General features: G+C 42.2%; 164 protein-coding genes, 3 tRNA genes and 1 other annotated feature. Of the genes, 67 read left to right on the top strand and 100 right to left on the bottom strand.

The window, feature by feature from the left end:
- Window positions 1-803: 803 nt before the first annotated feature.
- The 8 genes from ruvX to AC19MV_RS10455 form a co-directional block, all read right to left on the bottom strand.
- Entirely contained in the window at window positions 804-1,223 is a 420-nt protein-coding gene (gene ruvX / locus AC19MV_RS10420) for a Holliday junction resolvase RuvX (protein ID WP_498298850.1), read from the bottom strand.
- Window positions 1,224-1,440: 217 nt separating this feature from the next.
- The gene (locus AC19MV_RS10425; protein WP_498307454.1) at window positions 1,441-2,001 is read right to left on the bottom strand and encodes a YqgE/AlgH family protein; all 561 of its coding nucleotides are present in this window, start codon (window positions 1,999-2,001) and stop codon (window positions 1,441-1,443) included.
- 28 nt (window positions 2,002-2,029) lie between these two features.
- Entirely contained in the window at window positions 2,030-2,359 is a 330-nt protein-coding gene (yciH, locus tag AC19MV_RS10430) for a stress response translation initiation inhibitor YciH (RefSeq protein ID WP_432399247.1), read from the bottom strand.
- A gap of 295 nt (window positions 2,360-2,654) precedes the next feature.
- Window positions 2,655-3,668 (bottom strand): ferrochelatase, encoded by a 1,014-nt coding sequence (gene hemH, locus AC19MV_RS10435; RefSeq protein WP_498307456.1) that lies wholly within the window; start codon window positions 3,666-3,668, stop codon window positions 2,655-2,657.
- A gap of 201 nt (window positions 3,669-3,869) precedes the next feature.
- Entirely contained in the window at window positions 3,870-4,403 is a 534-nt protein-coding gene (locus AC19MV_RS10440) for a glutathione peroxidase (protein ID WP_498307457.1), read from the bottom strand.
- Between the two features lie 119 nt (window positions 4,404-4,522).
- Window positions 4,523-5,623 carry a putative porin gene (locus tag AC19MV_RS10445; protein ID WP_498307459.1) on the bottom strand — a complete coding sequence of 367 codons (1,101 nt, stop codon included), beginning with the start codon at window positions 5,621-5,623 and terminating at the stop codon, window positions 4,523-4,525.
- Between the two features lie 303 nt (window positions 5,624-5,926).
- Window positions 5,927-7,039: a PilT/PilU family type 4a pilus ATPase gene (locus tag AC19MV_RS10450; RefSeq protein ID WP_432399251.1), complete on the bottom strand. Its 1,113-nt coding sequence runs from the start codon at window positions 7,037-7,039 to the stop codon at window positions 5,927-5,929.
- Window positions 7,040-7,050: 11 nt separating this feature from the next.
- Window positions 7,051-8,088 carry a type IV pilus twitching motility protein PilT gene (locus AC19MV_RS10455; protein WP_432399252.1) on the bottom strand — a complete coding sequence of 346 codons (1,038 nt, stop codon included), beginning with the start codon at window positions 8,086-8,088 and terminating at the stop codon, window positions 7,051-7,053.
- 27 nt (window positions 8,089-8,115) lie between these two features.
- Here AC19MV_RS10455 and AC19MV_RS10460 point away from each other — a divergent pair, with 27 nt between their 5' ends.
- The 8 genes from AC19MV_RS10460 (at window position 8,116) to AC19MV_RS10495 (ending at window position 15,929) form a co-directional block, all read left to right on the top strand.
- Window positions 8,116-8,802: a YggS family pyridoxal phosphate-dependent enzyme gene (locus AC19MV_RS10460; RefSeq protein ID WP_498307460.1), complete on the top strand. Its 687-nt coding sequence runs from the start codon at window positions 8,116-8,118 to the stop codon at window positions 8,800-8,802.
- 107 nt (window positions 8,803-8,909) lie between these two features.
- The gene (locus tag AC19MV_RS10465) at window positions 8,910-9,368 is read left to right on the top strand and encodes a hypothetical protein (protein ID WP_498307461.1); all 459 of its coding nucleotides are present in this window, start codon (window positions 8,910-8,912) and stop codon (window positions 9,366-9,368) included.
- 55 nt (window positions 9,369-9,423) lie between these two features.
- A complete protein-coding gene (gene proC / locus AC19MV_RS10470) occupies window positions 9,424-10,242 on the top strand; it encodes a pyrroline-5-carboxylate reductase (RefSeq protein ID WP_498298839.1) in 819 nt (272 codons plus the stop codon).
- A 159-nt stretch (window positions 10,243-10,401) separates the two neighbouring features.
- A complete protein-coding gene (locus tag AC19MV_RS10475; protein ID WP_432399256.1) occupies window positions 10,402-10,950 on the top strand; it encodes a YggT family protein in 549 nt (182 codons plus the stop codon).
- A 111-nt stretch (window positions 10,951-11,061) separates the two neighbouring features.
- The gene (locus AC19MV_RS10480; protein ID WP_498298836.1) at window positions 11,062-11,517 is read left to right on the top strand and encodes a DUF4426 domain-containing protein; all 456 of its coding nucleotides are present in this window, start codon (window positions 11,062-11,064) and stop codon (window positions 11,515-11,517) included.
- Between the two features lie 507 nt (window positions 11,518-12,024).
- Complete coding sequence (gene rdgB, locus AC19MV_RS10485) at window positions 12,025-12,657, top strand: RdgB/HAM1 family non-canonical purine NTP pyrophosphatase (RefSeq protein ID WP_498307602.1); 633 nt, start codon at window positions 12,025-12,027, stop codon at window positions 12,655-12,657.
- The gene (gene hemW, locus AC19MV_RS10490) at window positions 12,658-13,797 is read left to right on the top strand and encodes a radical SAM family heme chaperone HemW (protein ID WP_498307462.1); all 1,140 of its coding nucleotides are present in this window, start codon (window positions 12,658-12,660) and stop codon (window positions 13,795-13,797) included.
- A 278-nt stretch (window positions 13,798-14,075) separates the two neighbouring features.
- A complete protein-coding gene (locus tag AC19MV_RS10495; protein ID WP_498307463.1) occupies window positions 14,076-15,929 on the top strand; it encodes a DUF885 domain-containing protein in 1,854 nt (617 codons plus the stop codon).
- A 491-nt stretch (window positions 15,930-16,420) separates the two neighbouring features.
- Here AC19MV_RS10495 and AC19MV_RS10500 read toward each other — a convergent pair whose 3' ends face one another.
- The 5 genes from AC19MV_RS10500 to trmB form a co-directional block, all read right to left on the bottom strand.
- Window positions 16,421-17,362: a LysR family transcriptional regulator gene (locus AC19MV_RS10500; protein ID WP_432399260.1), complete on the bottom strand. Its 942-nt coding sequence runs from the start codon at window positions 17,360-17,362 to the stop codon at window positions 16,421-16,423.
- Window positions 17,363-17,788: 426 nt separating this feature from the next.
- Complete coding sequence (locus AC19MV_RS10505) at window positions 17,789-18,601, bottom strand: YggN family protein (protein WP_498307465.1); 813 nt, start codon at window positions 18,599-18,601, stop codon at window positions 17,789-17,791.
- Window positions 18,602-18,827: 226 nt separating this feature from the next.
- Window positions 18,828-19,742 carry a glutaminase B gene (glsB, locus tag AC19MV_RS10510; protein ID WP_432399262.1) on the bottom strand — a complete coding sequence of 305 codons (915 nt, stop codon included), beginning with the start codon at window positions 19,740-19,742 and terminating at the stop codon, window positions 18,828-18,830.
- 6 nt (window positions 19,743-19,748) lie between these two features.
- Window positions 19,749-20,075 (bottom strand): 50S ribosome-binding protein YggL, encoded by a 327-nt coding sequence (locus tag AC19MV_RS10515; RefSeq protein WP_432399263.1) that lies wholly within the window; start codon window positions 20,073-20,075, stop codon window positions 19,749-19,751.
- A gap of 23 nt (window positions 20,076-20,098) precedes the next feature.
- A complete protein-coding gene (gene trmB, locus AC19MV_RS10520) occupies window positions 20,099-20,815 on the bottom strand; it encodes a tRNA (guanosine(46)-N7)-methyltransferase TrmB (RefSeq protein WP_498307467.1) in 717 nt (238 codons plus the stop codon).
- 242 nt (window positions 20,816-21,057) lie between these two features.
- Here trmB and mutY point away from each other — a divergent pair, with 242 nt between their 5' ends.
- The 4 genes from mutY (at window position 21,058) to AC19MV_RS10540 (ending at window position 23,781) form a co-directional block, all read left to right on the top strand.
- Window positions 21,058-22,131: an A/G-specific adenine glycosylase gene (mutY, locus tag AC19MV_RS10525; RefSeq protein ID WP_498307469.1), complete on the top strand. Its 1,074-nt coding sequence runs from the start codon at window positions 21,058-21,060 to the stop codon at window positions 22,129-22,131.
- A 33-nt stretch (window positions 22,132-22,164) separates the two neighbouring features.
- A complete protein-coding gene (locus AC19MV_RS10530; RefSeq protein WP_160053097.1) occupies window positions 22,165-22,443 on the top strand; it encodes an oxidative damage protection protein in 279 nt (92 codons plus the stop codon).
- 1,180 nt (window positions 22,444-23,623) lie between these two features.
- A tRNA-Phe gene (locus tag AC19MV_RS10535) sits at window positions 23,624-23,699 on the top strand.
- A gap of 6 nt (window positions 23,700-23,705) precedes the next feature.
- Window positions 23,706-23,781 (top strand) — tRNA-Thr (locus tag AC19MV_RS10540).
- A 462-nt stretch (window positions 23,782-24,243) separates the two neighbouring features.
- On the opposite strand, the gene AC19MV_RS10545 is transcribed toward AC19MV_RS10540, so the two are convergent.
- The 3 genes from AC19MV_RS10545 to glnB form a co-directional block, all read right to left on the bottom strand.
- On the bottom strand, window positions 24,244-24,945 hold the full coding sequence (locus AC19MV_RS10545; RefSeq protein ID WP_160053096.1) for a SapC family protein: 702 nt from the start codon (window positions 24,943-24,945) through the stop codon (window positions 24,244-24,246).
- A gap of 216 nt (window positions 24,946-25,161) precedes the next feature.
- Complete coding sequence (locus AC19MV_RS10550) at window positions 25,162-26,448, bottom strand: NAD(P)/FAD-dependent oxidoreductase (RefSeq protein WP_498307471.1); 1,287 nt, start codon at window positions 26,446-26,448, stop codon at window positions 25,162-25,164.
- 75 nt (window positions 26,449-26,523) lie between these two features.
- Window positions 26,524-26,862: a nitrogen regulatory protein P-II gene (gene glnB, locus AC19MV_RS10555; protein ID WP_124017158.1), complete on the bottom strand. Its 339-nt coding sequence runs from the start codon at window positions 26,860-26,862 to the stop codon at window positions 26,524-26,526.
- A gap of 221 nt (window positions 26,863-27,083) precedes the next feature.
- Between glnB and AC19MV_RS10560 the strand changes: the two genes are divergently transcribed.
- Together AC19MV_RS10560 and AC19MV_RS10565 are read left to right on the top strand one after the other, a co-directional pair.
- Window positions 27,084-27,599, top strand: a complete 516-nt coding sequence (locus AC19MV_RS10560) for a GspH/FimT family pseudopilin (RefSeq protein ID WP_498307473.1) — start codon at window positions 27,084-27,086, stop codon at window positions 27,597-27,599.
- Between the two features lie 213 nt (window positions 27,600-27,812).
- Window positions 27,813-28,298 carry a GspH/FimT family pseudopilin gene (locus tag AC19MV_RS10565; protein WP_498307475.1) on the top strand — a complete coding sequence of 162 codons (486 nt, stop codon included), beginning with the start codon at window positions 27,813-27,815 and terminating at the stop codon, window positions 28,296-28,298.
- Between the two features lie 13 nt (window positions 28,299-28,311).
- On the opposite strand, the gene AC19MV_RS10570 is transcribed toward AC19MV_RS10565, so the two are convergent.
- The 11 genes from AC19MV_RS10570 to murJ form a co-directional block, all read right to left on the bottom strand.
- A complete protein-coding gene (locus tag AC19MV_RS10570) occupies window positions 28,312-28,734 on the bottom strand; it encodes a type IV pilin protein (RefSeq protein WP_498307477.1) in 423 nt (140 codons plus the stop codon).
- Window positions 28,735-28,736: 2 nt separating this feature from the next.
- Window positions 28,737-32,276 carry a pilus assembly protein gene (locus AC19MV_RS10575; RefSeq protein ID WP_498307479.1) on the bottom strand — a complete coding sequence of 1,180 codons (3,540 nt, stop codon included), beginning with the start codon at window positions 32,274-32,276 and terminating at the stop codon, window positions 28,737-28,739.
- Between the two features lies 1 nt (window position 32,277).
- Window positions 32,278-32,748 carry a pilus assembly PilX family protein gene (locus AC19MV_RS10580; RefSeq protein WP_498307481.1) on the bottom strand — a complete coding sequence of 157 codons (471 nt, stop codon included), beginning with the start codon at window positions 32,746-32,748 and terminating at the stop codon, window positions 32,278-32,280.
- A 7-nt stretch (window positions 32,749-32,755) separates the two neighbouring features.
- On the bottom strand, window positions 32,756-33,772 hold the full coding sequence (locus tag AC19MV_RS10585; protein ID WP_498307604.1) for a PilW family protein: 1,017 nt from the start codon (window positions 33,770-33,772) through the stop codon (window positions 32,756-32,758).
- Window positions 33,773-33,783: 11 nt separating this feature from the next.
- A complete protein-coding gene (pilV, locus tag AC19MV_RS10590) occupies window positions 33,784-34,335 on the bottom strand; it encodes a type IV pilus modification protein PilV (RefSeq protein WP_498307482.1) in 552 nt (183 codons plus the stop codon).
- Window positions 34,336-34,584: 249 nt separating this feature from the next.
- Window positions 34,585-35,544: a 4-hydroxy-3-methylbut-2-enyl diphosphate reductase gene (gene ispH, locus AC19MV_RS10595; protein WP_498297227.1), complete on the bottom strand. Its 960-nt coding sequence runs from the start codon at window positions 35,542-35,544 to the stop codon at window positions 34,585-34,587.
- A 9-nt stretch (window positions 35,545-35,553) separates the two neighbouring features.
- Window positions 35,554-35,997: an FKBP-type peptidyl-prolyl cis-trans isomerase gene (gene fkpB, locus AC19MV_RS10600; protein ID WP_432399276.1), complete on the bottom strand. Its 444-nt coding sequence runs from the start codon at window positions 35,995-35,997 to the stop codon at window positions 35,554-35,556.
- Window positions 35,990-36,502: a signal peptidase II gene (gene lspA / locus AC19MV_RS10605; RefSeq protein WP_498307606.1), complete on the bottom strand. Its 513-nt coding sequence runs from the start codon at window positions 36,500-36,502 to the stop codon at window positions 35,990-35,992. The genes fkpB and lspA overlap by 8 nt, the downstream gene beginning before the upstream one ends.
- Before the next feature lie 22 nt (window positions 36,503-36,524).
- Window positions 36,525-39,347: an isoleucine--tRNA ligase gene (gene ileS / locus AC19MV_RS10610; protein WP_498307483.1), complete on the bottom strand. Its 2,823-nt coding sequence runs from the start codon at window positions 39,345-39,347 to the stop codon at window positions 36,525-36,527.
- 32 nt (window positions 39,348-39,379) lie between these two features.
- Complete coding sequence (ribF, locus tag AC19MV_RS10615; RefSeq protein WP_498307484.1) at window positions 39,380-40,315, bottom strand: bifunctional riboflavin kinase/FAD synthetase; 936 nt, start codon at window positions 40,313-40,315, stop codon at window positions 39,380-39,382.
- A gap of 148 nt (window positions 40,316-40,463) precedes the next feature.
- Window positions 40,464-42,023, bottom strand: coding sequence for a murein biosynthesis integral membrane protein MurJ (gene murJ / locus AC19MV_RS10620; RefSeq protein ID WP_432399280.1), 1,560 nt, complete (start codon window positions 42,021-42,023; stop codon window positions 40,464-40,466).
- Window positions 42,024-42,282: 259 nt separating this feature from the next.
- Here murJ and rpsT point away from each other — a divergent pair, with 259 nt between their 5' ends.
- Window positions 42,283-42,549, top strand: coding sequence for a 30S ribosomal protein S20 (gene rpsT, locus AC19MV_RS10625; protein WP_160053085.1), 267 nt, complete (start codon window positions 42,283-42,285; stop codon window positions 42,547-42,549).
- Between the two features lie 394 nt (window positions 42,550-42,943).
- Here rpsT and AC19MV_RS10630 read toward each other — a convergent pair whose 3' ends face one another.
- Window positions 42,944-43,240: an ArsR/SmtB family transcription factor gene (locus tag AC19MV_RS10630; RefSeq protein WP_160053136.1), complete on the bottom strand. Its 297-nt coding sequence runs from the start codon at window positions 43,238-43,240 to the stop codon at window positions 42,944-42,946.
- A 134-nt stretch (window positions 43,241-43,374) separates the two neighbouring features.
- On the opposite strand from AC19MV_RS10630, the gene AC19MV_RS10635 reads away from it, so the two are divergent.
- Complete coding sequence (locus AC19MV_RS10635) at window positions 43,375-44,820, top strand: M20/M25/M40 family metallo-hydrolase (RefSeq protein ID WP_498307486.1); 1,446 nt, start codon at window positions 43,375-43,377, stop codon at window positions 44,818-44,820.
- A 116-nt stretch (window positions 44,821-44,936) separates the two neighbouring features.
- On the opposite strand, the gene yaaA is transcribed toward AC19MV_RS10635, so the two are convergent.
- Together yaaA and AC19MV_RS10645 are read right to left on the bottom strand one after the other, a co-directional pair.
- Window positions 44,937-45,713: a peroxide stress protein YaaA gene (gene yaaA / locus AC19MV_RS10640; RefSeq protein WP_498307488.1), complete on the bottom strand. Its 777-nt coding sequence runs from the start codon at window positions 45,711-45,713 to the stop codon at window positions 44,937-44,939.
- A gap of 101 nt (window positions 45,714-45,814) precedes the next feature.
- The gene (locus AC19MV_RS10645; protein ID WP_498307608.1) at window positions 45,815-47,251 is read right to left on the bottom strand and encodes an alanine/glycine:cation symporter family protein; all 1,437 of its coding nucleotides are present in this window, start codon (window positions 47,249-47,251) and stop codon (window positions 45,815-45,817) included.
- Between the two features lie 521 nt (window positions 47,252-47,772).
- On the opposite strand from AC19MV_RS10645, the gene AC19MV_RS10650 reads away from it, so the two are divergent.
- From AC19MV_RS10650 to AC19MV_RS10670, 5 genes are all read left to right on the top strand, one after another.
- Window positions 47,773-50,139: a phosphoketolase family protein gene (locus AC19MV_RS10650; protein ID WP_432399283.1), complete on the top strand. Its 2,367-nt coding sequence runs from the start codon at window positions 47,773-47,775 to the stop codon at window positions 50,137-50,139.
- Window positions 50,140-50,536: 397 nt separating this feature from the next.
- Window positions 50,537-51,649: an OmpA family protein gene (locus AC19MV_RS10655; protein WP_432399284.1), complete on the top strand. Its 1,113-nt coding sequence runs from the start codon at window positions 50,537-50,539 to the stop codon at window positions 51,647-51,649.
- A 295-nt stretch (window positions 51,650-51,944) separates the two neighbouring features.
- The gene (gene tal, locus AC19MV_RS10660) at window positions 51,945-52,898 is read left to right on the top strand and encodes a transaldolase (protein WP_498307489.1); all 954 of its coding nucleotides are present in this window, start codon (window positions 51,945-51,947) and stop codon (window positions 52,896-52,898) included.
- A 15-nt stretch (window positions 52,899-52,913) separates the two neighbouring features.
- Window positions 52,914-54,551, top strand: a complete 1,638-nt coding sequence (gene pgi / locus AC19MV_RS10665; protein ID WP_498307491.1) for a glucose-6-phosphate isomerase — start codon at window positions 52,914-52,916, stop codon at window positions 54,549-54,551.
- A gap of 451 nt (window positions 54,552-55,002) precedes the next feature.
- Window positions 55,003-55,188: a DUF3545 family protein gene (locus AC19MV_RS10670; RefSeq protein ID WP_160053078.1), complete on the top strand. Its 186-nt coding sequence runs from the start codon at window positions 55,003-55,005 to the stop codon at window positions 55,186-55,188.
- A gap of 94 nt (window positions 55,189-55,282) precedes the next feature.
- On the opposite strand, the gene AC19MV_RS10675 is transcribed toward AC19MV_RS10670, so the two are convergent.
- The 4 genes from AC19MV_RS10675 to thrA form a co-directional block, all read right to left on the bottom strand.
- Complete coding sequence (locus tag AC19MV_RS10675; RefSeq protein ID WP_432399287.1) at window positions 55,283-55,828, bottom strand: hemerythrin domain-containing protein; 546 nt, start codon at window positions 55,826-55,828, stop codon at window positions 55,283-55,285.
- 487 nt (window positions 55,829-56,315) lie between these two features.
- Entirely contained in the window at window positions 56,316-57,599 is a 1,284-nt protein-coding gene (thrC, locus tag AC19MV_RS10680; protein WP_498307493.1) for a threonine synthase, read from the bottom strand.
- A gap of 45 nt (window positions 57,600-57,644) precedes the next feature.
- Window positions 57,645-58,604 (bottom strand): homoserine kinase, encoded by a 960-nt coding sequence (thrB, locus tag AC19MV_RS10685; protein WP_498307495.1) that lies wholly within the window; start codon window positions 58,602-58,604, stop codon window positions 57,645-57,647.
- Window positions 58,601-61,069, bottom strand: coding sequence for a bifunctional aspartate kinase/homoserine dehydrogenase I (gene thrA / locus AC19MV_RS10690; protein WP_498307497.1), 2,469 nt, complete (start codon window positions 61,067-61,069; stop codon window positions 58,601-58,603). Before thrA ends, thrB begins: the two co-directional genes overlap by 4 nt.
- 714 nt (window positions 61,070-61,783) lie before the next feature.
- Here thrA and slyD point away from each other — a divergent pair.
- Window positions 61,784-62,350: a peptidylprolyl isomerase gene (gene slyD, locus AC19MV_RS10695; RefSeq protein ID WP_432399291.1), complete on the top strand. Its 567-nt coding sequence runs from the start codon at window positions 61,784-61,786 to the stop codon at window positions 62,348-62,350.
- A gap of 432 nt (window positions 62,351-62,782) precedes the next feature.
- On the top strand, window positions 62,783-63,160 hold the full coding sequence (locus tag AC19MV_RS10700; RefSeq protein ID WP_432399292.1) for a hypothetical protein: 378 nt from the start codon (window positions 62,783-62,785) through the stop codon (window positions 63,158-63,160).
- A gap of 28 nt (window positions 63,161-63,188) precedes the next feature.
- Here AC19MV_RS10700 and trpR read toward each other — a convergent pair whose 3' ends face one another.
- Entirely contained in the window at window positions 63,189-63,467 is a 279-nt protein-coding gene (gene trpR, locus AC19MV_RS10705) for a trp operon repressor (RefSeq protein ID WP_498297210.1), read from the bottom strand.
- A gap of 235 nt (window positions 63,468-63,702) precedes the next feature.
- On the opposite strand from trpR, the gene AC19MV_RS10710 reads away from it, so the two are divergent.
- Window positions 63,703-64,152, top strand: a complete 450-nt coding sequence (locus AC19MV_RS10710; protein ID WP_432399499.1) for a c-type cytochrome — start codon at window positions 63,703-63,705, stop codon at window positions 64,150-64,152.
- 195 nt (window positions 64,153-64,347) lie between these two features.
- Here AC19MV_RS10710 and AC19MV_RS10715 read toward each other — a convergent pair whose 3' ends face one another.
- Window positions 64,348-65,013, bottom strand: a complete 666-nt coding sequence (locus AC19MV_RS10715; RefSeq protein ID WP_498307499.1) for a cytochrome b/b6 domain-containing protein — start codon at window positions 65,011-65,013, stop codon at window positions 64,348-64,350.
- A 420-nt stretch (window positions 65,014-65,433) separates the two neighbouring features.
- Between AC19MV_RS10715 and hpf the strand changes: the two genes are divergently transcribed.
- Window positions 65,434-65,787 (top strand): ribosome hibernation-promoting factor, HPF/YfiA family, encoded by a 354-nt coding sequence (gene hpf / locus AC19MV_RS10720; RefSeq protein ID WP_101086362.1) that lies wholly within the window; start codon window positions 65,434-65,436, stop codon window positions 65,785-65,787.
- A gap of 115 nt (window positions 65,788-65,902) precedes the next feature.
- Window positions 65,903-66,023 (top strand) — a sequence feature (Phe leader region).
- Between the two features lie 58 nt (window positions 66,024-66,081).
- Entirely contained in the window at window positions 66,082-68,025 is a 1,944-nt protein-coding gene (locus AC19MV_RS10725) for a chorismate mutase (protein ID WP_498307501.1), read from the top strand.
- Window positions 68,026-68,106: 81 nt separating this feature from the next.
- Here the strand turns inward: AC19MV_RS10725 and AC19MV_RS10730 are convergent, their stop codons facing one another.
- The 8 genes from AC19MV_RS10730 to ffh form a co-directional block, all read right to left on the bottom strand.
- Entirely contained in the window at window positions 68,107-68,445 is a 339-nt protein-coding gene (locus AC19MV_RS10730) for a hypothetical protein (RefSeq protein WP_432399296.1), read from the bottom strand.
- 135 nt (window positions 68,446-68,580) lie between these two features.
- The gene (gene tyrA, locus AC19MV_RS10735) at window positions 68,581-69,720 is read right to left on the bottom strand and encodes a bifunctional chorismate mutase/prephenate dehydrogenase (RefSeq protein ID WP_432399297.1); all 1,140 of its coding nucleotides are present in this window, start codon (window positions 69,718-69,720) and stop codon (window positions 68,581-68,583) included.
- An 11-nt stretch (window positions 69,721-69,731) separates the two neighbouring features.
- Window positions 69,732-70,823 carry a 3-deoxy-7-phosphoheptulonate synthase gene (locus tag AC19MV_RS10740; protein ID WP_498307503.1) on the bottom strand — a complete coding sequence of 364 codons (1,092 nt, stop codon included), beginning with the start codon at window positions 70,821-70,823 and terminating at the stop codon, window positions 69,732-69,734.
- Between the two features lie 384 nt (window positions 70,824-71,207).
- A complete protein-coding gene (rplS, locus tag AC19MV_RS10745; protein ID WP_188955527.1) occupies window positions 71,208-71,561 on the bottom strand; it encodes a 50S ribosomal protein L19 in 354 nt (117 codons plus the stop codon).
- Between the two features lie 33 nt (window positions 71,562-71,594).
- A complete protein-coding gene (gene trmD / locus AC19MV_RS10750) occupies window positions 71,595-72,341 on the bottom strand; it encodes a tRNA (guanosine(37)-N1)-methyltransferase TrmD (protein ID WP_160053065.1) in 747 nt (248 codons plus the stop codon).
- A 15-nt stretch (window positions 72,342-72,356) separates the two neighbouring features.
- A complete protein-coding gene (gene rimM / locus AC19MV_RS10755; protein ID WP_160053064.1) occupies window positions 72,357-72,887 on the bottom strand; it encodes a ribosome maturation factor RimM in 531 nt (176 codons plus the stop codon).
- A 25-nt stretch (window positions 72,888-72,912) separates the two neighbouring features.
- The gene (gene rpsP / locus AC19MV_RS10760) at window positions 72,913-73,164 is read right to left on the bottom strand and encodes a 30S ribosomal protein S16 (RefSeq protein ID WP_160053063.1); all 252 of its coding nucleotides are present in this window, start codon (window positions 73,162-73,164) and stop codon (window positions 72,913-72,915) included.
- Window positions 73,165-73,393: 229 nt separating this feature from the next.
- Window positions 73,394-74,767 carry a signal recognition particle protein gene (gene ffh, locus AC19MV_RS10765; protein ID WP_188955533.1) on the bottom strand — a complete coding sequence of 458 codons (1,374 nt, stop codon included), beginning with the start codon at window positions 74,765-74,767 and terminating at the stop codon, window positions 73,394-73,396.
- Window positions 74,768-75,041: 274 nt separating this feature from the next.
- Between ffh and AC19MV_RS10770 the strand changes: the two genes are divergently transcribed.
- Together AC19MV_RS10770 and AC19MV_RS10775 are read left to right on the top strand one after the other, a co-directional pair.
- On the top strand, window positions 75,042-75,830 hold the full coding sequence (locus AC19MV_RS10770; protein ID WP_432399299.1) for a cytochrome C assembly family protein: 789 nt from the start codon (window positions 75,042-75,044) through the stop codon (window positions 75,828-75,830).
- 151 nt (window positions 75,831-75,981) lie between these two features.
- Window positions 75,982-77,271, top strand: coding sequence for an HlyC/CorC family transporter (locus AC19MV_RS10775; RefSeq protein ID WP_432399300.1), 1,290 nt, complete (start codon window positions 75,982-75,984; stop codon window positions 77,269-77,271).
- Between the two features lie 85 nt (window positions 77,272-77,356).
- Here AC19MV_RS10775 and AC19MV_RS10780 read toward each other — a convergent pair whose 3' ends face one another.
- The 12 genes from AC19MV_RS10780 to rpoE all read right to left on the bottom strand — a co-directional run bounded on the left by AC19MV_RS10780 (window position 77,357) and on the right by rpoE (window position 87,642).
- Window positions 77,357-77,878: an Mpo1 family 2-hydroxy fatty acid dioxygenase gene (locus tag AC19MV_RS10780; protein ID WP_498297199.1), complete on the bottom strand. Its 522-nt coding sequence runs from the start codon at window positions 77,876-77,878 to the stop codon at window positions 77,357-77,359.
- Window positions 77,879-77,993: 115 nt separating this feature from the next.
- A complete protein-coding gene (gene acpS / locus AC19MV_RS10785; protein ID WP_432399302.1) occupies window positions 77,994-78,374 on the bottom strand; it encodes a holo-ACP synthase in 381 nt (126 codons plus the stop codon).
- Window positions 78,374-79,111, bottom strand: a complete 738-nt coding sequence (gene pdxJ, locus AC19MV_RS10790) for a pyridoxine 5'-phosphate synthase (RefSeq protein WP_498307506.1) — start codon at window positions 79,109-79,111, stop codon at window positions 78,374-78,376. The genes acpS and pdxJ overlap by 1 nt, the downstream gene beginning before the upstream one ends.
- Before the next feature lie 95 nt (window positions 79,112-79,206).
- Window positions 79,207-79,920, bottom strand: a complete 714-nt coding sequence (gene recO / locus AC19MV_RS10795) for a DNA repair protein RecO (protein ID WP_432399304.1) — start codon at window positions 79,918-79,920, stop codon at window positions 79,207-79,209.
- A gap of 45 nt (window positions 79,921-79,965) precedes the next feature.
- Window positions 79,966-80,970, bottom strand: a complete 1,005-nt coding sequence (gene era, locus AC19MV_RS10800) for a GTPase Era (RefSeq protein ID WP_432399305.1) — start codon at window positions 80,968-80,970, stop codon at window positions 79,966-79,968.
- A complete protein-coding gene (gene rnc / locus AC19MV_RS10805) occupies window positions 80,967-81,647 on the bottom strand; it encodes a ribonuclease III (RefSeq protein ID WP_498307508.1) in 681 nt (226 codons plus the stop codon). The genes era and rnc overlap by 4 nt, the downstream gene beginning before the upstream one ends.
- The gene (lepB, locus tag AC19MV_RS10810) at window positions 81,647-82,561 is read right to left on the bottom strand and encodes a signal peptidase I (RefSeq protein WP_432399307.1); all 915 of its coding nucleotides are present in this window, start codon (window positions 82,559-82,561) and stop codon (window positions 81,647-81,649) included. The genes rnc and lepB overlap by 1 nt, the downstream gene beginning before the upstream one ends.
- A gap of 192 nt (window positions 82,562-82,753) precedes the next feature.
- A complete protein-coding gene (lepA, locus tag AC19MV_RS10815) occupies window positions 82,754-84,544 on the bottom strand; it encodes a translation elongation factor 4 (RefSeq protein ID WP_432399308.1) in 1,791 nt (596 codons plus the stop codon).
- Window positions 84,545-84,750: 206 nt separating this feature from the next.
- Entirely contained in the window at window positions 84,751-85,224 is a 474-nt protein-coding gene (locus AC19MV_RS10820) for a SoxR reducing system RseC family protein (RefSeq protein ID WP_498307610.1), read from the bottom strand.
- Window positions 85,225-85,452: 228 nt separating this feature from the next.
- Window positions 85,453-86,385: a MucB/RseB C-terminal domain-containing protein gene (locus AC19MV_RS10825; RefSeq protein ID WP_432399309.1), complete on the bottom strand. Its 933-nt coding sequence runs from the start codon at window positions 86,383-86,385 to the stop codon at window positions 85,453-85,455.
- Between the two features lie 40 nt (window positions 86,386-86,425).
- Window positions 86,426-87,037 (bottom strand): sigma-E factor negative regulatory protein, encoded by a 612-nt coding sequence (locus AC19MV_RS10830; protein WP_498307510.1) that lies wholly within the window; start codon window positions 87,035-87,037, stop codon window positions 86,426-86,428.
- A gap of 26 nt (window positions 87,038-87,063) precedes the next feature.
- On the bottom strand, window positions 87,064-87,642 hold the full coding sequence (rpoE, locus tag AC19MV_RS10835) for an RNA polymerase sigma factor RpoE (protein WP_498297190.1): 579 nt from the start codon (window positions 87,640-87,642) through the stop codon (window positions 87,064-87,066).
- 234 nt (window positions 87,643-87,876) lie between these two features.
- Between rpoE and nadB the strand changes: the two genes are divergently transcribed.
- The gene (gene nadB / locus AC19MV_RS10840; protein WP_432399312.1) at window positions 87,877-89,493 is read left to right on the top strand and encodes an L-aspartate oxidase; all 1,617 of its coding nucleotides are present in this window, start codon (window positions 87,877-87,879) and stop codon (window positions 89,491-89,493) included.
- Window positions 89,494-89,570: 77 nt separating this feature from the next.
- Here the strand turns inward: nadB and AC19MV_RS10845 are convergent, their stop codons facing one another.
- The 5 genes from AC19MV_RS10845 to nhaA all read right to left on the bottom strand — a co-directional run bounded on the left by AC19MV_RS10845 (window position 89,571) and on the right by nhaA (window position 92,915).
- A complete protein-coding gene (locus AC19MV_RS10845; protein WP_498307512.1) occupies window positions 89,571-90,053 on the bottom strand; it encodes a protein YgfX in 483 nt (160 codons plus the stop codon).
- Window positions 90,034-90,282, bottom strand: coding sequence for an FAD assembly factor SdhE (locus AC19MV_RS10850; protein WP_498307514.1), 249 nt, complete (start codon window positions 90,280-90,282; stop codon window positions 90,034-90,036). The genes AC19MV_RS10845 and AC19MV_RS10850 overlap by 20 nt, the downstream gene beginning before the upstream one ends.
- Before the next feature lie 20 nt (window positions 90,283-90,302).
- The gene (gene nhaR, locus AC19MV_RS10855; RefSeq protein ID WP_432399314.1) at window positions 90,303-91,226 is read right to left on the bottom strand and encodes a transcriptional activator NhaR; all 924 of its coding nucleotides are present in this window, start codon (window positions 91,224-91,226) and stop codon (window positions 90,303-90,305) included.
- Window positions 91,227-91,357: 131 nt separating this feature from the next.
- On the bottom strand, window positions 91,358-91,744 hold the full coding sequence (locus AC19MV_RS10860; RefSeq protein WP_432399315.1) for a hypothetical protein: 387 nt from the start codon (window positions 91,742-91,744) through the stop codon (window positions 91,358-91,360).
- Window positions 91,731-92,915 (bottom strand): Na+/H+ antiporter NhaA, encoded by a 1,185-nt coding sequence (gene nhaA / locus AC19MV_RS10865; protein ID WP_498297184.1) that lies wholly within the window; start codon window positions 92,913-92,915, stop codon window positions 91,731-91,733. Before nhaA ends, AC19MV_RS10860 begins: the two co-directional genes overlap by 14 nt.
- 205 nt (window positions 92,916-93,120) lie before the next feature.
- On the opposite strand from nhaA, the gene AC19MV_RS10870 reads away from it, so the two are divergent.
- The gene (locus AC19MV_RS10870; protein WP_498297182.1) at window positions 93,121-93,972 is read left to right on the top strand and encodes a thymidylate synthase; all 852 of its coding nucleotides are present in this window, start codon (window positions 93,121-93,123) and stop codon (window positions 93,970-93,972) included.
- A 71-nt stretch (window positions 93,973-94,043) separates the two neighbouring features.
- On the opposite strand, the gene AC19MV_RS10875 is transcribed toward AC19MV_RS10870, so the two are convergent.
- Genes AC19MV_RS10875 through rppH form a run of 3 tightly spaced genes read right to left on the bottom strand, consistent with a single transcriptional unit; the run spans window position 94,044 to window position 97,680 of the window.
- The gene (locus AC19MV_RS10875) at window positions 94,044-94,844 is read right to left on the bottom strand and encodes a sulfite exporter TauE/SafE family protein (protein ID WP_498307516.1); all 801 of its coding nucleotides are present in this window, start codon (window positions 94,842-94,844) and stop codon (window positions 94,044-94,046) included.
- Between the two features lie 55 nt (window positions 94,845-94,899).
- Window positions 94,900-97,137: a phosphoenolpyruvate--protein phosphotransferase gene (ptsP, locus tag AC19MV_RS10880; protein WP_498307518.1), complete on the bottom strand. Its 2,238-nt coding sequence runs from the start codon at window positions 97,135-97,137 to the stop codon at window positions 94,900-94,902.
- Window positions 97,138-97,161: 24 nt separating this feature from the next.
- The gene (rppH, locus tag AC19MV_RS10885; protein ID WP_432399320.1) at window positions 97,162-97,680 is read right to left on the bottom strand and encodes an RNA pyrophosphohydrolase; all 519 of its coding nucleotides are present in this window, start codon (window positions 97,678-97,680) and stop codon (window positions 97,162-97,164) included.
- Between the two features lie 1,053 nt (window positions 97,681-98,733).
- On the opposite strand from rppH, the gene mutH reads away from it, so the two are divergent.
- On the top strand, window positions 98,734-99,402 hold the full coding sequence (gene mutH / locus AC19MV_RS10890; RefSeq protein WP_498307520.1) for a DNA mismatch repair endonuclease MutH: 669 nt from the start codon (window positions 98,734-98,736) through the stop codon (window positions 99,400-99,402).
- 233 nt (window positions 99,403-99,635) lie between these two features.
- Window positions 99,636-100,664, top strand: coding sequence for an adenylate/guanylate cyclase domain-containing protein (locus AC19MV_RS10895; protein ID WP_498307522.1), 1,029 nt, complete (start codon window positions 99,636-99,638; stop codon window positions 100,662-100,664).
- Between the two features lie 7 nt (window positions 100,665-100,671).
- On the opposite strand, the gene oxyR is transcribed toward AC19MV_RS10895, so the two are convergent.
- From oxyR to mnmL, 3 genes are all read right to left on the bottom strand, one after another.
- Complete coding sequence (oxyR, locus tag AC19MV_RS10900; protein WP_432399323.1) at window positions 100,672-101,589, bottom strand: hydrogen peroxide-inducible genes transcriptional activator OxyR; 918 nt, start codon at window positions 101,587-101,589, stop codon at window positions 100,672-100,674.
- 193 nt (window positions 101,590-101,782) lie between these two features.
- Window positions 101,783-102,148 (bottom strand): Hpt domain-containing protein, encoded by a 366-nt coding sequence (locus AC19MV_RS10905; protein WP_432399324.1) that lies wholly within the window; start codon window positions 102,146-102,148, stop codon window positions 101,783-101,785.
- Window positions 102,149-102,376: 228 nt separating this feature from the next.
- A complete protein-coding gene (mnmL, locus tag AC19MV_RS10910; protein WP_498307524.1) occupies window positions 102,377-103,342 on the bottom strand; it encodes a tRNA modification radical SAM protein MnmL/YtqA in 966 nt (321 codons plus the stop codon).
- 522 nt (window positions 103,343-103,864) lie between these two features.
- On the opposite strand from mnmL, the gene gltB reads away from it, so the two are divergent.
- Window positions 103,865-108,313, top strand: coding sequence for a glutamate synthase large subunit (gltB, locus tag AC19MV_RS10915; RefSeq protein WP_498307525.1), 4,449 nt, complete (start codon window positions 103,865-103,867; stop codon window positions 108,311-108,313).
- A gap of 2 nt (window positions 108,314-108,315) precedes the next feature.
- On the top strand, window positions 108,316-109,722 hold the full coding sequence (locus AC19MV_RS10920; protein ID WP_498297172.1) for an FAD-dependent oxidoreductase: 1,407 nt from the start codon (window positions 108,316-108,318) through the stop codon (window positions 109,720-109,722).
- Between the two features lie 124 nt (window positions 109,723-109,846).
- Here AC19MV_RS10920 and AC19MV_RS10925 read toward each other — a convergent pair whose 3' ends face one another.
- Window positions 109,847-110,506 (bottom strand): flagellar brake protein, encoded by a 660-nt coding sequence (locus AC19MV_RS10925; RefSeq protein WP_498307527.1) that lies wholly within the window; start codon window positions 110,504-110,506, stop codon window positions 109,847-109,849.
- A 604-nt stretch (window positions 110,507-111,110) separates the two neighbouring features.
- Between AC19MV_RS10925 and AC19MV_RS10930 the strand changes: the two genes are divergently transcribed.
- The gene (locus AC19MV_RS10930; RefSeq protein WP_498307528.1) at window positions 111,111-113,144 is read left to right on the top strand and encodes a cytochrome c/FTR1 family iron permease; all 2,034 of its coding nucleotides are present in this window, start codon (window positions 111,111-111,113) and stop codon (window positions 113,142-113,144) included.
- Window positions 113,145-113,313: 169 nt separating this feature from the next.
- On the opposite strand, the gene AC19MV_RS10935 is transcribed toward AC19MV_RS10930, so the two are convergent.
- Entirely contained in the window at window positions 113,314-113,727 is a 414-nt protein-coding gene (locus tag AC19MV_RS10935) for a hypothetical protein (protein ID WP_498307530.1), read from the bottom strand.
- Between the two features lie 209 nt (window positions 113,728-113,936).
- Here AC19MV_RS10935 and AC19MV_RS10940 point away from each other — a divergent pair, with 209 nt between their 5' ends.
- The 14 genes from AC19MV_RS10940 (at window position 113,937) to AC19MV_RS11005 (ending at window position 129,702) form a co-directional block, all read left to right on the top strand.
- The gene (locus tag AC19MV_RS10940; RefSeq protein WP_498307532.1) at window positions 113,937-116,321 is read left to right on the top strand and encodes a TonB-dependent receptor; all 2,385 of its coding nucleotides are present in this window, start codon (window positions 113,937-113,939) and stop codon (window positions 116,319-116,321) included.
- Between the two features lie 11 nt (window positions 116,322-116,332).
- On the top strand, window positions 116,333-118,486 hold the full coding sequence (locus tag AC19MV_RS10945; RefSeq protein WP_498307534.1) for a dihydrolipoyl dehydrogenase family protein: 2,154 nt from the start codon (window positions 116,333-116,335) through the stop codon (window positions 118,484-118,486).
- Between the two features lie 233 nt (window positions 118,487-118,719).
- Window positions 118,720-119,475 carry a DUF547 domain-containing protein gene (locus AC19MV_RS10950; protein WP_498307612.1) on the top strand — a complete coding sequence of 252 codons (756 nt, stop codon included), beginning with the start codon at window positions 118,720-118,722 and terminating at the stop codon, window positions 119,473-119,475.
- Window positions 119,476-119,569: 94 nt separating this feature from the next.
- Complete coding sequence (locus AC19MV_RS10955; protein WP_498307536.1) at window positions 119,570-120,754, top strand: ABC transporter substrate-binding protein; 1,185 nt, start codon at window positions 119,570-119,572, stop codon at window positions 120,752-120,754.
- Between the two features lie 50 nt (window positions 120,755-120,804).
- Entirely contained in the window at window positions 120,805-122,457 is a 1,653-nt protein-coding gene (locus AC19MV_RS10960; RefSeq protein ID WP_498307613.1) for an ABC transporter permease, read from the top strand.
- Between the two features lie 8 nt (window positions 122,458-122,465).
- The gene (locus tag AC19MV_RS10965; protein WP_498307538.1) at window positions 122,466-123,131 is read left to right on the top strand and encodes an ATP-binding cassette domain-containing protein; all 666 of its coding nucleotides are present in this window, start codon (window positions 122,466-122,468) and stop codon (window positions 123,129-123,131) included.
- A gap of 99 nt (window positions 123,132-123,230) precedes the next feature.
- Complete coding sequence (locus tag AC19MV_RS10970; protein WP_498307540.1) at window positions 123,231-123,902, top strand: CDP-alcohol phosphatidyltransferase family protein; 672 nt, start codon at window positions 123,231-123,233, stop codon at window positions 123,900-123,902.
- Window positions 123,899-124,714 (top strand): sterol desaturase family protein, encoded by an 816-nt coding sequence (locus tag AC19MV_RS10975; protein WP_498307542.1) that lies wholly within the window; start codon window positions 123,899-123,901, stop codon window positions 124,712-124,714. Before AC19MV_RS10970 ends, AC19MV_RS10975 begins: the two co-directional genes overlap by 4 nt.
- A gap of 207 nt (window positions 124,715-124,921) precedes the next feature.
- Window positions 124,922-126,010, top strand: coding sequence for a methyl-accepting chemotaxis protein (locus tag AC19MV_RS10980; RefSeq protein WP_498307544.1), 1,089 nt, complete (start codon window positions 124,922-124,924; stop codon window positions 126,008-126,010).
- Window positions 126,011-126,179: 169 nt separating this feature from the next.
- Complete coding sequence (locus tag AC19MV_RS10985; RefSeq protein WP_432399336.1) at window positions 126,180-126,872, top strand: 5'-methylthioadenosine/adenosylhomocysteine nucleosidase; 693 nt, start codon at window positions 126,180-126,182, stop codon at window positions 126,870-126,872.
- A gap of 127 nt (window positions 126,873-126,999) precedes the next feature.
- Complete coding sequence (locus tag AC19MV_RS10990) at window positions 127,000-128,007, top strand: cobalamin biosynthesis protein CobD/CbiB (RefSeq protein ID WP_498307546.1); 1,008 nt, start codon at window positions 127,000-127,002, stop codon at window positions 128,005-128,007.
- 201 nt (window positions 128,008-128,208) lie between these two features.
- Window positions 128,209-128,601, top strand: coding sequence for a DUF2721 domain-containing protein (locus AC19MV_RS10995; protein ID WP_160053023.1), 393 nt, complete (start codon window positions 128,209-128,211; stop codon window positions 128,599-128,601).
- A complete protein-coding gene (locus tag AC19MV_RS11000) occupies window positions 128,598-129,224 on the top strand; it encodes a trimeric intracellular cation channel family protein (protein WP_498307548.1) in 627 nt (208 codons plus the stop codon). The genes AC19MV_RS10995 and AC19MV_RS11000 overlap by 4 nt, the downstream gene beginning before the upstream one ends.
- 1 nt (window position 129,225) lies before the next feature.
- Entirely contained in the window at window positions 129,226-129,702 is a 477-nt protein-coding gene (locus tag AC19MV_RS11005; protein ID WP_432399339.1) for a nuclear transport factor 2 family protein, read from the top strand.
- 66 nt (window positions 129,703-129,768) lie between these two features.
- On the opposite strand, the gene tyrS is transcribed toward AC19MV_RS11005, so the two are convergent.
- On the bottom strand, window positions 129,769-130,965 hold the full coding sequence (gene tyrS / locus AC19MV_RS11010; protein ID WP_498307550.1) for a tyrosine--tRNA ligase: 1,197 nt from the start codon (window positions 130,963-130,965) through the stop codon (window positions 129,769-129,771).
- Window positions 130,966-131,090: 125 nt separating this feature from the next.
- Here tyrS and AC19MV_RS11015 point away from each other — a divergent pair, with 125 nt between their 5' ends.
- From AC19MV_RS11015 to AC19MV_RS11030, 4 genes are all read left to right on the top strand, one after another.
- On the top strand, window positions 131,091-132,632 hold the full coding sequence (locus AC19MV_RS11015) for a peptidoglycan DD-metalloendopeptidase family protein (protein WP_498307552.1): 1,542 nt from the start codon (window positions 131,091-131,093) through the stop codon (window positions 132,630-132,632).
- A gap of 41 nt (window positions 132,633-132,673) precedes the next feature.
- On the top strand, window positions 132,674-133,789 hold the full coding sequence (locus AC19MV_RS11020; protein WP_498307554.1) for an anhydro-N-acetylmuramic acid kinase: 1,116 nt from the start codon (window positions 132,674-132,676) through the stop codon (window positions 133,787-133,789).
- Window positions 133,790-133,881: 92 nt separating this feature from the next.
- Window positions 133,882-134,268 (top strand): DUF2750 domain-containing protein, encoded by a 387-nt coding sequence (locus AC19MV_RS11025; RefSeq protein WP_498297146.1) that lies wholly within the window; start codon window positions 133,882-133,884, stop codon window positions 134,266-134,268.
- 27 nt (window positions 134,269-134,295) lie between these two features.
- On the top strand, window positions 134,296-134,757 hold the full coding sequence (locus AC19MV_RS11030) for a hypothetical protein (RefSeq protein WP_498307556.1): 462 nt from the start codon (window positions 134,296-134,298) through the stop codon (window positions 134,755-134,757).
- 90 nt (window positions 134,758-134,847) lie between these two features.
- Here the strand turns inward: AC19MV_RS11030 and erpA are convergent, their stop codons facing one another.
- Window positions 134,848-135,198: an iron-sulfur cluster insertion protein ErpA gene (gene erpA / locus AC19MV_RS11035; protein ID WP_160053015.1), complete on the bottom strand. Its 351-nt coding sequence runs from the start codon at window positions 135,196-135,198 to the stop codon at window positions 134,848-134,850.
- Between the two features lie 24 nt (window positions 135,199-135,222).
- On the bottom strand, window positions 135,223-135,993 hold the full coding sequence (locus AC19MV_RS11040) for a DUF6776 family protein (RefSeq protein ID WP_432399345.1): 771 nt from the start codon (window positions 135,991-135,993) through the stop codon (window positions 135,223-135,225).
- A gap of 52 nt (window positions 135,994-136,045) precedes the next feature.
- On the opposite strand from AC19MV_RS11040, the gene AC19MV_RS11045 reads away from it, so the two are divergent.
- The 4 genes from AC19MV_RS11045 (at window position 136,046) to nhaD (ending at window position 141,928) form a co-directional block, all read left to right on the top strand.
- A complete protein-coding gene (locus tag AC19MV_RS11045) occupies window positions 136,046-137,785 on the top strand; it encodes a chloride channel protein (RefSeq protein ID WP_498307558.1) in 1,740 nt (579 codons plus the stop codon).
- Window positions 137,786-138,025: 240 nt separating this feature from the next.
- Window positions 138,026-139,045 (top strand): aspartate carbamoyltransferase, encoded by a 1,020-nt coding sequence (locus AC19MV_RS11050; RefSeq protein WP_432399347.1) that lies wholly within the window; start codon window positions 138,026-138,028, stop codon window positions 139,043-139,045.
- 26 nt (window positions 139,046-139,071) lie between these two features.
- The gene (gene hemL / locus AC19MV_RS11055; protein ID WP_498307560.1) at window positions 139,072-140,358 is read left to right on the top strand and encodes a glutamate-1-semialdehyde 2,1-aminomutase; all 1,287 of its coding nucleotides are present in this window, start codon (window positions 139,072-139,074) and stop codon (window positions 140,356-140,358) included.
- 322 nt (window positions 140,359-140,680) lie between these two features.
- Window positions 140,681-141,928, top strand: a complete 1,248-nt coding sequence (nhaD, locus tag AC19MV_RS11060; RefSeq protein WP_498297136.1) for a sodium:proton antiporter NhaD — start codon at window positions 140,681-140,683, stop codon at window positions 141,926-141,928.
- 115 nt (window positions 141,929-142,043) lie between these two features.
- On the opposite strand, the gene AC19MV_RS11065 is transcribed toward nhaD, so the two are convergent.
- Together AC19MV_RS11065 and AC19MV_RS11070 are read right to left on the bottom strand one after the other, a co-directional pair.
- A complete protein-coding gene (locus tag AC19MV_RS11065; protein WP_498307562.1) occupies window positions 142,044-143,141 on the bottom strand; it encodes a general secretion pathway protein GspB in 1,098 nt (365 codons plus the stop codon).
- Window positions 143,141-144,787 carry an ExeA family protein gene (locus tag AC19MV_RS11070; RefSeq protein WP_498307564.1) on the bottom strand — a complete coding sequence of 549 codons (1,647 nt, stop codon included), beginning with the start codon at window positions 144,785-144,787 and terminating at the stop codon, window positions 143,141-143,143. The genes AC19MV_RS11065 and AC19MV_RS11070 overlap by 1 nt, the downstream gene beginning before the upstream one ends.
- 130 nt (window positions 144,788-144,917) lie before the next feature.
- Between AC19MV_RS11070 and AC19MV_RS11075 the strand changes: the two genes are divergently transcribed.
- Together AC19MV_RS11075 and AC19MV_RS11080 are read left to right on the top strand one after the other, a co-directional pair.
- Complete coding sequence (locus tag AC19MV_RS11075) at window positions 144,918-146,150, top strand: multifunctional CCA addition/repair protein (RefSeq protein ID WP_498307565.1); 1,233 nt, start codon at window positions 144,918-144,920, stop codon at window positions 146,148-146,150.
- A gap of 279 nt (window positions 146,151-146,429) precedes the next feature.
- Window positions 146,430-146,696 (top strand): Lpp/OprI family alanine-zipper lipoprotein, encoded by a 267-nt coding sequence (locus tag AC19MV_RS11080; protein ID WP_124017059.1) that lies wholly within the window; start codon window positions 146,430-146,432, stop codon window positions 146,694-146,696.
- 420 nt (window positions 146,697-147,116) lie between these two features.
- On the opposite strand, the gene AC19MV_RS11085 is transcribed toward AC19MV_RS11080, so the two are convergent.
- The 4 genes from AC19MV_RS11085 to folB form a co-directional block, all read right to left on the bottom strand.
- On the bottom strand, window positions 147,117-147,953 hold the full coding sequence (locus AC19MV_RS11085; RefSeq protein ID WP_498307567.1) for a putative RNA methyltransferase: 837 nt from the start codon (window positions 147,951-147,953) through the stop codon (window positions 147,117-147,119).
- Between the two features lie 103 nt (window positions 147,954-148,056).
- Complete coding sequence (locus AC19MV_RS11090; protein ID WP_432399354.1) at window positions 148,057-148,854, bottom strand: undecaprenyl-diphosphate phosphatase; 798 nt, start codon at window positions 148,852-148,854, stop codon at window positions 148,057-148,059.
- Window positions 148,855-148,879: 25 nt separating this feature from the next.
- On the bottom strand, window positions 148,880-149,404 hold the full coding sequence (gene folK / locus AC19MV_RS11095) for a 2-amino-4-hydroxy-6-hydroxymethyldihydropteridine diphosphokinase (RefSeq protein ID WP_498307569.1): 525 nt from the start codon (window positions 149,402-149,404) through the stop codon (window positions 148,880-148,882).
- A 39-nt stretch (window positions 149,405-149,443) separates the two neighbouring features.
- A complete protein-coding gene (gene folB, locus AC19MV_RS11100) occupies window positions 149,444-149,797 on the bottom strand; it encodes a dihydroneopterin aldolase (RefSeq protein WP_432399356.1) in 354 nt (117 codons plus the stop codon).
- 266 nt (window positions 149,798-150,063) lie between these two features.
- Here folB and plsY point away from each other — a divergent pair, with 266 nt between their 5' ends.
- The gene (gene plsY / locus AC19MV_RS11105) at window positions 150,064-150,693 is read left to right on the top strand and encodes a glycerol-3-phosphate 1-O-acyltransferase PlsY (RefSeq protein ID WP_498297123.1); all 630 of its coding nucleotides are present in this window, start codon (window positions 150,064-150,066) and stop codon (window positions 150,691-150,693) included.
- 24 nt (window positions 150,694-150,717) lie between these two features.
- Here the strand turns inward: plsY and tsaD are convergent, their stop codons facing one another.
- Entirely contained in the window at window positions 150,718-151,734 is a 1,017-nt protein-coding gene (gene tsaD / locus AC19MV_RS11110) for a tRNA (adenosine(37)-N6)-threonylcarbamoyltransferase complex transferase subunit TsaD (protein WP_498297121.1), read from the bottom strand.
- 333 nt (window positions 151,735-152,067) lie between these two features.
- On the opposite strand from tsaD, the gene rpsU reads away from it, so the two are divergent.
- The 4 genes from rpsU to rpoD all read left to right on the top strand — a co-directional run bounded on the left by rpsU (window position 152,068) and on the right by rpoD (window position 156,539).
- Window positions 152,068-152,283 carry a 30S ribosomal protein S21 gene (gene rpsU / locus AC19MV_RS11115; protein ID WP_006080725.1) on the top strand — a complete coding sequence of 72 codons (216 nt, stop codon included), beginning with the start codon at window positions 152,068-152,070 and terminating at the stop codon, window positions 152,281-152,283.
- 7 nt (window positions 152,284-152,290) lie between these two features.
- Entirely contained in the window at window positions 152,291-152,734 is a 444-nt protein-coding gene (locus AC19MV_RS11120; protein ID WP_498307571.1) for a GatB/YqeY domain-containing protein, read from the top strand.
- 88 nt (window positions 152,735-152,822) lie between these two features.
- Window positions 152,823-154,550 (top strand): DNA primase, encoded by a 1,728-nt coding sequence (gene dnaG, locus AC19MV_RS11125; RefSeq protein WP_432399360.1) that lies wholly within the window; start codon window positions 152,823-152,825, stop codon window positions 154,548-154,550.
- A gap of 150 nt (window positions 154,551-154,700) precedes the next feature.
- Window positions 154,701-156,539, top strand: coding sequence for an RNA polymerase sigma factor RpoD (gene rpoD, locus AC19MV_RS11130; protein ID WP_498307572.1), 1,839 nt, complete (start codon window positions 154,701-154,703; stop codon window positions 156,537-156,539).
- 392 nt (window positions 156,540-156,931) lie between these two features.
- Here the strand turns inward: rpoD and AC19MV_RS11135 are convergent, their stop codons facing one another.
- Complete coding sequence (locus AC19MV_RS11135; RefSeq protein WP_498307574.1) at window positions 156,932-159,772, bottom strand: FAD-binding and (Fe-S)-binding domain-containing protein; 2,841 nt, start codon at window positions 159,770-159,772, stop codon at window positions 156,932-156,934.
- A gap of 963 nt (window positions 159,773-160,735) precedes the next feature.
- On the opposite strand from AC19MV_RS11135, the gene AC19MV_RS11140 reads away from it, so the two are divergent.
- Window positions 160,736-160,812 (top strand) — tRNA-Ile (locus tag AC19MV_RS11140).
- 160 nt (window positions 160,813-160,972) lie between these two features.
- On the opposite strand, the gene AC19MV_RS11145 is transcribed toward AC19MV_RS11140, so the two are convergent.
- The 14 genes from AC19MV_RS11145 to AC19MV_RS11210 form a co-directional block, all read right to left on the bottom strand.
- Window positions 160,973-161,695, bottom strand: a complete 723-nt coding sequence (locus AC19MV_RS11145) for a DUF599 domain-containing protein (protein ID WP_498297103.1) — start codon at window positions 161,693-161,695, stop codon at window positions 160,973-160,975.
- A gap of 338 nt (window positions 161,696-162,033) precedes the next feature.
- Window positions 162,034-162,693 carry an RluA family pseudouridine synthase gene (locus tag AC19MV_RS11150; protein ID WP_498307576.1) on the bottom strand — a complete coding sequence of 220 codons (660 nt, stop codon included), beginning with the start codon at window positions 162,691-162,693 and terminating at the stop codon, window positions 162,034-162,036.
- An 89-nt stretch (window positions 162,694-162,782) separates the two neighbouring features.
- The gene (locus AC19MV_RS11155; RefSeq protein WP_498307578.1) at window positions 162,783-164,900 is read right to left on the bottom strand and encodes a methyl-accepting chemotaxis protein; all 2,118 of its coding nucleotides are present in this window, start codon (window positions 164,898-164,900) and stop codon (window positions 162,783-162,785) included.
- A gap of 123 nt (window positions 164,901-165,023) precedes the next feature.
- A complete protein-coding gene (gabT, locus tag AC19MV_RS11160) occupies window positions 165,024-166,301 on the bottom strand; it encodes a 4-aminobutyrate--2-oxoglutarate transaminase (RefSeq protein WP_432399365.1) in 1,278 nt (425 codons plus the stop codon).
- An 11-nt stretch (window positions 166,302-166,312) separates the two neighbouring features.
- A complete protein-coding gene (gene gabD, locus AC19MV_RS11165; protein WP_498307580.1) occupies window positions 166,313-167,761 on the bottom strand; it encodes an NADP-dependent succinate-semialdehyde dehydrogenase in 1,449 nt (482 codons plus the stop codon).
- 70 nt (window positions 167,762-167,831) lie between these two features.
- A complete protein-coding gene (locus tag AC19MV_RS11170) occupies window positions 167,832-169,118 on the bottom strand; it encodes an NAD(P)/FAD-dependent oxidoreductase (protein ID WP_498307582.1) in 1,287 nt (428 codons plus the stop codon).
- A 186-nt stretch (window positions 169,119-169,304) separates the two neighbouring features.
- Entirely contained in the window at window positions 169,305-170,120 is an 816-nt protein-coding gene (locus AC19MV_RS11175) for an ABC transporter permease subunit (RefSeq protein WP_432399368.1), read from the bottom strand.
- Window positions 170,117-171,016, bottom strand: coding sequence for an ABC transporter permease subunit (locus AC19MV_RS11180; protein WP_432399369.1), 900 nt, complete (start codon window positions 171,014-171,016; stop codon window positions 170,117-170,119). Before AC19MV_RS11180 ends, AC19MV_RS11175 begins: the two co-directional genes overlap by 4 nt.
- A complete protein-coding gene (gene potA, locus AC19MV_RS11185; protein WP_432399370.1) occupies window positions 171,013-172,149 on the bottom strand; it encodes a polyamine ABC transporter ATP-binding protein in 1,137 nt (378 codons plus the stop codon). The genes AC19MV_RS11180 and potA overlap by 4 nt, the downstream gene beginning before the upstream one ends.
- A 152-nt stretch (window positions 172,150-172,301) precedes the next feature.
- The gene (locus tag AC19MV_RS11190) at window positions 172,302-173,402 is read right to left on the bottom strand and encodes a polyamine ABC transporter substrate-binding protein (protein ID WP_498307584.1); all 1,101 of its coding nucleotides are present in this window, start codon (window positions 173,400-173,402) and stop codon (window positions 172,302-172,304) included.
- A 259-nt stretch (window positions 173,403-173,661) separates the two neighbouring features.
- Window positions 173,662-175,047 carry an aspartate aminotransferase family protein gene (locus AC19MV_RS11195; protein ID WP_498307586.1) on the bottom strand — a complete coding sequence of 462 codons (1,386 nt, stop codon included), beginning with the start codon at window positions 175,045-175,047 and terminating at the stop codon, window positions 173,662-173,664.
- Between the two features lie 133 nt (window positions 175,048-175,180).
- The gene (locus AC19MV_RS11200; RefSeq protein ID WP_498307587.1) at window positions 175,181-176,536 is read right to left on the bottom strand and encodes a glutamine synthetase family protein; all 1,356 of its coding nucleotides are present in this window, start codon (window positions 176,534-176,536) and stop codon (window positions 175,181-175,183) included.
- 2 nt (window positions 176,537-176,538) lie between these two features.
- Window positions 176,539-177,303 carry a gamma-glutamyl-gamma-aminobutyrate hydrolase family protein gene (locus AC19MV_RS11205; RefSeq protein ID WP_498307588.1) on the bottom strand — a complete coding sequence of 255 codons (765 nt, stop codon included), beginning with the start codon at window positions 177,301-177,303 and terminating at the stop codon, window positions 176,539-176,541.
- A 549-nt stretch (window positions 177,304-177,852) separates the two neighbouring features.
- On the bottom strand, window positions 177,853-178,401 hold the full coding sequence (locus AC19MV_RS11210; protein WP_432399375.1) for a cupin domain-containing protein: 549 nt from the start codon (window positions 178,399-178,401) through the stop codon (window positions 177,853-177,855).
- Between the two features lie 229 nt (window positions 178,402-178,630).
- On the opposite strand from AC19MV_RS11210, the gene AC19MV_RS11215 reads away from it, so the two are divergent.
- Window positions 178,631-179,938, top strand: a complete 1,308-nt coding sequence (locus AC19MV_RS11215; protein WP_498307590.1) for an NAD(P)/FAD-dependent oxidoreductase — start codon at window positions 178,631-178,633, stop codon at window positions 179,936-179,938.
- A 1,220-nt stretch (window positions 179,939-181,158) separates the two neighbouring features.
- Here the strand turns inward: AC19MV_RS11215 and AC19MV_RS11220 are convergent.
- Window positions 181,159-181,599 (bottom strand): PACE efflux transporter, encoded by a 441-nt coding sequence (locus tag AC19MV_RS11220; RefSeq protein ID WP_498297089.1) that lies wholly within the window; start codon window positions 181,597-181,599, stop codon window positions 181,159-181,161.
- 143 nt (window positions 181,600-181,742) lie between these two features.
- Here AC19MV_RS11220 and AC19MV_RS11225 point away from each other — a divergent pair, with 143 nt between their 5' ends.
- A complete protein-coding gene (locus AC19MV_RS11225; RefSeq protein ID WP_498307592.1) occupies window positions 181,743-182,657 on the top strand; it encodes a LysR family transcriptional regulator in 915 nt (304 codons plus the stop codon).
- Between the two features lie 113 nt (window positions 182,658-182,770).
- Here AC19MV_RS11225 and AC19MV_RS11230 read toward each other — a convergent pair whose 3' ends face one another.
- The 5 genes from AC19MV_RS11230 to AC19MV_RS11250 all read right to left on the bottom strand — a co-directional run bounded on the left by AC19MV_RS11230 (window position 182,771) and on the right by AC19MV_RS11250 (window position 188,330).
- Complete coding sequence (locus AC19MV_RS11230; RefSeq protein WP_498307594.1) at window positions 182,771-183,124, bottom strand: 2OG-Fe(II) oxygenase; 354 nt, start codon at window positions 183,122-183,124, stop codon at window positions 182,771-182,773.
- A 1,155-nt stretch (window positions 183,125-184,279) separates the two neighbouring features.
- The gene (locus tag AC19MV_RS11235) at window positions 184,280-184,924 is read right to left on the bottom strand and encodes a histidine phosphatase family protein (RefSeq protein ID WP_498307596.1); all 645 of its coding nucleotides are present in this window, start codon (window positions 184,922-184,924) and stop codon (window positions 184,280-184,282) included.
- Between the two features lie 398 nt (window positions 184,925-185,322).
- A complete protein-coding gene (locus tag AC19MV_RS11240; protein ID WP_498307598.1) occupies window positions 185,323-186,144 on the bottom strand; it encodes an abortive infection family protein in 822 nt (273 codons plus the stop codon).
- Between the two features lie 887 nt (window positions 186,145-187,031).
- Window positions 187,032-187,865: a sulfurtransferase gene (locus tag AC19MV_RS11245; RefSeq protein WP_432399384.1), complete on the bottom strand. Its 834-nt coding sequence runs from the start codon at window positions 187,863-187,865 to the stop codon at window positions 187,032-187,034.
- 57 nt (window positions 187,866-187,922) lie between these two features.
- Complete coding sequence (locus AC19MV_RS11250) at window positions 187,923-188,330, bottom strand: VanZ family protein (protein ID WP_498307600.1); 408 nt, start codon at window positions 188,328-188,330, stop codon at window positions 187,923-187,925.
- Window positions 188,331-188,584: the final 254 nt, after the last annotated feature.

A 188,584-nucleotide genomic window follows, 5' to 3' on the forward strand; every position in this document is an offset into this window, starting at 1 on the left:
AGTAGTTAGCTAATTGCATTAGGGCTGCGGGTATATAAAACACCCGATTTACAAGCCGGATATATGAAGGCAATGAATTTGTTTATTAACGCTTCGAGATCACTTGCAAAACGGGTGGGTCCATATAAGACGGAGTAGTGGGCGGTGTTTCGGAGGTCAATCATTGTGTTGTTTCAGCGATCGTCATCCTCGTGCTTAAATCGGGGGTCAGGTGTTGCTTCACCGCCCGTCATCCTCGAGTGCTTTTATCGGGGATCCAGGTGTTTCTTTTGACTTAGATTTTAGGTTTTCAGTCTTAGGTTTTAAGATTTAACATATAAAAACTAACACCTGGATTCCGGCTCAAAAACATTGCCGGAAAGACGGAGTAGTGGGCGGTGTTTCGGGGGCCAATCATTGTGTTGTTTCAGCGCTCGTCATCATCGAATGCTTTTATCGGGGATCCAGGTGTTTCTGTTGACTTAGATTTTAGGTTTTAAGATTTAACACATAAAAGCTAACACCTGGATTCCGGCTTAAAAGCATTGCCGGAAAGACGGAGTCGTGGGCGGTGTAGGTATTTTGAAATGATGTCGTCATAGTTATCACTGAAATACTCTACACGCCCGTCATCCCTGAGTGCTTGTATCAGGGATCCAGGTGTTTCTTTTGACTTAGATTTTAAGTTTTAAGATTTTATGATTTTAAGATTTAACACTTAAGAGCTAACACCGGGATTCCGGCTCAACAGCATTGCCGGAAAGACGGAGTTGTGGGCGGTGTTTGAATACTCCAACAGCCCTAGTAGCAATCGAGTGTTGAGATTAATATTGGTTTTCAAAGTAGCTTTCGATAATCAATACGGCTGAAACGGCGTCAATCTGGCCTTTTGTTAGCGCTTTAAAGCCGCCTAGCTCAAATAATCTCGCTTTAGCATCTGCGGTTGTAAGGCGTTCATCTTGAGTGGCAATTTTCACCCCAAAGCGACCATTGATACGGTTAGCAAATTTCCGTGCTCGTTGAGTCATTTCTTGTTCTGTGCCATCCATATTGAGCGGTAAACCAACTACCACTAAATCGGGTTGCCACTCTTTAAGCAGTTTTTCGATGTCGTCCCAATTCGGAATACCATCAACCGCTTTAATTGATAATAACGGAGTTGCACTTGCCGTAATGGCTTGACCAATCGCGACACCAATACTTTTAGTGCCATAGTCAAAGCCTAAAACCGTTTGTGGTTGCATGTATTTCTCTTTGTTTAATCGTTTTAGGAGCTCGCAAGCTCGCCACTCTTAGAATCTAGGAGCTCGCGAGCTCGCCTGAGGGCGGACTTCGTCCTTCTAGGTTCTAGGTTCTAGGTTCTAAGTTCTAGGTTCTAGGTTCTAGGTTCTAGGTTCTAGCAGCGTAGCGTCCTAGCAGTGACGAAGTCACGCCCTAGCACCTAGCCGCGTAGCGATACTATTAAGCATGGCCGACTTGAGTCGACATTTGCCAGAAATTGAAGCCCAATGTTTGGGTGGCATTTTGCCAAAGCTGTTCATGGTCAACATTAAACAGTAACTCAGGAGAGGCTTTAATGGTTAACCAGGTATTGTCTGCTAATTCTTGTTCTAATTGATCTTTACCCCAACCGGCATAACCCAAAGCAATGATAAAGTTGTCAGGAGATTTGCCAATTGCAATCGAACTTAGAATGTCGCGAGAAGATGTCAGCATTGAATATTCACTGATTTCAACGCTATTAATCCAATTCTTCTGCGGCGTATGTAATACAAAACCGCGATCGGGAGAAACGGGGCCACCCACCAACACTTCTTCATTAATGGAAAACATTTGCTCTGCAGAGGGATTAAGCTCCATTTGATCGAGTAACTCTTCAACATCAACACCGATAGGTCGGTTGACCATAATGCCCATTGCGCCTTTGTCGTCGTGTTCGCAAATGTAAATCACTGAACGTTCAAAAAATGTGTCATCTAATGATGGCATCGCAATTAAAAAGTGATCTTTTAAACTATCCATATGCTCTCCCAAGTCGTGTAGTTAGCGTTTATCCACCCGCTAATTTCACGGTGAAATTCAATTTCTCTAATATGGATTTTACCAGTTCGCGATTGTCTGTTTGTACTTCAATGTTAAAGTCTTTCACTGTACCACCACAACCACATTGTTTCTTGAGTTTTTGTGCTAATTCTTTTAAGGCTTTTTCGTCTAGAGCAAGGCCTTTAATGACACTGACGCCCTTACCCTTTCTACCTTTACTGTCTTTATGAATGCGAACGACGCCATCGCCCGTTGGCACTTCTGCCTGAGCTTTAGGTTGGTCGATGCGACCTTTATCGGTACTATAAACGAGGGTGATATTAGGATCTATTCTCATAACATTTCTTTTCAATGGCCATGAGTTGAGTTTACCAAATCGTAAAAGCTGAGGCGAGGATATAAAATAAAAACGTGGGTACGCAATAGCCTAGAGCGCTGCGCTGCTAGGACGCTACGCGGCTAGATTCTATAAAATCAACAGACCACCCGCGTCGCGGCCTAGGATCTTAGCAGCGAAGCTGTCCCTAGCAGGACGCAGTCCGCCCTAGAAGCGAAGCGCCCTAGCATCTAGCAGAGTAGCGACCCTAGCAGGACGTAGCCCGCCCTCTGGCGAGCTTGCGAGTCCCTAGGACCTAAATGAAAGGTTTAACCAAATTTGCCATCATATTGATATGGTCATCATTGTCATTTAGGCATTCGATGTAACGGAAGTTTTTGCCACCAGCATCTTCAAAGACATGACGATTCTCGCCTTTAATCTCTTCTAGTGTTTCTAAACAATCAGCACTAAACGCAGGACAAATTACCGCAATATCGGTAATACCTTTTTCTGGCAGACTGCCGATGGTCATATCGGTATAGGGTTGTAGCCATTTAGCTTTACCAAAACGTGATTGGAAGGTAGCCACATATTCATCTTCACTCAACCCAAGCTTTTCGACAACTAAACGCGTGGTTTTCATGCAGAAGCAATAATATGGGTCGCCAAGATGTAAGTTACGTTCTGGCATTCCATGGTACGACATCACTAATTTTTGTGGCTTGCCATTTAATTCAAAATCTTTTTGAATTGAAGCGGCAATCGCATCGATAAAGTCGGGGTTATCATGATAAGTATTAATGAAATGAAGCGCGGGTAAATAACGCCACTTCATCATCTCTTTGGCTAGAGCATCAAAAGCGGAGCCGGTTGTCGGCGCTGCATATTGAGGATACAAAGGCAGTACCACTAGGTTATCAATGCCTTGCTTGTGCATAGTTTGCAAAGTGGTCGCCACAGATGGTGAACCATAACGCATGGCTAAGTGCACACTCACATCATGCCCTTGTGCCTGCAGCTGGTTTGCTAGTTTGGTTTGTTGACGTTGGCTGATATCAAGTAATGGTGAGCCGGCTTCAGTCCACACTTGTTGATATAACGCCGCCGATTTAGCCGGGCGAATGCGTAAAATAATGCCATGGAGAATTAACATCCACACTAACTTTGGAATTTCAACCACTCGTGGATCTGACAAAAACTCAGCTAAATAGATACGTACGGCAGATGCGGTTGGCGCATCTGGTGTGCCTAGATTCATGATCAACACGCCAGTTTTACCGCGTGCTTTATGACCGGTGTCTTTATCTAATCCTGAAAATCTAGCCAAAATATCTTCTCCGTATTCAATCTAAGTAACTGCAACAACACAAAATAGCGTAAGGTTTTATGCAACCTTACTAATACAATATCTGCTTGGTGCTGAGCTAGGTATTGGTTATCAATCAATTGTATCTTATTCTTTAAAAACAAAAAGAGCGCTAGTTATCGATTTTGATCGTCTTTAGCGCTCTTTCGATAGTGCAGCTGTTTATAATACAGACTCTATCGCTTTTTTCATTTCTTCACTGTCTGGTTTTACGCGTGAATTAAATTGTTGCACGCTTTGCCCATCGCCAGAGACTAAATATTTATAAAAGTTCCATTTAGGTGAATCACTTTTCTCGCCAAGGTATTTAAACACCGAATTGGCATTATCACCTCTTACCGGCGATGTCGCGACCATGGTAAAGCTGACACCGTAATTGATAAAACAAACATCTGCCGTTTTCGCTTCATCTTTTTCTTCTTGGAAAAAATCGTCAGAGGGGAAACCAATCACCACTAAACCTTTGTCGGCGTATTGTTTGTGCAATGCTTCTAATGCGTCAAATTGCGGCGTAAAACCACAGTTTGATGCGGTGTTAACAATTAACACAGGCTTACCTTGAGTCAGCTCGCACAAATTGACGTTTTCTTTTGAATGTAATTTACGCGCATCGACATTAAGGTATTCAGGACAGCTTGCCGCTGACACACCAACACTTCCCGTTAATAGCGCGATTGATGTAATGTACTTTATCATTTTGCCAGTCCTTTACTCAAATTACACCCAATAAAAAAGGTATTGATAATCAACTTATCAATACCTTAGCAGATTTCACATAACAGTACGTATTATGGCAATGTTAAGATCATTCGCGTTTAGAAATAAAAACCCACATTGATGTTTAATCTTGAATGCCAGGCCGTGTCACCGTTGTCGATACCAACACCTGGGCCGTTAACGAAGTACATGTTTTTACCGGCAATCCAATCCACATAAGAATACAGTTTACCCGCAGTAATAGCACATCCGGTTACGTTCTGAATTGAGTCATCTAAGCCTTGACCAGACGCCATCACCTGACTGTAATCGTTATAACAAGTTAATTGAGTAATCGGTCCCCAGTTAACATCAAATGACTTAGCAACGTTAACGATTGCCACATCAGCTTCAGCAGCTATATCAGATTGATACTGGAATGCACCAATCGCAATACGGTTGCTGTCTACGTCATAGTCGTAATGCATATATTGAACTTGTAATTGCCATTTTTGCCAGTCCGCTTGCCAATGTGCAGCTGCTGCGATGCTGTCTGTGTCGTCACCGTTGATGTTTGCCGCATCAGCCACAAAATCTAACTGGCTAAACTGCAGCGAACCACCTAACTTGTGAGTCACCTCACCGGTGGTAAATTCACGTTCAATACGTGCGTTGATTTGGCCAGACTCTTCGTATGGAGACTCACCCGTTGTTGCTACGTCAAACGAGTAACGGTCATAACGAGAGCCATCGCCGTATTCGTCATTGGCAAAATACGCTAAGTCATAACGCCAGCCATCTTGTTCGTTTTTATAATGCACACCTGCATCGTAATCATCTTCGAAACCAAGGTAATAAGCAGCGCTAAACCAAAATGAGTGAGCGGCATAAGGTAAAAAACCAAACGGCACTTGGGTTACGCCTACTTGAACTGATTGTGCATCATCAAACTGGTAACCCATATAGGCATGATGGATAACATCCATATCTTGATACCAACGGTATTGAGCTGATGCAAATAAGCCATCTTTCGCTTTGTAATTGACGTCGGCACGGAACAATTCAAACTCTAACTTTGCATTGTCGTCGTAATCTTTCCAACCGTAGTTAATACGAACCGCACCACCAATATCAACTTCATCGGTCACTTTGACTGCGAGTGCTGAACACGAAAATAATACCAGTGAAGTAGAAAGTGCGAACTTTTGCCATAAAAACATGAGGCATCCTTGAGAGGTTTAAAATATAGATGTTATAAATTAGTCCTGATCATAGCAATAAAGCTCATAAGTTGCTGCTAATAACCTCTCAAAAAGTTAAATGACCTGAAGCGGAGACAACAAAAAGCGCTTAAACAGCCCTTTGCCCTGCTAACGGCGTTTAATCGACTTGTAATAGACTCATCACTTCGCGCTGTTAGCAAAAAAAGGACACGTTTGAAAGATATAATAATTAACGTTTGGACCTTTAACATTATCCTGATCTCTTATCCAGAGATCAGGATAGATAGTGGCAGGGAATGACTAATCCATGTCTAGCGTAATGCCTTCCATTGACCCCGCTGAGGTAGCTTCGTTACCTTGCAGTTTAATCATTAAGCGTAAATCATTTGGAGAATCGGCGTGGTGCAATGCATCTGCATAGCTAATTTCGCCTTCGAGGTATAAATCTAACAAGGCCTGATCGAACGTTTGCATGCCCTGCTCACGTGATTTACCCATGGTTTCTTTAAGAAGATGCAACTCATTTTTGGCGATTAAGCTGGCCACACGAGGGGTATTGATTAACACTTCAATGGCGGCTCGACGCCCTGTTCCGTCTGATTTTGGGATCAGTTGCTGCGCAACAATACCGCGTAAGTTTAACGATAAATCAAACAGTAATTGATTGTGTTTACTTTCTGGTACCAAATGCATAATACGGTCAAGTGCTTGGTTAGCGTTGTTGGCGTGTAAGGTCGCCATACATAAGTGACCTGTTTCAGCAAACGATAGCGCAAACTCCATGGTTTCCTGCGTTCGGATTTCACCAATTAAGATAACATCTGGCGCCTGACGTAATGAACTTTTGAGTGCGGCGTCAAACGAGTCGGTATCGATGCCCACTTCTCGCTGAGTAATAATACTTTTACGATGGTTGTGTACAAATTCGACAGGGTCTTCAATCGTTAAAATATGACCGCGAGAATGAGCATTGCGATAACCGACAAGTGCTGCAAGCGAGGTTGATTTACCGGTACCAGTACCACCGACCATAATGATTAAGCCACGTTTACTCATGACCAAATCTTTAAGAATGGCTGGCAGTTTCAAGTCATCCACTTCAGGAATATTGGTTTCAATGCGGCGCATTACGCATCCAGCAGATTCGCGCTGCCAAAAAGCGCTAACACGAAAACGCCCTAAATCTTTAGCGGCAAAGGCAAAGTTACATTCACTGCTGTCGTGAAATTCTTTCTTTTGCACATCGCTCATTAACGATTCAACAAACTCTAAAGACTGTTGCGGCGTTAACTTAGTTTCAGATAGTTGACGTAATTCACCGTCTATTTTGGCACTGGGCGGAAAACCCGCTGTGATAAATAAATCTGAGGCCTTTTTCTCGACCATAATATTTAAAAACGGACGAACATCCATGATCCTAATCCTTAAAAATTAGCTTGTTTATTCGAGCTTTTATGCATTGCATCTTCACGAGTAATCAGCCCGCGATTAACCAAGTTTTGTAAACATTGATCTAGCGTTTGCATACCATGAGCCATACCGGTCTGAATGGCAGAATACATTTGTGCCACTTTATCTTCGCGAATAAGGTTACGAATTGCTGGAGTACCCATCATAATTTCGTGCGCCGCAACTCGGCCTCCACCAATTTTTTTGATCAATGTTTGCGAAATAACGGCCTGCAGTGATTCAGACAACATGGTTCTCACCATGCCTTTCTCACCTTCTGGGAATACGTCGACAATACGGTCAATAGTTTTTGCGGCTGAAGTGGTGTGCAAAGTACCAAACACTAAGTGACCGGTTTCGGCGGCGGTCATCGCTAAGCGGATAGTTTCAAGGTCACGCATCTCACCAACAAGAATAACGTCGGGGTCTTCACGCAGCGCACTTCGTAATGCGGCATTGAAGCTGTGGGTGTGTTTATGCACTTCACGTTGGTTAACCAGGCATTGTTTATTTTGGTGAACGAATTCGATAGGATCTTCAATGGTCAAAATATGTTCGTGACGATTATCATTAATATAATCGACCATGGCCGCTAATGTGGTTGACTTACCAGAACCCGTTGGCCCGGTAACAAGGACTAAACCACGTGGATAGCTGGAGATTTTTTTAAAAATTTCCGGGGCACCTAACTGCTCTAATGACAAAATGTCCGATGGAATGGTACGAAATACTGCACCGGCACCACGAGATTGGTTAAATGCGTTAACACGAAAACGCGCTAAGTTAGGCACCTCAAATGAAAAATCGATTTCAAGGTGTTCTTCATAGTCTTTTCGTTGCTTATCGTTCATGATGTCGTAAACAAGGCTATGAACACCTTGATGATCGAGTGCGGGTAAGTTAATTTTACGTACTTCGCCGTCAACTCGGATCATGGGTGAAACACCCGCAGAAAGATGTAGATCTGATGCTTTGTGTTTTACACTAAAAGCGAGTAATTCAGTGATTTCCATTGTAGAGACATCCATTTAGCCAACATTATGACAACAATAGCAGACAGAATATCAATCGCCCAGAGTAGAATTAACCAAGCGGCGCAAAATTGTTCGAGATTACCCAGCGACATAAGCTTGCTTGCCGTGAGTAAAACCAAGCCAATCAACGACATTATCGCCGCGTATGAGGCTGGACAACGCCAATTTGGTGAAAATTATGTCCAGGAAGGTGAAACTAAAATCACCACACTTGCAGCCGATTATCCCGACATCGAATGGCATTTTATTGGCCCATTACAATCAAACAAAACCAAAATTGTTGCTGAACATTTTGATTGGATGCATACCGTCAACCGCGACAAAATTGCCCAACGATTAAACGACCAACGCCCTGATAATAAAAAGCCGCTAAATGTGTGTATTCAGGTCAACATTAGCCAAGAGGACAGTAAATCTGGTGTTGATGCGAATCAAGTCGCCACGTTAGCACTTACTATCAGCAAATTGCCTAATTTAAGGTTGCGCGGCTTAATGGCTATTCCAACTGCAACAGCCGACACTCAATTACAACAACAAGAGTTTGCTAACCTTAAAACACTGTACGACCAATTACAGCAGCAATATCCGAGCATCGATACCTTATCGATGGGCATGAGCGGCGACATGGACATTGCCATTGCTAATGGTTCGACAATGGTGCGTATCGGCAGCGCCATATTTGGTGAACGATAAATTCTAGGTACTAAGAGCTCGCAAGCTCGCCACTCATAGAATCTAGGAGCTCGCAAACTCGCCTGAGGGCGGACTTCGTCCTTCTAGGTTCTAGGTTCTAGCAGCGTATGCGCCCTAGCAGCGAAGCGACCCTAGCAGTGACGAAGTCACGCCCTAGTAGCAAAGCGACCCTAGCAGTGACGAAGTCACGCCCTAGTAGCAAAGCGACCCTAGCAGTGACGAAGTCACGCCCTAGTAGCGAAGCGACCCTAGCAGTGACAAAGTCACGCCCTAGTAGCGAAGCGACCCTAGCAGTGACGAAGTCACGCCCTAGCAGCGAAGCGACCCTAGCAGTGACTAAGTCACGCCCTAGTAGCGAAGCGACCCTAGCAGTGACGCAGTCACGCCCTAGTAGCGAAGCGACCCTAGCAGTGACGCAGTCACGCCCTAGCAGCATAGCGACCCTAGCAGTGACTAAGTCACGCCCTAGTAGCGAAGCGACCCTAGCAGTGACGCAGTCACGCCCTAGCAGCATAGCGACCCTAGCAGTGACAAAGTCATGCCCTAGCAGCGAAGCGTCCTTTTAGGTAACATATATAACAACAGGACATAAATTCACTCTATTTATTGGATGTAATTGAAATGACTCAAGCAAAAGTATGTTTTATCGGCGCGGGCAACATGACTCGCAGTATTATTAGCGGCTTAGTCAAACATGGTTATCCAAGTGCCCTTATCCACGCAACCAATCCAAGCAAAGGTAAGCTTGATGCATTGAAGCAAGACTTTGCCATTGAAGTGTCACACGACAATGCTGCAGCTGCACAAGCTGCTGATGTCATTGTACTGAGTGTTAAACCACAATTAATGGAAGCCGTTTGTGATGCATTGAGTCATCTTGATTTAGCCAATAAGTTAATCATCACTATCGCTGCAGGTATCCCCGCAGCGCGTTATTCGCAATACCTTAAGCAACCGATTAAACTTATTCGTACTATGCCAAACACACCGACCCAAATTGGTTATGGCATGACCGGTATTTATGCTGGAGATGATATTTCTGCTGAGCATAAGGCCATTTGCGAAACCTTAATGCAAAGCGGTGGTAAAGTGGCGTGGGTAGACAGCGAGGATGGTTTAAACCAAGTGATTGCACTTTCTGGCAGTTCACCAGCTTACTTCTTCCTGTTTATTGAATCGATGATTGCATCGGGCGTCAACATGGGCATGGCAGAAGACAAAGCCAGATTACTGGCAGAACAAGCGGCACTGGGTGCTGCACAAATGGTGATTCAAAACCAACAACTGTCTGTGGCACAATTACGTCAAAATGTGATGTCAAAAGGCGGCACAACAGCTAGAGCGGTAGAGACATTCCAAGAAGGCGACCTAGGCGGTTTAGTCGATAAAGCCATGAGCAATTGTGTGGCTCGTGCTGAAGAGATGGCTAAAACGTTTTAATAAACCACTAAGCTTGATGATATAGAGTTCAGATGAAGGATTATTTATCTCAGTGTAAAAAGCTTAGTGATAAGATTATGGCGCGTAGTAAGACAAACTAACGTTAAATAGGCAAATGAGCCTTATCCAATTCAATGATATAAATGTAAGGCAATATTCATGAATGCAATGGTTTTTTTGATCAACACGGTGTTTGATTTATACCTTATGGTAGTCATTCTTCGATTTTGGTTACAACTGGCTAAAGCCGACTTTTATAATCCGTTCAGCCAATTTGTAGTCAAGGCAACACAACCCATTGTCGCGCCAATGCGCCGAGTGCTGCCGTCAATAGGCAGTATCGATACCTCATCAATTTTATTAGCACTTATCGTTGTTATTGTAAAAATGTTAGTGCTTACTTTCATCGCAGGTGCTGGTGTTGATATTTTAACCATCTTGTTATTTTCTGTGGTATCAGTGCTTAAAAATGCGGGCGTATTGCTGTTTTGGATGCTACTTATCCGTGCAATTTTGAGTTGGTTTAATCAAGGCTATAACCCAGTGGTGATGATTATGACTCAGTTAACAGAGCCAATTTTAGCCCCTGTGCGTAAAATTTTACCGTCTCTTGGCGGCTTAGATTTATCGGTACTGGTGGTGTTTATTGCGATGAACTTCTTAAACATGCTATTTGCACAGTACATTCCATTTTGGGCAATGATTTAAGCGATACGCTTTTCACTATCGCCTATTTAAAACTGAATTTAAAAGAGCAGCTAAGTGTTAATAGCTGCTCTTTTTATCTCTAAAGTTACAAGATCAATACAGGACTCTACCATGTTAAAATCACTGTTAAATTCGCGTCGTATCGTTAGTGCGTTATTGTTATCTCTTGCCTGCATTACCAGTGCTGCCTATGCCGAACAAAAACAGCAAGTGGGTAATTTTGATATTCACTACATGGCACTTAACAGCACCTTTATCACCCCAGAAATTGCCAAAACTTACGGTATAGAACGCAGTGGTTATAATGGTTTGGTGAATATCACCGTATTAAATACTAACCTGGAAGGCAATCCTCCTGTAGCCGTTGAAATCTCTGGCATCGCCAACAACCTCATTGATGCGCGCATGACACTCGACTTTAAAGAGATCCGCGAAGGAGATGCTATTTACTATATTGCCGAAGTGCCTTTCAGAGACGATCAAGATGTCAATTTTGATATCGCGATAAAATATGCAAATCAACTCAATACATCACTTAAATTTAAGCAAAAGTTCTACGTAGAATAAGAAAGCGCTACGCTGCTAGAACGACCTACGGTCTCGAGGACGCTGCGCTGCTAGAACGACCTAAGGTCTCAAGGATGCTGCGCTGCTAGACGACCTGCGGTCTCAAGGATGCTGCGCTGCTAGAACGACCTACGGTCTCGAGGACGCTGCGCTGCTAGGACGACCTACGGTCTCAAGGACGCTGCGCTGCTAGAACGACCTGCGGTCTCGAGGACGCTGCGCTGCTAGGACGACCTACGGTCTCAAGGACGCTGCGCTACTAGGACGACCTACGGTCTCAAGGACGCTGCGCTGCAAAATCTATTAACTAAATCTTAGCAGCACAGCTGTCCTAGCAGTGACGAAGTCACGCCCTAGCACCTAGCAGCACAGCGACCCTAGCAGTGACGAAGTCACGCCCTCTAGCGAGCCTGCGAGTTCGGCCGAAGAACCATAGTACATCGCAGCTTTGTTAGCGTATAATGTGGCAAATTTTTACCTTAGGTCGACCAATTCATGCAATCTCCCATTCAACACATCGTGCTTGCCAGTGGCAACAAAGGCAAACTTGCCGAATTTGCGCAAATGTTTACCACTTATGGCATCGAAGTTCTGCCTCAAAATCTGTTTAACGTGCCAGATGTTGCAGAAACCGGTACCACATTTGTTGAAAATGCCATTATTAAAGCGCGCCATGCGGCTGAAATAACCGGAAAACCTGCAATAGCAGATGATTCAGGCATCGAGGTTGACGCATTACAAGGGCAACCAGGTATCTATTCAGCGCGCTATTCAGGCGCTGGCGCCACAGAAACCAGCAATTACCTTAAGCTGTTAGATGCACTAACAGGTGAAACCCAACGCTCTGCTCGTTTTCAATGCGTATTGGTGTATATGCGTCACGCTAAAGATCCAACACCGATTATTTGCCAGGCAGCCTGGGAAGGCAGTATTAACTTAGCGCCACAGGGTGAGCAAGGCCATGGTTACGATCCCGTGTTCATTCCACACGGCTTTGATTGCAGCGCAGCAGAACTTACTAGTGAGCAAAAAAATGCCCACAGCCATCGCGGTAAAGCGCTTGAACTATTAATTAATGCCATGAAAGCACAGGGTGTTATTCAGTCACAAGACCAACAAACAGTAGATGGCGGCCAATAAATGACCTTGCAACTGCCACCGTTAAGTTTGTATGTGCATATCCCATGGTGTGTTCAGAAATGTCCTTATTGTGACTTTAACTCCCATGGCCAAAATGGCGAGCTACCGCAGCAAGAATATGTGAATGCATTGCTAGCAGATTTACAAGCTGATTTAGCATATGTACAAGGCCGTAAAATACACACTATTTTTATCGGTGGTGGAACCCCCTCCTTGTTTGATGCCAGTCAAATTCAACGTTTTCTTGAGGGCGCGAATGCATTAATTCCATTTGAAGATGATATTGAAATTACGATGGAAGCAAACCCAGGCACGCTTGAACATGATGACTTTAGCGCTTATCGAGCCGCTGGGGTAACAAGGTTATCAATTGGGGTACAAAGTTTTTCTAAAGAAAAGCTTAATTTACTGGGTCGTATCCATGACGAAGATGAAGCTAAGGTTGCAGCACAAAAAGCCAAACAAGCCGACTACTTAAGTTTCAACCTCGACTTAATGCATGGCTTACCGAACCAAAGCTTTGATGAAGCCATGCACGATATCGATACGGCGACAGCGCTAGCACCACCGCATTTATCTTGGTATCAACTCACTATTGAACCAAACACCTTGTTCCATTCAAAACCACCACAGCTTCCAGACGATGAGAACTTGTGGCAAATATACGAACAAGGACAAAAAAAGCTCGCGGCGTTAGGTTACGAGCAATATGAAATTTCCGCTTATGCAAAACCGGGATATCAATGCCGACATAATTTGAACTACTGGCAATTTGGCGATTACCTAGGCGTAGGCTGTGGCGCACACGGTAAAGTCACCTTGCCTGAGCAAAACCGAATTATCAGAACCGTTAAAATTAAGCATCCTAAAGGCTATCTCGCCGCAGACAACTACACCTTTGAAACATCTGATGTGATTGAAGACGATCGTCCTTTAGAGTATTTGATGAATCGCTTAAGGCTGATGACACCCATTGCTAAAACAGAGTTTGAGCAACGTACAGGGCAATCTGCAGATGTCGTTAAGGTTGGCATGACAAAGTCGATAAACAGAGGCTTACTCACTGAAACAGACACCCATTGGCAACTCACGCCAAAGGGGCACATGTTTGTCAATGATTTACTGTCACAGTTTATTTAACCCGACTTAACTCATATACAACACCTTGTAAAACGTGCCCATTAGCAATCGCTTGGGCACCTATTCCCCTCATTTTTGCGCATGCCTTGCTGATTAAATTAACAAGTCAGTCATGCGCCTTATTTAAGCCCTTCTACACTCTCGGTGAGCCATCACTTATTAACGCGGAATGGTATAACAATAACAAAATACACACTTTCTAACATTTCAATTAACACATTTAGTGAAAGCTTGATTAGGATGTCAGCCTATAAATTGTGTACTTTAGGAAGATATCGATGTCCCTCAAAACCAAAACGACTATTATTGCCGTGGCACTATCAAGCTTATTAAGCACAACTGCTATTGCACACTCGCACACAACTGCCCCATTAAACCAACAAGAAACCAAGGCAGTAGCTCTTAATAGCGAGTCAGAAAAAGCCAACGCATTGTTTGAAGACATCTTCATGGAAAATGTCATGTCCAGCCCTGTTAATCAAACCTACCTGGGCATCAAAAAAGACTACGACAAATGGAATGACTTGTCAGAAGCTGCGGCAGATGCCGATCTTGAACGCGCTAAAAAGCAACTTGCGCAACTTAATGCATTAGATGTAAAACAACTCGATGAGCAAACGTCACTGAGTTTTGAGTTATTACATGCACGCCTAGTGCAAGCCATTGCTGACGATAAATGGCGTTACCATACCTACCCAATGAACCAAATGTATGGTGTTCATTCGATGGTGGCAGCCATTCTTATTAATCAACATCAAATTACAGATGAAAGCGATGCTAAGGCTTATATTAGCCGTCTGAATGCCACTGAAACGTTGTTAGCTCAGCTAGAAGCTGCATTAGAACTGCGTGCAGAAAAACAGATTATTGCGCCTAAGTTTGTGTTTGCTTATGTGATGGCAGACAGTGAGAATATTATTTCAGGCGTGCCGTTTACCGACACAGGCAAAGATAATGCACTTTGGGCTGATGCCAATCGTAAAATTGCTAAGCTCGATATCAGTGACGATAAAAAACAAGCCTTACTAGCAGAAGTGAAACACGCTTTACTCACCAAAGTTAAGCCCGCATATGAACAATTAATCCGTTACACCAAAACCCTAGAAGCGCGCGCGGATGATCGTGATGGTGCCTGGAAGTTACCAAATGGTGAAGCATTTTTTAATAATGCGCTTGCCCGTACTACCACCACTAATATGACAGCCAATGAGATCCACGACCTTGGATTGTCTGAAGTGAAGCGTATTCATAATGAAATGCGTATCATCATGAAAAAAGTCAATTTCTCTGGCACTTTGCCTGAGTTTTTCACTTTTATGCGTGATGACAAACAGTTTTATTACCCAGATACCAAAGCAGGCCAACAAGCATATTTAACAGAAGCAAAAGCGTTAATCGATAATATGGAATCTCGTTTAGACGAGGTCTTTAAAGTTAAACCCAAAGCAGCTTTATTGGTTAAACAAGTTGAATCATTTCGTGAAAAGTCTGCCGGCAAAGCATTTTATGACCAACCTGCACCAGACGGTTCACGCCCGGGCACTTACTACGCCAACTTATATAAAATGGATGCCATGCCTAAATACCAAATGGAAGCATTGGCTTACCATGAAGGTATTCCTGGCCATCACATGCAAATAGCCAAAGCACAAGAGCTGCAAGGCATTCCTCAGTTTCGTAAATTTAACGGCTACACAGCCTATGTTGAAGGTTGGGGATTGTATTCTGAGTATTTCCCTAAAGAAATGGGCTTATATGCTGATCCATATTCAGACTTCGGCCGATTATCAATGGAGTTATGGCGCGCCTGTCGCCTAGTGGTTGATACAGGTATTCACACTAAAAAATGGACACGCGAACAAGCGATTGCTTACTACGTTGAAAACACGCCAAATGCTGAGTCTGATGCGATAAAAATGGTAGAGCGTCATATTGTTATGCCATCTCAAGCGACCGCTTATAAAGTGGGTATGCTGAAAATTTTGTCCTTACGCGAACAGGCGAAAAAGCAGCTTGGGGATAAATTTGATATCCGCGAGTTTCATAATGTAGTGTTACGAAATGGTCCACTGCCGCTCGATGTACTCGAAGAACAAGTCAACAAATGGATTAAGCACATAAAAGCGGCGTAAAAAATATGCCAGTAAAGCAAGCTTCCATATCTTGATTTACGATATCAAAAATGCAGCAACCTGAGGTTGCTGCATTTTTTATTGAATTGAATTAAACGGAGAAAAAACACAAAAAAATAACCCCAGATCAATGCCTGGGGTAACCAAAAAAACTAGGATGATGGTTTCAAAGCTGACATGGTTTTAGTTTGGAACAAACAATTGTCAGCACTGATTCAAAACTCGCTTGGTTGCCGATTTGAGCCTCAACTGAAAAGGGGTCATTTCTCAGAAAACGCATATTCAAATCATTTTGAATCAACTACCTCCCATTGTATTTAAATAAGAACAGAGTGCAATAACAAACATGCCGATATTCAGTAAGCCATTGATTAATTATCCGCTAAATAACTAAACAATGAAAAACTTAAGCATATGATAAATATAAGATAAAAATAAAGCCGCAAGGTAATATGCGGCTTTGTTTTATTTAGTAAACAATGTTTCCACTTTTACTTACGAAGTTTGTATAAATGTTCGAATTTAGCATCCCAATATGGTGGGCTACTGATGTGCGTTTTAATGAAATCGATAAATGAACTGACTTTAGGTGCCAAATGCTTACGACGTGGATAAACCGCCTGCAAGGGTAAATTATGCGTTAATTGCCAATCTGGTAATAACGGCACTAAAGTACCTTGAGCAATTTCATCTTCCATTAAGTAACTGGCAAGATACACAATCCCTAAACCACTTACTGCTGCCGATTTAAGTGCAGGAGCGTTATCAACACGGAAGTTACCCGAAACACCGATTTCGCAGTAATCTTCACCCTTTTTAAATTGCCACATGCTGTGCTCGTGCCACTCACCTTGATACACCAAGCAATTGTGTTCAACCAACTGTTCAGGGCGGCTAATATTTCCATGTTGAGCAATATAACCTGGTGATGCAACAAGCAAAAACTGACATTTCATTAGCGGTCTAGCAACCATACCTAAAGGTAGTTGCTCAGACATTGTTAACAATAAATCTAACCCTTCACTGACAACATCCACTTTATGGTCAAGTAGACTGACTTGCAATTCAAGCTCTGGGTGACGAGCCATAAATTCTGGCAATGCTGGAATAATATGCATGGTACCAAATGATTGTGAAATACCTACTTTCAACACGCCACGAGTGGCATCATTTAAGTTATGCACACTTGAAACGGCTTGTTCAGCATCGCGAAGTAATTCTTCACCTTGAAGGTACAGTAAATTACCTGCTTCGGTCAGGCTTAAGCTACGTGTAGTACGTTGAATAAGTTGTACACCAAGTTTGTGTTCAAGATCTGCGACTTGAGTACTGACTTTAGATTTAGAAATGCCAAGACGTCTGGCTGCAGCACTAAAACTTCCTGCTCGTGCAACGTGAGTAAAAATTGCGATAGGTTCTAACAGTTCTAACATGGAAGTCGCCTTAAACTGGTTACGACATTAATAAAATTCAGGTGCTTGTTGAATCCCAAATATAAGCAAGTCAACTGCCACATTTGAGTTAAACATTCACATCAACTCAGTCATATTTATCGAATTAGATTGAAAAAAATGGCAGAACACGCAAAAGCTGTTATCCGACACTCATTTTTGTCATCGTTAAACATAACCGCATCTAAAGTAGAGTATATTTTTTCTTATAATTTGGGTGAGTATAACAAAAAAACACTATATGGCTCTATATTTATAATTGACAATTTTTTTATCAGAACAAAGAAATTAAGCTACGACAGGCAGATGAGGGCTTTAGGCACATAAAAAAAGCCCCTGTGTCTTGAAAAAGAGCACAGGGGAAGTCAGGTGTCATATCAGGGAGACGGGTTGACTAAATAAAACAACTTATTTGGTGGTTTCACCGAGTTTAGCTAACGTGTATGGCGCAAGTTCAGGAATGGCTTCTCGCGCTTGGCTTTCAAGCACTAATAACGCTGCAAAGTTGTCGCATACGGTTGTAGCTCGCGCTTCAAGCCCTTGAGACTGTGACTCAAGTTGCTTCTCAATATCGGTGCCTACATTGTCCATTTTTTGCGAAAATGCATTCATTTTCTCTTCAAACGTACCACCTTCTGATGACATAATTTGACTGCCCAGGGTCATCATTAGCGATCCCATTGAACTCGTTACCATTTGTTCAATTTCTTGCTCAAACTCTTTATTGAAGGTTTTCTCTATTGAGGCTTCTGTTGAGCCAAGGTAAAACTTATCACCTTGCTGATAGGCCATGGTATCGACTCGCTTTTGAATACCGACCATGAGTTTGTCTATTTGCATACCCGCAGCGTCGCCAAAAACAGGCGTCAGCGCCATATTAACGGCCTGAGTAGCGATAGAAACCACGTCACCGACTAAATCGATAACATCAGGCACTTGGCGCGATAACTCTTCTGAGTATTGGGTTAACAGTTTTTGCTGCTTATCATCTAAGGTCACATTTTTGCCATCAACATACAGTTGACCTAATTCAACACGGTATTTTTCATTGCCATTATCACTGACCTGTAAAGTTGTCGGTTCCACGGTGACATCGTAGTTTAACGTGACATTACACTTTTCATCATTTAGTGACATTTTAGCCATAGCGGGTGTCCATGCTCCTGCTGTAAACAGCAAGCTACTTACCGCTAAACTACAAATTAACTTTTGTTTGGTCATGATAAAAACCCTTTTAGTATAAGAATATGAGTAATTGGTCTGGATATAGTGATTACTAAGCACAAGTTGTGCCAATTCCGTAACCCACTAATTTATAGAAGATAAAACGATTTAGATGTATTCAGATAGGCAAGTAAACATTCAATGACGGCAGTGTATTCGCAAAATAAACCAAAAAATAGTCTATTTTGCGAATCTCAATAATAATTAATTTACCGGTGGGCTATTAAAAAATAGAACGGCCTAGTTGTTGACTGATGTGCTCAAGCATTGCCGTGCCGGCAAGCGAGTTGCCATTCATATCAAGCTCGGGAGACCAAACGCAGATAGACATATCACCCGGTATTACCGCAATGATGCCGCCACCCACACCACTTTTACCTGGCATACCAACACGATAAGCAAACTCCCCTGCACCATCATATAAGCCCGATGTGGCCAGTAATGCATTAAGCTGCCGAGTTTGCACTGGTGACACTAAATTATCACCGTTTAAGGTTTTGCCTCGATTAGCTAAATAAAACATCGCCCGAGATAAATCTGCGCAGTTCATTTTTAACGAACAATAATGAAAATAACTTTTCAGTACGGTATCAACATCACCATCAAAATTACCAAATGATTTCATCAAATACGCAATAGAGGCATTACGGGCACTGAACTGATATTCAGAATCTGCAACCACTTTATCGTAGCTCACAATCGGGTTTTGGCTTAACTGTCTGACCACTTCTAGCATACGATGCTTTGGTGCACCTAAACGCGCTTGCAGTAAGTCGGCGATGATCAAAGCACCCGCATTAATAAATGGATTACGCGGTTTACCTCGCTCTAACTCCACCTGTACTAAAGAGTTAAATGAATGCCCTGACGGCTCTTTACCGACACGGTTCCAGATTTCATCTTCTGTGTACAAATTTAACGCGAGCGTGAGGCTAAAGACTTTGGAAATACTTTGAATAGAAAATGGTTCGAGGTAATCACCGGCCCCAATGGTAGTACCATCGATAGTCGTAATGGCAATACCTATTTTATTGGGGTCTACATTGGCAAGGGCAGGAATATACCCTGCCACTTTACCTTTACCCAATAACGGCCTGACTTTGTCTACCGCTTCTTGAAGTAATAATTGCTCAAGCAATTTGGTTTATCCCCACCAAATATCGTATAAGTCACTGACTTCGATACCTGACACTGGTTTGCTTTGCCAAAATGCTTTCGCGGCGGCAACGTCTTCATCAGTACATTTACCAATAGCTTGAGTAGCAATAATACCTTCCCACTCTTTATGCCCACCACCGTGAAAACCTAATTGACGAGGTTCGATAACTTCATTGATGAATTGATCGACTAATGCATCAATGTCGGCTTCTGATACTGACTCATCAAATATCCAATTAATGTCAAACCCAAACTCTTGAAATTCATCGACTCGTAATTTTTTACGTAAACGTCGGCTACGATTTTGCGCCATGATGTACTCTCCTGTTGCTAAAATTAAGCGATACGCTCAAACATGATATCCCAAACGCCATGACCTAAACGGTGACCGCGCGCTTCAAACTTGGTTAACGGGCGATGATCAGGACGCTCAACCACTGTACCAGTAGTCGATTGGTTTTTATAACCTTCAGCGGCATTCATTACTTCTAACATATGCTCGCTGTAGTTTTCCCAGTCAGTTGCCATATGAAATACGCCACCAACTTTAAGCTTACGACGCACTAACTGAACAAATTCAGATTGCACTATACGGCGCTTATGATGACGCTTTTTGTGCCAAGGATCTGGAAAGAATAGCTGTAAACGCGCTAATGAACCATCAGCAATACTGTGCTCTAACACTTCCATCGCATCATGATGATACACGCGAAGGTTAGTCACTTTGGCGTCACCGGCATCACCTAAACAAGCGCCAATACCAGGCTTATGCACTTCAATGCCAATAAAATTTTGCTCAGGTGCAGCGCTAGCCATTTGCACTAATGACGCACCCATACCAAAACCAATTTCAAGAACGGTATCTGCTTCACGGCCAAACACTTGCGTTAAATCCAGTGGTTGTGGCGTGTAATCTAAACCCATTGCAGGCCAATGTGCCTCAATAGCTTGAGATTGCCCTTTGGTTAAACGGCCTTCGCGTAAAACAAAACTTCTGATTTTACGAATGTACTTACCGTCTTCGTTAAACTCAGCTGTGGTAACGTCGCTCATTATTGCCTCATTGCTTACAGACTTAATATTAATGTGTAGTGAGCAGACTTTATCCACTGCTATTACATCAACATTACGTCATTGCTATCGATATTTGATCAATTTAAAAATTCAGTGGCGCATTATACCTAAAGTCGCCGCACATGTTTACGCTAAATTATCATCGAGATTTTCATCATGCTATAAACACGAAAATTCAACCGCCTCTTGTGTAATAAAATCGCTATGGATACACTGCGACCATGAAAAAAGTGACCCCATTTGCTGAGCGTATAATCGCTTGGTACGACCTTCATGGTCGTAAAACATTACCGTGGCAAATTAACAAAACACCCTACCGAGTTTGGGTGTCTGAAATTATGCTGCAACAAACCCAAGTTGCTACCGTTATCCCCTACTATGAAAAGTTTATGGCAAGGTTCCCTACGGTTGTCGATCTTGCAAATGCTCATCAAGATGAAGTACTGCACCTATGGACTGGTTTAGGCTATTACGCCCGAGCCCGTAACTTACATAAAGCTGCTCAACATATTCGTGACGCTTTTGATGGTGTGTTTCCAACTCACTTCGATGATGTGGTGGCATTATCTGGCATAGGTAAATCAACCGCTGGCGCAGTGCTTTCGTTATCGTTAGGGCAACATCATCCTATTTTAGACGGGAATGTAAAACGCGTATTAGCAAGACACGGTGCTATTGAAGGTTGGCCTGGGGTCAAAACGGTTGAACAAAAATTATGGCAATTAACTGAAACGCTTACGCCAAAAGCTGGCGTGGAGAAGTTTAATCAGGCGATGATGGATATTGGCTCTAGCGTATGTACTCGCAGTAAACCATTATGTGCTCAATGCCCCGTGGCCATAGATTGCACTGCACAATTACAAGGCAATCAAACCTTATATCCAGGTAAAAAGCCTAAAAAAGTGACCCCAGAAAAATCGGCGTTTATGTTGGTGATGGTAGATAACAGCAACGATACGACCAAGGTGCAATTAATCCAACGCCCACCTGCGGGTATTTGGGGTGGCTTGTGGTGTTTTCCGCAATTTAATACCCAAGATGAATTAACAGATTACTTAGCCATGCATAAGTTAGAGGTATCAATACAAGGGCTTGCTGGATTTAGACACACTTTTAGTCACTTTCATTTAGATATACACCCTGTTTTAGTCGAATTAACCTCTCAGTCGGCCACCAGCATCATGGAACAAAACAGCGCGCTCTGGTATAACATAGAACAACCTGCGAAAGTCGGGTTAGCGGCAGCCACAGAACGTATTTTGTCTAATTTAGCCGTACTTTTCGCGACACATTAGTTTTAATCGTAAATAAGTTAGTAAGGAATCATCATGGCTCGCACAGTTCAGTGTTTACACCTTAACAAATCTGCCGACGGCTTAGATTTTCAGCTTTACCCGGGCGAATTGGGTAAGCGCATTTATGACAATATCAGTAAAGAAGCGTGGGGCTTGTGGCAAAAAAAGCAAACAATGCTCATTAATGAAAAGAAACTTAACATGATGAATGTCGATGACCGCAAATTTTTAGAAGCGCAAATGCTGAGCTTTTTATTTGAAGGTAAAGACGTTGAAATTGAAGGTTATGTACCACCAGCAGAAGACGAATAACAAATCGATATAAAAGAAGCCGCTGATACAGCGGCTTTTTTATGTGTATAAAACGATTATTGCTTAGCAACCAATGTCAGTTCAACATTGTATACCCAAACAACCTGAAGATGCTCGATTTCAGCAAGAATTTACACGCGTTTAGACAAGGCATTGATTGCGGGTAATGGTTATTCCCTTTCCAAAATCAATAACGCAGCATAAACGCGGGTAAAACTTGCCCTTTGGGAGTTTCACCGTGCTTCCACTACGTTGTTACGTTAATTTATAAGGTACCTACATTACCGCATTAACGCGCCTAGTATTGAAAACACGGTGAAGCTCTGAAACACGTATCTTCAAGTTGATTGGGTATATAAGCCGCACCTAATACCATTCCGCATTAATAAGTGACCACTCAGAATGCAGCCAGCGGTTTTTGATTAAGGCGTCGTTATGTAGTAATGGTTGTTCCCTTTCAAATAGCGAGAACGCAGAGCAAAAAGCGGCTGGGGCATTCCTTTCAGGCGAGTTTTAAAAGAGCTTACACTGCGTTGCATGACTTCGAAAGAGAACAACTATTCATTCAGTCATACGCCTTGTTTAAGCCCTTTTAAATTCTCGCTGAGAGAGCATTTACTAACGCGCAATGGTATAAATCCATTTTTACACCATAATTTTTTATTGCCAACGTGGTCACGCCGGTAAATCTGCACGATAGCCAATCCAAGAATCTTTACCCTCTCCAATGGCTTTGACATTTATTGCTCAATGGATTGGTTACACCATTAAAGGTGAAATCGCTCGTTAATTCATAAATTGCTTTTTAATGACGCAATAGGCGGAATTAGTTGCTATCGGTAACAGTAAAGATGAACATTCAGTGTTTTGAGCATCATTGATGGGCTAATCTGCTTATATTTAATATTAATGGAGCTGTTATGAATATTTATAAACACCGTATTTGCTCAGGTTTACTCTGGTTTTGCATAACCCAATGAGTCTTTTTATGCTAAAAAACCACAAAAGCAGATAAAATAGCATCAGTTTGCACATTAACTAGCCGAACAAACAAAAAGATTTAAAAAGCACTTGCACGATAAAAACCATCGCTATATTATGTGCGCACTCCAAACGACACAGGCACTGATTACCAAGTCAGAACCTAGTTTGAAGTAGTAAACTAACGCTTAGTTTAGTTGCCCGAATAGCTCAGTCGGTAGAGCAGAGGATTGAAAATCCTCGTGTCCCTGGTTCGATTCCGGGTTCGGGCACCACAATTAGCCGGCATAGCTCAGTTGGTAGAGCAACTGACTTGTAATCAGTAGGTCCCGAGTTCGACTCTTGGTGCCGGCACCATAAAAACAAAAAAGCCACTCAATGAGTGGCTTTTTTGCATCTAACGATTGTAGATTAGTGATTGTCACAAACGTCATACTTAGCACTACTCACCATTTCACTTAATCCCTTAAACATCTTAAGCTTTTTAAAAGCTAGCCATAAAAAAGACACTCAATAGAGTGCCTTAGTTATACCAATTCCATTAATTATGTGACCAATCAGAGTCACTCAGATTGTTCAGTTTGAGGCGCATTGTTGAAATAATGGTTATTCCCTTTTAAGGCAATGCAACGAAGGAATGGACAGTCTGAGTGCCTCCTGCAAGGCGGGTTTCTGTGCCTTCTATGCTGCTTAATAGCATTTTGACGTAGAACAACTATGTCTACAATTCTATTACTTGCCTAGAAGACACAGAACTCCCGCTGAATGACCAGATAATTAATAGAATTGGTATTATAACGGTATCAATAAGCTACCAGATTATTTACCTTGCATTTCAACTCTTGCAAGACGATTAACTTGATTTAACGAACCTAAATGGCCAAAGATTGGACCTAATAAGCCACGTTTTTTCAAGTCTAAAAATTCTTCGTCAGTTAATGCGTTAAGTTTTACTTCATCGATAACATACAAACCATTGATATTGCGCTTTTCGCCAGCCACATCAACAGTAAGAGTTTGATTAATCAATAAGCCTTTTTCATTTAAAAAGCCTAAAATGCCACGGGTTGCTTGATCTTGTTCGTAGTGAGTAATCAATGCTTTCTTGCGCGCTTCTAAAAATGGCGTTTCTTTGCCGTCTTCAAACAATGCTTCGCCATCAGTTTTGCTGACTTCTTTTGCTTCTTCACGGATCCCTATCCACACTTTGTCTTTCACATCAGGATTAAGCACTAATCCAAGTGGGTAATCGCGCACTACTGCAGGAATATACAAACCTTGCCACTTGCCATCTTTGACACTTAAGTTTTGCCCAGGCTTTAAACCTAACATTGCAACTGATTGAAATTCATTAGTATCGCTATTTTTAACAAATACGATTGGGTATTCCGTAGCCGCGCGACTGATTTCATGAAGTGTTACTGGCACAATATGTTGCTCAGACACATGTGAGAAGTCACTTGGGATCAGCTTTAAATCACCATGTTTTGTTTGTTCTAATAGCGTAATTTGGTTTTGCATCTTGGCTCCCTGAGGCACTGATTATCTTCTTTGACGTACGTATAGCGTAATTGCGATACAAGAGTTAACAACTCGTTAATAAATGAAACTACCAAGATCAATCTTAAATTCAAGTACATTTAGATTAAATTGCGCTTATCATCATCAAAAGCTGCTTTATTGTGCAATAAAAAGGGCTTTAGCAGTCATAAAACCCTTAAGCTGGTTAAACGGGCATTAATGTAATTTAAGTTTAGGACGCTGCCAACGTAGTAATTTTTGTGCAATACGATATACAGAAGCAGAAAACCAACCATATAAGCTGGCTAAATGGCGTTGATATAACGAGATATACATTAAGCGCGCTACGTGACCTTCTACGAAAAAATCACCAGAGCGTAAACTCCCCATCAAATTACCGACCGCTGAAAAACGGCTTAATGAAACCAATGAACCATAATCTTTATATTCAAATGGCTTTTCTGGCTGCAATTTCATTTTTAAGCACAAATTAGCATATAGGCGGTCTGCCATTTGCGCTGCAGCTTGGGCACGAGGTGGAACCGGTTTACCTGATGGTAATATCAATTGCGCGCAATCGCCTAACGCATAGATATCGTTGACCCCTTTGACTCGCATGCAGTCATCAACATCTAATTGATTACGCGGTGTCACAGGAAGCTGAGTAAAGTTCTCGAATACTTTTGGCCCTTTAACGCCAGCAGCCCATACTTTAATATTGGCTTTAATGACATCACCCGTTGCGGTCACAAAGCCTTCTTTAGTGACTTCTTTGACTTGCACGCCAAGATGGAGTTTGACACCGAGCTTTGATAATACCGTTTGTGCTCTTGCGCTCACTTGCTCTGGCAATTGTGGCAATATTTTATTCGATGCTTCAATCAGGTTAATGTCTAAATGATCTTTCGAAATGTTTTGATAGCCGTATTCTTTTACTGACTCAATAACATGATGAAGCTCTGCCGATAGTTCAACCCCAGTCGCTCCCGCGCCAACAATACCAATCCCCAACTGATCTTGGGTTTCATTAAGTTGAAGCAAGGCATCCATCAATTTGTGGTGAAATAAATTAGCGCTATCGAGGCTGTCTAAGAAAATACAATGTTTCTCAGCGCCAGGCGTATTAAAACTATTAGACACGCCTCCTAAGGCTAACACCAATGTGTCGTACTCAATTTGGCGAGCGGCAATGATCTGTTCACCATCATCGTTATAGACTGGGGCGAGTTGAATTGTTTTGGTTTGCGGGTCACATTGTTCAATGGCTCCGCGAATATAGCGATAACCATTTTTAAGTCCATGATCGCGATATTGTAATCCTTCGATGGATTGGTCTATCACCCCTACGGCAACTTCATGTAATTTAGGTTTCCAAATGTGTACGGTGTTTTTATCAATCAAACTGATATCGACCAAAGAATTGTTACCGAACTTACGCCCTAATTTTGAAGCCAATGCTAACCCTGCTGCTCCACCGCCTACAATAACAATTCTTTGCTGCATAAATTACCTCTAAACACCTTTATTTTAACAATGTGATACTAGATAAACGAACATAAAAAAAGGCCCCTGTGGGCCTTATACTGCTTCTTCGTTTTCTTCACCGGTACGAATACGGATAACTCGCTCTACATCGGTAACAAAAATCTTACCATCACCAATTTTGCCTGTTCTGGCGGTATCAACGATGACATCGATGGCACGCTCTAGCAGCTCATCTTGAATCACTAGTTCAATTTTAACTTTAGGCAAAAAATCAACCATATATTCTGCGCCACGATATAGCTCAGTGTGGCCTTTTTGACGGCCAAAACCTTTTACTTCTGACACTGTCATACCCGTAATGCCAATCTCAGCGAGTGACTCACGCACATCATCCAATTTAAATGGTTTAATAATGGCTTCGACTTTTTTCATTACATACTCCTGTCATCGGCTAAATTGTTGGTTAAACATATGTCGTCGTTGACGTTTATTGCAACCAAACTGCTTGCAAATATCTTACTTGAATCTGCAGCTAATTGTCGCTGCTATTTTACGTATTTAGAAAAAGATATTTCACAGCAAAAACGCTGTTCATTTTCTATACTAATTGACCCCGTAGCAGGATGCTGCAACTAGATTAAGGATGAACTGTTATGCCTTACATTCAATCAAACAATGGCTTTGGCCTTATTGAGCTCATCGTCACTACATTAATTGTCATGCTTATGTCGCTCATCGCCATTCCGTCTTTTACCGCGGTGAACGAGCAAGTGAGAGCACAGAGCAGTATCAAAGTGATACAACAATCTATGCAGTTTGCTAGAAATATGGCCATTAGTTATGGCAGAAGAGTCACAGTTTGTAATCTTAAAGCTAATAAATGTACGCGACAATGGCATAAAGGCTACACAATCTTTCTAGATGGATTAACACTAAATGAACTATCATCGTCAGACAAAATATTGCTTGAAGTTCCGGCATTTAATGTCAACGATATTGTTTACTACAATAGAAGATATGTTAGGTTTCAAGCTGATGGTCTGGCATCAGGTACAAATGGTACTTTTAGGTATTGCCCTCGTGTGATCGATAGCCCTTATTCTGAGGCGATAATCATCAATCAATCTGGAAGAGTACGCTTTTCAAGGAAAAAAGTGATTTGTAAATAGTTTACATGCTGGATTCGATAAGAATAAAATCACAATAAATCAGGCTAAATTTACTAACTCAAAGTGCGATTAGGCTTTTTACCAATGACATTATCGCATTATACAAAATAATAGAGTGTTATTTTCTAAATTACGTGAGTAAAAACCATAGACCATATCTATTTTCTCCCCAATGATCCAAAATAAGAACAAGAGTTCGAATAAGGATTGGTAATGAAAAATATAAATGGTTTTACGCTAGTTGAACTGATGGTTACTGTTGCAGTTGCGGCTATCTTGCTCGCTGTAGCGGTACCCTCGTTAAATTCAGTCTATGAGATGTCACGAAGCTCTACTGCCATTAGTAATATACAAAGTGCTGCTGTATTTGCAAGAAGTCAAGCCATTAGTTATGGCAGGAAGGTTTCAATTTGCTCTGGTAGCGATTCAGGTTGCACTGGTAGTTGGATTGATGGGTATGTTGTTGCTATTGAAGATAATGGTGATGTCCTGAAAAAGGTACAAAATCTTAATTCAAAAGACTTTATTAAAGCTTCATCCTCGACTATTACTTTTAACATCGATGGGATGTTGACAACCAATAATGTAATTAGTATTCACTACTGTCCATCTAAGAAAAATAGTGAATACTCTAAAGGTATAACAGTTAGTCCATCAGGCAAAATTTCATTAATTACAACAAGTGTAAACTGTAATTAGAGACTTAAGCTTATTAGTTTGACCAGCATTCGCTTGGGGCTTTTTCACCATCAGAAGTAATTGTCATTGAAGAGCATTCTGAATCTCTTGCCTTCTGAATGTCATTGGCTTTAGCCTCGATAGTGTATCGGTTGGTATTTGCAGTAGTAGCATCTATTTTGTAGTATCCATTTTCAACAACAAAATAACCATCACCATCAACAGAAAGTCCGAGCCTTTTCATATTTTTAGTGAACGTTTTATGATCTAAATAATACTGCTCTTGCCTATTTGCCACATTCATCAACCCAGCTAAAGCATCACCTCTCGCTCCCTTCGCAACAAACTTAGTGTATGAAGGGTATGCTATTGAAGCTAAAATACCAACGATGACAACGGTGATCATTACCTCTATTAAGGTAAAACCAGAGTATGCTTTAGCAATTGATATCTTCATGTTTAATTCTCTTTAGTATGATAGTAGATCTGATTTACACCCAATCCACCACCAACACATTTATTATCGCCATCAGCGCAACCATCATCGCCCATTAGATCATTTTTTATCATTTCATTTGCTGCATCACCAATCCCAATTAAGTACATATAACTAATATCATCACCATTTTTAGGGATTACTAATGTAGGAGTATCGGGCACTTGTTCACTCATTTTAAAGTAGTCTTGTGAATAACTATAAATTTTTCCGCCTTTGTGGAGATCTCGGCCACGTAAACGTCCTTCTCCGGGGATTAAACATGCATTATCAGTCGCACCGGTTTGAGGAACGTAGGAAGTGAAAAATACTTTACCTTCTACTATTGTTGCTGCTGACAAAGATTTTTCACCGGCATCAGCAAAGCTATAATACCAACCTCTTTTTTGTCCAAAGGTAATTAAAGCCTCATCCTCTGTCGGAGACTCAGTAGTTACATCATATAAATCGGATATTGTTAATGCTGCAGGAGCACTATTCCCAGCTGCTGAACTATAAGACTTCGAGACAATATTTCGATCTTGGAATACGAAAAACTTATCATTTCGTGTTTTGTTTAAAGGGTTTGCCCTGTGCCCACTGCCAATTACCACTGCATCATAGGGGATACTTTGATATTGTTTTGATGTTACGCTTTTCCCATCAATATCTGTGTATGTGTGCTCCGACACATTACTAAAAGCTGTTTGGGCAATTACTGGCTCAGAATAAAAACGAATATCTGTTGAAGTATCATTACCACCCATATTCGCAAATTTAAAAGCACTCCATGGATTTTTAGAATCTGTCGATAATCCGGGTAAATCTATACGCCACACATTAGCACCTGTATCTGCAGCATAAATTCGGTCAGTAAGTTGATCATTATTACTATCCAATACAGCAACTTTACTCGGAATGCTATCGATAATTCCAGGCATAGTTGTATCGACTCCTGAACCGCCAAAGCTATGTACTTTAATGCCTGTTGCGGCGTCCAAGATATAAATACCAGCACCTTTAGTGTCGTTAGTGCCGACACTGGCACCATCTTTTGTACTTGGATTATATCCAGCACCCACCACTAAAACAGGTTTTGCATTGCCTTTAGAGTCTTTCCACCCTGAAATTTTAGTCACTACAGGCTCAGACCAAGACTGCCCTAATAATGAATAATCACTGTTATTCTTAATCCACAGTAACGTTGGAGCATCTTTATTTGTTACGTCTAAGGCATAATATGAACTGCCTCCTCTTCGCATTCCCATAAATACCCAAGCTTTATTGATTTTACCATCTGCATCATATTCAAAATACGGAACTGCAGAGCCATCCATACCATATACAGAATGAACACCTGTTTTAGGGTTATCTCTTAAGCTTTTAATATTAGGTAATAATTCATGGGGAATAAAAGCCCATGATTCAGATACAGTACTGACACTCTGACCATTAACCTCTGACTCCGTATCTTTAAACATATGAACAAAACCATGGTTGGTTCCCATGATAATTCTTATGTCAGGTGAAGCGGTTGTGCCATAATTTATGACCAGAGGTCTTGAATGAAGCGGGTCACCTAATATATCTTGTCTAAGATATGGAGCTGTTTGTAAATTATATTTCTCATTATCGACATTTTGGCCTTTAGCCCAATTTAAAGTACTTTCAATATTATTTTGATCAACATTTAAAAATGTAGCTAGTTCTGCATCATTTAAATTACCGTTTATTTGGGCGTTATTTTTTGTTAAGGCAACTAGTGCCCCCGAGCTACTAGTATTGGTAAGTACATTTCTATTCGCTAGACCCGCTGAATTCCTGTAGTTATCTCGTAATGCCGCGACTACACCACCATCATTAACATCATAGCCTTGATAATCTGCATCAGCACAACTTGCATCGCTAACCCATAATGAACATGCATCTTCAGCAATCCGGCCATCACTAGAAAAAGCCTTGTTATTATTTTTATCTAAAATATCACCCGTTGAATTTACTTTAAACTTTTTAAGATTACCGGTCCACCTAGGGCCTTCACCTGGTAAAAACATTGCAAAATACGCCGAATTTCCAGTTTGTGTTTTATCAAGAACAACTGAAGGTGAAGAAAAACTAGAGCTGTCGAGGCTAATAGCTTCAATTGCATCTATTAATGAAGCTTGAAGTTCTGATGTATCAGTAGCGTAGTATGCAACTCCATTTCCCTGAGCAGCAGTTGAATTCAACAATGTCGTTGCATTATTGACTCCTTCACTAAATCCAATTGTATAGGTTTTAACTGTTTGTACACCAGGAGCATATGGATTAACGTCATTATTGGCTAACCAATTCGCTACTGAAGGTAATAAACTATAATGTTTATCATAATTGTAAGCATCTACGTATATAGAATTGGGGGTGTCTTTATCTGTTGTGTTAGAAGGCAAGCCTAACAAATTTTTTATATTTCCATTTTCATTAGTATCATACTGTGGGGCACCATCTGTAATTAAAATAATAGATGCATTAGAGCCACATTCTTTACCGATGAATGGGCTTTTATAGGTTCCAGAAGGTGACTCTGCGCTAGTGTCATAACTAGGATTATCTGTAGAACCACTGGTTTTGTGTCCATTGACCACACTTTTTGCATGTAAATAGCGAGCAGCTTCATATAACGTTTCACACAACGGTGTAGAGTTACTCTGAATTGAAATAGTATTATTTACCGTAGTCAGTAAACTATTTTTATTAGTTATATTTCCTGTTTTAATATTCGAAATAACACGACCACCATGCCGGTCATAACCGTTTGAATTTTTATTAAAAATCATCAACCCTAAATCGACACCAGGAGTATTAACGATAACCTCACTTAAAACTCGCTTAGCAACTGCCATGCGCGTTGTCCAAGCATTATTAGGTTTATTATGATACCAAGTGACATATCTATCAGTAAATAAGGTGATCGGTTTACCCAATCCAAAATCAGTTAACCTTGCATTAGCTAACGCATTGGAATCATTACTATAGGCACTACTTAACCCGTCTACAGGATAACCATTACTCTTACCACTAGCATTTTTATTGTCTGCAACCGCAATATCTTCATAACAATCAATAGAAGATATAATATTATCATTAGCAAGAGGGAGCTCAGCCCATTTTTCATCTTGGTATTGTCTAAAATAACCAGTATAAATGCCAAAAGACTTAATAATGTTTAATGATGAATTGCAGTTATTTTTATCATATGTAAAATAACTTTGACTTCCAATCAAAGGAACTTCATCAACACTCGTCGAATAATATATTTTAGTCGTACTTGTCGGAGTTGCCGAAGTTAGAAATGGTGGGGCAAGCATTTCACCACCATTTTTATCCATACTACCTGATGTGTCTAAAATAATAAGAATCTGTGGATTATCATCACTACGCACAGATGATTCTAAAACGTATAATTCGGTATCATCAGCAAAGGCGATAGCTGCAAAGCCGGTAATAAAAAATAGTAATGTGAAGCCTGAATATTTATAAAACATTTTAATTCTCCTTGAGCACTTCTTGCTCAACACCCATTGTCACAGAAAGTTCTCCGTAACCACCTCGTCCGTAATTAACTGAACTAGATACTTCGATTCTTCGACAGTCAATTAAATTTGCAGCATTAGCCTTCTCAGTTCTTTGGCAACTCACATTAATACCAGGGTTATCAATAGGCATTAGCAATATATTTTGACTACCATTTAATTCAGTTACCGTTCGCTTAGGAATTACAGTCGTACTAAACTGGTATGCTACATTTTTAGAAATCACAGTATTCAATCCTCCAAGCGCTAGGGATGTCGCAGCTAACCTGTCACTTCCGGCACCTGACATTCTTAATGACTGCGTCGAATTGACAGCCAATGCAACACCAATGATCGTCATTAATACTAATACGATTAATGAAAAAAATAGCACTACCCCCTGCTGTTTTTTATGAGTTTTGATCATTTTTATACCTAAATACATTCATAATTTAATTCCTAATCAGTACCGGGTTTTCTAATACTACGGTTGTAGACATAACCTTGCGTCTGTAATGTTTATAATCTTTGTCTATGTCCGGACTAATATCATTAGGATTAACTGAACCCGATATTTTTATATCACCTAAGCTATAAGTCACATCATTTTCGTAGCTTCTATCAATGTTAACAGCCCTGACAAGGACATAAATTTTAACAGCAACGAGACGCTGAAAACCTTGGTTATCCCACATGAAGTTTGTAACATCTTTAGCCGGTAAAAAAGCATCTGGCGTTGAATCACCATCATTATCAAAACCGTATGTAAAATGAATGTTCTGTATCCCTTCAACAAGTTGTTCTTCATTTTTCATCCCACCGGATAAATTCAGGCTGCGACGCTTAAGCACTGGAATACCTGATTCAGTTTCAATATAGTAAATTCTATGTTGATACTTCCACATTCGACTGTTTAATTTTACGGGTGGAGTATCATCACCATCAAAGAACTCAATTTCATTTGCCGTAACAGATGCGTAAAATGCGTTGCTATCAAGGTCGGCTGCAGGAACCGATGGGCCGATTAATCTTTTAATTTGAATAACATCAGTATTTTTATCTGGTGTTAACGCTGAATTGCAATTTATACGTAATGTCGAGGTATATTCAAATCCCCATAACCGTCTAAAGTGTGCAGGGGCAAGTTGAGGAAAAGTGGCGTTATTTGCCCCCTCTCCAACACAATCAGAAGTTAAAGCAGTTGTAGAATTCACTGTATTAACATTCAGTATAAGTTCAGTACCTGTAATATCGGCAAAAAAACCAAGCTGACTGATGTCTCTTTCTATTAACGTTAAAGCTATTCGACCATTTTCTTGTAGCTGGTTAAATTGACTTGTTGTTGTCACATTACTTGATGACATGCTAAATAGCGTAAAAAGGCCGGCAGTTAAAAACAAGCTAATTAGCATTGCTATCATTAACTCAACTAAGGACATGCCTTTGTTTTTTATGGATAACTTGTTCATCATCAGTCTCATCAATAAATCGCCGTTTTAACTTCGTAAATTCTTCTTTTTGCACCGGATGAATCACATAATTTTACTAAATCTGAATAATTCTCATTAGAAGCATTGAAATTTCTAACAGTTTGCCAAGTGATTACGACTGTAACGTCATTTGAATTGACAAAAATACAGGCTTCGGGTGAAGGTAATCCACCCACACTCCCTTCCTCACTACTAACCTCTAAATCTCCAACAAACAAACTTTGCCATTCATACAGGTCCCAAGCGAGTAATTCAGATGTTGAACACAAATTTGCATTTGAGCATTCTTTAGGCTTTGTTGATGAAGGGCTAGTATATTTAGTACCAGCTGAGGAACCGTAATTAGATAGCTCGCTCACATTTAGGCGCATGCGATTGATAATATCATTAGCGTAATATGATGCTTGAGTTTGCTGAAATGACTCGAAACTGCCCTGCTTAGACACAATATGCAGATTAAAAATGCCAATAAGGCCTATCACCAGAATAACCAGTGACACCATTACTTCTATTAAGGAAAATCCATTCCTTTTAAATGACATCAGCGCCAAACCTCCATGAAAAGGCAATCAAAATATTGGTTTGCCTTAAACTTAATCTACTGACAATTGCATTAACCAATTTGTAATAATAACTGAGTTAAATGTAATCAGTAAGTAGCATTGATATATATTTACATTGATTTAAAAAGTTAACATCTAATCAGTATTATACTCGGTTTATCGCGCAAGTACAAAAAACCCGCAACCTAAATTAAGTTGCGGGCAAGTACATCTATAGCATTGAATTTATTAACGTAATTCAGCAGGCACAGCAAAGACGGTGTCTTCTTTTCGACCTTCAACTTCGGTAATAACACTCGGTGCTAATGTAGCGATTGCGTTAACGACCTGTTGTACCAAAACTTCTGGTGCTGAAGCGCCTGCGGTAACAGCTACTTTTTTTACACCATCAAACCACACTGGCTCAACATCAGCAGCGGTGTCGACTAAATAAGACTGGGTACCGGTTTTTTCAGCAAGTTCACGTAAACGATTTGAGTTAGAGCTGTTTTTTGACCCGACAACAATAAGCAAATCGACTTCAGCAGACATGCTACGTACCGCATCTTGTCTATTTTGAGTGGCGTAGCAAATATCATCTTTACGCGGACCTTCAATAGAAGGGAAGCGTTGCTGTAGAGCCGCGATGATATCTAATGTGTCGTCCACTGAAAGCGTCGTTTGGGTGACAAAACATAAGTTATCAGGGTTATTGACCTTCAGATTATTCACATCTTCTGGTGACTCAATCAGATAAACACCGCCCTTGGGATTATCATACTGCCCCATGGTGCCTTCAACTTCTGGATGACCTTCGTGACCAATCAAAATGCACTCAATACCTTTACGGCTTGCACGTGTCACTTGTAGATGCACTTTAGTCACCAGCGGACAAGTCGCATCAAAGACTTTTAGTCCACGCGTTTTGGCTTCTTTTCTTACTGCTTGTGACACACCATGGGCGCTAAAAATAACGATGCTATTATCTGGCACTTGATGGAGCTCATCAATAAAAAGCGCACCTCGTTGCTTTAGATTGTCAACCACATAACGATTATGTACCACTTCATGGCGCACATAGATAGGCGGTTCAAACAGCTCTAGAGCACGCTCTACAATACTGATAGCGCGATCAACCCCAGCACAAAACCCACGAGGATTTGCGAGTAAAATGCTGAGTTCTGGCGATGTTGGATCAACTTTCAACATGTTATACCTTTATTCCGTAATAACACTGACCACTTCAAGCTCAAATGTAATGGTGTGCCCTGCTAGCGGATGATTTAAATCAACGGTAATCGAGTCACCGGCAGTGTCACGGACAATACCAGGGATTTCACTGCCACCCGGACCGGCAAAACTGACAATGACGCCCGCTTCAAGCTTCATGTCTGCAGGGAAACGACTGCGATCCATATAATGAATTGCATCAGGGTTTGACTCACCAAACGCATCTTGTGGTGCGAGCGTAAATTGATGCTTATCACCCGCTTTTAAACCTTTAAGCTGAGCTTCAAATGCTGGGCTTAAACTGTTGTCGCCTATATTTAAACGAGCAGGCTTTCCCGATGCTTTGGTGCTATCAGCGGTAGAACCATCTTCTAAGACTATGTTCATATGACACAGTAACGCTTGGTCATCTTGTTTTGTTAGATCAGTCACGACTAGATTGCTCCTCTGATGTTTTATTATCAGGCTTAAACGATTCCCAAATAATCAATGCTGCACCAATAAAAATGGCAGAGTCAGCAACATTAAAAGCAGGAAAGTGGCTTGTATTCCAATAGAAATGTATGAAGTCTACAACAAAGCCGTGCATTAGCCGGTCGATTAAATTACCTAGCGCACCGCCAATCACTAATGTAAACGCCAAATTACTGCGCCACATGGTATGTGATTGTTTACGTAACCAAATAGTCAATAAAGTGCTAAAGCCGATTGCAACTACCGCAAACAACCACCGTTGCCAGCCTCCAGCATCATTTAAAAAACTGAAAGCGGCACCATAATTACGGACGTACGTAAAATTAAAAATAGGCAAAAGCATCACTGATTCGCGTAAGTCAAAATTAGCGAGTACCCATTGCTTGGATAACTGATCAGCTAAAAACACCAATGCAGCTACCCAGTACCAACGTAAACCGCTGTCTTTCCAAGTTAATGGCACAGAACTCATTATTGTTATTCCTTTAAGCGAATTCGCGCTGCTCGCCTTCACCTTCAATATTGGTCACACAGCGTTGACACAATGTTGGGTGAGCTTCAATGGTGCCAACCTCTTCACGATAGTGCCAGCAACGCTCACACTTCTCGGCGCTACTTTTGGCAACGACCAATTTAAGCGAACTTAATTCAGTTTCGATGGCATCGCTACCGGCTTGCGACATATCCGCAACAGCGGCTTTAGAGGTAATAAGAATAAAGCGTAATTCATCACCCACTTTAGCTAACTCAGCGGCTAAATCAGCATCGGCGAACAATGTCACTTCAGCTTCTAATGAACCACCAATACGTTTGTCACGACGAGCTTGTTCAAGTACTTTGTTAACTTCATTACGGACAGTTAATAGTTTATCCCAATAATCATCGCTTAAATCTGTATCAAGCGTGACCGCTTCTAAGCCTTGGTACCATTCTTGGGTAAACACATACTTTTCACGTTTACCTGGCAATAATTGCCACACTTCATCAGCGGTAAAGCTTAAAATTGGTGTCATCCAACGCACCATTGCCTCAGCAATATGGTAAAGCGCAGATTGACAGCTACGACGAGCATGCCCTTCTTGCTTAGCGGTGTACTGGCGATCTTTAATAATATCAAGATAGAAACTGCCTAACTCAACTGAACAGAACTGCATCAGTTTTTGAGTCACTTGGTGGAAGTTGTATTGATCATACGCTTCAATGATTTCTTGTTGTAATGCAGCAGCACGACGAACAACCCAACGATCTAACGCGACCATATCCTCTGATGCAATCATGTCAGTTTCAGGGTTGAAGCCACTTAAGTTAGCTAACAAGAAACGCGCAGTATTACGAATACGGCGATATGCATCTGCACTACGGTTTAAAATCTCGTCAGATACGGTCATTTCACCGCTGTAATCTGTCGCAGCAACCCACAGGCGTAGAATATCAGCACCAAGCTTATTGATTACTTGTAATGGCGCAATCACGTTACCAACAGATTTTGACATTTTGCGGCCTTTACCATCAACGGTAAAACCATGCGTCAATACTTGCTTATAAGGTGCTTTACCATTCATCGCGGTAGAAATCATCAATGATGACATAAACCAACCACGATGCTGATCGCTTCCTTCTAGGTACAAATCAATGTCATGTCCATGAAACTCAGGACGGGCTGCAACCACTGATGAAAATGATGAACCTGAGTCGTACCATACGTCTAAGGTATCGGTCACTTTACGGTACTGGTCCGCTTCATCACCTAACAGTTCACTTTCGTCTAAATCCCACCAGGCTTGAATGCCTTGTTGTTCAATACGATTTGCGACACGTTCCATTAATGAAACACTGTCTGGATGCAATTCATCCGTTTCACGGTGAACAAATAACGTAATAGGGACGCCCCAAGTACGTTGACGAGAAATACACCAGTCAGGACGGTTTTCGACCATTTTTTCGATGCGGCTTTGACCCCAATCAGGGATCCATTTTGTTTGCTCGATTTCTTTTAGTGCTTGAGAACGCAGACCGTGGTTGTCCATAGAGATAAACCACTGTGGCGTAGCACGGAAAATAATTGGCGTTTTGTGGCGCCAGCAATGCGGATAGCTATGACGATAAGCAACATGCAGTAATAATGCGCCTTTTTCTTCAAGTAATTCCACTACGCTCGCATTGGCTTTAAATACATGCTGACCAGCAAAAAACTCGGTGTCTGGCTTGTAAACACCATTGTCACCAACTGGGTTTGCGACTTCTAAGCCGTATTTCTGGCCAACCACAAAGTCGTCTTGACCATGACCAGGTGCTGTATGAACAATACCGGTACCAGCGTCTGTAGTCACATGATCGCCAAGAATAGCTGGCACATCAAACGCATAGAATGGGTGATTGAAACGCATCAGTTCCAGCTCAGCGCCTTTAACTTCACCTAAAATAGTATGTGATTCTGCACTATAACGCTCTAAGCAAGACTCAACTAAAACTTGGGCCAAAATAAGCGTGGTAGCTTTACCCTCTTTCACAAATTCAACCAAGCTGTAATCTAACTCAGGGCTAAGTGATAGCGCGCGGTTAGCAGGTATAGTCCATGGCGTTGTGGTCCAAATAGCCATTGCAACCGGTTTAGTGTAATTTTCAACACCAAACTTAGCCGCTACGGCAGCAGCATCAACGGCAAAAAAAGCAACATCGATGGCTGGAGAGGTTTTGTCTTCGTATTCAACTTCGGCTTCTGCAAGTGCTGAACCACAGTCGGTACACCAATGGACAGGTTTAACACCCTTATGCAAATGACCACTTTCAATCACTTTGGCTAACGAGCGAACAATATTGGCTTCAGTTGAAAAATCCATAGTTAAATATGGATTTTGCCAGTCGCCTAGTACACCTAAACGAATAAAGTCGTCACGCTGACCTTCAACTTGAGTGGCGGCATATTTACGGCATTCTTCACGAAATTCTGCTGCAGAAATTTTAACCCCTGGCTTACCGACTTTTTGCTCTACTTTCAGTTCAATCGGTAAACCGTGACAATCCCAACCAGGAATATAAGGTGCGTCAAAACCTGACATGGTTTTAGACTTAATAATAATGTCTTTAAGAATTTTATTTACAGAGTGACCAATATGAATGCTGCCATTAGCGTATGGAGGGCCGTCATGCAAAATGAAAGGTTTACGACCAGTACGGCTATCGCGGATCTGTTGATACAGCCCGTCTTCCGTCCAACGATTTAACATTTCTGGCTCGCGATTTGCCAAATTACCGCGCATCGGAAACTCAGTTTCCGGCAAATTCAAAGTAAATTTATAGTCGCTCATTGATCCCATACCGTTATTAAAGCTGATTAGTTTCAGCTAGCATCGTTGCTAAACAAAGCGCGAGCTTCGTTCGCATCATTTAAAATTTGTTTTTTTAGCGCATCCAATGATTCAAAAGGTTGTTCATCACGGATTTTTGCTACTAATTCTACTTCCACTCGTTTGCCGTATAAGTCACCGGAAAAATCAAACAAATGGACTTCTAATCTGCAGGTTTGCCCATTCACTGTCGGTCTAAAACCCACATTGGCAACGCCTTCATATACATCACTGCCATCCCAATATAAACGCACAGCGAACACGCCGCGCACCGGAACCACATTTCTCTTTAACGCAATATTTGCCGTAGGGAACCCAATCGTGCGGCCCAATTTTTGCCCATGAGCAACACGGCCACTTAATATGAATGGATGCCCTAATAAGCGTCTTGCCTGCTCTAAATGCCCAAGTGCAAGGTGCTCTCGAACGGCAGTAGAACTCACCCTTAGCGATCCCACCATAAAACTTTGAGTGCTGACAACGGTAAACCCAAACTTTTTACCCGCCTCAACCAGCATGTTAAAATTGCCAGCCCGGCCTCGGCCAAAACAAAAGTCATCACCGACAACCAGGTACTTAACACCAAGTTTTTTAACCAGTAAGTCTTCAATAAAGGCTTCTGCAGGTTGATTGGCAAAAGCGGCAGTAAAATTTATACACAACAACTGATCAACTTTGAGCTCGTCAAGTAACCTAATTTTATCGCGTAAAAGACTTAAACGAGCCGGAGCATCTGCACCACGAAAACGTTCTTGAGGCTGAGGCTCAAAAGTCATTAACGTAGCAGGCAGTTGAAAATGATGCGCTTTATTAACTAAATTGCTTATCACCTGCGCATGGCCACGATGGACACCGTCAAAATTCCCAATAGTTAAAACGCAACCATGATGAGAAGGTAAAATATTGTGTATACCGCGGATTAATTCCATTGCACTCAATAACTGCCAATTGTAAATCGGCAGATTATATACCCAAACCAATGTTAGATGCGAGTTTACAGCTCAGTTTATTAACGCCATTTTGGCGCATCTACCATTGTTTGAATGTTAATTTACGTCACTGAGTGAGTGTCGCTATTTATGCACTGCGTTTAATTTTCCAAGGACGAACGCCAAGCATTAATAAACTCAACAGGTAAACGAGTGCGCCGCCTACAATAAGTTCAATTAACATCATCATACGTTCAAACGTCTGCCACTCAAGCCATTCACTGACTTGCGGCATAAAATAAAGGATGGCCGCTGTCATGAATGCTGTTGAAATAATGACTTTACCGGTAAAAAATAAAGTCTGGCGAGTCATTTTATATACCCCAGCACGGTGTAAGCCGCGATAGAGTAACCCAGCATTTAATAATGCAGACATTGATGTCGCAATGGCTAAGCCAACATAACCAAATGGAATAGCAAAAATGAGGTTAAACACCATATTACTTACCATGGCAATGATGCCGTATTTAACGGGTGTTTTGGTGTCTTGGCGTGAGTAATAACCTGGCGCTAACACCTTAATCATCATAAAGCTAAGCAAACCACAGCCATAAGCCACTAAACTGTATGACGCCATTTCAACATCATTAATCGTAAATGCGCCGCGCATAAACAGCACCATTAACATGGGTTTGGCTAAAATAATTAACCCTAACATCGCCGGTGCGCCTAACAGCATGATGGCTTTAACGCCCCAATCCATTGTTTGATTAAAACCGCTGCCCTCTGCATTCACATGCTTTTGTGATAACGCTGGCAGAATGACGGTCGCAATGGCAATACCAAATAGCCCCAACGGAAACTCTAGTAATCGGTCTGCGTAATACAACCAACTAATTGAACCTGTCATTAAAAAACTGGCGATAAAGGTATCAAACAATAAATTAATTTGCGAAACCGACACACCAAACAACGCGGGGATCATTAGCGTTCTGATTTTTACTACACCAGGATGGTGCCAACCCCAAGAAGGTTTAACTAACGCTTTCTCTCTGATCAAGAAAGGGATTTGGAACAAAAACTGTATCAAACCACCCGCAAACACGCCCCACGCTAAACCTATTTCTGGGTTTTCAAGCGTATGTGCATACCACATCGCAACTGCAATAATCGCGACATTTAAGAACACAGGAGTAAATGCCGATACCGCAAACCGGCCTCGAGTATTTAATATGGAACCGGCCAAAGCAGTAAAGGTAATAAACCAAAGATAAGGAAAGGTAATTTTTAGCATTAATGATGCTAACTCGAACTTTTCCGCATTAGGGCCGTCATTTAACCAGTCTAAAAACCAGCCGCCACCAAACAACGCTGCCAAGACAGGAGAACAAATAACACCAAACAAAGTCACAATGGTAACCAACACACCTAAGGTACCCGCGACCTTACCGATCAACTCGCGTGTGTCTTCTGGTGTCATTTTTTCTTGATATTCGGTTAACACAGGCACAAAAGCTTGAGCAAAAGCACCTTCGGCAAATAAGCGCCTTAAAAAATTAGGGATTTTATTGGCAAAGAAAAATACATCAGCACTGCTACCTGCACCCATTAAATTAGCAATCACCACGTCGCGAACTAAACCTAATACTCGCGAAATCAGTGTCATAACACTCACAATTAGACCTGATTTAAATAATTTTTTGCTCAAACAGCCCCCAGACTTACGGTCACTTCTAACAAAATTGATGGGATTTATATAAATATTCGATTCTAGCTCTGTCACACAGGCACAAGAGCTGGTAGAATTGCGCCACATATTACACGAGTTGGGTTGAAGATAGGCATGCTAGGTTGGATTAATTTATCTTTATGATAAATATTCAATTGTAGTCGTTGACAAGACGACGAAAAACAGGCATATTCCTCGGCCTTTAAAAGTATCAAATCCAGTTTTTAGGAGTTGCACCTTGGCTAATAGCAAGTCTGCAAAGAAGCGCGCGCTTCAGTCTGAAAAGCGTCGCCAGCATAACGCTAGTCGTCGCTCTATGTTACGTACATACGTTAAAAAAGTCATCGCTGCTATCAAAAGTGGTGACCATAAAGCGGCTACAGAAGCATTCGCTACTGCACAACCAATTGTTGACCGTATGGCGACTAAAGGCCTTATTCACAAGAATAAAGCTGCTCGTCAAAAGGCACGCTTAAACGCAAGAATCAAAGCACTAGTTGCTTAACTCTTACGATTTAAGATTTTAAAAAACCGGCTTAGGCCGGTTTTTTTATATCTTAAATTCCCCATCTAAACATGTAACCGCAATTTACGCATTACGAACCTTCCCTTGTAAAATTAGCTACAACCAGCCAGTTTCATCCTTGCGTTATTCAAGGATGTATACGTTGATTGAACGAATAGAAATTATCAATGTTGTAGATTTGAATGACAGAATGAAGTCAATGCTGAGTTAGCGTCTTGGTTGAGACGGGTATAAGCACCTTTCACTGACGTTTTGAGTTGATAGCGTACACATAGATATGATTAAAGGACGGGTAAAAATTGATAGGCTCTTGCTCACGCATAAACGCGAAACGTCTTAATGAGTAATTCATTAAGACGTTCGTGAGATGATATTAATGGCAATACATATTATTTAGCACTTGGATCAGCTCTTTTACCTCATCACTCTTTAATGAATAAAAAACGGTCTGTGCTTCTTTCCTAGTACACACTAAATTATCTTTTCGAAGCCATGCTAAATGTTGAGATAAGGCCGACTGGCTCAATCCCAATTTTTTGTTCATTTCTCCGACACACATTTCACCCTCATTAAGAAGGTGGCACAAAATAAACAATCTACGTTCATTTGCTAATGCTTTTAGCAACACTACTGCATGATCTGCTTGATGCTGCATTTTTTCTATATTCATCACGAGTATGTTCTCCTAAATCTAACCCCGCACTAATATAGCGTTCCCTTACAAATAGAGTCGGGACATAAAGCACACTTTTTGGTAGATTGTTGTAAAAAGTGAGACTTAGCTAAAATAATCAAAGGAAACTCATGAAAAACTTTCAAACGGCAAGCCTCGTCGGCGCCATTTTTGTCGCATTGATTGGCTGTCAAACCATTTCGCCAGTTAGAACCACAACGCCAACATTGGTGATTAATAACTCCGATGATGCTCAAATTAGCCAACAATTAGCTAAGCAGGCGTTATCGTCACATTTAAGCTACGACATTGTAGAATCGCTTACCGTAGAAGTTGGACCTCGATTAGCTGGAACCGATAAAGATATCGTCGCTGTCGATTGGGCCATGGAAAAGCTTTGGCTAATGGGGTTCGATAAAGTTTATAAAGAGTCGGTACAAGTTCCGGCTTGGTCACGCGGCTCAGCCCATGCCAGTATCGTGTCACCTTATGAGCAACCGTTAGTGGTTACCGCGCTTGGCGGCAGCGTAGCTACGCCAGTTAATGGTATTCAAGCCTCTATCGTGCGTTTTGAAAGCCTAGAAGAACTGCAAAATGCCTCTCCAGGTCGTATAGAAGGCAAAATCGTCTTTATCGATCATAAAACTGAACGTCATATTTCTGGTAAAGGTTACGGCGAAAGTGTTGGCGGACGTTCACGTGGTGCGGTGGCGGCGGCTGAAAAAGGCGCGGTGGCCATTGTGATCCGCTCGATTGGTACTGATCATGACAGAATGGCTCACACAGGCATGATGCGTTATGAAGAAGGGATCCCAAAAATTCCTGCTGCGGCCATGTCTAATCCTGATGCCGATTTAATTAATGCCATGCTAAAGCGCGATCCTAATATCGTGTTGTCATTAAATATGACTTCTGAAAATCAAGGCATAGCGACATCATATAACGTGATTGCCGAAGTAACCGGTAGCACTAAACCTGATGAGATCGTGCTAATTGGTGCACATTTAGATTCATGGGATGAAGGCACGGGCGCAATTGATGATGGTGCTGGTGTCGCCATTGTCACCACGGCGGCTAAACTGATTTTAGACTTACCACAAAAACCGGCCCGCACAATTAGAGTGGTGTTATTTGCCGCCGAAGAAGTCGGTATCGTTGGTGCTAAAGCGTATGCAGAACAACATGCTGATGAGTTAGATAAACACTATATTGCCGCAGAATCTGACTTTGGCGCAGGTCCTGTGTATAAAATCGATTTTAACGTTAATCCAGATACCTTTGAGCAAGTGAAACAAGAGCACTCGGCGATGACGTTATTTGGCGTGCAATTAGGTAATAATGAAGCATCCGGTGGGCCTGATGTGTCCATTATGCCAGCACTCGGTGTACCTGTGGCATCACTCAATCAAGATGGTACCGACTATTTTGATTATCATCACACACCGAATGATACCCTGGATAAAATTGATCCTAAAAAGCTCGCGCAAAGTGCAGCTGCATATGCTCAGTTTGCTTATATGATGGCACAGTCAGAAATTGACTTAAGACCGATTAAGCAAAAAGAAATTCAGCATTAAGCACATAATGAGTTAACAGCACCAACGAAAAAAAGCCCTTAGTTAACGTTTAACTAAGGGCTTTTTGTTGTCTATTTGCACTGAATGAACATAGATTACAAGGTAGAAAGCTCTGCTTATTTTTGTTCATCGCGTAAAAACACGGGTTCTGTCGGAGTGGATAGCGCTTTGTTGTAGTAATACCCTTCAAGATCAAACTGAGTTAACTGCTCAATGCTTTTAGGCTGCTTATCTACAATATAGCGGGCCATCAAGCCACGCGCTTTTTTTGCATAAAAACTGATCACTTTAAATTGACCATTCTTACAGTCTTTAAATACAGGTGTAATTAGCTGCCCAGCGAGTTGTTTAACCTTAATAGATTTAAAATATTCATTCGATGCTAAGTTAACAATAATATCGTCACCCTGCTCTTTTAATGCTTTATTAACTTCTTCAGTAATGGTTTCGCCCCAAAAATTATAAAGATTATTGCCTTGAGGGTTTGCCAACTTGGTGCCCATTTCTAGGCGATACGGTTGAATTAAATCTAGAGGTTTAAGCAAACCGTACAAACCAGACAAAATTCGCAAATGTTTTTGGCTCGCACTAATTTGTGGATCAGATAAATGGTCGGCATCAAATCCGGTGTAAACATCCCCTCTGAAAGCAAAAATAGCCTGCTTGGCATTTTTTAACGTAAAGGGAGGCTGCCAGTCGGCAAAGCGTGCGGCGTTTAATCCGGCAATGTTGTCGCTCACTTTCATTAAGCTGGCAATGTCCATTGGCGTTAACTCTCGACACACGTCGATCAATTCTTGGCTTTGCTTCAACAAAGTCGCTTGAGTAAACGTATTGGTGATGGGAGGATTGTCGAAATCCAATGTTTTAGCAGGTGAGATTAAAACCAGCATAAGTGCACTCCAAATAAAATCATGGCTTTATGATACTGAACTGACATAAAAAAACCATGCCGAAGTAGCATGGTTTTTTCGATTACCTTAATAGGTAAATATTATTTTTTAACCGCGTCAGCAGAACTCGGCCAAATTTTTTCTTCTAACTGATCGGCTAATTCAGGGAATTTACTGGTATCAAACTTAGGGTCAATGCCTGCATCGATTTGCTCACGATAATCATTAATCACTCTTACCGCTAAACCAGATAACAAAACTAATGCCACTAAATTAACTATCGCCATCAAGCCCATTGAGACATCCGCTAAATCCCAGACTAAACTAATTTTTGCCATAGAACCGAACATCACCATGGCCAAAACCACTAAACGGAACACAGGTAAGGCTTTTTTGCTGTTACCAGACAAAAACATTACGTTAGTTTCAGCGTATGAGTAATTAGCAATAATCGATGTGAAACAAAACAACAAAATAGCAAAAGCAATAAATGCCCCACCCCAATCGCCAACATGGCTTGTTAATGCACTAATGGTTTTGGCAATACCGTCAGAACCTGCGGCGGAATCACCAGAAAGTAAAATAATTGCCGCGGTAGCGGTACAAATCACGATAGTGTCTACAAACACCCCCATCATTTGCACAAAACCTTGTGAAGCTGGGTGATTAGGATTTGGCGAAGCACTTGCGGCAACGTTTGCCGCACTGCCCATGCCCGCCTCATTTGAGAACAGGCCACGTGCAATACCGGCTTGCATTGCTTGAGCAACACTATAGGCAATACCACCAGCAGCGGCTTCTTGCCAACCAAATGCACTGTTTATCACGAGCATAAATACATCTGGCAGTTTTTCAATATTCATCGCAACGACGACGAAAGCGATAGCAATATATGCAATTGCCATCACGGGTACGATTAACTCAGAGGCTTTAGCGACTTTCTTTAACCCACCAACAATCACAAATGCACTGCATATCACAATGCCGATACCAACATAGATGGGTTCGAACCCAAATACTTGAGTCATCGCACCGGTAATGGTATTGGCTTGTACGGCATTAAACACTAAACCAAATGCCAAGATTAAGAAGAACGAGAACAACACCCCCATCCAACGTTGTCCTAAGCCTTTTTCCATATAATAAGCAGGACCGCCACGATATTGGCCGTCGCCATCTTTAACTTTATAAACCTGTGCCAGTGTTGACTCAATCATAGCCGTAGCCATACCCAAGACGGCAATAGCCCACATCCAAAATACTGCGCCTGGACCTGCGGTGCCAATGGCAACCGCAACACCGGCCATATTACCGGCACCGACACGTGCAGCCATGCTGGTACAGAAAACCTGAAATGATGACAGCCCGTGCTTACCTGGGCGACGGCTTATGGCCAACACTTTGATACCATGAACAAAATGGGTTATCTGTATAAAGCCCAGGCGAATAGTAAAAAACAGACCTGCACCCACCAGCCCATAAACTAACAATTTGCCCCAAAGCAAACTGTTCATGAAATTAACAATCGTTTCTAACATTGCCATATTGTTTTATCTTCCCCGTTATAAGGTTATTTTTTATTTCAGGTTTAGACCCGAATATTAATCTCGTCATAAACAGACTGAGCACGTCATTGTGCAAACTGTTTTGCGTTAAACGTTTTACCGTATAAAAATATCAACATTAATTAGTCATTATAAAAGCTAAAGGATGCATATTCATAGGGATTGTTTTGTGAGGTCCTTGAATGCTAAAAGCATGTTACCTACCAGATATTTTACTTAAGTAAATGACACGTTCAGATAACACAAATAAAACAAAAGACCGCAAGTGATCCCTGTCACACTTTATCATTTCTGTTATTAATGCTCTATTCATAAAGCGTCGATAAATCGTTACTAAATTTCAAGCAGTTAGCCCGGTAATGGTTAAAAGTGCGATCTAACATCAAATTCATTACTCAAAAGTTAGATAAAGGCCACATTATTGTAACTAAATTACGAATAAAGTGTTCTCCAAGAAAGTTAATTAAATATTTTCACTTTTAATCGAGGTCACTATGACTAACTCAAATGAGATCACAGCACTAAAAAAATATGTAAGAGCAACTAACTTCCTTGCTACTTCACAAATTTATCTAAAGCAAAACGTACTTTACAAACGTTCTTTACAGCATACAGACATTAAACCTCGCCTTCTTGGGCACTGGGGTACATGTCCTGGTATCAACTTTGTCTACGCTAACGTTAACCGCCTTATTGTTAAACATAATCGTGAATTCATTTACCTTGTTGGTCCTGGCCATGGCTTCCCTGCTGTTCAAGCAAACTTATTTATGGAAGGTTCTTTAAGCCATTTTTATCCAGATACGATCCCGTTTACAGAAACAGGCATCGAAGATATCTGTAAAAAATTCTCAGCGGCATATGGTTACCCATCACACGCTAATCCAGAAGCCCCTGGACAAATCCTTGAAGGTGGTGAACTAGGTTATTCATTGTCTGTCGCTTGGGGTTCTGTACTCGATAACCCTAACCTTATCGCAGCCTGTTTAATTGGTGATGGCGAAGCAGAAACTGGCCCACTCGCGGCATCTTGGTATGCAAACCGTTTAGTCTCTCCTGAGCATAACGGCGCAGTTCTACCTATCGTTCATATCAACGGCTACAAAATTTCAGGTCCTACTCGTATGGGTCGTATGAGCCATGAAGAACTTGATTTAGAATTCCGTGGTCTTGGTTACCACCCAATCATTGTTGACGATGAACTAGAAGCCGACATCTATGAACAGATGATCGCTGCGATGGATTTATCTTATGACATGATTACCGATATTCAACGTCGTGCTCGTTCTGGCGAAGATGTTGTTAAGCCACGCTGGCCTGTTATCTTAATGAGAACTGCGAAAGGTTGGACCGGTACTTCTGAATATGCAGGTAAAAAGCTTGAAGGCAACTGCGAATCTCACCAAGTTATCGTCAATAACTGTGCAACCGACAAAGGTCATTTAGACGCGCTTGATCAATGGTTAGCAAGCTATAAGTTTGATGAACTAGTGCAAACTACCGCTGATGGCGAATTAGTATTTGATAAAGACATTTTATCATTAGTACCGCCAAAAGACTTATGCTGTGGCCGTCAACGTCTAAGCTACGGTGGTGAAGTGGTGCGTGCACTCGCTAACCCTGATTTAACTAAATTAGGTTATGGTGCTGAAACGCCACGTGGTCAACGTGGTTTCTCAATGTTAAAAATGGGTCAATGGATGCGTGATGCATTCAAACTAAACCGCGATCAACGCAACTTACGTATCTTCAGCCCTGACGAAACTTACTCAAACCAGTTACAAGCTGTATTTGAAGAAACAGACCGCGCTTGGCAGTGGCCAATTGAGAGCTGGGATGAAGATATGTCTCGCGACGGTCGTGTCATTGAGTTGCTATCTGAAAACTTACTTTTTGGTATGCTACACGGATACACAGTAACAGGCCGTCACGGTATGTTCCCAACTTATGAGGCGTTCTCTCAAGTTGTATCTTCAATGGCTGATCAATACTGTAAGTATGTGCATGCTAGCCAAGACATCCATTTTCGTAAGCCAATTCCAGCCTGTAACGTGGTACTGTCTTCGTTACTAGAACGTCAAGATCACAACGGTTATTCTCACCAAAATCCGTCTTTCCTAGGCGCTATGCTTGAGAAGCACCCAAACATTATCTCTGCTTATTTACCAGCAGATGCTAACAGCACCTTAGTTTATACCGAAAAAGCGTATGCCGATCGTGATAAATTGAACATCATTGTTGCGGGTAAAAAGTCACTACCACAATGGTTGTCACTTGATGAAGCCCGTAAGCAAGCGAAAGACGGCATGATGGTGTGGGATTTTGCATCTGATAATAATCCTGATGTTGTTTTAGCAGGCTGCGGTGATTACGCGACTCAAGAATGTATGGCTTCATTGGTACTCATTCGTGAAATATTACCACGTGTACGTATCCGTTTCGTCAGTGTATCAGAGCTACACAGCAGTGGTTTAGGCAGCCTTGAGTTCCAAAGCAAACCTTGGATGATGGATGAAGTATTCACTGAAGATAAAGGCGTTGTCTTTAACTACCATGGATATCCAAATACCATCAAAAAGTTAGTATTTGACTATAAAGGTAACCGTCGTTTCCGCATTAAAGGTTATGAAGAAGAAGGTTCAACAACAACACCATTTGATATGGGTGTACGTAACGGAACATCTCGCTACCACTTAGTTATCGATATGGCGTACAAATTGTTCCAGCAAGGCGTAATTGATGAATCACAACATGTGACCATCACTACCGACATGTTGCAACGTCTGGTTGACCATAAGAACTACATTAAAGCTAACGGTGTAGATCCTGAAGAAATTGAAAACTGGGTTTGGACGCGTTAATTTGAGTCTTTATTACTAATAAAAATACGCCTTAATGGCGTATTTTTTTTTACAAATACCAAAGATATCGATAAATTAAGGTGTCTTTGAGTAACTTATTAAAAATAAAGACGATATTTACAATTATTTTTCAATCACCCGAGATTCTAAACAATCATCGTTACCAATTGTTTTTATTTGGTTTTTCGTTTCAACATCATCATTTCAACTGTGGTTTTTAATTCACCATTACAAAATATTAATCCTTTTTACTATGGAAAAACATCTAATTACAGCCCATAATTGCGCCGCTGACTATATTACAAAGAATCACCACGCTAAGTGTCAGTAATGCATGACCCTAACAACTCCGTTACATGCATGTATGGTGGAGTAAAATAACAATGGACTAAAAAATATGATGAAGAACACATTAAAAGTAGTATTACTCACCTCTATGTTACCTTTCGCAGCTTCTGCAGCTGAAGGCCTAACGCCTTGGTATGTTGGTGGTGGTTTAGGTATTAACGATTATCAACAAAATTGCGACAACGCACTAACATGTGGTGACGATGACCCATATGCTTGGGATGTGTTTGGTGGTTACTTATTTAATGAATATATCGGTATTGAATTAGGTTACCGTGATTTAGGTAACGCTGATTGGACTGGTAATGATAACCGCAAATATGATGTTGGCGCTTCAGGTGTTAGCGTTGGTATCGTAGGTTTTCATCCTATAGCTGACAAATGGAGCCTTTCATCAGAAGTAGGTACCTACAGCTATATCCTAGAAAACGACCAGAAATTTAACGGCGTGAATTTAAGCGACTCTGGAATTGCTTTATTCCTTGGCGCTGGTGTTGGTTATAACTTTACTGACAATCTTAAGCTTCAAGCAAAATACCGTCGTTATGAAAACATGGACGCTAAGGTATTAAACAATTTACAAATGGACAGTAACTACTGGGGATTAGCATTAAGCTATCGCTTTGGTACTGCTGCTGCAGCTCCTGTTGCCGCGGCTCCTGTTGTAGCTGCTGTTGTTGCCGCTCCTGGCGATGCTGACAAAGACGGTGTAACAAACAACATCGACAAGTGTCCAGACACACCAATGACTCATAAAGTTGATGCTACTGGTTGTACTGTTTACGAAAACGTTACTACTAAGTATGACTTAGGTGGCATTTTATTTGCTAATGATTCAGCTGAAATCCGTGCAGGTTCATTTGCTGATTTAGAAAAACTAGCAGACCACTTAACTAAATACCCACAGCACACTGTATCTATCGAAGGCCACGCGTCTAACGTAGGTAAAGCTGCTTACAACATGAAGCTTTCAGAGCGTCGTGCAGTAGCCGTTGCAAACTCATTAAATACTAAGTACGGTATCAACAGTACTCGTATCAGCTCTATGGGTTATGGCGTAACTAAACCAGTTATGCAAGGTAGCTCAGCTGAAGCTAACCGTGTTAACCGTCGCATCGAAGCGATTGTTACTGGTACTGAAAAACGTCCAGTAATGCGTTAATAGTTACAATATTACGCTACACTTTAAAGGTCGCTGCTTGCAGCGGCTTTTTTATTTTCAGAACAACCTAAATTTCGTAAAACAGTGATATCCACTGACGTTGCAGTGATTGAGTTGCAAGCCCCTTTCTATTTGGTTAACCAATTCTGTCTATTTAGCAACAATATCAGCCGAAATCGAGCGAAAAACAGGGGTTATTTCGTAATTTTTTTACAAATTAAGTTGGAATAATCCTTAAAATCGCTTCTAATAAAGATATAGTTCTATATTAATTGCTTACCGAGAGGAAATTTTCATGGCTAACACACTCGCGCAACTCAAATCATTCACTACCATCGTTGCTGATACCGGCGACATAGAAGCAATAAAGCGTTATCAGCCTGAAGATGCGACCACCAACCCATCATTAATCTTAAAAGCATCTCAAATTCCAGAATATGCACCGCTTATTGATGATGCCATTGCATGGTCTAAAACACAGAGCAGCAATATCGCTCAACAAATTGAAGATGCCGGTGATAAGCTCGCGGTAAATATCGGTGTTGAAATTTTAAAAATAGTACCAGGCCGTATTTCTACAGAAGTTGATGCTCGTCTGTCTTTTGATAAACAACGTTCAATTGATAAAGCGCATAAGCTAATCAAGCTTTACAAAGAAGCGGGTATCGACAAATCTCGCATTTTAATTAAGTTGGCTTCAACTTGGGAAGGCATTTGCGCAGCAAAAGAGCTAGAACAAGAAGGTATTAACTGTAACTTAACCTTACTATTTAGCTTTGCCCAAGCAAGAGCCTGTGCTGAAGCCGGTGTTTATCTTATTTCTCCTTTTGTTGGCCGTATTTTAGATTGGTATAAGAAAGACACTGGTCAAGATTACACCGCTCAAACCGACCCTGGTGTTGTTTCTGTGACAGAAATCTATGACTACTACAAGCAACACGGTTACAACACAGTTGTGATGGGTGCAAGCTTTAGAAACATCGGTGAAATTATTGAGCTGGCTGGTTGTGATCGCTTAACCATTGGCCCTGCACTTTTAGAAGAATTGGCAAACAGTGATGTAACGATTAGCCGCAAGCTTGTTGCTACAACATCAACCGTTGCAGCACCAACAGCATTAACTGAAGAACAGTTCCGCTGGGCATTTAACGAAGATCCAATGGCCGTTGATAAATTGGCCGAAGGTATTCGTAACTTTGCTATCGACCAAGGCAAACTAGAAGTGATGTTAAAAACCAAATTAAGCTAGTTGGAGATTTTACTCGTGACAAAACTCACTCAAAGTACGACGTGGAAAGCATTACAGGCTCATACAAGCCAGTTGCCCCATATGCGTGAACTCTTTGCTCAAAACCCACAACGTTTCGAGCAAATGAGTGTTAAAGCATGTGGACTATTTTTAGATTATTCTAAAAACCGTATCAACGATGACACACTTGAGCTACTTTTTTCACTGGCGAATGAAGCAAACTTAAGCGAAAAAATTACCGCGATGTTTAAAGGCGACGTGATTAACAATACTGAGCAGCGCTCAGTATTGCACACTGCTCTTAGAAGCAAAGCTGATCAAAAAATCATAGCTGAAGGCGCTGATATCGTACCCGAAGTACAACAAACCTTGAGTAAGATGGCTGGATTTGTTGAATCAGTGCAATCTGGTCAATGGAAAGGCTATACCGGCAAATCAATTACTGACATTGTGAGTATTGGCATTGGCGGATCATTTCTTGGGCCGAAGATAGTCTCTCAAGCACTAAGACCATATTGGCAAGCGGGGCTTAATTGCCACTTTGTTGCCAACGTTGATGCATCATCCATTTGTGAGAAGCTTAAAGGTTTAAATGCCGAAACCACGTTATTTGTTATGTCATCTAAGTCATTTGGCACTCAAGAGACGCTAACAAATACATTAAGCGCAAAAGAGTGGTTTTTAGCACAAGGTGCAACGCAGCAAGATATTGCTCAACACTTTGTAGCGGTTACATCTAACGTAGCTAAAGCGACTGATTTCGGTATGGATGCAAACAACATTTTCCCAATGTGGGATTGGGTTGGTGGCCGTTACTCATTATGGTCTGCAATTGGTTTGCCTATTGCGTTACTTGTCGGCATGGATAACTTCAAAGCCTTGCTCGACGGTGCTCACCAAATGGATGAACACTTTGCATCGGCTCCGTTAGCACAAAATATGCCTGTCATCATGGCGATGTTATCTGTGCTATATGGCAATTTCCATGGTGCTCAATCACATGTGATTTTAACCTATGACCATTATTTACGTGGTTTGCCCGCCTACTTCCAACAGCTAGATATGGAAAGTAACGGTAAGTCTGTCACTCTTGATGGTAGCGATGTAGATTACAGTACTGGTCCTGTTATTTGGGGCGGCGAAGGAACCAATGGTCAACACGCCTATCACCAGTTGCTACACCAAGGTACGGCATTAATTCCTGCCGACTTTATAATGCCACTGCAAAGCCATAATCCTTTGGGCGAGCATCATGATCAACTTGCATCAAACTGCTTTGGTCAAACCCAAGCATTAATGCAAGGGCGTACTTACGGTGAAGCATTATCTGAGCTAGGTAGCAGTAAGCTTGATGATCAAGAAAAAGCGCTTATCGCGAAACATAAAGTCATGTCCGGCAATAAGCCAAGCAATACCTTATTGATGGACAAGCTAACCCCTACAACGTTAGGTGCGTTAATTGCGCTATACGAACACCGTACATTCGTACAAGGTGCAATATGGCAAATAAACTCATTTGATCAATGGGGTGTTGAGCTCGGTAAACAGCTAGGCAATGATGTACTCGAGCGAATTGGTGCTAAGCAAGATGCAACAGAGTTAGACGCATCAAGTAATGCATTAGTGAATATTTATCGTCAAGGTAAACTTTAACTCGCAGGTTTGCTCCTATTTGTACCGTGAATGAATAATGCCGCTCACTTAACCTGAGCGGCATTTTTATTAGCTTGCACGAACTCCCCTCCTTAACTTCAACTACAAAAAATCTCTAAAATCAGCCAACCTCATGACATCCAATAAACTGTAAGCAAGGCATAAGTAAAAACAAACCGAATAAGGTGTTGTTTAAACCTCAATGTTATAACTGTTCAGATAACGTATTTCAGCGCATCGAAATAACGACAAAAACTCATCTTCAAGTGATTATTTTAATTAACGAAAATCGAATATAACTAGGTAAAACCTGTGTTTTATTGTTGTATATAGTCGATATTCACTAAAACGTGATGTTTTGGTAACGTAAATGCAACACAAGTGTTGCACCCTATAGTTGAAATATGATACTTATTTGTGCAGAGACATCATAATAACAAGGGAGGTTACCATGGATCGATTAGACTATGGTGGTGCGCTAGACGAAGTTGTTGAAAGACCAAGCCGCTCAAAAAGCTCGTCCAAGAAACGTAAATGGCGTGAAATTGAAGCCATTAAAGACAAACAACGTTTACTCAAGGAATTGCAAGATATCGATGATTCATTCGATTTCGATGTTAGTACATTAGTTCTCTAATGATCCAAATGCACAATCTTTGATTGTCGCTAACATCACATAAAAAGAGCACATATTGCGCTCTTTTTGTTATTCTGACACCCGTCGCTTAGGGTTAAAAAGGCTTATCAACCCTGTCGATGTGAGCTCGCAGGTCCTCAAACATGGATTTATCATTATCATTAAAAAGCGGATCATCAACTAAACGCTGCTGACATAAGATTGCAACCCTGTCCCAATCGTTATCGTCTAACGTACTGACAAAAAGCGGAAAAACCTCCCGTTCCTCATATTCCATATGCAATTGCTGCAATTGGATATAATCCTTTAAGTCTTTTATCAGTTTTTCACGAGAAATAACCACATCAGACAAAATCATATTTAAACTGTAGATAAGCGATCCAGATGCTTCAGCCAATCGATGATGCTCGTTATATAATTGACCACAATTCGCTAAGCCAGCTTTATTGCTGTAATAATCAAAAATAATATCCTCTAGGGGATGGTGACTGTGTTCTGCATAACCTTGCATGTACTCAACAATATCCCTGACAAGATTGAAATTAACCCCATTCCCATCGGCTAATCGAGTCAATTTATCTGAAAGGATATTCAACAAAATGGCAATATGTTTATGATCGCGCATTAGACGTTGCAACATAACCTTCTCCAGTCATTTCGGTAATCAATACTCATGTATAAATAATAGCCAACATTCTCGTTTTTTCTAATCTACACTAGGATCTACAAAATGAGGTATGACCAAGATCATAATATTGGAATATAAAAAAACACCTAACACCAGTCATCCGAGTATTAATACCAATTCCACTAATTATCTGGTCATTCAGCGGGAGTTCTGTGTCTTCTAGGCAAGTAATAGCATTGTAGGCATAGTTGCTCTACGTCAAAATGCTATTAAGCAGTATAGAAGGCACAGAAACCCGCCTTGCAGGAGGCGCTCAGACTGTCCATTTCTTTGTTGCATTGTCTTAAAAGGGAATACCATTATTTCAACAATGCGCCTCAAACTGGACAGTCTGAGTGACTCTGATTGGTCACATAATTAATGGAAATGGTATAAATGTTTTATCATATTAGTATTGAGAAGATCTTGAGCGTAGTTCACTCCAAATAGTGTTGCTGGATTACGCTAGCACCTTAAACATATGTGCTTTAAGCACATCAAAATCCGCGGCAAACTCAGCTGATAAAATAGGCTTGTGTGCAACCGCAGCTAACTCTGGTGGTAAAGGTAAATTAATAGACAACTGTTTATCTACGACATCTTTAAACTTAGCAGGATGAGCTGTACCAAGAAATATTCCGCTTTCGTTACCTGTTAAGCCCAAAGTTAATGCATGTGCTGCAATCGCCGCATGAGGCTCAGAAAGATACCCAGCTTGATACAGTTGAGCTAACGCGGCAGCGGTATCTGTTTCAGACAATGCAATGCCCGTCACTAACGATAGCGGCCAACCCATTTGTTCACATATGGCTTCAACACGTGGCCAATTGCTCGGTTCAGATACATCCATCGCATTTGACATGGTTGCTACCGTTTTATGTGGCTGCCATGCTCCCTCTTGCAAATAACGAGGCACCGTATCATTACTATTGGTGGCAGCAATAAAACGTTTGATTGGCAATCCCATGGCTTTAGCAAACAAACCCGCCGTTAAATTACCAAAATTACCGCTGGGTACGGACAAAACAATCTCATCATTACCAGCTTTTTTGGCTTGTGCCACGGCTTCAAAGTAATAACAAATCTGGGCTAATAAACGGCTAATATTAATAGAGTTAGCCGAGTTTAATGCTAATCCGTCACGTACATCACTGTCGTCAAATGCTTGTTTTACTAGATGCTGACAGGCATCAAAGTCTGATTTCACCGCCACGGTGTGAATATTCTTACCTAGAGTGGTAAACATTTTTTCTTGGAGTTCACTGATTTTACCTTTTGGGTAAAGCACCATCACATTGACGTTATCTAAACCATAAAATGCGTCAGCAACTGCGGCACCAGTGTCACCCGAAGTAGCAGTGAGAATGGTTAGCTTTTTATTACCAGCAAGTAAATTGACACACTGAGCCATAAATCGAGCGCCAAAATCTTTAAATGCTAATGTTGGGCCGTGAAATAATTCTAAACAAGCACGCTTCTCGTCAACGTTGGTAAGCGGCACATCAAAAGTAAACGCATTATCAACAAGTTTATCAACGCTATCCTGACCTAATTCATCGGCCAACCAAGCACCCAATACTTTTTTGCTTCTTGCAGCAAAAGGCAATGCCAATAAGGCATCCATATCGGCTAAAACAGGGATCGATTTTGGAAAAAACAACCCTCTGTCTTTGCCTAATCCCAGTTGTACTGCTTCACTGAAATTTACTACCTGTGATGGGTGTTTTAAATTATATAATTCCATTACGACTGCCTTTTTCAATTTCAAATAAATAATATCTAGTTGCGGTTACACGCAGCGGGTACCTAATTGATCTAATTTACACACATGGGCAAAACCGCCAGCCTGTGAAATATAGTGTTGCATCAACCAGTCTTTGGCTTTTTCAGCCGTGGCTAAATCGTCTGTAACGCTAAACAACGTTGGGCCGCTTCCCGAAATACCGGTCGTTAACATACCTAAGTCAGCCAATGCCGCTCGAGCATCGGTATAACCTGGTATTGCCGCCGCACGATAAGGTTCTGCCAATACATCTTTAAGCATTTCAATTGCCAATTGTGCATCTTGCTGGTAACTCGCGTGTACAAAAGCACTTAAGTAGCGTCCAAAATCGATAGCGACCGATTTATCATATTTTGCAGGTAATAACTCACGCATTTTAGCGGTAGATAAAGAAATACCAGGATAAGCCACCACCCAATACCAATTGTCAAAGCTAGGAATAGTCGCGCAGGCTTTATTGCTTGAATTGAGCATTAATTGCATACCCCCCAAATAACAGGGGGCAACGTTATCGTAATGAACACTGCCGGAAATTTTACCTTCAAATTCACCCATTAACCCCAGTAAAGCTTGCTCACCAAATGGGTTGCCGAAATGTTCATTTAACGCATAAAGAGCTGCCACAACAGAGCTTGCACTAGAACCTAAACCACTGCCTACTGGGAGGTTTTTTTCTAAACAAATCGCCACACCATCTTTACGTTGCAGTTTATTCAAAAAGAACTCTGCACACTGATACACAATGTTATCTTTACCTTCGGGTGGTAATTTATGAGCCCATTCACCTGTTTGACTAAAGTGTACACCCGTGTCTGCAACACTGATCATCACTCTATCACCTAGGAGTGAACCATCAATTGGGGCTAATGCCGCGCCTAATAAATCAAATCCAACGCCTACATTTCCCATTGACGCTGGAGCATATACGATAAGCATTTCTTGACTGACCTTTACCGCTTGATTCATAGCCCAACCTCACGAGTCCAATTTAAGGTTCTGAGTACATCAGCAAATGCACCTGCGGCAGTTACCGCTGTACCTGCACCATAACCTCTTAGAACAAACGGAATTGGCTGATAATAGCGACTATAAAATGCCAGTGCATTTTCGCCGCCTTTAACACTGTATAAAGGATCGGTTGCATCAACCTCAACAATTCTTACATAACATTGGCCTTCATCAATTTGGCCAACATAACGCAATACTTTACCTTGGGCTTTAGCCGCATTCACGCGTGCAGATATTTCAGCATCTAAAGAAGGTAATTTAGCCATAAATTGGTTTACATCACCTGAGTCGTCAAATGTGGCAGGTAAAACAGATTCGATATTAATATCACTTAACTCAAGTGGTAAGCCGACCTCACGAGCAAGGATCAACACTTTACGAGCGACATCCATACCACTTAAATCATCACGAGGGTCGGGTTCAGTAAAGCACTTCTCACGCGCAATTGTTGTTGCTTCAGATAAACTCATACCCTCATCGAGCATACCGAATATATACGATAACGATCCCGAAAGAATGCCGTTAAATTTATGTAACTTATCGCCGGCATAAAGCAATTTTTTCAAATTATCGATAACCGGTAAACCTGCACCTACAGTCGTTTCATATAAAAATTGACGACGTTGGGTTAACGCTGTTTGGCGCAGAGCTTGATAATAAGCATAGTCACGAGTGTTAGATTTCTTATTAGGCGTTACCACATGAAAGCCGGCATTCATCACTTCAATATAACGGTCTGACACCAATTCACTTGACGTGCAATCAACCAATACTGGGTTCAATAGTTGCTGTTCTTGACCCCACTCAAGTAATTTGGCTAAGTCATAATCTTGGCCTTTTTCTACCAGTAATGTCTGCCAATCGTTGAGTTCTATACCTTCACTATTGAGTAGCATTTGGCGCGAATTGGCGATGCCACAGACTCGAATACTGATATGCTGTTCTTTCAACATGGCCGCTTGTTGCTTTATTTGGTCTAATAATCCAGCCCCAACATTGCCACTTCCCACTAAAAACACATCTACATATTGTTGAACATCAAAAAAGGCTTGATGACACGCACCAATGGCATGTTTGGTCTTTTTTTGCTGAATAACCGTTGAGATAGAGCGCTCAGATGAGCCTTGGGCAATCGCCACAATATTCACGCTGGCTTTAGCTAAGGCACTGAAAAACTTAGCCGCTACCCCTTTATGCGTTTTCATACCATCACCGATAAGTGACACTATCGACAAGTCTTGGCGCTGCTCGATGGGTTCGAGTAATTCATTTTTTATTTCAAGCTCAAACTCTTGCTCTAAAGCCCATTTCGCTTTGTTTGCATCATGAGTCGCCACACAAAAACTAATACTGTATTCCGACGAACTTTGAGTAATCAATGACACAGAGATACCACTACGAGAGATAGCGGCTAACGTACGGCTCGCCATTCCCACCATGCCTTTCATGCCTGGGCCTGATACGTTAAACATGGTTTGATTGTCTAGATTTGAAATGGCTTTAACTTGTAACCCTGTTTGGTCAGCCTCATTTGACACTAACGTGCCTGGAGCTGATGGATTGAAGCTATTTTTGATGTAACAAGGAATATGATACTGCGCAATGGGTGCGATTGTTTTTGGGTGCAATACTTTAGCGCCAAAATAAGACAGCTCCATCGCCTCTTGATAACTTAATTGCGATAACAGTTTTGCATCAGCGACGACACGAGGGTCGGTGTTATACACCCCATCAACGTCAGTCCAAATCTCACAACTTGACGCATCTAAACAAGCGGCGAGTACTGCGGCAGAATAGTCTGAACCGTTACGCCCTAACGTCACCACATTGCCGTGCGCATCTGCGGCAGTAAAGCCAGGCATCACCCATACACGATATTGATCTAACGGCAGGGCAGCAAAACGCGGCTTACTCACGCTAATATCAACAACCGACTCTAAAGGCTGACCATGTCCCAAAAACAGTGCAACAGGATCTAATTGCGCCGAAGTCAGCCCCTTAGCTAACATGACTTGTTCCATTAGCGCTGCAGACAAACGTTCACCCGTTACAACAATTTGGGCTCGAACACTGTCAGGGCATTCAGCCAATAACTTAACCCCATGCAGCTTGTCTTGCCAAACGAGCATTTGCGCCGCTAACTTAGCGACTAACATCTCGTACTGCGGTTTATTCAGTAACGACACTGACGCTTCGTTAAATAAACTGTTAAAAACCTGATTGATATGCTCTAAAACAGGTTGGTAATCTTGTTGGCTAACCGCGAGATCAACCATTTCGAGTAACGCATTTGTCACAGTTGCAGGAGCTGAAAGTACCGTAGCGACAGGCTCAGCAGATGAAGAATCTGCAATAATATCTGCTGCCATTGAAAAACGAGACCAATTCGCCAGCGACGTTCCGCCAAATTTCATTACCTTCATCTACTTCTCCCTGTCACCAAACAATGACGACATTAATTTAATATACTTGAATTAAAAACAAAAAAGCCCGCTTCTGTTGTGGGAAGCGGGCTTGTTGTACAAATCTTTTAGGGTGTAATCAGCCCGCCCCCACTATGGTAATAGTGGTGGTTGTAATGGTAGTAATTACAACGAGCATAAGGGTATACATCTGATAATCTCTTGTTTTCATTTAGCAACACACAATAGTAAGCTGCCGAATTAGCTGATACACATTGTGGTAACAGAATTGCTTTTTTTGCCCACAGTTGTCAACCCCTGCTTACAGTTTATTTCCAAGTTATTTTAACAAACGAGTTGATTTATATTATTTTTGAATTTCATAATTTAAAAATAGCGACATTGGAATAGCTAACCACTCATTGACACCCTGTTTACGTCAACGTAAATCGATGCATGAAAAAGGATAATCTATTATTTTTCAGTAGCATATACTGACACCTTGAAAATGTAATTATGTAGAAAAAACCTTACCTAACGAATATCAGCATAATGGACTTAAGCATCAGTTCTTAGATTGATTAAGCTGATTTATTTTCATCATTAACGTAAACATTTTAACAAGTCGCTTACAAAATTAAAAAAGCTGTGATTGGATAAGCAAAAACTGATGTTTGTCATCGCAGGCTGCTAATAAAGTACGGTATGATGCGCACATCACGAATTGGAGGCGATATGAAAATTTCAAAACATGCAGCGGTCACTATTCATTACCGTTTATCTGATGAGCAAGGCGAGTTAATTGAAAGTTCTTTTGATGGTGAACCAATGGTTTACTTGCAAGGTACAGACAACTTAATCCCAGGACTCGAATCAGTATTAGAAGGCAAAGAAGCCGGCGAAAAAATTGAAGCTGATATTCCTGCGGCTCAAGGTTACGGCGAATATCACCCAGGCCTAAAACAAGAAGTTCCAATTAGCGCATTTGGTGACGTTGAAGACATTATTCCAGGCATGCGCTTTATTGCAGAAACAGAGCTCGGACAACGTCCTGTGCAAGTGACTGAAGTGAAAGATGATGTGATTGTTGTAGATGGAAACCACCCACTTGCAGGTCAAGCATTACACTTTAGTGTAGAAGTGATTGCAGTACGTGAAGCAACGGCAGAAGAACTCGCTCACGGGCACGTTCATGCTGAAGGCGGCTGTGGTAGTCACGGACATGATCACGACCATGAACACGGCTCTTGTGGTTCTGAGAAACCGGGTTGTGATGGTAATGGTGGCTGCGGCTGTCACTAATAATGCTGAGATAAATCCTCTCTGCGTCATTAGAAAGTTTGAAAAAACATCAAGGCATTGTCTAAGTTCTAGGCAGTGCCTTTTTTTATACGTTATAATTAACACGTAAATAACATGAGCTAGGGATGCTAGGAATAATAAACTCATTTCAAACAATCCTTTGCTCAGCTAGAAGCGTTGAACCGACTTACGATAGGCTAGCTATTGCAACGGCAATTAACCTTATTAGCATAACCAATGACAAGCTTAAAAGTGAGATGGATTAACATGCTGATTTTTTAATAGCATAAGTGCATCCTTATATCCTGAGTCAAGGTTAAGTAACCACAATTAGTCAGACTTATCGCCACTACTGTAAAGGACAACAAAGTAGTGAAGATCCTCACTAATTGTCTATCCATATAAGAATTAATACATAGCGACGGAGTGCTTATGTTAATCAAACCCGTATACGAATTACTGCCTTACAGCTATATGATCGTTGGCACGGTAAGCCTATTTTTACTTGAGCCAAGCTACGCTTTAGTCGCTTCCATAGTGGTCTACTTATACGGTGCCCACGTTTATAACTTACGTTCAAAAAATCGTCGTACAGATCCCAAGCGAAAGCGTAAACCTGGGGCAGTTCCTGAAACCTTGTATGGTCTGATGCCTTTTATTTATGTTTTTTCAGCGCTCAGTCTTTACCGTTTCTATCCAAGAGATTCAAGCACATTATTTGCATTGTGCTTAGTCACCTACGGCGTTTATTTAATGATGAGACGTTCAAGCTACCGACACCATAAGTACCCTAAAAGCATCCGCCAGTAAGTGCTTAACACACTAAAGAGCCAATCTCTTAATCCAGAATTAACTTTCTGACTTTGGCTCGCTGGCTTGGCGACATATTCTTTAAATAATTTGAGCAACGTGTAATGGTGGCAATACTCACTTGATTTTCAGCGGCAATCTGTCGTTGGCTCATTTCTCCGGCAAGTAACGTTTGGAACACCTGTAAACGGCCAGACACAGCGCTTCTCTCCTCTTCTGTTAGCAATAATTGAAATAACACTGATAAGTCTTCATCATTTGCATGAGTTAATATTTTATCTACAACTAAATTCCAGTTGGCACGCATAATTTTTATTCTCTTTGTAGTAATGCCGAAACAGTACAAGTGTATCAATTAACTTGAGTACTTTGCAAAATACTGCCTTGATTACCTTTGATAAAACAAATCGCATTTTTGCAATAAAATTGTGTAGAATAAAACTGTGACTGATTACACGTTTACTCTCATAATGATATGTGTAACAGGCTTGACTAAGTGCTATGGAACCCGTGCTATTACTAGAAAGAAGAGAAGGATCATGATGAAAAAGACATTACTTGCTATTGCAGCGACAGCAATATTAATCCCTGCCGCATTTGCCCATAACTTTGAAGAACCTGCTGACGCGATTGAATATCGTCAATCTGCATTTGGTTTGATTGCATATAATTTTGGTGACATGGGTGCAATGTTAAAAGGTAAAAAGCCGTTTGATGCGACAGTGTTCAGCAGCCGTGCAGACAATGTTGCAGCGCTATCTAAACTGCCTCACGAAGGTTTTATCGCTGGTTCTGATAAAGGCGACACCGAAGCACTTGCTAAAATTTGGCAGGACAAAGCAGATTTCGACAGCAAAATGACCGAATTTCAAGATAACGCTGCGGCATTATCTGTTGCAGCTAAATCTGCTGACCAAAACCTCATTAAACAAGCTTTTGCTAACACTGGTAAAAGCTGTAAAGGTTGTCATGACGTATACAAAAAAGATTAAGACTGTCTTTATCACAATCTAAATCGAGTTAGACGTTTGAAAGCCCATAAATTATGGGCTTTTTTGCATGTGTTTTTCACTCATGATGATGTACATAAAACAAGGGTAGACTTATCTACAGGTTGTCAGACTTACTTTATTAGAATAACATTTTCACTCGCTTTCACTGTTCACAACCAGCAACACTCTCTTTATTTATAAAAAACTCACCACGGGCTCTAGCAATAGCCACCAAATAAAACCAAAAATGACAGCAATAATAACCAAAGCCAACCAAGGTGAGCGTAGATTGGGCTTTGCGGTATGCTCCCCAACTTGCTTATAACCGCTGAACATCGCTTTTAGAATATTATCTCCTTTAACCAAATGTATTATTACAGCCAAAATATGAATCGCTGCCAACGCCAAAATAATATTAAAATTTGTCTTATGTAACCATGTTAACCAAGAGGCGGTATCTGACGACACAAGGTGTATCAGCGGGCCCTCAGTAAAAATATCATCTGTCGCAAATAACCCAGTAGTCAATTGCAATGCTAATAACCCTAGCAATGCAAATACCATGTACCCTCCTAGAGGATTATGGCCAATGGATGAGGGTTTCGGTTGACTGGTCGCATACTGAATAACTTTTTTAGGCGAGACAAAAAAGTGACTGAATTTTGCCGTATCACTGCCGACAAATCCCCAGACCACTCTAAACGCAATGAGTGTCATTAATACATAAGCCAGCACTTGGTGCCACTGCATCTCTCCAATGTCAGCAGTCCACCATAATCCACCCAATAGCGCCACCATAACCCAGTGGAATAAACGAGTAGGAAAATCCCATACCTTAATTTTACGTTGTTCTATACTCATTAATAATCACTCTTAACATGCTGCTTATTACTCGATTATAAGCGAATAAAAAATGATTTAAATCATTTAGGTAAAGGTATTGCGGCTAAATAGGACGTTATTGGTAAGCAAAAGAGAATTCTTGGTAAACAAAAGGGAAAGTACAGCTAAAGCGAAAATACTGAAAACATGGTGCTCTGAAGAGTTTTTTTTAGATTTTTATTGGTAAAAAAGGTAATTGAGGAACTGCTTATCCATTCAAATATGGGCCTATCGTCGACGTAATACAAGTACTTTTTAACGATAAATTATCAAAAGTGACTAAGCGATCAAATATGCTGCACTCGACACTTACAGCCTGCAGAAGTGTGATTTAGATCACAACTTTTATGGCTAACCTTGGTAATCTGAACTTAAGCAAACAACAAGAAGGTTCTAAATATGCTGAAAATCACTAGCAAACAACTTGAAGTCACTGCCCTCATCCGCGAACGTATTGAAGGAAGATTAGAAAAACTATCTCGACACGATATACAGTTAATTAATCCGCACGTTATTATCACACAAGAAAAGCAATTGTTTAAAATTGAGGCTTCGGTTGGATTACCTAGTGGAGATTTATTTGCCCAGGCGAAAAGTGAGAACCTATACGCAGCGATTACTGCAATGGGACAAAAGCTGGAAAAACAGCTAAACCGCCTGACTCACAAACCCCAGGCTCAACGCCACGTATCATTACCCAATGACACAGAAAGCGAATTTGAGTATGTCTATAAGGAGGAAAACGCAGCTTGATGTTAATTATCTTTCACCAGCGCACCTTCGGGTGCGCTTTCTTTTGCCTATAATGACATCTTGTTGAGTAGAATTACATTGACAGGTTAACGCAGTGGCTTTAGTTTTACCCTATGAACACAAAAATATTCCGTTTTTTTATTTTCTTTTTTATTCAGCCCACCCTCGGAGGCGGATTTTCTGTGTAAAAACGAAAATGAAAATTCTAAAGCCTCCCACTGGGAGGCTTTTTTGTCTTATGTATACTGCTGTATTATTTGATACGCCAGTAAATCGCGTTACATTGAGGTCAATATGCAAAAACCACCAGAGTTAAGTCAAACTCGTGAGCAAATAACAGCGTTAGATAAATCACTGCTAGCACTGTTATCTAAACGTCGTCAATTGAGCTTAAATGTCGCGCGCAGTAAAGAAATCGATGTCAGACCAATACGTGATACTCAACGGGAAAAAGAGTTACTAGAACGCTTAGTACAGCAAGGGCGTGATCAAGGGCTCGATGCACATTTTGTCATATCGCTTTACCAAAGCATCATTGAAGATTCGGTGCTCTTTCAACAAACCTACTTACACGGCCGAGCAAATCCTGACACTCAAAAGCAGCAATATACTGTGGCATACTTAGGTGCCAGAGGTTCATATTCATATTTAGCGGCTACACGCTATTGTTCACGTCGTCAGGTTGAAATGATTGATTTTGGCTGTCAAAGTTTTGATGACATAGTGAATGCTGTTGAGTCAGGACATGCCGATTATGGTTTTTTGCCGATAGAAAACACCTCATCAGGCTCAATCAACGAAGTGTATGATGTTTTGCAACATACAACCTTATCCATTGTAGGTGAAACGACAATAGAAGTTGGCCATTGCTTACTGACAAAACCAGATTGTAAGCTCGCTGATATCAAAACGATTTATGCCCACCCACAGCCGATAAGTCAATGTAGCCGTTATTTAAGCCAGTACCCGCACATTAAACTCGAATATTGTTCGAGCAGTGCTGAGGCAATGACAAAAGTCATTGAGGCCGACAATAACTCAGTCGCAGCGATTGGCAGTGCTGAAGGCGGTGCTTTGTATCAATTGGTGGCACTTGAAAACGGTTTAGCTAACCAAAAAATAAATCAAAGCCGTTTTATTGTTGTTGCCAGAAAGGCCTCTGCAGTGCCATCGCAATTACCAGCCAAAACAACATTGATTATGGCAACAGGGCAAAAGCCCGGCGCTCTGGTTGAAGCACTATTAGTATTAAAAGCCCATAATCTCAACATGAGTAAGCTTGAGTCTCGCCCTATTCCTGGTACGCCATGGGAAGAAATGTTCTATTTAGACATAGATGGCAACTTAGCCACAACGGAAGTACAGCAAGCGATTAAAGAGCTCGAGCGGTTAACACGCTTTATCAAAGTGTTAGGTTGTTATCCATGTGAAACAGTTAAGCCCACGCAACTATCACAAGCTCAGCTGCTAATAGAACCCGACAGCTCTAAGCAGGAACCGGTTAAAGTGCAACTGAGTAGCCAAGCTAAACATTCTCGAGCTTATAAGGCACAGGATACCCAGCTTGTCTGTCAGCATATGCAGTTAGGTGCAGGTCAATTCAGCGCACTACAACAGATTAATTTGCCAATAGACAACACCGTACTAGCAACGCAAGCTAAGCTAATTAAAGAAGCGGGTTTTCAAGCAATACTGCTTAACGATTTAAAAAATCAAATGAGCGAACAGCAGCTCAAGCAACATGCCCTTGTGATTGAACAAGCAGGGCTACTGTGCATAATGCAAATTGATCAAGAGCAAGAGTTCACCTTGGCAAGTCAATTAGCTGATATGATCATTCTGGCCGGTAAACAAATGTACAACCCAGACATGTTAGCGTTAATTGGATCCGTTAATTTACCGGTCATATTAGAACGTAACACAATGGCAAGCATTGACGATTGGTTGCAAGCCGCTGATACGGTGCTCAGCCATGGCAATCAACAACTTGGATTATGTGAATCAGGAGTGAGAAGTTTTACTCACCCAGAGCAGCTCAGCCTCGATTTAGCTGGCGTAGTGGAAGTTAAATCGCGTAGCCACTTACCTGTGATAGTTAATACCAGCTTCTGCGTCAATCCAGCATTATTAAGCACTCATGCTAACGCAGTAAAACAACTTAAGGCTGATGCTATCGTATTGCTGCAACAAGATGGCATTTCTCAGGCAGACATTATTCATGGTTTGTATCAAGTCTAAAGTGTGTTTAAAGCGCCATAAAAAATGCCGAGATAATTCTCGGCATTTATATTCCAACGTTATCTAAGCTTAAACAACAAATCACACTGCTAGCCCATCATTGAGGCTTATCCAGCCTTTGAAAATACGGTAACTAAACCAACTGACACCGACAAGATACATCGGCAAACTTAACCATAATGGACTAATCCAGTAACCCGCGATAAAAAATGGGCATAAACCGATAATACTCATTCGTTGCCAGCGTAAATGGCTGCCAAGCACGGAGTCAGGATTAACATTTTTTTGAATTAAGTTAAGCCATAAGCTGAGTAACACAGGAACAAAAAATAGTGGAAAAGCACTCATTAAGCCGTAAAGAAAATGCCCAAGGGAATTATCTTCAACCTGTTGTACAGGTAGCATATGCGATGGTGTCATCGACATGGGTTTCCTCCGAAGGCAAGTTTTTTAGATGTTAGCTAACGATGAATAAACCCCAAAATCGGTTCATCTCGTTAGCTAAACATAAGCTTTGTGTTACTGTTTAGCAATAATTTGATCGATTAAAAATGATTAACCTGTCTTCATATCATTGACTGATTGTAACATTGCACGGCTTTCATGTTGGAACTGAGGAGCAAAATCACCAAACCATTTTGCGACACGTTGAAATTGTGTAACAAACTCTTGGCGATTACCTGATTTAAGCATGGCAAGCGCATCACGATAATTATCTAAATAATCACTAATCGCATGTTGGCTGCCTTGTTGGGCAAAAATTATATCGGCATAAAGTTCAGGATCTTGAGCAAACAATCTGCCGACCATAGCTAACTCTAATCGATAAATAGGCGAGCTAAACTGTAATAGATTATCGATATCGGCTTCTTCTTTACACAGATTTAAACCGTAAACAAAAGTCGAAAAGTGACGCATTGCCTGAACAAGTTGCATCGCATTATCATGACGTTCAGCTTCAGCTTCAACAATTCGTGCGCCCCAAATCTCAATTTGTTGCAATAACCATTGGTAAGCCTCCGGTTGACGACCATGACAGACCACCACGACTTGTTTAGCTAAGCTACCTACATCTGGACCAAACATAGGATGTAAACCGACTACAGGGCCTTTATGGGCGGCTAGCATCGCTGCTAGCGGCTTTTCTTTAATAGAGGTTAAGTCTGCTAAAATACAATTTGATGGTAATTGGGTTAATTTCTCGCGGATAACTTCACAGGTAACATTAATCGGCACGGTGACAATAACTAAGCCTGCCCCGTCAAAAATAGCATTAGCATCTTGCCAGTCATTCTTATCAATGCTTTTTACTTTGTAACCAGACAGCGTCAGCATTTGGGTAAACAACTGGCCTAACTTACCTTGGCCACCAACCACGACTACATGCCCTAAATCTTGCTTAACTTGCTTAAAGCCAACATCTTTTTCATTCAAATAAGACTCACGCATTAATCGGCGCAAGATATCTTCGATAAGTTGTGGCGACACATTCATGTTTTGTGCTTCTGCACGACGTTTCGCCAGCATTGATGCTTCGCGCTGAGGCGCATAAATTGGCACGCCAGCAGAATGCTTTACCGCACCAACTTGAGCAACTAAATCAAGACGTTTACGCAGTAAATGCAACAGTTGCTGATCGACACCATCAATAAGGTCGCGTAAATTCTCAAGATCAGCCGTCGTCTTTTCGTTCATATTATTATCCATTAACCGTTGGCAACCTGTAGCATATCGAATCGAGTCGGTAACACTGCAGACAACTGGTTAGCACCTTGTCTTAAAATGGTTTCAGTGGTTTCCCAATCAATGCATGCATCAGTAACAGAAACACCGTATTTTAGCTCTGCTAATGGCTTATCTGAACTCTGATTTCCTTCATTGAGGTTACTTTCAAGCATAACACCGATAATCGATTTATTACCTGTCTCAATCTGGTTAAATACGTCTTCACAAACGTTTTTCTGACGCAAATGATCTTTTGAAGAGTTTCCATGACTACAATCAACGACCAAACGAGCACTGAGTTTTGCTTTGTGAATTTGCGCTTCGCTTTGTGCAACACTCACCGCATCATAATTGGGTGTTGCACCGCCACGTAAAATAATATGTCCATCTGGATTACCAGCCGTTTGTAGTAATGCCACTTGTCCTTCTTGGTTAATACCCATAAAGCGATGGCTGCTTGCTGCAGACTTGAGTGCATTAATGGCCACCTCGAGTTTCCCGTCGGTGCCATTTTTAAAGCCCACTGGCATCGAAAGGCCTGATGCCATTTCGCGGTGAGTTTGAGATTCTGTGGTTCTTGCGCCGATGGCAGACCAGGTCACGAGCTCAGATAAATACTGCGGGCTAATGGGATCTAATGCCTCTGTTGCGATGGGAAGCTCAAGCTCTGCAAGCCAAATCATTAACTCACGTGCCATTCTTAAGCCTTTTTCAACATCAAATGACTCATCCATATCAGGATCATTAATTAATCCTTTCCACCCCACGGTAGTACGCGGCTTTTCAAAATAAACACGCATTAAGATATAAAATTCACCGCTTAACTCATCATGGAGTTTTTTCAGCTTTAATGCGTATTCTTTGGCGGCATCGATATCATGAATAGAGCAAGGACCGGTCACAACGAGCACACGGTTGTCGCGTTTATGCACGATATCAGCGACTTGTTTACGTGCATTAAGAATATATTGATAAGCATGAGTAGAGAGTGGCAGTTCTTTTTTTAACTCTGCTGGAGTGACTAAAACTTGCTCTGAACTGATGTGCACATTGTTAATCGTATCTTGCTGCATACTAATACTCTCTTTTGACGACAGACCAAAGGTCACTAATAGATTTATGTTTAGGTATTGCACAGTGATATTGTATTTTTGTACCGCTACACCATTACAACGTTAAAGCAACTATGCCTGTGCAAAGCTCCTAGAGCAAGGCTTATTTACACAAAGGAGTAAAAAACGACTTCGTGAAGATGTGATGTATAAAAACAGCCATGAATTTTGTGCTTTTCGCGGAGAGCTTTCTACCCGCTATTATCATTTAATTAATTGTTATCACTTTCTTAACTATTCTTACTTTATTAATTGTTATGATTTTTTAAAAGCCCCACAAACAAAAACCCGCCTTTCGGCGGGTTGTTGTGCGAACACTGCATCTTTATTTTTAATCGGTAACTATTACTTAGTTGCCAATTTTTCACGGATACGTGCAGATTTACCTGAACGCTCACGTAAATAGTACAGCTTAGCACGACGTACACGGCCGCGACGCTTAACTTCGATGCTAGCAATTAATGGGCTATGCGTCTGGAAAGCACGCTCAACACCTTCACCATTAGAGATTTTACGTACTGTGAATGCAGAGTGCAGACCACGGTTACGCTTTGCGATAACGATACCTTCAAAAGCCTGAAGACGCTCTTTATCACCTTCTTTAACACGTACTTGAACCACTACTGTATCACCAGCACCGAAATCAGGTACGTCTGTTTTCATTTGCTCATCGTTGAGCATTTTAATGATGTTGTTCATAACTACTCCATTCTAGAATTAACTGAGCATTGACTATGCGGACTTGTCCGTTTCATTCACGAACTGCGCTAATAAAGTCGTTTGTTCGTCAGTCAGAGCTAGATTTTCAAATAATTCTGGTCGTCTCAAAAAAGTTCTTCCGATACTTTGTTGCAAACGCCAGAGTCTAATTTTTTCGTGGTCACCGCTTAACAGCACTGCCGGTACATCCATGCCATCCAATTGTTCAGGGCGTGTATAATGAGGACAATCCAGTAAACCTTCAGAGAAAGAATCTTGCTCTGCTGATGCTTGCTTGCCTAGTACACCAGGTACTAAACGAGCCACTGAATCGATTAACGTCATTGCCGGTAATTCTCCGCCCGAAAGCACATAATCACCGATAGACCACTCTTCATCCACTTCCGTTTGAATAATGCGTTCATCAACACCTTCGTATCGACCACACACTAAAATCAATCGGTCTGATTTAGCCAACTCAGTCACGCCTTGCTGATCCAGCTTACGTCCCTGAGGTGACAAATAAATCACTTTTGCCCCATCACCTGCAGCAGCTTTTGCTGCATGGATAGCATCGCGTAAAGGTTGCACCATCATCAACATTCCAGGGCCACCACCGTAAGGGCGGTCATCCACAGTACTGTGTCTATCATGGGTGAAATCACGAGGATTCCACGTTTGCACCTCTAGCAGGCCGCTTTTGACGGCTCGACCCGTAACACCAAAGTCTGTAACGGCACGAAACATCTCTGGAAACAGGGTGATTACCCCTAACCACATATGTTGTACCTCGACTTAGAAGTCAGGATCCCAGTCCACTAAAATCTGTTTCTCTTGCAAATTCACCTGTTTGATGAATTGCTCGGGGACAAAGGGGACCATACGTTCCACTTTGCCGAAGGCATCTTTAGCGTTAGCTTTAATCAGAAGTACGTCGTTTGATCCTGTTTCCACGATCTGGTCGACAATACCCATGTTATAGCCGTTTATATTGGTCACTTCACAGCCGATAAGATCTCGGTGATAAAATTCATCATCAGCGAGGTCTTTCATTTGTTCTGGCAAAATCGCAATTTCACAATTTGTGAGCATTTGCGCATGCTCTCGAGAGTTAACACCTTCAAGTTCAGCAACCAGTGCCTTACCTTGAAAACGCCACTGTGCGACCTTAACTTCACGCCAAACACCTTGTTCTTTAATCAACCAAGGCGAATAATCAAAAATACCTTCAACAGAATCGGCATAGGAAGTGATTTTAAGCCAACCTTTAATACCATGACTGGATCCTAATTTACCCAGTACGATTGGCTGTTGGTTATCGCTCATCTATCTATACCTTTTTAATACGCAATTAAGCAGCTGCTTTACGCGCGTCTTTGATCAGTTTTGCAACACGCTCAGATGTTGCAGCGCCAGTAGCAACCCAGTGCTCAACACGATCAAGATCTAAACGTAAAGTTTCTTCTTGGCCACGAGCCAATGGATTGAAAAAACCTACACGTTCGATGAAACGACCGTCACGAGCATTGCGGCTATCAGCAACAACGATATTGTAAAATGGACGCTTTTTTGCGCCGCCACGAGCTAAACGAATGGTAACCATGCGTTTTATTCCTCTAATGATTTGCTAGAAGCAAAAATAAAAACTGGAACTCCGTGTTCGCGAAGAGTCCCAGAAAGAAAGCCGGAAGATTTTACCTGACTTTTGAACTATTGCAACCAAATCTGATGATTTTTAAATCACCGATTTAGCGACCTTAATTGTAAAGACATAACCTAACCAACTGATGTGTATATCAATTAACTGCATTTATGTATAAAAGATGGCTCAATTAACGTCCTGGAAATTTCATCCCAGGAGGTAACATTCCGCTCATTCCGCGCATCATCTTCTTCATGCCACCCTTTGCAGACATCTTTTTCATCATTTTCTGCATTTGGGTAAACTGTTTTAATAAACGGTTAACGTCTTGAATTTGAGTACCAGAACCTAATGCGATTCGGCGTTTACGAGACCCTTTGATTAAGTCTGGGTTTTTACGCTCTTTGGCTGTCATCGAGTTGATGATGGCTTCCATTTGACCGGTCATTTTGCCGTCTTGGACTTGAGCTAAAGCCTCTGGTGGTAATTGACCTACACCAGGTAACTTTTCAAGCATGTTCATCATGCCGCCCATGTTTTTCATTTGCTGTAATTGCTCACGAAAATCTTCTAGGTCAAAGCTGCCACCCGATTTTACTTTTGAAGCAAGTTTCATTGCTTTGTCTTTATCGACACCGCGTTCAACTTCTTCAATCAGTGACAACACATCACCCATACCTAAAATGCGTGACGCAATACGGTCTGGATGGAACGGTTCTAACGCATCGGTTTTTTCACCGACACCTAAAAACTTAATTGGTTTACCGGTAATGTTACGGATAGATAACGCCGCACCACCACGCGCATCGCCGTCTACCTTAGTTAAAATAACACCGGTTAGCGGTAATGCTTCATTAAATGCTTTAGCGGTATTGGCCGCATCTTGCCCGGTCATTGCGTCGACCACGAACAAGGTTTCTACCGGTTTAACCGTAGCATGAAGTTGTTTGATTTCATCCATCATGGCTTCATCGACGTGTAGGCGACCTGCCGTATCGACAATCACCACATCAATAAATTTAAGCTTGGCGTAGCTAATTGCCGCTTTAGCAATATCTACTGGCTTTTGACTAACATCAGATGGAAAAAATTCAACGTCAACTTCTAATGCTAACGTTTCTAACTGTTTAATTGCCGCTGGGCGGTATACGTCAGCACTGACCACTAACACAGATTTTTTGTGACGAGTACGTAGGAACTTACCTAGCTTAGCGACAGAGGTGGTTTTACCCGCACCTTGTAAACCGGCCATCATAATAACGGCTGGCGGTATCGCCGCTAAATCTAACGCTTCGTTAGACTCACCCATGGCTTTTTCAAGCTCACTTTGGACGATTTTAATAAAAGCTTGCCCAGGGCTTAAGCTTTTTGATACTTCTTGACCTACAGCGCGTTCTTTTACGCTGTTAACGAATTCTCTAACAACAGGTAAAGCGACATCTGCTTCAAGCAGCGCCATACGCACTTCACGCAAGGTTTCTTTAATGTTGTCTTCGGTTAAGCGACCACGGCCACTAATGTTTTTTAGTGTGCGTGACAGTCTGTCGGATAAATTTTCAAACATTGGCCAGCTCTTTTCAGCATATCGATAATTGTGGCTATTATACCCAAGCCACTCTAAATTACGATACTTGCGGCGATCAGTTATCGTGATTAGGTAAATTATTTGCAGCTAAGGGTAAGATACTGTTAAATTTTGAGCCTCAGGTCACTGCCATATTAGGGGGTGATCATGTTAATCTAAGACAAATAATGAGATTGCGGTGCGTCGGCAATATTTTTATCGCGCTTACCGCTTTTTCAGCGACGCTTTCATTACTTTGACAGGTTGATTTCAAATGGTTATTTTTTCAGCTGGCGCCATGCTGTTTTATTGCATTGCTTTAGTGTTAGTCACCAGCAGACTATTTCATGCACAAGGCCCTAACCGCAGAGCGGTAATGATAGCGTCTAGTATTGCAGTGGTGTTGCATGGCTTTGCGTTATCAAATGCCATATTTACAGTTGATGGCCAAAATTTTAGCCTAACCAATGTGATTTCATTGGTGAATTGGATTATCGCTTTCACCTTTACTATCACTATGCCGCGTTTAAAAGTGATTATCGTTGTCCCTGTGGTCTATGCCTGCTCAGTGTTGTCTGTGGCATTGTTATGGTTACTGCCACCACAATATATGACCCACTTCGAGCTTCATCCTGAAATTTTAGCTCATGTTGTGCTCTCTTTAATGGCTTACAGCGCCCTGATGATAGCCGCGTTATATGCTATCCAATTGTCATTTATCCAAAATAAGCTTAAAAAGAAACAAATGATGATGAGCCCAGCAATGCCGCCATTAATGACGGTTGAGAGGCAGCTTTATCATTTAATTATTATCGGATTTGTGTTGTTAAGTTTGTCTTTGGTGACTGGATTTGTATATTTAGATGACATGTTTGTAGATGGTAAAGGCCATAAAGCCATACTATCAATGATAGCGTGGGTAGTTTATGCCATTATGTTGTGGCAACAATATACCGTAGGCTGTAGAATTCGTACCGCTGTTATCTATAGTTTATCTGGCGCAGGTTTGCTGTCGTTGGCCTATTTTGGTGCAAGAATTGTTAAAGAACTGATATTAAGTTAGTTTTGTAACTTAACAGCCAGATAACAAGCTGTTTATCATTGATTCATCAAATAAGATAACTTGACACAAACAGTCATTAATAAATAATGACTGTTCAAATTTTATGTATTGGTGATATTTACCAACTTTAATGTACTAATGGGGCCCCTTTTTGGACGCTATATCTACCAGCGCACTTTTTATTTTTCTTGCAGTTTTAATTATCATTTCTGCTTATTTCTCTGGTTCAGAAACTGCGATGATGACCTTAAACCGTTATCGATTGAGGCATCTTGCAGGCAGTGGTCATCGCGGAGCACAGCGCGCTTTAAAGCTGCTTGATCGTCCTGATCGGCTCATCGGTCTAATCTTAATCGGGAATAACCTAGTAAACATTCTAGCTTCTGCCATAGCAACTATTATTGGTATGCGTTTATTTGGCGATATGGGCGTGGCAATTGCGACCGGTGTATTAACTATTGTGGTGTTAGTTTTTGCAGAAGTAACCCCTAAGACATTTGCGGCATTGCACCCTGAACGAATTGCATTTCCCTCGAGTGTGATATTAGGCTGGCTTTTAGTATTGCTATCACCTTTTGTTAAAGCGATTAACTTAATCACTTCAGGTTTTTTACGCCTAATGGGTATTAAAACTGTTAAAACAAGTGATGCATTAAGCCAAGAAGAGTTACGTACGGTTGTACACGAAGCTGGCGCACTCATTCCACAGCGTCACCAAGAAATGTTGTTATCTATTCTTGATTTAGAAAAAGTCACTGTTGAAGACATCATGATTTCGCGTTCTGACATATACGCGATTAACGTTAATGATGACTTTAAGCTGATCAATAAAATGGTGATTCAAAGCCCTCATACGCGTGTGTTGGTTTACCGTGACAACATTGATGATGCAGTAGGCTTTATTCACTTACGCGATGCGTTACGCTTACAATCTAAAGAACAATTCAGTAAGTCCTCTTTGCTTCGCGCAGTAAAAGAGTTGTACTTCATACCAGAAGGCACGCCGCTGAACGTACAGCTGACAAACTTCCAACAAAACAAAGAACGCATTGGTTTGGTCGTTGATGAATATGGCGACATTCAAGGTTTAGTGACTCTGGAAGATATTCTAGAAGAAATTGTTGGTGACTTTACAACGTCAATGGTTACCACGCCAAGTGAAGACATTAACATCCAACAAGATGGCAGTTTCTTAATTGACGCAACGATAAACATTCGTGATCTCAATAAAGAAATGAAATGGAACTTCCCTATTGATGGCCCTAAAACCCTTAACGGTCTTATCATTGAGTTTCTCGAAGACATTCCTGCTGCCAATACTAGCTTGCGTATTGCAGGTTACCATTTAGAAGTGATTGAAGTGGCTGATAACATGATTAAAGCAGTAAGAGTGTTACCCAGTCATTTAGACATTAAAGCTGCTGAGAATGATGATGAATAACCTCAGCAACATTGGTTAGCAAGCAACAAAAAAGGCGCATTGAGCGCCTTTTTTGTGTCTTAATGAAGCCGTTTTTTATTCGATATTAGCCATGTGATTTCGCTTCTAAAGCGCGGCGTTTATCTCGGGCAAGTGGTTTAATTTCTGCCGCGAGGTCTTTTTCCCAACCGAACATAAAATAGAGTTCTGCCATCAAGAAAAATGGACCTATTAACAGTTGATTTAAATCATCCATAAAAGCAGGTTTGGCTTTTTCATATTTATGACCAACAAATTGAATGACCCAACCTAACGCAAAAACACTTAAGGCAATCAACATAGGATGTTCAGTATGAACCACCATTTCAGTGGTATAAAGTACCGGTATAATAAACAACACTAACCCTAGGGCTAAGCGCACATGTAGCATCATGTAATAAGCTAATACTACCAATGTTAATACCATTGCTACACTCACTTGATAGTCCTGCCATGCTAACCGCAGTGTACCGAACATCAAAAATGCCGACCAAATAATCATTGGAACACCGACAAAATGAGTGCGTATATTTTTAGGGTTTAAATGAACGCTTTTATAAGTTGATAATTGTTCTACTGCCGATTTCATCTCGAGTCTCATGTTATTAGTTGTTGTTATCCTGTTAATTTAACCTAGTTTACTTAGTTTTAAAAGGTACAAAAAAAGGCGCCTATGCGCCTTTATATGGAAAAGTAATGGTAAATTAACGCTCTAATACTACAGTGGCTACCGCATAATGTTGTTCATCAGCAATACTGATAAACCCTCTACTGCCACCAAGTTGTGTTAAACGAGCAAGTGCACCGTCAGTAAAACGGATCATCGGAGCGCCATTGGCATCATTGTCGATGTGGATATGCTGAAACGAAACCCCTCGACCAATACCTGTACCTAACGCTTTAGCGGCGGCTTCTTTAGCAGCAAAGCGCTTTGCTAAAAAACGCTCTGCTTGCTTAGACTGCATGTATATTGCGAGCTCAGGCTCTGTGAGTACACGTTTAGCCAATCTGTCGCCTAGGCGTTCACGCTGCTCGTGTATACGGGCTATCTCAACAATATCGGTACCTATACCCACAATTGCCATTATTCGCCTCTACGGCCTTCCTGCATCAATTTTTTCATATCACGCACAGCCGTCTCTAAACCATCAATTGCAGCTCGAGCCACTACCGCATGACCAATATTTAATTCATACAATTCAGGAATAGCTGCTATCGCTTTAACATTATGATAATGCAAGCCATGCCCTGCATTCACTACTAAGCCTTTACTGTGAGCATAGCTTGCCATTTCGGTAATTCGTGCGAGTTCTTGGGCTTGTTCGGCATCGGTTTGTGCATCAGCATAACAACCTGTATGGATTTCTATGTAAGGTGCGCCCACAGCAACGGCAGCGTCAATTTGGGTTTTATCTGCGTCAATAAAAAGCGAAACTTTAATGCCTTGTGCAGCTAAACGGGTCACAGCTGAAGTGATTTTGTCTAACTGCCCTGCTACGTCCAAACCGCCTTCAGTCGTTAACTCTTCACGTTTTTCGGGGACTAAACACGCGTATGCAGGCTTTATATCACACGCGATAGCAATCATTTCTTCAGTAACAGCAAACTCAAAGTTCATGCGTGTTTTAAGGGTTTTTGCTAATAAGTAAACATCGCGGTCTTGAATGTGACGGCGGTCTTCGCGTAAGTGAATCGTAATACCATCAGCACCGGCATGTTCAGCGACAGCGGCTGCATGAACTGGGTCGGGATAATTAGTGCCACGAGCTTGACGTAAAGTGGCGATATGATCGATGTTAATGCCTAATAAAATTCCGCTCACACCGAGCTCCTTAATATTAATAAACGAAGAATTGGACTTACCGTGATCTTGTACGAACTAAATTGTACTTGGTTCACGTCATAATAAGAAAAGCTTTATTGTGCATTTTTGGTAAATAATTGCCGGCTTAATAAGGGCTTATTTCCCAACAAAGGCGTCAACAAATAACGCATTAAGCCCTTTGCTTGATTAAGATGATCTGTTTGTAAGTCGTGCGATGCCAATGCTAACAACATTGCGCCTGATAAACAGCCTTTACCGTGCGTGAAACTCGACTCTTTGGTTTGCACCACGGGTAAGAAACCACTTTGCGCAACAAACCTATAGCTGCATTGCGCCTCTAGCTCATGGCCTTGAGAGTCATAATTCAATGAGGGGAAAGCACCTAGCTCAAGTAATAATGCCATTTCAAAATAACGTAAATGGCTGGAGCAAAAACCTTTAGCAAGTGACATTAACGCACGATGATACGCTAAAAAAAGCCCTTCAGCCTGATGCTCTACTGATAATAATCGTACCAATAATTCATTAAGATAAAAGCCGGAATATAAACTATCACCGGTTAATGGCATCGCTGGGGCAGCTGACTCTATTTGGGTAATGTTTTTTAAGCCGAGGTTTTTGGCTTCAGATTGAGCACTAAATTGAATAATCAGCGGTTGAAATGGTTGTAAAATACTTTTAATTGACCGTTTGCCTGAACCCATTCGGGTAATGGCATCGACTCGCCCTACGCCTTCTATCAATAAATTGACAATCACACTCGACTCGCGAAAGGGTCGATGATGTAACACATAGCCACGTTTCATAGTGGCCATGCCTACAAAATAACGAATATAAGGAACGTTGGCGACTTAGTCATCGCCATAACCTAAACTTCTTAAAGCTCGTTCGTCATCAGCCCAACCTGATTTCACTTTCACCCAGACTTCAAGAAACACTTTATTGTCGAATAACGTTTCCATATCAAGGCGTGATTGAGTGGCAATGGTACGAATGCGCTCACCTTTATTGCCTATGACCATGCGTTTTTGGCCTTCTCGCTCAACTAAAATCAGTGCGTTAATTTGATAGACACCGTTGTCCATCATTTTAAATTGCTCGATTTCAACTGTGGCATCATAAGGCAGTTCATCGCCTAAAAAGCGCATAAGCTTTTCACGAACAATTTCAGAGGCCATAAAACGTTGCGAACGATCAGTAACGTAGTCTTCAGGGAAGTAAAACGGCGCTTCAGGTAACGACTCACGAGCCATCTCTAAAATGCGTTGCACGTTAGTGCCTTTACTGGCTGAAATTGGCAAAATCTCGTCAAAATCAAACTTCTGAGCAAGCTCAGTTAGATAAGGAAATAGCTTTTCCTTATCTTTAATATTATCGACTTTATTAATCGCTAAAATGATTTTTCGGTCATCGTTACGATGCTTGAGCTTTTGTAATACCATTTCATCGTCTGCGGTCCAGGTCATGCCGTCGACCACAAAGATTACCATTGCAACATCCGCCAATGAACTGGCTGCTGCACGGTTCATTAAACGGTTAATGGCGCGTTTTTCTTCAATGTGTAAACCTGGGGTATCAATAAACACGATTTGGCCAGGACCATCAGTATGAATGCCCATAATACGATGACGAGTCGTTTGCGGTTTTTTAGAAGTAATACTGACTTTTTGGCCAAGCAACTTGTTTAAAAGTGTCGATTTGCCTACGTTAGGACGACCGACAATAGCCACCATGCCGCAATATGTCACATCAAATTTTGCGGCGGCGGTTGGGGCTGCTTGGTTCATCCTTGCCAGCAGTTCATCTAAGCTAGGTTCTTGATTAGCACCTGCTGGCAAGTCTGTTTTTTTTGTCATTTATTCAGTAACTCCAATACCTGAGCAGCGGCTAGCTGTTCAGCTTTTCTTCTAGAACTTGCCACACCAGTGACAACTTGATTCAATTCGCTAATTTTACATTCTACTGTGAAGGTTTGATCATGCGCTTCACCTTCTACAGCAACAACCTGATAGTCAGGCAATGGCTTTTTAAAGCCTTGTAAGTGCTCTTGTAAAATGGTTTTAGGATCTTTTTGATTAATCCCTGGTTTAATATTTGCTAATCTTTCTTCATACCAACTCAATAATAGATCACGGCAAACATCAAGATTGGCATCAAGGTATACGGCACCAATAATAGCTTCTACAGCATCAGCGAGAATTGACTCACGTCTAAACCCGCCGCTTTTTAGCTCGCCAGGACCTAAAAACAAATAGTCACCGAGTTTAAATTCTTTGGCGATTAACGTCAGCGTGTCACCTTTAACTAAGGTTGCGCGCATGCGGCTTAAGTCACCTTCAGTCGCCTTCGGAAATTGGTGATATAACGCATCCGAAATCACTATCGATAAAATCGAATCACCTAAAAACTCTAAACGCTCATTATGTTTATTTGCTGCGCTACGATGAGTTAATGCCTGAGTAAGTAACTCAACATTGTTAAACTCGTAACCTAAAGTACGGCACAAACGCGGCAAATTTTTAATGGGTTCCATCAATGTATTCCACCTACTCTATCAAAACGCACACCAGTTGGTACCCAAGTAGGTAACCAGTCATTCGGGGTGCGGTCAAATTCAAAACTAATCCAAATAGCAACCGCTTTGCCGACTAAGTTCTCTTCAGGCACAAAGCCCCAAAAACGACTGTCAGTGCTGTTATCGCGGTTATCACCCATCGCAAAATACATTCCTTTAGGAACAACAAACTCTCCAGCAGGCAAGCCTGGCTGAGGATAAAAGTGTTGTCTAAAATCAGGACGCGCTGGATTAATCAAAATGTCATGTTGAACATCGCCTAACTGCTCACTTAACCGAATTAATGGCGTATCGTTTTGGCTAAATTCACCACGGTTTAGCTCAGTATGTTCAATCACTTTAGGCGCGGCGCAATCGGTAGCTGTATCACAGGCTGCTTGAATCATTAACTGCTTATTACGGTAAATAATCTTGTCACCTGGTAAACCCACTACACGTTTAATGTAGTCAATTTTTGGATTTTCAGGGTATTTGAATACAAACACATCACCGCGCTCAGGCTCACCGGTTTCCACTAATTTGCTGCGCCATACTGGGTCACGTAAACCATAGCTGAATTTTTCAACCAAAATAAAATCACCAACAAGCAATGTTGGCATCATTGAACCAGAGGGTATTTGAAAGGGTTCATAAATAAATGAACGTAAAATCATCACAAATGCGATAACCGGAAAGATAGAATGCGCGGTTTCCACTAAAATCGGTTCACGGACAATTTTATCAATCGCATCAGCACTCAATTGATTTGAGTTCGCTTGAGCTAATGCCAGCTTTTCACGGCGTTTAGGCGCAAAAAATATAACGTCAATCAACCAGATAAGACCACTACCTAAGGTTACGAGCACTAAAATAAGTGAAAAATAGGCTGCCATTACTGATTTATCTCCTGCAGGATGATGTAAATGTTTCCATATGGTTTGGGTAATAACCCAATTTAACTCATTCCAGTATGGTGATTAACGAATAAACATTCACCCTGTTGAGTGTTACAAAATATATAGTAAAAATAACGATAACGCCGCAATGCGCGGCGTTATTAAGCAAATTAAAACAATTAATTATAATTAATCGTTTAGTTTAAGTACCGCTAAGAATGCCTCTTGTGGCACTTCAACGTTACCCACTTGCTTCATGCGTTTTTTACCTTCTTTCTGCTTGTTAAGCAGTTTCTTCTTACGCGATACGTCGCCACCATAACATTTAGCGGTAACGTCTTTACGTAATGCTTTAATCGTTGAACGCGCAATAATCTGACTGCCTACAGCGGCCTGAATGGCAATATCAAACATTTGGCGAGGAATTAACTCTTTCATCTTTTCAACCAACGCTAAACCTCGATGACGAATGTTAGAGCGGTGAATAATCATCGCTAAAGCATCGACACGATCGCCGTTGATTAAGATGTCTAAACGCACCATGTCTGCCGCGTCAAAACGAATAAAGTTATATTCGAGTGAAGCATAACCACGACTGGTTGATTTTAGACGGTCGAAGAAGTCCATTACCACTTCGGCCATTGGTAAGTGATAAGTCACTGCCACTTGGTTGCCGTGATAAACCATATTGGTTTGCGAGCCACGCTTTTCAATACATAAAGTAATCACATTACCTAAGTATTCTTTTGGTACGAGGATATTGGCTTCAACTATCGGCTCACGTAGCTCTTCGATATTATTAAGAGCAGGCAAATCCGATGGATTATCAACATAAACAATATCGCCATTGTTCATCACAACTTCGTACACTACCGTCGGTGCAGTGGTGATCAAATCGAGGTTGTATTCACGCTCTAAACGCTCTTGAACAATCTCCATGTGGAGTAAGCCCAAGTAACCGATACGGAAACCAAAACCGAGCGCGCTCGAGGTTTCAGGTTCAAAAAACAGCGACGCATCATTCAAGCTCAGCTTGTTTAGCGCATCACGGAAGTTTTCGTATTCGTCAGTCGAAATAGGGAAAACACCGGCATAAACCTGTGGCGTGACCTTTTTAAATCCTGGTAACGGTTTGTCGGCACCATTTTTTGCGTGAGTTAACGTATCACCCACTGGTGCACCGTGAATTTCTTTAATACCCGAAATAACATAACCCACTTCGCCTGCGCGCAGTTCCGGTGTATCTTTTTCTTTGGGCGTAAAAATACCTACACGGTCAGCATTGTAGTTTATACCGGTCGACATCACTTTAAACTTGTCGCCTTTTTTCAATACGCCATGTTTAATACGCACTAAAGAAACAACACCAAGGTAGGCATCAAACCATGAATCAATAATCAATGCTTGTAATGGCGCATTCTCATCACCAACTGGTGGTGGAATTTTGGCAATAATTTCTTCTAAAACAAGATCGACACCGATACCCGTTTTAGCAGAACAACGCACTGCGTCTTTAGCATCAATACCGACAATATCTTCAATTTCAGCAGCGACGCGATCTGGCTCAGCTTGTGGTAAGTCGATTTTATTAAGAATAGGGACAACGTCTAGATTCATATCTAGTGCGGTGTAACAGTTTGCAAGTGTTTGGGCTTCTACACCTTGTCCAGCATCAACAACTAATAATGCACCTTCACACGCGGCAAGCGAACGTGATACTTCATAAGAGAAGTCAACGTGGCCGGGGGTGTCAATAAAGTTTAATTGATAGGTATTACCATCTTTTGCATGGTAATCAAGTGTTACGCTTTGGGCTTTAATCGTAATGCCACGCTCACGTTCTAGATCCATTGAATCTAAAACCTGTGCAGCCATTTCACGGTCAGTTAAGCCGCCACATACCTGGATCAGGCGATCGGATAAAGTTGATTTACCATGGTCGATATGGGCAATAATCGAGAAGTTTCTAATGTGTTTCATTATGCTGCAATGACTACTACTAAATTTGATTAAAATTAAGGTGGCAAATTGTACCTGATTAGGGGGGCAATACCAATCAGATTCAGCAATAGACTCTATTTTGCCGCTAAGATAGGTCAAAATGCCAAGTTTATGTGGTTGATTATAGCTCTAATAGGGCCTGTTAAAGCAGGAATTAAGTATTAACTTACCGAAATATGACTGATTTAGGCTTGATGAGCACGAATAACACCGACTTCTTGACCTAAATAGGCAATGATCACTGGCGATGCATCCATTTCTATTTTACTGGCTAAACGTTTGCCGATAAACCAAGCGATGACAGCGCCAATCACACCAAAAACCATCGCAAACGCGTTCGTGCTTAAATCGAGCCCAGCAGCAAATAAATGACCAAATGTGGCAAAGACAAATAAACCAAGCAAAGGTAATAAATAGACTAATGCGGCAGCTTTGATAATCACACTTTCAGGCAAGCCGACTTTCAGTAAGTCGCCTTCACGGCAAGGTTTATCAGCAGGTAATGAAAAGCGTTGCGTTTTTACTGAAAAAGCTTTGGCAATCGTTGATGTACCGCAGTTTTCACTACTGGCACAATGATTACAGGCACTTTTTAATTCAACTTCAACGGTAGCCCAGCCTTGTTGATAATCAACCACGCGAGCAATTTCTTCCATCATTGTTGATTGTGAAGATGTTGATTGTGGCACTGTTGATTGGCTCATAAAACGACCTATAAACTCGGATGACACAATATTAACACAAAGCGAAATAACACGGTTATTCCTTTCCGCACGATGTTATTCCTGCACCAGTAGTATAGATAATGATAAAACAACACGAGGGAAATTAGGGCTGTAAGTAATAGATTAAAGCATCATTTTATAGATGCTTTAATCTTGAGGGGGCTACTTTAACACCAAACTGTTTGCTATACGCTCTAACGTTTCTGAAGGAACCTTACCAATAGCGACCACTTCAAGCGTCCCGACCTTGACAACCACCATAGATAAACCATTACGAGTAAGCAACTCATTCGGCATCGGGTTTTCACCTGAGCGAGCCACATAAACTGAAATATTGGCTAACCCATCGGTTAACGCAACATACTCGACAGGTTCGTGTATCCCGATCAGACGATGATGATCACGCACTACCACATCAAATCCTTGTGGTAGCCAAGTAAATTGCCAATTTTTACCGTCTGTACGCTCTGCTTGATTGATTACCGCTGGCCAATCTTGCTTAGCAGCTTCGATCAAAATATTGGCAGGCTCAGTAAGCTCCACTAACTCAACCACCATAGTTTGTTCAAGTAGTTGTTTTTCTTTATTTAGCGTATCAAATCTAAGCGGTAAGTAAGTGTCCATATCGACCCAAACTTGCGCATCATAACGATTTTCATCGTTAGCCAATAAACGGATCATTTGGCCTGGACGACCAGCAATACGACTGCGCCCGCCTATGACAAATTGATAGCCTTTTTCAAGTTGGCTAATATCACCGGCTAACGCAGCAGGCCATACACCTTGAATGCGTGGGGCACTGACGCTGTAGGCGGGTTGATCATGCTCAATGAAAGTAACGCGATTCCCCACCCTAACTGCATTTTTAGGTGGGCCATTGAGATATTCAAGTAATGCAACTTCTTGATTATCAACGATACCATGTATGTAAACCAGTGGACGTATATGATCGGCTTGAAGTTGAATAATAGATACTTTGAATTGTTTATCTTGTAACGCTTGGCTCATGTTTTTAAGCCAAGCTTTTGCAGATAAATCTTCTTCAGCGTGTGTTGGAAAGGTTAAAACTAACAGTGCTAGCAGGATAAGGCGCAAGCTAACTCCTAAGAATGATGAGGCAAGGTTTCGCTACGGATTAAGGTTTAACCGCAGCATCTTGATTGTTATTTTCGTCGATAACCACACCTGGATTCAAGCGTTGTTGCAACATATGATCTTGAATATAAGCATTAATACGACGACGCTGTTCAATCAATTGATCGTTTGAGTAATTTTGCTGACTTTGTACTGCCCCAGTTTGATAACTCACAGGCGACACTGTACCCACTAAAGGACGTGTTGTTAATACCGGTAGTGGCGACTCAGCATCATTAGTTTGATTATAAGATTGCACACCCACAATGGCTACCATAGCAACTGTCGCTGCAATAGCATATTGGCCAAACTGTTTGAAAAATGGCACAACATTGCTGGTTTTAGCAGGACTAGAAGCAACTTGCTCTGTCGACACTTTGAGCTGAGCTTTAGGGGCTATAATTGTCGGTTCAAGCTCAATTGCCGCCATAATGCTAGCAGAAAGGTCTAAGTCAATGGTCGCGGGTAATTCACCGCGCATCGTATCACCTATCATGTGATAACGCTGCCATTGTGCATGTGAATCAACGTCAGCAGAAAGTTGTGCCAATGAGTTTTCATCGGTTTCACCATCAACTGCTGCAGATACCCATTCTTGACTTGATTTAAGCATTTTTCACCTATTTAACGTTAAGGCAGTTACTTTTCCAGCAAAGGCTGGAGCTGTTTGTCGATTGCTTCGCGGGCTCGGAAGATACGAGATCTTACTGTTCCGACGGGGCAATCCATAATATTGGCAATATCCTCGTAACTCATACCGTCTAACTCTCTGAGCGATATCGCCATTTTTAATTCTTCTGGTAAGGTATCAAGCGTGTCGAAGATCACTTTACTCATTTGATCTTTCATTAATAAACGCTCGGGTGATGCAAACTCTTTTAACGCATCACTACCTTCATAATATTCTGCATCTTCAATATCAACATCGTTTGCAGGTGCTCTGCGCCCTTGTGAAGTAAGATGGTTTTTTGCGGTGTTTACCGCAATACGGTACAACCAAGTATAAAATGCACTCTCACCACGAAAATTCGCTAACGCTCTATATGCTTTAATAAAGGCTTCTTGTGTTACATCTTGAACATCCGCTTGGTTGCGAATATATCGAGAAATCAAACTCATCACTTTATTTTGATACTTTAGCACTAACAGGTTGAATGCGTTTTTATCGCCTTGCTGTACTCGTTCAACTAATTGTTGATCACTATATTGTCCACTCATCCGAGCCGACTACTCCTAAATCTGTAATACTGATTTCTCAGTCGCTCGAATCCTGTTCATATAAGTAGACTCACTGATATGAAAAAAGTTCGATATTGAATTAAAAAAAGTTAATTATTTTGAGATGTAATTAAAATAACTAAGCAAAACCGCAATAAAACACGCTGTAAAAGTACCCAGCCTAGATAATTTGATTTACTATAATCAAACCACTTGGCCACACCATGATACCTGATGAAACAAGCAGTTGAACACCAATCTGACATTTTGGTCATCGGCAGCGGCGCTGCAGGACTGACTTTAGCGTTACATCTAGCTGAAAAATCAAAAGTAATTCTTCTTTCTAAAGGCCCTTTGTCTGAAGGCTCAACCTTATATGCACAAGGTGGAATCGCATCAGTATTTGATGAAGGTGACACTATTGAGTCTCATGTAAGTGATACTTTAATTGCTGGCGCAGGACTGTGTGACAAATCCGTTGTCACCTATACCGCAGAAAACGCCAAAAGTGCAATGCAGTGGCTCATTAACTGTGGCGTCGCATTTGATAAAGAAGAAACGGCCGGCGGAGACAGCACTGCAGCCATGCCGTACCATCTTACCCGCGAAGGTGGTCACAGCCATCGCCGTATTTTACATTCAGCAGATGCTACCGGTAAAGCAGTACAAACCACATTACAAGAACGTGCCCTTGCACACCCAAATATCACGGTGCTAGAGCGTTATAACGCTATCGATTTAATTACTACGCGCAAACTCAACCGCCCGGGTAATCGAGTGCTTGGTGCTTATGTATGGAACCGAGATGAAGAGCATGTCGAAACCGTCAAAGCAAAGTTTGTAGCTCTAGCGACGGGAGGCAGTTCAAAAGTATATCAATATACTTCTAACCCAGACATCGCCAGTGGAGACGGGATAGCCATGGCATGGCGCGCCGGTTGTCGTGTCGCTAATATGGAGTTTAATCAATTCCATCCTACGTGTTTATTTCACCCCAATGCCCGAAACTTTCTACTCACCGAGGCTTTACGAGGCGAAGGTGCTTTTTTACGTCGTCCTGATGGTAGCCGTTTTATGCCCGATTTTGACGAGCGTGCAGAACTGGCACCGCGTGATATTGTGGCGCGTGCCATCGATTATGAAATGAAACGACTCGGGGCAGATTGTGTTTATTTAGACATCAGCCACAAACCTGCTGATTTTATAATTAAACATTTCCCAACCATTTATCAGCGTTGTCTTGAATTAGGTATCGATATTACTAAAGATCCTATTCCAGCGGTGCCTGCTGCCCATTACACTTGCGGTGGCGTAATGACTGATCTGCACGGCCAAACCGACATCAACGGTTTATACGCTATTGGTGAAGTGGCTTATACTGGCCTACATGGTGCGAACCGCTTAGCCAGTAATTCATTATTGGAATGCTTGGTGTTTGCACGAGCAGCCTCTCAAGATATTGAAAGTCAGCTGCATAAAATTGCCATGCCTTGTCCGTTACCTGTTTGGGATGAAAGTAAAGTCAGTAACTCAGATGAAGAAGTTGTTATTGCCCATAACTGGCACGAATTACGTCTTTTTATGTGGGATTACGTTGGCATAGTGCGCACCGATAAGCGCTTAGAGCGCGCGCTTAGACGTTGTTTGATGCTGCAACAAGAAATTGAAGAATATTACTCAAACTTTAGAGTCAGTAATAATTTACTGGAATTGCGTAATTTAGTACAGGTTGCAGAGTTGATTATTCGTTGTGCAATGGATCGTAAAGAAAGCCGCGGTTTACATTACAACATCGACTATCCTGAACAAATTGATAACCCCAAGCCAACTATTTTGCAGCCTGGACGCTAGGGGAGATTAATCTTTCACGTTTTTTTGCAGCGAATTATTGATGCAGTAAACATGGTCACAAAATGCTGCACGAAGGGTTAGTGAACCAGTTTACGTTGTAATAACAACCGACATAGAGTGCGGTACTCTGTGTCGGTTAACATATCTTGCCATACCCACACCCATCGTTTTTCACCGGTTTTTACCTCTCGTAAAAAGATAATACACACTAATGGATTCACTATCGGGTGGCGACTAAACTCTACTCGACAAACCTCAGATACGGCATCTGTCAATGTTGCGCCACCAGAATTATCAATGCACAACACGCAATACCATAAGGTTAATTTACGCCAACAATAAATCAGCAACCCTAGAGTTAACATGAACAGTAATCGTTGTATAAATAAATATAAAGATGATGAAGAGTCTGGCCAAGCTAAAAAACTGCACAACATAACGGCAAAAAAACACACCAGAGCAAATCGATATAGAAATGAAGCACTCAACGCAAATTGATGCTGATGAGTGCTAAAAGAGCGGGTAGAAGTTGCAGAAGCCTTAAGGTGCGGCTCGTCCACGGACTTTCACTACCATATCGGCTAATTGCGTGTCAGGGCATTGTTCATGGCCCATAAACCAAGCAAATAACTCAGGGTCTTCACATTCTAATAAGCGGATAAACGTTTGCTTGTCAGCATCGCTCAATGTTTCATATTGTGCTTCAACAAACGGTTGAAACAAGACATCTAATTCTAACATTCCGCGACGGCATGCCCAGCGAACACGAGCAATATTCATTAATTCCAACACAAATCTCCTGATGCCTACTAGCTAATACGATGTTCAAAACTTTGTACTTGTAGATCTAACCCAGCAAACAAATCACCAAAATCAGTGGCTAATAATGATTTAACCGCCGGATGTTGGATCATGCGCTCAGCAAACATGACATGATACTCTTCTTGAATATCGCTGGTTTCACCAAGTAAAACCATCCCTTGTGACAGTATATCATGACGATAAATAGACGGTGCGACAAAAATGCCTCGATTAAAATAACCAAACGCCTTCATCATCTCGGCATCATCAAACTCGCCTAATATATTTACGTTTAGGTTTTTTTCAGCAAACCAACGATGTAATTGCTGCCCAAGTGATGTGCGCTTACCCGGAATAAGCAATTTACGCTCTTCAAGACAAGCAGGAAAAGGCAGTGTTGATGCTTCTGCAGCAAAAAAGCTGATACCGCATTCACCTAATTTTTTCGACAGAATTTCAGGGTACTTTAATGACCCACCAGCACAATCCGATAAAATCATATCTAATTTATGCTCGCGCAAACGCTCGATAAGGCTTTCATGAGTCGACTCATAACACGCTAGATGCACCGATCCGTCATTAGGGATAACGGTTAACAATACTCTGCTGACTAACGCTTTAGATAACGCATCCGCAATACCCACCTCAAATAACAGTGAATCATCTTTTTGATAATTGAGTAAATCGAGCATTTCATAACTCAGGCTAAACATTTTATCTGCATAGCGAAAAACCAACTCACCTAACTCAGTCGCGACCAAATTTCGTCCGACACGTTTGAAAAGCGACCCTTTCAGACGCTCTTCTAGTGCACGTATTTGCCCTGTAATGGTTTGCGGTGCAAGACACAGAGCTTCGGCCGCTTTAGTCACCGAGCCTTTTTTTTGTACCATCCAAAAATAATACAGATGGTTATAGTTTAAATGCTGCATATCATTCAACAACCTAAAAAATTAATCACTCTACTATAGCAAAAAACTACGATGGCAAATAATTGAGTATTTTCGCGATAAATGCTTATACAAAAACGCAGCCTTTAGGCTGCGTTTGTATTGCACAATCGTTACTTAGGTCGTGGGCAATCCATTAGACTGGTAATAACGGTTTCCAACTCATCGCTATTACTCACATTGTTTAATGACACTTGCTCCGTTAACGCAGAAACCACTTCTTCTTTAATTAATATGTGGCTTGAGCAGTAATTAACGTTGGCTGTTTGATAGCGTTTACCAGCACGGTATTTTAGTGCCCGCGATTCATAGTTATTAGGGTCAATACGTTTTTTAGCCTGATTGTCGCGGTACATCAGCGCACCATCGACAACACCCTCTAAATAACTCTGACACGTAGCCGACTCTGATGACTTTAAACAAACATCAAACGAATTTGCTGAAGCGGGTATAACAAACGCACTTAGTAATAACCCTAGGGATAATTTAAATAGTTTCATGGTTCTCTCCTGTCTTAGGCAGAACTTTGGCTAACCAAAAATAACCAATCAGCGCTGCAAATAACGATCCTGTTAAAATGCCTAATCTTGCATAATCACCATATGCTGCTGGTGAATGTTCAAATGCTAACGACGCAATAAAGACTGACATAGTGAAGCCAATACCACACATTACTGCAACGGGGATAATCTGGTTCCAACCTATTCCCGGAGGTAATTCGGCTAATTTAAGTTTCACTGCCGCGTAACTAAATAATAATACTCCAATCGGTTTACCAAACATCAATCCCATCATGATGCCTAACGTAATCGGTTCTGCGAATGACTCGAAAGACATATTGGTCAATGACAAGCCCGCGTTAGCAAAAGCGAATACCGGTAGAATCAAAAAGGTACTCCAAGGATGTAATTTATGCTCTAAACGCCCTGATGGCGAAGCGCCTGCTTTGTCTCGTAATGGAATACAAAATGCAATAATAACGCCTGCTAATGTCGCATGAACACCTGATTTCAATACCGCGACCCACAATACAAAACCCACTATTGCATAAGGCGTGATAGCACTTACACCTCTGCGGTTAAGAGCCACCATTAGTACAATAGACACAGCTGCAATAATTAAACTCATCATAGATAAATCAGTGCTGTAAAACAGCGCAATGATCACAATTACGCCTAAATCATCAATGATAGCCAACGCCAATAAAAACACTTTTAATGCCACGGGCACTCGGCTACCCAAAAGCGCCATAATACCTAACGCAAACGCAATATCCGTTGCAGCAGGAATAGCCCACCCCACTTGGGTTTCTGGATTCGTGTAATTAAACGCCAAATAAAATAATGCAGGAAATACCATACCGCCAATCGCGGCAAAACTCGGTAAAGAAGCTTTCGCAACACTTGAAAGCGCACCTTCTAACAGCTCGCGTTTAACTTCAAGGCCAATGAGTAAAAAGAATAATGCCATCAAGCCATCGTTAATCCAGAGTAATAGTGGCTTATTGATGTCTAGCTCGCCTACACGCAATTGTACTCCGGTACTCAAGAAGCCCTGATATAAATCCGCTAAAGGCGAATTAGCGAGTAACATTGCCAAGGCCACAGCGACCATCAACAAAATACCACCAGCTGACTCTTGACTGACAAAGTTTCTAATTGCACGTTCCATATAACACTCCTTTATGAACAATAGATTGACTCTACAGTATCCATTCAAACAATCATAATCGATTCTTTCTACTAGTTAACTCGGTTTAACCGAGGTGTTTGTCGCATTACTCTTCAAATTAAGCCTTAAATTAAAATTTTGCGCCTAAAGATTTGGTTGCATTGATTAGGTATAATCGCTAAAAGCAAAAAAGGAATTGAACCAAATGAAACAGTATTTAGATCTGTGCAAACGCATTGTCGATGAAGGTGAGTGGGTCAATAATGCCCGAACCAACAAAAAATGCCTTACCGTCATTAACGCCGATTTAGTTTACGACGTTGGCAACAATCAATTCCCGCTAGTGACCACGCGTAAAAGTTTTTGGAAATCAGCCATTGCTGAAGTGCTCGGCTATTTACGAGGTTATCAAAATGCAGCTGACTTTAGAGCATTAGGCACCAAAACATGGGACGCTAACGCCAACGAAAACCAAGCTTGGCTTAATAACCCAAACCGTAAAGGCCATGATGATATGGGGCTAATTTATGGCGCCCTGGGTCGCGCGTTTCCAAAACCGACTGGGGGTCATGTTGATTTACTACAGCAAATAGTCGATGACCTTAGTAACGGCATTGATAACCGCGGTGAAATCTTAACTTTTTATCATCCTGGCGCTTTTGACCTCGGATGTCTACGTCCTTGTATGTACGAACATCATTTTTCGCTCTTAGGTGACACTTTATACCTTAACAGCACTCAACGCAGTTGTGATGTGCCGCTTGGGCTCAATTTCAATATGGTTCAAGTATATGTATTACTGGCCTTAATGGCACAAATAACCGGCCACAAAGCTGGCAAGGCATATCATAAAATCGTTAACGCCCATATTTATGAAGATCAACTGGCGCCGATGCGTGATATTCAATTAACACGCGAACCATTTGGTTCACCAAAGTTGATTATCAATCCCAACATCACCAGCTTAAACGACATTGAAACCTGGGTAACATTAGATGATTTTAGCGTTGAAGGCTATGAACATCACGATGCCATTAAATACCCTTTTGCAGTGTAATACTTAATACGAATGCGCCCTTGTTCAACATCTGAACAAGGGCGTTTTTTACTCGTCACTGATTTATTGAGTTAGCTCAATAAAAGTTTTAATCCAACGACGACGAGTAAGCAGGCAAAGATTTTTTTCAATACTGGCGTAGGCCAAGAACTGGCTGCTTTAACCCCAAGCGGAGCACACAATATTGAACTAATAATGATGCCGCATAGTGCAGGTAAATAAATAAACCCAAATGCACCCTCGGGTAAATTTGGTGCATCAAAGCCTGCAATGATGTAACCAATGGTGCCAGAAATTGCGATAAACATACCCGTTACCGATGAAAATCCAACGGCTTGGCGCATTTGTAATCCGCAATAACTTAAGAAAGGCACCAGCAATACACCGCCACCAATCCCCATTAAACCAGCAATGAGCGCAATCACAATGGATATACCAAACAGCACGGCAAACTTCGGCATGTTGTCGCCGGTTTTAACCTTAAATGGAAACGCCATTTGTATTGCCATTAACACCACAAATATAGCAAAAGCTTGTTGTAAATCTGCAGATGAAATTTGTTCCGAAACAAATGCAGAGGCCAAAGAGCCGACCACAATGCCAGGCATAATAGGTTTGAATAATTCCCAGGGCACATTACCGCGTTTATGGTGAGCAGTAGCAGATGACATAGACGTTAAGATAATGGACGCTAGTGAGGTAGCAATCGCGACATGAGTTAACTGCCCTACACTCACGCCAACTGACGGTAAGATATATAATAAGGCTGGCACAATAATGAGCCCACCACCAATGCCCAACAATCCCGCCAGGAAGCCGACAATTGAACCAAGCAACAGACAAATAATAAACACCTGCAGCATACTATCCATAACGACATCCTTTTAATAAGCGCGATATACCGTCAAACATCATAACATTGACTATTTACGGATTAATTAAATCATCTAAATCATGTTTTTGTAAAAAATTAGCTAATAAAGTTCGTACTTGTTGGCCATTAGATTGGCGCAGCACAATGATAAGTAACTCAGATAAATCTTGCTGTGAAACACGTCTAAGTAGATAGTTAATCCTGGCTAAACTGGCTTGGTTCATACTCAACTTATGGTAGCCCATCGCCACTAACAATAATGCGCCATAGGGTTCACCGGCTAATTCCCCGCAAACGCTCACGTCTAAATCATAACGTTTACAATCATCTACAGCCATTTTTAGCGCACGTAAGATCCCCGGATGATAACTGTCAAATAAGGAGCTAACACTGGGATTATTGCGATCGACAGCCAACAGATATTGAGTCAAATCGTTACTGCCCACAGACACAAAGTCGACACGTTTAGCCACGTCTTGTAATTGATACAGTAACGCGGGCACTTCAAGCATGACACCCACTTTAGGTCTCACTAAAATCGTGTTGAATTCTTGGTTTAATTCAGTAAACGCTTGCTCAAGATAAGCCAAAGTTTGATCGATCTCATCGAGGTTACTCACCATAGGTAATAAAATTTGCAGCTGATTACCTTTGCCACCCGCCTGTAACATAGCGCGTAATTGCACTAAAAATAATTCGGGATGATCGAGCGACAAACGTATACCGCGCCATCCTAAAAACGGATTATCTTCTTTGATCGGAAAATACGGTAACGGCTTATCTCCACCCACATCTAATGTGCGCATCACCACAGGTCTATCACCTGCAGCGCTAAGCACTTGGCGATAAACATTGATTTGTTCACTCTCACTCGGAAAGCGTTGATGTAACATAAAGGGGATTTCGGTACGATAAAGACCAATGCCATCGGCACCTTCGGCAATTTCAGACGCAATACCGCTTAACAAGCCTGCATTGAGATATAGCTGGATCCGCTGACCGTCTGTTGTAATCGACGGTAAACTCAACTCTGCAGAAAATTGCTTTTGTTTTTCAACATCAGCATCAAGCAGTAATTGATATTCTTCAATCACTGCAGGAGAAGGTGAAACGAGTAGTTGACCTCGCGTTGCATTAAGCACTAATAATTTTTGATCGATATCCGCTGACAGAATATCTTCTGTGCCCACAATAGCAGGGACACCTAAAGCACGGGCTAAGATTGCAGCGTGGGCATTAACCCCACCGCGCTCAGTTACAATCCCCGCTAGCTTTTGCCTTGGAAATTCAGCGAGTAATGTCGCATCAACTTCTTTAGCCACTAAAATAACCGGCTTATCAGGATCGACCTCTAAGCGCCCAGGCTCAATCAATTGTCGTAGCACTTTTTGGCCGAGTTCTCGAATATCGCTAGCCCGTTCTTTTAAGTACGGGTCTTCCATCGCCAAAAATTGTTCAATATAACGAAGAGAGACGCGGCTCACTGCTGACTCTGACTGCCAACCAAGTGCAACTTCGCGCGCATATTCGCCGCCTAGGCTAGACTCGTCGAGTAGTAATTGGAATGCGGTAAAAATAGAGGCTACATCGCCCGACTTTTCGCGCTCAAAACGCTGTGAAATAGAAGACAACATATCACTGCAGCGTTGCATGGCATGTTTAAGTCGGCGTAATTCACTGTCAATATCGGCGCAATGTAATTCTGGCTGCTCCAATGAAATCGTGCCACCGAGCACTAACCCATGGGCAATTGCGATACCACTCGATGCCGTGACACCATTAAATACAACTTGATGCTGAACATTCGTAATGGCAGCTTTATGCTTCAGACTTCTGATCACAACCGCAAGCTGGGCAGCCAGCGTCATCAAAAATGCTTCTTCGTTTTCGCTAAACTGTCTAGCTTCAGGTTGCTGTACAACAATAACGCCCACAACCAACTTTTGAAAAATAATGGGGACCGCCAAAAAGGCTCGGTACTCTTCTTCAACTGCTTCGGGGAATAATTTGAAACGCGGGTGAATACGTGCGTCAGCCAAATTAACGGCTTCTTCACGTTGGGCGACTAAGCCGACTAACCCTTCTGAAAGGGGCATACTGACTCGGCCGACTGCGGACTTTTCAAGTCCCTCAGTGGCCGATAGCACCAAGTTTTGTTGCTCGAGGATATAAATAGAACAGCAATGCGTCGCCATCGCGATACGCGTTTGCGCCACCAAAATATTTAATGCACTCTCCAAGCTATTCGCTCTCGCTACCGCTTGGGTGATATCCCTGAGCATACTTAACACTGTTCCAACCCTCTATGAAATCAGTTAACTCCGTTGTTTGCTTCGTTTGTTACTCAATTCGCGCGTTTGCAGCGCTAATGTCGTCGATGCGAACTCTTTCATCACCTTTCTATATACATCGCGCTTAAAAGACACTACCTGACGAACGGGATACCAATAACTCACCCAACGCCAATCATCAAATTCTGGATGACCTGAAGAATTTAAGTTAATGGTATTATCGTGACCTTTTAATTGTAGTAAAAACCATTTCTGCTTTTGGCCAATGCAAACGGGTTTGCTTTCTTGGCGAACCAAACGCTTAGGTAAACGGTAACGTAACCAGGAGCGAGTGGATGTTAAAATTTGAACATGCTCGGGTCTCAGCCCCACTTCTTCGTAAAGTTCACGATACATGGCTTCTTCTGCAGACTCGCCATCATCTAACCCACCCTGTGGAAACTGCCATGAATGTTGGCCAAAACGCCGAGCCCACATTACTTGTCCAAATTTATTGCAGATAATGATGCCCACATTTGCGCGAAAGCCGTCGCTATCAATCACATGGACTCCAAAATTAACAAATTTTATATCGTTTGATTGTTTCACAAAGCATGCCTATCGGCAAACCTCTATTTACCCTCAATTCACCTTACATGGCGGGATAATTAAATTAAAATCAGGAAATTGCATAAAAATAAGTCTTTGATTAACACTTAGCTCGGATTCACTCATCCATTTCATTGTAAGCAAGGCAATAAGCACCCACGATTAACAGCGACTATGCAGCGCAACCCATACCCTACATTGTGGATAATTGAATAACATTGTGTACAAATAGACTTTATCAACAGCCAAATCCATTACACTTGTCGATTATCCACAAAATCTGTGGATATCTCTGTTCGAAACTTTGGTAAACCTTGATTAAGATGTAAAAATCGGCAGTAAACCATTTTTACTAACCATACAGCTTGCACGTAAATACAATTTAAATACAACAGCTTAATTACATATCAAAATAAAAAATACGATCGATCGCAATATTTGAGTAAAAAACGAACAACAACAAATAAGTGACCTAAATACCCTAGCACCTCATAAGTTATACACAAATAACAAGGCTTTTTTTAAATTAAACTGATAAAAAAGCCATTTTATTGCGTTGACTTGACCTTTTTAATCAGTTAAAGACACTGAGAATAACAGTTATCCATTAAATCTGTGGATAACTATGTGTGAAATACAGGGAAAAGAGAGAGTAACTTGGGACAAGTCAAAACCATCTAAACAGATAATCGAAAAAACATCTTTAAAACAATACCTTAAAACAACATGCAATTGTATTTTGTTACCTTCAACATTTAAGGTTGTTTTTTAACCAGTAAATTTGCACTCAGTAAACTTGTTATTGTTAATCAATACTTGCTAGCATATTGCACGCTGTTTTTGGCACTGCTAAGGTTAGCCTCAATATAACCTACGGTTGGCGTATCCACACGTCTAACCAACAGTTAGAGCATGTTAAGCGGGTTAACGGTTACCAAATATAGAACACTTATATAGACACTTATTTTCATCGATGACTTGCATCAATACAAAGGTACCTATTGGATCATGGCAAAATCGTCCCCTAAAGACATTCATGAATTAATGCAAAGAGCGCATGATATGGCGGGTATCCGTCTTGCGGATATTGCAGCAGATAACCAAATAGCGGTACCGGATAACCTAAGACGCGATAAAGGTTGGGTTGGGCAATTGATCGAATCTGAATTAGGCGCTTTAGCAGGTTCAAAACCACAACCGGACTTTATTCATCTCGGTGTTGAGCTAAAAACCATCCCTATTGACTATAAAGGTAAGCCGCTCGAAACCACTTATGTCACCGTGGCACCACTGATCAACATTCAAGGGTTAACATGGCAAGACAGTGTCGTATTTCATAAGTTGCAACACGTGCTGTGGGTACCTGTCGAAGGTGATCGCAACATCCCTGTGGCAGAACGACGCATAGGCACCCCCATTTTGTGGCAACCTAATGCATTGCAAGCGCAACAACTGCAACAAGATTGGGAAGAAATTATGGAGCTTATCGCATTGGGTAAGGTCGATAAAATTACAGCTCGTCATGGTGAGGTGTTACAGCTTCGGCCTAAAGCCGCTAATAGCCATACATTAACCGAAAGTATTGCCGAAAATGGCAGCATACAGTTATCTAATCCTCGTGGCTTTTATTTGAAAATCGAGTTTACGCAACAAATTTTAAATAATGCATTTGCCTAAATTAACGTCCACGATTATTGGGCGCGAGTTCCATCATCAGGACAAAAGTTTGCACTGGGACACATTTTTCTGCACATCTCTTGATCTACATCACAAATAAACTATCCCAACCGAACCGTTATTCTATAAACTACACCGCTTATTACTAAGCCATTCGGACCCTTAATTTCCTAGTGAAAGCACGCCGTCAGACTCAAAAATTATTATTCGCCGTGTTTGCTTGGTGCGTCGCAATGGCGTCATTTGTGTTTTTTCGCTATTCACAATCGGCACAGCTTCCCGATTGGGCCATTAGTAATGCAGATTTAGCCACGCTTGCGGTATTTATGGGGTTTATCTTTGGCGGATTGCATTGGATGTCGAATTTAATCGCCGACTTTAGCGCAATCAGCCGTCTGCCTTATTTATTTTCAGTTGTATTTAAAGGCCTGTTTTTACTCCTCGGCGCGACCACCCTTGCTTATGTCACTCAATTTTTAAATATGTGGGCAATTGACAACCACATGGTGACACTAAGACAAATGCTCAGCATTCACATTATTTACAGTCCATCATTTCAGGCGTTGGTGGTCTATCTTGTTGTGGTAAGGGTCAGCTTAGCGTTTATCGAGCAAATGGCACTGTTAGTAGGACCTAAAGTGCTGCTGAATATCGGCTTAGGTCGATATCATAAACCTCGATATGAACATCAATTATTCTTGTTTATCGATATGGTGTCATCGACAGCACATGCTGAGACTCTAGGTGATTACCGCTTTAGTCGCTTAATTCAAGACAGCTTTAGCATGTTGGCCGATACCGTATCGGACAATGAAGCTGAGATTTATCGTTATATGGGCGATGCGGTGTTAATCCATTGGCCTTTAGAGCAAGGCATAAAGCACGATCGCTGTATGAATATTTATTTTGAATTTTGCCAGCAACTCAAATGGCAAACTCAATATTTTGAGCAGCAATATGGGTTTGTGCCTAAATTTAAAGCGGCGGCACATTGTGGCCAAGTCGTTGCGGCAGTAGTTGGCGTGCATAAACAAGAGATTAGTTTCTTTAGTGATGTGCTTAACACGCTGGCAAGGCTGCAAGATCAATGTAATCCATTAGGCCAAAGAATGTTGTTATCTGGGGATGTAGTGCATCGTCTTGAACAGCAAAATAGCCAATATCAATTAACAGATTTAGGGCCTATCGTCCTAAAAGGAAAGCAACACCCAATTGAAGTCTTTGGTGCTGCTCCCATCAAACCCACTCATCTTAACGATTAAGCAGTGGTTATTTAGGCAATTCTTGTGCTAATAACTTTTTCTGAATGGCTAAGCCTAGTGTTCTAAACGTCGAAATACGGCTGGTTGTTTGACGCCACACTAACCCGATATCTCGGTAAGGTGCTTCACCAGGTGGGTCCATCGCGATTAAATCGGTGTCGTGTAAGATTCCGGTGTCGATAGCCATCTGAGGTAAAAAAGTGGTACCTAATTTGCTATTAACCATCTGCACTAACGTGTGCAAGCTGGTTGCCGCAAATGGATTCACCTTGGAACTATCTCCTAACTGACATGCTGTAATCGCATGGCCCGTAATACAGTGCTCTGCTTGCAGTAAAAAGATGCTCTCATCTGGCATTTTTTGATAATCAATAGGCTGTACAACACCTTCTGATAACTCTTTATGCATGACCATCTTAAACGGGTCAATCCCGACTTTCATACTATGAAAACCATTCGTATCAACGGGTAATGCCAATATGAGTAAATCTAACTCGCCTTTAGCTAATGCATCAAGCAAACGCTCAGTGGTGTCTTCTTTTAATAATAAGCTTAGCTTAGGGTAATCTTGCTGACATAACTTAACCACACGACTCAGTAAAAATGGTGCAATCGTTGGAATACAGCCTAAACGGATTTCACCGGTCATTGGCTCACCTTGGTTTTTAACCAGCTCAACTAAATCATCCACATTGGTTAATATATTTCGCGCACGCTCCACCACCTCTTCACCAATGGCAGTAAACATAAATGACTTATGATCACGCTCAATGAGTTGGTAGCCCAGTTGTTCTTCAAGATTTTGGATACCACTTGAAAGCGTAGATTGACTCACAAAGCACATTTTTGCAGCTCGATTGAAGTTTTGTTCTTGATGCAAATGCACTAAATAATATAGATTTTTAAGGCTAGGAAGATTTTTCATATAAGCGATTGCCCTTGTCGATGTTGATTCAAATAATGAATTAAATATGGCCGAATAACAAGTTTATGATAACGAGGACATGACAAACGCCCATAAAAAATGCCTCATCAACATGAGGCATTCTCTTTCATTGCGATGAGCTTACTGTTAAAAGCTTATGGTTAACAGCGTACTCATACGAGCTTAATGCTCATCAAGCTTTAGCTTCTAAGTACTCTTTTAATTGCTGTAAATCTTTAGCTGCATGCTCAACAATTTGGCCAAGCCAAGTTTTATGTTCCGCATCCCAATTTGCTTCTTCGCTATGTTGTAACAACTGAGCAAATTGCTGAATACGCTTTAATCCAACAGAACCTGCCGCACCTTTAAACTTGTGTGCTTCTGCACATAAGGTTTCTTTGTCGCTTGCATCATCCGCTTTAACTAAGCTACTGACATACTCAGGCATTAACTGCTCAAATAACACCACGCTTTTTAATAAAGTCCCAGCACCAATGGCACTGATATATTGCTCAAGTGTATTGAGATCCAATATTGAGTCTAACTGCGTTGTGGCCATGGTGACACCTCTATAAAATCTAACGCTATAAAATTACAAACATAATACCCAGTAAAATACCCTATGCAAGACTTGCCAATGGATTGCACTGCTTTTATTTGAAATGATAACAACTGATTAACACCATGGTACCACTGGTATTACCAATGTTTAAAAAAAGCTCATTTTGGTAGTAATTCATTCAATTAGGCGATTAAAAATGCAAACATCCTAACTCTCTACATAATGCTAAGCGGTTTTGTACTGGCCAATCAATGCACTGCCTTGACCACCGTATTCTCGAAGTTCATCAACAATCGCAACTAATCCATCCCAGCGATAAGCACACCAGTCTGGTGCGAGTAACATCGGCTTTTTAGCATAAGCGGTAACGCGATGATAGATAATGTGCTCAGGCGTATGGCGAATAAGCGTGGCCGCAGCAGAAGCATATTCTTCGAGAGTTAATAAAGGCATAGGCTTATAGCGCCATTGCTTCGCCATCGTGCTGCCTTCTACGATATGCAAAGGATGCAATTTGATCCCGTCCACACCGATGCCTAATACGGTTTGTAAACTATTAAAGTAATCAACCGTTGTTTCACCAGGCAAACCTAAAATTAAGTGCGTACATACCTTAATGCCACGAGAGCGTGCTGCATGAACGGTTTTACGGTATTCATTTAAGAGATGGCCGCGATTAATCCTTTTTAGCGTGAGTGTATTACTTGTTTGTAATCCAAGCTCCAGCCACACATCAAGGCCTTGATGTTGGTACTCAACCAGTAAATCGATCACGTCATCTGGCACGCAGTCAGGACGGGTACCAATATGTAAACCCACGATATCTTTATCTTCAATGGCTTGATCGTATTTGTGTTTTAACTGACTAAATTCATCATAGGTGCTCGTATACGCTTGAAAATAAGCAATATACTTGGCACTCGATACCTTCGCAGGCCGAGTTTTTTGGTCATTATTAGGAAATAAATGCGCTCGCAACTTTCCTTCAGCAAGTTGTGTAGAGATGGGCTGTTCGAGACCTTGCTGAGCATTAAATGAAGCCACATTACAGAAGGTACACCCACCAATACCTAGTGTGCCATCACGGTTTGGGCAGGTAAATTGCGCGTCAATAGTGAGTTTTTTGATGCGCTCACCATATCGGGCTTTGCAGTAAGAGCCAAAAGTATTCACGTAATCGTCTAAGCCCACAATAAGCCCTTAATATTTATCAAAAGGGCGTCAGTTTAGGGAGCAGTTAAACGTCTGTCTTGGTGCTAAATCAATAAAATGCTCGATCAACTCAAGTATGCTGCAAACTGAGATATTGAAGGGAAAATCGTTTAAAACAATGCCAAGTGTATTTATATGACTAAAAATGAATATTTACTCATTTAGAATAATTTTTTACCCATTAACTGTATTTGAAATAAAATTCATTATTTTTATTTCAAATACAATTTTAACGAATTGTTGCCAAAAGGTAATCATTTGTTTGAATACTTTCTAAAATTGTTTTTATTCAGAAGGTTATAGCAACATAATTGCAGTTGACGTTAACGTAAACTTGATAGGTTGTTACGCTTTTTTGGTAATTATATTTCAGTTTGTTGCATTTTTTTGGTTTGACCTTTATGCATTCTCGGTTTAATTTGAATGGTTCGGGTGCATATCTATGGAATGTTTCACATTTACCCCGAGTCGTATCCAGTAGAGGTTTAGGGGGTTTTTTGTATGAGCTTGTATCATCCCAGTTTTGAGCGTGACAATTGCGGATTTGGTTTAATAGCACAAATGGACGGCGACGCTAGTCATCGCATTGTGCGCACCGCAATTCATGGTCTCGATCGAATGAAGCATCGTGGTGGTATTGCAGCTGACGGACGCACAGGTGATGGCTGTGGTTTATTAATGCAAATGCCTACGGGTTTCTTTGAAGCTATCGCAGCAGAAAACGATTGGCACTTAAGCCGAAAGTTTGCCGTTGGTATGCTATTTCTCAGCCAAGACGAACAACGCGCTGACGAAGCTAAATTAATTTTAGAAAAAGAACTACAAAGAGAAACACTGAGTGTTGCAGGTTGGCGTAAGGTTCCGGTTAATCCAGATGTTCTGGGGGAGATTGGCCGGGCAAGTTTGCCACAAATTTACCAAGTTCTGATTAATGCGCCAGTGGGATGGCGTGAAAAAGATCTTGAACGTCGCCTCTATATGGCACGCCGTCGTCTTGAACAACAAATTACCGATGACAAAGATTTTTATGTCGCCAGCTTATCTGGCCAAGTGATTGTCTATAAAGGCCTAATGATGCCGGCCGATTTGCCTTCATTTTATACAGACCTTGCCGACATTCGCTTAAAAAGTGCTATTTGTTTGTTTCACCAACGCTTTTCTACCAACACATCGCCAAAATGGCCATTAGCACAACCGTTTCGTTATTTAGCGCACAACGGTGAAATCAACACCATTACGGGTAACCGTCAATGGGCACGCGCTCGTGCTTATAAATTTAATTCGCCACTGTTACCAGACTTACAACAAGCAGCCCCATTTGTGAACGAAACGGGATCAGATTCATCCTCTTTAGATAACATGCTAGAAATGCTGTTATCGGGTGGTATGGACTTATACCGCGCCATGCGTTTGCTTATTCCACCTGCGTGGCAATCAAACCCGGAAATGGATGACGAGCTTAAAGCCTTTTATGACTTTAACTCAATGCACATGGAACCCTGGGATGGCCCAGCGGGTATTGTAATGACCAACGGTCGTCATGCCGCTTGTGCTGTTGACCGTAATGGTTTGCGCCCTTCTCGTTATGTGATCACCAAAGACCGGATTTTAACCTTAGCCTCAGAAGTCGGTATTTGGGATTATGCGGCTGATGAAGTGATTGAAAAAGGCCGTGTCGGTCCTGGAGAGTTATTAGTCCTAGACACTGTAAATGGTCGTTTATACCAATCATTCGAAATCGATAATGACCTAAAGCGTCGTCATCCTTATAAAGAATGGATGGCCAAAAACAGCCAAACCTTGATCCCTGCTGAACAAATGGCACCGACTAAACAAGGTGCGAGCGGTTTTGATAGCAAAACATTATTGCAATACCAAAAGCAATTTGGCTTTACTCGCGAAGAGCTAGAGCAAGTCATTTGGGTACTCGCAAGTCAAGGTGAAGAAGCAATCGGTTCAATGGGTGACGATACCCCAATGGCAGTCTTGTCGAAAAAGTCACGTTCGTTATATGACTACTTCCGCCAAAAATTTGCTCAGGTTACCAACCCGCCTATCGATCCATTACGTGAAAAGCACGTGATGTCGTTAGCCACATGTGTGGGCCGCGAACAAAACCTATTTAGCGAAACCACAGGCAATGCTTACCGCGTCATGTTTAACTCACCGATATTATTGTTCAGTGATTTTAACCAACTACTCGGTTTAGACAGCACCAACTACCGCGCTAACACTGTCGACTTAAACTACGACGCTCATGAAAGCTTAGAGCAAGCCATTCATCGTATTACTGATGAAGCAGAGCGCTTAGCGCGCAGTGGCACAACGCTATTAGTATTGTCTGATCGCGCTGTGGCACAAAATGCCCAAGTGATCCCTGCTGCTATGGCTGTTGGTTCTGTGCAAACGCGTTTAGTCGATAAAAGCCTGCGCTGTGACACCAACATTATTGTGGAAACTGCATCAGCACGTGACCCGCATCATTTTGCCGTGTTACTGGGTTTTGGCGCAACGGCCATTTACCCATATCTTGCCTATGAATCAATTTCTGCGATGGCAAAATTACATCAAATAGAAGACGTGACCCCATTAATGCTTAACTTCCGTTATGGCATTGAAAAAGGCTTACGTAAAATCATGTCTAAAATGGGCATCAGTACCGTTGGTTCATACCGTTGTAGCCAACAGTTTGAAGCGGTGGGTCTGGCAAGTGACGTTATTGAATTATGCTTTAAAGGCGTGATTAGCCGTATCGAAGGCGTGGGTTTTGAACATATCGCAAGCGATCAAAAAATTCTCCACACCGCGGCTTATCGTTCTCATGTGCCATTACCGCAAGGTGGGCTTCTAAAATATGTTGAAGGTGGTGAATACCATGCCTTTAACCCAGATGTGGTAAACACTTTACAATCATCGCTTAAAAACCAAGATTATGTTGAGTACAAAAAGTTTGCTCGCTTAGTGGATGACCGCCCAGTGGCAACGTTACGCGATCTTATTGGCATTAAAGGCCAACTTGACGCCATTGAAATTGATAAAGTTGAAGGTGCACAAACGCTATACTCGCGCTTTGACAGTGCAGCAATGAGTATTGGTGCGTTAAGCCCTGAAGCTCACGAAGCATTAGCGGTTGCAATGAACCGTTTAGGTGGCCGCTCTAACTCTGGTGAAGGTGGAGAAGACGCAAGACGCTTTAACAGCGAACGTAACTCGGCAATTAAACAAATTGCATCGGGCCGATTCGGTGTAACAGCACATTACCTTGTTAACGCTGATGTATTGCAAATTAAAGTGGCTCAGGGGGCAAAACCAGGCGAAGGCGGTCAGCTACCTGGACATAAAGTCAGTGTTGAAATTGCAGGTCTTCGTCATGCTCGTCCTGGTGTTACCTTAATTTCGCCACCACCACACCATGATATTTACTCAATTGAAGATTTAGCTCAGCTGATTTTTGATTTAAAACAAATCAATCCTAAAGCTCTCGTGTCGGTCAAACTGGTTTCAGAACCGGGTGTGGGCACCATCGCTACCGGTGTCGCTAAAGCTTATGCCGACATGATAACCATATCGGGTTATGACGGCGGCACAGGCGCAAGCCCAATTACCTCGGTTAAATATGCAGGTTCGCCGTGGGAGCTTGGATTAGCTGAAGTACATCAGTCGCTAGTCGAAAATGGTTTACGTCATAAAATTCGCTTACAAGTGGATGGCGGCTTAAAAACCGGTACTGACGTGATTAAAGCGGCATTATTGGGTGCAGAAAGCTTCGGCTTTGGTACTGTGCCAATGATCGCACTGGGTTGTAAATACTTACGTATCTGTCACCTAAACAACTGCGCGACAGGCGTTGCAACGCAAGATAAAAACTTACGTGCGAATCACTACCACGGCTTACCAGAACGCGTGATGACTTACTTTGAGTTTGTGGCTCAAGAAGTCCGTGAATGGATGGCGGCGTTAGGGGTGAGTAAGTTTGAAGACTTAGTGGGGCGCAGTGATTGGTTACACGCGCTTGAAGGTCAAACCGATAAACAACGTGGTTTAGACTTAACGCCTATTTTATACAAGCCAACAGTTAAGCCAAACTCAGCATTGACCTGGAAAGAAATTAATCCACCGTCAGATGTGGGCCAGCTTAACCAAACGTTATTGGCCGACTGTTCAGCGGCTGTTGAAGCTGGCGAGCCGTACTCATATCAATACTCTATTAACAATACTGATCGCTCTGTTGGCGCAGCATTGTCGGGCTTTATTGCCACTAAAATTGGTGTTAAAGGTGCAAAAGAGCCTATTAGACTTGGTTTTAACGGCAGTGCAGGTCAAAGCTTTGGTGTGTGGAACAGCCCAGGGTTAGAACTTAAGTTATGCGGCGATGCCAATGACTACGTCGGCAAAGGCATGTCTGGCGGCAAGATTGTTATCCACCCACCGATTGGCAGCCCGTTCCAAAGTGAACGTAGCGCCATTATGGGTAACACCTGTTTATACGGCGCTACGGGCGGAAAATTATTTGCAGCTGGTCAAGCGGGCGAGCGCTTTGGCGTACGTAACTCAGGGGCAATTGCTGTTGTCGAAGGTGTCGGTGATAACGGTTGTGAATACATGACCGGCGGCATCGTGGTGATTTTAGGTAAAACAGGGGTTAACTTTGGCGCCGGTATGACAGGTGGCTTTGCTTACGTGTTTGACCAATTTGGTCGCTTTAACCGCCGTGTAAACACTGAAATGGTTGATACTCAAAAAGTAGAATCAACTATCCACCAGCAGCACTTAAAAGGCCTAATTGAAACTCACTTCGCAGAAACCGGCAGTGAACACGCCAACTTAATTTTAAGTGATTTTGAAAACTGGTTAGATTGTTTCGTACTGGTTAAACCGAAGAATATTGCCGTTGCTGACCTGCTTAAAATAGAGCAGAAGAGTCCGGAATTAGTTGTAAAGGCAGGATAATCATGAGCAATGACTTTCAATTTATCGAAGTGGGTCGAGCTGACCCCGTAAAACATGAAGCCAAAAAACGTGCTACGCAATTTATTGAAATTTATCAGCCGTTTACTCAGCCTGAAGTTAAAGAGCAAGCAGATCGTTGTCTTGACTGTGGCAACCCGTATTGTGAATGGAAATGCCCGCTGCATAACTACATTCCAAACTGGTTAAAACTGGCTGAACAAGGTCGCATTATGGAAGCGGCAGACCTGGTGCACGAAACCAATACCCTGCCTGAAATTTGTGGTCGTGTATGCCCGCAAGACCGTTTGTGTGAAGGTGCATGTACGCTTAATGACGACTTTGGTGCGGTCACCATCGGTAATGTTGAAAAATACATTACCGATACTGCCATCGCTCAAGGCTGGCGCCCCAACATGACCCAAGTAACCCCGCGCAAAGAACGTGTTGCGATTATTGGCGCTGGGCCTGCTGGTCTAGGCTGCGCCGACATTTTAGCGCGCAATGGCGTACAAGCTGTGGTGTATGACAAATACCCACAAATTGGCGGCTTGCTTACCTATGGCATTCCATCATTTAAACTTGATAAAGCTGTTATGGCTACACGTCGTTCTGTACTTGAAGGCATGGGCATTCAATTCAAAATGGGTGTCACGGTTGGTAAAGATATTAGTTTTCAAAGTTTACTTGATGAATACGATGCAGTATTCCTTGGCATGGGGACTTACACAGCCATGAAAGCTAAATTACCCAATGAAGACGCACAAGGTGTTATTCAAGCCTTACCGTACTTGATTGGTAATACTCACCACATCATGGGAACAGAAGACAGCGCAACGCCTTATTTGAGCCTAGAAGGTAAAAATGTCGTGGTGCTTGGTGGCGGTGACACTGCGATGGATTGCGTGCGTACAGCTGTACGTCAGGGCGCTAAAAGCGTTACTTGTGCATACCGTCGTGACGAAGCCAACATGCCAGGCTCTCGCCGTGAAGTGCAAAATGCGCGCGAAGAAGGGGTCACGTTTTTATTCAACTGCCAACCGGTATCGATTAAAGCGGAAGATGGCACTGTTGTCGGCATCGAGTATGTTGAAACCCAAATGGGTGCAGCTGATGCAAGTGGCCGTCAACGTGCAGAGGTTATTCCTGGAAGCGAAAGTATTCTAGAAACTGATGCTCTGATCATCGCCTTTGGTTTCCAAGCCAGCCCAGCGGCATGGTTTACTGATTTTGGTATCGAAACCAATGAGTGGGGCTTGGTAAAAGCCACTAAGACTGATGACAATCCATTCCAAACCACTAACCCGAAAGTGTTTGCCGGTGGCGACATGGTCCGTGGTTCTGACTTGGTCGTGACAGCAATTGCAGAAGGTCGTGATGCTGCGATGGGGATTTTAAACTTTTTAGATTAACAAGATTGAAAAGCTTAGCCTGTGATGGATTATAGGTTAGACATAATATACCGAGTTTGCTTGTGAATTTTAGCGCATCATTATGATGCGCATTTTTTTGTCTCAAAATCGCTAAACGTAGTCACTATTTTTTGGCTGTACTTACTAAGAAATGGCTAAACAAGGTGTTTTTTAATTCCGGATGTTCGTTCGAAAACTTTACCCCTACTGTCATTTCCCTCTCAAGTTGCTGCACCTTAACCGCGGTTCCGGTTAAAATACCGGACAAGTTTTCATCAATCGAAATCGCCACATGTATTTCTGCATTTTGCTCAATATTCATTGATTTAGGCGCCAATGTGACAAAACAACCAGTCAATGAAAAGTCGAGCATTTTGGCATTAATTTTATTATCGTCGTGCATAATAAACACATCTTGCTTAATATCGACGCGCAATTGCTCACGAACTTGTTTCTTGGTAATAGACTTAGGCACACTCAAACACAACATGCGCACAGGTTGATTTACTACCGATAATATTGACGTTTTAAAAGCGATAATGTCTTTAAAGCCGCTATTCGTCATTGCCCTTACCACGATTTCGGCATTGGCAAGCATGTGCTGATACGCTTCTGAAAAATCTTTGGTTGGAAACTCAATCAAAATAAACCGGTTAATTTGATAACCAATCAGGCTTGAACGAGATTGTAATTTTTTGCCATTGGCAAAGTGGATCTCAATAAACAGATCCATGCCAATATCAATTAAACGCAGGTCATCATTAAGCGAAGCGCTAGCTGGCATGTTCATTTTTACCTTTCACTGTGTTGCTCTGCATCATTAACCTTTTTATCATTCTAATTACTATGTTTAACTTACAATAACATACCAAGTTTAGCGTAAAAGTGGCTCACTAGTCGCCACTGTCATTAACTGATGTCTAAATATGTAAACCCAAATGTCTTGTTATTAGTAAAATATAGCGCCAAACATTTCAACGATCTTATTCATCATGCTTATTCTAAGAGAATCAGAATAACCCTAATAAAGCAGAATACGATGTGCATTCTCATCTCATACTGAAGCTACTTATATCAAACGGTGATAATTAATACTAAATACTCGTGGCAAGTAAGCCACACACCCGTAACAACTCCGCACAAAAATAAACACCTCAATCTGTTTTATATACAAAAAAGCCTTATTTGGACCTTAAACTGTGACTGCATACATGATTAACCGGTAAATGTGCCTTATTGAAATTAATCGCATTAATTAACACGCTTATAGTGTGATTGCTTAGCAGTAAACAAAAAAGTAGAATGCCAATCATTATCATTTGCCATCCTGGTTTGATTGATGGATCCAGTTTCTCGATCAACGCCTCCATTTCTATTAAGGTAATCTCTTGGATACTTTCAACAGCTTCACGTTATGGCGACAACGGATCACATCGTCTGTTATTAATCGTTATTTATTTATTGCCATTATCTCGGTGTTTTCGACATCGTTATGGGCAAAAGATACGACACTTATATCACAAGAAGTATCACAAGAAGTACAACAAGAATTACCACAAGAAACGTCACTTCAAACATCACAAGACTTAGTCAAACAGACTCGGCAAATTCTTCAATTAGCCGAATACATTGGCGTAGATTACTCAGAAGCGGTGACCGACGGTCAAATTGCTAACCCCGATGAATTTGCTGAAATGCAGCAATTTGCTAGCATCATTATCGAAAAAACGAATCTGCTCTCACTCGATAAATCCGATTCACTTAACGCTGACGCAATACAGCTACAACAAGTCATTGCAGACAAAGCATCACTGGGTGTTATTCAAGGGCTGAGTCAAAAAATACGTAAACAATTATTAAGCCAATCTCCGGCATTAGTGCTACCAACACAGCTTGTAACTAAAGAGCATGTAAAGCAATTGTTTATCGAAAACTGTTCAACTTGTCATGGTGATTTAGGCCAGGGCAACGGGCCGTTAGCTAAATCACTGTCACCAGAGCCGACTAATTTTACCGATCAAGAACGGGCCTTAAATCGATCATTACTGGGACTTTACGATGCGATTTCTGATGGTTTAGATGGCAGTGCCATGCGTGCCTTTAGTGAGTTAAACGATCAACAACGTTGGTCACTGGCTTTCTATGTTGGCAGCTTAGCGTTTGAGCCATCATCGACAACCACAGAACACATCAAACACGACACGAATGTTGAATTACAGCAATGGGTCAATAGTAATCCAACACAGTTACTCGAACAAAATGCCAATATTGACCGCAAGCAACTGGAGTTATTACGTGCGCAGCCTGAGTTACTGTTTCAGGATGCACAGTCGCCTATCTCGCTGACACGTAGCAACTTACAGGCTGCCGTCAAAGCCTACCAAGCAAATGAGTTTGCACAAGCACAAACCTTAGCCGTTAGCGCCTACCTTGATGGCTTTGAATTAATCGAAAACAACCTAGATGCTCACGACAGTGGTTTGCGTAAATCAATCGAAAGCCAACTGCTTAATTTTAGAAACATCCTAAAAACAGCAGGACAAGATACTCAAGTCAATCAACAGTTGACCAGTATTCTGACTCAATTAGACCAAGCCGACACGGTATTAACCGGGCAATCACTATCCAATAACGCGATGTTTTCGGCTGCATTAATCATCTTGCTACGTGAAGGATTAGAAGCACTGTTAGTGATCATCGCCTTAATGACAGTGCTAATAAAAACTCAGCGTAGTGATGCGCTTAAATTTGTTCATTTTGGTTGGATATCCGCACTTATAGCGGGCGTCTTTACCTGGTGGGCGGCAGAAAACCTAATCAGTATTAGCGGTGCCTCAAGGGAATTAATGGAAGGCGGGGCAGCACTGTTGGCCGCGTTAGTGTTGTTTTATGTGGGTTATTGGATGCACAGTAAAACCCAAGGCTCGAAATGGCAAAGTTACATTAAAAACAATGTCGATCGTCATTTAAACACCGGAACCTTATGGGGACTCACTGGCCTGGCATTCATTTCTGTGTACCGTGAAGTATTTGAAACCATCTTGTTTTATCAGTCATTACTGACACAAGCCGTAGGCTCTGCAAGCAGCAATGAACAGGTGAGTTACTTAGCTTATGGTTTGCTCGCTGGCATCGCTATTTTGGCGGTTATTGCTTGGTTAATGATGCGTTATTCCGTTAAATTACCGCTGGCTCGCTTCTTCGCTGTAAGCTCTTACTTTATGCTTATTTTAGCGTTTATCTTGGCGGGTAAAGGGATTTCGGCGCTACAAGAAGCAGCTGTAATCAGCCTGACCCCCTTCCCTATAGATGTGTCGATTAGCTGGTTAGGCATAGCCTCTACCTGGCAAGGCTTAAGCACGCAAATGGTGATAGTCGTGTTATTTAGCGTTATGGTTATTCGTAATAGTGATACAAAGTAATAACACCCACTAGCGGCATTCTGGTAAAGCTCCAATCGCGCTTGGATTGATTGTTTAACATCATTATTTAACAGTATTGCTTACTACTATGATTTAATTTTAAGTGCCCAATAAAAAGGCCGGCTAAAAATATTTAGTCGGCCTTTTTATCAGTTAAGTCACCAGCGATTTATTTTACCGTAAACTTGGTGTCTTCATCTCTTAACAGGTACAACGCAAAACACGCGGCCCACATCGGCCATGCAGCAAAGAATAATAAGTTATTAAATGCATCAAAATATTGATTAAAGGCCGATAAGGTTGACGCGCCATGCATTAAGAATATCACTCCGTACGTGATGCGTTTTTTAATCCCAAGTACAAAGGCAATCACCAGTAACAATTGCAAACCACCCATAACATACGCTGCGACTTCACTCACCCCGCCGATCCCGTAAAACTTCTCGAAAATTTTCATGCTATGGCCAGGATTGACAAACTTATCCAATGTCCACACGAGCATCACTAAAAATACGCCTAAGCGTAAAGACAATAACGACCATTGCAATTTGCTTTGAACATTGCTAGTAAGTGTTGTTTGCATCTTAATTCCTTAAAAAATATAAATAAAACTCATTCTGCTGAGCTTTTAATAGGCTAAACTGGTATTAACGACAAAAGTTAACCAGCCCCCAATGGACCGAATAAACTCAGATGATATTGCACAACCACTTATGCTATTTAGTTCTAAATAAACAAAATTAGGCATAAGATAGTTGTAATAAATTCGTTAATCATTAGGTCTTTTAGGCCATGTTCATCACAGCAGAAAATATTATGCCTATGTATCGTTATTCAAACCGTTCATTAACAGCACTGGCTGTTGGTTTAGCCTTATCCTCTTCGTTAACAGTCGCGGCGGAAGACATTTCGACTATCGAAGTGATTCAAGTGTCAGGCAAAGCGATTAACGATAAAGGTTTGTCACCTAAAAACAGCACTGTCGATGGCCCATTTGGTGACGGCATAGCATTGAAAGATATAGCTCGCTCGGTGACACCCATTACCAGCGAGATGATTGAACAGCTTAATATTGTCGACTTGTCAGATATTCAAAAAGTCAGCCCTAATAGTTATTCGGCCAGCGGCTTTGGCGCATCAAGCTTGCCAACTATTCGTGGTCAGTTAGGCGAGTTATACCAGGACGGTGTGCGCCGCCAGGCCGGTAATAATGGTTTCGGTATTCCGATGTCGTTTAACGCCATTGATCAAATTGATGTAGTAAAAGGTGCGCCCCCAGTATTGCTAGGCACCAGCCAACGTAATGGTGGTTTTGTGAATGTGCACTCTAAAGTGGCACCCACTAATGACAAATTTGCCAAACTTACCGCATCGGCAGGCAGCTGGGATCATTACCGTGCTCAATTAGATGTAGCCACCGATATAGTTGAAAACCAAAGTGGTGTTCGTTTAAGTGTCGAGCACATCGATAACGGTAGCTATTACGATTACTCTGGTTTTCAAAGCGACAGTATTTTTGTGGCATTTCGCCTGTTGCCAGACGATGTCAGCACCTGGGACATCAATGTCGAATACTATGATGTCGACTTTACCGACAACGCGGGGATTAACCGCCCTACTCAAGCATTAATCGACCATGGTTTATATGTTACTGGCCAAGGCGTTCAACCTAATGGCAGTACCATCGCTGGCGCCAATGCGATTGTGTCGCCAACCGGATTAGTTAACATTGATCGCAGCCAAGTGTTAACCGATCCAGACAACATCAATAACGCGCAAACGTTTATTCTTCACAGCACTTACGTCCGTGAGTTAACTGATAAAGCCACCTTTAAAAACATTACTTATTATCAGCATTTAGAGCGCGAAGAAATTGCCCAAAACAGTTTTGTTGAAATCATCGATGGCGCTGACACTGCACAAAACCGAGTTGAGTTAGCCTATCAATGGAACAACGACCAAAGCACCATTGTCGCTGCCGATATCCGCTACAACAAGGTATTAGGTTACAGCCAATTTACCACCGAAGCCGATTTACCGATTGATTTAACAGGCCCCATTGAAAACCGCCGAATTCCACTTACCGCAGAACAGCAAGCAAGGCTGGTTGAGCTGCGCCCAGGGGTGTTTGTATCACCTGGTGCACAATACGACATTGATGGAAATGGCAGCGGTGATTATTCATTATCTGACACCACAGACTCAACCAGCTGGCAAACCGGCCTCGCGATTCAACACAACAGCCAATGGACCGACAAACTGTCGACCAGCATAGGCTATCGAGCCGACTTTTATGACGTTGAGGCTCGAGATGCTTTAGCGCCCCAAGGGCAAATTGCCGCCAGTGATTCAATTAATGAAATGCTCGAGTCGGGGCAAATCAGTATTAGCTATCAGCTCAGCGATTTTATCACCACCTATGCCAGCGCCAGTTATAACGAATCGACCTCAAATAGCATGGCGGGCGGCACCACGTTAGGCGCCAATAACCAAATTAGCAGCCAAAACTTTGCCACCGAAAATACCTTAACTGAGGTGGGCATTAAATATTCGCCAAGCGATAGCGCCTGGTATGTCGATGCGGCAGTGTTTGATCAAAAGCGTAGCTTACGTAACCGTGATGGCAGCAATACTGGTATTCGCACTAAAGGATTTGAGGCGCAAGCCTTTTATGATGCCGACCCTTATTGGTTTAGCGCTGGTTACAGTTATTTAGATGCTCGTTATGATAATTCAGCCAGCAGCCAGGATACGGTTCAAGTGATCGATGCTTTTGATAATTCACGCCCAGATATCATTGCTGGCACCGGAATTGGCGCGCCAAACTTTGCTTCATTTGCAGCGTCTGACCGCCGCGTACAAGGTTTACCTGAACAAACGTTTACAATTAATGGCGGAATGGCGATTACAGAGAAATGGAAAGCCGGTTTCTCCGGTCTATATACCAAGAGTTACCCATTAGACTATTTAGCGACTGTGTATATTCGCGATCAATACACGCTCAATATCAATACTCGTTATGACTTTAGCGAACAAACAAGTTTAAGATTAGACGTTAATAACGTCACCAACCAAAAGAACTGGCGCCCAGTATTTGAAGGCGGTTATTTTGGTTCAACCTTGGTTTACCCTGAGTTACCGGTTAATGCCACCCTGACATTGCAGCATTCATTTTAAGGCTATAAAACATGTTAAAAAAAATCGTATTACTTATTATTGCAGCAACGCTGGTGGGGTTATTTTTCCACTTTGATTTGCACCAATTGCTCACGCTTGATGGCCTAAAAGGCTCAATGGAGCAATTTAGCCAACTGCGTCAAGAATCACCGCTATTAGTCATCGGTGGCTTCTTTGCATTGTATGTGGCTGTAACGGCATTATCACTACCCGGCGCTGCAATTCTTACCATCGCATCTGGTGCGTTATTTGGCATAGTCGAAGGCTTAATAATAGCCTCATTTGCCTCAAGCATTGGCGCAACACTGGCCTTTTTAGTGTCGCGTTACTTATTACGTGACTCGATTAAACAACGTTTTCCAGAGCGTTTAGCGGCCATTGATGCCGGTATTGAAAAAGAAGGCGGCTTTTACCTATTCACTCTACGTTTAGTGCCTATTTTCCCGTTCTTTTTAATCAATATGCTGATGGGCGTTACCGCATTTAAATCGTGGACCTTCTATTGGGTCAGCCAAGTCGGTATGTTTTTGGGCACCTTTGTATACGTCAATGCCGGGACTCAATTAGCGCAAATCGACAGCTTATCGAATATTTTATCGTTCAACCTGATTGTATCATTTGCACTATTAGGCTTATTCCCGCTTATCGCTAAGGCCATTGTCAACATGATCAAAAAACGTCGCGTATACAGCAAATGGACCAAGCCCGCTAAATTTGACCGCAATATGATTGTGATTGGCGCGGGTGCGGGTGGTCTTGTGACCAGTTATATTGCCGCAGCAGTTAAAGCCAAGGTGACCTTAATTGAAGCCGGAGAAATGGGCGGCGACTGTTTAAACTACGGTTGCGTGCCAAGCAAAGCCATTATCAAGAGCGCCAAAATAGCCGAGCAGATACGTAATGCCCATCATTACGGCCTAGAAGACAGCACACCTGAGTTTTCATTTAAAAAAGTCATGGCACGTGTACATCAAGTGGTTGCCGATATTGCGCCGCACGACAGTGTTGAGCGTTACACCAATTTAGGTGTTGATGTGGTCAAAGGCTACGGCAAATTAATCGACCCATGGACAGTAGAAATTACCTACCCAGACGGCAATACCACTCGCCTAACCGCGCGCAGCATTGTGATTGCGACTGGTGCCCGCCCATTTGTACCGCCATTACCGGGTATTGAAGAAGTCGGTTACGTTACCAGTGACACCTTATGGGACAAGTTTGCCAAACTTGATGCTGCACCACAAAAATTAGTGGTACTTGGCGGCGGCCCAATTGGCTCAGAGCTTGCGCAAAGCTTTGCCCGTTTAGGCTCACAAGTCACTCAAGTTGAAATGGCCGAGCGCATCATGATCAAAGAAGATCTTGAAGTATCTGAGTTTGCCACCCAGGCTTTACGTAAAAGTGGCGTAAACATTTTAACCTCACACCAAGCCCTGCGCTGCGAACTGCGTGACGGTAAAAAATACCTTATCGTTAAGCATCAAGACCAAGAGTTAGCTATTGAGTACGACCAGTTATTATGCGCCGTCGGTCGCAGTGCTCGTCTAAGCGGTTACGGTTTAGAAGAGTTAGGCATTGAAACTAATCGCACCATTCAAACCAATGAATATTTAGAAACGCTATACCCAAATATTTATGCCGCTGGTGATATTGTTGGGCCTTATCAGTTCACTCACGTTGCAGCACATCAAGGCTGGTATGCGGCGGTAAACGCGCTATTTGGCCATTTGAAGAAGTTTAAGGTCGATTACCGCGTTATTCCATGGACCACCTTTATCGATCCAGAAGTGGCGCGCGTCGGTATAAACGAATATGAAGCTCAGCAACAAGGTATTGATTATGAAGTCACACGCTTTGATTTTGCTGAGCTTGACCGCGCTATAACCGACAGTGCCACCGACGGTTTTATTAAAGTTATCACCCCAAAAGGCAAAGACAAAATCCTGGGTGTAACGATTGTGTCAGAGCATGCTGGTGATTTAATTGCTGAGTTTGTATTAGCCATGAAGCACGGCTTAGGACTGAATAAGATTTTAGGGACTATCCACAGTTACCCAACGTGGGCCGAAGGCAATAAGTACGCCGCAGGTGAGTGGAAACGTAATCATGCGCCAGCAACCGTACTGCGCTGGTTAGAAAAATATCACACATGGCGCCGTGGTTAATCCTTTAAAAGACGGCCCAATGATGGCGTCAGTTAACCCAGGTTAGCTGACGCATATTTAAAGAAACACGCATTAATCAATAGCAAACTGCCCGGCAAGGGATTATGCCAATAACAGTAAGAGAGCCAAATAAAATGAGTACAATATTCAAGGCATTTGTCGCAAGCGTTGTCATTGCGCCACTACTCTGTAGCACCTTGCTATTCAGTCAAATCAGTGTGGCTGCCGATGCAATGCCAGCGGCAACAACTGAGCAGACCTTGCACCAACAGTGGCAAGCCCTAGTGAGTCAACACGTAAAGCCGATTAATCATGGCTGCAGTAGTGCGGTAGATTATGCGGCAATGCAGCAACAACGCATTCAACTGCAAAGTTACCTTGAGCAGCTGAGCAACATCAGCCAGGCACAATTTGATGCTTGGGATAAATCGACGCAATTGGCATTTTTAATCAATGCTTATAACGCCTGGACCGTTGAGCTTATCTTAACTAAATATCCCAATATTGAGTCAATTAAAGATCTCGGCGGACTTTTTAGCTCACCGTGGGACAAAAGCTTTATTCCTTTACTTGGCAAAACCCGCAGCCTCAATGATATTGAACATAAACTGATCCGTGGTAGCGATCGATATAACGATCCTAGAATTCATTTTGCGGTAAATTGTGCCAGCATTGGCTGCCCAGCGCTGCTTGAAGAAGCCTATACCGGCGCTAAGCTTGAGCAACAACTCGATGCACAAACTAAGCGTTTTTTAGCTGACACTAGCCGCAATTATGCCAAAGGTGACACGGTCTATTTGTCTGCCATTTTTAAATGGTATGGCGATGACTTTACTCAAGGTTTTACCGGGGCAGATTCTGTTGAGGCGTTTTTATTACTGTACCCTAACGCGTTAACACTCAATGGTGCTCAGCAAGCTACCGCGAACAAGCAGCAATTAGATATCGATTACCTCGACTACAACTGGTCGTTAAATGCGGTTCGATAAGCCAATGTTCTCCAGTAAAATATCTAACATAATGAAGCATATTGTGGCGGCTTTGGCATTGGGTGTTAGTGTATATGCTTGCCTTTGGACGAGCATGCTTTATGCACAAACTAATGAGCTTGCCGCATGGGAAGAGATTGAAACGCGTGGTGTTAACCAAGATGTGTACTTTCATGCCTGGGGCGGCGATCCGCAAATCAATCGTTATATTCAGTGGGTTGCAGAGCAAGTTAAGCAGCAATACCAAATCACATTACACCATGTCAAACTCACCGACACAGGCGAAGCCGTTAGCCGAGTATTGGCCGAAAAATCAGCCAGTAACGATAATAACGGTCAAGTCGATTTAGTGTGGATTAATGGCGAAAACTTTGCCGCGATGGCAAAGCATCAATTATTGGCGCCAAACTGGGTTGCGCAATTGCCCAACTTTGCCTTAACCGATCCTGATAATAATCCGGCCATGACCCGTGATTTTGGCGTGCCCACTCAAGGCATGGAGGCGCCATGGGGCAAAGCGGCACTGACGTTTTACTACGATAGCTTATTGACCCAAACGCCACCACAAACATTACAACAATTAAGTCTGTGGGCCGAACAACATCCAGGGCGATTTAGTTACCCTAAGCCGCCTGACTTTTTAGCCATGAGCTTTTTAAAATACGCGCTCATTGCCCTTAACAACAGTCAGCCTGATGACATTAAAAATAGCCTTTATCAACCCGCTAGCGCTCAAAGCCAGGCATTAGTATTGCCAGCCCTATGGCAATACTTAGATGATTTGCATCCAAACTTATGGCGTAAAGGTCAACACTTTATGTCTAGCGGTTTAGCACTGCGCCGATTAATGGGCGATGGCGAGCTGGCATTGGCATTTACCTTTTCAGCCGCCGAAGTGCCAGCCGCTGTCGCGCGTTTTGATTTACCAGAGAGTATTCGCAGCTATCGCATGCGTGATGGCAGTTTAAGCAACATCCATTTTATTGCCATTCCTTATAATGCAGCGCATACAAATAGCGCTAAATTGGTGGTTAACTTTTTACTCAGCCCAAAAGCTCAGGCCAAAAAGCAACAGGCAAACGTGTGGGGCGACACCAGTGTGATTGCTTTATCGCAATTATCTGCAGCTCAACAGGCATGGTTTGCTCCACCCTCACTGTCACACCCAAGTGCCAATATCGCTAACCAAGATATCAGTCCTGCATTGAGCGAACCGCACCCAAGTTGGACTAAAGTCATTGCAACCCAGTGGTTACAACGCTATGGAGTGATGCGGTGATAACATCAAAAAGTGGTTTTAATACCCTGGTTCGCAGTAGTCCCTATTTAATGATGGCTTTGCTAGTGCTGCCCGTTATAGGCGGTTTAGTTGCAGTGGTGTTACCGGCTTTTGGCTGGTTTCCGGTCCTTGGACACACTCAATTTAATGTCAGTGGCTTTGTGGATTTATGGCATACGCCCGGCATTGGCTATATGGCACTGCTCAGTGTGTCCACCAGCTTTATCAGTACCTTACTGGCTTTTGTCATTACCATTTTGATTTTAGGCAGTTACTTTACCAGCCCCTGGTTAGGTTATATTCAACGCTTGCTCGGCCCGATTTTAGTGATCCCTCATGCTGCTGCGGCGATTGCCATAGGCTTTTTGATTACCCCATCAGGGATGTTTTCACGGCTGGTGTCACCCTTGTTAAGTGGCTGGGATACACCACCCGACTGGCTATTCCCACATGATGCAATAGGCCTAAGTATTATTTTAGGCTTAACCCTCAAAGAATTGCCTTTTTTATTGCTGATGGCACTGGGTGTTCTGGCACAGCCCGAGTTAGGCCATACGCTGCGCGCTCAACATCGAGTGGCATTAAGCCTGGGATATTGCCCGATGACTGCTTTTTTTAAAGTCGTGCTTCCCAGCTTATATCCCTTTTTGCGCTTACCGATTTTAGCCGTACTCGCCTATGCCAGTGCCAGTGTCGAAATCCCCTTAATTTTAGGTCCTAATAGTCCACCAACGCTTGCGGTGGCCATTATGCAATGGTTTCATGATGTCGATTTAAGCTTGCGTATTAAAGCCTCTGCAGGCGCTATAGTACAAATAGCATTGACGTTACTCTTACTGCTTGGCTGGTGGTTCGCTGAAAAGCTCATTAAAACCCTGTCTCAATCTATGTTGGTTAATGGTAAGCGCGAATATGCCGGCGCCATTATGCAAAACATCACTCACGTAATAACCGTGATGATGTTAACGATTATCGGCTTAGCCTTGCTGGGCATGGTGTTATGGTCTTTCGCAGGTTTTTGGGCTTATCCTGATCTGCTGCCTCAGACGTTTGTTGGTCAGCACTGGCAATCTGCATTACAACAAATGCACACGCCATTACTCGACACGTTGTTAATTGGATTTTGTGCCACAGGATTAGCCATTGTATTGACTTTACTGACACTTGAAGCCGAGCAACACACCAGTAAAACAGCATCAAAATTAAGCAGCGTGATCATTTACTTACCTTTGCTTATTCCCAGCATTGCGTTTTTATTTGGCCTGGTGTGGGTATTGGAACAAATCAACAGCCACCATACTTTGATCAATGTGGTACTAGCGCATTTACTCTTTGTATTGCCCTATGTATTTTTATCGCTGGCCAGCAGTTACCGGCGTTTAGATCCACGCTTTAGTCATGTTGCCGCCAGTTTAGGCGCTAGCCAGGCAAAAATATTTTGGCAAATAAAACTGCCCATGTTACTGGCGCCAATTTTAATAGCCTGTGCATTAGGCTTAGCCATTAGCTTTAGTCAATATTTACCGACATTATTAGCCGGTGGTGGGCGGATTAATACCATTACCACTGAGGCGGTATCACTGGCTAATGGCGCCAGCCGACGTACCAGTGCAGTTTATGCCTTAGTCCAAATGTTGCTCCCAGCACTAGGTTTTCTGCTCGCATGGGCACTGCCTAAAATGCTGTTAACACACCGCGAATAAGGATACATATGCCAACGCCAGAGCAAACAAATGCGCCAAGCTCTAACACCTCTTCATTGGTGATTGAACAGTTAAGCATACAACGACAACAACAGGTGTTGTTGTCATTAAACGAAACCATTGCCGGCGGTGATATTTTGACCATTATGGGGCCATCGGGTAGCGGAAAATCGACGTTGTTAAATTGGCTCACCGGTATGTTGCCTAAAGGATTCAGCGCCAAAGGCAATTTATACCTAAATGGACAACTCATTACTGACACTGCCAGCCACATGCGTCGTATTGGCTTATTATATCAAGACCCTTTACTGTTCCCGCACCTCACTGTCGCCGGTAACATTAGCTTCGCGATGCCAGCGGGTGGCAAGTCACAACGCCAAGCGGATATTAGCCAGGCATTATCTCAAGTAGGATTAGCCGGTTTAGAGCATCGCAGCCCACAAAGCTTATCGGGTGGGCAACAAGCTAGAGTCGCACTGCTGAGGGTGTTATTAAGTCAGCCCAAAGCCATTTTACTTGATGAGCCTTTTAGTAAGCTTGATAGCCAATTACGCCAAGAAACGCGTCAACTGGTGTTTGAGCAAATTCGTCAGCACAAACTGCCCGCGATTATGGTCACTCATGACCAAAGCGATGCTGATGCCGCTCACGGGAAGATTATTTCGCTGTTTTAGCGTGGGTAAAATAAGTACAGGTTATTCTAGAGATATTGTTCAACACACTTTATTCAACATACATAAACCACAAATGTATCAATTAATTGGAAACCACAAATGCTAGATAGATTTATTACGCCGGTGATTAAGCCCATGCTTAAACCGATTGTATTGCTACTGGATAAAAAACAAGTACAACCCGATCAACTCACACTCATCGGCTTTGTGGTTGGAATGTTAGCAGTGCCTTTTTTAGCCCTACAAGCCTGGTACGTAGCATTATTATTTATCGTATTAAACCGCATTATTGACGGACTTGATGGTGCCCTTGCCCGTCATCAAAAACACACTACGCCATCGGGGGGTTATTTAGATATCTGTCTCGACTTTTTGTTTTATGCCGCGATTCCTTTAGGATTTGCACTCGCCAATCCCAATGAAAACGCGTTAGCCGCTGCAGTGTTACTCACTGTGTTTATTGGTACAGGATCGAGCTTTTTAGCTTTTGCAATCCCAGCCGAAAAACTCAATCTACCGCGGCCGCAGTTTGCCCATAAAAGCTTTTATTTTTTGAATGGCCTGACCGAGGGCACAGAAACTATTGCCTTTTTTGTGGCATTCTGTTTATGGCCGACTTACTTTCCAGCGCTTGCTTATACGTTTGCATTTTTAGGTGCGATTACTATTTTTACCCGTATCCATGGTGGTTATAACACCTTAAAAAATCACCCTACTAACCTGCAAGCCAATCACCAGCAAAAGAGTAACCTTAAGGAGCCTAAAAAATGATAGATGATATGGCAGCAATCCGACTGGGCGTGTTTTTAAGCATTTTAGTGTTAATGATGAGTCTGGAATTATTCTTTCCAGCCAGAACACTGAGCAAAGCCCCTCAAACAGCCTCAATGGCAACCCGCTGGTTGGGTAATTTTGGCTTGTTAATTATCTCATCGCTAATCGCAAGATTAATACTGCCATTAGGTTTAGCCGGCTTCGCCTTGTATGTCAGCTCACAACAATGGGGGTTATTACATTATTTGAGTTTACCGCTTTGGCTTAATATCGGCGTCAGTGTACTGCTGTTAGACAAGTTGATTTATTGGCAGCACAGGTTGTTTCATCGCATTCCATTATTATGGCGTTTGCACAAAGTGCATCATGCAGACCGCCACGTCGACAGCAGCACCGCATTGCGCTTTCACCCTATCGAAATCATTGCCAGCCTAGGCATTAAAGCGATTGCCATTGTGGCATTGGGTATCCCTGCAGAAGCGGTGATCTTGTTTGAGATATTGCTCAATGGTTTTGCTATTTTTAACCACGCCAACATACGCTTACCCGCCAAAGCTGAAAAACTAGCTCGCTTGGTTCTAGTCACCCAAGTATTGCATCGCATTCATCACAGCCAGATAATGGCCGAAAGTAACAGTAATTTTGGTTTTAGTATTATCTGGTGGGACAAAATTTTTGGCACTTATACCGCCAAAGCCAGTAAACCTGATAATCAAATCGATATAGGGTTAACCCAATACCCAAACGCAAAACAAAATGCATGGTTAAACGGTTTATTGTGGATGCCGTTTAGTAACAAGAACAAATAACACTTTAGAATCTTATTGTGATACAGCAAGTTAAATTAACGGCAACGTGTTGTATTAAAAAGTATAAAGAGAACTCATACTCATTAGTTCATTTAATGTTGTGATTTTTATTCTCTCAATTTGTGATACGTAACATCTGCAATGCTTGATTAAACAGTAAAACCTGATCACTATATTACTAATATACAAATAACCAATAGAGTAACTATGATCGGTTTTACCCAAAGCTTGAAAGCCCGCATTGCCGACCTAGAACAGCAAATTGTTAGAAAAGAGCAACAACATAGTGATGAACTCACTCAATTACAGCAACGTGTTGCGACCTTAACCGAGCAGTTAACAACCTCTGATAATCAATCTGAATACGATGCAGCACGCGCTAATTTACAGTTACAAGGTGCAACGATGCTCAACGATATCCGAGACACCACTCTGGCGAACTCAATCAAGTTAGATGACGAAAAACAGATGCTGTCTGAAGTAGACAAACTGTTCAATCAGACTCGGGTCGCTATTGGTAACTTAAAAGGCCGTGCAGGGCATTTAAATGATCATGCAGAAAAAAGCATGGCTACAGCAGCACAGTTGAGCGAATCCGCTAATGGCATCAGCAATCTGGTGTCATCAATTCAACAAATTTCTGAACAAACGAACTTACTTGCGCTTAATGCTGCCATTGAAGCGGCGCGTGCGGGAGATGCGGGGCGTGGTTTTGCCGTTGTTGCCAGTGAAGTTAGGCAATTAGCCAGTAATGCTCATGACGCCAGTGCCAATATTGAAAAATTAGTTGCAACGGTCATAGAGCAAACCGAACAAATTAAACAAGTTGTGATAACCAACCAAACTTGTTCAAGTGAAATAGCCGTCTCGTCAGAACAAATTGATCAAGTGGTTACCGAAGTGCTGCAAAGCTCTGGTGTAATGAAACGTGTTATTGGTGAAGCGTCAATGACCGCATTTTTAACCACTGTGAAGTTAGACCATAGCGTCTGGAAGAGTAACGTTTACAGTATATTAGCCAATAAAGACAGCAAAGCCAGTGTCAACAGTCACACCGAATGTCGACTCGGCAAATGGTATTACCATGGCGAAGGCCAGCAGTTTGCCAGTTTATCCAGCTTTAAGGCGATTGAGCAACCCCATAAAACTGTGCATAGCGAAGGTAAAGCCGCGGTAGCAGCTATGCAATCTGGTGATGAATCCACGATTTTAGCTCATCTTGAAACCATGGAAGATGCCAGTATTCGCGTAGTGAAAGCCATCGATAATTTATTGTCGCAAAGTCAGCACCAATAACCCTCTTTAATTCAATTATCGATTTAAAACCGTTGGCAGGATAACGCTCCGCTAGCGGTTTTTGGCCATTGTGCACAAATCACTTAACTCAAGCGTATTTTTCACAAACTTCCCCGCCCATGCTATATTAGCGCCCATTCGAATTTGTTTAATCAGTGAAGGTTTATTCATGAAAATCGGTATTATTGGCGCTATGGAGCCAGAAGTTGTTCATTTAGTGCAAGCAATCGTCAACCCTGTACACACTACCATTGCAGGCATCGAATTTATCAGTGGCAACATTGCCGATAAAGAAGTGGTTGTGACACGCTCAGGTATAGGTAAAGTGGCAGCCAGTATTGCAACAACCTTACTGATTGAAAAATTTGCGGTTACTCATGTGATTAATACCGGTTCAGCAGGTGGTTTTGTCGATACACTCGCAATTGGTGATATCGTGATTTCATCTGAAGTGCGCCACCACGACGTTGATGTGACTGCTTTTGGTTACGAAATTGGTCAGATGGCACAACAGCCAGCCGCGTTTTTACCCGACAGCATATTAGTTAATGCCGCGAAAAAAGCAGTAGCGGAACTCGGTGAAGTAAACGCAATTGAAGGGTTAATCTGTACCGGCGACAGTTTTATTTGCGATCCAGTCCGCACGAAAGTGATGCGCGAAAACTTCCCAACCATGGCAGCATGTGAAATGGAAGGCGCTGCCATTGCTCAGGTTTGTCATCAGTTTAACGTGCCATTTGTGGTGATCCGTTCACTGTCAGACAACGCTAATAATGATTCGCCAGTTGATTTCGACTCGTACATTATCAAAGCAGGCATGCATTCAGCCATGATGGTTATTGCGCTGTTACAACAGCTGTAAATTACCTACTATATACTGGTTCAGTGTCTCATCAATACAGGTGCTGAACCAGTCGCTTTACCGCTATACTGAACAGCAGCTTATTTATCCCGTTAGCTCGAGTCGTCCATCCAACTGTTGAGTCTCTATGATTAATCAATTATTCAATCCGCAATTGTTGAGCCAGGACGGTGGATTATTACAAAGCTGCTGTATTTTATTTTGCGCCTTAATCCTCGCGCGTTTTGCCCCTATTCCAAGAGATTTACAACCGCTGCTTTGGTTTAATCGTATTGCAGTATTGATTGCGACCAAGGTCAATCATCCTGATCGCGCCGTAAGCCAGCAACTGACAGCAGGTATTTTAGCGACATTATTATTGGTCGTGCCTATTGGCATTATTGTTAGCTTTTTACTTAGCCTTGCTGCATATCCGTGGTTTTTTGAACTGATTATTGTGTACTTTTGCTTATGTGATTCAGCTTTTAAGCCGGTTGCCGAAAAAGTAGCAAATGCAATTCAAACTGGCGATAAACAAGAAGCCAAACAATTACTCACGCCATGGGTCAGCCAAAACACGCAAGTGTTGTCAGCGGTAGGCTTAAGTAAAACGACTATCGAAAAATTATTTACCACCCCAATCTACGGCACCTTAGCCACGGTATTATTTTTTGCCCTAGGCGGCGCGACCATGGCATTAGTGGTGAGAATGTTAAGGCAACTTGAACACAGCTGGCCGACTTATCATCCGCATTTTCATATTTTTTCAAGCTTTGTAGGCCAATTTAATCGGGTGATCTTTTTTATTCCGACTTTGCTATGGCATTGCTCGATCGCAATTCAATTTGGCCAACTCGGATTAAGCTCTATTGTGTCGTCTATGTTGCCTGCACCGGGTAATAAACAGCAGCTTAATAACCATTACGGCAGTTATGCCTTGGCTGCTAAGTTGCTTAACATCGAGCTCGGTGGGCCGCAGCAATTTATAAGCAATGGCCAAACTATTCGCGTTGACTTACCAAAGGTGAAAGCTGGACCCTTGCCTGACTATCGCCACATAAACCAAGCCATAACCGTAACGCAAACAGCCAACTTATTCTGGATTAGCTTAACCTTGTTACTGCCATTGATTTGGACTGGATTAAGATTTATTTAAAACAAGTAAATACTGTTTTAAACACAGCAGTAATTAGCGATAATACGCCCACATTTGCTTGTTGCTGACATATTACGATGTAGCGTCATAATCGATTGTTAACATCACATCTGGCAAAAGGCTTACATCTTTACCACTGTAAATCCTCTATAGTCATCGACAGTTGACTATTACCCGCTAAAAGACCTGCTTAGGAAGACCATGTTGCTCAACAATTTACATGTATCATTAACGACTCCAGCATTGCTATTTCCGGCTATCTCATTATTGCTGCTGGCCTACACCAATCGTTTTTTTTCACTGGCGGCATTAATCCGTCAATTGAGTAACGATAAAAAACCAGTGCAGGGCGACCAAATAAAAAACTTACGTCAGCGCATTATTATTATCCGCAAAATGCAAGAAGCGGGCGTGAGTAGTTTTGCCTTATGCGTGCTTTGCATGATATTAATTTACACAGGTTTTAACCAAACTGGTTCAGTGGTGTTTGGCTTAAGTTTATTGCTGTTACTGTATTCATTGATTTTATCGGTGATTGAAATTCGCATCTCAGTAGATGCACTCAATATTCACCTCAAAGAGTTAAGTAAATGAGTCAGTGGATCTATATTTTCGATTTGTGTGGTACCGCTGTATTTGCGCTTTCTGGCGCACTAGCGGCAGGTAAACATCGAATGGATCCGTTTGGCGTCATTGTTCTTGCCTCAGTAACGGCTATTGGCGGTGGTAGTATTCGCGATGCATTAATTGGCGCAACACCGGTATTTTGGATCCGCGATCCTAACTACATCATCGTCATTTTAGCGACCGTATTAGCCTGTTTAGTGCTCGTGCGTAAACCGCATAAATTACCTGCGCTAACCTTGCCAGTTGCCGATGCTTTAGGGTTGGCATTGTTTACTGTGATTGGCGCCGAAAAAGCCTTATTAATGGGATTATCTGGCATGATAGCCGTCGTTATGGGGTTAATTACCGGTGTCGGTGGCGGCATTATTCGTGATTTACTGTGCCGCCAGGTGCCTATGGTGTTACGTACCGAGATTTACGCAACCGCTTCCATCGTCGGTGGTATTTGTTATACCTTAAGCTTGGGCGTCGGCATGGACAGTATGACATCGATGTTTATCGCAATGATTAGTACCTTAATCATTCGACTGAGCGCTATCCGCTGGCATTTGTCTTTGCCCGCTTTCGATTTAAAAACAAAGAGAATTTAATGTGCGAATAATATTGCTATTATGTTGTTTAGTCTGCAGTTTTTCAATCAGCGCCAATATTGGAGATATGCCTAAAGAGCAGCAGCTTGCCATGAAATATATGGAAGCATTAACCGATCATGATTATTCGACTTTGCGACGCTTTTATTCTCGTGAAACCATTTTTTTCGATAAAACAGCCAATACAACCTACACAGGTGGACGACAAATTATTGGTTTTTTACAACGCGCCCATGAAGGTGTGCTTGAATACCGTTTAAACATAGAACATATGTTTAATACCGGTTCGCTGGTGGTGATTATAGGCAGTTATCGTTTACGAGGCCCGGGTGATCAATTCGGCAAACCGGGGAAAATTATTGACCTCGCGGTTCCCGGTGTCACGACGCTTAAATTTGATAACAATACCGAACGTTTGATAGAGCAGATGGATTTAATGGATTATCAAACCATGTCAGATCAACTTGAGTCGCAGTAGATAATAATAAATTTCAAACATAAAAAAACGGCTTAATAAGCCGTTTTTTTACGAGTGATTAAAGCATTACTTCAAGATCACTTTAGCAAACTTACGCTTGCCCACCTGGAATACCGCTTCTAGGCCGGCATTAAAGCTTTGACGACTGTCTTCCACTTTTTCGCCATCCATCTTCACCGCACCTTGCTTAATCATCCGCATACCGTCTGATGTTGACCCCACAAGGCCAGCATCTTTTAGTAAGTTAGCAATCGCTAAGCCTTCACCCGCTTCTAACACCACTTCTTCGATGTCATCTGGGATCGCGCCTTTTTGAAAACGATCGATAAAGGCTTGGTGTGCTGCTTGTGCTTGCGCTTCATCATGGAAACGCGCAATGATTTCTTTGGCCAATAAAATCTTAATATCGCGTGGATTAGTGCCGTTTTCAACGTCTAACTTAAACTGTGCAAGTTCTTCAAGAGGACGGAAAGATAACAGCTCAAGGTAGCGCCACATTAAATCATCTGAAATCGACATAATCTTGCCGAACATTTCATTAGCAGGCTCACTCACGCCAATATAGTTGTGCGCCGACTTAGACATTTTTTTAACGCCGTCAAGTCCTTCAAGCAGTGGCATCATGATCACAGTTTGTGGTTTTTGCCCTTCTGCTTTTTGCAGCTCACGCCCCATCAATAGATTAAACTTTTGATCTGTACCGCCTAATTCAACATCGGCCTTTAACGCAACAGAGTCGTAGCCTTGCAGTAATGGGTACATAAATTCGTGGATAGCAATGGCTTGCCCAGACGAATAACGCTTTTTAAAATCGTCACGTTCCATCATACGGGCAACGGTTTGTTGCGATGCTAGACGGATCATCCCAGCGGCGCCTAATGGCTCTAACCAGCTAGAGTTAAACTCGATACGTGTTTTAGCCGGGTCTAAAATTTTATAGACCTGCTCTTTATAGGTTTCAGCGTTAGCAAGCACTTGCTCACGAGTTAATGGAGGACGGGTACTGTTTTTACCGCTAGGATCACCGACCATGCCCGTAAAATCGCCAATCAAGAAAATCACTTCGTGACCGAGTTCTTGAAAAGTGCGCATTTTGTTTAAAATAACCGTGTGACCTAAGTGAATATCTGGAGCGGTAGGATCAGCACCTAGTTTGATGCGTAATGGGCGCCCTTCTTTCAGTTTCTCAAGCAAATCCGCTTCAAGTAATATCTCATCGGTACCGCGCTTAATCTCTGCCAATACTTGATCTAAATTCGCCATCTCTACTGCAACTCCCAGGGCTTGCACAAAAAATAAAGAGGTCTATGTTACTTGTTAGCCACGGCAAATGAAAGAGTGTACACTTAGCAGATAACAACACTAGAGAGAAATTGGTACCTGAGTCAATGGCAAAGCTTCTAACTTTATTCACATTGTTGCCAAAAGCACATCAAATCACACTGTCATTATTAGTGATGTTAACCACTATTATTCTGATGTTTCCATCGGAAGATGCTCAAGCATCTAAACAAACCCAATTAGTGAGCAAATCAACAGATAAAAACACCACAGAAAACGATACTCGTTATTCTGCACCGTTGGCCTTTAGAACGCCTACAGCCCCTACAGATGACAAAGATGTTGAGCAAGAAGAGATTGCCGACAATATCTTTGATAACAGTACATTATCACCACAAAATGTGAACGAACATGAGGCGGTATCTGAAACCGCTGACGACGAGGCATTTGCACAACACCTCGCGATGCTGCAAACCCGCCCAGAGGGCGTCGATGGAGTACTCAATGATATTGATAACCAACTCGCCAAGCAAAAAGCAAAAATAAAACAGCAAGCGAGCAACGATGATTACACCGTTGAATATTATGAAGTCGCAAAAGGTGACACTTTAGGGGGGTTATTCAGCCGTGCAGGGTTAACCGCTAAAGATGTGTATGACATTACTCAACTGCCTTTAGCGAAAAAGAATTTGCTTACCATTATGCCGGGTGAAGAAATTGCCATCAGCAAAAATGATTTAGGTGAGTTAAAAGAACTGAGCTACCGCATGGATAAAGTGTCTACCTTAGTGATCAGTCATAACAATGACCGATACAAAGAAGTGGTAAACACCAAAGAAGTGCAAAGTCGTACCTCGTTTATTACCGCCACCATTAAAAGCAATTTTTGGAATGCCGCCGCTGACGCAGGCTTGTCAGGAAATCACATTATGGAACTGGCCAACATTTTTGGCTGGGATGTCGACTTTGCTTTAGATATTCGCAAAGGCGATCATTTTTCATTATTGTTTGACCAAGAATATGCCGACGGCCAATTTTTACGTAACGGCAATATCTTAGCCGCTGAGTTTATTAACCAGGGCGAACGATATACTGCAGTGCGTTATACCGACGGTGAATACTATTCAGAAAACGGCAACAGCATGCGTAAAGCGTTTTTACGCTCGCCAGTCGACTTTAAATATGTCAGTTCTAACTTTAATCCACGCCGTTTGCACCCGGTAACAGGTCAAATCAAGGCCCATCGTGGTGTTGATTATGTTGCAGCCATCGGCACACCGATTAAAGCCGCCGGTAAAGGCAAAGTGATTGAGTCTGGGTATAACCAATTTAATGGTAACTATGTGTTCATTAAACACAACGAAACCTACACCACCAAATATTTGCATTTAACCAAACGCAAAGTAAATCGTGGTGAAACGGTAAAGCAAGGTCAAGTGATTGGTACTTTAGGTAAAACAGGTCGAGTAACTGGCGCCCATTTACATTATGAGTTCATTGTTAACGGTGTACATCGCAATCCACGCACCATAGATTTACCTAAATCAATGCCCATTAACCGCAGCGAAAAAGGCAAGTTTTCGACTTTAAGTAAACAGTTAATGGCGCAATTAAAATCAAATCAACAGCAGCAATTGGCAAGCAATTAATTTGCTTGCCTTGCTCGCGACTTCAGTACAGAGAGTATTTCATGTCTAAGCCAGAATATTTTATCGGCCTGATGTCGGGCACCAGCATGGACGGCGTCGATGCCGTGTTAGTTGATTTTACAGCTGAGCAACCCAAATTAATTGCCGGCCATACTGAAGCAATTCCGGGCCATTTGTTAAAAGGCTTACAGCGCTTATGCCAAGCTGCAACCGATGATGAAATAAATCGCTTAGGTCGCCTTGATCGCAGTGTCGGTAAATTATTTGCCCAAGCCGTGAATAACTTACTGGCAAAAACCGATATCACCGCAGAGCAAGTTATCGCAATAGGATCGCATGGACAAACTGTGCGTCACATGCCTAATTTAGAAATGGGCTTTACCCTGCAAATTGGTGACCCCAATACCATCGCTGTTGAAACCAACATCGATGTCATTGCCGATTTTAGACGCAAAGATATTGCGCTGGGTGGCCAAGGTGCACCGCTAGTACCCGCATTTCATCAGCAAGTCTTTGCTAAACAAGGGCAAACGCGAGTCATTTTAAATATTGGTGGTATCGCTAACATTACTTACTTGCCAGGCAACAGCGACGATGTTCTCGGTTTTGATACCGGCCCAGGCAATACCCTAATTGATTACTTTGTTAACCAGAGTTTAGGCCACGCATTTGATGAAAATGGCGCGTGGGCAGCCTCAGGTGAAACTCATCCAGAATTTCTTAAACAGCTGTTATCACATTCTTATTTTTCTTTATCTGCGCCTAAGAGCACAGGCAGAGAACTGTTTAACCAGGCATGGCTTGAGCAACAATTAGCAGATTATAGCCACTTAGACCAGGAAGATATTCAGTCAACCTTACTCGACCTAACCTGCCACAGCATTGCCAATGATATTAATAAGCTGTCGACGACTGGCGAGTTGTTTGTTTGTGGCGGCGGCGCACTGAATACCGAGTTAATGCAACGCTTAGCGCGATTAGTCCCAGGTTATAAAATGGACACCACAGCGGGTTTAGGCGTAGATGCTAAATGGGTTGAGGGCATTGCCTTTGCCTGGCTCGCTATGCGTCATCACAACGACTTACCAGCAAACTTACCGGCAGTCACTGGCGCATCGCGCGCTGCCGTACTGGGTGGTCGTTTTAGAGCAAGATAACTTTTTCAATGCGGGCCTCAATGTTATGATGACCGCAAATTTGCCAAATCGATTGGGTTTAGCAAAGCCTTTACTAATTAATGAGAGTCAATATGAGCAACAAAGTTAAAAGTGTATCTGAGTTAATGAATCTTACGCCAGAAGGCCGTTACGATTATATGGTTGAGCAAGTTAAAGCAGAACAAACCATATGGACTCTGCAAGATCAAGATGGTTGCGTCATGCTAACCACCGAAGATGAAGATTGCATCCCGATGTGGCCATCGGAAGAAACTGCCGCACTTTGGGCGGTTGACGAATGGAATGAGTGCGAACCATTGGCAATTCCATTGTCAGAATTCCAAGAACGCTGGGTGAGCGGCATGGAAGATGACGATTTATTTATTGCGGTATTCCCAGTTCAAGAAGACTTAGGCGTGGTTGTTCCACCCTACGAAGTGAACGAACGTTTAACACCAAAGTCGCAAGCTAAGCATTAATCTGCACAAAAAATTGAATAGAGCATAATGACCCAAGAATCAACTCAGCCAGTCACCACTACTGATGCGGCCAAACCAAGCATACCAAAGCGACTAGTCGCATTAATGTTGGTTTATGTCATTACCTCGGTTGGCGGTCTAATTGCTGCTCAATCAATGTCAGAACTCAGTGCGATGTTATGCGTATTAACACTGATTTTAGTGCTCGGCATTATGGGCCGGCAAAAAGCGGCATTGTATTTATTGCGGGTTTACAGTCTGCTTCAACTCATGCTTTGCAGTATGCTACCGATTATTATGTACGACCCTGATAACCTTGACGCTGGGCCTACCACCGTGGATTTTGGTGCGTTCCAAACAGTGGTGCCAGACTGGATTCTTTATAGCGTGCTTATCGCTGTGGGGATGCTACAAGTGTGGATAAGCTTTAATACCAAGGTCAAAGCATGGTTTAAGTCACGCATTAACTTCAATATTATTAGCGGTTAACCTTCTCGCTAAAATGATACAAAAAAGCCGTCTCTCGACGGCTTTTTTATTATAGGTTTGTCACCCAACAAGAAGTTTCGGATATAACGATTACACCGAGAAACTCGCACCACAACCACAGGTTGTCGTTGCGTTCGGGTTTTTAACAAAAAAACGAGAACCTTCAAGGCCAGATGTATAATCCACTTCGCCACCCATAAGGTATTGAAGACTCATTGGATCAACAACAAGTTGTACGCCTTGCTTTTCAATAGTGAAGTCACCTTCGTTGACTTTTTCATCGAACGTAAAGCCATACTGAAAACCAGAGCAACCACCACCTGTAACGTATACACGTAGTTTTAATTCAGGATTCTGTTCTTCTTCTAACAGCCCTTTTACCTTAGTTGCTGCAGCATCGGTAAATTGGATCGGCATTGCTGCATCAGTTTGTTCAGTCATTACTACCTCTTACTTCGGTGTCTACTAAGAATTATCCTTTACCTGACTATTTTGTTCAAGTATTACCCGCAGTTCTTTTTCACCCATCAATAGCTCAGGCACATTATAGGTTTGCTCAATAGCACCGCCTTTAACGCCGCGACTCGCATTCACCTTCACTTTAACGGCTATCCTTTGCAGGCTAAACCCTACAGGTAGAACAATATCGCTGTCCATAATTTGAAAATAACTAAATTCAAAATCTAACTTTTTGTTCAATAACTTATTTAATGACAGTGAACTGGACTTGCCATCTTGGCTTCCTATTAACGTCACCTCTGCACTGGCCTTCACTTTCGCTTTGCGTTTTTGTAACTGAGTGAGCACGATTCGTAATTGAAATTGCTCGGCACTCACACCTTGCACTAGCTCTACGGTATTAATGGCAACGCCTTCAACGTCGGCATCGGTCACCATCACACTACGATAAAATGCGAGTTCTTTTTCTAACGCTTTTTGCTGAGTCAGTTGTTGGCTAAACATATCTTGCATTTCTTTATTGGCATTTTCAGCAATACTTAATGCCATATTACGGCTGGCTAAGACTTGAGCTTGCTCGTCAAGTTGCTGTAATAATTTACGCTTGCCACTGGCACTATTGGGCGTTGCCTCTGGAGCAAACGACAGCCAAAGATTAAAACTGACGGCGCCCAATAGAAATGACACCAGCACTAAGCTGAGTAAGTATTTGCTCGATGTCCTATTTTTACGTTCTAAAACTTGCAGTCTGTCTAACCAACGGTGATAATTTAACATTAGGTAACAACCTTTTAAAGAATTCGAATGCCAATGAGCCTAGAGCTAAACAGTGCAATTTAAGATAAATAAAGTCGCTATTATTCACGCCAAAAGAGCGGCGCGCAAATATCTGCACAATGAATTTAGAGATAAACTGTCTCAAGCCAAAATTAGTGTACAACTTTGTGCACTGGCTCTGCTGTTTGCAATAATAGCCTCTGTGGTCATTATTCTGTTTCGCTTAAGCCTAGTTTGGGCAGAACAATATCTGCTTTCGGACACGAATACTATCAGTTCAACATTAACGGACTGGCGAAGTTATCTGCCGTTGATTGGCGCGGCATTAATTTGGTTATTGTCATTACTAGGCTCAAAGCGTTACCGCCGTATGGGCATTGCCTATGTTCTGCATCGATTTAAGTTACATTATGGCAAAGTACCTCTGCAATCTGCTGCAGGGCAATTTTTTCAGGCCTTAATTGCCCTCATGAGTAACTTCTCTGTTGGTAAAGAAGGCCCGGCGATCCACCTTGGCGCAGTAAGCGCCAGTGTGATGGCAGAGAAATTCAGCTTGCCAGATAATAGTGTGCGTATTATGTGTGCAAGCGGCATAGCCGCAGGGATTGCTGCAACCTTTAACGCGCCACTCGCGGCCGTATTATTTGTATTTGAAGTCATCGTACGCGAATACAAAATCCATTATTTTTTCCCGATTATGTTATCGGCCATTTGCGGCGCAGTATCGAGCCAATTGGTGTTTGGTAACGTGCATGAATACGAGCTGATTAATGTCATCCGTATTCCACTAGACCACTATCCCATTTTACTTATCGGCGGTGTGGTGCTGGGCTGCGTTGCGGCACTGTTTAACTTTTCACTGTTAACCGTAACAGCAAGAGGTCAAAAGTGGCCGCTAATTTACCGATTACTCATTGCCGCGACGATCACCACATTAATTGGCTTAGTGATGCCACAAGCGTTAGGTTCTGGTGACTTTGCTATTCATGAAGCCATTAGCGAACACCCTAGCCTGCTGTTTTTAATTGGCTTACTGCTGGCAAAAATGCTGGCCACAATCGCCGCCATTGGTTTTGGCGTACCCGGTGGATTAATTGGCCCACTTTATGGTATTGGGGCGTTAGTGGGCGCTATTTTGGCTATTTTAAGTAGTTTGTTATTTCCATCGATTGCGCCTTATGTTGGCTTGTATACCGTCATTGGCATGACCGCAATGATGGGCGTTTGTTTAAGCGCACCATTAGCTGCACTGGTGGCCTTGCTGGAACTGAGCAATGACACATCCATTATTTTACCGGCGATGTTTATTACCATTCCGGCATTTTTGGTGGCTTACCAGGGTTTTAACACTAGCTCTATTTTCTTAAAACAATTAGACATTATGGGGCTGGGGTACAAGGTTGCACCATTGAACCAGGGCTTACAAAAGAAAGGGGTAAGGGTATTAATGGACCGCCGCTTTGTGATTGTAAACGATGACGATGAACTGCTGCTTGAAGTATTAAAGCGCGCCGAGGGAAGACCTGTACTGGTGCGAAATGGCGAAGGCCAAATAGAAATGTTACGCCTCGAAATGCAGTCTTTTGAAGACTCAACCACCTTGTCTCGTCACCCTATGCCAGGATTGCCAGACAGTGCCACACTCAACGAAGCCTATGAAGCTTTAGCGGCAAAACGTTCAGGTGAAGTGTATATTTATCGCGACAGCCCCAATAATCCCAATGGCCAAAAAGTAGTTGGGGTAATTAGCTGGACAAACTTATTGCAAGAAATCCGTTCAGGGCAAATTTAAAGGTGTTTTATTAACCTGCGGCGCCAGAATATACCGTGAATACACCGCCAATAAACGTCACTGATTTGTTCTATTTCGCAGTAAGTGAATCTCGACCAGCATATTTATCTGCTGTTTATTTTCTGCTACAATTTTGCCTCAGCCACATGATAAAAAAAACCGATAAATACCCTATAAATAACGGTAAAATAGCACGCTGTTTTGGTGACTATTTTACCCTACACTCTGGAAATCAGGCTGATGATGCAGTTCGAAGGTTCACATATCCTTTCCGTAAGCCAGTTAGATCTGGATTCAATAAACACTATTTTTAACGTCGCTAATAAAATGACCCCTTACGCATTGCGTGAAAAACGCACCAAGGTGTTAGAGGGCGCTATTTTAGGTAACCTGTTTTTTGAACCTAGTACCCGTACTCGCGTCAGCTTTGGCTGTGCATTTAATTTATTGGGTGGCCATGTTCGTGAAACCACCGGAATGGCATCGTCGTCATTATCAAAAGGCGAATCGCTCTATGATACCGCCAGAGTGCTGTCGACTTATTCTGATGTGATTGCCATGCGCCATCCCGATGCTTATTCAGTAAAAGAGTTCGCAGAAGGCAGCCGAGTGCCAGTCATTAATGGTGGCGATGGTCCAAATGAGCACCCTACTCAAGCCTTGCTTGACTTGTTTACCATTAAAAAAGAGCTCAGCCACGCAGGTATGGGCATCGACGGTATGCACATTGCCATGGTAGGTGATTTAAAATATGGCCGAACAGTTCACTCTTTATCGCGCTTACTTTGTATGCATAAAGATATTAAGTTCACATTGATTTCACCCAGTGAGCTAGCAATGCCTGACTATGTGATCGCCGACATTGAAAATGCTGGCCATAAGATCACAATAACAGAGCAACTTGAAGGTAATTTACATCATGCCGACATTTTGTATTTGACCCGCATTCAAGAAGAGCGTTTTCCGTCACAAGAAGAAGCGAACAAGTATCGCGGCAAATTTCGCTTAAATCACAATATTTACACACAGCACTGCAAGTCTAATACTGTGATTATGCACCCGTTACCACGAGATTCGCGCGCACAAGCAAACGAGCTCGACAATGATTTAAACAGCCATCCAAGTTTGGCTATTTTTAGACAAGCCGACAACGGCTTACTTATCCGTATGGCACTCTTTGCATTAACACTTGGAGTTGAAAATCAACTCGAAAAGTATGAGTGCCCAGTAAACTGGTATTCACGTAAAGCCGATAGATAATTGGCACACTATATTAAGGATTAGACATGACCCGTTCCGAAGTATTATTTGAACAGGCTAAAAAGACCATTCCAGGTGGCGTTAACTCACCCGTTCGTGCCTTTAATGGTGTTGGTGGTTCGCCGTTATTTATCGAAAAAGCTGATGGTGCTTATATATTCGATGCTGACGGTAAAAAATATATCGACTACGTTGGTTCATGGGGACCGATGATTTTAGGCCATAATCACCCTAAAATTCGTCAAGCTGTATTAGCGGCTGTAGAAAATGGTTTGTCATTTGGTGCGCCAACTGAATTAGAAGTCAGAATGGCTGAAAAAGTCATCTCGATGGTGCCATCAATGGAGCAGGTCCGTATGGTGAGCTCAGGTACTGAAGCGACCATGAGCGCCATTCGTTTAGCCCGCGGCTTTACTAATCGCGACAACATTTTAAAGTTTGAAGGTTGTTACCACGGCCATGCAGACTGTTTGTTAGTTAAAGCAGGTTCTGGTGCATTAACGCTTGGTCAGCCAAGCTCGCCTGGTATCCCTGAAGACTTTGCTAAACACACGTTAACAGCAACCTACAACGACCTTGATTCTGTGCGTGCTATTTTCGAACAACACCCAGACGATATCGCTTGTATTATCCTTGAGCCTGTTGCTGGCAACATGAACTGCATTCCACCTGTAGACGGTTTCTTACAAGGCCTACGAGCGATTTGTGATGAATTCAATGCGTTACTCATCATCGATGAAGTCATGACAGGTTTCCGTGTGTCTATGAGCGGTGCACAAGGCTTCTATGGCGTAACGCCAGACTTAACGACACTAGGTAAAGTGATTGGCGGCGGCATGCCTGTCGGTGCTTTTGGTGGCCGTAAAGACGTGATGCAATATATTGCTCCAACGGGTCCAGTTTACCAAGCGGGTACTTTATCGGGTAACCCAATTGCAATGACTGCAGGTTTAGCGCAACTGGAGGCATTATGTGAGCCTGGTTTATATGAGGCGCTTGCCGATAAAACCAAACGTGTTGCACAAGGCTTTAAAGCGGCTGCAGACAAGCACGGTATTCCGTTAAGCATTACTTATGCTGGCGGCATGTTTGGTTTCTTCTTTACTGAAGACACTGCACCAATGACCTCGTTTGCTCAAGTCACTCAATGTAACATGGAGCATTTCCGTCATTTTTACCATGCAATGTTAGATGAAGGCATATATTTAGCGCCTAGCGCTTATGAAGCAGGCTTCTTATCTATGGCTCATGGCGATGAAGAAATTGAATACACATTAGCCGCTGTTGACCGTATTTTTGCTGCTATGAAGTAAATCATGCTAAGGCTTAACGCCATTTTACGTTAAGCGCATAGTTGATAACAAAAATAGGATAAACAACTAAGTTGTTTATCCTATTTTTATTTGTGTTAACAAATTCCTATCCCCTTTTCCCGTGTTCATTATTTTATCCACGACTTTGGTCGATAATTAACGAAAAAAACTGTGATCTATATTGCGAAAACGCCCGTGGTGTGATGTGATCGCACCGCCAAAAACAAGCTTAATTGAACCTTAAAACACGGTTTGTATTAAGTGAGCAGAAATTCACGGTAATGAGCTTAATTACCTACAACACAAAGTTGGAATTGCAGTCATGCTACATACCTTTCTTATCTCACTTGCGGTGCTTGCACTGTTAAGTATCGTGCTCGAAGAAGTTACCCATATTAATAAAGCAAAAACCACCTTGTTCCTTGGCTGCGTTGCCTGGATCACCCTCTTTATGGCCTCTGGTAGTCCAGAAAACAGTAAATTGGTAGGTGAAGAGCTCAATGAAAACTTATTAGAAATTGCCACTCTGTGGTTGTTTTTAATGTCGACCATGACCTTTGTCGCATACCTTAATGCTAAGGGTATGATCCAGGTATTAGTGCAGAAAATCTTCCCACAACAAGTGTCAGTGCGCATGCTGATGTTGCAAGTGGGTATGTTTTCGTTGGTGCTATCAACCTTTTGTGACAACGTAACGGCCACCTTAGTGTCTTTGGGATTGCTCACCACGTTCAATTTAGACAGCCAAATGCGTCGCCGTATGGCAGTGTTGATTATTTTTGCGGTTAACTCTGGTGGTGTTGCACTTATTACTGGTGATGTGACTACATTAATGATTTTCTTAGCCGGTAAAGTGCATATCTCTGAGTTACTGATTTTGTTCATACCTGCTGGGATAAGTGTGGGTTTACTGGCGGTATTATTTTCACTTAAAGCCGAAGGCCGTGTGAGTACCACACCTGTTGAACAAAATTACAATACGGTCGATATCGTTATTGGCTGCATTTTCTTCGCGACCATTATTTTAACCATGGTACTTAACGTATTGTTTGGTATTCCACCAGTATTAACCTTCTTATTCGGTTTGTCAGTGATGTTCTTAGTGGGCCGCACGAACAAGAGTAACAGCGAAGAAGTACAGGTACTTGAATACATACGTCAGGTTGAATTTGATACCTTATTATTCTTTCTAGGGATCTTATTATTGGTCGGCATGCTGAAAGAAATTGGCACACTTAACCTGCTAACCGATGTGTACGGAATGTACAATCCAAGTATTTCTAACTTCTTTACAGGTATGGGCTCAGCACTATTAGACAACGTGCCATTAACTGCGGCGTTATTAAAAGCAGATCCTGTGTTAACCACGGCGCAGTGGTTAAGCTTAACCTACGCTGTCGGAGTCGGTGGGTCATTACTTATCATCGGTTCTGCGTCGGGTATTATCGCCATGAGCAAAGTAGAAGAGCTGACATTTGTAAGCTACTTAAAATATGTACCAGCTTTACTATTATGTTATTGCATAGGTTATGGCTTAACTTTGTTTTTAGCTAACCATATCCATGGCTAAAACAGCATAAGCAGCACTTCAATACCCAACAAAGGCGCATTCAGCGCCTTTGTTGTTTTTAAACTTGTCGATATTCACTTTTTAGCTTGAGTAGCCTGAACTCATGATAAGTAAGCTATATCGCTGGTACTCTAAATTGCTCGCCATTAATATCCAGTACGATATCACGAGGACGAATTTCAATAATCGTCAGTTTATTTTGAATCATGTCCCCCTGTTGTAACTCGACACCATCGACATTTAACCAACGGTTATTGGGCTCCGATGAATACACATGCGCATTAATAGTAAACTCTGGTACTTGTAACTGCACACTCGCAGGTAAGTCGCCATACTTAGGGATCTGCTGATTACTCGATTTGGGGATAGGATCAAGCTTTGGCTCTGTCACTTGTTGATTAACTGATTGTTCAAACTCAACATCTTTAAGTGCAACTTCAAACGCTGCCAGTAAGTTATTACGCTCATCGACTGAAGGGGCTTTAACCGAAGCAAAGTCGACTTCTTGGGCCGCAGTATTAACCTGCATTCGTAACGCCTCAAGTTCGGCTAATCCTCGTCTGTTAGCATTGGCGCCTAGTATTATTTGCTCTTGCTGACGAGCCTGTTGCTGAGCTAATTGTTGTTGAGATCGTTGTTGTCGATCTTGAATCTGTTGTTCTTGAAGCTGCTGCAACTCACGATTAGCGACATCATTGTCATTAAAACGATTATCTTGATTATCATTTGATGCCACGGTGTTTGGCTGTGAATAAGCCTCTGTTACCTCAGTATCATTAACATAACCATTATTGTTATTAGCATACGGTGATGCCGCTGATGCGTTAGAAAATTGATTAAACGGTTTGGCTATCGGCAGCGCCACTTTACCCGCTAAACGGATCTGGTCATTGGTTTGAGAAGCTGCATCATTATTGTTGTTCACTGATGTGGACTTAATGATTGGAGCCCCTGGCTGACTCACTCCCACAGTTTTTTCAGGTTCAACCTGTATATCAACCTTTAACAGTGATGGTGACGGTACTAACAACACGCTCATCCCCCACGCAGCACCTATACCTAATATTATTGCACCTGCAAGTAAACTGTATGGATTCAACTTCCTCGCAGGGCGTGATGGCGAGGAATAATGAGCGCCAGGTGTAGACATTAAGTCTGCTACATCACCTTGCTGCTGTTTATTACGATTAACAGCATCTAATAAAATAGACATTAACGGCGTACCTCGGCGGCTACTAACCTTGGACCTTGCTGACTCAAATATAAATTAAGTTGTATCAGTGTTTGGCTGCCGGCAATGCCATCTGGCTTTAATCCATGCTGACGCTGAAATTGCATTAATTGCTGCTCTAAATCACTGTCAAACTGAGTTAATAAACGAGCTCGACGCTGATCCACCATGGCTAAACTATTTTCAAGCCATTGCACTTGCGCCAAACTTGAAGACTGACCAATCTCACGAGGCAGCACACTGTCAGGTTGCCATAAAATTTCAAACGTGCCGCTAAAGTGTCGGTCAAACCAATCTTTATTTACCCAAAACTGCTGCTCGCCTAGTTGCAATAAAATCTGTTCAGCTTGACGCTCAACAATCACTCCGTAAAACACATTGGCTTGTGCATCTTGCAGGTAAACAACCGCGGGATAATTTAAGCGCATAATGCTGTGCCAATTACCTTGCTGCTGATAGCAGGCTAACTCTTGCTGCTGCGCGGCCTGGCAAGCAGATAACCCGGTAATGGGCTGCTTATTCCATAAACCAAATAAACCGGCAAATGCATTATCGATACTGCTGCTTTGTAACATCGCCTGACGTAAAATTTGCTGCTCTGCATTAACTGCAGGCAGGGTTTGTAATGGCTGCTGTACTGCTGCTGGCCGCGTATTGTCGATACCTGATGTAGCGACATTGGCAGAAACTGGAGGCAATATTGCCGCTGTATTGATGTTTTCATCAATGGCAGAGCGATTAAACAGATAAAAAGATAAACCAAATGCCAACACCAGTGCGGCAGCGGCAACAAAGGGCCAGCGCTTATCTGAAGACACATCAATATCGCCTAACACTTCAACCGCAGCCTGATTGACCATTTTGTGATCAATCGGTACTTTCGCCTGGCCATATCCCGCCATTAATGCACGTTCGCACAATAAATTGGTTAAACGCGGGATACCGCCAGAATGTTTATGTAATGCTGCTATCGCTTTGCGCGTAAATAACGGCTCATGGCGGCCTGCCACTTGTAATCGATGCAATACGTATAATCCGATCTCATCTTTATTCAGTGGTAATAAATGATAGCGGGCAGTAATACGCTGTGCTAATTGACGTAAATCTTGGCGTTTCAGTAATTGTTGTAATTCAGGCTGCCCAATCAAAATCACTTGCAGCAACTTTTTAGTATTGGTTTCTAAATTCGTTAATAAACGCAGTTGCTCTAATACTTCGGAGCGTAAGTGCTGCGCTTCATCAATAATCAATACCGTGTTGCGTCCGTTTTTATGATTATTAAGCAAATACATGCTAATCAAATCTGTAAGCTGCTTTAACGTAGGGTTGTCGCCATAGATAATTTCCAGCTCGTCACATAATGTGGCTAACAGCTCTAGCTCGGTCAAAGAAGGGTTAAGAATAAAAGCGGTGTCTGTGTTGTCGGGTATTTGTTGCAACAAACAACGCGACACGGTAGTTTTTCCGGTACCGACTTCACCGGTTAACAATACAAACCCACCGGTTTCACCCAGGCCATAAGTTAAGTGAGCCAACGCTTCACGATGACGGTCGCTTAAGAACATATAATGAGGGTTAGGCGCAATTGAAAACGGATTATCATTTAATCCATAGAAGGCTTTATACATTCGACCAAAAATCCTTATTTGAAACTGACGGCTCACGTTAATGCTTGTGTGTTTGCTTGTCAAAAGTTAGCCGTAAAAATCTAACTCTGATAATATTTAAGCCACTTATTATTACACGTTGTGGTACGCCATGAAGATTTATTTAGTCGGCGGGGCCGTGCGCGACACCCTTCTTAATCAAACTGTTGTTGATAAAGATTACGTGGTGGTCGGTAGCAGTGTCGAAGAAATGCTTGAACAGGGTTATCAACAAGTCGGCAAAGACTTTCCTGTATTTTTGCACCCCAAAACTCAACAAGAATATGCCTTGGCCAGAACGGAGCGAAAAACCGGTAATGGTTACCAGGGGTTTAGTTGCGATGCCAACAAACAAGTGACTCTTGAAGAAGACTTATTGCGCCGAGACTTAACCATTAATGCCATCGCGCAAGACGAGCAAGGCACATTGTATGACCCATTCCAGGGTATAAAAGACATTAAGGCTAAAACCTTACGCCATGTGTCACAGGCATTTGTCGAAGATCCACTTCGTGTTTTGCGCGTTGCACGTTTTGCTGCTCGATTTCATCATTTAGGCTTTACTGTCGCGCCAGAAACTATGCAGTTAATGACCGATATTGCTAATAGTGGCGAACTCGAACATCTTACACCAGAGCGTGTATGGCAAGAATGCGACAAAGCGTTAGGCAGCCAAAGTCCGCAGATATTTTTTGAGGTACTAAAACAATGCCAGGCCCTTGTGGTGTTATTTCCTGAAATCGATGCATTATTTGGCGTACCACAACCTGAAAAATGGCATCCCGAAATCGACAGCGGAATTCATACGCTAATGGTATTAGAGCAGACAAGTTTATTAAGTCGTAACAAAGCGGTCCGTTTTGCAGCGCTAGTGCATGATTTAGGTAAAGCCCTTACCCCAAAGCAAGACTGGCCGAAACATTATGGCCATGGGCAAAAAGGCTTACCTGCCATTAAAAAGTTATGCGCCCGTATCAAAGTGCCAAATGACTATCGTGATTTAGCACTATTAGTGAGCGACCAACACCAAAATATTCATAATGCCTTTGAACTTAGAGCAGAGACTATCGTCAAATTGTTTGATAAAGCAGATTTTTGGCGTAAACCACAACGTCTCACCGATTTATTGTTATGTTGCCACGGCGACATCAGAGGCCGCACTGGGTTTGAACACGCTTTATATCCGCAAGCAGAATATTTACAGCAATGTTATCAGCTCGCAACGCAGGTAGATGTTCAGTCAATTATTGCGGAGGGCCATCAAGGTGCACAAATAAAAAACCAATTACAGCTTAAACGCATTCAACGTGTTAATGACTTTAAATTACAATTGGTTAAAATCTAACAATTATGCTACAAAAGAGTGTCGGAACGTTTATGATAAAAAGCGAAAAAATGCAATTTTTAGCAGTGAATAAGCAATAAATCACTAAGATTTATATAAAATCGATAAATAAATGTCCTTTTAAGCTTGTAGACTTGCAATTTTCATTTATTTCGCTATTTTAAGTAAATATTCTTTTGTTTGCCTATAGCAAATAAAAAAAACTGTGACATAATTACGCCGTTGCAAAGGCACACGCCGTTGCACTATTTAACAACCTATATATTAAGGGATTTACCCATGAACAAGAAAGTACTGATGATTGCTGGTGTTGCGATGACTGCTTTATTAGGTGGTTGTGCTAACACTACTGCTTTAGAAGAAAGCGTAGCAAACCTAGGTAACAAAGTTGATCAACTATCAGCAGAAGTTGGTTCTTTAAAGTCTGAGCAAAGCAAGCTATCTGCCGATGTTAAAGGCGCTAAAGCTGCTTCTATGGACGCACAAGCCGAAGCTAAACGTGCTAACGACCGTTTAGACAACATGGCTTCTTCTTACAAAAAGTAAGAATTGCTATTAAAAATTAGCTTATATTAATAGGTTGATTATTAGGGCTTGATTGTTGATTTACTACTTAGGTAGCTTTCAACGTCAAGCCTTAATTATTTGTGCAATATAAAGAATCAAGCAGTAAATCTAAACACCTCCGACAACTCTACATCCCCTACCAATCCACACCCGTTCAGTCAGTATTTCCCCAATGTATTTTCAACCAGTTAATCTTTCTAAACAATGCTATAGAAATCTCACTATCCGCGATTAATTCGTAGTCTATGACCGCTCTCATATCAGGCTACTATCATATCAGGCCGCGAAGTGCTTTAGCCCTTATATCATTCCGCATTAATAAGTGATGACTCAGCGAGAGTTTAAAAGGGCTTAAATAAGGCGCATGGCTGAATGAATGTTTGTTATCAGGTTAGACTTTTATAAGCGCTTCTTGAGCGTAATGATCTGCCAATCGAACTCAAGTTCAGATATCGCAGTCGCTTTGATTTGGTGCTTTAACTCATCATGAGCCCGCCAGCCAAACACCGACATTTCTAACAACGTGAGCGCTTGCTCGCCTGTTACAGATTGAGTAAAACTCACTTGCTGCTGTGATTCAATTTCAAGCTCATTAGGTAAATTAAGCTGTAATGGCTTTTCGACCAAATCTGGATACACTTGTTGCTTAATTTGCCACAGATGGCGCACGCCGGGCTGTAACATCAAAATTCGGCCATCATCCTTTAATACTCTAATACACTCTTTGCCTTTTAAGAGTGAATCGAACACGGTAATGACATCCATTGATTGAGTCGAAAAAGGCAGTTTCTTCAGCGCGGCTAAAATTAATTTTGCTGGGGTTTGCGCTTTAGCCGCTGCAAATATTGCATTCTCGGCGTCAGTAATCCCCCAATGTTCACACGCAACACCAGCCTCTTCAACGGCAGGCACTAGCTGGCGTAAGTAATAGCCGTCGGCACACTGGTAGTCAAGATGCTCAAAAGCCTGCTCACTGGTGGCATTTAATACGCTTAACAACGCTGTTTGTAATTGGGTAATAAGCGGTGTGAATAGCCCTGACGCCAACAAAAAATGACGACCGCGCATTTGCTGGCGTGACAACACTTGAGGTTTAGTTTTGGTATTACTCAGTAACGGCCAATAACCTTGCGCATGTTTATCAAAATGGTGTTTATTGTCACAATAAAAACCCATTGAAGCTTGATGTTGATTTATCGGTGCAGCGCACACTGGGCATAATAGCGGTAGAGTCATAGTAAACCTTAACTCGAGATAACAAACAGTTACCCATAATGAAAACAAAAAACGGGTATTGCTACCCGTTTATAAAGTGTGTAATTAATTTTTAGCCATCGTCTTAAAGATAGAGCATACCAAGCAATAAGCCGCCTAATAATAAACGGTAAATCACAAATGGGGTCATGCCGATTTTGCTAATAAACTTTAAAAAGTAATGAATGCACAAGTATGCCGCAATAAACGACACCACAATACCTAATCCAAGTGCTTGATAATCAATAGCCGCAGGGCTTTCAACTAAATCTTTAGTGACCAGTAAGGCCGCACCAAAGCTCACAGGTATCGACATTAAAAACGAGAAACGCGCCGCAGCTTCGCGGGTTAACCCCAGCATTAACGCTGCAGTCATTGTTGCACCAGAACGTGATGTTCCGGGGATCAGTGCCATCGCTTGAGCTAAACCGATAAGCAGGGCTTTTTTCCAGCCCATTTGAAACTCGTTTAATTGCGCTTTTGACATGCGGTCAGCCAACCACAGTAATAAACCAAACACGATGGTCGTAATGGCAATCACTAAGGTATTTCTGAAATGGGTTTCAATAAATTCTTTCGCCGTAAAACCGACGATTACGGCGGGGATCGTCGCTAAAATTATCCACCAAGCCAATTTACTCTCCTGGCTTTGCTTACCCGTAAAACTACTAAACCATGATGTAGTTAAGGTCACAATGTCATGGCGAAAGTAAATCACTACCGCAAATAACGAGCCTGTATTGACCGCGACATCAAATGAAAGCCCTTGATCTGACCAGCCAAAAAGCTGTGAGGGTAAAATTAAATGCGCCGAGCTAGAAATGGGTAAAAACTCAGTAAGACCTTGAATTAATGCCAGCAAAATAACTTGAAACGTGTCCATATTTTTCCTTGTGGGGAGTCACTTTTTAGAGGGTTGATAACGTAATGTTTAGTTGTAATTCTGCTGGAAAATCAAACGTGATAGGCCACAGACTTTGACAGTGTTTGTCATATGCTTGCCAAAGAGAATGATAATTTTTTTGCACAACCGGGTGATTCAAATCTGGCGCTATTTCAGCTAATGGCCACAATACAAAGGCATTAAATAAGATTTCACCTCGCGGGAGTTCAACTGGCAAGTTGCATATTGTGTCATCGTATAGCAGTAAATCAATATCTAAGCTTCGCGGACTAAACTTCTTCTCGCTTTTAATGCGGCCATTGGCCTGTTCAATCTGTTTAAACGTTGCGACCACATCTGCAATGCTCAAATCTGTATCTGCAGCGGCAACCATGTTTAAAAAATTGGTGCCTTTAAAGCCGACAGCTTCGCTTTCAAATACCCGCGATAACTGTAAAGCGCCAAAATACTGCTGCAAGTCAAGCAAGCCGGCTTTAAGGTGTTGCTCAGGAGAGATATTGGTCCCTAAGCTGATATAAATACGTGCCATTGACTAACCCAAATGCTAATACGGTAAAAAGAAAAACACTTATATACGTCCACGTTCAATCTCAACACCGACGGAAGCGGCATGTGGGACAGCACCAGGCTTCATCACCACCACTTTAACCCAAGGTACGTTAAACTCATCTTGCAAGCACTGTGCAATCATTTCGGCAACGGTTTCGATTAATTCAATTGGCTTTTCAGTGATTAACGCTGTCAGGCGATTAGATACGGTTTCATAACATAACGCATGTTCGTACTCGTCACTGGCAGCGGCAAGACGATTGTCCCACGCCATATCTAAATCAATTAGCAGAGTTTGGTGAAGCTTTTTTTCCCATTCATAAATACCGATTACGGTTTCTATGGCTAACTGACGTATAAGCACTTTATCCATGTAACTATCCACCTTAAAGACTTAAAAAGACCCGGAGATCATCCTAATCAAACTTTATTACCGATTATATGCTTAATAATACACATTTGGTCTTTTTCCTAATGAATTAAAACAGTAGGATAAGCGCTGTTGTGCAATTAACATCATTTGAATTAACTCATCTGAACCAACAATGTTAACGTGAAGACAGTGTCAGTGGATACTGAAAAATATCTGCCTTGCAAACGAATGCGCGATGATACCCTAAGAAGAGTAAGGAAACCAATTTGAACACCGTTATTGTCACAATATTGATGATCATCGCCGCGTACTTAGCAGGCTCGATCTCAAGTGCCGTATTGGTTTGTAAAATAAGAGGTTTACCCGACCCTAGAACCAGCGGTTCAGGCAATCCAGGTGCCACAAACGTATTGCGGATCGGCGGAGTGAGCTCTGCAATTTTAGTCCTCTTTTTCGATATGCTCAAAGGTGCACTGCCCTCTTACCTGGGCTATAAAATAGGTCTTGATGCCGCATCACTCGGATTTATTGCAGTAAGTGCCTGTCTTGGTCACATATTCCCGCTGTTTTTTGGCTTTAAAGGCGGTAAAGGTGTAGCAACCGCATTTGGTGCAATGGCGCCCATTGGTGGCGATTTAGCCTTGTGCCTAATCGTTACCTGGATTGTGTTTGTGCTTATTACGCGCTACTCATCAGTTGCGGCCATGGCGGCAGCAACACTCGCGCCTTTTTATACCTGGTGGTTAGATGATAGATTTATTCTGCCTGTTGCGATGCTTTCTACGTTGATTTTAATTCGTCACAAAGACAACATCGGCCGCTTACGTATTGGTGAAGAAAGTAAAGTTTCTCGAAAAAGATCCATAAAAAAACCTAACTCATCTAAAAAAAGTTAGGTTTTCGTAACTCACTGTTAACGCTTAATCTACCGCTGGCAATGTGTCTAAAGGCCAACGAGGTTGCCCTTTAACAGACAAAGGTTCTGTCTGCCCAGCACGTAAACGCTGCAATCCGGCATAAGCAATCATCGCACCGTTATCAGTACAAAACTCACCGCGTGGGTAATATACTTTACCGCCTAAATTGGTCATCATTTCAGCTAACGACTCTCGTAAACGCGTATTTGCGCTCACGCCGCCGGCTATCACTAACCGCTTATAACCCGTTTGTTTTAGAGCACGCTTGCATTTAATGGCCAATGTATCAACAACGGCCTCTTCAAATGCGCGAGCAATGTTTGCCCGGGTTTGATGATCGTTAGGCTCCGCTGCAATCGTGTTCGCGGTAAAGGTTTTTAAACCAGAAAAGCTGAAATCTAATCCCGGTCTATCTGTCATTGGTCGCGGGAATTTATACCCGGCAGGTACACCTTGTTGCGCTAATTTAGCTAAGCGTGGTCCGCCTGGATAATCCAGTCCCATCAGCTTAGCCGTTTTATCAAAAGCTTCACCAGCAGCGTCATCAACCGACTCACCTAATACTTGATAACGACCAATGCCTTCAACTTGCACCAACATAGAATGACCGCCTGACACTAACAGTGCGATAAACGGAAATTCTGGCACATCATCTTCTAACATAGGCGCCAATAAATGGCCTTCCATGTGATGCACACCCACGGCAGGTTTATTCCACGCATAAGCCAAAGAGCGACCTACACATGCCCCCACAAGCAATGCACCAATCAACCCAGGGCCTTTGGTGTATGCCACGCCATCAATGTCATCTAAACTTGAATTTGCTTGTGCTAGAGCCTGCTTAATCAAAGGCACAATTTTACGTACATGATCACGAGATGCGAGCTCAGGCACCACACCACCATAATCGGCGTGCAATTTAACTTGGCTGTATAGCACATGCGACATTAAGCCTAATTTATCGTCATACACTGCAATACCAGTTTCATCACAGGATGTCTCTATACCAATAACCCGCATAATCTCTCGTCTTCATCAAAAATATGGCCGCCAATTCTACCCGTGTCGAGGTAAATACTCCAATGTTTCAGTATTTAACCTGCAAGAGATTTGATTAAATTCCGCTAACATATTAAAAATGAGTGCCTTACACCCAACGCAAAGAGAAAATCAATCAGGGGTTTACAAATGGTCGCTGCTCGGTGTAAAATTCCGCACCATTTTAAATAGCCTTTGGATTGAGTTGAGACACTGCTGTTTAATGTGCTGGCATTTGTTTTTAAACTCATGACAGACAGTGTTGAACTGTAGACTTAGCCAACCAACATAACTACACCTAAGGGGTGATGGCGTATGCCAATTATTAAAGTACGTGAAAACGAACCATTCGACGTAGCTCTTCGTCGTTTCAAGCGCTCTTGTGAAAAAGCTGGTATTTTAGCTGACGTGCGTGCTCGTGAATTCTACGAGAAGCCAACAACTGCTCGTAAGCGTGCAAAAGCTGCTGCAGTTAAGCGTTTAGCTAAAAAGCTTTCTCGCGAAAACGCACGTCGCGTACGTTTATATTAATCTCATTATGAACTTAACCGATCAGCTAATAGACCAAATGAATAACGCCATGCGTGCTAGAGAAAAAGTGCGCTTGGGGACAATTCGTATGGCACTTGCCGCCATTAGACAGATTGAAGTGGATACCCGCGAAACTCTGACTGATGAACAAGCGATAGCTGTATTAACCAAAATGGTCAAACAACGTCGCGACTCTATTGTTCAATATGAAGCAGCAGGTCGTCCGGAGTTAGCAGCTGTTGAAGCAGAAGAGATTCAAGTTATTGAAACTTTTTTACCTAAACAACTTACAGAAGATGAAGTCGCAACGATTATCGATGCAACTATCGCGGAAGTCGGTGCTGCAACCATGGCGGATATGGGTAAAGTAATGGGAGCATTAAAATCGAAAGTTCAAGGCCGTGCAGATTTAGGTGCCATTGGTACCATGATACGCGCTAAATTGAAGTAATCGCTTTTTAATGTTGAATAAGCCGTGCACTTGCACGGCTTGTTTGTTTAAATCAGTTGATAAAGTAAATTCGAGAACATAGCAATCAATGGCGATACCTCGTGATTTTATCAATGAGCTTATAGCTCGCATTGACATAGTCGATCTTATTGATCGCAAAGTTCCTTTGAAAAAAGCCGGTAAAAATCATTCGGCTTGTTGTCCTTTTCATAGTGAAAAATCACCCTCTTTTACCGTCAGCAGAGACAAACAATTTTATCATTGTTTCGGATGTGGCGCCCACGGCAATGCTATTGACTTTGTCATGGAGTACGATCGTCTCGAATTTGTTGATGCCATTGAAGAACTTGCCGGTCAACTCGGAATCCCCGTACCTAGAGAACAAGGTACAGGAAAAAGACCCGACCAAGGATTAAGCCGCGATTTATATGAACTGATGGAAGAAGCAAATCTTTTTTATCAGAGTCAATTACGGCAACACACAGATAAACAAAAAGTGGTTGATTACCTCGCATTTCGTGGTCTATCCGACGAGGTAGTTGAACAATTTGGTATTGGCTTTGCGCCAGACGGCTGGGACGGTTTACTGGGCCGTTATCGCCAAAACCAAGCAGCACAAGATAAATTGCTTACAGCAGGCATGCTAATCGCTAACGATAACGGCAAACGTTATGACCGTTTTCGCGACAGATTGATGTTCCCGATCCGTGATCGTAGAGGTCGCGTAGTCGGATTTGGAGGAAGAGTTTTGGGCGACGGCACCCCAAAGTACTTGAATTCTCCAGAAACGCCCATATTTCATAAGGGTAATGAGCTTTATGGTTTGTATGAGCTCAAACAAAAACATCGCGACCCACAACATGTGTTGATTGTAGAAGGATACATGGATGTGGTTGCTCTGGCACAATTTGGGGTAGATTACGCAGTAGCGTCATTAGGCACTTCAACCACAGCTGAACAATTTCAACTGTTAGTGCGTAGTGCAAAACAGGTTATTTGTTGTTACGACGGTGACCGAGCTGGACGAGAAGCCGCATGGCGTGCACTCGAAACAGCTTTGCCCCTACTGAAACCCGGTGACCAAGTTAAATTTATGTTTTTGCCACAAGGCGAAGACCCTGACACCATGGTCAGAAAAATTGGCAAAGACGCATTTGAAGCATTAATGCAAAAAGCCATGTTATTACCAGAGTTTTTGTTTGATACATTAAGTAGCAACCATGGCTCCGATAAAGGGGCATTAGCCAAGCAAGCCATTGCGCTAATTGAAAAGGTACAAGATACCGTCCTACAGAATTTGTTGTTAGAAAACCTAGCACACAAGTTGGGCATGAACAGTGCCGATGATTTAAAGAAAAAACTCGGTTTTGCTGTTAACAAAGTAAAACCACTCAATGCAAAAGGCTTACAAGGCCGTGGTACACCATTAAGGTTAGCCATTGCCCTACTGGTTCAAAACCCTAGCCTCGGCTTTGGTTTAGCCATTCAGCCTGCATTAGAGCGACTGCAAATGCCCGGTATCGCATTACTTGGACACTTGCTAGACATGACTCGAGAGCAATCGTTAAACAGCGCACAACTACTTGAACTGCATAGAGAGCATGAACAAAAAAGCACTCTAACAAAGTTAGCCCACTGGGATCATCAAGTGGCGGATGAAAACGTATTGCCAGAGTTTAAACAAACCTTGATATGGTTGAACAATCAATATATTGAACAACTATACCAAGAGCTAAGCCTTAAACAGACTTTAACCAAAGTTGAAAAAGTTCAGCTAACAAAGTTAGTTGCGATAATGAAAGGCATTGCAAAATAATACGCAATTATTGATGAATAATCTGCGTACAAAACGGTGCCACGGACTAGCTAAGATTAGTCTGCACAGTTATAATTGACGATTTGCGCGCCACTTAGCATAGCTAGATGGCCTATCGTTTTATCAGTTACCCAAACTTGGATGATATCTATGGATCACACTCCGCAGTCGCAACTCAAACTGTTGCTCGCTAAAGGTAAAGAGCAAGGTTACTTAACCTATGCTGAAGTGAACGACCACTTACCAGCAGACATGGTCGATTCTGATCAGATTGAAGATATTATCCAGATGATAAATGACATGGGTATCCGCGTTTTTGAAGAAGCGCCAGATGCCGATGACATGATGATGTCGGAAGACAACACAGACGAAGATGCTGCAGAAGAAGCTGCGGCAGCACTTGCAACCGTTGAAAGTGAGTTAGGCCGTACCACAGACCCTGTACGTATGTACATGCGTGAAATGGGTACAGTAGAGCTACTTACTCGCGAAGGCGAAATTGTTATTGCCAAGCGTATCGAAGAAGGTATTAACACAGTACAAAGTTCTGTGAGTGAATACCCTCAAGCTATCGCAATGATCTTAGAGCAATTCGACCAGTATGAAGCTGAAGAATTGCGCTTGTCTGATATTATCTCTGGATTTATCAATCCTGACGACGATGACGTCGCCCCTACCGCCACCAATATTGGTTCAGAAGTCGCGAATACCGATGATGACGATGATGATGACGATGACGATGATGACGATGACGAAGAAGAGGAAGAAGGCAACAAAGGTCCAGATCCTGAAGAAGCCAAAGAGAAGTTTACTCAATTAAGAGAAGCTTACGAAAAAAGCTTAGGCATTATTGCTGAAAAAGGTCGTGACCACCCTGAAGCCATCGGTTCGTTATTTGTTATCGGTGAATTATTTAAAGAGTTCCGTCTTGTTCCTAAACAGTTTGACCGTTTAGTGAAAAGCATGCGCAACATGATGGATCGCGTACGTGTTCAAGAACGTCTAGTGATCAAACTTTGTGTTGAACAAGCTAAAATGCCGAAGAAAAACTTCATCAAAGCATTTACTGGCAACGAAACTAATCTAGATTGGTTTAAAAAAGAAAAAGAAAGCAGCAAGCCATACGCAGAAGGTCTTCGTATGATTGAAGACGACGTCACGCGTTGTGTCACTAAGCTTGGTGCCATCGAACAAGAAACAGATTTAACCATCGCTGGCATTAAAGACATTAACCGTCGTATGTCAATTGGTGAAGCAAAAGCACGTCGTGCGAAGAAAGAAATGGTTGAAGCTAACTTACGTCTGGTTATTTCTATTGCTAAAAAGTACACCAACCGTGGTTTACAGTTCTTGGACTTAATCCAAGAAGGTAACATCGGTTTGATGAAAGCGGTTGATAAGTTTGAATACCGTCGTGGTTATAAGTTCTCAACTTATGCGACTTGGTGGATCCGTCAGGCGATTACTCGCTCGATTGCTGACCAAGCACGTACGATCCGTATTCCAGTACACATGATCGAAACCATCAACAAGCTGAACCGTATTTCACGTCAAATGCTTCAAGAAATGGGCCGCGAGCCGTCTCCTGAAGAATTAGCTGAACGTATGATGATGCCTGAAGATAAGATCCGTAAGGTACTTAAAATCGCTAAAGAGCCAATCTCAATGGAAACCCCAATCGGTGACGATGAAGATTCGCATTTAGGTGATTTTATCGAGGACACTACCCTCGAGCTACCATTAGACTCAGCCACAAGCGAAAGTCTAAAGAACGCCACTCACGAAGTGCTAGCAGGCCTAACAGCCCGTGAAGCAAAAGTACTGCGTATGCGTTTCGGTATCGACATGAACACCGACCACACTCTAGAAGAAGTGGGCAAACAGTTTGACGTAACACGTGAACGTATTCGTCAGATTGAAGCTAAAGCGTTACGTAAGTTACGCCACCCTTCTCGCTCAGAGATTTTGAAGTCTTTCCTAGACGAATAAATATTCGTCATAGTCTGCAAAGGCAACATCAAAAAACCCAGCTAAAGTGCTGGGTTTTTTATTGCATGTATACCCAATCAACTTGAAGATCCGTGTTTCAGAGCTTCACCGTGTTTTCAATACTAGGCGCGTTAATGCGGTAATGTAGGTACCTTATAAATTAGCGCAACAACGTAGTGGGAACACGGTGAAACTCCCAAAGGGCAAGTTTTACACGTGTTTATGCTGCGTTATTGATTTTGGAAAGGGAACGACCATTACCCGCAATCAATGCCTTGCCTAAACGCGTGTAAATTCTTGCTGAAATCGAGCATCTTCAGGTTGTTTGGGTATATATTTGTAACCCCAAAAAAGCCCACGCTATTGCGTGGGCTGTAATTGAAATCAACCTGTTACAGTTGCTTTCTGCTCGATGCTTTATCGAGTAACGTTAAGATATTTTTATACGGTATACCCGAGTGGGTGGTTAAACCAACGTCACACGTCGCTGAAACAGAATAACCATGGGTACAGCCTTTATCCTTTGTTTCCTCTTTTAAGTGGCGTAAACCGTGCTCATTGAGCTCAGGGTAATTCATACCACGGTTACCCGCCATACCACAGCAGCCCACTTTTTCAGGCACCACAACCTCTGTGGCGCACAAACGGGCTAAATCAGCCAGTTTCTCTGCCATGCCTAACTTGCGAGTTGTACAGGTTGGATGCACAGCAATTTTATCGACGATTTTATTGATTGAAAGACGATCAACTAAAAACTCAAAAGCAAATTCTTCAGGACCGTACATTTTCAAACGGCTGTCACAAGCACGGCGCATTCTTTCAAGGCATGCCGTTGTTGCCACCAAGATAGGATATTCGCCATTGTTAGACGCCTGTAATAACCACGCTGAAAGCTCATCGGATTTACGATCAGCCGCCTCATCATGACCATAAGACTCCCAAGGCTGACCACAACATAAGCCCTTAGGTTTCTCGCCAGACACCATTTCGATGTTGGCCTTTTCAAATAGACTCACAATCGTTTCAGGCAGAGAGCGTTGGTCGTCATGCTTAGCACTTGTGCCCATCATACGGTTCAAACACGCAGGAAAATAAACTGCTTTTATGTCTCCCTGAGTCTTGGTTGTCGGTAATGCTTTACCACGCGTAGGCATACCTTCTGTCCATAATGGCACAGGCATACCCGGCGCAATACGGCGGACAACCTTAGTGATTACCCCCATACCAGATTCACCGATAATTTTTCGAGAAATGTCTGTTGCCCCTAAAGCAAATCGAGCGACAGACTCCATGGTGCCAAAACGATCAGCGGTAAAGTCTGAGATTTTCTTATCCATACTGCTAGCGCCTTCAGCACGCAGCACTTTTACATATTTACCGGTATCAATGCCCATCGGGCAACCGAGTTTACATAAACCATCCGCCGCACAGGTATCAATTGCGTAGTATGGATAGTTCTTTTTCAACTCGGCCAGTACTTCAGGCTCTTTGCCAGTTGTCTCTAGCGTTTTCATCACCCTTGCAACAGCAGTACGCTGGCGAGGAGATAAAGTTAAACCATGGGCGACACAGTGCGGTTCGCAGAAGCCACATTCAATACATTTATCTACAATGTCATGTACGGCTGGCATAGGTTTAAAACCTTTGGCATGACAGAATGGATCATCATTGATAATCACCCCAGGGTTTAAAATGCCGCTTGGGTCGAGGGCATTTTTCACTCGTTTCATAAAGTCGTAGACATCGGTGCCCCATTCTTTCTCAACGAATGCAGCCATACCAAATCCAGTACCGTGTTCAGCTTTAAGCGAACCGTCATACCCTACAACAAGGTCAACAACTGCTTGCATAAAACCATCAAAACGGTCAACTTCAGCTTGAGTCGAAAAGTCTTGAGCAAAAATAACGTGATAGTTACCCTCTAGCGCATGACCATAAATCACCGCATCGTCATAACCATGTTTAAATGACAAGTTTTGTAAATCGATTGTCGCTTGAGGTAACACTTCAATTGGAAACGCAATATCTTCAATAATACACGATGTTCCAACAGGTCTCATTGAACCCGCTAATGGGAAAATCGCTTTACGGATCGCCCACATATTGGTGATTTCAGCGGCATCTTGAGTAAATTCAACATCGCGATATAAACCATGTTTTTTCATAATGGCAGACATTTTGGCAACGTTAGCATCAATCTGCTCTTGGTTATCGCCAAAGGTTTCAAACAATACTGCCGTGACATCTTTATGCACATCATTCAAGAAATCGGGTGTGTCATATTTAGACTCAGCAACAGCCTTAAGTGCAAAATTGTCTAACAACTCTGCCGCATTCGTCTCGTTAAATGCTTCTCTGCGTAGCTCAACAATTGACTCACAAGCACCACGCAATGAATCAAAGTAAACCATTGCAGAAGCCGAATGGCTTTTTTTCTCTACACTGTTTAAGGTGATTTCAGAAAGGAAACCCAGTGCGCCTTCTGAGCCCACCATAAGATGCAAAATAATGTCGATAGGGTCATGGTGTTCAACAAAAGAATTCATACCAAAGCCAGTGACATTCTTAATTGAATACTTACGCTTAATACGCTGCACTAAAGCATCGTCAGACATAATGTCATCGCGAATAGACTCAATGGCTTGCACCATCTCTGGGTGTTCTTTTTTAAACGCCTCCCGGCCTTGCTCACTTGCCGTATCTAAAATCGAGCCGTCAGCAAAAACGATTCTGGCCGAATCAATGAGCTTATATGAGTTATGGTGAGTACCACAGTTCATACCAGAAGCATTGTTAGAGACAATCCCGCCAGCCATTGCAGAGGCAATAGTTGCAGGGTCTGGGCCAAACTTCCAACCTAATGGCGCTAATGCGGCATTGATTTTAGCGCCGATAACCCCTGGTTGCATTTGTACTTTCTTTCCGCCGTCCAACACCTTGAACTGATTCCAATGCAAACCCGCAACCATTAACACCGAATCAGAAATAGCCTGACCACAAAGTGCGGTACCAGCGGCTCTAAATGTCACAGGCGTATTAGTTTGATAGCATTGTGATAAAACGTTAGAAGCCTCAGCTTCAGTTTTAGGATGGACAACAATTTGTGGACGTTTTTGATAAAAAGAAGCATCGGTACCCCAAGCGATACGGCGGAGGTAATCGGTATAAACTCGTGAAGGCTCAAGATACTGGCCTAATTTATCTGCAAGAACTGTATAATTAGATTGCAACATGTGAATCCCCATTCATGTCATCAATATGTGAGAAGAGCTCGATAAGCTCCATCTAAAGAACGCTATGCCGACGCTATCCCCTAGCAGGGAAATCTAGGCATATCTCAAGGTGAGTTTATTGACCAGACATGTCGTATGCTCATCATGCACACGGATGTTGCGCAAATATCAATCTCTAAACAGTTTCAGTTAATCTTTATTGCCCGCGCTTGTCATACTTCTTATCTAATACAAGCCCAAGCCTCGCTAAGACGATAAACTATTCATAAACAGCAGACGAACCCACAAGCTAGTTAGTACGTTATAATGGGGGTTGCACATAAGTTTATTGACTGACACAATCACACCTTACTTATCTTTGTAGCAGATAATTTCTCAACATACCGCAAACACTGCAGCCCTTATTCTTAATCTTCAAATCAGTTCAAAATTCACACAATTAACGTGAGCAACCGCCCAAACCAAAGCCACCTAACACCGACCAATCTCATACAATGGCACATAAAACCCACTTTGATCACGGTGGCAAATCACAAAAACTTGTTAAATTAGTGATTAACCCCCCCCCGCAATTGAGCAATATCATCACAACCCATTTTTGGGTACTAATGTTATCGAAATTGATAACGGTTCTCGTTAGTAATTAACCTTAAAAACCCATTCGCCAACTTCTAGTAACAATGGCTGGTAACAATGACAGCTAACAATCATCGATATCAATAACCAGCAATGATATGCAGGATTCAGAATTAGCCATTTCAAATGTTCACCTTCACAATGAGTAAAATACTTAAGCTTGAACAAAGAGTCATAACCCACAAACATACAGCCAATAATGTGGAGACTGATTAACAGATAACCACTTGAGTCATTTAAGCTAAATTCATGTACAAACAGAGGTGACAAGCGGAAATAAACTTCGTATACTGCATCCGCTTTTGTTAGTGACGACTAGCTTAAGTCGGCCCCTTAGCTCAGTTGGTTAGAGCATACGACTCATAATCGTCAGGTCCCCAGTTCAAGTCTGGGAGGGGCCACCAATTCAGATAAGCCGTAGCAATGTTTCATTGCTGCGGCTTTTTCGTTTCTAATGTTTAGGATTTTGATGGGTCACAAGCATTAACGGTGTGCTATCGAGCTGATGCAATTCACCACGCTATGCTTAACATGGCGTGGCATGATGCGAGTTAACTGCAAGCGTTATGCTTTATGAATATGTAAGGGGCTTTTTTCTAAATGCGTTTGTGCAGCGGTTATGGCCACCACAGCTTTAGAATTAAACTCTCGCTGATATAAGGTGTAAACCACAAATAAACTGGCCACGATAAACATCCACGGGTTCACAAACCAGCACAGCGCAGCCATTGAATAATAATATGAGCGCAGGCCATAATTGTAAGAATGAGCGGCTTGATCTTGTACTACAGCCATTTGCCTTGCGTACGCGATGAGATCTTTATCGGTGCCGGTTTTATCCAACGGCGCGGCGCCTATCATCACGTTAACAAAACCATATTGGCGCATTGACCAGGTAAATTGGAAAAAAGCCAAGACAAAAATCCCGACTAATAAACCGAGTTTAACCTGCACTAATGCATGATTAGGCGGGGCGGTAAATGGAATTGAAGCAATGACCGTTTCCAGCTTTTCGACTTGCGAGAATAAGGTCAGCACACCCGCTAAAACCAGTAAGGTCGTTGAAGCAAAAAAAGCAATATTTCGTTCAAGGTTAGCCAGTAATGCAGCCTCACCCACTCGGTTTTCTTTACCAATAACTTGCGACATCCACATAATTCGCTGTTGATGCATTACCCTGGCAATACAGTTGGTAGTCTTAGCTTTACGCCGAGCAAAACTGGTGTAACCAACCCAGGCAACTAAAAACACAATAAAGGCTAACGAATCGATCCAGGGCACGATCATGCTAATCATCTCAAGCAAAAAATAATAGATTGATTATGCATCAGTTTTTACTCACCTTAAATCAGTTTTTGTCTAAAACCGTTCCGCGTTAATAAGTAATGACTTAGCGAGAGTGTAAAAAGGCTTAAACAAGGCGCATGACTGAATGAATAGTGGTTATCTTTCGAAGTCATGTAACGCAGTGTAAGCCCTTTTAAAACTCGCCTGAAAGGAATGTTCCAGCCACTTTTACTCTGCGTTCTCGCTATTTGAAAGGACACAACCATTACCGCATAGCGGCGCCTTAATCAAAAACTGCTGGACGCATTCTGAGTGGTCAGTGATTAATGCGGATTAGTTTAAAATGGGCTTGGGCAAATACAATTCATAGTCTCGAGGGTAATGGGATGAATAAAAGTGAGGCTAGTGGCATGCAAAAGTAACCGCGGCGACATCTGTTGTGACTGTTCATTATGATACAAATCACAACCCAGTATCGGGTGCCCCAGATGCAGGCTATGAATACGTAATTGATGCGTACGGCCTGTAATGGGGCTAAACGTCACCTTGGTTGATAAACCGTGTGGGTGCCGAACTACGACCTGGTAATGACTTTTAGCAGGCTTGCCTGTGTCATGGCAAATTTTCATTAATGGAAAATTATCGACATCTTTGGCGATGGGTAAATCAATCTCACCTTCTTCATCCGGTAACACACCATGAAGTATTGCAGTATAAGTTTTGCTTATCGTGCGTTGCTGAAATTGTTGGGTCAATAAACCATTAACCTGTTTATTGAGCGCCACCAGCATAATACCTGAGGTGCCAAAATCGAGGCGATGCAATAAGGTCGCAGTAGGAAAGTCTTGCACTAAACGATAATGCACAGAATCTTTGTTTAACGGATTTTTACCCGACAAACTCAACAACCCTGAAGGTTTGTTGATGAGCAGTAAGTGTTCATCTTGGTATAACACCTCAATAACACTGTGACAGGGTGGCGCAATAAATTCAGACATAACATTTTGATCATCAAATTATACGGCGATAATAATAGCAAAGGTAGCTCATTGGCCACCTTTGTATCATTAAAGTATTCAAAAATAACTTAAGTACGCAAACGTCCTAGCTGTTGATGTTGCTGACGAACAAGCTCTGCAAGACTATCACTGCTTTGTTGTGCTTCGTCGGCGAGTTGTGACAACTCAGAGGCCGAATCTGAAATACCGGTAATATTACGATTGACCTCTTCAGTGACCGCACTTTGCTCTTCAGCAGCGGTCGCAATGTGTGTCACCTGGCTCGATATCTCATCAATTTGCGACACGATGGCATTTAATGACTGCAACGCCAATTGTGTTTGCTCAACGGCTTTATTCGCGCCTTGAGCTCCTTTATCAATAATGTTCGATGCATTTTTCACTTCTTTTTGCAGTGAATCAATTAAGGTACTAATTTCATCAGTCGACTTTTGAGTTCTCGATGCTAATGTTCTCACTTCGTCGGCAACCACAGCAAAACCACGACCTTGCTCTCCAGCACGTGCAGCCTCAATAGCGGCATTTAAGGCGAGTAAATTAGTTTGCTCTGCAATAGCACTAATCACCTCTAAAATACGACTAATATTGCCACTACTTTGCGACACTAAATTAACCGCTTGCTGCGCCTGGGCTGACTCTTTAGACATGCCCTCAACAAACACCATAGCTTGAGATAAACGCGACTCACCTTCTTTAACATTGATGGTCATCGACTCCGTTTCCATCGCCGTTTGCTCTGAGGCTTTAGCCACTTCTAAGGCGGTTGCACTCATTTGATTCACTGCAGTGACCACACTTTCAATCTCATTATATTGTCGATTAACACTTTCACGGGTGTGCTTAGCGATCTCAGCTGACTTAATACTTTCTTGTTGCGAGCTGTCTGCAAGTATTTTAAGTTCAGAAATTAAATGGCGTAATTTAGCGATAAAACGATTAACCCCACCGCCTAACGCTATCAATTCCGCGTGGGCGTCTACATCTATCGTTTGGGTTAAATCGCCTTCGGCACTGGCCAAGTTTTCGACCCGCGTTTGGATCATATTCAACGGCGCAATAATACTGCGAATAACCAAACTAATAATAATCACAGCAATAACGGTAACGGCGATGCCAATCATTAATAACAAGCCACCTAATGACATTTCCATTTCAGTCATTGAATCGTTCATATGATTAACGGCCATAAAAGCCTGACTTTTGGGCACTTCAATAATCAATGACCACGTTGTATTAGCAAGAGGGATGGCAATAGGATAGCCAACTGCAATGCTGTCTGGCTCATTAACAAAACCAGAGGTGTTATTTAATGCTAATAACTTTTTGGCCAATTCAGGCTTAACCGACTCACTCAGTGGCCGAGCGAATTTAGTATAATGGCTTGCGGCCACCACAAAACCTTTTTGGCTAACCAGAGTGACTTTAGCCTGGCCCTGGTACAAGCTTTTTGACAGCTCCATAATCATGGTTTGGAATATCGGTAAGTTTATATCGACGCCCACCAAACCTTTAAACTGATTATCGACCAACACAGGCACAGTTAGTGAGGTCATTAATGCGTTATTACCTGGGGTAATTTCGTATAAGTAGGGTTCCATTAAGCAGGGTTTTTTGGTGTCTTTGGCACACAAATACCATTCCGCTTCTCGTACGCCAAATTCATTAAGGGTTTCGATGTATTTTTCAGCAGCATCGTCAACCGATTGCTGTTCCACAGTGCCGTCTGCGTTACGGGTGTAATATATCTCTAACGTGCCTGCATTAGGCACACTGTGGCTACTACCTTGACGATAGACATCATCAAGATTGTCATAACCGTTCGGCTCAAACTGGGCATACATTGATGAGATTTGTGCATTTTTTTGTAACACTGCGGCGAGCGATAGCTCGAGTCGTTCACGTATTATCGGATCTGTTTTCGACGTTTGCTCTAGCAAGCCAGTAAATGAATACGGAATACGATACGCCTCGTTAATAAAGCCAGCGACACGCTCACCATACTCACCCGCTCTGGCAGATAACTTGTCGTTGATTTCTTGCTGTAAAGCCACTTCCACTTCGGCTGCTAAGCTATTATTTTTATCTTTTAGCACGACCCATAAACTGGATGACAGCACAACTACGGTGGCAATAAACAATGCCGAGGTGATCCATAACAACTTTACCTTGATGGATAATGCTTTCATTCAATTTTAACTCCCAGTGTTTACACGACTTTTTAAGTGTAGTCCGCTTTTAAGAACATAACGTAAAACCCAAAAAAATCCCGCTAAAAGCGGGATTTCATTGAACATTGATTAAACAGCACTCTACGATTTAAACACTGCTTGAAATGTACCATCCATAATGGCTAAACCAGCATCAATTTGCGCATCAGGAGCCGTTAGCGGCACTAACACACGAATAACATTACCGTAGGTGCCACAAGACAATAAAATAAGCCCACGACTTCGTGCTTCAGCCAAAATCTTAGCGCTATATTGTGGTGCGGGTACGCCATCGTCCATCAGTTCAATGGCTATCATGGCGCCTAAACCACGCACATCTGCAATTTGCGGGTATTTAGCCTGCATATCGGTTAATGCCGTTTTAAGCCGATTACCCACGTCATTAGCGCGAGTTAATAACTGTTCTTCTTCAAACACTTCAATAACTGCGAGCGCTGCTGCACAGGCAATAGGGCTACCACCATAAGTGCCGCCTAAGCCGCCTGCGGTGACTGCATCCATGACGTCTGCTTTACCAGTAATACCAGACAGTGGGAAACCACCGGCAATAGACTTAGCAAAGGTGGTAATGTCAGCGGCCACACCCATTTGTTCCATCGCAAAGAAAGTCCCTGTACGACCCGCACCAGTTTGTACTTCGTCTGCAATAAGCACAATGCCATGGTTGTCGCACAATTCACGTAAACGCTTCATAAACGATGGTGTAACGGCGTAAAATCCGCCCTCGCCTTGTACAGGCTCTAATATAATCGCCGCGATATCAGCAGGCTCTGCATCATTCTTAAAAATACGCTCAATTGATGCCATTGCATCATCTTCAGACACTCCATGCATTTCACACGGAAATTCAGCGCGGAACACATTGGCTGACATTAAGCCCATGCCTTTGCTGTACGGTGCGACTTTACCCGTCAATGCGAGTGCAGCGATGGTTCGACCATGATAGCCAGAAGTAAATGCAATAACCCCGGCTCGTTTTGTATACGCACGCGCTACTTTTACCGCATTCTCGACCGCTTCTGAACCACTGGTGAATAACGCGGTTTTCTTGTCGAAGTCGCCAGGGACTAGATGGTTAAGTTTTTCACATACCGCAATATAGCTTTCGTAACCTAATACCATAAAACAGGTATGCGAGAAGGCATCTAACTGCGCAGCTACAGCCGCTTTAACTTTAGGGTGTAAATGGCCTGTATTGAGCACCGCAATACCACCCGCAAAATCAATATATTCTCGACCTTCAACATCCCATACCGTGGCGTTTTCAGCACGTTCAGTAAAAATAGGGTGGATTTGTCCTACACCTTGAGCCACTGCCGCTTGGCGACGCGCCATTAGTCCATCATTTGTTTTAGTCATAGCCCACTCTCTTAAACTGACATGCAGATATATTTCATTTCAAGGTATTCATCGATACCAAATTTAGAGCCTTCACGGCCTAATCCTGACGATTTAATGCCACCAAAAGGCGCCACTTCTGTCGAGATTAATCCGGTATTAACTCCCACCATGCCATACTCAAGCGCTTCAGCGACTTTGTAGACTAGCGAAATGTCGCGGCCATAAAAATACGCCGCTAAACCAAATTCAGTGTCGTTAGCCTGTTTAATAACATCATCAACGGTATCGAATTTAAATAACGGTGCTAATGGGCCAAATGTTTCTTCTTTAGCCACCAGCATCGACTTATCAACATCACGTAAAATGGTGGGTTCAAAAAACAATCCGCCCAAGCTATGCACTTTACCACCCGCTACAACACTGGCGCCTTTTGAAAGTGCATCCGCTAAATGGCTTTGTACTTTAGTCACCGCAGCTTCATTAATCAATGGGCCGATATTGACCCCATCATCTGCGCCGTTACCCACATTAAGCTTAGCGACAGCAGCAGCAAATTTTTGGGTAAATTGCTCATACACGCCGGCTTGAACATAAATGCGGTTGGCACACACACAGGTTTGGCCTGCATTACGGTATTTTGCAATCATGGCGCCTTCGACTGCGGCGTCGATATCGGCGTCGTCAAACACGATAAACGGTGCATTACCGCCAAGTTCAAGTGAGAGTTTTTTAAGTGTCGGGGCGCATTGCTCCATCAACTTAATGCCCACTGCGGTTGAACCGGTAAACGATAATTTACGCACTATAGGGCTATCGCATAAGGTATTACCAATGACAATAGCATCACCTGTCACCACACTAAACACCCCCGCAGGAATACCCGCGCGATGAGCCAGCTCTGCTAACGCTAATGCGGTAAATGGCGTTTGCGGTGCAGGCTTAACCACCATAGTACAACCCGCAGCAAGTGCCGGCGCAGCTTTACGGGTGATCATCGCGGCAGGAAAGTTCCACGGTGTAATCGCCGCGGTAACCCCTACAGGTTGTTTAATTACCGTCAGTCTTTTATCTGCTTGATGTCCAGGAATAGTATCGCCATAAATACGCTTGGCTTCCTCGGCAAACCATTCGATAAACGAGGCGGCATAAGTCACTTCGCCTCTGGCTTCGGCCAATGGTTTACCTTGCTCTGTGGTCATCATCAACGCGAGATCGTCTGCATTTTCATGCATTAACTCAAACCAACGGCGTAACTTTTGGCTACGCTCTTTGGCAGTAAGCGCGCGCCATGCAGGTAACGCCTTATTGGCGGCTGTAATGGCTGCTTGGGTTTCAACGGCGCCCATCACAGGCACATAGCCAATGAGTTCTTGGGTTGCGGGATTGTTTATAGCAACCTTTTCACCACTGTCGGCGTCTATCCAAACACCATCGATATAACATTGCTCATGCAATAAGCTTGGATCATTTAAAATCACAACGCTCTCCTACTCATTCGATAAAATACTGTGTCTTTGTAAATGATTTTTATTCGGTTACACGCGATAACTAAATGCCAAATTTGTCGCGCATGGTGTAATACCAGGCGCCTAATGCACTAAAGGGTACTCTCAGCGCATGGCCACCAGGGAACGGGTAATGTGGTAAAGCCGCAAACGCATCGAAGCGAGTCGCTTGGTTATTCAGCATTTCGGCAATTAACTTGCCGGCTAAATGAGTATAGGTCACCCCATGACCACTACAGCCTTGCGAATAATAAATGTTGTGTCCAATACGGCCAACTTGTGGCAAACGTGACAACGTCATTAAAAAGTTACCCGTCCAGGCGTAATCCACTTTAACGCCTTTTAACTGCGGAAACGTATTTAACAACTTAGGCATAATCAAGGCTTCAACGTTGGCCGGATCACGTGCGCCATAAACAACACCACCACCAAAGACAAGTCGCTTATCGCCGGTAAGACGGTAATAATCTAACAGGTAGTTACAGTCTTCTACGCAATAGTCTTGCGGTAATAAACTGGCCGCCATTTCATCAGACAGAGGTTCTGTTGTAATAACCTGAGTACCACAAGGCATTGATTTGGCTTGTAGCTCTGGGAGTAATTTACCCAAATAGGCATTACCCGCCACAACCACAAACTTACATTTAACTTGCCCTTGTGCAGTGTGCACAACTGGCGACTCACCGTCTTCAACGTTAATCACCGCTGAGTCTTCAAAAATTTGTCCGCCGAGCGATTCAACAGCTCGGGCTTCGCCTAATGCTAAATTAAGCGGGTGAATGTGGCCGCCACTTTTATCGAGCAAGCCACCTACATATAAATCAGTATTAACCACATTACGAATGCCGTCTTTGTCGAGCATCTCTAAATGATTGTTATGCCCATGTGCTTCCCAGAGCTTTTTCTGCGACTGTAAATGGCCCATTTGCTTGGCGTTCATTGCCGCAAAGACGCCGCCATCTTTTAAATCACAATCGATATTGTATTTGGCAATACGCTCACGAATAATTTGGCCACCTTCAAACGCCATTTGGCCAAATAATTTGCCTTGTTCTTTACCAACGACCTTTTCGATACTGTCGATGTCGCGACTAAAAGAATTGACGATTTGTCCGCCGTTTCGACCCGATGCGCCCCAGCCAATTCGAGCTGCTTCTAAGATAACCACTTTCATGCCGCTTTCTAATAAATGCAGCGCCGATGACAGCCCGGTATATCCCGCACCAATGATACAAACATCAGTTTCTATTGAAGATTCTAAACGAGGGCGTTCGACTTTATCATTAGCCGACGCAGCATAATATGAACTAGCGTGAGGTGTGGCGGACATAGCGCTTCCTTTATGGGTTCAAAACGAAAAACAACTAGTTCATCGTACACTTAAGCATATTTAAAAACTAGCATTTAAAACGTAATTATTGACACTTTGTAGAATATATTTAACACCCTACGGTTCATAGCGTTAAAAAAAGCCACACTCAAAAAGCGTGGCTTTCGTGCAATCAAATAACCAATGTTACTCCATCGCTTCTTTCGATTTTTTCTCTGCTCGCCGCGCCAGGTACCACGACAAGAATGCCACCAATGACACACTTAAGATGATAATCGTCGCCAGCGCGTTAATTTTAGGCGATACCCCTAAACGTACTGACGAGAACACCACCATAGGTAATGTGGTTGAGCCAGGGCCAGACGCAAAGCTAGCGATAACTAAGTCATCTAACGACAAACTAAACGACAAGAACCAACCTGCAATTAACGCCGGTGAAATCATCGGTACGGTAATTAAAAAGAAGGTTTTTAAGCGCGTAGCACCTAAGTCCATCGCGGCTTCTTCAATCGATAGGTCAAGTTCACGTAGCCTTGATGAAACAACGACTGCCACATAAGCCGCACAGAACGTTGAATGGGCAATCCAAACGGTTAACATGCCCCGTTCTGCTGGCCAACCAAACAAATCAGCCATTTCAACAAACAGTAGTAGCAATGACAAACCGGTGATCACCTCAGGCATAACCAGTGGCGCAGTGATCATGTTAGACAATGTCAATTTTGCCCACGAGCGGCGAAAACGCGTCATCACAAATGCGGCCATGGTACCAATCACTACCGCCATAGTCGCACTGTAAAAGGCGATCCGTAAACTGGTCCATACCGCTCCAAGGATCTGATCATCTTGAAAAAGCTCACCGTACCATTTTGGCGAAAACCCACTCCAAACGGTAACCAGTTTCGACTCGTTAAATGAATAGATAACCAAAATAAACATCGGCGCATATAAAAACAGTAAGCCGACCCACAGCATCACTTTAGAGAAACTTAGCTTCTTCATACATCGTTCTCCATATTACGTGACTGATAACGGTGGAATAAGGTTATCGGAATAATCAACAGCGCTAGCATCACAATCGCAAGTGACGAAGCCACTGGCCAGTCGCGGTTATTAAAGAACTCTTGCCACAACACTTTACCAATCATGAGTGAATCTGGGCCGCCCAATAATTCAGGGATAACAAACTCACCTACAGCAGGAATAAACACCAACATTGAACCGGCAACTACGCCACCCATTGACAATGGCAAGGTGATTTTCCAAAACGTGTTAATACTGCTAGAACCCAAATCAGATGCGGCCTCAATTAAACTTAAGTCCAATTTCACTAATGTGGCGTACAAGGGCAAAATCATAAACGGCAAGTAGGCGTAAATAATCCCGATGTATACGGCAAAGTTAGTATTGAGCATTTGGATAGGTTCAGAAATCACCCCTAACCACATTAAGGCGTTATTGATTAAACCGTTGTTACTTAAAATTCCCATCCAGGCGTAAATACGGATTAAGAATGACGTCCAGGACGGCAACATCACCAGTAACAAAAACACCGTTTGTAAACGAGCCGGTGCTCTAGCAATAGCATAAGCCATCGGAAAGCCTAAAATTAGGCAGCCCACAGTCGCCACAAACGCCATTTTTAATGAGGTGAGATACGCCATGTAATACATTGAGTCTTGCAGTAACAATAAATAGTTACCAAAATTCAGTGCAATATTGAGCATCTCATCAGCATAACTGAATGTGGCTTCATAAGGCGGGATCGCAATTGCCGCTGACGAAAAGCTCAACTTTAATACAATCGCAAACGGCAGTGCGAAGAACATCAATAACCAGAGGTAAGGCACCCCCATGGTTAAATAACGACCTTTAATTATTTTCAGTGGATTCTTCATGAGTTTAATACAACCCCGCTGCTGTCTTCCCAACTGATGTACACCTCATCTTCCCACGTTGGGTGGTCAGCGCGGCGTTCGCGGTTAATCATTGAGCATTGTACAATTTGCTTGTTTTTGAGCTTGATATAATAAACAGACAATCCGCCAAGGTAGGCAATATCGTGTACTACGCCATGTGCCCAGTTGTATTCACTTTCTGGTTTTTGGCGAGTAATAATGGTTTTTTCAGGACGCAGGGCCAAAAAGATATTTTTATTCTCAAGGCTGGTTGAAATACCGTGGCCGATATAAAACTCACGGTCCAGGGTAGTTGACTTAATAATGGCATGGTCGACTTCATCGGCAATAATCTCACCTTCAAATAAGTTTACTGTACCAATAAATTCTGCCACTAGGCGGCTAGCAGGAGACTCGTAAATATCCATTGGGCTGCCAGTTTGTGCAATCCAACCTTCATGCATAATTGAGATACGGCCCGCCATGGTCATGGCTTCTTCTTGGTCGTGAGTTACCATCACGCACGTTACGCCTACGGCTTCTAAAATATCAACCACTTCTAACTGCATTTGGGTACGCAGTTTTTTATCTAATGCGCCCATTGGCTCATCGAGCAATAACAATTTAGGGCGTTTAGCAAGCGAACGAGCCAAGGCGACACGTTGGCGTTGACCACCCGATAACTGATGCGGTTTACGTTTACCGTATTTTTCCATGTGCACCAGTTTAAGCATTTCTTTTACACGTACTTCAATGTCCGCTTTTGGCATTTTGTCTTGCTTAAGACCAAAAGCAATATTTTGCTCAACGGTCATGTGCGGAAATAATGCATAGGATTGAAACATCATGTTAATAGGACGTTCGTACGGCGGCATGTCGGTAATGTCGACACCATCTAAGAAAATACGGCCTTCAGTCGGTTTTTCAAAGCCAGCTAACATGCGCAGCAATGTTGACTTACCAGAGCCTGAGCCACCTAATAGGGCAAAAATCTCACCTTGATTAATCGTCAATGACACATCGTCAACGGCACGCACATCATCAAACAGCTTGCTTACACGTTCAATCTTAAGCAGGACTTTTTCTTGCGTCTTTGTGGTTGGTTTATTGGTGACGCCCGAGGTGTTTCCCATAATACTGCTCCGCCTTTTGGAGTATGTGTACCATAACAATCTACGTTGTTATGCGCACACTTAACCATTTTGTAAAGAGGCTAAATTAGCCAAATAAAGTTTACAAATAACTGTAAAAAGTAGGGCGAGTGACCTCGCCCTGGTGCTTCAGTTTATTGACCTGATTTCACTTTTGTCCAAGCGCGGGTAACCACACGTTGAATTTTTAATGGACGAACATCACCAATGTATAACTTATCAATTACCGACTGAGGTGGGTAAATGGCTGGGTCGTTACGAATGGCTTCATCAACAAGCGCTTGCGCTGGAACGTTAGCGTTGGCATAAGCAACATAGTTACTGATTGGCGCAATAACTTCAGGACGCATTAAGTAGTTAATTAACTTATGAGCGTTATCGACGTTAGTGGCATCTTGTGGGATGGCTAACATGTCAAACCATAGGTTGGCACCTTCTTTAGGGATAGAGTAACCAATTTTGTTACCGTTACCGGCTTCATCAGCACGCGCAGCAGCCTGGAATACGTCACCCGAGAAACCAAACGCGACACAAATGTCACCGTTAGCTAAATCAGAAATGTAGCGTGAAGAATGGAAGTAAGTCACATAAGGACGCACTTTGGCTAATACTTCCGCGGCTTTTTCATAATCAGCAGCATTTTTGCTGTTAGGGTCTAGACCTAAATAAATAAGCGCTTGTGGCAACATATCGTCAGCAGAATCAAGCATAGAGAAACCACATGAACCGATTTTTTCAGCGTATTTTGGATTAAAAATAAGCTCTAAAGAGTCAAATGGTGCATCTTCACCTAAAACGGCTTTAACTTTATCGATGTTGTAACCAATACCATTGGTACCCCATAAATAAGGCACGGCATGCTCGTTACCTGGATCGGCTTTTTGTAACTGTTTCATTAAATCGGGTTTTAAGTTGGCATAATTAGTCAACTTAGTGCGATCAAGCTTTTGAAAAGCCCCGGCAATCACTTGCTTAGCCAAAAAGTGGTTTGACGGCACAACAATATCGTAACCGCTGCGGCCAGATAACAATTTAGCTTCTAGAACTTCGTTGCTATCGAACACGTCATAAATCACTTTAATGCCAGTTTCTTTTTCGAAATTAGCTAATGTATCTTCGGCGATGTAATCTGACCAATTATACATTTTGACCACTTCCTCGGCCTGAATAGCAGTGCTTGAAAACACACTTGCAGTAATGAGGGCCAATGTGGATAGTTTGTTTAGTAGCTTCATACTTTCTCCCTTTTGGATAATGGTCAGTTATTGCTGACATTAGTTTTTTTCGCTAGCTATACCAGCGTGTAAAATCTTCTTTCTATTGAAAGAAATTATCCAATGCTACAACTTAACTATGCATCGGTATGATTACAGCAACGGCATGCGCTCCCATAATTTTGCGGATTTTATCAAAATCATTTTCGATTACTAGAGCGTAAAAATGTTTTTGGGTAAAAAATCACTATTTTACAATATTCATTCACAATAATTGGCGTTATTTGCCTTGAATGAACTGGTAAGTATCGTTTAATGCTTGGGTTGCCATGGCCACTAACGCATCGATTTCACTGTGGCTGATGGTTAATGGTGGTGAAATGATCATGGTGTCGCCAACAGAGCGCATCACCAGGCCATGCTTAATACACGCGTCGCGGCAAACCGTGCCCGCGCCAACGCTAGCATCAAATCGTTGATGAGTGGTTTTATCTTGCACTAGCTCAATGGCGGCGACCAACCCAATACCGCGCACCTCACCCACTAAAGGATGCTCGGCTAATTGTTGTAAAGCCGACTGCAAATAGGGTGAGGTATCTGTTGCAACTCGCTCTACTAGTTGCTCTTGCTCAATAATACGGATGTTTTCTAGTGCCGCTGCGGCAGCAACAGGATGACCGGAATAGGTAAAACCGTGGGTAAACTCGCCACAATCTTGCTTAATCACATCGGCTACTCTGTCTGACACAATCACGCCGCCCATTGGCACATAACCCGAGGTCATGCCCTTAGCAATCGAAATCAAATCAGGCTGTAAATCAAAGTATTCAGCGGCAAACCATTTACCGGTACGGCCAAAACCACTGATCACTTCGTCAAGAATGAATAAAATATCGTATTTAGCCAAAATACGCTTAATTTCTGGCCAATAAGTAGAGGGAGGAATAATGACCCCACCCGCACCTTGAAACGGCTCGGCAATAAAGGCCGCGACATTGTCTTCGCCTAACTCAAGAATTTTTGCTTCAAGCGCATGCGCGGTTTGTAAGCCAAAGGCTTCTGGCGTTAACCCCTTACCTTCGCCGTACCAATACGGCTGGGCAATATGTACGACACCAGGAATAGGTAAATCACCTTGCTCATGCATACCCGACATGCCACCTAAACTGGCACCCGCGACGGTAGAACCGTGATATGCATTTACACGACTAATAATGGTTTTCTTATTAGGTTTACCTTTAAGGTCCCAGTAACGGCGCACCATGCGTAAGTTGGTGTCGTTCGACTCAGAGCCAGACCCGGTAAAAAACACATTGTTCATGTGGGCAGGTGCTAATGAAGCAATTTTTTGAGCTAATTCAATCGCTGGAGGGTGTGAACATTGAAAAAAGCTGTTGTAAAAGGGCAGTTGTTGCATTTGCTTAGCGACGGCATCAACAATAGATTGACGACCATAACCCACGTTGACACACCATAATCCCGCCATTGCGTCGAGCAATTTATGGCCCATGATGTCCCATAAATAAACCCCATCAGCACGCTCAATAACACGGGTACCTTTTTCGGCTAAGCCTTTTGAATCTGTAAACGGATGGATAAAATGTTGCTTATCTGCCGCTTGTAAATTATCGAGCTTTTGCTGCTGGCTTACTAATGGGGTCGACATACTTGTATCCTTTAAAGCAGCTAGCAAACACAAGGCATCGACTAGCTGTTTATTCACTACCAGAGCACATCATCATTAATGATGGCTCTTTTACGTTTAATCATGCGAATAACTTACTTTTTGTTAACCGTAACTATACGGTTAACAACAAGAACTCACGTTCCCATGAACTCACAACACGACGGAAGTTTTCAAGCTCAGCTTGTTTTACCGCGACAAATGCAGTGGTAAACGACTGGCCTAAATATTCAATACACGCTTCACTTTCTTGCATTGCCATTAGCGCTTCTTCTAATGTCACTGGTAAGTAGTTTTCGTTATTGGTACGGCTTTCGTTCGCACGGCCTGTCACTGGCGTCGATGGACGTAAGTTTTTATCCATACCAATAAAGCCACATAATAAGCTCGCGGCAATTGCAAGGTAACAGTTTGAGTCTGCACCAGGGATACGGTTTTCGATACGACGGTTTTGCGGCGACGACTCAGGAATACGTAAACCACAAGTGCGGTTTTCAACGCCCCACTCTAAGTTTACTGGTGCTGATGTGCCCGGTAAAAAACGACGGAACGAGTTAGCATTAGGTGCCATTAGTGGTAACAACTCAGGAATATACGTTTGCAAACCGGCAATGTAATTTAAAAATAACTGGCTTTGAGTCCCGTCTTCTTTGGTGAAGATGTTTTTGCCGGTTTTCTTTTCGATCACACTCTGGTGAATATGCATGGCACTGCCAGGCTCGTCGGTTACCGGTTTAGCCATAAACGTCGCGCACACATCATGCTTTAAGGCGGCTTCTCTTAAAGTACGTTTAAATACAAATACTTGGTCAGCGAGTGCCAATGGGTTGCCATGGCTGAAGTTGATTTCCATTTGCGCTGGACCATCTTCGTGGATCAAGGTATCAATATCTAAACCTTGCGCTTCACACCAATCATACATGTCTTCAAACAGTGGATCGTATTCGTTAGCAGCATCGATAGAGAAAGACTGACGGCCAGCTTCAGGACGACCAGAACGGCCAATAGGTGGCTTTAATGGTAAATCATGATCGTCTGAACGCTTAGTGAGATAAAATTCCATTTCTGGGGCAATAACAGGTTCCCAACCTTTATCTTCATAAAGTTTAAGTACCTTTTTTAATACGTTACGAGCTGACAACTCAATTGGGTTACCCATACGATCATAACAATCGTGAATAACCTGAGCCGTAGCTTCAACCGTCCACGGCAACATGAAAACAGCGTTTTCGTCTGGTACACACACAAAATCGATATCTGCATCATCAAGTAATGAATAAAAAATCTCATCATCAATGTAGTCACCGGTGACCGTTTGCAACAACACACTTTCAGGAAGTCGCATCCCTTTCTCGTCGATAAATTTAGCAACCGGCGCAATTTTTCCGCGTGCAATCCCAGTAAGATCACTAATAACACATTCTACTTCGGTAATTTTATTGTCTTTCAAAAAAGCGATTAACTTATCCATTTTTATCTCTCTTGTGTTGCCGCATGTTGTCTGCAAGCTTGTCCGAATGCCTCGAAAATTGCAGTATAGAATGCATTTTCGGTTACTTTCCATTCTGGATGCCACTGGACACCTAATGCAAAATTTTTCGCATTTTTCACTGAAAATGCTTCGATTAATCCGTCCGGAGCAAATGCTTCTGGCTGTAACCCATCACCTAGGCGCTCCACGCCTTGAGTATGAACAGAGTTGACCTCTGCAGTGTCACAGCCCCATGCATCGTGAAGGAGTCCGCCAGTAACCAAATTAACCTGATGTGATAAACCATATTGCACATCAAGCGGTGCATGCTTATCTTCTCTGTGTTCAATAAATGTGCCAACTTCATGCAATTTTTGATGCAGGCTGCCACCATACACAACGTTCATCTCTTGAAAGCCGCGACAAATACCCAATACAGGAATACCCGCTTCAATAGCTGCTTTAATTAACGGTAATGTGGTTGCATCACGCTTGGCATCATGGTGTGTGCCAGCCTCACTAGGTTTGCCCTGATAATGATGAGGTTCAACGTTAGACGGAGAGCCAGTAAACAAAATGCCATCGAGGCGAGAAAGCAGATCTTTTGTTGGTAATTCAATACCTAAAGACGGGATAACCAAAGGAAAACCTTTGGCGCCATTAACCACACTTAACAAATATTTTTCGCCTACGATATTAAATGGATGTAGGCCAATTTGCTGATTGCATGCTATTACCCCTATGAGGGGAATACTTGATTGAGACATATCTCACCTTTGGCAAATATTGTGATGAACTTATTGTTTACGTGTTCATTTTTTCACACACTACACGGATTTTTTTAGCTAGGCAAGAGGATAACTGATGATAAAAATAACTTTTCAAAAAATAAAAACAAAACATAATTAAAACAATCTGATAACTTTAAATCCACCACTGAGTCCAAAAAATAAAACGGGGATAGAATTCGCTAACAACCAAGGTAAAATGCGCCAAAATGGGGAGTGCATTGCACAAAAAAGGTGAATTTATTGCTTTATATTATTTACACAAGATAGAAAATACTGATAGGAATACCAACATAAATAAACACAATCTCTGCCAAATCACCTAACAGAAAGTCATTCGAAAAAAACAAAAGGCATGAGTGGATACAGCGTTATCTAGACGGGCTATCGAGCATTTAGTCGGTGCTTAAGCTGTAAACTACACCGTTAACAAATGTACTGATCGCCCGCTGATATGGCCAAAGCAAAGTGATGAGCGACAGTAAAAAATGTTGCTAATCACTAAAAGGTTCATCTTAAAACAAGCCGTTAAAAATCGGCAGGGGTTGTGGCGCTCACTAAACGGCAGGGTTCATCAAACGGGTTACGAAAACGATGCGGTTGTTCACTATTAAAATAATAGCTATCGCCTTTTTCTAGAATAAACACTTCCTCACCAACGGTCACTTCGAGTCTACCCTCGACCACTATCCCGCCCTCTTCGCCTTCATGCTGTAACATTTCAGCGCCAGTGTCAGAGTTAACCGGATACGTTTCGCTCATTAATGACATCGCACGGCTAGGATAATCACGGCCAATTAACTTATACACTAAATCGCCGGTGCCAATATCGAGCAACTCATTGGCACGATAAACCACTTTTTGATCACCGATTGAGCCATCATCAATTGAGAAAAAATCCACTAACGACATGGGTATTCCAGCCAATACCTTTTTAAGTGAGCTCACTGACGGGCTAACACTGTTTTTTTCAATCATTGAAATTGTGCTGTTGGTCACCCCTGCACGCTTGGCTAACTCACGTTGTGAGAGACCTTTCAATTTGCGAACAGCTTTTAGGCTTGCACCAATGTCCAAATTCGTTCTCCTAGTTAGTGTGGATCAATTCCGACGTTAAGTGTTGTAGATTATTAACACATATACAACACACAATATTAATTAATCACGATAACACGCTTAAATCAAAGGAATTGTATTTTACATCAAATGAGTGTTAAATAAAATGCACACTTAGAGAGCGCTTACGCTTAATCGCCATTTGTTTAAAAGCTATTGGGAGCACGTAAATCAATAGCTTGGAGTCAGCATGCCAACTAAATCGCCTATCCACAGTCAACAGTACCCAGACTCCTTTTATGTTGCCACAGCAAAAGAGTTATTCGACTACCCAACATTAACCGAAAACATTGATGTTGACGTGTGTATTATCGGCGGTGGGTTTAGCGGAATTAATACTGCAATAGAGCTAAGACAACGCGGTTACAGCGTAGCTTTATTAGAGGCTAAACGTATTGGTTGGGGCGCATCGGGACGTAATGGCGGTGAACTAATCCGCGGAATAGGCCATGATGCAACACAATTTAAAAATGAAATAGGCAGCGAAGGGGTAAAATCCATTCAGCAAATGGGCTTTGAAGCTGTTGATATTGTGATTGAGCGTATTGCCGAGCACAACATTGAATGCGACCTGCAAATGGGTTATTGCGACCTCGCGGTAAAACCACGGCACATGGACGATTTAGCAGCAGAATATCAGGATCTTAAATCTCAAGGTTATCAAAAACCGATCACACTGCTTGATCGAAGCCAAATTGGCGAAGTGATTGGATCAGACTTTTACCAGGGTGCACTTGTTGATATGGGCAGCGGCCATTTACACCCGCTCAATTTAGCCTTAGGCGAAGCCCGAGTCGCACGAGAACTCGGCGCTCAGTTATTTGAACACAGCGCCGCAGAAAAAATCATTAAAGGTGACAAACCCAAAGTTATCACCGCACAAGGCCAGGTGACTTGCAATTATTTAGTCGTGGCAGGCAATGGTTATATTGGCAATACACTCAGCCCTTATTTAGGCGGAAAAGTCTTACCCACAGGCACTTACTTACTTGCCACAGAGCCATTAACCGAACAGCAATGTGCCAGTATTATCCCGCAAAACATGGCTTTTGCCGACATGCGTGTCGCATTAGATTATTTTCATTTATCTGCCGACCGCCGTTTATTATTCGGTGGTTTATGTACTTATTCTGGTAAAGACCCTAAAAACATTGAAGCCGAATTAAGACCTAATCTTGAAAAGGTATTTCCACAACTTAAGGGAATCAAAATTGATTATGAATGGGGCGGCATGATGGGCATCGGCGCTAACCGTATGCCCCAAATTGGTCGATTACCCGATGCAGCCAATATCTATTTTGCCCAGGCATATGCTGGTCATGGTGTTAACGCCACCCACATGGCCGCAAGATTGATTGCCGAAGCGATTAGCCAGCAGTCACAACGCATTGATGTGTTTAATGACATTAAGCACATGACTTTCCCAGGCGGCCCCATGTTCAGATCGCCCATGCTAGCGGCGGGGATGCTGTACCACAGAATGAAGGATTTGCTATAGGTTGCGGGATTTGCTGTGGGTTGGCAAAAGGGCTCAACCTTTGTTTTTTATGGCCTGCGGCCAAGCTAGAATTTTCAAACTTCGTTTGAAGTAAGATCGCAAGGTTCCACCCTGCACTGGCCAAATACTGCGTCATTCCGGCAATGCTTTTGAGCCGGAATCCAGGTGTTTGTTTTGCTTTGTGCTTTTTTACTTTATGGCCTGCGGCCACTAACGATTAAGATCGCAAGGTTCCACCCTGCACTGGCCAAAAGGGGATCAACAGCAATCCCCTCTTGGATCTCCCTGCCGTTCCGGCAACATTTTCGCTTTTTCACCAAACAACAGCAGCGAAAAAATTGCGACGGAAATCTATCCAGCTTTTAACTCTATTTAGAATCGGCCTCGGCCTTATTCGAAAATGCTAACGCTTCAGATGGGGCGTCCCTTCCCCTCCAAAGCTAGTACGCCATCCATGGCTAGCTCACGTCATTTTCTTCAACAGCCTCAAGTTCAGAGTTGAATTTGGGCATTTGAAGCTATTCTCGTCGTCCCGGCAGTGCTTTTAAGCCGGGATCCAGGTGTTTCTTTATGCCTTGTGATTTTGACCTATAACCACCAATGTTGTGGTGGCATGCTCAGATCACGTATTCTTTTGTAAAGAGTCTTCAACGGCCTCAAGTTCAGAGTTGAATTTGGGCATTTGGAAGCTAAGGCTAAATCATTTTTGGACCAAACTTGTTAACACTCTTCTCGTCGTCCCGGCAGTGCTTTTAAGCCGGGATCCAGGTGTTTCTTTATGCCTTGTGATTTTGACCTATAACCACAAATGTTGTGGTGGCATGCTCAGCTCACGTATTCTTTTATGAAGAGTCTTCAACGGCCTCAAGTTCAGAGTTGAATTTGGGCATTTGAAAGCTAAGGCCAAACCATTTTGGACAAAACTGGTTAACACTCTTCTCGTCGTCCCGGCAGTGCTTTTAAGCCGGGATCCAGGTGTTTCTTTATGCCTTGTGATTTTGACCTATAACCACAAATGTTGTGGTGGCATGCTCAGTTCACGTATTCTTTTATAAATAGTCTTCAACGGCCTCAAGTTCAGCGTTGAATTTAGGTATTTAAAAGCTAAGACCAAATCGTTTTTGGACAAAAGTGTTTTAGAAAAGCCATTGTTTTAATTTACTTTTTAAAAATTTTACTCTGTCCCTATTACTTTACCCTATGAATTTTCTCGTTAACGACTATGACATATGTGTAGCTAATTTTGCCTGACGTTTAAACATGATATGAGCGCGAATATGATCGTATGCATAGTTATAAATATAAGCGTAAATGGTAATAAATACCGTCACACTAATGTCTAACCAAAAAGCCTCAATCAGTGATATTTTAAGAATGAAAGCCATCACAGGTATTGTTAGCATCAATAGCCCACTTTGAAAAAGTGTAATATATAACACCCGCTGTTTTACGGTTCTTTGTTCACGAGACTCAGTATAAAACTTATCGAAAATGATATTAAAAATAAAATTCCAGCCCATGGCGATAGTCGCGATAGCTATCATAGTTCCTGAAAGGGACATCAATTCATGTTCGGTAAATATCATCAAACCGACTATTGAACCAACAACGGCAAGAAATTCAAACAAAACAGCATGGAATATACGCTCTAACGTAGACATAACAACCTCAACTCACTTAATAAGCACTAACAACGGGATTAATTAGAACGAGATTATGGCAATTAGAAACAGCTAACAAAAGTTAACAGCTATCACACTTCGTGATACCTTTATTCCAATAGAGCAAAAAAACAAGGTTTGCTATGTATAGCTTTGAACAGCTGAAAATATTTATCACGGTATGTGAAACAGGCTCGTTTTCGGCCGCTGCACGCAAGCTTAAACGCGCTCAATCAGGGATTAGCAGTGCGATCTCAAATTTAGAAACCAGCATTAACCAAACCTTATTTGATCGCAGCGGCAATATACCTACCCTCACGAATGAAGGCGAAGCATTACTGCCTGTAGTAAAGGCAATCATGCTGCAACAGCTGCACTTTGAGCAAAAGATTGCCTCGCTTGAATTACAGCACGAGCATGAGTTGGTTATCGCGATTGAAGAGAGTTTAATTAGTCCTGCATTATTGGCTCATTTGGCGATTCTTGCTGATGAATTCCCTATCACCAATGTTGAAATTATTGCAGAGTCCACTTTAGGCATAGGTAAACTCGTAGAAGATGGCAGCGCACATATTGGGATTGTGTATGCCGACGGAAAAATCCATCATCAAGTTGATTTCACGACCATTGGTTATACACGATTTATTACAGTAGCAGCACCAAATCACCCACTATCCAGTAAGCAAAAAATTAAAGATATCGACCTACGCCACCATCGACAAGTGGTGTTAAGGGCAACCGAAGGTCAAGAACTCTGGTTCAGTTACGGTATTAGTTCTCAGCATTGGTATGCCAATAATCACACCATCATTAATGAATTAACTCAGCAAGGAGTTGGTTGGTCTATTTTACCAGAGCAAATGGTGCTACCCGCTATTGATACAGGAAAGCTCATCAAGCTCGATATAGATTTCGAGCCTAACGGTTGGATTAATACCCTTGATTGCCTCTCCAGTCGTCGACATGTTTTAGGCCCTGTTTACGAGCGCGCCATGGCCTTGTTGAAAGAGTATATGAATCAGCAAAACCTCCATAACAGCTTTCATATTGATCATTAGTTTGAAACGTTTATTGATCAAATTTAAGAGAGTAGCAATGGACTAAAGGAGCTTGCTGACTACGAAACTTGCCCGATAGCAATCACATCAAACATCGCGGCCTATCGTATTAGCTAGGTGTTTTTTACCCAACCAATGCTAAGTAAATATTTATTACCTTTTACAATTTTTGAAACTTGATGTTCACTTATATCTGGTCTAAATAGTTTAATCCGCTTTGTTTCATAAATTGGATTAGAGCAAATAAACTCACCACCTATATCTGCATTTTTGATTACTATATTTAATCGATAATGTTTACCCGATACAACTTTATCCGTATGCGGAGCGATTTCACTCCCTTCAGGAAATTTGAGCAGATAAGTATCGAATTTTACAGGCCAAGTTGCTCCACAAAGTAGCATTTTATCGTAACCCGATATTTGCCTGCCTCGTTCCCAACGAAATAGTTTACTCAGATAAGACATACAGACTCTCGAAATCCTTGTGAGGTAGAAAACAAGTCAACCATAATTTTTACCGTGGGTTGGAAAAAGGGTCAACCTTTGTTCATTTATGACCTACGGCCAACAACGTCATGGCGCTTCGCCCACATCACATCCATGGCCAGCTCACGTATTCTTTTATAAATAATCTTCAACGGCCTCAAGTTCAGAGTTGAATTTGGGCATTTGAAAGCTAAGAATAACTCGTTTTTGGACAGAACTTGTTAACAACCTTCTCGTCGTCCCGGCAGTGCTTTTAAGCCGGGATCCAGGTGTTTATACTTATGGCCTTCGGCCACTAACGCTTAAGATCGCAAGGTTCCACCCTGCACGGGCCAAAAGGGGATCAACAGCAATCCCCTCTTGGATCACCTCTGCCGTTCCGGCAACATTTTCGCTTATTCACCAAACAACTGCAGCGAAAAAATTGCGACGGAAATCTATCCAGCTTTTAACTCTATTTGGAATCGGCCTCGGCCCATCTTATTAATAAAGAGTGAAAATGCTAACGCTTCAGATGGGGCGTCCCTTCCCCTCCAAAGCTAGCTGGCTCTGATAGGCAGGATGCCTGAATGCCTTGAAGCACATGGATGTGCATGAAAGGCCATGGCTAGCTCACGTCATTTTCTTCAACGGCCTCAATGAATATGAATTCGGAAGCTTAATCAGCTCACGTATTCTTTTATAAATAGTCTTCAACGGCCTCAAGTTCAGAGTTGAATTTGGACATTTGAAAGCTAAGACCAAATCATTCTGGTTAACACTCTTCTCGTCGTCCCGGCAGTGCTTTTAAGCCGCATCAAACAGCACGTTTTCTCGAACTGTTATTTACATAAGAAAGAATCGCATCCCACGTGTCGGGCTTGTTCAACACTTGGGGTAAGGACGCGGCTTCGCGCGGCCTATCCTTATTGTTATATTTAATTATTTCTCGACTCTTTAATGTACCAATATCGAAAATAAGATAAGTATCCAAGTGCAAGTACCCAACATAATTTAAGAGTCAAAGAGTACTCGCCAAAAAATATTGAGATAAACTCCTTTTTTTCATGATATTTTCCATAATTTAACTTTAAATATAACGCCTCCATTGGTAATCAACGTTGAACGGCTTATATTTTGTTGCCTTATTATGCTTTAATATTTACAAGGGGGCCGAGTATCAACATCGATGATATAGCGCTGACTATTCTCGTCTAATTTTAATGCTACATAATCGCAGTTGCGAAAGCGATCCGCTTTTTCATACTCTTCATAGCTCCAATGAAAAAAACGCATTAAAAATATTAACGATGTAATTCCATGACAGCTTATCAATAAAGTGTCAGTCCATTCGTCATTTTTAAAATCTCGATAAAGTGTTTCTAAAAAAGTTGAAATTCTATCAAATACATCTGCTCCTGATTCACCATTTTGTACCCTATAGAAAAAATAGCTGTGTCTACGTCTATCCTCTTGTTCTTTCTCAATAAGATCTAGAGTATAAAAATTTCCCCATTCTTGTTCTCTCAACCTAGGGTCTTCTCTCTCTTTAATGCTTGCACCATCAATTTGTTTCAATACAATTTCTGCTGTTTGCCTAGTGCGCGTATAAGGAGACCTCCATAAAGTAATATTTTTTCCATCTAATAGTGTCTTTAATGAAACTCCACATTCAACAGCTTGTTCTTTACCTTTTTCCGTTAATGCCATCAAGTGATCTGGATTATTTTCGTATAACGATTTATCCTTATTTGCTTCGGATTCTCCATGTCGCATTATGATTATTCGTTTAGGTTTCATTTTATCCCTAGCTAAATTTTTAATATTTATAGTACAAAACTAATTAGAAAATAGATATCCGTATGTAAGCAATGTCAACTTTTATTCCAAAAGCAACAGAGATTGATAGATCAGCTCATTAAATATAACGAGACTGTAGAATTTCTATTTTAGAAAAACAGTCTCAAAATTTATTAAAAAATTAAGCCTCAAATTGCGTTGCTACGTGAAATCTGAGGAAATATTCCACTAGAAAGTGAGTTTGACGGGCTGTATGAATACAAAAATCACCTGTTATTTTCTACTTTAGAGAAATTCTACAGCCTCAACGCCCACTTAATCGGACAAAAATAGTGGGTTAGAATTTTGTTGAGGAACGAAAGATAGCCCGCTGTTTTTGTTCCGATTTTAAGTTCTTGTTAGGCATTTTTTGCATGGTACATTTCCATAACAAAGACTACTATTGTGTGAGCTGCATTTACAGCTAACCTTGCTTCAGCAGTTACAATTACAGGAGGAGCGATCTCTCGACCATGTGCTGATCCAATGTGCGAACGGAAAGCACCAACACCATCAATAATAGCTGTAATACCTTTTAATATTTTATGCTGATCATTTGCCAGAATTGAGCTTTGATTTAAGCCAATGTGTGATTGAACTACAGACCACAGAGGAATAACGTTTAATTTTTGTGGCATTACTAAATCACATTTTTGAATATAAAATTTTAATGTTGATTCAATTATTGAACATGCTGCTGTAATAGATGCATGAGGATCTGAGTTAATATTATCTACCGCTCTTTCAAACTCTTTCTCAATAGACGAGAAGTCTCCTGAGTTTAAATAATCTTCAAGTGTTTTTGTAATAGGTGTTGAACCAGATAACGTTATATAGCCATTGGTTCGGTATGAAAGCTGGTTTTTAGCTAAAGCGTTGCTAATTCTTAATTGACCTTCTTTTATTTTATCCTGAGATGTATCACCATAGTAAGATGGCTGTAAATCATTATCCATATACTCTTGGATAATCTCAGCTAAAACATCTAGAGCATTAATCGTAGAGTCATCATTACAACGCTTTAGCCAAGTACTACATTTTTTTTCACAATTACCTAAAGGTATATCTCCGGGAGCACCAGACTCCATAAACAACGCGTCTAGTTTTGAGTGATTGTAATAGTGTTCAGCAATGACTGAAGATACGGCACCAATTACAGAATTTGGTATATTTGAATTCAACGGTAACTCCTTAAATGCCTAACGTTTAGTATTTATGCGTTGCGCAGTTTGCAAGGCATAAATCGCTTGTTGGACTTGGCCGATGCCACATCCAAATTAATCGGTACGTTTTATGCTATAGGAATTTGCTTTTTTTCGGTAGTGGTATTTTGTACAACCTTTCGGCTAATTGTTTGTTCTGATTACACCTTTTAAGGTAGGTTTTGTCATTCTTCATCTTTTAGCATTGACCGATTATTGCCGTTCCCCGTTGCACCTTGTTAACTCATTTTAGGGCATAAACGAGTTAGTTTACTTGATTTTAAAATGGTCAAATTCACTCTGAACTTGAGGCCGTTGAAGACTTCTTACAAAAGAATACGTGAGCTGATTAAGCCTCCGGATTCATATTCATTGAGGCCGTTGAAGAAAATGACGTGAGCTGGCCATGGACGGCCAGCTAGCTTTGGAGGGGAAGGGACGCCCCATCTGAAGCGTTAGCATTTTCGAATAAGTCCGAAGCAGGCTAAAAGCGCGGTCAAAAGCTGGATTCAACCACGTCGCGAAATTATCGCTTTTCAGATGATTTTGATGTGGCGGCTGGGAGATCCAAGAGGGAACAGCCGTTGGTTTCCTCTTGGTCTGGTGTGGGCGAAGCGCCACGACGTTAGTGGCCGTAGGCCATAAAGTAAAAAGCACAAAGCACAAAGCAAAAAAACACCTGGATTCCGGCTAAAAAACATTGCCGGAATGACGCAGCATTTGGCCCGTGCAGGTTGGAACCTTGCGATCTTAAGCGTTAGTGGCCGCAGGCCATAAGTACAAAGCAACACCTGGATTCCCGATTAACAGATTTTCGGGAATGACAGTGAATATAAGCATTCCCGAGATAACGATAATATTGACCCCTACTCTATTGGCAATGCTGCATCTCCGCCCCAGACCGCCCATGAACCATCGTATAACGCGGCTTGATGATGGCCTGCAACATAAGAGGCTAAAATCAAAATACAGGCGGTGATACCAGAGCCACAACTGAACACCCGTTGGGCGTTATTGCTGGTATCAAGCTTGGCAAAAATCGTGTGTAGCTCTTTAGTCGATTTCATTTTAAAGCCGTTTAACACCTGGGCAAACGGCAAGTTTAATGACCCAGGAATATGACCACTGCGCATGCCAACGCGTGGCTCGGGTGAAGTACCATTAAAGCGCCCTGCTGCGCGGGCATCAATAATATCCACATTGGCATGGCCAAGGTGAGTTAACACAAATTCGGTGTCGCATACTTTATGTTGTAAAAAACGCCCTTTTATATCGCCAGCCTGAGTTGGACTAGCAAATTGGCGCACGGTGTCTTTACCTTCTGCACGCCACTGCGGTAAGCCGCCATCAAGCACAAATACTTTTTCGACTCCCATGGCTTTTAATGTCCACCAGGCACGTGGCGATGAATAAATACCTTGGTCATCGTAAATAACCACAGTGCTGTTATGAGTGATACCTAGGATTTGCGCGGCATCTGTAAATTGCTCTGGGGTTGGCATTGCGTGGGTTTGCGGTGAATGGTGATCAAATAATAGCTTATCAATTTGGCATGATATTGCACCGGGGATGACATATAGCTCATCGTAAACCAGTGGTTCTTTGCCCAGCACAACTTCCATGCTGGCATCGAGAATGACTAAATCGGGATCTTCAAGATGTAACGCCAGCCAATCTGTGGTCACTAAAGGAGAATTCACATTATACCTCACTATGTTCACTATATGGTTAAACCAATGGATGCTAGCTCAAGCGTTTTATTGCCGCTGTTTATCAATATAACGCTGAGTTAAGCAGCTTAAATAACTGAATAAAGTAATACCTACAGCATCGGCGACTAAGTCGATAATGTCTAATGTTCTTGATGGAATAAAGCCCTGGCTGATTTCTTCACTCAAGACGAATATTGACACTAGCACAGCACCGTAATAAAGCGGAATACGTCCGAGCAAAAAGTGTCGACTCTGTAACGCTAAATTGGCTACATAAGTTAATAAACCAAATAACAACATATGGCCAACTTTATCGCCATAAGGAATATGACGGATTAAGTCGAAAAAAATACTGTTGCCGCCTGTGTTAGCTAAATAAATGATCCATAAAATAAAACTGAAAAAACCAGCGCCAACAAAGATGGCTAATCTAGAAAATAGAGTATGAGTCATGTCGCTTCATCCATGTATGACAGTGGAATTTGTAAGTAATTTTCGAGATTTCAGTGTACGCGAAGAGAACAAAAAGAGGCGTTAATTTTACTTAATAAAAAAGCCCTTTATTGCTAAAGGGCTTTGTCAGGGTAAGAGCATGAAAATTCACTTGCCAAAAATAACCTTTTCAAGGTAATTGGTGTTGCGATTAGCTTTCATTTGTTTTGCTCTTACTCCTTTCTTAAAGCTTGTCTCTGACTGAAGACGATTCA

Source organism: Shewanella sp. MF05913 (genome assembly GCF_059758095.1).

What these genes read in the sequence shown, in the direction of transcription:
- AC19MV_RS11225 (WP_498307592.1), top strand. Translation starts at nt 181,743, where the DNA reads ATGTATAGCTTTGAACAGCTGAAAATATTTATCACGGTATGTGAAACA.
- hemW (WP_498307462.1), top strand. Translation starts at nt 12,658, where the DNA reads ATGACCTTGCAACTGCCACCGTTAAGTTTGTATGTGCATATCCCATGG.
- AC19MV_RS11075 (WP_498307565.1), top strand. Translation starts at nt 144,918, where the DNA reads ATGAAGATTTATTTAGTCGGCGGGGCCGTGCGCGACACCCTTCTTAAT.
- trmB (WP_498307467.1), bottom strand. Translation starts at nt 20,815, where the DNA reads ATGAGCGACGTTACCACAGCTGAGTTTAACGAAGACGGTAAGTACATT.
- recO (WP_432399304.1), bottom strand. Translation starts at nt 79,920, where the DNA reads ATGAAACGTGGCTATGTGTTACATCATCGACCCTTTCGCGAGTCGAGT.
- AC19MV_RS11235 (WP_498307596.1), bottom strand. Translation starts at nt 184,924, where the DNA reads ATGAAACCTAAACGAATAATCATAATGCGACATGGAGAATCCGAAGCA.
- AC19MV_RS11155 (WP_498307578.1), bottom strand. Translation starts at nt 164,900, where the DNA reads ATGAAAGCATTATCCATCAAGGTAAAGTTGTTATGGATCACCTCGGCA.
- AC19MV_RS10870 (WP_498297182.1), top strand. Translation starts at nt 93,121, where the DNA reads ATGAAACAGTATTTAGATCTGTGCAAACGCATTGTCGATGAAGGTGAG.
- AC19MV_RS10895 (WP_498307522.1), top strand. Translation starts at nt 99,636, where the DNA reads ATGGCGTCATTTGTGTTTTTTCGCTATTCACAATCGGCACAGCTTCCC.
- AC19MV_RS10495 (WP_498307463.1), top strand. Translation starts at nt 14,076, where the DNA reads ATGTCCCTCAAAACCAAAACGACTATTATTGCCGTGGCACTATCAAGC.
- AC19MV_RS11250 (WP_498307600.1), bottom strand. Translation starts at nt 188,330, where the DNA reads ATGACTCATACTCTATTTTCTAGATTAGCCATCTTTGTTGGCGCTGGT.
- folB (WP_432399356.1), bottom strand. Translation starts at nt 149,797, where the DNA reads ATGGATAAAGTGCTTATACGTCAGTTAGCCATAGAAACCGTAATCGGT.
- AC19MV_RS10635 (WP_498307486.1), top strand. Translation starts at nt 43,375, where the DNA reads ATGAAAAACTTTCAAACGGCAAGCCTCGTCGGCGCCATTTTTGTCGCA.
- AC19MV_RS10725 (WP_498307501.1), top strand. Translation starts at nt 66,082, where the DNA reads ATGCAAAAACCACCAGAGTTAAGTCAAACTCGTGAGCAAATAACAGCG.
- AC19MV_RS10950 (WP_498307612.1), top strand. Translation starts at nt 118,720, where the DNA reads ATGCCAGCGGCAACAACTGAGCAGACCTTGCACCAACAGTGGCAAGCC.
- AC19MV_RS10830 (WP_498307510.1), bottom strand. Translation starts at nt 87,037, where the DNA reads ATGCTTAAATCAAGTCAAGAATGGGTATCTGCAGCAGTTGATGGTGAA.
- AC19MV_RS11170 (WP_498307582.1), bottom strand. Translation starts at nt 169,118, where the DNA reads ATGTCCGCCACACCTCACGCTAGTTCATATTATGCTGCGTCGGCTAAT.
- AC19MV_RS10925 (WP_498307527.1), bottom strand. Translation starts at nt 110,506, where the DNA reads ATGCCAGCTAGCGCTTCGCTTAATGATGACCTGCGTTTAATTGATATT.
- tyrS (WP_498307550.1), bottom strand. Translation starts at nt 130,965, where the DNA reads ATGGCGAATTTAGATCAAGTATTGGCAGAGATTAAGCGCGGTACCGAT.
- AC19MV_RS10960 (WP_498307613.1), top strand. Translation starts at nt 120,805, where the DNA reads ATGATGGCTTTGCTAGTGCTGCCCGTTATAGGCGGTTTAGTTGCAGTG.
- ruvX (WP_498298850.1), bottom strand. Translation starts at nt 1,223, where the DNA reads ATGCAACCACAAACGGTTTTAGGCTTTGACTATGGCACTAAAAGTATT.
- AC19MV_RS10450 (WP_432399251.1), bottom strand. Translation starts at nt 7,039, where the DNA reads ATGGATGTTCGTCCGTTTTTAAATATTATGGTCGAGAAAAAGGCCTCA.
- rpoD (WP_498307572.1), top strand. Translation starts at nt 154,701, where the DNA reads ATGGATCACACTCCGCAGTCGCAACTCAAACTGTTGCTCGCTAAAGGT.
- AC19MV_RS11090 (WP_432399354.1), bottom strand. Translation starts at nt 148,854, where the DNA reads ATGGACACGTTTCAAGTTATTTTGCTGGCATTAATTCAAGGTCTTACT.
- lepB (WP_432399307.1), bottom strand. Translation starts at nt 82,561, where the DNA reads ATGGCAGCCTATTTTTCACTTATTTTAGTGCTCGTAACCTTAGGTAGT.
- AC19MV_RS10585 (WP_498307604.1), bottom strand. Translation starts at nt 33,772, where the DNA reads ATGAACAAGTTATCCATAAAAAACAAAGGCATGTCCTTAGTTGAGTTA.
- hemL (WP_498307560.1), top strand. Translation starts at nt 139,072, where the DNA reads ATGACCCGTTCCGAAGTATTATTTGAACAGGCTAAAAAGACCATTCCA.
- AC19MV_RS11220 (WP_498297089.1), bottom strand. Translation starts at nt 181,599, where the DNA reads ATGTCTACGTTAGAGCGTATATTCCATGCTGTTTTGTTTGAATTTCTT.
- tal (WP_498307489.1), top strand. Translation starts at nt 51,945, where the DNA reads ATGGCTAACACACTCGCGCAACTCAAATCATTCACTACCATCGTTGCT.
- AC19MV_RS11000 (WP_498307548.1), top strand. Translation starts at nt 128,598, where the DNA reads ATGAGTCAGTGGATCTATATTTTCGATTTGTGTGGTACCGCTGTATTT.
- AC19MV_RS10500 (WP_432399260.1), bottom strand. Translation starts at nt 17,362, where the DNA reads ATGTTAGAACTGTTAGAACCTATCGCAATTTTTACTCACGTTGCACGA.
- AC19MV_RS10730 (WP_432399296.1), bottom strand. Translation starts at nt 68,445, where the DNA reads ATGACACCATCGCATATGCTACCTGTACAACAGGTTGAAGATAATTCC.
- AC19MV_RS10935 (WP_498307530.1), bottom strand. Translation starts at nt 113,727, where the DNA reads ATGCAAACAACACTTACTAGCAATGTTCAAAGCAAATTGCAATGGTCG.
- AC19MV_RS10940 (WP_498307532.1), top strand. Translation starts at nt 113,937, where the DNA reads ATGTTCATCACAGCAGAAAATATTATGCCTATGTATCGTTATTCAAAC.
- nhaD (WP_498297136.1), top strand. Translation starts at nt 140,681, where the DNA reads ATGCTACATACCTTTCTTATCTCACTTGCGGTGCTTGCACTGTTAAGT.
- pilV (WP_498307482.1), bottom strand. Translation starts at nt 34,335, where the DNA reads ATGTCATTTAAAAGGAATGGATTTTCCTTAATAGAAGTAATGGTGTCA.
- trmD (WP_160053065.1), bottom strand. Translation starts at nt 72,341, where the DNA reads ATGTGGTTAGGGGTAATCACCCTGTTTCCAGAGATGTTTCGTGCCGTT.
- AC19MV_RS10445 (WP_498307459.1), bottom strand. Translation starts at nt 5,623, where the DNA reads ATGTTTTTATGGCAAAAGTTCGCACTTTCTACTTCACTGGTATTATTT.
- mutH (WP_498307520.1), top strand. Translation starts at nt 98,734, where the DNA reads ATGGCAAAATCGTCCCCTAAAGACATTCATGAATTAATGCAAAGAGCG.
- AC19MV_RS10630 (WP_160053136.1), bottom strand. Translation starts at nt 43,240, where the DNA reads ATGAATATAGAAAAAATGCAGCATCAAGCAGATCATGCAGTAGTGTTG.
- rimM (WP_160053064.1), bottom strand. Translation starts at nt 72,887, where the DNA reads ATGAGCGATAACCAACAGCCAATCGTACTGGGTAAATTAGGATCCAGT.
- AC19MV_RS10480 (WP_498298836.1), top strand. Translation starts at nt 11,062, where the DNA reads ATGTTAAAATCACTGTTAAATTCGCGTCGTATCGTTAGTGCGTTATTG.
- hpf (WP_101086362.1), top strand. Translation starts at nt 65,434, where the DNA reads ATGCTGAAAATCACTAGCAAACAACTTGAAGTCACTGCCCTCATCCGC.
- AC19MV_RS11085 (WP_498307567.1), bottom strand. Translation starts at nt 147,953, where the DNA reads ATGACTCTACCGCTATTATGCCCAGTGTGCGCTGCACCGATAAATCAA.
- AC19MV_RS10820 (WP_498307610.1), bottom strand. Translation starts at nt 85,224, where the DNA reads ATGATGGAAGAAATTGCTCGCGTGGTTGATTATCAACAAGGCTGGGCT.
- tyrA (WP_432399297.1), bottom strand. Translation starts at nt 69,720, where the DNA reads ATGAACGAAAAGACGACGGCTGATCTTGAGAATTTACGCGACCTTATT.
- AC19MV_RS10545 (WP_160053096.1), bottom strand. Translation starts at nt 24,945, where the DNA reads ATGCAAAACCAAATTACGCTATTAGAACAAACAAAACATGGTGATTTA.
- AC19MV_RS11030 (WP_498307556.1), top strand. Translation starts at nt 134,296, where the DNA reads ATGACCCAAGAATCAACTCAGCCAGTCACCACTACTGATGCGGCCAAA.
- AC19MV_RS11065 (WP_498307562.1), bottom strand. Translation starts at nt 143,141, where the DNA reads ATGTCTATTTTATTAGATGCTGTTAATCGTAATAAACAGCAGCAAGGT.
- AC19MV_RS10860 (WP_432399315.1), bottom strand. Translation starts at nt 91,744, where the DNA reads ATGAAACTATTTAAATTATCCCTAGGGTTATTACTAAGTGCGTTTGTT.
- AC19MV_RS11145 (WP_498297103.1), bottom strand. Translation starts at nt 161,695, where the DNA reads ATGATCGTGCCCTGGATCGATTCGTTAGCCTTTATTGTGTTTTTAGTT.
- yaaA (WP_498307488.1), bottom strand. Translation starts at nt 45,713, where the DNA reads ATGCTGGTTTTAATCTCACCTGCTAAAACATTGGATTTCGACAATCCT.
- AC19MV_RS10770 (WP_432399299.1), top strand. Translation starts at nt 75,042, where the DNA reads ATGGTTATTTTTTCAGCTGGCGCCATGCTGTTTTATTGCATTGCTTTA.
- AC19MV_RS11050 (WP_432399347.1), top strand. Translation starts at nt 138,026, where the DNA reads ATGATGCAGTTCGAAGGTTCACATATCCTTTCCGTAAGCCAGTTAGAT.
- AC19MV_RS10985 (WP_432399336.1), top strand. Translation starts at nt 126,180, where the DNA reads ATGAAAATCGGTATTATTGGCGCTATGGAGCCAGAAGTTGTTCATTTA.
- AC19MV_RS11135 (WP_498307574.1), bottom strand. Translation starts at nt 159,772, where the DNA reads ATGTTGCAATCTAATTATACAGTTCTTGCAGATAAATTAGGCCAGTAT.
- gltB (WP_498307525.1), top strand. Translation starts at nt 103,865, where the DNA reads ATGAGCTTGTATCATCCCAGTTTTGAGCGTGACAATTGCGGATTTGGT.
- AC19MV_RS11070 (WP_498307564.1), bottom strand. Translation starts at nt 144,787, where the DNA reads ATGTATAAAGCCTTCTATGGATTAAATGATAATCCGTTTTCAATTGCG.
- dnaG (WP_432399360.1), top strand. Translation starts at nt 152,823, where the DNA reads ATGGCGATACCTCGTGATTTTATCAATGAGCTTATAGCTCGCATTGAC.
- AC19MV_RS11150 (WP_498307576.1), bottom strand. Translation starts at nt 162,693, where the DNA reads ATGTCTGAATTTATTGCGCCACCCTGTCACAGTGTTATTGAGGTGTTA.
- proC (WP_498298839.1), top strand. Translation starts at nt 9,424, where the DNA reads ATGACTCAAGCAAAAGTATGTTTTATCGGCGCGGGCAACATGACTCGC.
- AC19MV_RS10650 (WP_432399283.1), top strand. Translation starts at nt 47,773, where the DNA reads ATGACTAACTCAAATGAGATCACAGCACTAAAAAAATATGTAAGAGCA.
- oxyR (WP_432399323.1), bottom strand. Translation starts at nt 101,589, where the DNA reads ATGAAAAATCTTCCTAGCCTTAAAAATCTATATTATTTAGTGCATTTG.
- ribF (WP_498307484.1), bottom strand. Translation starts at nt 40,315, where the DNA reads ATGGAATTAATCCGCGGTATACACAATATTTTACCTTCTCATCATGGT.
- ffh (WP_188955533.1), bottom strand. Translation starts at nt 74,767, where the DNA reads ATGTTTGAAAATTTATCCGACAGACTGTCACGCACACTAAAAAACATT.
- AC19MV_RS10670 (WP_160053078.1), top strand. Translation starts at nt 55,003, where the DNA reads ATGGATCGATTAGACTATGGTGGTGCGCTAGACGAAGTTGTTGAAAGA.
- trpR (WP_498297210.1), bottom strand. Translation starts at nt 63,467, where the DNA reads ATGCGTGCCAACTGGAATTTAGTTGTAGATAAAATATTAACTCATGCA.
- AC19MV_RS11040 (WP_432399345.1), bottom strand. Translation starts at nt 135,993, where the DNA reads ATGTTAAATTATCACCGTTGGTTAGACAGACTGCAAGTTTTAGAACGT.
- AC19MV_RS10550 (WP_498307471.1), bottom strand. Translation starts at nt 26,448, where the DNA reads ATGCAGCAAAGAATTGTTATTGTAGGCGGTGGAGCAGCAGGGTTAGCA.
- AC19MV_RS10575 (WP_498307479.1), bottom strand. Translation starts at nt 32,276, where the DNA reads ATGTTTTATAAATATTCAGGCTTCACATTACTATTTTTTATTACCGGC.
- AC19MV_RS10970 (WP_498307540.1), top strand. Translation starts at nt 123,231, where the DNA reads ATGCTAGATAGATTTATTACGCCGGTGATTAAGCCCATGCTTAAACCG.
- AC19MV_RS11175 (WP_432399368.1), bottom strand. Translation starts at nt 170,120, where the DNA reads ATGAAGAAGCTAAGTTTCTCTAAAGTGATGCTGTGGGTCGGCTTACTG.
- rpsP (WP_160053063.1), bottom strand. Translation starts at nt 73,164, where the DNA reads ATGGTTACCATTCGTTTAGCTCGTGGCGGCGCAAAAAAGCGTCCATTT.
- AC19MV_RS10580 (WP_498307481.1), bottom strand. Translation starts at nt 32,748, where the DNA reads ATGTATTTAGGTATAAAAATGATCAAAACTCATAAAAAACAGCAGGGG.
- yciH (WP_432399247.1), bottom strand. Translation starts at nt 2,359, where the DNA reads ATGAGAATAGATCCTAATATCACCCTCGTTTATAGTACCGATAAAGGT.
- AC19MV_RS10975 (WP_498307542.1), top strand. Translation starts at nt 123,899, where the DNA reads ATGATAGATGATATGGCAGCAATCCGACTGGGCGTGTTTTTAAGCATT.
- AC19MV_RS10425 (WP_498307454.1), bottom strand. Translation starts at nt 2,001, where the DNA reads ATGGATAGTTTAAAAGATCACTTTTTAATTGCGATGCCATCATTAGAT.
- AC19MV_RS10505 (WP_498307465.1), bottom strand. Translation starts at nt 18,601, where the DNA reads ATGACCAAACAAAAGTTAATTTGTAGTTTAGCGGTAAGTAGCTTGCTG.
- AC19MV_RS10715 (WP_498307499.1), bottom strand. Translation starts at nt 65,013, where the DNA reads ATGAGTATAGAACAACGTAAAATTAAGGTATGGGATTTTCCTACTCGT.
- AC19MV_RS10460 (WP_498307460.1), top strand. Translation starts at nt 8,116, where the DNA reads ATGACAACAATAGCAGACAGAATATCAATCGCCCAGAGTAGAATTAAC.
- potA (WP_432399370.1), bottom strand. Translation starts at nt 172,149, where the DNA reads ATGGGAAACACCTCGGGCGTCACCAATAAACCAACCACAAAGACGCAA.
- ispH (WP_498297227.1), bottom strand. Translation starts at nt 35,544, where the DNA reads ATGTTGAAAGTTGATCCAACATCGCCAGAACTCAGCATTTTACTCGCA.
- AC19MV_RS11230 (WP_498307594.1), bottom strand. Translation starts at nt 183,124, where the DNA reads ATGTCTTATCTGAGTAAACTATTTCGTTGGGAACGAGGCAGGCAAATA.
- AC19MV_RS11080 (WP_124017059.1), top strand. Translation starts at nt 146,430, where the DNA reads ATGAACAAGAAAGTACTGATGATTGCTGGTGTTGCGATGACTGCTTTA.
- nhaA (WP_498297184.1), bottom strand. Translation starts at nt 92,915, where the DNA reads ATGGAACGTGCAATTAGAAACTTTGTCAGTCAAGAGTCAGCTGGTGGT.
- AC19MV_RS11015 (WP_498307552.1), top strand. Translation starts at nt 131,091, where the DNA reads ATGGCAAAGCTTCTAACTTTATTCACATTGTTGCCAAAAGCACATCAA.
- rpoE (WP_498297190.1), bottom strand. Translation starts at nt 87,642, where the DNA reads ATGAGTGGACAATATAGTGATCAACAATTAGTTGAACGAGTACAGCAA.
- nhaR (WP_432399314.1), bottom strand. Translation starts at nt 91,226, where the DNA reads ATGCAGCATTTAAACTATAACCATCTGTATTATTTTTGGATGGTACAA.
- AC19MV_RS11180 (WP_432399369.1), bottom strand. Translation starts at nt 171,016, where the DNA reads ATGAAGAATCCACTGAAAATAATTAAAGGTCGTTATTTAACCATGGGG.
- thrB (WP_498307495.1), bottom strand. Translation starts at nt 58,604, where the DNA reads ATGAATCAAGCGGTAAAGGTCAGTCAAGAAATGCTTATCGTATATGCT.
- AC19MV_RS10475 (WP_432399256.1), top strand. Translation starts at nt 10,402, where the DNA reads ATGAATGCAATGGTTTTTTTGATCAACACGGTGTTTGATTTATACCTT.
- folK (WP_498307569.1), bottom strand. Translation starts at nt 149,404, where the DNA reads ATGGCACGTATTTATATCAGCTTAGGGACCAATATCTCTCCTGAGCAA.
- slyD (WP_432399291.1), top strand. Translation starts at nt 61,784, where the DNA reads ATGAAAATTTCAAAACATGCAGCGGTCACTATTCATTACCGTTTATCT.
- AC19MV_RS10515 (WP_432399263.1), bottom strand. Translation starts at nt 20,075, where the DNA reads ATGGCGCAAAATCGTAGCCGACGTTTACGTAAAAAATTACGAGTCGAT.
- thrA (WP_498307497.1), bottom strand. Translation starts at nt 61,069, where the DNA reads ATGAAGGTAATGAAATTTGGCGGAACGTCGCTGGCGAATTGGTCTCGT.
- AC19MV_RS10700 (WP_432399292.1), top strand. Translation starts at nt 62,783, where the DNA reads ATGTTAATCAAACCCGTATACGAATTACTGCCTTACAGCTATATGATC.
- nadB (WP_432399312.1), top strand. Translation starts at nt 87,877, where the DNA reads ATGAAACAAGCAGTTGAACACCAATCTGACATTTTGGTCATCGGCAGC.
- era (WP_432399305.1), bottom strand. Translation starts at nt 80,970, where the DNA reads ATGACAAAAAAAACAGACTTGCCAGCAGGTGCTAATCAAGAACCTAGC.
- AC19MV_RS10875 (WP_498307516.1), bottom strand. Translation starts at nt 94,844, where the DNA reads ATGGATAGTATGCTGCAGGTGTTTATTATTTGTCTGTTGCTTGGTTCA.
- AC19MV_RS10530 (WP_160053097.1), top strand. Translation starts at nt 22,165, where the DNA reads ATGGCTCGCACAGTTCAGTGTTTACACCTTAACAAATCTGCCGACGGC.
- AC19MV_RS10560 (WP_498307473.1), top strand. Translation starts at nt 27,084, where the DNA reads ATGCCTTACATTCAATCAAACAATGGCTTTGGCCTTATTGAGCTCATC.
- AC19MV_RS10965 (WP_498307538.1), top strand. Translation starts at nt 122,466, where the DNA reads ATGCCAACGCCAGAGCAAACAAATGCGCCAAGCTCTAACACCTCTTCA.
- AC19MV_RS10675 (WP_432399287.1), bottom strand. Translation starts at nt 55,828, where the DNA reads ATGTTGCAACGTCTAATGCGCGATCATAAACATATTGCCATTTTGTTG.
- AC19MV_RS10945 (WP_498307534.1), top strand. Translation starts at nt 116,333, where the DNA reads ATGTTAAAAAAAATCGTATTACTTATTATTGCAGCAACGCTGGTGGGG.
- AC19MV_RS10780 (WP_498297199.1), bottom strand. Translation starts at nt 77,878, where the DNA reads ATGAAATCGGCAGTAGAACAATTATCAACTTATAAAAGCGTTCATTTA.
- AC19MV_RS10570 (WP_498307477.1), bottom strand. Translation starts at nt 28,734, where the DNA reads ATGAAGATATCAATTGCTAAAGCATACTCTGGTTTTACCTTAATAGAG.
- AC19MV_RS11215 (WP_498307590.1), top strand. Translation starts at nt 178,631, where the DNA reads ATGCCAACTAAATCGCCTATCCACAGTCAACAGTACCCAGACTCCTTT.
- AC19MV_RS11205 (WP_498307588.1), bottom strand. Translation starts at nt 177,303, where the DNA reads ATGTCTCAATCAAGTATTCCCCTCATAGGGGTAATAGCATGCAATCAG.
- AC19MV_RS11190 (WP_498307584.1), bottom strand. Translation starts at nt 173,402, where the DNA reads ATGAAGCTACTAAACAAACTATCCACATTGGCCCTCATTACTGCAAGT.
- AC19MV_RS10710 (WP_432399499.1), top strand. Translation starts at nt 63,703, where the DNA reads ATGAAAAAGACATTACTTGCTATTGCAGCGACAGCAATATTAATCCCT.
- AC19MV_RS11195 (WP_498307586.1), bottom strand. Translation starts at nt 175,047, where the DNA reads ATGTCGACCCCATTAGTAAGCCAGCAGCAAAAGCTCGATAATTTACAA.
- lepA (WP_432399308.1), bottom strand. Translation starts at nt 84,544, where the DNA reads ATGAAACACATTAGAAACTTCTCGATTATTGCCCATATCGACCATGGT.
- AC19MV_RS10565 (WP_498307475.1), top strand. Translation starts at nt 27,813, where the DNA reads ATGAAAAATATAAATGGTTTTACGCTAGTTGAACTGATGGTTACTGTT.
- erpA (WP_160053015.1), bottom strand. Translation starts at nt 135,198, where the DNA reads ATGACTGAACAAACTGATGCAGCAATGCCGATCCAATTTACCGATGCT.
- mutY (WP_498307469.1), top strand. Translation starts at nt 21,058, where the DNA reads ATGAAAAAAGTGACCCCATTTGCTGAGCGTATAATCGCTTGGTACGAC.
- AC19MV_RS10455 (WP_432399252.1), bottom strand. Translation starts at nt 8,088, where the DNA reads ATGGAAATCACTGAATTACTCGCTTTTAGTGTAAAACACAAAGCATCA.
- AC19MV_RS10465 (WP_498307461.1), top strand. Translation starts at nt 8,910, where the DNA reads ATGCGCCCTAGCAGCGAAGCGACCCTAGCAGTGACGAAGTCACGCCCT.
- gabT (WP_432399365.1), bottom strand. Translation starts at nt 166,301, where the DNA reads ATGACTAAAACAAATGATGGACTAATGGCGCGTCGCCAAGCGGCAGTG.
- acpS (WP_432399302.1), bottom strand. Translation starts at nt 78,374, where the DNA reads ATGGCAATTGTGGGTATAGGTACCGATATTGTTGAGATAGCCCGTATA.
- AC19MV_RS10740 (WP_498307503.1), bottom strand. Translation starts at nt 70,823, where the DNA reads ATGCAGCAAGATACGATTAACAATGTGCACATCAGTTCAGAGCAAGTT.
- AC19MV_RS10905 (WP_432399324.1), bottom strand. Translation starts at nt 102,148, where the DNA reads ATGGCCACAACGCAGTTAGACTCAATATTGGATCTCAATACACTTGAG.
- AC19MV_RS10645 (WP_498307608.1), bottom strand. Translation starts at nt 47,251, where the DNA reads ATGTTAGAAACGATTGTTAATTTCATGAACAGTTTGCTTTGGGGCAAA.
- AC19MV_RS10920 (WP_498297172.1), top strand. Translation starts at nt 108,316, where the DNA reads ATGAGCAATGACTTTCAATTTATCGAAGTGGGTCGAGCTGACCCCGTA.
- AC19MV_RS10995 (WP_160053023.1), top strand. Translation starts at nt 128,209, where the DNA reads ATGTTGCTCAACAATTTACATGTATCATTAACGACTCCAGCATTGCTA.
- thrC (WP_498307493.1), bottom strand. Translation starts at nt 57,599, where the DNA reads ATGGAATTATATAATTTAAAACACCCATCACAGGTAGTAAATTTCAGT.
- rplS (WP_188955527.1), bottom strand. Translation starts at nt 71,561, where the DNA reads ATGAACAACATCATTAAAATGCTCAACGATGAGCAAATGAAAACAGAC.
- AC19MV_RS10955 (WP_498307536.1), top strand. Translation starts at nt 119,570, where the DNA reads ATGCTTTATGCACAAACTAATGAGCTTGCCGCATGGGAAGAGATTGAA.
- AC19MV_RS10655 (WP_432399284.1), top strand. Translation starts at nt 50,537, where the DNA reads ATGATGAAGAACACATTAAAAGTAGTATTACTCACCTCTATGTTACCT.
- AC19MV_RS10440 (WP_498307457.1), bottom strand. Translation starts at nt 4,403, where the DNA reads ATGATAAAGTACATTACATCAATCGCGCTATTAACGGGAAGTGTTGGT.
- tsaD (WP_498297121.1), bottom strand. Translation starts at nt 151,734, where the DNA reads ATGCGGGTTATTGGTATAGAGACATCCTGTGATGAAACTGGTATTGCA.
- AC19MV_RS11025 (WP_498297146.1), top strand. Translation starts at nt 133,882, where the DNA reads ATGAGCAACAAAGTTAAAAGTGTATCTGAGTTAATGAATCTTACGCCA.
- AC19MV_RS11020 (WP_498307554.1), top strand. Translation starts at nt 132,674, where the DNA reads ATGTCTAAGCCAGAATATTTTATCGGCCTGATGTCGGGCACCAGCATG.
- AC19MV_RS10980 (WP_498307544.1), top strand. Translation starts at nt 124,922, where the DNA reads ATGATCGGTTTTACCCAAAGCTTGAAAGCCCGCATTGCCGACCTAGAA.
- AC19MV_RS10990 (WP_498307546.1), top strand. Translation starts at nt 127,000, where the DNA reads ATGATTAATCAATTATTCAATCCGCAATTGTTGAGCCAGGACGGTGGA.
- rpsU (WP_006080725.1), top strand. Translation starts at nt 152,068, where the DNA reads ATGCCAATTATTAAAGTACGTGAAAACGAACCATTCGACGTAGCTCTT.
- ileS (WP_498307483.1), bottom strand. Translation starts at nt 39,347, where the DNA reads ATGAGCGACTATAAATTTACTTTGAATTTGCCGGAAACTGAGTTTCCG.
- AC19MV_RS11120 (WP_498307571.1), top strand. Translation starts at nt 152,291, where the DNA reads ATGAACTTAACCGATCAGCTAATAGACCAAATGAATAACGCCATGCGT.
- AC19MV_RS11200 (WP_498307587.1), bottom strand. Translation starts at nt 176,536, where the DNA reads ATGGATAAGTTAATCGCTTTTTTGAAAGACAATAAAATTACCGAAGTA.
- rnc (WP_498307508.1), bottom strand. Translation starts at nt 81,647, where the DNA reads ATGGAACCCATTAAAAATTTGCCGCGTTTGTGCCGTACTTTAGGTTAC.
- glnB (WP_124017158.1), bottom strand. Translation starts at nt 26,862, where the DNA reads ATGAAAAAAGTCGAAGCCATTATTAAACCATTTAAATTGGATGATGTG.